Consider the following 177,521-nt stretch of genomic DNA (forward strand, 5'->3'; position numbering starts at 1 on the left):
ACGCCGTCGGTGATGGCCTCGAGCGCCCACTGCAGGCTGAGCCGTGACGCGGCCCTGGCCGGCGTACGCCGTCGCCGTCGGCCGCTGGTCGGGATGCCGTCCGCGGCACGCGCGAGGTCGTACAGGTGGGAGCGTTCGGTCTCGTCGAGCTGCAACGCCGTCGACAGTGCTTCGAGCACGCCCGAGGAGGCGCCGGCGATCTGGCCCCGCTCGAGCCGGGCGTAGTACTCCACGCTCAGGCCGGCCAGTGTCGCGACCTCGCTGCGCCGCAGCCCAGGCACGCGGCGGCTTCCCGTGGTGGCGAGCCCGACCTGCTCCGGAGTGATGCGCGCGCGCCGGGTGGTCAGGAACTCGCGCACTTCTTCTCGGTTGTCCACGACATCGAGACTAGGCCGGTCCGGTGGCTCCCTGCAGCCACGAGGGGTGCCCTGACAGTGCACCCCTCGACAGGGACTCCCACATGCGCTGCGGAGCGGGTTCACTCGTGACGAGGCGACAGGAGCCGCCGACCAGCGACGACGAAGAGGAGCCCAGCGCCATGCGCCAGGTAGTCATGCACGCACCCGGGGACGTCCGGGTCGAGGACCGCGAAGACCCGACGATCATCGAGCCCACCGATGCGATCATCCGGCTCAGCGCGACCTGCATCTGCGGCAGCGACCTGTGGCCCTACCGCGGCGCCGAGCCGGTCGAGCACCAGGTGATGGGCCACGAGTACGTCGGCGTGGTCGAGCAGGTCGGCGACGAGGTCCGCACGATCAAGGTCGGCGACTTCGTCGTCGGGTCCTTCTGGGCCTCGGACAACACGTGCGAGATCTGCAAGGCCGGCTACCAGGCCTACTGCACGCACCGGGTGCTCATGGGAACGCTCGGCACCCAGTCCGAGCTGGCCCGCATCCCGCTCGCCGACGGCACCCTCGTGGCCACACCCGGCATGCCCGAGCCCGACCTCATCCACTCGCTCATGGCGGCTTCCGACGTGCTCGGCACCGGCTGGTTCGCCGCCGTGGCAGCCGAGGCCGGCCCTGGCAAGACCGTCGCGGTCGTGGGCGACGGCGCCGTCGGACTCCTCGGCATCCTCGCCGCCCGGCAGCTGGGCGCCCAGCGCATCATCGCCTTCAGCCGCCACGCGGACCGTCAGGCACTGGCTCGCGAGTTCGGCGCGACCGACATCGTCGAGGAGCGCGGCGAGGACGGTGTCGCGAAGGTGAAGGAGCTCACCGACGGCCTCGGGGCCCACTCGGTCATCGAGGCCGTCGGCACCCAGGAGTCGATGATGCAGGCCATCCACTCCACCCGCCCCGGCGGCCATGTCGGGTTCGTCGGGGTCTCCCACGACGTCTCCATCCCCGGTGACGAGCTCTTCATGGCCGGCGTCCACATCCACGGCGGGCCCGCTCCGGTGCGGCGCTTCCTCCCCGAGCTCGTCCAGCTCATCTGGGACCGCAGGATCGACCCCGGCAAGGTCTTCGACCTCACCCTCCCTCTCGACAGGGCCGCGGAGGGCTACGCCGCGATGGACCAGCGCACCGCCACCAAGGTGCTCCTGCTGCCATGACCGTCGCCACGCTCGTACGCCCCACCGGCGCGTCCATGGCCCTGGCCGCGTCCATGGCCCTGGCCGCGTGCGGGTCGGATCAGCCGGTACCGGGCACCCGGGAGCCGTCGTCCGGGACGACGAGCTCGTCCACCAGCACGCACGACCCCACACCCGGCCGCGGGACCGGAGAGTCCCGGTGCCGGCCCGAACCGAGATGAGGACACGATGCAGATCGGCATCACGATCGGCGACCAGCGCTTCACAGCGACCCTCGACGACAGCGCCGCCGCGCAGGACCTGCTGGCGCAGCTTCCCGTCACCGTCGACATGGTCGACCACGGCGGGGTCGAGAAGACCGGGCCGCTGCCCGAACCCCTGTCCCTCGAGGGCCAGCCCGAGGGAGCGGACCCCGCCGTCGGTGACCTCGGCTACTACGCGCCCGGCAACGACCTCGTCCTCTACTACGGGGACCAGTCCTTCCACTCCGGCATCGTCGTCCTCGGTCGTCTCGACGACGACGCCGCCGAACGCATCGCCGCGCTCGGTGGTCCGGTCACCGCGACCGTCGAGGCGAGGTGACGGGCATGGACCTGCAGGAGTTCCTGGCTCACGTCGACGCAGGCCGCCTGATCGAGGGCGGGTCCGAGCACCACCGGTTCATGCACGACGCCGCGCAGGAGGCGTTCGCGGTCACCGCCGAGCTCAACTCGGCGTACCGGACGCCGCAAGAGATCCGCGACCTCCTGGCCCGGCTGACCGGGCGCCCGGTCGACGACTCGGTCACCCTCTTCCCGCCCTTCCACAGTGAGTTCGGCAAGAACCTGCACCTGGGCAGGGACGTCTTCATCAACCTCGGCTGCCGCTTCCAGGACACCGGTGGCATCACCATCGGGGACGGGACCCTGATCGGCCACGGAACGACGCTCACGACCCTCAACCATGCCGTCGACCCCGACCGCCGCGCCGACATGCAGCCGGGGCCCATCGTCATCGGACGCAAGGTCTGGATCGGCGCCTCCGTCACGGTCGTCCCCGGGGTCTCGATCGGCGACGGCGCCATCGTGGGTGCTGGGTCCGTCGTGACCAAGGGCGTCCCGGCCGACGCGATCGTCGCCGGCGTCCCCGCCCGATCCATACGGCCGACCGGCTTCCGGGCCGAGCCGGAGCAGGGATGAGACCGGACGGTGTCCTTGCCCGCCGACTTCGACGCAGCCCACGATGCCCCCATGAGCGAGCCTTCCACTGCCTTGCCCGGACCTCCGGGTCGCGCCCCTGACGTCGAGGACGCCTTTCGCGACGGCCCCGTCCGGATCTCTGGGTGCCCCACTACCTCCCGCACTGGACGACGCCGGACCGGTCCGCCGCACGGTTCGACATCGCGGGGGACGGGATCCGGTTGCGCATCGATCGTGACCAGCCCGACTGGCGGCCGGAAGACGCGCCGCTCCGGGTCTCCAACCTCCAGACCGGGACGTACTCGGGGGCACTGGGGACCTCCCGCGGCACGCACCGGCACCGAGACGACGGGCTCGTCGTGCGGACCGAGGTGCCGACGCGTCTGCTGTGGGCTCCGTCCGCCGGGCGCGTGGACATCACCGTGAGCGCCAGCCGCGACCTCGACTGCATGCTGGCCGCCTGGCTCGTCGGCACCGAGCACGAGGACGAGTCAGAGGCGGGTGAGGTGTGCATCTTCGAGATCGATGCCGCCGCCATCGGCGAGGAGTCCACTGCACGGTCGGGGGTCAAGGCGCACGGTGGTCCGGGCCTCACCACTGACATGACAGAGGTGCGGATGCCGTTCGACGCCACCCGGCCGCACACCTGGACCGCGATCTGGGGTGAGGGCGAGACCGTCATCGGCTGTGAAGGTGTCGTCGTCAGGCGCGTGCGCCAAGCACCGGACTACCCGCTGGTGCTCCTGGTGGACCTGTTCGAGATCGGCCGCCCGCGGGGGACGTACCCCAAGACCGCGACCATCCACTCCGTGCGTGGCTGGGACGCTCGGTAGCTGCCGCGTCGCACCGCTCAGGGGCTACGGAACTGGCGACGGTACTGCGTCGGCGAGACGCCGACCTGGGCCTGGAAGTGGTGGCGCAGCAGCGCGGCACTGCCGAGGCCGACGCGATGCGCGACCTCCTCGACCGGGAGCGTGCTCTCCTCGAGCAGCTCCTGGGCCAGAGCCACCCGTCTGAGGGTCAACCACGCGATCGGCGTCACCCCGGTCTCGTCGTGGAAACGGCGCAGCAAGGTGCGAGGAGAGACCTGGGCCCGACGCGCGATCGAGGCCACGGTGTGCGGCTCGGCGAGGCGATCGTCCAGCCACTCGAGCAGGTGGGCCAGGCCGGCGCTCGTCGCGGGCAGCAGCGGACGCTCGAGGAACTGGCGCTGCCCGCCCGCGCGATGCGGAGCGATGACCATCCTGCGCGCGATCCGCCCGGCGACGGTGTGCCCGAGCTCCGCACGGACCACGTGCAGGCAGGCATCGATCCCGGCCGCGGTCCCTGCGCTGGTGACGACCTTCCCCGCCTGCTGGTAGAGCGCGTCGGAGTCGACCTCGACGGCGGGGAACCGCGCGCGCAGCGCGTCGGCGTAGCGCCAGTGCGTGGCGCAGGGCCGCCCGTCGACGAGGCCGGCCGCCGCCACGGTGAAGGCCGCGGTGCAGACCGCGATGACGTACGCCCCACGCTCGGCGGCGGCGCGGACCGTCGAGAGCACCGCGGGCGAGGGGGGCGTGTGCATCGGTCCCGAGGGGAGCGCGACCAGGTCCGCGTCAGCGCAGGAGGCGAGGTCGAGACCGGTCGTGACGCTGACGCCACCGCCGACCACGAACGTCTCGCGGGGATCCTCGGTGCACGCCTGGTAGTCGAAGGCCGGCACGCCGTCGTCGGTGCGGTCGACGCCGAAGACCTCGTGGACGACGCCGAGCTCGAACGGCGCGAGCGGCGCCTGGAGGATCACGCGGACACGCTGGAGAGCCACGTGGTCAAGTATGGCGCGATATTTGCGGACATGGTCGCGCGCGCCACTGGTCTCGGTGTTCGTGGGCTCGGACGATGGAGTCATGACAGGCCACACCGCCGCCCTGCCGGCCACCTCCCGGAGGTGGCTGACCGCCGGGGACGGCATCGACCGACTCGAGGTCCGCGACGTCGAGACGCCGTGTGTCGGCCCGGGGCAGGTCCTGCTCCGGGTCGAGGCGGTGTCGCTGAACTATCGCGACCTCCTGGTCGTCAAGGGCGAGGAAGGGTGGCGTCCGCCGGAGCCGGTGACGCCGATCTCGGACGCTGCCGGAACGATCGAGGCGGTCGGCGCGGGGGTCACCCGTTTCGCGGTGGGGGACCGGGTCTCGCCGATGTTCCTTCCCCACTGGCGCTCGGGGGCGTTGAGCGCGGAGACGTATCGCTCGCCCGTCGGTGGCCCCGTCGCGTCGGGTGTGCTCGCCGACTTCCTCGTGCTGGACGAGGACCACGTCGAGGCGGTGCCTGCCAGCCTGGATGCCGCCGAAGCGGCCGCACTGCCGATCGCGGCGTTGACGGCGTGGCACGCCGTCGCGGTCCGCTGCCGGGTGGGCCGGGGCGATCGGGTCCTCGTCCACGGAACGGGTGGCGTGGCGATGTTCGCCCTGCGGTTCGCGACTGCGTTGGGCGCGCGGGTCGCGGTCACGACGAGCAGCTCCACCAAGGCGGTCCGCCTCGCGGATCTCGGTGCCGACCGTGTCATCGACTACCGCAGTGCGGACGTGGCCGACGAGGTCCTGAGGTGGACCGGAGGGCGAGGCGTCGACCACGTGGTCGAGACCGTCGGGGGCGCGAACCTCAACCAGTCACTGCGTGCGGTGCGGATCGGTGGTTCGATCGCGTTCATCGGACTGCTCGCCGGGCTCAGCGCCCCCATCAACACCTACGAGCTCGTCACCAAGAACGTCGAGCTGCACGGCATCGAGACGGGCTCGGCCGAGATGTATCGGGACATGGCTCGTTTCATCGACGCGCACGCGATCAAGCCGGTCATCGACTCGACCGCCCCCCCTCACCGACGTACGCGACGCGCTCCACAGGCTCGAGAAGGGCGATCACTTCGGCAAGATCGTCCTGGTGGCCGGTGGCGCGTAGCCGGCGGTGACCTACCGGAGGTGACGGACGTGCTCCCAGTCCCGCGTCCGCGCGTTCCAGCGCTCCAGCACCCAGGGCCACTGGCTCCGGAGCTCGGGTGGCCGCTGCCGGTTGCGGCTGGCGGCCCACCGGTGTGCCTCTTCCTGGGCCTCGCGGCCGGTCGGGCCGGCGAAGTCCCGCACGATCCGGTCGCGCTCGGGTGGGTCGTCGGGTCCCGGCGCGTAGGCGACGCGGTACACCACCTGCATGGTCCCTCCCGAGCACGGCCGAGGCTCGTGCCGTCGGTTTCTCGTCCACCTGTTCAGGAGGCCGGACGGAGGGATCTGATACGTCGGTGCGCCGAGCCGCGTGGCGTCGTGCGAGGCTTGCCGGCATGGCACGCGGAGCCGGTGACCCCGACGTGCTGCTCGAGACCACCCGCCTGCTGCTCAGGCCGTGGCTGGTGGAGGAAGCCGTCGTCCAGCGCGAGATGTGGCTCGAACGCGACGCGCGGGTGCCGCCGCACCGTCGCATCGACGCGGACGGACACCCCACGCTGGCGGCGTTCGAGACGTCGATCCGAGCGGGCGACCCGTCGTCCGCCGGGCTGCTCGCAGTCGAACGCAAGGCCGACGGGGACGTCATCGGATACTGCGGTCTGGTGGGTGGAACCGGCGTGCACGAGCCGGAGCTGGCGTTCGAGCTCCTGCGTCGGTCCTGGGGCCAGGGCTACGCGACCGAGGCCGGGTGGGCGGTGCTGGACTGGGCGAGGGCGTCCGGTCACGACCGGCTGTGGGCATCGGTCTGGGACTGGAACGTCGCCTCTCGCCGCGTGCTGGCGAAGCTCGGGTTCACCGAGTCCGGCCGCGAGGAGACGCCGTACGGCATCAATCTCATGACGACGAGAGGCCTCTGACCGGGACCTGCATGTCAGCCCAGTGTCGACGTCCGGGCGACCAGCTCGGGCGTGAACTCGACCTGCTGGTGCTCGTGGTCGGGGTTGTTGACCTCGTCGATCAGCAGCTCGGCGGCCGCGCGTCCGAGGGCCTGTCGCGGCTGTCGTACCGACGACAGCGGGACAGCGGCACCCGCGGCGAAGGAGATGTCGTCGTAGCCGACGATGGCGAGGTCCTCCGGCACGCGTTGCCCGCTCGACACCACCTGCTGGAGGAGACCCAGGGCGACCAGGTCGTTGGCGCAGAAGACGGCACTGGGCCGCTTGCGCTTCGGCAGTCCCGCGAGCCGCTCGCCGGCGACGTGACCCTCCTGGACCGACAGCGCCTCGGTCTCGACCCGGATCAGGTCGGTGTCGGGGAGACCTGCCTCGCGCCACGCCTCGCACGCTCCCTCGTAGCGGTCCCGGACCTGTCCGATCGAGTCCGGTCCACCGACGAACGCCACGCGGGTGTGGCCCTGGTCGAGGAGGTGCTCGATGGCGATGCGTCCACCGAGCCGGTCGTCGACGGTCACGGAACAGAACGACCCGCTCGTGGCGGCGCGGTCGACGACCACCAGGGGAGTGCCCTGCTGCACGATGCGGGGAAGCTCGGGAGCGTCCGGGTCGACGGGCGTGATGAGGATGCCGTCCACGCGCTGCTGCTGCAGGTGGGCCAGGTGCGCGCCCTCACGGGTGCTGCGACCGTCGCTGTTGCAGAGGAACAGGGAGAGGTCCGCCTTCTCGGCCGCGAGCTCGATCCCGCGAGCGACATCGGTGAAGAACGGGTTGGTCGCGTCGAGCATGACGTAGGCGAAGGTGTTGCTGCGGCCCATCCTGAGCTGTCGCGCGGACTCGTTGAGCACGAAGCCCAGGTCGGCCATCGCCCGCTCGACCCGGTCCCGCGTGCTGGCGCTCACGCGGTCCGGGCGGTTGAGCACGTTGGAGACGGTGCCCAACGACACCTGCGCCCGCTCTGCGACGTCCTTGACCGACGGGCGTCGACCGGGTCGCGGCGACGCGGCGGTCCTGGACATCTGGCTCCTTGACTGAGGGGGCCCTCGGAGCGTAGTCGACGGATCCTTCTGAGTGAAACGTCACAGAAAATGTCGCTGAGTGCTTGACGCGTGTGATCGTCGCCACTTAGCGTCGTCCCCGTTGTGAAACCTTTCAATCAAGGATGGACCATGGGTACGACTCCAGCTGCCGCACCGGTGCTCGAGCTGCGCGACGTCTCCAAGTCGTTCGGGCCCGTGGTCGCCCTGCGCTCGGGAAGCCTCCGCGTCGAGGCCGGGTCGATCCACGCGCTGATCGGCGAGAACGGCGCCGGCAAGTCGACGCTGGTCAAGGTCGTCGCCGGAGTGCACCGCCGTGACTCGGGCACCTTCGAGCTCGGTGGCGAGCCCGTGGACTTCCCCTCCACCGCCGAGTCGAAGAAGTCGGGCGTCGCGGTCATCTACCAGGAGCCGACGCTCTTCCCCGATCTCTCGGTCACCGAGAACATCTTCATGGGTCGCCAGATCCTCGCCCGCGGGCGGCGCATCGACCGCCACGCGATGTACGCCGAGGCGGAGCGGCTCTTCGACCGGCTCGGCGTGCGGATCGACCCCCGCCGTCCCGCTGAGGGCCTCTCGATCGCCGACCAGCAGATCATCGAGATCGCGAAGGCCATCTCGCTCGACGCCCGGCTGCTCGTCATGGACGAGCCGACGGCCGCGCTCAGCGGCGTCGAGGTCGACCGGCTGTTCGCCGTCGCCCGCAGCCTGCGCGACGAGGGCCGCGCCCTCGTCTTCATCTCCCACCGTTTCGACGAGGTCTTCGACCTCGCCGACACCGTCACCGTCATGCGTGACGGCTCCTACATCGACACCTTGACGATCGCCGACACCACGCCCTCAGAGCTCGTGTCGCTGATGGTCGGCCGCGACGTCGACGACCTGTTCCCCAAGGTGGCCGCCGAGATCGGCGAGCCGGTGCTGCAGGTGCGCGGCCTCAACCGGGCCGGGGTCTTCCACGACATCGACCTCGAGGTCCGCGCCGGTGAGATCGTCGGGCTGGCCGGTCTGGTCGGCGCCGGTCGCAGCGAGGTCGCTCGCGCGGTCTTCGGCGTCGACTCCTACGACTCCGGGTCGGTCACGGTGTCCGGCAAGGCGGTCAAGGGCAACGACCCCCGCTCCGCGATCCGCGCAGGCATGGCGTTCATCCCCGAGGACCGCCGCAAGCAGGGCCTCGTCATCGACTCCTCGGTCACCCGCAACGTCGCCGGCGTCATCCGCCGCAACATCGCGAAGGCCGGGCTCCTGACCTCCTCGATGGAGAACCGGGCCGCCGGCCCCTGGGCCGGACGCCTGGAGGTGAAGACCAGCGCGCTCGACATGAACGCAGCCACGATGAGCGGCGGCAACCAGCAGAAGGTCGTCATCGCCAAGTGGCTGGCCACCGACCCCAAGCTGCTGATCATCGACGAGCCCACCCGCGGCATCGACGTCGGCACCAAGGCCGAGGTGCACCGGCTGCTGTCCGAGCTCGCCGGCCAGGGCCTCGCGATCCTGATGATCTCCTCCGAGCTCCCTGAGGTCCTCGGCATGGCCGACCGCGTCGTCGTCCTGTGCGAGGGCCGCGTGACCGCCGAGCTCGACCGCGCTGACGCCACCCCCGAGGCCGTCATGCACGCCGCCACCCACCACCTGGAGGACGTCCGATGAGCCACACCGACGTCGAGCGCCCGGAGTCCGGTCACGGCTCGGACCACGAGACGTCCGCCGGCGAGGCGCTGCTGGTGGGGCCCAGCCAGCTGTCCCCGACGCGCCGTGCGCTGACGACCGTGCTGCGATCGCGCGAGCTGTCGATCTTCCTCGTGCTGGTGGCCGTCGTCGTGCTCGCGACCACGAAGAACAACGGCTTCCTCTTCAGCGACGACGGCTGGCGCAACTTCCTGCTCAACCCGTCGATCCTGCTGCTCCTCGCCGTCGGCCAGGCCGTCGTCATCATCACCCGCAACGTCGACCTGTCCGTCGGCTCGGTGATGGCGCTCACCGCCTACCTCGCCGGCCGGCTGTTCATCGAGCAGCCCAACATCCCGATCGTCGCGGTGCTGGTGGCCTGCCTGCTCCTCGGCGCGGTCCTCGGCCTCGTGAACGGCGTCCTGGTGGCCTACGGCGGCGTGCCCGCGCTCGTCATCACGCTCGGCACGCTCTACATCTACCGCGGCATCATGCTCACCTGGGCCGGCAGCGACCGGATCAACGCCGGCGACCTGCCCCGCGAGTTCCTCCAGCTCGGCACCCGCTCCGTGCTCGGCGTGCCCCTGCTCACCATCCTGGCGCTGGTCGTCCTGGCGATCGTCGGCTACTACCTCCACACCGCGCGCGGTGGCCGCGAGCTCTACGCGATCGGCTCCGACCCGGACGCCGCGGTCCTCTACGGACTCCCCGTACGCCGCCGCCTGCTCGCCGCGTTCGTCCTGAGCGGCGCGCTGGCCGGGCTGGCCGGCGCCCTCTACACCGCCCGCTACGGCACCGTGAGCTCGAGCGTCGGCCTGGGCATCGAGCTGCAGGCCGTCGCCGCGGCCGTCATCGGTGGCGTCGCGATCTTCGGCGGCAGCGGCACCGTGTGGGGCGCGGCCATCGGCGCCTTCCTGCTCGTCACCATCAACCGGGCCCTGCCCAGCCTCGGCATCGAGGACTTCTGGCAGCGCGCCGTCGTCGGGGCCCTGATCCTCGGCGCGATCGTGCTCGACCGCGTCCTCGCCGTCAGGCAGGCCCGCAAGCTCGCCGAATCGAGGGACCACTCATGAGCCGCACGTACGCCGACTACTCGGCGCCGCTGTGGAAGCGCTGGCTGCTGACGCGGGAGATGGCCGTCATCGCGCTGACCGTCGCGGTCTTCGTCTACGCCACGATCAACGTGGACAACTTCGACGGTCCGCTGACCGTGAAGTTCCTCCTCCAGGACATCGCACCGATCCTGCTGATCGCCCTGCCGATGACGCTCATCATCATCACCGGCGAGATCGACCTGTCGGTCGCCAGCATCATGGGCCTGAGCAGCGTGCTGCTCGGCGTCTTCCACGACAGCGGCATGTCGATCCCGGCCGCCGCGGCCCTCGCCCTGATGGCCGGTCTGGCGTGCGGCGCCCTCAACGGCTTCCTCATCGCCTACGTCGGGCTGCCGTCGCTCGCCGTCACCATCGGCACCCTCGCCCTCTTCCGCGGCATCGCGGTCGGCCTGCTCGGCACGACGGCCATCACCGAGTTCACCGACTCGTGGGCCGACCTCGCCACCGACACCATCGGCGAGACACGGATCCCGCTGGTGATGATCCCGTTCGCGGTGCTGACCGTCGCCTTCGTCGTGCTGCTGCACTTCTCCACCTTCGGGCGCGGCATCTACGAGATCGGTCTCAACGACGAGGCGGCCCACTTCACCGGCGTCAACGTCGCCCGCACCAAGTTCATCCTCTTCGTCCTGTCGGGCGTGGTGTCCGCCTTCGCCGGCATCTACTTCACCCTGCGCTACGGCTCGGCCCGCGGCGACAACGCCACCGGCTATGAGCTGCAGGTCATCGCAGCGGTGCTCCTCGGCGGCGTCTCGATCTTCGGCGGCCGCGGCCGGCTGCACGGCGTGCTCGCCGGCGTCGTGCTGATCGGCGTCATCTCCAGCGCCCTGCGCCTGGAGAGCGTGACGGTCAACGTCACCAACATCATCGTCGGCCTGCTGCTCGTGGCCTCGGTGATCCTCCCCAGCGTCCTTGCGTGGACCTCGTCGAGGTTGCCCCGCAAGGCATCGACTCCTCGGGAGTCGAGCCCCACCCAGAACGCCGCATCCGCCGGCGTCTAGGAACACGAAAGGCAGACCCACATGAAGTTCCACACCCGGCGGCCGATCGCTCTGGCTGCGATCATCCTCACCGCCTCCGCGGCGCTCACCGCGTGCGGCAGCGACGACGACGGTGGCGACAGCGGCTCGAGCGGCGGCGACGGCGGCTCGCTGAGCATGACGATGCTGCCGAAGAACCTGGGCAACCCGTACTTCGACACCAGCACCGCCGGTGCCGAGGCGGCCGCCGAGGAGCTCGGTGCCGAGATCGAGGAGGTCGGTCCCGAGACCGCGAGCCCCGACGCGCAGGTGTCCTACATCAACACCGTCGCCCAGCAGGGCAAGGATGCCCTGATCCTGTCGGCCAACGACCCCGAGGCGCTGTGCGACGCGATCGAGGAGGCCCGCAGCGCCGACGTCAAGGTGATCACCTTCGACGCCGACACCAACCCCGAGTGCCGCGACCTGTTCATCAACCAGGCCACCGCCGAGGGCATCGCCGCCAAGCAGCTCGAGCTGATCTCGGAGCAGATCGGCGGCGAGGGCGAGATCGCGATCCTGTCCGCGGCCGCCAACGCGACGAACCAGAACGCGTGGATCGACATGATGGAGACCGAGCTCGCCGACAACCCCGACTACGCGAACATCGAGCTCGTCGACACGGTCTACGGCGACGACGACGACCAGAAGTCGTTCGACCAGACCGAGGCGCTGCTGCAGAACCACCCCGACCTCAAGGGCATCATCTCGCCCACCACGGTCGGCATCGCCGCCGCGGCGCGCTACCTGTCGGACTCCTCCTCCAAGGGCAAGGTCGCGCTGACCGGCCTCGGCACCCCCAACCAGATGCGTGAGTACGTCGAGAACGGCACCGTCGAGTCGTTCGCGCTGTGGAACCCGGGCGACCTCGGCGCCCTGGCCGCCTACGCCGCCGCCGCACTCGCCAACGGTGACATCTCGGGCGAGGAGGGCGACTCCTTCGAGGCCGGCGACCTCGGCGAGTTCGAGGTCGGCGCCGACGGCGTCGTCCTGCTCGGCGAGCCGTTCACCTTCGACGCCGACAACATCGGCGACTTCGACTTCTGAGTCGACCGCACAGCTCCGCTGGTCGAGGAGGCGCCTCCGGCCCTCCTCGACCAGCGGATCCCACCCACCCGAACAGGAGACCGCGATGCACCGCGTCTGCTTCACCCTGCAGGTCCGTACGGACCGCATGGAGGAGTACGCCGAGCGCCACGCCGCTGTGTGGCCCGAGATGCTCCGCGCCCTCCACGACACCGGCTGGACCAACTACTCCCTCTTCCTCCGCGAGGACGGCCTGCTCGTCGGCTACCTCGAGACGCCCGACCTCGCCGCCGCGCAGGAGGGCATGGCCCGCACCGACGTGAACGCCCGCTGGCAGGCCGAGATGGCCGAGTTCTTCGTCGACCTCGACCTCCCGCCCGACCAGGGCTTCTGGTGGCTGACCGAGGTCTTCCACCTCGAGGACCAGCTCGCCGCGCTCCCCACCAGCACGACCACCGACACGCACACCACGACAGCTCAGGACCAGTGATGACCTCCCCTTCCGGCTTCTCCGCCATCAGCGACCGACTCGGCGAGCTCGCGATCGAGGTCCCGTCCTGGGCCTACGGCAACTCGGGCACCCGCTTCCGGGTCTTCGGCACCCCCGGCACCCCGCGCACCGTCGAGGAGAAGATCGCCGACGCCGCGACCGTGCACCGCTTCACCGGCCTCGCGCCGTCCGTCGCCCTCCACATCCCGTGGGACGAGGTCGACGACTACGCCGCGCTGACGGCGTACGCCAAGGAGCAGGGCGTCGCGCTCGGCACGATCAACTCCAACACCTTCCAGGACGACGACTACAAGCTCGGCGCCCTGACCCACACCGACCCGCGGGTGCGGCAGAAGGCGATCGACCACCACCTCGCCTGCATCGAGGTGATGAACCAGACCGGGTCGCGCGACCTGAAGATCTGGCTCGCCGAGGGCACCAACTACCCCGGCCAGGGCGACATGCGCGCCCGCCAGGACCGCCTCGCCGAGGGCCTGCGCACGATCTACGACCGGCTCTCCGACGACCAGCGGCTCGTGCTCGAGTACAAGTTCTTCGAGCCGGCGTTCTACCACACCGACGTCCCTGACTGGGGCACGTCGTACGTCCACGTGGCCGCTCTCGGCGACCGCGCGAAGGTCTGTCTCGACACCGGCCACCACGCGCCCGGCACCAACATCGAGTTCATCGTGGCGCAGCTGCTGCGCCTCGGGAAGCTCGGCTCGTTCGACTTCAACAGCCGCTTCTACGCCGACGACGACCTCATCGTCGGTGCGGCCGACCCGTTCCAGCTGTTCCGGATCATGGTCGAGGTCATCCGCGGTGGCGGCTTCGGCGCCGAGAGCGACGTCGCGCTGATGCTCGACCAGTGCCACAACATCGAGGACAAGATCCCCGGCCAGATCCGCTCGGTGCTCAACGTGCAGGAGATGACCGCCCGCGCGCTGCTCCTCGACACCGAGGCCCTCGACGAGGCGCGCTCGGCCGGCGACGTGCTGCGCGCCAACGAGATCTTCATGGACGCCTTCTACACCGACGTACGCCGTGACCTGGCGGCGTGGCGCGAGGAGCGCGGCCTGCCCGCCGACCCGATGCGCGCCTACCTCGAGTCGGGCTACCAGCAGCAGATCGAGGCCGACCGCGTCGGCGGCTCGCAAGCCGGCTGGAACTGACCCCCACAACCCGTAAGGAAACCAGCACCGTGAGTGACCTCAACCCCGCCGTCAGCCCCGTCGTGGAGGAGCTGGTCCAGCGCTCGAACCGCCTGGGCCAGGACCCCAAGAACACCAACTACGCCGGCGGCAACACCTCCGCCAAGGGCACCGAGACCGACCCGGTCACCGGGGAGGACGTCGAGCTGCTGTGGGTGAAGGGATCCGGTGGCGACCTCGGCACGCTGACCCCGGGCGGCCTGGCCGTGCTGCGGCTGGACCGGATGCGCGCGCTCGTCGACGTCTACCCCGGAGTGGAGCGCGAGGACGAGATGGTCGCGGCCTTCGACTACTGCCTGCACGGCAAGGGCGGCGCCGCCCCCTCGATCGACACGGCCATGCACGGCCTCGTCGACGCCGCGCACGTCGACCACCTGCACCCCGACTCCGGCATCGCGATCGCGACCTCCGCCGACGGCGAGGAGCTGACCACGACCATCTTCGGCGACCAGGTCGTGTGGGTGCCGTGGCGCCGCCCCGGCTTCCAGCTCGGCCTCGACATCGCCGAGATCAAGGAGAAGAACCCGCAGGCCCGCGGCTGCATCCTGGGTGGTCACGGCATCACCGCGTGGGGTGACACGTCCGAGGAGGCCGAGGCCAACAGCCTCTGGATCATCGACACCGCCTCCGCCTACATCGCCGAGCACTCGAAGGCCGAGTCGTTCGGTCCCGCGCTCGAGGGGTACGCCGCCCTGCCGGAGGCCGAGCGCCGCGCCAAGGCCGCCGCCCTCGCGCCGACGATCCGCGGCATCGCCTCGGCGGACCGCCCGATGGTCGGCCACTTCACCGACGCCGACGTGGTCCTGGAGTTCCTGGCGCACGCCGAGCACCCCCGTCTCGGCGAGCTCGGCACGTCGTGCCCCGACCACTTCCTGCGCACCAAGGTCAAGCCGCTGGTCCTCGACCTGCCCGCCTCCGCCTCGGTCGAGGAGAGCGTCGCCCGCCTCCAGGAGCTCGCTGTCTCCTACCGCGAGGACTACCAGGGCTACTACGACCGCAACGCCACGCCCGACAGCCCCGCGATCCGCGGCAAGGACCCGCTGATCGTGCTGGTGCCCGGTGTCGGCATGTTCAGCTTCGGCAAGGACAAGCAGACCGCCCGCGTCGCCGGCGAGTTCTACGTCAACGCGATCAACGTGATGCGCGGCGCGGAGGGCCTGTCGTCGTACGCCCCCATCGACGAGGCGGAGAAGTTCCGCATCGAGTACTGGGCGCTCGAGGAAGCCAAGCTCCAGCGGATGCCGAAGCCCAAGCCGCTCGCGACCCGCGTCGCGCTCGTCACGGGTGCTGCCTCGGGCATCGGCCTGGCCACTGCGAGGAAGCTCGCCGCCGAGGGTGCGTGCGTCGTCGTCGCCGACCTGTCGCTGGAAAAGGCCCAGGCCGCGGCGGCGGAGATCGGGACGAGCGACGTCGCGGTCGGCGTCCAGGTCGACGTCTCCGACGCCGCCGCCGTGCAGGCTGCGCTCGACGCCACGGTGCTGGCCTTCGGCGGTGTCGACCTCGTCGTCAACAACGCCGGTCTCTCGCTGTCGCGCTCGCTGCTCGAGACGACCGAGCAGGACTGGGACCTCCAGCACGACGTGATGGCCAAGGGCTCGTTCCTCGTCGCGAAGGCCGCGGCCAGGGCGATGATCGAGCAGGGGATGGGCGGCGACATCGTCTACATCTCGTCGAAGAACTCGATCTTCGCCGGCCCCAACAACGTGGCCTACGGTGCCGCCAAGGCCGACCAGGCCCACCAGGTGCGGCTGCTGGCCGCCGAGCTCGGCGAGCACGGCATCAAGGTCAACGGCGTCAACCCCGACGGCGTCGTCCAGGGCTCCGGCATCTTCGCCTCCGGCTGGGGCGCCAACCGTGCCGCGGTCTACGGCGTGGTGGAGCAGGACCTCGGCAAGTTCTACGCTCAGCGCACGATCCTCAAGCGCGAGGTCCTGCCGGACAACATCGCCAACGCGGTCTTCGTCCTGTGCACCGACCAGCTCAGCCACACCACCGGCCTGCACATCCCCGTCGACGCCGGCGTGGCCGCGGCCTTCCTGCGATGACCGACCTCCGCGTCGCCGCCGTCGACCTGGGCGCCACCAGCGGCCGGGTCATGGCGGCGCGCGTGGGGGCCGGGCACCTGTCCCTGAAGGAGGTGCACCGGTTCCCGAACGGTGGTGTCCCGGTCGGCGGCTCGCTCTTCTGGGACGTGCTGGGCATCCACCGTGAGGTGCTGGCCGGCATGGCCGAGGTGGCACGCACCGGCGAGCTGCACGGGATCGGCATCGACTCCTGGGCCGTGGACTACGGCCTGCTCGACCGCGACGGCGAGCTGCTCGGCAACCCCTACAGCCACCGCGACCCCCGCACCCGCGACGTGCCCGAGCTGGTCGCCAAGACGGTCAGCGTCCAGAAGCAGTACGCCGTCAACGGCCTGCAGCAGCTGCCGTTCACCACCGTCTTCCAGCTCGCGGCTGCCCGCGGCACCGCAGCGCTCGAGTCGGCCCACACCCTGCTCCTGCTGCCCGACCTGCTGAGCTACTGGCTGACCGGGGAGGTCGGCGCGGAGCGCACCAACGCCTCCACCACGGGCCTGCTCGACGTCACGACGGGGGAGTGGTCGAGCGAGCTGGCCAGTCGTCTGCAGCTGCCCTGGTCGATCCTGCCGCCGCTGCGCGACGCCGGCTCCGTGGTCGGCCCGCTGCGGGTCGAGGTCGCAGCCGACCTCGGCCTCGCGCCCGACGTCCCGGTGGTGGCGGTGGGATCCCACGACACCGCCTCCGCCGTCGTCGCCGTACCGGCCGACTCGACCACCTCCTTCGGCTACATCTCCTCGGGCACGTGGTCGCTCGTCGGCCTCGAGCTCGACCAGCCGGTCCTCAGCGAGGAGGCCCGCGAGGCGGACTTCACCAACGAGGGCGGCGTCGACGGCACCGTCCGCTTCCTCAAGAACGTGATGGGCCTCTGGGTGCTCTCCGAGTGCCTCCGGGCGTGGAAGGACCGTGGGACCCCTGCGACCGACCTCGCCTCCCTCCTCGCCGGCGCCAGCACGGCGGCGCCCCTGCGCACCGTCGTCGACATCAACCACCCGTCGCTGCTGGGCCCCGGCAGCGCCACCGACCCGATGCCCGAGCGCGTCGTGCGGCTGGCGCGAGACGCCGGCGAGCCGCTCCCGCAGACCCCGGGCGAGATCACCCGCTGCGTCCTCGACAGCCTCGCGCTGGCCTACCGGCGCCATCTCCGCACGGCCGCCCGGCTGGCCGGTCGCGACCTCGAGGTCGTGCACGTCGTCGGCGGCGGCTCCCACAACCACCTGCTCTGCCAGCTGACCGCGGACGCCCTCGGCGTACCCGTGCTGGCCGGCCCGGGCGAGGCGGCCGCGCTCGGCAACGCCCTCGTCCAGGCACGCGCCCTCGGCGCCGACCTGCCCGACCTCGCGGCCATGCGCGCCCTCGTCCGCGAGACCCACGACGTACGACGTCACGACCCCCGCCCCGGCCTCGACTGGGACGCCGCCGACCACCGCGTCGGTCCCCCCACCGCCTGACCCACCACAGGAGACCCCGATGGACCAGCCCGGCCCGACCCACCTCACCCGCCGCACCCTGCTCGGTGCGTCCGCCGCCGCCGCGGGCTTCGTGGCCGCCGCGTCCGCCACGCCCGCCGCCGCCGCGCCGGGCGGTGCCTCCGCCGCCACCCAGTGGCTCCCGAAGGACCTCGTGCGCCGCTTCGCCTCGCCCGGCACCGCGACCGCAGCCGGCTTCCGCTGGTGGTGGCCGCACGGCCTCGTCGACCCCGTCGAGATCGCGCGGGAGGTCGACCAGGTCGCCGACGCCGGCTTCGGCGTCCTCGAGGTCGCCGACGTCACCCACAGCCTCCGCGCCCGCAACATCACCATCGACGTCGAGTCGCACGGCTGGGGCACGGCACCGTGGGTGGCCGGCGTCAAGGCCGCCCTCTCCCGCGCGGCCGAGCGCGACGTGCGCATCGACATCACCGTCGGCCCGTCGTGGCCAGCCGCCGTCTCGACCATCACGCCGGACGATGACGCCGCCTGCACGGAGCTCGCGCACGGACGGGCCGACCTGGCCGCCGGGGCGACGTACGACGGCGTGGTCCCCGAGGCGCTGCTGCACGCCGAGGGCGCCGTCACGAAGCAGACGCTCGTGGCGCTCCAGGCCCACCGCTACACCCCCTCGACCAACACGCGCGTGCTGCCGCAGGTCGACCCCGACTCCTACGTCGACCTGCTCGACCAGGTCGTCGACGGCCGCATCACCTGGACGGCGCCGTCCGCGCCCGCCGGCGGGTCGTGGGTGCTGCTGTCCTTCTGGCAGCGCGGGTCCGGCCAGGAGCCCGAGGCCGCGCCGCACACCTCGCCGCGGTCGTACGTCGTCGACCACTTCAGCGCGCTCGGCTCCCAGGCCGTGGTCGCTCTTTGGGAGGACAAGGTCCTCGACCGCGACCTGCGCGGCCTGCTCGGCCGCGCCGGGGGCTACCTCTTCGAGGACTCCCTCGAGATCGAGACGGAGGCGACCATCTGGACGCCGATGATGTTCGAGGAGTTCGAGAAGCGTGCCGGCTACGACCTGCGGCCGTGGCTGCCGGTCGTGATGGAGCTGAAGGAGAAGTACCTCTACGACCTCGGCACCGGCGTCGACGCGGCGACCACCGACAGCCTGCGCACCAACCAGGTCCGCGACGACTACAACCAGGTGCTCTCCGACCTCTACCGCGACCACCACCTGCTCCCGCTGCAGGCCTTCGCCCGCACGCTCGGCATGGGTCTGCGGGTCCAGCCCTACGGCCTCGAGACCGACACGGTGGAGCACGCGGCGCTGCTCGACATCCCCGAGACCGAGTCGCTCGGCTTCAAGAACCTCGACGACTACCGGGTGATGGCGGGCGGTCGCGACATGGCCGGTCACACGATCCTGTCGTGCGAGGCGATCTGCTACAACGGCGCGGCCTACAACACGATGCTCGGCGGCAACAGCGCCAGCCCCACCCAGCAGAACCAGGCGCTCTTCACCCTCAACAGCATCTTCGCCGCGGGCGTCAACCAGGCGATCATCCACGGCTTCCCCTACGCCGACGCGCCCGGCGTGACGTGGCCCGGCTTCGCTGCCTTCTCGCCCTACTACAACGGCGCGATCGGCTTCGGCGAGGCGTGGGGGCCCCGCACCCCGCAGTGGCAGCACATGCCCGACATCGCGGCGTACCTCTCCCGCACCCAGTTCGTCCTGCAGACCGGCACGCCGAAGTACGACATCGTCTTCCTACGGCAGAAGGGCTGGACCTCGACCGGCATCGGCGCCTTCTGGGCGACGAACGACGGCATCCCGCTCGGGTGGACCCACTCCTTCGCGACCCCGGCGCTGCTCGACCTGCCGCTGGCCACGGTCAGCGGTGGCCGGCTCGCTCCCGAGGGCCCGGCCTACAAGGCGATGATCGTCGGCACCGACCAGTTCCGCGGCCAGGTCGCCACGATGGCGGTCGCGACCGCGCGCAAGGTGCTCGAGCTCGGCCGCGCCGGGCTGCCGATCGTGTTCGTGCGCGACTGGTCGGACCCGCGCCCCGTCGGCCTGCCCGAGGGTGCGCCCGAGACCGCCGAGCTGCGTGACCTCGTCGCGCAGATCAAGGCGCTGCCGACGACGCGCTCGGCGGCGGCCGACGCCGACATCCCCGGTGCGCTCGCCTCGCTCGGCATCACGCCCGACGTCGAGCACGAGCGGTCGACCGTGATGACCCTGCGGCGGGTGGTCGGCGACGTCGACCTCTACTACGTCGCCAACGCGCGGCACGCCGAGAACCGCCGGCTCAACCGCGTCACCCAGGACGTCTGGCTGACCACCACCTCGCCGCGCGCGGTGCCGGTGGTGCTCGATGCCTGGACGGGTGAGACCCGCCCGGTCGGCCTCTGGGAGCGCCAGGCCGACCGGGTGCGGGTCCGCGTCGACCTCGCGCCCGGGCAGTCGACCGTGATCGCCTTCGCGACCCCGCAGTCGGCCGACCCCGCCCAGCTGCACGCGACCGCCACCACCGCCCTCGACGTGCTGCGCGAGCCGGGCAAGCTCGTGGCCCGCGCCGGTACCGCCGGCGACCACACCGTCACCCTCGGCGACGGCCGCACGGTCGCCGCGAAGGTGGACCGGGTCCGCGACCCGGTCGCGCCGTCATCCTGGCGGCTCGAGGTCGAGGACTGGCAGCCCGGCGCGACGGCCACCGAGACGGTCAAGCCGGTGCGGACGGCCGAGCTGACCACGCTGGTGCCGTGGAGCCAGATCCCCGGGCTCGAGGACGTCTCCGGTCTCGGTCGCTACACCGCCCAGGTCGACCTTGGCTCCGACTGGACCGACCGCGACGGTGCCTGGCTCGAGCTCGGCGAGGTCACCGACACCTTCCGGGTCACCGTCAACGGTGTGGCCGTGGGCGGGTGCGACCCGCTCCACCCGCGTGTGGACCTTGCCGGCCTGCTGCGCCGCGGGACCAACGTCATCGAGGTGGAGGTGGCCTCCACCCTCCTCAACCGGCTGAGGACGGTCACGCCGGCTGTCTACGGCGTGGCCCAGCGGCAGGCGTACGGCCTCCTCGGACCCGTTCGTCTGGTGCCCTACGTCGACCAGCCGGTCCGCCGCTGACGATGCACGACCATCCGGTGCCCCTCGGTGACGACGAGCTCGTCGTGCTACGCATGATGGCCGAGGGGCAGACGGTCGAGGCGGTCGCGCGCCGGCTCGATGTCTCCGAGCGGACCGTGCGGCGCAAGGCCCGTGCGGCGTGCGAGAGCGTGGGCGTCGACACCACTGTCGAGGCGATCGTGTGGGCCGTGCGCCGGCGGCTCATCTGAGACCACCACACCTGCATCACCATGAAAGGATCGCCAGCGTGAGGGTCGCCCTCCAGGTCACCTGCGTCAACGACGCCATGTTCCCCGACACGGGGAAGGCCGTCGTGAGGCTGCTGCGCCGTCTCGGCGTCGAGGTCGACTTCCCGCAGGCGCAGACGTGCTGCGGGCAGCCGATGGTCAACACCGGCTACCTCGACGAGGCGGTGCCAGTGGTGCGGACCTTCGTGGACGCGTTCGCGGGGTACGACGCCATCGTCACGCCGTCGGGCTCGTGCGCCGGGTCGGCGCGGCATCAGCACTCGATCGTCGCCGACCGCTCCGGCGACCCCGCCCTCGTGGCGGCCGTCGCGGAGACCGGGCCGCGGACCTACGAGCTGAGCGAGTTCCTCGTCGACGTCCTTGGCGTGACCGACGTCGGTGCCTACTTCCCGCACCGGGTGACCTACCACCCGACCTGCCACAGCCTGAGAATGCTCGGCGTCGGCGACCGGCCCACCCGGCTGCTCGAGGCCGTCCGCGGCATCGAGCTGGTCGACCTCCCCAATGCCACCGAGTGCTGCGGCTTCGGCGGCACCTTCGCCCTCAAGAACGCCGACACGTCGATCGCGATGGGCGCCGACAAGGCCCGCCACGTGCGCGACACCGGCGCCGAGGTGCTGGTCGCCGGTGACAACTCCTGCCTGATGCACGTCGGCGGGCTGCTCTCGCGCCAGCGCGCCGGCGTACGCGTCATGCACCTCGCCGAGGTGCTGGCGTCGACCGAGGAGAACGACGCATGAGTGGCACCTTCGTCGGCATGCCGGCCTTCCCCACCGCCGCCCGCGAGGCGCTGGGCGACACCCAGCTGCGGCGCAACCTCGCCCACGCCACCCACACCATCCGCGACAAGCGCGCCGCGGTCGTCGCCGAGGTCGAGGACTGGGAGGACCTGCGCCTCGCGGGAGCGGCCGTGAAGGAGGCAGCGCTCCGCGACCTCGCCACCCACCTCGAGACCCTGGAGGAGTCGCTGACCCGGGCCGGCGCGACCGTTCACTGGGCCCGCGACGCCGAGGAGGCGTGCGCGATCGTCGCCGAGGTGGCGCGGTCCCACGGCGTCGACGAGGTGGTGAAGGTCAAGTCGATGGCCACCGGGGAGATCGGCCTCAACGAAGCCCTCGAGGCCGAGGGCATCCTGGCCTGGGAGACCGACCTCGCCGAGCTGATCGTCCAGCTCGGCGACGACCTGCCCTCGCACATCCTGGTGCCGGCGATCCACCGCAACCGCGCCGAGGTGCGCGAGATCTTCCGCCGCCGAATGGGCGACGTCGGGCGGCCGGCGCCCGACGACCTGACCGACGAGCCGGCGGTGTTGGCCGGTGCTGCCCGCGAGCACCTGCGCGAGAAGTTCCTGCGCGCCAAGGTCGCCGTCAGCGGCGCCAACTTCGCCGTCGCCGACACGGGCACCCTGGTCGTGGTCGAGTCCGAGGGCAACGGCCGCATGTGCCTGACCCTGCCCGAGGTGCTGGTCAGCGTCGTCGGCATCGAGAAGGTCGTCGCCACCTGGTCCGACCTCGACCCGATGCTGCGGCTCCTGCCGCGCTCGTCGACGGGGGAGCGGATGAACCCCTACACCTCGACCTGGTCCGGCGTGACGCCCGGAGACGGTCCGCAGGAAGTGCACGTCGTCCTGCTCGACAACGGCCGCACCCGCGCCCTGGCCGACGACGTCGGGCGGCAGGCGCTGCGCTGCATCCGCTGCTCGGCCTGCCTCAACGTCTGCCCGGTCTACGAGCGGGTCGGCGGCCACGCGTACGGCTCGGTCTACCCCGGCCCGATCGGCGCGATCCTCAACCCGCTCCTCAACGGCGTCGCCGACGAGCAGACCGCGTCCCTGCCCTACGCCTCGTCGCTGTGCGGCGCCTGCTTCGAGGTCTGCCCGGTCCGCATCGACATCCCGTCCGTGCTGGTCGACCAGCGCGCGGCCGTCGTCGACTCGCACCGCGGCGACCGGGTGCCCAAGGCCGAGGCCGTCGCCATGAAGACCGCCGCCTGGGCGTTCTCCGACTCCCGTCGACTCGCGTGGGCGGAGAAAGCCTCCGGTCTGGCCGGCCGCGTCCTCGGGCGCTTCTCCCGTACGACGTTGCCCGGCGGCCGCACCGCCGCGGGTCGCCTGCCCGGGCCGGCCGCCGGCTGGACGGGCGCACGAGACCTGCCGGCGCCGCCCACCGAGTCCTTCCGCGAGTGGTGGGACCGCACCGACGGGGGCCGCACATGAGCGCGCGCGACGAGATCCTCCGGCGTGTCCGCTCGGCACTGTCCGGCGTGTCGCCGGCCGAGGACCTTCCTCCGGCCCCTCGGGTACCGGACCGCGGCGACCTGGTCGCGCTGTTCGTCGAGCGCGTCGAGGACTACCGGGCGGTGGTCACGCGCTGCGCCGTCGCAGACCGGGAGGCAGCGGTGGCCGAGGCGCTCGCCGGCGCCAGCGTCGTCGTACCTCCCGGGCTCGATCTCGACGTCCCCGGCTCGGTCGTGGACGACAGGCTGACAGCGGACGAGCTCGACCGCATCGACGCCGTCGTCACCCGGGCCCGCGTCGGCATCGCCGAGACCGGCACGATCGTGCTCGACCACCAGCCCGACCAGGGTCGCCGGGCGATCAGCCTCGTGCCCGACCTCCACGTGTGCATCGTCGACGTGAGCCAGGTCGTCCCCGACATCCCGGACGCGATCGCGCTCCTCGACCCAGCGCGTCCCACGACCTGGATCAGCGGGCCGTCGGCCACGAGCGACATCGAGCTCGACCGGGTCGAGGGCGTCCATGGGCCTCGGAAGCTGCACGTCGTCCTCGTGGGGTGACGCCCGGGCTGCTCAGCCCTCGGCCGGGAGCCCCATGCTCACGACGACCTTGCCCGCCGTACCCCGGCGCTGCTGGACGTACGCCATCGCCTCCGGCGTCTCGTCGAAGGGGAAGGTGCGGTCGAGGACCGGGCGCAGGGCGCCGGAGTCGTAGAGCGCGGTGAGCTCGCGCAGCTGGGCGCCGCTGGCCCGCATGAAGAAGAACTCGTAGCGCACGCCGAGTCGCGCGGCCCGGCGGCGCACCCGGTGGCTGAGGAGGTGCATCACCAGGGCGAGCGGTCGGGGTGCGCCGAGCTGGTGGGCGAAGGCGGCGTCCGGTGGGCCGGCGACACCGACAGCGAGGCCGCCCTTGCGCAGCACGGTGAGCGACCTCCGCAGGTTGTCACCTCCCAGGGAGTCGACGACCAGGTCGTAGTCGGAGAGCTCCTCGGTGAAGTCCTGGGTGCGGTGGTCGATGACGATGTCGGCGCCCAGGCCGCGTACGAGGTCGGCCGTGCCCGCGCTGCAGGTCGTGGCGACGGTGGCGCCCAGGTGCTTCGCCAGCTGGACCAGGCTCGATCCGAGCCCGCCGGCCCCCGCATGGACGAGGACCTTCTGGCCGGGTTGCACCCGCGCGCGCTCGACCAGGATCTGCCAGGCCGCCAGGGAGACGAGCGGGACCGCCGCCGCCTCGTCGAAGCCCAGCGACCGTGGCTTGGGGGCCACGTCCTCGTGGTCCACCGCGACGTACTCGGCGAACGTCCCGATGCGCTGGTCCCGCGGACGTGAGTAGACCTCGTCGCCGACGGCGATGTCGTGCACCTGTGCGCCGACCTCGGTGACCACCCCGGCGAGGTCGTGGCCCAGGACGAACGGCGGCCTGCGCTTGATGAGCTGCTTGAACTCGCCCTTCCGCGTCATGGTGTCGAGCGGGTTGATGCTGGCGGCGCGGACCTGGACGAGGACGTCCGCCGGCCCGATGGTCGGATCCGCCACCTCGGCGGGCACGATCGCGTCGGCGCCGTACTTCTCGACGACGAATGCCTTCATGAGTGCTCCATCCTGAGGTTGTCGTGGGGGGTGCGGCCGCCGAGGAGCTGCTCTGCCTGGCGCAGCACGTCGTGCCTGCCCCGGACCAGCAGCTCGTCGGCCAGGTCGTCCGGCAGGGCGCGGGCCAGCTGGAGGATGCCGACCATGGCGGCGAAGAGGCTCATCGCGGCGATGCGACCCCCCTCGGGATCCTCCGGGTCGACGAGGGCCGCCATGGCGTCGACCATCACGACGAGCTCCTCGCCGTAGGCCCGGCGGGTCGCAGCAGAGCCTCGCGACACGTCCAGCAGCAGGGCCGCCGACGGGCACCCGCCGGCGACGCTGTCGCGGTGCTCGCGCGACAGGTAGTCCTCGATGAAGGCGAACAGGCCGTCGGGGGTGCCCAGGTCGACACCGGCCCGTTCGTTCTGGTGGCGCACCTGGTCGGCGACGACGTGCGCGACGAGGTCGTCCTTGGAGTCGAAGTGCGCGTAGAAGGCGCCGTTGGTGAGCCCGGCGTCCGCCATCACCGCGGCGATGCCGGAGCCGTCGACGCCGTCACGCTTGAACCGCTCGCCGGCCGCGTCGAGGATGCGTCGACGTGTCGCGGCCTTGTGGTCCTCGGCGTACCTGGTCATGCGGCCTCCTCCGGGCTGGTCGGATCATGTCGGGCGTGCGTAGTATGACGATCGTAATATTACGATCGGCAGACAAGCGAGTTCCCGATGACCAGCGATGCGTCCGACCCCGTCGTCACGGCCTACCGCGATGCCCCCACGCGTCAGCTCACGGCAGGCGGCGTCACCTTCGCCTATCGCGAGCTCGGGCCGACCGGTGGTGTGCCGGTCGTCTTCTTCGTGCACCTGGCCGCGACGCTGGACAACTGGGACCCGCGGATCGTGGACGCCATCGCCGCCCACCGGCACGTGATCACCTTCGACAACCGCGGCGTCGGGGCCTCGTCCGGCACGGTGCCCCCCACCATCGAGGCGATGGCCGACGACGCCCTCACCTTCATCCGGGCGCTGGGGCACGACACGATCGACGTCTTCTCCTTCTCGATGGGCGGCATGATCGCCCAGGCGCTCATCGTCAAGGACCCCGGCCTCGTGCGCAGGCTAGTCCTGACCGGCACCGGTCCCAAGGGCGGCAAGGACATGGACAAGGTCGCGCGCACGACCTACTACGACATCCTGCGAGCCACCCTGACCCGCTCGGACCCCAAGGAGTTCCTCTTCTTCAACCGCGACCCGGCGGGCAAGGCGGCCGGCAAGGCGTTCGTGGAGCGCCTCCACGAGCGGACCGTCGACCGGGACGCGCCGATGGCGCTCAGGGGGTTCCAGACGCAGCTCTCCGCGATCAAGACGTGGGGGCGCGGTGCACCCGACGACCTCGCGGTCATCACCCAGCCGACCCTGATCGCCAACGGCGACAACGACCGGATGGTCCCCTCGATCCTGTCCCAGGACCTGCACCGCCGGATCACGGGCTCGGAGCTGATCATCTACCCGAACTCCGGGCACGGGGGGATCTTCCAGCACCACGTCGAGTTCGCGCCGATCGCCGCAGCGTTCCTCGCGGCCTAGGCGACCACGGCAGGGACGAGGAGGTCATCATGGGCGCAGAGAGGCACTTCAGCTCCTCCATCCTGCTCTGGGTGCGCGACGACCAGTCCCGCCAGACCGGCATGGACTACTGGAAGGGGCCGCACTCGAGCATCATCGCGGCGACCAAGGGTCTGCTGGAGTACCGACAGATCCACCTGGCCGCGGTGAACCCCGGACGGTGGCCGGCCATCGACGGGGTCGAGACGGAGATCCCGCCCGACCGCAGGATCGACGGGGTCGCCGAGGTGACGTTCCGCTCCGCCGTGTCGCCCGTCCTGGGGCGCACGCAGACCAAGCTGGCCTACCAGGACGAGGTCAACGTCTTCCGGCGCACCCTGCTCTACGCCGGTCCGCCGGGCTCGTCCCGCTGGTACGACGTCGCGCCCGCCGGCGGTGGTGCGAGCGGCGCACGCGCCATGATCTACCTCCGCCGACGCCCCGGCGTCCCGGGACGCGCCTTCCGGCGGTTCTTCAAGCGCGACTTCATCCCGGCCCTGGCCGCCACCGGCCCGCTGACCGAGCTGCGGACGCAGACCTTCCTCCCGTGGAGCAAGAAGCTGTGGGACACACCCGACGTGGCGCACGACAACCCCGCCGGCCAGCACCTGCACGCGTCGGTCAGCCTGGGCTTCCCTGACGAGGCGGCCCGCTCGACCTTCTTCAGCGCACCCGCCGTCGCCGACCTCACGGCCGGCCTGGCGGCACACGTGTCGGCCGTGCACGCCTACGACGTCGATGCCGCGCTCACCTTCGTCCGGGACGGCCGGATCCTTCCCCACTACGAGGCGTAGGGGGCCTGCGTCCCCGAAGGTCCCCGCTCAGCAGGCACAACGGCACTGGTCACCTGTCCCTGCCGGCGGTGTGCTGGGAGATGGAGGAGGTGACGACATGAACGACATGTCGAAGGCGGAGTCGATGCGCGCTGCCCGCGAGGCCAGGGAGACCGCTGGGTCGTCCCGCGGGTCCTCCGCGGCGGCGATCGAGTCTGCGATGCGGCGCTACCTGAGCGCGGAGCAGTACCACCAGCTCGAGGAGGACGCCCCGAAGCAGGACGACGAGCAGGCAAAGGGCGACCGCAAGGACTGACCGGGCGATGAGAGCTCAGCCGGCGACGGCGTCCCGTCGCCGGTAGCCCCAGAGTCCGGCCGCGACGAGTGCGCCCGCGATCAGGACCAGCGTGGCGTAGGGCACGATCTCGAAGTCGTCGACGGGGACTGCGGCCAGGTGCCAGAACGGCGAGATGGCCTGGACGGCGTCGGGGAGCCCGAGGAGCTGGCCGAGCACGACCTGCAGGGCGATGAGCGCGACCGCGGCCCAGGCGATCCCGGTCCCACGGGGCAGCAGGCCGTACAGCGCCGCGGCGAGGGCGCCCACGACGAGCGTGCCGGGGAGGTAGGCCAGCTGGCCCGCGACCTGGGTGAGGACCTGGTCCCACTCGCCGCTGCCGATGCCGTAGCCGACAGCGAGCCCGAGCCCCATGAGCACGGTCAGCGCGACGGCGGCGACGAGCGCGAGGGTGGTGGTCGCGGCCATCCAGGACGTCCTGCTGACCGGTGTCGCGAGGACGACCTCCGCGCGGCCGGCCTCCTCCTCGGCCCGCAGGCGCAGCACCGACGCGACGACGAAGCCGCACGCGATGACGGCCATGAAGAGGTAGATGTAGCCGAGGAAGGCGTCGACGAGCGCGTCCTCGGCGGCCTGGCCCGAGGCGCCGACGACGTCGGCCATCTCGGGGTTGGACTCGATGAGGTCGGGGACGGTGGGGATCACGGCGCCGTAGAGCACGCCCAGCAGGAACAGCCCGACGGCCCACCCGACCAGCAGGCCGCGCTGGAGCCGGGTCGCGAGGCCGAACGGGGTGTCGAGCAGCCGGCCCGCCCGCGCGGGGCCGGGACGGGTCGCGATGAGCCCGCCGCCGAAGTCGCGGTGCGCCATCAGCCGCGCGGCCAGCCACAGCAGGAGCGCGGTGAACACGAGGAGGATCAGAGCGGGCCACCAGCGCTCGTCCCCGAACGCGTTCATGCCCTGCGCCCACCCGAACGGGGACAGCCAGACGAGGGCGTTGTCCTGCATCGCACCGATGCCTCGCACCAGGTAGCCGACGGCGACGGCGGCCCCGGCCAGGCCGAGCGCCCCGCGGGCCGAGGTGGAGATCTGGACCGCGACCAGGGTGATCGCCGTGTACGCCACCCCGAGCAGCGCCAGTCCGACGCCGTACGTGAGGCTGCCGCCCGCAGGCAGGCCCGCTGCCAGCATCGAGATCGACGTGATGGCGCCGAGGAGCAGCGCAGCCGTGACGCCGTACACCAGTCCGGCGAGGGTGGCGGCGTGGCGGCCCAGGACGGTCGAACGGAGCAGCTCGGCCCGCCCGGACTCCTCCTCGGCGCGGGTGTGGCGCACCACGAGGAACACGACCATCAGGCAGACACCGAGCTGGGCGACCTGCGAGATCTCGTTGGCCACGATGCCGCCGAGGGTGTCGAGGCCGACCTGGCGGCCCGACATCAGGTAGCTCACCGGGCTGGCGCCGACGGTCCGGGCGTAGCCCGCGACCTTCTCGGGGGTGTCGTACAGCGGGGGGACGGCGAGTGCGCTCGCGACGATCGACCCGCCGAGCCCGACCAGCCACAGCGGCAGCCGCACCCGGTCGCGGCGCAGGATCAGGCGCAGCAGGTGGCCGACGCCGGTCACCGAGCTGGTGGCTGGGGTGGTCCTCATGCGGTCACCTCGTCGCCGTACTGGCGCAGGAACAGCTCCTCCAGCGTGGGCGGGTGCGCGGCGAGGGAGCGTACGCCGAGGCCGGAGAGCGCGCGGACCGCCTCGTCGAGGTGGTCGGAGTCGACGTCGAAGGTGACCCGGTTGCCGTGCAACTCGGGCTCGTGGACGCCGGGCACGCTCGCCAGCTGCGTGGCGGGTCGGTCGGTCTCGGCGATGACGGTGGTGCGGGTCAGGTGGCGCAGCTCGGCGAGCGTCCCGGACTGCACCACGCGCCCGGCGCGGATGATGCTGATCCGGTCGGAGAGCGCCTCGGCCTCGGCGAGGATGTGGGAGCTGAGCAGGATGGTGGCGCCCTCGTCCTTGAGCTCGAGGACGGCCTCCTGGAACTCGGCCTCCATCAGCGGGTCGAGCCCCGACGTCGGCTCGTCGAGCAGGTAGAGGTCGGCCCGGCTGGCGAGCGCCGCGACCAGCGCCACCTTCTGTCGGTTGCCCTTGGAGTAGGTGCGGGCCTTCTTCGTCGGGTCGAGGTCGAAGCGCTCGAGCATCTGCTGGCGTCGTGCCTCGTCGAGCCCGCCGCGCATCCGGGCCAGTACGTCGATCACCTCGCCGCCGCTCAGGTTGGGCCACAGCGAGACGTCGCCCGGCACGTAGGCGAGCCGCCGGTGCAGGGTGGCGGCGTCGCGCCACGGGTCGCCGCCCAGCATCGAGGCGACACCGGAGTCGGTCCGCAACAGCCCGAGGAGGACGCGGATGGCGGTGGACTTCCCGGCGCCATTGGGTCCGAGGAAGCCGTGCACCTCGCCCTGCTCGACCGTGAGGTCGAGGTGGTCGAGCGCGCGGGTGGCGCCGAAGGTCTTGACGACGTCGTGGAGCTCGATGACAGCCATGGGTCCGAGTATGGTCCCGTCGCGCGGTCCGGTGCCGCTGTCATCCGCCTTGTCGGGCACCTGTAGGACTGACGCCATGGAACACCGCACGCTTGGAAGGACCGGCCGCGAGGTCTCGGTCGTCGGCCTCGGCACCTGGCAGCTCGGCGCTGACTGGGGCGACGTCAGCGAGGCCGACGCGACGGCCGTGCTGGAGGCGTCGGCCGAGTCGGGTGTCACCTTCTTCGACACCGCCGACGTCTACGGCGACGGACGCAGCGAGCAGCTCGTGGGCCGCTTCGTCGCGTCGCACCCGGGCGCCGGGTTCACCGTGGCGACCAAGATGGGCCGGCGGATGGACCAGGTGCCGGCGAACTACGTCGAGCCCCACTTCCGCTCCTGGCTCGACCGGTCGCGGAAGAACCTCGGGGTCGACACGATCGACCTCGTGCAGCTGCACTGCCCGCCGAGCGAGGTCATCGACGACGACGCGACGTACGACGTCCTCGACCGCCTCGTCGAGGAGGGCGTCATCGCGGCGTACGGCGTCAGCGTCGAGACCGCAGCGCAGGCGCTCAGCGCGATCGCCCGGCCGGGCGTCGCCAGCGTGCAGATCATCCTCAACGCCTTCCGGATGAAGCCGCTCGACGAGGTGCTCCCCGCGGCTGAGGCTGCCGGCGTCGGGATCATCGCCCGGGTGCCGCTGGCCTCCGGCCTGCTGTCGGGGAAGTACGACCTCGACACGACGTTCGCCGAGGACGACCACCGCACCTACAACCGCGACGGCAGCGCCTTCGACGTCGGCGAGACCTTCTCCGGCGTCGACTACGCGACCGGCGTCGAGGCGGCGCAGGAGTTCTCCGCGCTCGTCCGGTCCTCCGGGCTCGACGTCACCCCCGCCCAGGCCGCGATCGCGTGGATCTGGCAGCAGTCCGGCGTCTCGACCGTCATCCCGGGTGCGCGCAACGTCGGGCAGGCGCAGGCCAACGCGGCCGCCGGTCTGGTCGGGGAGCTGCCCACCGCGTTCCGGCACGGTGTGGCCGACCTCTACGACCGGCGGATCCGGGAGCAGGTCCACGCGCGCTGGTGAGGTGGCGCGGGACGCCCGGTCGTCCGCGCGCGGGTGAAGAACCGCGGCCGCGCGACGGTGCCACGGCCCGGAATGCGTCGTACGGCCGCAGTTCTCCGTCTGGCGGGCCCTGGTGGGCTCGGGCGCCGCGGTGGGGAACGAACGGCAGGCCCAGTCGTCCCGTGCGCCTGCCGATGGTTCCCCAACCGGCACGATGGAGCCGCGGGTGAAGAACCGCGACCGACGCGAACTTCGGCATGTGTGCAGCATGGCTCGACGACAGCGGCATCGTGGGTCCCGCTCCTGCCTCGCAGACGCTTCGTCGGCAGCCGGAGGCGACTGCGACTGGAGGGCGGGACCTCGTCGTCCTCGACGTCCGCAAGGGAGGCTTCTACCTGTGCGGTTGGTCGAGGACCGCCACCCACAGCTCCTCCGCCGGCCACGCCGTCGCCCACCCCGGGGACACGATCTCGTAGAAGGGATGGTCGAGGCCGTCGGCCGGCGCGTACAGCTCGTGCAGAGCCTCGATCACGAAGCCGGAACGGCGCAGCTGCCTGACCCACTCGCCGTGCGACGGATGGAACTCGAACCCGCCGCCCGGCCACTGAACCCGATGGACCTCGCGCTGGCCGCGCAGCAGCTGGTCCTGGGCCACGCCGCCCTCGGCCGGAACGCACAGCGTCGACAGGTTGCTGTTGGTGAGGAAGGCCAACCGGCCGCCGGGTCGCAGCAGCCGGGCGGCCTCGGGCAACCAGCGCTCCGGATCGCACCAGGCGGCCGCTCCGTGCTCGCTCACGATGAGGTCGAACCGTCCGTCTGCCAGCGGCACCCGCTCCGCGTCCCCCTGGATCAGCGGGAAGTCGGGACCGAGCCGGGCCTGGAGGTTCCGTGCCGTGGCGAGCTGCTCACCGGAGAAGTCCAGCGCGACCGGGCGGGCACCTGCGCGTGCGAGCCAGGCGGAGACGTAACCGGTCCCGCAAGCCAGGTCCAGGACGTCCAGGCCGCGGACGTCGCCAAGGACGCCCAGCTGCGCCTCGGGCACGGCGAACAGGCCCCACATCATCTCCGCCCGCCGCCACATGCTCTCGGCCGCGGCGTCGGTGTAGCGCTCGTTCACGATTGCCCAGAGCCTCCGGTTCGCGGCGATCTCTGTGGCTCTGTCCTCCGACACCGCCACAGTCTCTCAGCGTCCACGGAGCCCGCGGGGGCCTCGCGGGCGTGATGCCGGAGGATGAGCCCGTGACCCACGACGCGACGCGCGAGACCACCTTCGGCCGGATGCCCGACGGACGTGAGGTCCGCCTGCTGACGATCGGCGCCGAGCCGGGCCCCGTCGTGGAGGTGCTCACGCTGGGCGCGACGGTGCACAGCCTGGTCGTCACCTGTGGGGACGGCGAACGGCGCAACGTCGTCCTCGGCCATCCCGACGTGGGGGAGCGGCTGGCGGCCGACACCTACATCGGGGGCACCATCGGGCGCTACGCCAACCGCATCGCCGGGGGCCGGTTCACCTTGGATGGCCGGGACGTCGAGGTGCGCACGCACGACCGGGGCAACAGCCTGCACGGCGGCCCCGACGGGTTCGACGTACGCCTCTGGGACGTCGAGTCGCACGACCCCGACCGGGTCGTGCTGTCGCTGGTGAGTCCTGACGGCGACCAGGGCTTCCCCGGCGAGGTCACCGCCCGCGTCACGTACGACATCGACGGCGACGTCGTGCGGGTCACCATGCAGGCGACGACCGACGCCCCGACGGTGGTCAACCTGACCAACCACGCCTACTTCAACCTCGACGGCGAGGGGTCCGGCACCGTCGACGACCACGAGCTGCTCGTGGAGGCCGAGGAGTTCACGCCGGTCGACGCCACCGGCATCCCGGCCGGCGGCCACGCCCCGGTCGACGGCACGCCCTTCGACTTCCGCACCTCGACCCCCATCGGCCCGGCGATCCGCGCCGAGCACCCGCAGGTCGTCGACGCGCGCGGCATCGACCACAACTACGTCGTACGGGGCGACGGCCTGCGCCGGGCCGCCGCGCTCGCCTCGCCGAGGACGCGCACCGGCGTCGAGCTGTGGAGCGACCAACCCGGCCTGCAGGTCTACACCGGCAACTTCCTCGACGGCACCCGCCGCTCGACCAGCGGCGCCCGCTACCGCCAGGGCGACGGCGTCGCGCTCGAGCCGCAGCTGTTCCCCGACTCGCCCCACCACTCCGAGTGGCCCTCGGCGGTCCTGCGCCCGGGGGAGACGTACGCCGCCGTGCTCGAGTGGCGCTTCGCGACGACCTGAGCGCCGGGGCATAGCCCGCCGCACCCGCGTGTTGGGCCCCACGAAGACGTCCCCGACGAAGGAGAGGCGCGATGCGTGCCGTGGTCTACACCGAGACAGGCGACAGCTCGGTCCTCGAGCTGGTCGAGCGCGAGGCGGCCGACCCGGGGCCGGGCGAGGTCCGGGTGCGGATCGTCCGGGCCGGCGTCAACCCGACCGACTGGAAGTTCCGCGCCGGCGGCATGGGCGAGCTCGCGTTCCCCGAGGTCGTTCCCGGCCAGGACGGCGCCGGCATCGTCGACGCAGTCGGCCCCGACGTCGAGGGCTTCGCCGTGGGCGACCGGGTCTGGACGATGCTGGCGCAGCACCAGCGCCCCGGCGGCACCGCCCAGGAGCTGGTCGTGCTGCCGGTGGCCCGCCTGACCGCGCTGCCCGAGGGGGCGTCGTACGACGTCGGCGCCTCGCTCGGCGTCCCCGCGATCACCGCCCACCGGGCCCTGACCACCTCCGAGGACGGCCCCGACCGGCTCGCCCCGGGCGCGCTGTCCGGTCGGACGGTCCTCGTCGCCGGCGGCGCGGGCGCGGTCGGCAACGCCGCGATCCAGCTCGCGCGGTGGGCGGGCGCGACCGTGATCGCCACGGTGAGCAGCGACGACAAGGCGCGGCTCGCGACCGCCGCCGGCGCCCACCACACCGTGAACTACCGCGACGGTGACACCGCCGACGCCGTCCGCGGCCTGGCGCCCGACGGCGTCGACATCGTCGTCGAGGTGGCGCCCGCGCAGAACCTCCGGCTCGACCTGCGCGTGATCAAGCCGCGCGGCACGATCGCGATCTACGCCAACAACGGTGGCGACGAGGTGACCCTGAGCGTCCGCGAGACGTTCTCGACCAACGCCCGCTTCCAGTGGGTGCTGCTCTACACGGTCGGGGAGGCTGCGCTGCGCGCGGCGGCCGACGACGTCGCGGCCGCGGTCGCCGACGGCGCGTTCGGCGTCGGCGAGGAGCGCGGTCTGCCGGTGCACCACTACCCGCTCGAGCGGACGGCCGAGGCCCACGCGGCCGTCGAGGACGGGGCGGTCGGCAAGGTGCTGATCGACGTCAGCGACGCCTGACCACCACCGCGCCGGCGAGGCAGAGCAGGGCGGCGGTGGCCGCCGCTCCTGCTCCGCCGGCGACGTCGCGCCACGCATCGAAGCCGACCGCGCCGACCGCCTGGCCCACCGCGAGCGCGACGAAGAGCACCGACGTCCCGCGACCGGCCGCCTCGGGCCACACGTCCCTGGCCCACAGGATCAGCACGCCCGACAGGCACATGTAGCCGGCGCCGAAGCACGCCATCGCGACGTACGCCGGCCACGCGAGGCCCAGGTCCACGGCCGCGGCGAGCGCGACGGAGGCGAGGGCGACCGCACCGACGGACCAGCTCCACGCCCCGGCCAGGCCGCGGCCCGCGACCAGCCGTCCGGTCAGCGGGCCCGCGAGCCCGCCGATCCCGAGCACGATCCACAGCAGCCCGACCCTGCTGTCGGCGACCTGCCCCGACCCGGTGGCGATGAGCGGACCGTAGGACCACACGAGCGCCGAGCCCGCGCCGGCGACCACCGCTGCCACGGCCGGCGTCGCCAACGGCCTCCAGTCGTACGACGACCCGCTGGCCGTCGCGGTCGCCGTACCGTCGCGCCCGCTGCGGCCCCCCGCGAGGAGGAGCACGGCAGCGGCGGCAAGGGCGTTGATCGCCGCCATGGTCCACCAGGCGACGGTGGTGGACGGCACCGCCAGTGCGAGCACGCCGGCGACGACGACGCCGACCGCCGTCCCGGTGTTGACCAGGGCCTGGGCGGTCGCGGCCGAGCGGGGCGGGGTGACCGCGTCGACGACGCGTACCAACGCGGGCGAGGCCAGCCCGGCGCCCGCGCCACCCACGAGCACGAGCACGACGAACCAGGTCGGGGACGCGGTCGTGGCGACCCCGAGGCAGCCGAGCGCGGCCGTGGTCCCTGCGGCCAGCACGAGAGCGCGAGGCCGGCGGTCCGAGACCCGCGCCGCGATGGTCGCTGCCACCGCGTACGAGACGAACTGGGCCGCGGCCGCCCACCCGACGACCGGCTCCAGGTCCGGGCGTTCGGCGACCAGACGCGGGGCGAAGAGGCCGACGCCGAAGCGCGCCATGCCGTAGGTCGAGGCGATGAGCAGGGTGCCGGCCAGCGCCACCGCGACGCTCCGGGCGGGCGCGCGGACGTCGGGTGCTGTCGTCGAGACCATAACGATCGTTCTACCATAACGGACGTTATGCTTCCTGCGTGGCCAGGACCGAGACCCGCGAACGCATCCTCGACAGCGCCGAGCGGCTCTTCTTCGGCGACGGCATCGGCGTGACCGGCGTCGACCGGGTCGCCGCCGACGCGGGGGTCGCGATCGCCACGCTCTACCAGCACGTCGGCAGCAAGGACGGGTTGCTCGAAGCGGTCCTCGAGCGCCGGCTCGCGGCGTGGACGGCGCAGTGGGAGGCGGCGATCGAGGCCGCCCCGACGCCGCGGGAACGGGTGCTGGCCCTCTTCGACGCGCTGGTGGAGTTCCGGCGCGTGTCGGGCACGACCCAGTGGTGCTGCTTCCTCGCGACTGCCTCGGAGCGTCCGGGCGGTGCCGGTGCGGACCCCGTCCTCCGGCTGGTCGACGCGGACACCGCCGCCCTGGTGTCGCGGCTGCGCGTGCTCGTCGAGGAGGCGGGCGTGCCCGACCCGGACGTGATGGTCGCCCGGCTCCTCGTGGTCTACAGCGGGGCGCTCGCCAGCCTGCTGCGCGGCGAACCCGCCGACCCGCTGGGGGAGGCGCGCGCGATCGCCGACGTGCTCCTGCCTGCGGTCTGACCGCAGGCATCCCACGACGAGACGGCCCCCACCCGAGGGTGGGGGCCGTCTCCGGGAGCGTGCGTCAGCGGGCGGGAGGCGGCATGTGCTGGGTCGCCTCCGGGTCCACGCTGGTCGGGTAGTTGGAGGGCGTGTCATAGCTGCCGAGCGCGTCGTCGCGACGGCCACCCATCTCGTCGCGGGCCCGGTCGGCACCGACGTGGGCGTCGTGCTTGGCCCGGTCGGCGGCCTGGCCACCCTTGTCCTTCGCCTGACGGAGCAGGTCGGCGGCGAGGTCGCGACCACCCAGGCCGAAGGCCAGGGCGAGACCGAGGGCGAGGGCGAACATGATGGCGGTGAAGGCGATCCGCACGATCTCGGGAGCGATCTGGAGCTGCTCGAGGATCATGAAGAGCGCGATCGTCATGATGATGGCCGGGGCCACCGTGCCGACGACCTTGCCGGTCGGGGTGTCGCCCATGAAGCGCACCACCGCGCCGGCCACGGCGCCGGACAGGAGCGCGGCGACGATGAAGATGAGGATCGCCACGATCACGTTGGGCAGGTAGGCCAGGACCTGGTTCATGAAGTTGGTCGCGGCCGGGATGCCGAGCGCGCCGATCGCCGCGGTGATGAAGAAGATGAAGATCAGCCAGAACACGACCCGGGCGATGCCCGCGGCCGGTGACGCTCCGGGGAGCACCGCGTCGACGTACCGGTTGGCGGAGCTCTCGTGGAGGCGCCGGTCGAGGTGGACCTTGTCGAGGACCTTGCGCACGATGCCGGCGACCACCTTGGAGATGAGGTAGCCGACAAGGAGGATGAGGAGGAAGCCGACGAGGTTCGGCAGGAAGTCGAAGATGCCGTCGGTCGTCCGCTGGAAGCTGTCACCGATGTCCACGGGGGGTGTCCTTTCGTTCGGTGTGAGTCCTCCACGTTGCCGGGCGCCGGACCACCACAAAACACCCTTGGGATCCGAATGATCCGGGGCCGACGGGGTAGGCAGGGGCGGTCCTCCACCCCCGCGGGTGAACGGTCGGCAGGTCGGTCGTGCGCTATCCCGATCGCCGCGGCCGCAGGTCCCTCAGCAGCACCTCGCGACCGAGCCGCCGCTCGAGGTCCGCGACCTGCGCGAGCAGCAGCTCGGCGGCCGCGAGGGCGTCGGTGAGGGCGTGGTGGGCGGCATAGCCGGGCAGGCCGTGGGCGCGGCGAGCCGCGTCGAGGCGCAGCGAGCCGTGGACCTCGCCGTTGACGTCGGCGCGGAGGCGGTGCTCGACGGCCAGGGTGTCGACCACGGTCAGCGGCGGACGGGCGTCGTACGCCGTCGCCGTCGCGGCACCGACGAAGTCCACCTCGAGCGCGGCGTGGTGCGCGAGCAGCACCCGACCCCGCAGGGCGTCCAGCAGCAGCGGGAGCACCTCGGTCAGCGGCGCGGCGTCGGCGAGTGCGTCGTCGGTCAACCGGTGGAGGGTCGCCGATGAACCGACCTCCACGCCCTCGGGCGGGCGGACCCGGTGCTCGTGCGCCTCGGCGAGCAGCACCTGCCCACGCACGACGGGCACCCACCCGAGCGACAGGACGTGGTCGGTGCGCGGGTCGAGGCCGGTCGTCTCGAGGTCGAGCGCGAGGAGCTCGAGCTGCGACACCGGGGTCGTCGGGGGTGGTGGTGGCGCCGCGGCGAGGTCCCGCAGCGGACCCGGCGGGTAGTGGTCGGGACGCCGGGGGCGACGGAGGAGGGAGAGGCGCGCCCTCACTCGAACCCCGGCGGCAGGTGGCTCGACAGGCTCTGCTGCGCGGACCGCACGATCTCGAAGGCGTCGCGCAGGTGGCGCCGCTGCCGCTGGGTGAGGTCGGCAGGCCGGAGGAAGTTGTCGGGCGTGAGGCCCGACCGCGCCTGCGCCGCCTGGTGGTGCAGCCGCAGGTACGACATCAGCTCGAGGGCGTCGGTCAGCTCGGTCGCCGTGTCGCGGTCGATCGTGCCCGCCGTCGCCGCGGCAGCGAGTCGTCGGCGCGTCGACAGCGCCGGTGACCCGGACCTCAGCGCGTGGATGCGCGCGAGCTGGACGACCGCGGAGATCGGGCGCTTGATGTCGAGGGTGTCGCGGTGCTCGCCGTGCCGCTCGAGCACGAAGCCGCGGAAGAAGCCGAGCGGGGGTCGCATCGAGAGGGCCTGGCGCGACAGGTGGCCGAGCAGGCGCGGGGACGCCGTCGAGACGGAGGCCAGGTGCACCTGCTCGGTGAGCTCCCGGTCGCCGGCGAGGTGGCGCATGTCGTGGAAGACCGCCGTGTGCAGGACGGCGTCCGGCCGGGGTTCGCGTGACCAGTCGGCGAGGAGCGCGCGCCACTGCGGGACGGTCAGTCGCCACTGGGGGTTCGTGGCCATCACGTCCCCGGGGCAGCGCGGCCAGCCGCACTGCTCGAGCACGACCGTGACCCGGTCAGCCAGCGCGGCGAACCAGGCGGCGCCGGTTGCGTCGGGCTCCGCGCCCAGCACGATCGCGTGGTCCTGGTCGGCGGTGAACCCCTCCTCGTCCCGCGCTGCCGACCCGAGCACGACCCAGCTGTACGGCACCGGCGCCGGCCCCAGGCCTTCCGCGACCAGCTCCTCCTCGACCAGCGCCACCACGCGCCGTCGTACGGCGTCGCCGAGCGCGGTCGCCACGCGCGAGATGTCGGCGGCGCTGACGTCGCGCTCGACGAGCTGCCCGAGCACGGCGTGGATGCCCGGGGCCTCCGCCACGACGTCGGCCAGCGACGTCTGGCCCCCGATCGCTGCCGCGAGGTAGACGGGGTTGGCGTTCTCCAGGCGCACGAGGTCGGTGGTGGTGACCAGTCCGGCCGGGCGACCGGTGTCGTCGACGACGGGGAGGTGGTGGATGTCGCGGCTCACCATCTCCAGCAGCGCCTCGAAGGCGAGGGCGTCGGCAGAGAGGATCACCGGGTCGGGAGTCATCACCGACCGCACCGGGCGGTCGGGCGGGAGGTCAGCGGCGAGCACGCGGTTGCGCAGGTCGCGGTCGGTCACGATGCCGACGAGGGCGAGGTGCTCGACGACGAGGATGCAGGAGACGCCGGCGTCGGCCATGGCCGCTGCGGCGTCGCGCACCGACGCGGTCGGCGTGGTCGTCACCGGCTCGCGCGTGACGAGGTCACCGACGCGGGTGCCGAGCGCGGTGCTGCCGGACGTCGCGCGCTGCAGGTTGCCGATGGCGCGGGAGAGGCGCGCGTGGTGGGTGGTGGCGTAGAAGGTCGCGACGTCGGGATGGGCGTGCGTCAGCTCCTCGAACGCCGACGGCTCGAGGACCAGCAGCAGGGTGTCCTCGACCGCGGTGCAGCGGTAGCGCGTGGGCCGGTGCTCCAGGAGCGAGCTCATCCCGAAGGCCTCGCCGGTGCCGACCCGGTCCACCAGCTCGCCGGTCTCGTCGCGCACCTCCACGGCGCCCGAGCGGACGAGGTACAGCCCGTCGCCGCGGTCGCCCACCTCGAGCACGACGCTGCCGCGCCTGGCGTAGCGGATCGTGCACCGCCGGGGCAGCGCCGAGAGCTCGGCGGCGGGCAGGAGCTCGAACGGCGCGTGGTCGGCCAGGAAGTCGCGGACCTCGGCGAGCTCGACCTCCATGGCGTCCGAGTGGCTCAGAACAGCTGCGGCACGAAGGTCTGCTCGTGCATCGGCGTGCGGACGTAGGGGATGTCCTTCACCTCCGGGAGCACGACCGGGTCGGGCGCGACGTCCTCGTAGTCGAACTGCGAGAGCAGGTGGCTGATGCAGTTGAGGCGTGCAGCGCGCTTGTCGTCCGACGGGACGACATACCAGGGCGCCTGCTTGATGTCGGTGTACTGGAAGGTGGTGTCCTTCGCCATCGAGTAGCGGATGTAGAGCTCGCGCTCTGCCAGGTCCATGTCCGAGAGCTTCCACCGCTTGAGGGGCTCGGCGTTGCGGGCCTCGAAGCGGCGCTCCTGCTCCTCGGCGCTCACGGAGAACCAGTACTTCAGGACCACGGTCCCCGAGCGGACCAGCATCCGCTCGAACTCCGGGCAGCTGCGCAGGAACTCCTGGTGCTGCTCCTCGGTGCAGAAGCCCATCACCCACTCGACGTTCGAGCGGTTGTACCAGCTGCGGTCGAACAGGACCATCTCGCCGGCGGCGGGCAGGTGCTCGGCGTAGCGCTGGAAGTACCACTGGCTGCGCTCGCGCTCGGTCGGCTTGGGGAGCGCGGCGATCCGCACGGTGCGTGGGCTGGTGCGCTCGGTGATCCGCTTGATCACCCCGCCCTTGCCCGCCGAGCCACGCCCCTCGAAGATCACCAGGACCTTGAGGCCCTGCGACTGGATCCAGTACTGCAGCAGCACCAGCTGCTCCTGCAGCCGCTCCATCTCGACGTCGTAGACCGACCCGCGCAGGCGTCCTGCAGCGTTGTAACGGTCGTCGCGGGGCGGACGGGCACCCGGCTCGCCGTGCGTGCCGTCGCTCTTGGCCATGGGCGCCTCCGCTCGTGTGCGACGAGACTACGCCGCCGCGGGTCAGGCGGGCAGGCGGTTGAGGACAGTCGTCATGTCGTCCTCGGTGTCGCTCCCGATCTTCTCGAAGACGATCTTCATGACCGGGTCGGCGATCTTCGCTGCACCCTTGAGCTCGATGACGGCCTCGTAGGTGATGCGGCTGCCCGGACCGTCGGGGCTCGGCACGACCGTGATGGTGTCGATCGACCGCGCCGTGTCGTTGTGCCCCACCAGCACGATCGTGTCGTCGGTCAGCTGCTGCAGCGTGTAGGTCAGCTCGGTGCTCACGCCGGCGATCTTCGAGACGTTGTGCCACGTCGAGCCCACCTGGACCGGGCCGGAGTCCTGGCGGGTGCACGACTCGGTGCCGGGGTCCCACTCCTCGGCGTGGCCGAAGTCCTTGAGGTAGTCGATGACGACGGAGGGCTGGGGGCGGACGTCGAAGGTGCGGCTGACGGTGGTCATGCCTCGACAGTAGGCAGGCGCTGACACGCGGGAGACCGCCCCAAGGGGTACGGACGGTCCTTGTCGGCCCGTCACCGGATCGACCACATTGGGCCCATGCCACCCGACCAGACCAACCAGCCCCACCTCCCCGGCCTGCCCGACCTCCCCGGCGCGGCCGACCACCTCGACCTGTGCCTGCGCCTGGCCGAGCAGGCGTGGGAGGCGGGCAACTCCGCCTTCGGCTCGGTGCTGGTCGACCCGGGCGGGACCGTCCTGCGGACCGGGCACAACGAGGAGGTGTCGCGCGCCGACCCGACGGCGCACCCCGAGCTCGAGCTGGCGCAGTGGGCAGCTGCCCACGTGGCTCCGGAGGAGCGCGCGGACCACGTCGTCTACACCTCCGGCGAGCACTGCCCGATGTGCGCCGCCGCCCACGCGTGGGTCGGGCTCGGGCCCGTGGTGTACGCCGCCTCGTCCGCGCAGCTCTCGAGGTGGCGCGCAGAGTGGGGGCTGCCCGCCGCGCCCGTCGCCCCGCTCCCGGTCACCGACGTGGCGCCGGGCGTGCGCGTCCACGGACCCGTGCCGCCGTACGACGACCGCATCCGCGCGCTCCACGAGCGCAGCCTCGGTCGATGACCGATCTCGTCCTCACCGGCGCTCGCGTCTTCAACGGCTTCCGCCACCTCGGCGACGTCGGCGACGTGCTGGTGCGCGACGGACGGGTGGCGGCGGTCGGTGGCTCGCTGCGCAGGCCCGGCGCCGAGGTCGTCGACTGCGGCGGGGCCCTGCTCCTGCCCGGCTTCACCGACGCGCACGTCCACCCGGTGCAGGGCGGGCTCGAGCGCCTGACCTGCGACCTCAGCGACCTGCCGGTCGACCGCGCCGCCTACCTCGCGCACGTGGCGTCGTACGCCGCCTCGCGTCCCGACCTCGACTGGGTGCAGGGCGGCGGCTGGGCGATGGCGGCGTTCCCCGGCGGGCTCCCGACCGCGGCTGAGCTCGACACCGTCGTCGCCGACCGTCCGGCGGCGCTGGTGAACCGCGACCACCACGGCATGTGGGTCAACAGCCGTGCCCTGGAGGTCGCCGGCATCACCCGCGACACCCCGGACCCGGCGGACGGCCGCGTCGAGCGTGACGCCTCGGGCGAGCCGACCGGCGTGCTGCACGAGGGGGCGATGGACCGCGCCCTCGCGGTGCTCCCCGCGGCGACGGCCGAGGAGCTCCACGCGGGACTGATGGAGGGGCAGCGCCACCTGCTCTCCTTCGGCATCACCGGCTGGCAGGACGCCATCGTTGGCGCGTACGCCGGCATGCAGGACACCGGACCGACCTACCTGCGCGCGGCCACGTCGGGCGACCTCGTGGCCACCGTGGTCGGGGCGCTGTGGTGGGAGCGCGAGCGCGGCCTGGAGCAGGTGGCCGAGCTGGTTGAGAAGCGGGCGGCGTACTCCCGCGGGCGTTTCGCCGCGACCTCGGTCAAGATCATGCAGGACGGGGTGGCCGAGAACGGGACGGCCGCGCTCGTCGAGCCCTACCTGGACCGGTGCGGCCACGCGACCACCAACGCGGGCCTCTCCTTCGTCGACCCCGCCGCGCTGCGCGGGATCGTCGGCGCCCTCGATGCGGCCGGCTTCCAGGTCCACGTCCACGGGCTCGGCGACCGCGGCGTGCGCGAGGCGCTCGACGCGCTCCAGGGCACCGAACCGCTGCGCCGCCACCAGATCGCACACCTGCAGCTGGTGCACCCGTCGGACGTGCCGCGGTTCGCCGAGCTGCAGGTGGCGGCCAACATCCAGGCGCTGTGGGCCTGCTACGACGACCAGATGGTCGACCTCACCATCCCGTTCCTCGGCGCGGAGCGGGCGGCGCGGCAGTATCCCTTCGGCGACCTGCACCGGGCCGGCGCGCGCCTCGTCGCTGGCAGCGACTGGCCGGTCAGCACCCCCGACCCGCTCGAGGCGATCCACGTCGCCGTCCACCGCATGGCCTACGGGGAGTCCGGGCCTGCTGGGAGCGAGCCGTTCCTCCCCGATCAGGCCCTGTCCCTCGAGGTCGCGCTGGCGGCGTACACCTCCGGGTCGGCGTGGGTCTGCCACCGCGACGACGCCGGGATGGTCAAGCCCGGCGCGGTCGCGGACCTAGTCCTGCTCGACCGCGACCCGTTCGACGCGCCCGACGAGGTGGGCGCTGCCCGGGTCGAGCGGGTGTGGGTCGGGGGAGAGCCGGTCGTCGCGGGCTAACCTCGACGCATGGCTCCGAACATCGCGACGAACACCGAGGTCGGTCTCGACGAGCTGCTGGAGTTCGTACGCCCGCGCCACCGCATGCTGCTGATCACCGAGCGCGCGGACGGCACCCCGCAGGCATCGCCGGTGAGCGGCGGCGTCGACGACAGCGGTCGCATCGTCATCGCGACCTACCCGCAGCGCGCCAAGACGAGCAACGCGCGGAAGCGGCCCGGCGTCTCGGTGGTCGTGCTCTCCGACGAGTGGGACGACGCGTGGGTGCAGGTCGACGGGACGTGCGAGGTGCTCGACGCCAGTGCTGGGGAGGAGGCGCTCGACGCGTTCGTGGAGTACTTCCGCTCCATCGCCGGTGAGCACTCCGACTGGGCGGAGTACCGGCAGGCGATGGTCGACCAGGACAAGTCGCTGCTCCGCATCACGCCCACCCGCTGGGGCACCGTCTCGACCGGCGGCTTCCCGCCCGAGGTCGCTCCACGCTAGATGTCTGAGGACGTCGCGTACGGATCAGCGGCCCGATTCCGTTCACAGCGTCATCAGATATCGGGGTTTCACGCGGGATGTCACGATGAAGGGCATGCAGACCACGGCCCGCGAGCCCGCCTGGAAGGGGGCTGCGCTCATCACCGGCGGGTTCGTCGCGCTGCTGTGGGTGCTCGAGATCTTCGACGCCGCAACGGGCAACCCGCTCGACGCGTACGGCGTCCAGCCCCGCAGCGAGGACGGGCTGGCCGGCGTCGCCTTCGCCCCGACCCTGCACTTCGGCTTCGACCACCTGGTCAGCAACACCGTGCCCGTGCTCGTGCTGGGCTTCCTCACCCTCGCCACCGGCATCGCCCGCGGCCTCGCCGCCACCGCGATCATCTGGGTCGTCGGCGGGCTCGGCGTGTGGCTCTTCGCCCAGCCGGGCAGCACCCACGCGGGCGCGTCCGTGCTGATCTTCGGCTGGATCGTCTACCTGATCGTGCGCGGCTTCCTCAACCGCCGCACCACCGAGATCCTGATCGGGGTCGCGGTCTTCCTGCTCTACAGCGGCGCGCTGCTCGGCGTGCTGCCCGGGCAGCCGGGGGTCTCGTGGCAGGGACACCTCTTCGGCGCCGTCGGCGGCTTCATGGCCGCCCGCCTGCTGACCACCCGGCAGCGCCGGGAGTCGAGCATCGCCTACTGATCGACGCCGGCCGTCAACGCGGGTCCGGGATCGTCTCGGGCAGGTCGCGCACGGGCACCACGACGACGTCATGGACCTTCCAGTCCAGCTCCCGCAGCACGTCGGCCGCCGCCTCGAGCTGCTCGAGGGTCGGGGTCCGGCCGGAGACGGGCCGCACGAACGACTCGACGTGGAAGACGTGGCCCTGGTCGCGCACGCGGCTGCGGCTGTCGTCGACCCAGGAGAGGCGGGACAGCACCTCGTCGACCCGGTCGGTGAGCGGGTGCGGGCGCGCGTCGTCGTACGTCCGCGCGCGCTCGTCCATCAGCGCCGTGGTCGAGTAGTGCAGGTTGGTCCAGCCGTCGCGCACGATCGAGAGCGAGATGAGCAGCGCCGCGCCGGAGTCGGCCCACCACAGCCCGAGGCCGATGCCGAGGACGCCGGCGATGGTGCCGGCTGCGGTCATCCAGTCGGCCTTCTGCATGTCGGCGTCGGCGTAGAGGACCTTGTCGTGGAGCTGCTCGGCGAGCGGCAGCTTCATCCGGCCCAGGATGAACGGGCCGATGCCGGTGTAGACCATCGCCGCCACCATCAGCCAGCCGGCCCAGAAGGTGTGGCCGAGCAGCCGGACGGTGCCGATCGGCGGGTGCTCGGCGCGCAGCAGCCCCATCGCGGACTCCACGGCCAGCAGCAGGCCGACCGTCAGCAGCGCGATGGCCGCGGTGAGGTGTCCGACGCCGGTGGCGCGGTGGAAGCCGTAGGGGTGGTCGGCCGTGGGACGACGTCGACCGAGGCGTACGGCGATTAGGAAGGCCAGCGGTGGCACGAGCGCCAGCGAGTCCTCCACCCAGGCCGTCTTCATCGCCTGCGAGCTGCCGGCCGTCGCGAAGACCACGGCGACGCAGGTGAGCATGTAGAGGAGCGTGACGACCTCGAGGCGCCTGGCCCGGTGCAGTGCCTCGGCCTGCGGCGGTGGCAGCTCGGCGTGCCCGAACCAGTGGCCGGAACCCGCGCGGCTCACGGTCGACCGCCGGCGGTGGGCTGGGTGTCGAGCCAGCGCTCGAGCTCGGACTGCAGGGCGTTCTCGCCCATCGGCACCATCATCACGTGCGCCTCGGTGTAGGGCCGGGTCAGGCCCACCTTGTCGACCCACGCGTTGGTGTCGGTGAAGCCGCCGACCGCCAGGTCGATCTCGCCGGCCTCGAACAGCCGCACCAGCTCCTCCTCGCCGGCGACGGTCCACTCGACCTCGGCGCCGAGGTGGTCGGCGAAGCCGGAGACCAGACGCGGCTCGCGGCCCGTCGGCGGGTCGTCGGCCACGTCGACCCAGCCCGGCCGCGGTGAGGCCCCGGCCCGGAGGACGCCCTCGCTGCGCACCCGGTCGAGGGTGCCGTCGGGGTCGGCCGGGAAGTCGTCGGGGACCACGGCTGCGCATCCCGCCAGGAGCAGGAGGGCGGCTGCGAGCAGCACGCGGCGGACCTGCGGCATCACTCCACCCGGTCCTCGGCTCCTGCAGCGGCGCCCGGGCGCTTCAGCAGCGGCCGGGTCGCCGGCCCCTCGAGGACGGCACCGTCGCGGGAGAAGCGCGACCCGTGCAGGGGGCAGTCCCACGTGTCCTCGGCGTCGTTCCACTTCAGCAGCCCGCCGAGGTGGGTGCAGACACCGACCACGCCGCACGCGCCGGCCTGGGCCGGGCCGGCGGTGCCCGGCAGCCGCTCGCGGGCGGTGCGGACTGCGCCGGTGACGACGGCAGCGCCGACCCCGAGGTTGATCCGGGCGATCTCGGCGGCGTTCGACGGCGACGGGGACCGCCCGCTGAGGGTCTGCGCCCACGACGGCATCTCGCCGAGGATGTCGGAGGAGATGGCGCGGGCGGCCACGACAGCGTTGGTCATGCCCCACTTCTCGTAGCCGGTGGCGACGTGGATGCGGTCGCCGCCCCGCCGGAGCGGCCCGACGTACGGCACCCCGTCGGGGCTGCTGTAGTCCTGGGCCGACCAGTGGTGGGTCTCGGTGGTGGCGGGGTACCACTTCGCCGCCCACGCCCGCAGCGCCTCGAGGTGGGCGAGGTGGGAGTCCGTACGACCGACGACGTGGCCCGCGCCGCCGACGACGAGCGTCCCGCCGGGGGCGTCGCGCACCGACCGGGCGTCGGAGCCGGCGGACAGGTACATGCCCTCCATCGGTCCGGCGCCGTCGAGGGCGAGCACGTAGGAGCGCTGCGGCTCGAGCCGGGCGAAGTGCAGGCCGCGGTCGAGGATCGGGGTGCCGGTGGCGAGCACGAGGTGCTCGGCGGTCAGGGTCTCGCCGCCCTCGAGGCGGACGGTCGGCCGGCCGCCCTTCGAGACCGAGCGCACGCGGTGGCCCTGGTGCAGGGTCCCGCCGTGTGTGCGCAGCTGCTCGGCGAGCGCGCCGAGGACGTCCATGGCGTCGAGCTGGGCCTGGTCGGCGAGCGTCGTCGCCGCCACGTGCGGGAACGGCACGTCGAGGGTGTCGCGCCACGCGACGTCCAGGCCGAGCGCGGCGGCGGCCTGGTGCTCCTGCTCGACCGACGAACGCTCCTGCTCGTCGGCGGCGTACGTCACCGCGGTGCGGCGCTGGACGGGGACGCCGTGGTCGTCGCAGAACCGCAGCAACCACTCCATCCCCTCGCGGTTGGCGTCGACGTAGGCCGCCGCGACGTCCTCGGACTGGTGGCGGCGGATCCGCGAGAGGTGGGTGCCCTGGAGCAGGGAGACCTTGCCGGTGGTCCGGCCCGTGGTGACCGCGCCGACGTGGCGGGCCTCGACGCACGCGACGCGCAGGCCCGCGCGCGCGAGCAGGAGGGCGGTCGTCAGGCCGGTGAGGCCGGCGCCGACGACGAGCGCGTCGAGCGCCTCCCCGGAGCCGGGCAGCGGGTCGTCGGCGACCGGGGCGGCGCGGTCGAGCCAGAGGGAGGTCACGACCCGTCCTCGTCGTCCTCGTCGGGCTCGTCACCTTCGGGCGTCGGCTCGGCGTTGACGGGGTCGGTGTCGAGGTGGGTCTGCGGGTCGGTCCAGGGCTCCTGCGACCGGTCGTCGGACGGGCTCATCTCTCCTCCTGGGGGCGGTGCGGGGGATGTCTGGTGACGCCGTGTCCGTACCCCGTCTCGATCCGATCAATCGGGGGTGTATGGACTCCACCCCTGAGGGGTACATCTCCACACAGGCCGGGAACGTCCCGCACGGTCTCGGCGGCCAGCGCGAGACCCGCCGGTCTTGACCTCCCGTACGCCGTGCGAGGTGACTCCGGCGGGTCTCGTACGTCGCGGGTGTCGCAGGGCGTGTGCTCAGTGCGAGCGCAACGGGCTGTCGTCGAGGCGCTCCAGCAGGTCGCGCGGGCCGTCGTAGACCGCTGACGCACCGGCGGAGGTGAGGCGCTCGGCCGGGACGCCGCCGCTGCGCAGCCCGATGCACGACGCGCCGGCGGCCTCGGCCGACAGGACGTCCCACACGGCGTCGCCCACGACGACGGCCTGACCGCCGCCCGCGCGCTCGACGGCCAGCCGCACCATGTCGGGCGCAGGCTTGGTGGCGGCGTCGTCGGAGCCGGTGACGACCGCCGCGAGGTGACGGCGTACGTCGACGAGCTCGAGCAGGTCGTCGACGAGGTCGCTCTCCGAGGAGCTGGCCAGCACCAGCCGGTGCCCCTGGGTGGCCAGCGCCTCCACCAGCTCGGCGGCGCCGTCGAGGGCGCAGACCGTGCGGAGGTGGGAGCGGAAGTAGTCGTCGTGCAGCTTGCGCACGTCCTCGCCCACGGCCGACTCGGCCGGGTCGCCGGCGACGTGGGCGACCAGCCGGTCGCCGCCCATCCCGATCGCCTCGTGGATGCGTACGGCACTGACGTGCAGGCCGACGTCGTGGAAGGCGGCGTTCCAGGCGCTGACGTGCTGGTAGACCGAGTCGACGAGGGTTCCGTCCAGGTCGAGCACGACGACAGGGGGCTGCGAGGTCTCGGCGTTCACGGCAGCGTCGTACCCAGTCGTCCGGAGCCACATGCGCGCGCAGGTGGCCGCCCGGGCGGGTGTGGTGTGGCACCGGGCGGCGGAGGACCATCGAGGGCTCAGGCAACACCGATGTGTCGAGGGGATCGATATGGAGCTGCTGCCGCAGAGTCGGGAGGCGTTGGACGAGTACGTGACGGCGTCCATCGATGACATGGAGGGCTTGCTGCGGGTGATCGAGGGCTGGGCCGTGCGCTCGGTGCCGGACTGCGTTGCCCTGAGCGTGACCCTCCTCGACGAGGACCTGACCTTCACCCTGGTCGACCGGGCGGCGACGGGGGAGCCCCGGCACGACGAGCCCCGCGACGCCGGGCCCGCGCCGCCACCGGGAGAGGTCCACCCGCTTGACGAGCTGGACTGGGCCGACACGGCCCGCGAGCGCGCGTTCGGTGCGATCGCCAGCACCGTGAGCCTGCCGGTGGTGGAGCACGGTCGCGCGGTGCTCAACATCGACCTCTACGCCTCGACCGCCTACGCCTTCCGCGACCGCATCGACGGCCTGGTCGAGGCCCTCGGCGCCTGGCAGGCCGGCGCCGTCACCAACGCGGACCTCGGCTTCGAGACCCTCCGCCGCGCCCAGCAGGCGCCCGAGCGGCTGCGCGAGCAGCGTCTCGTCGACGTGGCCGTGGGCCTGGTCGCGGCGCGCATGGCGGTGACCACCGACATGGCGGCGCTGATGCTGCGCGAGTCCGCCGAGCGCGCGGGCGTCTCGGAGTCGGAGGCGGCGTGCGTGGCCCGGGTGCTGCTGGCGTAGACGTCCACCGCCATCGGGGCGTATGCGGCCCGCCCATGGGGGTACTGCACGGCCATGCAGCGACCTACAGCCCCCGTCACCCGTCACGTCAAGGTGGCGATCATGGAGGAGAGCGAGCTGGTCGTCCACGGCCTGCGCACCATGCTCGAGCCCCACTCCGCACTCGTCACCGTCGTGGCGCACCGCGCCGACGGCCCGGCCCCCCTCTGTGACCTCACCCTCTACGAACCCCACCGCCGCTCCGCCGGCGTGCGCCCCGCCCCGCAGCGGTTCCCGACCCGGATGGTGGCCTTCGGCTGGGACTGCAGCCCCGAGGCGGTCTCCACCGAGATGTCGCGCGGCGCCGCCGGCTTCGTCAGCAAGTGGCTCCCGGCCCGTCGTCTGGTGTGGAACCTGCTCCAGATCGCCGACGGCCGCGTCGTCGTCGACGCGTGGACCGGCCAGGCCGAGGCGGAGAAGGCAGCAGCCGAGAAGTGGCCGCTGACCCAGCGCGAGACCGAGGTCCTCTCGATGATCGCCTCCGGCAAGGCCAACCGCGACATCGCCGAGGAGACCAACCTCAGCATCAACTCGGTGAAGTCCTACATCCGCGGCGCCTACTCCAAGATCGAGGTGACCTCGCGCTCGCAGGCAGTGCTCTGGGCGATCCAGCACGGTCTGCTCATGGCGCCGGAGAAGCCGGAGAAGCAGGTCGTCCGCCCCCGCGCGGCCGCCCACTCGCTCGCGCGCTGATGACCCGCTTCGGCTACTTCCTGTCCTGCGAGGAGTACGCCCCCGAGGAGCTGCTCGAGCAGGCGCGGCTGGCCGAGCGCGCCGGCTTCGACAGCCTCTGGATCAGCGACCACTTCCACCCGTGGACCAACGCGCAGGGGCAGTCGCCGTTCGTCTGGTCGATGATCGGTGCGGTCGCGCAGGTGTGCGACCTGCCGGTCACCACGGCGGTCACCTGCCCGACCGTGCGCACGCACCCCGCGATCATCGCCCAGGCGGCGGCGACGTCCGCCGTCCTGCTCGGCGAGGGACGCTTCACCCTCGGCGTGGGCACCGGCGAGGCGCTCAACGAGCACGTGCTCGGTGACGTCTGGCCCCACGCCGCGCGTCGGCTGGAGATGCTCGAGGAGGCGGTCGAGGTGATCCGCGAGCTGTGGACGGGCGAGGTGGTCTCCCGTGAGGGCAAGCACTACACCGTCGACACGGCCCGGATCTACACGCTGCCCGACCAGCCGCCGCCGATCTACATGAGCGCCTTCGGGCCGAAGGCGCTCGACGTGGCGTGCCGGATCGCCGACGGCTTCATCACCACCCAGCCCGACGCGGAGTCGGTGCAGACGTTCCGCGCCGCCAAGGGTGCCGACGCGCCCACGCAGGCGGGCTTCAAGGTCGCCTGGGGTCCCACGCGCGACGACGCGATCGATGCGGCGTACGAGCTGTGGCCCAACTCCGGCGTGCCCGGCGAGCTGAGCCAGGTGCTCACCAGCCCGCAGCACTTCGAGCAGGCCAGCGAGCTCGTGACCCGCGACGCGTTCGCCGACAAGGGTGCCTTCGGGCCCGACGTCGCCGAGCACGTCGAGGCCTACGCGCCGTTCGTCGACGCCGGCTTCGACGAGGTGTACGTCGCCAACATGGGCCCGCACTACGCCGACATGATCGCGGCCTACGGGTCCGACGTGCTCCCGCAGCTGCGCTCCTAGCGCTGGTCGGCGGCGCCTCAGGCGTCGTACTCGGGGTGACCCTCGACGTCCGCGGGCCTGGCCTCGTGGCCCTCGCGGCCGCGGGTGCGACGCAGCTCCTTCATCTCCGCCTCGAAGACGTGGCGCTGCCCGTCGACGAGCTCGTCGAGGATGCGCTGGTGCAGCCGCTTGGTGCGGGCGTAGAAGCCGTCGTCGAAGGCCTCGACCATCTGGAACGACCACATGCCCGGGAGCGGGTTCTGCCCGAGCACCTCGCGGTCCAGGGCGTCGGCCAGCTCGCCGTGGCCGGCCTCGCGCACCAGCGCCTCCGCCTCCTCGAAGGTGGACTCGGCGCTGCCCATGAGGCGGTGGAACGCGTAGAGGTGCCCGCGCGCGTCCTCGACGTGGTCGAGCGCGGCCGAGACCTTGCCGACCGCCTCGACGGTCTCGTCGGTGACCCCGTCGGGTCGGCGGTGCTCGGGGGCGGGCTGGTCGTCCATGTTCCGAGGGTCACAGATCCTGCGCGTCAGACGCCACCTGCCAACGGGCGGGTCAGTTCGCGGCGGGGTCGGCCCCGACCGGGAGGTCGCGCGTCTGGACGACCTGGGCTGCGAGGTCGCGGAGCTTGACGTTCTGCTGCGACGACAGCCGACGCAGCACATCGAAGGCGCGGTGGTCGTCGAGGCCGTAGCGTTCCATCAGCATCCCGGTGGCCTGGCCGATCAGGGTGCGGGACTCCAGGGCCTGCGCGAGCTGCTCGTCGTGGATCGACCGCGCCAGCGTGACCGCCGCCAGCGCGGCGATGATGCGGCCCTGCTCCACGTCCTCGTCGGTGAACGCGCCCGGCGTCCTGGAGTAGACGTTGAGGGCGCCCCAGGTGCGGTCGGGCCGGGTGAAGAGACGGAAGCTGGCACTCGACCGGATGCCCAGCTCGGAGACCATCGCCCGCCCCCATGAGGGCCACCGCGGGTCGGTGGCCAGGTCGTCGACCACGACGGTCTCGTGCTCGAGGATCGCCTCGCGGCACGGACCCTCTCCCATCTCGTACTGCGCCTCGTCGAGCTGTCGCAGCCTCTCGTCGGTGGCGATGGGCGTGCCGATCCGGTCACGCTCGACGAGCGAGATGCCGACGTAGTCGCACGCGGTGAAGAACTCCGGGGTGATCTCGGCAACCCGCTGCAGGGTGTGCGGCGGATCGGCCTGGGCGCCGAGCTCGAGGACGGCGTGGGTCAGCTGACGTTCGAAGACGTCGTTGATGGGACACCTACCTGGGGTGGGGCGAGACCTCCACCGTCCCACCGAAGCCAGGCGCCCGCAACCCGCACGGACGCGCATGGAAGGGGCCCAGCGGGGCACTGGCTGAGCACGCAAATCAGCACTCAGCACGACCGACCCGAGGAGGTCACCGGTTTCATGAAGGCAGTCACGTGGCAGGGCAAGCAGGACATGCAGGTCAAGGAGGTCCCGGACGCGGTCATCGAGGAGCGCACGGACGTCGTCATCGAGGTCACCTCGACCGGGCTGTGCGGGTCCGACCTGCACCTCTACGACCCGCTGACGCCCTTCATGGCCGCGGGCGACATCGTCGGCCACGAGCCGATGGGCGTCGTGCGCGAGGTCGGCTCGGCCGTGACCACCCTGGCGCCCGGCGACCGCGTCGTGGTGCCCTTCAACATCAGCTGCGGCACCTGCTGGATGTGCACGCGCGGCCTCCACAGCCAGTGCGAGACCACCCAGAACACCGACACCGGCACGGGCGCCAGCCTCTTCGGCTACAGCAAGCTCTACGGCCAGGTGCCCGGCGGGCAGGCCGAGCTGCTGCGAGTGCCGTTCGGCGACACCCTCCCGATCAAGGTGCCGCACGGTCCGACCGACGACCGCTTCCTGTTCCTCTCCGACGTGCTGCCCACCGCGTGGCAGGCCGTGGAGTACGCCGACGTCGAGGAGGGCGGCACGCTCGCGGTCGTCGGCTCCGGCCCGATCGGCGACATGGCGGCCCGGATCGCGCTCCACCGCGGCCTCCGGGTCATCGTCGTCGACTCCGTGCGCGAGCGGCTCGCCCGCGTCCACGGCCGCGGCGCCGAGACGATCGACTTCACCGAGGTGGACGGCGTCGGCGACGCCGTACGCCAGCTGACCGACGGCCGCGGCGCCGACGCCGTGATCGACGCCGTCGGCATGGAGGCGCACGGCTCGCCCGTCGCGGAGACCGCTCAGAAGGCGCTCGGCCTGCTCCCCAAGAAGGTGCAGGAGAAGGTGATGCTCAACTTCGGCGTCGACCGGCTCGCCGCCCTGATGAGCTGCATCGACAGCGTCCGCCGCGGTGGCACCATCAGCATCTCGGGCGTCTACGGCGCCCCCACCGACCCGCTGCCGATGTTCCAGCTGTTCGACAAGCAGGTGCAGGTGCGGATGGGCCAGGCCAACGTCCGGCGCTGGAGCGACGACATCCTCGCGCTCCTCCAGCAGGAGGAGGACGTGCTGGGCGTCGAGTCGTTCGCCACGCACCACCTGCCCCTCGACGACGCCCCCGAGGCCTACCGCAAGTTCCGCGACAAGGAGGACGGCATGGTCAAGGTGGTGTTCCAGCCGTGAGACTGCCCAAGCCGCGCGGCGGGCTGAGCGAGTGGCTCGTCGCCCGGCTGGGCGAGCCGGGGCTGACCGGCTCGGCGCCCGGCGCGGACTCGTGGGACGACGAGTCGATCTCGCTCTGGACGCTGCACGAGCTGTCGTTCCGCGGCTTCGAGGACGCCGACGACCGCGCCGAGTGGGACCCCGACCTCCTCGGCGTGCGCCGCGACCTCGAGACGGCCCTCGAGGAGCGGCTGCGCGCGCGGTGGTCGGCATCGGACGCCTCGGCCGCGGCCGCACCGTCGCCGGCGGAGGTGCCCTCGGCGCTCGAGGCGATCGTCGCCGCGGACGACGGCCCGTCGCTCGCCGACCGCGTGCGCCGGCATGCCGACCGCGACCAGGTGCTGGAGCTGCTGCGCCAGCGCTCGGTCTACCACCTCAAGGAGTCCGACCCGTCGGCCTTCGTCGTCCCGCGCCTGCCGGTGCGGGCCAAGGCGGCGCTGATGGCGCTGCAGTTCGACGAGTACGGCGACGGCGACCCCAACCGGCTCCACTCCCACCTCTTCGCGCGCGGCCTCGAGGCCGTCGGCCTGCGGGCGGAGTACGGCGCCTACGTCGACGACGCGATCCCCGAGAACCTCGAGATGAACAACGCCGGCTCCCTCCTCGGCCTGCACCGTCGGCTCCGCGGTGCGGCGATGGGGCACCTGGCGGCCTTCGAGATGACCAGCTCGCTGCCCTCGCGCAAGATGGTGCAGGGGCTCGAGCGGCTCGGTCTCGACGGTCCGATGTCGGCCTACTACGACGAGCACGTCGAGGCCGACGCGATCCACGAGCACCTCGCCGCCCGCGACATCTGCGGGACCCTCGCCGAGGACGAGCCCGACCAGGCGGTCGAGATCCTCTTCGGCGCCTGGACCTGCCTCGACGTCGAGGCCCGCTTCGCGACCGCGATGCTCGGGGTGTGGGAGGAGCAGTCGTGAGCGATGATCACCCCGACTTCGACCACCCCGACGTCGTGCTCGTCCCGCACGGCCCGATGCTGCTGCGCGGCGCCGAGTCGGTCCAGGACCTCGAGGGCACGGTCCACGCCGTCGACCGCCCCGTGGTGGCCCTCTGCCGCTGCGAGAAGTCCAGCCGCCTCCCCTGGTGCGACGGGACCCACAAGGTCATCCCGCGCTGAGTCGTCTCCCGCCGCGCGTGTCCCGGCCGTCGGACGCCGACCCGCCCCATCGGCGGTGGGTGAGGCAGGTTTCGCACCTCGAGAACCTGCGTCACGCACCGCTCGCCAACGGACCGCTGGTGCGGCGGTGAGTGAGGCAGGTTCCCCAGCTCCAGAACCTGCGTCACGCACCGCTCGACGGCAGCGTCAGGCGCGGTCGATCCGGGCGAGCACCCCACGCACCTGCTGGCGCACCTCGACCATCGCGAGCCGTCCCTCGGTGAAGCAGGGCTCGCCGCGCAGGGCGTCGGTCTGGGCGCGGGTGCCCACCTGGAGCACGGCCGAGCCGCCGGGGGCGAGGTGCTCGTCGACGACGGCGAGGCAGGCGCGGGCGACGTCGAGGCCGTCGTCGCCGCCGTCGATCGCGGTGAGCGGGTCCTCGGGGAAGCGACCGGTCTCCTCGCGCGGCACCCACGGCGGGTCGGCGATGATCACCGGGAACAGCTCGCCGGGCTCGAGCGCGTCCTGCAGCCGGCCCTCGCGCACCTCGACCCGGTCGGCCATCCCGGCGGCCAGCGCGTTGGCGCGGGCGTAGTCGCAAGCGACGGGGTTGGCGTCGACGCAGAGCAGGTGGCGCTCCGACGACGCGACGGCGAGGAGGCCGATGTGGCCGGCGCCCGCGCAGAGCTCGAGCACCGTGCCGTCCGGCGCGGTGGCGAGCAGGTCGGCCGCCCAGTCGGACTGCGCGGCCGTCCACTCGCGCGGGCGCAGCACGCGGTCGTCGAAGGCGATCGTGAGGGACCCGAAGGTCAGCTGGTCGGTCATCGGCGGATCCTTCGGTTCCAGAGGGCGGCGCGGGCGGCGTTGGCGCCGGCCGCACCGTGGACGCCGCCACCGGGGTGGGCGGAGGCGGAGGCGAGGTAGAGACCGGGAAGCCCGGTCGTGGCCCGGCCGCGCATGGCCGGGACGGGGCGGAAGACCAGCTCCTGGTGCAGCTGGGAGGTGCCGCCGTTGACGGCGCCGCCGACGAGGTTGGCGTTGCGCGCCTCGAGCTCGTGCGGGCCGAGCACCCGGCGCTCGAGGACGAGCTCGCCGAAGCCCGGCGCGCGAGCCTCGATGCGCGCCTGCATCCGGTCGGCGAAGCGTTGCGTGTCGTCGTGGTCCCACGCGCCCGTGACCTCGTCCGCGGCGTCGCGGCGGGTCTTCCCCGGCTGGGGGACGTGCGTGTAGGCCCAGAACGACTCGGTGCCGGCGGGCGACCGGGTCGGGTCGCTGGTCGTCATCTGGCCGGTCAGCAGGAACGGTCGGTCCGGCACGACCCCCGACGAGACCTGGGCCAGCGTCTGGGTCATCTCCTCCACGGAGTCGGCGACGTGGACGGTGCCGGGTGCCTGCTCGGGCCGGTTGGTCCACGGCACGGGCCCGGAGAGCGCCCAGTCGACCTTGACGGTGCCGGGGTCCAGCTCGAAGTCGCGCATGCCGCGCACCAGTCGCGCGGGCAGGTGCTCCTCGGCGACCAGGCGGCCGAAGAGGTGGGTGGCCGACACGTCGGCGAGCACGGCGCGGGTGGCGTACGACTGCCCGTCACGGGTGCGTACGCCGACCACGCGGCCGTCGCGGACGTCGACGGCGGTCACCTCGGCGTCGGTCACCAGCTCGACGCCGAGGCTCGTGGCGCGGGTGACGAGCGCCTGGGTGAGCTGCTGGGCGCCACCGCGGGGGACGGGGAACCCGACGGTCTGGCCGAGCATCGTCATCAGCACGCCGAAGACGCCGGAGCCGGGGGAGGAGAGCGGGAAGTCGGCGTGGCCGGCGTTGCCGCTGAGCAGCAGCTGCGCGGCGGGCCCGGCGAAGAGCTCGCGGCCCAGGGAGGCGACCGGTGTCGCCAGCCGTCGCACGGTGTCGAGGCCGCCGGCGCGGGCCATCGCGGGCACCAGCCGGGCTCCCGCGCGCACGGGCGGGAAGGGCGAGGTGAGCCCGTCGACCAGTGCCGGGCCGATGCGGTCCCAGGCGCCGCACAGCTCCAGCCAGGCGTCCCCGTCGCCGGCCCGGAGCGCGTCGAGGCCGGCCGCGGTGTCGTGGCGGTCGCGGTGCAGGACGGCCCACTGGCCGTCGCCGAAGGGGTGGCCGAGCACCGCCGGTGCGTGCTCCCAGGTCAGTCCGTGGTCCTCCAGCCGGAGGTCGGTCATCGCGCGCGAGGCCACGGCCAGCGGGTAGAACGCGCTGAAGGTGTCGTGCACGAAGTCGGGGCGCACCTCGCGGTCGCTGCGGACCGCGCCGCCCGGCGTGGCCTGTGCCTCGAGCACCAGCACCCGCCAGCCGGCGTCGGCGAGCACGTTGGCGGCGACCAGCCCGTTGGGTCCGGCCCCCACCACGACGGCGTCGTACGCGCCCGTGGACGCGGCGCTCACCGCGTCCGGCCCTCCACCACGAAGGCCAGTCGCTGCAGGGCCTCGACGTTGCGCCAGTGCAGCTGGGCGTCGCGCAGGGGCTTGGGCACCAGCACGCCGGGGCCGGCGGTGGCGTCCTCGACCATGGTGACCAGGGTCGCGTCGCCGTCGGGGCGCAGCGAGATCTCGACGTGCGCCTCTCCGGCCGGCCAGCCGCGGGCCTTGAGCAGCAGCCGCCGTCCCTCGTCGACCTCGAGCACCTCGGTGGTGTCGTCGATCAGCACCGGCCAGCTGCCGACGCTGTGGTGCAGCCTGCTCCCGACGGCGGGCCACGAGTCGTCGACCTCGCGCATCCGCGACGCGCCGACGACGAAGAGGGGGTAGAGCCACCCGTCGGACAGGACCTCCCAGACCTGCTCGGGGGTGGCGGACACGGTGCGGGTCGTCGTGCTCATGGTGTCGTCTCCTTGACGCTGATCGAGGGTGTCTCGCGGATCCAGTGCCCATCCTCTCGCCGCACCAGTCCCCGGCGCTCGAACTCCTCCAGCCACCCGGTCATCGGCCACTCGCCCCAGCGCTCGTGGAAGAGCCGGCCGTTGCGGAGGATGTCGTCGAGGTGCTCGACCGGGGGGCTGCTCACCGGGTGGTGCTGGTGGTAGGCGCGGGCGCCGCCGACCCAGCCGAGGCCGATGCCGCGGGCGATCGCCGTACGACCCAGGTCGGTGTCCTCGCCGCCGTAGCCGACGTAGTCCTCGCAGAAGCCGCCGAGGCGGTCCCACGTGCGCGGGCCCACGGCGAAGGAGAGCGACCAGAAGAGGTCGGGGTTGTCGGACTGCAGCAGCTCGCCGGGCGCCGGGGCCGGTCGTGCGGGGTGCGGGTCGTCCCAGCCGGCGAGGGCGGCGGGGTCGGCGGGGTAGCCGTCGGGCGGGCGGGGCGGGAGGTAGGTCACCGGACCCGACCAGATGCGGTGCGGTCGCGTGGTGACGACATTGGCGTACGACGCCACGAGCCCGGCCCCGGCCAGGCAGTCGACGTCGAGGAGCACGACGACGTCGGCACCCGTGTCGAGCGCCGTCTCGACCCCGAGGTTGCGCGCGGCGGCGAGCGGCAGGCCGCCCCGGGGGCCGCGGCCGACGGCGACGACGTCGCGCGCGAGTCCGTCCACCTCCTCCGCGACGATGTCCGGGTCGTCCATGGCGACCGCGAGGTAGGTGTCGGGGCGCATCGCACCGCGGGCGAGCGAGCGGTGCTGGGCGGCCAGGTGCTCGTGACGGCCGTGCGCGATCGTGACGACGGCGACCCGGGTCACGGCGTGGGCCTCGCGCTCACGCGGTCACGGGTGGCGAGCACGACGTCGGCGAAGCGGTCGGCCGCCCAGCCGTCGCACCACTGGGTCCAGGGGCGTGGGTCGAGGGCAGCGGCCCGGTCGAGCACGTCGCTCCACTCGCCGGCCTCGGGCCAGGCGGTGCGCACCACGGCCGGCCAGCCGTGGGCCAGCACCTCGCCGGTCGCGCGCTGCTCGTCGTGGGGCCTGGCCTGCGGCAGCACGACGGCGGGGCGCCGCGCGGCTGCGGTCTCGGCGAGCGCGTTCTGCCCGGCGTGGGTGACGACGACGTCGGCCCCGGCCAGCACGGCGGACGGGTCGTCGACCCACGTGCCGCGGTCGGCGCCCAGGACGTGCCACCGCCACTCGGGGGTGGCCCCCCGCGCGAGGCGTACGTCGTCTGCGCTGACGTCGTGGCCGCCCGAGCCGAGCATGAGGGCGACGGTGCGCTCGCGACCGTGCGAGCGGGTGCGCAGCGCGGGCCGCACCGGGTGACGCGACAGGGCGCCGACCGGCACCAGCCGGTCACGGAGGTCGTCTGGCAGCCCGGGTGTCATGTCCCCCGCGGTGCGCGGCCAGAACCCGACGAGCGCCTCGGCGACCCCGAACCCGAGGAGGTGGGCGCGGTCGTCGCGGCGCCCGGGGAGGACCACCCCGATCGCGGGCACGCCGTGGAGGCGGGCGAGCAGGAGCACCTCGACCGAGACGTCGACGACGACCAGGTCCGGTCGCGCGGACTCCAGCCAGGCGCTGAGCGCCGCGGCGCGGGACCGGGTGCCGTCGTGGAGCAGGGGGGCCCAGTGGAGGTGTCCGTCGGCGGTGACGTCCCGGGGGTCGCCGTCGTCGTCCGGGGGCAGCCGGACCCAGTCGCCGACCCACCCGTCGGGTCGCGGCAGCGACGACAGGCCGGTGACCGCGATGCCCTCGCGCCGCAGCCGGGCGGCGAGCACCCCGGCGCGGTGGCGGTGACCGCTGCCGACGTGGTGGACGTAGTAGCCGATGGTCGCCGTCTCGTCGCGGGTCACGCCGCGTGGTCCTGGCGGGTCATCTCGGCGTAGAGGTCGAGGTAGCCCTCGACCATCGCGTCCGCGCTGCACGTGGACTCCGCATAGGCACGGACGCCGCGACGGTCGAGCCGGGCCGCGGCCACGACGGCGTCGGCGAGGGCGGCCGCGTCGCCGGGTGCGGCGAGCACGCCGCCCTGCGGCGAGACGACCTGGCTGAGACCACCGCGGGCGAAGGTCGCGACGGGGGTGCCGCTGGCCATCGCCTCGGCGGCGACGAGGCCGTAGGGCTCGTCCCACATGGGCGTCACCACCGCCACCGACGCCTGGCGCAGCAGCTGGGACAGCTCGCGCTGCGCGAGGTGACCGGCGTACATCGCGTCGACGCCGAGCAGCGGGGCGACCGCGCGGTCGAAGTAGGCCTGGTCCTGCACGGGACCGGCCAGCACCAGCGGCACCCCGGCGAGCCGGCAGGCCTCGACGGCGAGGTGGGGTGCCTTCTCCGGCACGATGCGGCCCGACCACACGGCCGGTCCGCCGCCCGGACCGGCGGGCCAGTCGCGCAGGTCGAGCCCGTTGAGCACGACGTCGCTGTCCACCGCGTGGCGCCACGCGGTCGACGTCCACTCGCTCACCGCGACGAAGCGCGGCGGGCGCGAGCACAGCGCCACCGCCGACTCGATCATCGGCAGCGGAGGGGTGTGGAGCGTCGTGAGCATCGGTACGTCGACGGCCGGCGCCATGGCGATGGGCAGGTGGTGGAGGCTGTTGTTGTGCACGACGTCGTACTCCTCGGCGCCGGTACGGGCGAGGGAGAGCATCAGGGAGAGGTAGGCGTGGTGCTCGGCCAGCCAGCCGGGCCCGGGCGCGAACTTGTCGGCCATCGCGGCGGAGCTGACCTCGACGGTCGACAGCGGGAGCAGCCGCACCGGCAGCGAGGTGTCGGACCCCGGTCCGGCGAAGAGCGTGACGTCGTGGCCGCGCTCGGCGAGACCGCGGGCGGTCGTCCAGGTCATCGACTCCAGACCGCCGGCGAAGGGCTCTCGGATCGGGAAGCGGCTCGAGGCGATGAGGCAGATCCTCACCGTCGGACCACCGACTCGTAGACCGCCGCGTGTGCGTCGGCGACCTGCGCGCGCTGGCGGCGCCGGTCGTCCACGCTCGGCGGCGCAGCGACGTGACCGGCGTGCGCCTCGCGCAGTGCGGCCACCAGGCTGTCGGCGTCGAGGTGGTCCTCGTCGTGCTCGTAGGTCAGCACCGGCGCCTGGTCGGCGAAGTAGCCGCACGAGGGCGCGACGACGGCGGTGCCGAGGTCGCGACAGGCCTCCAGCCAGCCACTGTGGGTGCCGAAGCGGTAGGGCAGCACCGACACGTCGAGGGAGGCCAGGTAGGCCCACAGGCCGTCGTCGTCGAGGAAGTCGTGGACGTGCAGGTCGAGCTCGCCCGCGGCGGCGTGCGCCTGCAGGGCCTCGGCGAGCGCGGCGTCGTACCCCGCCCCCTCGGGGAGCAGCACGTCGCGGTGCCCGTTGACCTGCAGCACGGCGCCCGGCAGGTCGCGGACCGCGTCGACGAGCACGGGGATGAGCGCGTGCGGGTTCATGCCGGCACGCAGGCTCTTGACGTGCATGCCGATGCGGAACTCGCGCTCGCGCGGTCCCCGCCTGCGGACGTCGCGCATCGCGGCGACGCGGCGCATCACGTCGAGGGGTACGACGTGGGGGTGCGGCACGACCACGGCATCGCGTCCCCAGCGGGCCCGGATCTCTGCTGCGGCGCCCGGCGTCAGCGTGATGATGGCGTCGGCGGCCGGCACCAGCACGTCGAGGTGCCGGTCGTGGGCCTCGCGGTCGAGGTGGTGCGGGTTGCGCAGGTCGTGGACGGTGAAGACGAGCGGCTTGCCGCGTCGGCGCAGCGCCGCGACGAGCTCCTCGAGGTCGGCGGGGCTGCGGGCGTCGAAGCCGAAGTGCAGGTGGAAGACGTCGAAGTCGTGGGTCTCGACCCAGGTGGCGTCGAGCATGACCGGGGGCCACCACTGCTGCGTCGTCGCCGCACCCGGCGGCGTCGGGTCGGGCAGGCGCACCGGCCCCGAACCGTCCTCGGGCGCGAGGTGGCGGACGTACACGTGGTTGGCGGGAACCGAGGCGATGACGAGGCGCCCGGTCCGGGGGCGCGGCACGGGCAGCGCCGCGGGCGCGTCCGTGGTCATGTCGGAGGTGGTCACGCGCAGAGGTACCCGTGCGACCGGGGGTCATGCACGTGCGAGGCCAGGAGGCGACGAACTACCTCCTATGGGAGGTGTCGCGTTGAGTCACGGCCAGCGGGGACGATAAATTCCGTCCAGGCTCCAGAAGACGGGTCTCAGGCGTACGTCCTTCAAGGATCCTCATTGTCATCCCATGACTCCTTGGCCGTGTTCGCGGCACTCGCAGCGGAGCTGCAGCAGGAGCCTGACGAGGCCGTCACCTCGCGCGCGATCGTCACCCGGATGCGCGACCTGGTCCCCGAGGCCGACCAGGTCAGCCTCACGATCCGCACGTCCCGCGGCCATCGCACGCTGGCCAGCAGCGACCCGCTCGCCCGGGAGGCCGACGCACTGCAGTACGCCCTGGGCGAGGGGCCCTGCCTCGAGATCGCCGACACCGGCGGCTGGCTGCGCAGCGGCGACGTCGGCGCCGACACGCGCTACCCCGCCTGGGGACCGCGCGCCTCCGAGCTGGGCGTGGGGTCGCTCCTCGCCGTCGCGGTGACCGACCGTGACGAGCCCCTCGGGGCCCTCAACCTCTACAGCACCCGCACGGGCGCGTTCGACGACCGCGACGTCGTCGACCTCGCCCTCGTGTACGCCGTCCACGCCACGACGGCGCTGTCGTCGGCCCGCCACGTCAGCACGCTGCAGACCGCGATCAGCTCCCGGCACGTCATCGGCATGGCGCAGGGCATCGCGATGGAGCGCTACGGCATCGACCAGCACCAGAGCTTCGAGCTGCTGCGCCGGCTCTCCTCCACCACCAACGTCAAGCTGCGCGACGTGGCCACGCAGATCGTGGAGACGCGGACCATCCCGCACGAGCGGGTGGACGACTGACGCGGGCGCGTCAGGCCGGCAGGGAGCCGGTGTCGAGGACGTGCTCGGAGATGACCCCGATCTTGGTGCGTCGACTGCGCGCGGCCGTGCGCAGCGCGTTGAAGGCGCCGACGGCGTCCAGCCCGTGCTTGGCCATCAGGAAGCCGACGGCCCGCTCGATGAGCACGCGGTAGTCGAGGGCGTACTGCAGCTGTCGGGCGAGCTCGCCGGCCGTGTGGGCCTGCAAGGCGGCGCCGAGGGTGGTGGAGATGATCTCGGCGTAGCGCCCGATCGCGGCCTGCTCGCTCTCGTCCCAGTCGTGGGGTTCGCTCTTGTAGACGTCGAGGGTGCCGACCGGCACGCCTCCGAGGAGCACCGGCGTGCCCAGCACGGCGCGCACCGGTTGCTCGGCCATCGCCCGGGCCAGGGTCGGCCAGCGGTCGGCCTCGGCGGTCACGTCGCGGCTCGTCACCACGCGCGCCTGGACGAACGCCTCGGTGCACGGGCCCTCGCCGGCCTCCGCCTCGGTCTGCTCGAGCAGCCGGCCCGGGCCGTCGCTGGCGGCGGCGTAGACCAGGATGTCCTGCTCGTCGGCGATCAGCACGCCCGCGCCGTCCACGCCGAACAGGTCGACGCAGGCGGTGACCACGACGTGGAGGGCCGAGGTGATGCTGCCGTCGTCGTCCCGCGGCTGGGACAGCCGGCGCAGGCTCTCGGCGAGGGCGGCGTCATCGATGTTCATGCGCCGGATTATCCCTGAGCCGTCGGTCCTCCCGGCCAGCCGGACGCAGGGAGGTGTCCGACGAACCTCGCCAGCGCCTCGTGGTCGTCCGCGTCCGCAGTGCCGTCGTGGGTCGCCACGAGGACGCGCGCGACGATGCGGACCTTGGTGTTGCTGTCCTGCGAGACGCGCAGCATCGTGCGCCAGGCCTGGTCGGTGCTGCAGTCGAAACGGGCCGACAGCAGACCGATGGCCATGCCGATGTCGCGTTGCGACCGCACGGCCTCGTGCAGCTGGGCGACCTCGTCGCGCAGCGCATCGCCCTGAGGGGCGGGATCGCCCGAGGAAAGGGGTGTGGCAGACATCGTCACCTCTTGCATGACGTAGGTCCGCGGACACAGGGCGGAGTTGAACTGGAAGCAAGTTCCACCCTACAGGCTGGGCCCGTCACCTCCGAACGGGCGGAACGTCCGCATCTGGGTTAGAGTCGATGCGACTCAAGCCGCCGGGTCGTCCGCACGCTCCTCAGGAGGTGCTCAGATGCCCGACCGGGTTTCCCGACGCGAGTCCCCTGACGCCTTCGACTTCGACGGCGACGGCGACGCGGCCCGCGACTGGCTGGAGACGGCGTACGGCACCGCGCTGGGGCTGGACGGTCGGATGGGCGCGGTGCACCACCGGCGGCGCGAGCGCGGGGGCGTGTCGTTCGACCGGCTGCGCATCGACGAGTCCGTCAGCTTCGACGCCGAGCCGATGCCGCTGCTCGTGGTCGTCGACGTGCTGAGCGGCGAGATCGAGTACTCCCGCGGCTCCGTCACCGACCGCGGTCGCGCAGGCGACACGCTCCTCGCGGCCGGGTGGGGGATGGCGTTCTCCGGGGGTGGCAACGGCTACGACGTCCGCAACACCAGCGTCTCGCTCGAGGTGCTGAGCGCCGCGATCGCCGACATCGACCCCGACAAGACGAGCGACGACCTCCGGTTCAGCAGCTTCACGCCCCGTTCGCCGGCCGCGGCCGCGCAGTGGCGCGCGGTGGTCGACCGGCTCGGCGTCTCGCCGGAGGGCAGCGACCGCCCGGTCGGGCAGGGCGACGCGTCCCGCCTCCTGGCGCACAGCCTCCTGCAGACCTTCGCCAACAACGTGGTGGGGGACGACCGCGGGGCCGTCCGCGACGCCCGCGACGCCACCCAGGCCGTCGTACGCCTCGCGCAGCGCATCATCGCCGAGCGGGCCGGTGACGACCTGACGATGTCCGACATCGCCCGGGAGTGCCACGTCACGCCTCGTGCCCTGCAGTACGCCTTCCGGCGCCACCTCGACTGCACCCCGCACGCCTACCTCCGCCAGGTCCGCCTCGACCTCGTGCACCAGGTCCTGCGCGACGGCTCCGTGCCCACCGTGGGCGACGCGGCCGCCCGCTTCGGCTTCTTCAACCCCGGTCGCTTCGCGACCGAGTACCGCCAGGTCTTCGGCGAGAACCCTGGACAGACCTTGTCGCACGGCTCGCCCTGACGGGTGCGTTCGCATTGCGGCTGTCGTACTGGTCCAGACCATGCGACTGTGGTGGTTGATCGTCTTGCTGGAGACCACGGCAGACGCCATCAACACCCAGGAAGCGAGCCGTGGATTCCATGTCGATCGCCCCTGCACTGCCTGCTGGACTCAACCCTGTCCGGCTCCGTCCCGCCCAGCCCCTCGAGGGTCGGGCACGTGCCCGTCGCACCGACGCCATCGTCAGCGACCTCCGCGACGTCCGCCGCCAGGCCGACGCCCACGAGCTGACCCGTCAGCTCATCGAGACCAATGCGGCCGTGGCCCGCAGCATGGCCTCCCGCTACCGCAACCGCGGCATCGACCTCGACGACCTCGAGCAGGTCGCGCTGCTCGGCCTCACCAAGGCCGCACAGCGCTTCGACCCTGCCGCGGGCCACGACTTCCTGTCGTTCGCCGTGCCCACCATCCGCGGTGAGCTGCGCCGGCACTTCCGTGACTCGGGCTGGATGGTCCGCCCGCCTCGTCGGGTGCAGGACCTGCAGACCCGCATCGCCGGCGCGCAGGAGGAGCTCGAGCCGCGGCTCGGCCGCTCACCCCGCCCCAGCGAGCTCGCCGCCCACCTCGGTGAGGACACCTCCGACGTGGTGGAGGCGCTCGCCGCCGACGGGTGCTTCACGCCCACCTCGCTGGACGCACCGGTGGCCGACGGCTCGTCGTCGATCGGCGACCTGCTGGGCGGGGAGGACCGGGCCCTGGCGCAGACCGAGGCCAAGGTCATTCTCGACCCGCTGATGCGCGGCCTCACGGCGCGCGACCGTCGGATCCTGCAGCTGCGCTTCTTCCAGGAGCAGACGCAGCAGGAGATCGCGGAGTCCGTCGGGCTGACGCAGGCCCAGGTGTCGCGGGTCCTGACGCGGATCCTCGCCGACATGCGGGTCGGTCTGGTCGACCGACACGTGGCCGCCTGAGTCCCGAGGGCTCTGGGGGTCGCCGTGCCACCATGGCGCGGTGACCCCCTCTCTCGCCGTCGGTTACAAGGCCTCCGCCGAGCAGTTCGGGCCGCGTGAGCTCGTCGAGCTCGGCGTCCGTGCCGAGGGGGTCGGCCTCGACAGCGTCTGGGTCAGCGACCACCTCCAGCCGTGGCGCCACGAGGGCGGCCACGCGCCGCACGCCCTCACCGCGCTGGCGGCCCTCGGTGAGCGCACCGAGCGCGTCGTGCTCGGCACCAGCGTGCTGACGCCGACGTTCCGCTACAACCCGGCCGTGCTCGCCCAGCAGCTCGCCACGCTCGCCCTGCTCAACCCCGGCCGCCTCGTGCTCGGCGTCGGCACGGGCGAGGCGCTCAACGAGATCTCGGTCGGCCTGCCGGAGTGGCCCGACTTCAAGGAGCGCTGGGCGCGGCTGCGCGAGGCCGTACGCCTGATGCGCGAGCTGTGGGCCGACGAGCGGGTGAGCTTCGAGGGCGACTACTACCGCACCGTCGACGCCACGATCTACGACCGTCCGGACGGTGGTGTCCCGATCTGGGTCGCCGCCGGCGGGCCGCAGATGGCGAAGTACGCCGGTCGCGTGGGCGACGGCTTCATCTGCACCAGCGGCAAGGGCATGGACCTCTACACCGACAAGCTGCTGCCCGCGGTCGAGGAGGGGCGCGCCGCGTCCGACCGGTCGCCGCGCGACTTCTCCCGCATGATCGAGATCAAGCTGTCCTACGCCGCCACCCGCGACGAGGCGCTCGAGAACACCCGCTTCTGGGCGCCGCTGTCGCTCAGCGCGGAGGAGAAGCACCGGCTCCACGACCCCGTCGAGATGGCCGCCGCCGCCGACCGGCTGCCGATCGAGCAGGTCGCCTCGCGCTGGATCGTCGCCACGACGCCGTCCGAGGTCGTGGACGCGGTCCGGCCCTATGTCGACGCGGGCTTCGACCACCTCGTCCTCCACGGCCCCGGGCACGACCAGGAGTCCTTCCTCGCCGCCCTCGGCTCCGACGTCGTACCCGCCCTCCGCGAGCTGGCCCGCTGAGCGCTGGCCCCCTGCTTGCACGACGTACGCCGGCTGGGGAACCGTCGGGCAGTGGATCGGGCCGATCGGGAGCCCGACGGTTCCCCAGGTGAGGCCCGGGCCCGCCGAGCTTAGGAGTCGAAGCCCAGCCCCGCGCGGTCGAGGGCGCGCAGGAACCCGTTGCGCCGGCCCTCGCGGTGGTCGGCGCGGTCGAGCGACCAGCGGGTGAGGTTGATGCCTGCGGAGGCGAGGGGTTCGGGTGGGAAGGGGAGGGGCCGCTCGCGCACCATCCGCAGCTCGGTGCGCTCCGTCGGCTGCCCGGTGAGCAGGTCGAGCAGCACCTCGGCCGCCCAGCGGGTGGCGCCCACCCCGAGACCGGTGAAGCCGGCGGCGTGGGCGACGCGGCCGCCGTGGGTGGTGCCGTAGAACGCCGCGAACCGGGTCGACGTGTCGATGGCGCCGGCCCAGCGGTGGGTGAACCGGACCCCCTCGAGCTGCGGAAAGGTCGCGAGGAAGTGGGACGCGAGCCGAGCGTGGCTCTCCGGGCGGTCCTCGTGGCGCACGTGCAGCCCGCCGCCGGCGGGGTAGACGGCGTCGTACCCGCCCCAGAGCACCCGGTCGTCGGCGGTCAGGCGTGCGTAGTGGAACTGGTTCGCGAGGTCGCCGAGGCCCTGCTGGCCGGCCCAGCCGATCGAGGCGCGCTGCTGCGCGGTGAGCGGCTCGGTGACGAGCACGTAGTCGTAGACGGGCACCGTCATCAACCGGTTGCGGCGCAGCAGGGCCGGGAAGACGCCGGTGGCGAGCACGACGTGGTCCGACGTCACGACCGCCCGGTCCGTGGCGACCTCGACGACGCCGCCCTCGCGCCGCAGGCCGGTCACCGCGGAGTGCTCGTGGACCTCGACGCCGAGGTCGGCCGCCGCCCGGGCCAGGCCGAGCGCCAGCCGCGCCGGGTGGACGAGGGCCGTGGTGTCGGGCTCGAGCGCACCACCGAGAAATAGCGGGCTGTCGATCTCGGACCGTACGCCGGCCGCGTCGAGGACGTGCGGCGAGCCCGCCAGCCACGCGAGCTGGTGGTCCTCGACGGCCACCGACAGCGTGCCCGTGCGCTCCCACTCGCACGCCAGGCCGAGGTCGCGCACGTCGGCCTCGAAGGCGTCGAGGTTGTCGGCACCCAGCCGCTCGAGGACGTCGTACTCCTCGGGCCAGCGCGACCGGCCGTTCTCCTCGCCGTGGGTCAGCGACGCCTCGCAGAAGCCGCCGTTGCGCCCCGACGCCGCCCACCCGACGGTCTGCGCCTCCAGCAGCACCACCCGTCGACCGGGGTCGCGGCGCTTGGCGTGCACGGCCGCCCAGAGCCCGAGGTAGCCGCCTCCGACGACGGTGAGGTCGGCGCGGCTCGCGGCGGTGAGGGGGTCGTACGCCGGCGCCGCACCGACGTCGTCGAGCCAGAAGACCGCCTGCTCGCTGCCGGCCAGCGACTCCGCCACGAGCCGCGGGTCCGGGGCGTGCCGCTCGTACGCCGTGAGGTGGCCGCTCACCCCGCCGCAGCCGTCAGCGCCGCGTCCAGGATCGCCAGGCCCTCGCGTGCCTCGTCGTCGGTGGTGGTCAGCGGCGGGACGACGTGGATGCGGTTGTAGTTGCTGAACGGCAGCATCCCGCGCTCCTGGCAGCCCTTCACGATCGCGCCCATCGCGGGGCTGGAGCCGCCGTAGGGCGCGAGCGGCTCGCGGGTGGACCGGTCGCTGACCAGCTCGACGGCCCAGAACGCGCCGGTGCCGCGCACCTCGCCGATCCACTCGTGCTTGTCCGCGAGTGCCCGCAGGCCGGGCCCGAGCACCTGATCACCGAGTCGCGCGGCGCGTCCGACGACGTCGTCGTCCTCCATGGCGCGGATCGTGGCCACCGCCGCGGCGCACGCGAGCGGGTGGCCGGAGTAGGTGAGCCCGCCGGGGTAGGCGCGGTGGGCGAAGGTCGAGTAGATCTCGTCGCTGATCGCGACGCCGCCGAGGGGCACGTAGCCGGAGTTCACGCCCTTGGCGAAGGTGAGGAGGTCGGGGGTGACGCCGCCGTGCTCGACGGCGAACCAGCGACCGGCGCGGCCGAAGCCCGACATCACCTCGTCGGCGACCAGCACGATGCCGTGGCGGTCGCAGATCTCCCGCACGCCGGTGAGGTAGCCGGGCGGCGGGACCATGATCCCCGCGGTGCCGGGGATCGCCTCGAGCACGATCGCCGCGATCGTCCCGGGTCCCTCCAGCGCGACCACCTGCTCGAGGTGCTCGAGCGCCCGCTGGCACTCCTCCTCCTCGGTCGTCGCGTGGAACGGGCTGCGGTAGAGGAACGGCCCGAAGAAGTGCACGGTGCCGGCCGACCCGTGGTCGCTCGCCCACCGGCGCGGGTCGCCGGTCATGTTGACCGCGAGGTGGGTGCCGCCGTGATAGCTGCGGTAGGTGGTCAGCACCTTGTGCCGGCCGGTGTGCAGCCGCGCGATGCGTACGGCGTGCTCGTTGGCGTCGGCGCCGCCGTTGGTGAAGAAGACGTGGTCGAGGTCGCCGGGGGTGTGGCTCGCGATGAGCCGGGCGGCCTCGGAGCGGGTGCCGTTGGCCATCGCCGGCGCGATCGTGCAGAGGTGCTCGGCCTGCTCCCTGATCGCGGCGACGATGCGCGGGTGCTGGTGGCCGAGGTTGGTGAAGACCAGCTGGGAGGAGAAGTCGAGGTAGCGGTTGCCGTCGCCGTCCCAGACGTGGCTGCCCTCGGCGCGGGTGACGACCATCGGGGAGATCTCGGCCTGGGCCGACCAGGAGTGGAAGACGTGCGCGCGGTCGAGCTCGTAGGCCCGCGCGGCGTCGTACGTCGTGCTCAGGTCGCTGGCGAAGGTGGTCTCAGTCATTGCGCGGGAACCCCAGCTCGAGGCCACCCTCGGGGCGGTTGGCCGGGTCGATCCACCGGGTGGTGACGACCTTGCCGCGGGTGAAGAAGTGGACGCCCTCGGTGCCGTGGGCGTGGGTGTCGCCGAAGAGCGAGCGCTTCCAGCCGCCGAAGGAGTAGTAGGCGACCGGCACCGGGACGGGCACGTTGACGCCGATCATGCCAACCTCGACGTCGGCCTCGAAGCGCCGGGCCGCGCCGCCGTCGTTGGTGAACACCGCGGTGCCGTTGCCGTACTGGTTGGCGTTGACCAGCGCGACCGCCTCGTCGTAGGAACCGACGCGGACCACCGAGAGGACCGGCCCGAAGATCTCCTCGCGGTAGATGTCCATCTCGGGCGTGACGTCGTCGAAGAGCGTCGGGCCGAGCCAGAAGCCCTGCTCGGCGCCGCGGGCCGCCACGTCGCGACCGTCCACGACGACCTTCGCCCCGGCAGCCTCGCCGGAGTCGATGAAGGAGCTGACCCGGTCGCGGTGCGCCCTGGTCACGAGCGGACCCATGTCGGCCTCCTTGCCCTCGCCCGTCGCCGAGCGGCCGCCGTCGCCGATCAGCAGGGTGCGGGTGCGGTCGGCGATCCGGGCGACCAGCTCGTCGCCGATCGGGTCGACCGCGACCAGCACGCTGATCGCCATGCAGCGCTCGCCCGCGCTGCCGTACCCGGCGTTGACCGCCGAGTCGGCGGCCAGGTCGAGGTCGGCGTCGGGGAGGACGACCATGTGGTTCTTCGCGCCGCCGAGCGCCTGGACGCGCTTGCCGTGCCGGCTCGCGGTCTCGTAGACGTACTCGGCGATCGGGGTCGACCCGACGAAGCTGATGGCCTGCACCTCGGGGCTGGTGAGCAGCGCGTCGACGGCCGTCTTGTCGCCGTGCAGCACGTTGAAGACGCCGTCGGGGAGGCCGGCCTCCTGCCAGAGGGCTGCGAGCCAGTTCGCGGCACTCGGGTCCTTCTCGCTCGGCTTGAGCACCACCGCGTTGCCTGCAGCGATGGCGACCGGGAAGAACCACATCGGCACCATCGCCGGGAAGTTGAACGGGCTGATGATGCCCACCACGCCGAGCGGCACGCGCTTGGAGTGCACGTCGACGCCGGTCGAGGCCTCCTCGCTGTGCCCGCCCTTGAGCAGGTGGGAGATCCCGCACGCGAACTCCACGACCTCCAGGCCGCGGGCGATCTCGCCCATCGCGTCCGAGTGCACCTTGCCGTGCTCGGCGGTGATGATCGCGGCGAGCTCCTCCTTGCGCGCGTTGAGCAGCTCGCGGAACGCGAACACGACCTGCGTACGCCGCGCCAGCGAGGTCGTGCCCCACCCCTTGGCGGCGCGCGACGCGGCCCCGATGACGTGGGTGGCGTCGGCCTCGCTCGCCAGCGCGACGCGACCGGTGACCTGCCCGGTGGCGGGGTTGGTGACGTCGGCCCAGCCGGTGGGGGAGCCGGTCAGGGGCGAACCGTCGGCCCAGTGCACGATCTGCTCTGTCATGCCGCCCATCCTGCGCGTCGTACGCCGTCGGGGCGGGTGTCGGATCGTCGGCATCGGTCGCGCTGGCCGGACACATCGTCACCCCGCGCACGCGTAGGCTGCGCCCGTGGACATGACGCCGGGGGTGACGCTCCGCGAGGCGCTGGAGCTGCCCACCTTCCACCGCGCCGCGCCCGAGGTCGTCGCCGGCGGTGCCGGGACCGACCGGGCGATCCGTTGGGTGCACGCCACCGAGCGCCTCGACGTGCGCCAGCTGCTGCGCCCCGGAGACCTGCTGCTCACCATGGGCACCGGCCTGCCGGCCGACGACGACGCGGCCGGACTGACGGCGTTCGTCGACGAGCTCACCGACGTCGGCAGCGCCGGTGTCGTCGTCGAGCTCGGCCGACGGTGGTCGCGCGCGCTCCCGGAGGCCCTGGTCGACGCGTGCGAGCGCCACGGGCTGCCGCTGGTCGTGCTGGGGCGGGAGACCCGCTTCGCGGCGCTGGCCCAGGAGATCGGCGAGCGCGTGGTCGACCAGCAGCTGGCCGAGCTGCGCGAGGCGCAGCGCGTGCACGAGACCTTCACCGAGCTGAGCAACGACCTGGCGAGCCCGGTGGACATCCTGCGGGCCGTGCAGCGCCTGGCCGACGCGCCCGTCGTCGTCGAGAACGCCCAGCACCGCCCGCTCGACTACTTCGCCGGGCCCGACGAGGACGACGGCTTCCTCGACGGCTGGCCCGCGCGGTCGCGGCGGGTGGAGGTGGCCGGTCGCACCGGCTGGGACGCCGCCAACGGCTGGCTCGTCACGCGCCTGGGCACCACCGACCGGGCCTGGGGCCGGCTGGTCATCGGGTCGCCGGAGGCTCCGTCGCAGCGACTGGTCGCCGTGGCCGAGCGGGCCGCGTCGGCGCTCGCGCTGCACCGGCTGCACGATCGCGACCGCGGCACCCTCATGCGCCGTACGCACCTCGAGCTGCTCACGGGCCTGGCCGAGGACCCCGGCTCCGACGACGTGCGGCGTCGCTGCGAGCTGGCCGGATTCCCGGTGCACCGCCGCAGCCTCACCGGTGTCGTCCTGCGCGGGCGGGTCGGCTCCGTGCCGCTCGTGGACCTCGACGAGGTCGCCGCCACGGTGGTGCGCTCCGCGCACGCGCTCCGGGTGCCGGCGCTGGTGTGCGAGGTCGAGCGTGACCTGCGGGTCCTGGTCTCGACCGCGCCCGGGGCGGACGCCGACGACCTGGTCGACCGGCTGGCCGCCCGCGTGCTCGCGCACCACGACGTGGTGGTCGCCGCCGGCCGCACCGTGCCGGACCGCACCGGTGTCGCGCGCACGGTCGCCGAGGCCGGGCAGGTCGCCGACGCCGTTCCGCAGTCCCGGCGCGGGCAGGACCCCGACGTCCACCGGCTCGCCGACCTCCACCTGCGCGGGCTGCTGGCGCTGCTCGGCGAGGACGAGCGGGTGCGGCTCTTCGTCGAGCGTGAGCTCGGGCCGCTGCAGGAGCACGACCGGGCCGACGGCTCGCGGACCGAGCTCGTCGCCGCCCTGCGCGCCCTCGTCCTGCACCCGGCCAGCAAGACCGAGGCCGCAGCGAGCCTCCACCTGTCCCGGGCCGCGTTCTACGACCGGCTCGCCCGGATCGAGGCGATCCTCGACGCCGACCTCGATGACCCCGACGTCCGCGTCTCGCTGCACGTGGCGCTCGTGGCAGACGAACTGTTGGGTGCGCGGGCCAAGTGACGACAGATCGTCGGCCCGACAGTGCCGCGCCGCTGGGGACGATGTCCGACATGACCCGCGTGACCACCCGTGTGCTGGACGTCGCCACCACCGTGCCGACCACCCCGCTCGACCCCGGCACCGTCGTCGACGGCGCCCCGGAGGCCGGGTCGCGCGCGCTGGCCGCGGTCTCGGGCGTCGAGGTCGGCGTCTGGGAGATGACGCCGGGCACCGCGACCGACGTCGAGGTCGACGAGGTGTTCGTCGTGCTGTCGGGATCGGGGACGGTGTCCTTCGACGACGACGGCGAGGAGGTCGCGCTCGGCCCGGGCAGCGTCGTACGCCTGCGGGCCGGGGAGCGCACCACCTGGGTCGTCCACGAGACCATCCGCAAGATCTACGTCGCCTGACCGGGAGCCCTGATGACCGAGACGATCCGCAACTTCATCGACGGCGAGCTCGTGGAGTCGGCGGCCACCGACTTCATCGACCTCGTCGACCCGGTCACCGGTGAGCCCGACGGACGCTCACCGGTCTCGACCCCCGAGGAGGTCGACCGGGCGTACGCCGCCGCGGAGCGCGCGTCGGCGTCGTGGAAGCGGCTCACCCCCGGGGCGCGCCAGGCCCACCTGCTCGACCTCGCCACCGCGATCGCCGAGCGACGCGACGAGATCAGCGAGGTGCAGGCGCGCGACACCGGCCAGCCGGTGCGCTACATCGCCAGCGAGGAGGTTGACCAGGGCGTCGACCAGCTGCGGTTCTTCGCCGGTGCCGCGCGGCTGCTGGAGGGGAAGTCGTCGGGGGAGTACCTCGAGGGCCACACCTCGGCGATCCGACGCGAGCCGATCGGCGTCGTCGGACAGGTGACGCCGTGGAACTACCCCTTCGCGATGGCGATCTGGAAGATCGCGCCCGCGCTGGCCGCGGGCAACACGATCGTGCTGAAGCCCAGCGACACCACGCCCCGCTCGACCGTGCTGCTCGCCGAGATCGCCGGCGCGATCCTGCCGCCGGGGGTGCTCAACGTCGTCAACGGCGACGCGACGACCGGTCGCCACCTCGTCGAGCACCCGACCCCCGGGCTGGTCGCGATCACCGGCTCGGTCCGGGCGGGCACGGAGGTCGCCCTGTCCGCGGCGAGGAACCTCAAGCGGGTCCACCTCGAGCTCGGCGGCAAGGCGCCCGCGGTCGTGATGCCCGACGCCGACCTGCCGCGGGCCGCGGAGATGATCGCCGCGGCGGCCTACTTCAACGCCGGCCAGGACTGCACCGCCGCCACCCGCGTGATCGCCCACAGCAGCGTCCACGACGAGCTCGTCGACCTCCTCGTCAAGGCGGCCGAGGGCACCCGCCCGGGCCCGCCGTCGGACCCCGACGCCGACTACGGCCCGCTCAACAACGCCACCCACCTCGCCAAGGTCGAGGCGTTCCTCGCCGAGCTCCCCGACCACGCCACGGTCCGCACGGGCGGCGCCCGCCACGGCGAGGAGGGCTTCTTCTTCGCCCCGACCGTGGTCACCGGCGTACGCCAGGACGACCGCATCGTGCAGGAGGAGGTCTTCGGCCCGGTGCTGACCGTGCAGTCGTACGACGACGAGGCCGACGCGGTCGCGATGGCAAACGGCGCGCCCTACGGCCTGGCGGCGAGCGTGTGGACGCGCGACGTCGGGGTCGCCGACCGGCTCACCCGGGAGCTCGACTTCGGCTGCGTGTGGGTCAACACCCACATCCCGTTCGTCTCCGAGATGCCGCACGGCGGGTTCGGTGCGTCGGGCTACGGCAAGGACCTGTCGGGCTACGGGTTCGACGACTACACGCGCATCAAGCACGTCATGACCGCCCACTACTGACGGCCCGAGGGGCTACTCCTCCGGCACGCCCACCTCGAAGACGTCGAGCAGCTGGGCGAGCGTGCGGTAGTAGCCGACGAGCACGACCAGCTCGGTCATGGTCGTCGCGCCCAGCGTGGCGGCGTACGAGGCGTAGGTCTCGTCGTCCCACCGGGCCTCCGGTCCGGTGTCGGCCAGGAGGCGACGGCAGAACGCGTGCGCAGCACGCTCGTGGGGGTCCGTCGAGGTGAACGAACCGTCCGCGACCGCGGCGAGCTCGTCCTCGGTGAGGCCGACCGCGCGGCCGACCCGTTCGTGGGCGTAGGACTCGAACGTGCTGCCGGTCGCGGCGGCGACGGCGAGGATCGCGATCTCACGGGTGCGGGCGCTGAGCCGGGTCGCGTAGCGGATCGCGGAGCCGAGCTCCTGCAGCGGCGCGCCCAGCGCCGGCTCGTGGAGCATCACCCCGAACGGGCCGGTCAGCGACCCGTCCTCGTGCACGAGCGGGAAGTGCTGCGGTCCGCTCCCGCGCGGTCCGCCGACGATCCGCTCGCGCAACGCGCGCTGGGCCTCGCTCAGCTCGGTCGGGGTCAGGTCGGGCAGCCGCAACGAGGTTCCTCCAGGTTCAGGTGGGTGGTGGGGATCAGGATGACCGACCGGGGGCCGGGGTCGCCGGCCCCCGGTCGGGGTTCAGGGTGCTGCTCTACTTCTTGAAGGCGTCCTTGACGTTCTCGCCGGCCTGCTTGAGGTCGGCGGCGGACTGGTCCTTCTTGCCCTCGGCCTTGAGCTTGTCGTCGTTCGTGGCCTCGCCGGTGGTCTCCTTGACCTTCCCGGCGATGTCCTGAGCAGCGTTCTTGGCCTTGTCGGCGATACCCATGAGGGCCTCCTTCGATCGGTGGTTTCACTGGTTGGTCGTGCCGAGCTGGCAGATCGTCACGCGGATGTACCGGATTTCTCGCGCCGGGCCTCCAGGCCACGCGGGGTCGATGTCACACGTGGGGAACCAGATGCAGGTCGAATGGCGCGATCGGCCTGCATCTCGTTCCCCAACCGGGCTCACCTGCCTCCAGCTCAGCTCAGCTGGGCGCGGATTCCCCAGCAGGGGCACACTTGACCCATGCGCTTCACCGAGCACGAGCTGACCGTCGCCGTCACCGCCGCCGCCAAGATCGTCGCCGCCGGCAAGGTCGGCCGCCGCGCCAAGGGCGAGGCGGCCTGGGAGTCGATGAGCAAGCTCGACCGCTACCACCTGCTGGACGCGGTCGGCAGCCAGGTGCTGCCCGTGCTCCTCGCCCTCCCCGACGTCGAGGTGCCCGCGGGCACCCGGCCGACCTTCACCGACGCCCAGATATCCGAGGCCGTGGAGCAGACGCTCGGCGACAGCGGCGTGGGCCGGCTGCGGCAGAAGGTCGCGGTCGCGGCCCGCCTCACGCTCGTGCGTACGGCGCTGGCGCAGCTCCCGGTGCGCCAGGACCCGGACGCGCTCGTCGTGCCCGACTCGCTCGAGGACCTGTGACCGGCGCCATGCGCCACCCCACGACCTGAGAACCCTGAGGACCGCGCTCAGGTTGGGTGCGTACCGTTGGCGGGGATGACTTCCACGATGACTTCCCTGCTCCGGTCGCGCACCCGCACCGCCCTCGGCGCCCTCTCGGTCGCCGCGGTCCTGACCCTCTCCGCCTGCGGCGGCTCGGACTCCTCCGACGCCGACGCCGGCAAGGACGCCTCGTCCAGCGCGTCCCCGTCGGCCGATGAGTCGGCCGACGACTCGGCTGACGCGGCCGAGGGCCCGCAGCCGGACCTCGACGCCATCCCCGACGTCGTGGCCGAGGTCAACGGCGAGGAGGTGACCAAGGAGGAGTTCGTCCCGATCTACGAGGCGGCCTTCCAGCAGGCCGCCGCCCAGGCGCAGATGGGTGGCGAGGAGCCCGACGAGGAGGCGCTCCGCAAGGAGACCGCCGACAACCTCGTCGACACCGAGCTGCTGCTCCAGGAGGCCGAGTCGCGCGGCCTCGAGGTCAGCGACGACGCCGTCGAGGCCGAGCTCGCCGACCTCGCCGAGCAGAACGGCATGAAGTCGACCGAGGAGCTGCTGAAGGCCGTCGAGGCCCAGGGCGTCAGCGCCGACCAGGCGCGCGAGCAGGTCGAGACGCAGGCGATGGTCGAGCAGCTCGTCGCCGACGAGAACGGCCCGTTCGAGCCGACCGACAAGGAGCTGCGCGCGATCTACGACCAGGCCAAGAAGCAGCAGGCTGCCTCGGGTGGCGGCGGGCAGGAGTTCCCGCCCTTCGCGCAGGTGCGCGAGCAGCTCGAGGAGCAGGCGATGGACCAGGAGACCGGCAAGGTCGCCACGGCCCTGGTGGACGACCTCCGCAAGGACGCGGACATCACCGTCAACCTCTGACGATCAACCCCTGACGAGGAAGGCCGCCAGCAGCTCCCGGAAGGCCGTCGGCTGCTCCAGCTGCGGCGCGTGACCACAGCGGCCGAGCACGTGGAGGCGTACGTCGCCCAGGTGGTCGAGGAGGGGCAGGACGGCGGTCCGCAGGGGGGTGAGCCGGTCCTGCGCCCCGTGGACCAGCAGCACGGGCGCGCGCACGGTGGCCAGGGTGGCGGCCGACAGCGTCAGGTCGTCGACCCGCGCCCACATCTTCGACGCCGGCACCGGGCTGGCCCTGTCCACCTCGGGGCGGTAACGGCCTGCACCCTGTCAGGGCAGCGCGAGCAGGGTCTCGACGGCGGCCACGAACTCGCGCCGGTTGAACGGCTTGGGCAGGAAGTGCTGGTGCGCGTCGCCCACGTCGAGGTCCCCCGACATGATCAGCACCTTGGTCGTCGGGCTGGAACGGCGCAGCTCGTCGGCCACCGCGAGGCCCGTCATCCGCGGCATGTGGTGGTCGACCACGACCAGGTCGAAGGTCTCCACCGACGTGTGCTCGAGGACCTCGGCGCCGTCCCCGGCGACGGTGACCACGTGACCGGCGCGCTCGAGGACGTGCCCGATGAAGTCACGGATGTCGGGCTCGTCGTCGGCGACGAGGCTGCGCGGGGACATGCGTCCGAGTCTGGCCCCCTTCCCGGGTCGGTGTCGCGCCGTGTCGCGGTTTCTGCGGCAGATGTGAGCAGATCGTGAGGTGTGCGCCCGGCGAACCCCCCACGGGCACCCCGACGCCGGTCGTAGTGTGTCGCCATGACGAGGGCCCTGTCGCCGGCGCGGGCCGTCGCCTTCGCCGCGGCCTACGTCGTGCTCACCCTCGTCGGACGGGCGACCGCGATCGAGGGCCAGGTCGTCAGCCTCGTCTGGCCGGGCTCCGGTGTCGCGTTCCTGTGGCTGCTCGCCGAGTCGCCCCGCCACGTGCTGCGCGTGCTCGCGCCGCTGCTGGTCCTCCACTTCGGCGTCGTCGTCGCGACCGGGGTGTCACCGCTGCTGGGCCTCTTCGGCGCGGTGTCGGTGACGCTGCAGACCGCCGTCGCCGGGCTGCTGCTGCGTCGGTGGTGCCCCACGATGCTCGGCGCCGGCGGCACCCAGAGCATCCGGTCACCCCGCAACCTGGCCGCGACCGCCGGGGCGGCGGCCGTCGGCTGCGCGCTCGGTGCCGTGGTCGGCACGCTCGGCCTCTGGCTCGACGGGGCCACGGTGGAGGCCCTGACCCCGGTGGCGTGGTTCGCGCGGCACGTCGTCGGTGTCCTCACCGTCGGCGCGGTCGGGCACCTCGCGTGGGAGTGGCACACGCAGCCGATCCCGGCCCGCACCCACGGCGGCTCGCGCACCGAGCTGGTGCTGCTGTGGGTGCTGTCGGTCGCCAGCACCGCCCTGCTCTTCGTGCAGCCCTACCCGGTCGTCTTCCTCGTGATCGGCTTCGCCGTGTGGTCGGCCGCCCGCTTCCGCACCTTCCCCGCCGCGCTGCACTGCCTGGTGCTCGGCGGCATCGCCCTGGTGCTCAGCCTCACCGGGCACGGCCCGTTCGCCTCCATCGAGGACCCGGTGGCCGAGGTGCTGGTCTCGCAGCTCTTCATGGTCGCCGTGCTCCTCACCGGCCTGGCCGTGGGCGCCCTGGGCGACCGGGTCGACGAGCTGTACGCCGCCGCGACCGCGGCCCGCGCCGACGCGGCCGAGAAGGCCGAGCTCCTCGGCGAGATGACCGAGAGCATGGACGAGGGGCTCGTCGTGCTCGACCCCGACGGTCGCGTCGAGCGCAGCAACGGCGCCAGCCGCCGGCTGGCCCACCGCGTCAGCACCGCGACCACGGATGCCGACGCGCTGTCCGAGCTGGTCGGGCTGCTGAGCGACCCCGCACCGTCCCGCACCGGCGCCGTACGTGCCGAGCTGGGCGTCGGCGACGTGGTGATCGCGCTGCCCAGCGGCGAGGAGGTCGTCCTCGCGGTGTCGCGGGCCACGCTGTCGCGCAGCAGCGGGAGCCCCGGCGTGCTGCTGGTGATGCGGGAGGTGACCGAGCACCGCTCCGGCCTGCGGCCGCTCGCCGGTTTCGCGTCGACGGCTGCCCACGACCTGCGCGGCCCGCTCTCGGCGATCCGGTCCTGGCTCTCGCTCGCCGTCGACGACCTCGAGCCCGGGTCGGAGGCCGCCGAGCCGCTGCGCCGTGCCGAACGCGCCTCCGAGCAGATGGGGGAGCTCATCGGCGACCTCCTCGAGCACGCGCTGGCCGAGTCGGGCGAGATCGCCGCGCGCGAGGTGTCCATCACCGGCAGTGGTGGCGTGCTGGACCAGGTGTCGGGGCTGCTCGGGCCCGAGGACGTGCTGGAGGCGGACCCCGACCTGCCGTCGGTGCGCGCCGACCCGGTCGCGGTGAGGCAGCTGTTCGGCAACCTCATCGGCAACGCCGTCAAGTACGCCCGGCCCGGCGAGCCCGCGACGATCACCGTGCGCGCCAGGCGCCAGGGATCGCGCGTCGTGGTCGAGGTCGAGGACCACGGGGTCGGCGTCGACGACTCCGAGCGCGCCCTGATCTTCCAGCGCTTCCACCGCAGCGGAGCGGTCCGCGCCCACTTCCGCGGGACCGGGATGGGGCTGTCGATCTGCCAGACCATCGTGCAGCGCCACGGCGGCACCATCGAGTGCCTCGCGACCCCGCCCGGCAGCGGGACGGTCTTCCGGTTCGACCTGCCGGCAGCCGAGCCCGGGCGGGAGGTTTCGACCGGTCTCTCCCGTGGCACCATCCCACCGTGAGGTCTTCGGGGGTCGCCGTCTGCGGCATGCTGCTGCTCGGCGCGCTGGTGACCGGGTGCACCGACGACGCGGACGGCTCCGCCGGGCCCGCGGGCCCGGCGGACGACGGGCGATGGCGCACCAGCACGGCACCGGTCGACGCGTCCGGCCTGTCCTGGGCCGTCGGCTCGACGGTCCACCTCGCGGACGGCACCACCGTGGACACGGGCCGCCCGCCGCGGGCCTACGTCGTCGCGGGCGACGGGGTGTTCTTCGTGCCGGCCGACGACGACGCATCCGCCGGCGACCCGGCGTTCACCGGCGCGGACCTGTGGTTCGTGCGCCCGGGAGCGGAACCCGGGCCGACCGGGCTCGAGGTCGCCGGGACCGGCCTGGCCCGCACGCCCGACGGGTCCCGCCTCGTGGTCCTCGACGCGGACTACGACGAGGGCACCGCGGTGATGCGGTTCCTCGACCTGTCCTCCGGCGAGGAGACCACGTCCGAGGACGGGATGGACACCTCCGGCATCGACGACCCGGTCGACCACCTGCTGGAGGCGGAGGTGGAGATCCTCGCCGTCGACGACGAGCGCGTGCGCGCCCGCGTCATCGAGGGCGAGGAGGTCTACGACCTCAGCACCGGGGAGGGGGCGTCTGCGAGCGACGACGAGCCTCCCGTCGTGCGTGACGCGCTGACCAGCCCCGACGGGACGTGGCGAATCGAGAAGCCCGACTCGGGTCCCGACCGCGTCGTCGACGCCGACGGACGGGCCGTCGACCTCCGGGTCCCGCAGGAGCGGTGGAACCTGTCCTGGTGGGCCGACCAGGAGACAGCGGTCGGCACCGTGATCACCGGCCCGGGCACCGGCAAGCGGACCACCGAGGGCGACACGGTCGCTCTCCTGTCGTGCAGGGTGCCGACCGGTGCCTGCACCGTCCTCGAGGACTCCGCGGGCGAGACGGTGCTGTTCCCGCTCCGCTCGTCGGTGGCCGCGATCATGCTGCAGGACGGGGAGTGACGAGACGGTGACGGACCCGGAGATCGAGTACCGGCGGTTGGTGTCGGGCGACGCTCCCGCCGTGCGCGCCGTGGTCGATGCCCTCGACGGCGTGCTGCACACCCTGGTCGGGGTCCGGGAGGACCTGACCGCCGCCGCAGAGGTCCCGGTCTGGTCGGGGCTGGCCGCGATGGCGTTCGCCGCGCGGGCCTCGGGTCTGCGGCAGGGGCTCGGGGTGACCCGGGCGGTGCTGGTGCGTGCGCGCGGCGCCCTCGAGACGGCTGCCTCGGCCTACGAGTCCGCCGAGGACCAGGCCGAGCACTACATCGCCTTCTGGCGCAACCGGCCCGCGGGCCTTCCGCCGGCGGTCGAGGAGATCTTCGCCCGCGTCGTCAACGCCCGCTTGCTCTCGGTCGGCTCCTCCTACAACCAGCAGCTCGCTGCCGTGGAGGCGGTGCTGCGCGGCGAGGACGTCGACCTCGACGACCTCGACGACGAGACCCGGAAGTGGGTCGAGGAGGGGATGGCGAAGAACGAGGAGTGGCTCGACGGCAACAACAGCGACCTCGGACCGATCATCCCCAACACCGCCGCCACCGGCGACGGCCGGGGCTGGATCCCGCAGGGCCTGGGCTACGACCCGAGGACCGGGACGCTGCTCCAGTCGTACTACACCAAGGACGACGAGGGGCACGGCGACGCGTCCTACCTCGCGCTCATCGACGAGGTGACCGGCGCCGAGGTCGGCGAGGTGACCCTCGGCGACACCCATCTCGATGCGGACGGCAACCCCGTCAGTGGCGGCAAGCCCACGCACGCCGGCGGTGTCAGCGTCCGGGGAGACGACGTCTACGTCGTCGACAACGGCGAGGTCTACACCTACTCCCTGGCAGCTCTGCAGTCTGCACCGCGCGGCGAGACCGTGCCGCAGAAGGCGCCCCCGCAGACCGGCCTCGACGGCGGGTCGTACTCCGCGGTCAAGGACGGGAGGCTCTACCTCGGTGACCACGAGAGGGACGAGCTCTACGTCTACGAGCAGGACTCCTCCGGGCAGTGGGTGAAGGTCGACACCGTCGACACGCCGCCCCACTGCCAGGGAGTCCTGGTCCGCGACGGGGAGTACATCTTCAGTGCCTCCTCGGGCCGCCACGAGGACCACAGCCAGCTCTACGTGCAGGACCTCGACGGCAACCGCAGCGAGCCCTACGACCTGCCGAGCATGTCGCAGGGCGTGGTCGAGGTCGACGGCCAGCTCGTCGTGACCTACGAGTCGGGAGCCGAGGAGTTCGACCACGCGATCACCGGGACCTCTGGCTGGTGGTGGCTGCGCGACGACTACGGCGACCTCTGGGCCAACCCCCACATGACCCGCACCCCACTGTCCGAGCTGGGTCTTTCGGAGGACGTCGACGTGGAGCCCGGCACCCTGCTGGGTGCGGCCGCCGAGCTCTCTGCGCTCGTCGGGCCCGTGAAGGCCGCGGCCGACGAGGTCCGGGGCCTGCGGGTCCCGGCCGGGGCGCTCGGCGAGGTGCCACGCGCCGCCACGCTCGCCGCGACGGTCGAGGGCCTGCTGGGTGCTGCCGCGAGCAGCCTGGGCACGGGCGCCAGCGCGATCTCGGCGGCGGCGGAGCTGCTCACGACGACCTCGCACGACTACGCGCGCACCGACGACCACGTGGCCGGCGGATTCCGGGGCGTCACGCCCGGCTGAGCCCGGTGCCCCGGTGAGGTTTCGAGCCGCCCGTCGCGACCTCGTTCCTCGCTCGCGGGGCTCCCTCAACCTCTTCGCGTTCGCGTCCTCGCTGCGCTCATCCGCGAGGCTCAGACGTTCCTTCGGTACTGGCCCCCGACCTCGAAGAACGCCTCGGTGACCTGCTGGAGCGAGCAGACGCGGGCCGCGTCCATCAGCACGGCGAAGACGTTGTCGCCGGAGATCGCGGCGTCCTTGAGCCGGGCGAGCGCCTCCTGCGCCTCGACACCGTGCGCGGCCTGGAAGGAGCGCACCCGGGCGAGCTGCGACTCCTTCTCGGACTCGGTAGCCCGCGCCAGCTCGACCTCCTTGGGCTGCGCGTCGGCCGCCGACTCCTTGACGAAGGTGTTGACGCCGATGATCGGCAGCGAGCCGTCGTGCTTGCGGTGCTCGTAGAGCATCGACTCGTCCTGGATCCGGCCGCGCTGGTAGCCGGTCTCCATCGCGCCGAGCACGCCGCCGCGCTCGTTGATCGAGTCGAACTCCGCCAGCACCGCTGCCTCGACGAGGTCGGTGAGGTCGTCGATGACGTAGGAGCCCTGGAGCGGGTTCTCGTTCATCGCCAGCCCCCACTCGCGGTTGATGATGAGCTGGATCGCCAGCGCGCGGCGCACGGAGTCCTCGGTCGGGGTCGTCACCGCCTCGTCGTACGCGTTGGTGTGGAGGCTGTTGGCGTTGTCGTAGATCGCGATGAGGGCCTGCAGCGTGGTGCGGATGTCGTTGAAGTCCATCTCCTGCGCGTGCAGCGACCGGCCGCTCGTCTGGACGTGGTACTTCAGCTTCTGCGAGCGCTCCGAGGCGCCGTACTTCTCCTTCATCGTCACCGCCCAGATGCGGCGGGCGACGCGGCCGAGCACGCTGTACTCGGGGTCCATGCCGTTGGAGAAGAAGAACGACAGGTTCGGCGCGAAGTCGTCGATGTCCATGCCGCGCGCGAGGTAGGCCTCGACGTAGGTGAAGCCGTTGGCGAGGGTGAAGGCGAGCTGGCTGATGGGGTTCGCCCCGGCCTCGGCGATGTGGTAGCCGGAGATCGAGACCGAGTAGAAGTTGCGGACCTGCCGCTCGATGAACCACTCCTGGATGTCGGCCATCATCCGCAGGCTGAACTCGGTGGAGAACAGGCAGGTGTTCTGCCCCTGGTCCTCCTTGAGGATGTCGGCCTGCACGGTGCCGCGCACGTTGGCGAGGGCGTACGCCGCCAGCTGGGCGCGCTCCTCCTCGCTCGGCTCGCGGCCCTCCCGCTCGGTGAACGCGTCGACCTGCTGGTCGATCGCGGTGTTGAGGAAGAACGCCAGCACCGTCGGGGCCGGCCCGTTGATCGTCATCGAGACGCTGGTCGTCGGCGAGACGAGGTCGAAGCCGTCGTAGAGGGCCTTCATGTCGTCGAGCGTCGCGACGGAGACGCCCGAGGTGCCGACCTTGCCGTAGACGTCGGGGCGCGGGTCGGGGTCGCGGCCGTAGAGCGTGACCGAGTCGAACGCCGTCGACAGGCGCGTCGCGTCGTTGCCCTCGGACAGGATCTTGAAGCGGCGGTTGGTGCGCGCCGGGTCGCCCTCGCCGGCGAACATGCGGGCGGGGTCCTCGTTGTCGCGCTTGAACGGGAAGACGCCGGCGGTGAAGGGGAAGTAGCCGGGCAGGTTCTCGTTGCGCCAGAACCGCACCAGCTCGCCGTGGTCGGTGAACCGGGGGAGCGAGACGCGCGGGATCTTGTTGCCGCTCAGCGACTCCCTGGTGAGCTTGGTGTGGATCTCACGGTCGCGCACCACGACGACCTGCTCGTCGCCGGAGTAGGACTCGACGATCGCGGGCCAGCGCTCGACCTGGTCGGCCACCTCGTGCGGGACGGCCTTGCGGGCCGACTCGAGGAGCTCGGCGACCCGGCCCAGGTCGCCGTCGGCCAGCTGGTCGGCGACGTGCTGCACGCGCTGCAGGTGGCGCGCCGCCTCAGCGAGCTCGGACGTACGCGCGTGGTAGCCGCGGACCGTCTCGGTGATCTCCGAGAGGTAGCGGACGCGGTCGGAGGGCACGACCTGCCGGATGCCGGAGGAGTGGCGTACGTCGACGTGGGGGAGCGTGCCCTCGCTGACCTCGAGGCCGGCGCCGGCGAGCTCGACGCGCAGGTGCTGGTAGAGCGCGGTGACGCCGTCGTCGTTGAAGGTCGCGGCGCTGGTGCCGAAGACGGGCATGTCGTGCGGCTGCTTGCCGAAGGCCCCGCGGTTGCGGACGAGCTGGCGCCCGACGTCGCGGAGCGCGTCCTTCGCGCCCCGGCGCTCGAACTTGTTGATCGCGACGCTGTCGGCGAAGTCGAGCATGTCGATCTTCTCCAGCTGCGAGGCGGCGCCGAACTCCGGCGTCATCACGTAGAGCGAGTGGTCGACGAGCGGCACGATGCCGGCGTCGCCCTGGCCGATGCCGGGCGTCTCGACGATCACCAGGTCGTGGCCGGCGGCCTTGACCACGTCGATCACGTCGGCGAGGTGCTCGGGCACCTCGTGCGCGCCGCGGGTGGCCAGCGAGCGGAAGAAGACACGGTCGCCGTCGAGCGAGTTGGCCCGGATCCGGTCGCCGAGCAGCGCGCCGCCGCCCTTGCGGCGGGTCGGGTCGACCGCGATGACCGCGATCCGCAGCTTGTCCTGCTGGTCGGTGCGGAAGCGGCGCACGATCTCGTCGGTGAGACTCGACTTGCCCGAGCCGCCGGTGCCGGTGATGCCGAGGACGGGTACGACGCGGCGCGCGGCGGCGCGGCGTACGTCCTCCAGCAGCGACTCGTCGAGGCGTCCGCCCTCCGCGCCGGTGATCGCGCGGGCCACGGCGAACCGGTCACCCGAGAGCACCTGCTCGGCGGTGACCTGCCGGTCGGCCCAGAGGTCGATGTCGCAGTCGGCGACCACGGAGTTGATCATCCCGACGAGGCCCATCTTCTGGCCGTCCTCGGGAGAGAAGATGGTGACGCCCGAGTCGCGGAGCCGCTGGATCTCCTTCGGGACGATGACGCCGCCACCGCCGCCGACCACGCGAACGTGGCCGGCGCCCGCGGCGCGCAACGACTCGACGAGGTACTCGAAGTACTCCACGTGGCCGCCCTGGTAGGACGACACCGCGACGCCCTGCGCGTCCTCCTCGAGCGCCGCGTCGACGACCTCCTGCACGGAGCGGTTGTGCCCGAGGTGGATGACTTCGCAGCCCTGGCTCATGAAGATCCGCCGCATGATGTTGATCGACGCGTCGTGCCCGTCGAACAACGCGGACGCCGTCACGAGGCGGATCGGGTGGGTGGGCGTGTGCAGGTCGGCCATGGACAGATAGTAGGACATCCAACTAACTACTCGCGAGTCACGAGCCGGCCGCCATCGGTATCTAGGGACGAACTGGTAGGTGATGGGCGCCCGAGAGCTACGAAAACGTCCCTAGATAGGCGGCAGGGCGGGACGGTGGCGGGGGTCAGGAGCCGTCGCCGAGCCCGGTGCGCAGCGTCGTCAGTCGCTCGGTCAGCTCGCGCACCTCGCCGCCGGGCAGCCCGGGCGCCTCGAACACCTGGCCGTTGAGGGCGTCCGTCGCCTCCTCGACCGCCTCGCGACCGGCGTCGGTCAGCACGGCGCGTACGACGCGCTTGTCCTCGTCGCTGCGCACGCGCTCCACGTAGCCCTGCGCCACGAGCCGGTCCACGGCGTTGGTGACGCTCGTCGGGTGCACCTGCAGCAGCGACCCGAGCCGCGACATCGGCATCGCGGCGCCGCGGCTGAAGGAGAGCAGCCGCAGCACCTCGTAGCGGGCGAACGTCAGCCCGCGCGGGCGGAGCACCCCGTCGATGCGCTCCATCAGCAGCTGCTGTGCGCGCACGAGCGAGGTCACCATCGCCATCCCGTCGGCGGCGTCGCCCCAGCCGTGGGCCACCCACTGCCGGTGGGCCTCGCTGATCGGGTCGCGGGTCATGGGAGGGGAGGCTACTCAGGCAGGCCGGTCAGCACGGCGTGCGCCTCGACCATCGCAGGCCCGTACCAGGTCAGCAGCCGGCCCGACACCAGTCGCGTCGGCGTGCGCAACGCCTCCGGGCCGTCGTCGGCGGTGAAGACATAGGGCTCGTCCGGGAGCAGTACCACGTCCGCGCCGGCGGCGTCGATGTCGTCGGGGGTCACCGTCGGGTAGCGCCCGTCGTGCCCGGCCGGACCGTGGGCCAGCACGTTGGTGAGCCCGGCCCGGGTGAGGAGGTCGTCGGTGTAGGTCGGCGACCCGACGACCATCCACGGGTCGCGCCAGATCGGGACCGCGACCCTCAGCCGCGACGGCGCAGGCGGGCCTCCCCACAACCCCCATGCGTCGTCGAGCCACTCCGGCAGGGACAGCGCCAGCGCCTCGTCGAGCAGCCGCGTCATCGAGGCGAGCGCCTCCTCGACCGTCTCGATCCGCGTCACCCACACGGCGATGCCGGCGTCGCGCAGGCGGCGTACGTCGAGCTCGCGGTTCTCCTCCTTGTTGGCCACGACCAGGTCGGGGGAGAGGGCGCGGACCGCCGCCAGGTCGGGGTTCTTGGTGCCGCGCACGCGGGTCACGTCGAGGTCGGCGGGGTGGGTGCACCAGTCCGTCGCCCCGACCAGCCGGTCGGGTGCGCTTGCTGCGATCGCCTCGGTGAGCGACGGCACCAGCGAGACGACGCGACGGGCCGGGCCGGGCAGGGGGACGTCGGCCCCGAGGTCGTCGCGCATGGACCCGAGGCTAGCCACTGCCGGGTCCGGGCAGGTCGACGTGGTGAGGTTGTCCCATGAGCAAGCACGCCCGGGCCCGGGGGCTGCCGGTCGACGGCAGGGAGCAGCCCACCGCCGACGGCTGGACGTTCCCGGCCCGCAACCCGGCGACGGCCGAGCCGCTGTGGGACGTCCCGGATGCCGGGGTCGCCGACGCGCGCGACGCGGTCACGGCCGCCCGCCGCGCCTTCGACGCGACGCAGTGGAGCACCGACGCCGACCTGCGCGCCGACGCCGTACGACGCCTCGCCGCCGCCGTTGCCGACCGGGCCGACGAGCTCGTGGCCCTGATGGCGGCCGAGACCGGCGTGCCGGTCGCCCTGCGGTCCACCCACCTCGACGACGCGATCGCCGCGATGACGTGGTCGGTGGCCGAGCAGCGCGAGCCCGCCGGGGTGACCGCCGTGGTCACGCCCGCCACCTCGCCCCTGGCCGTGGCGCTCGCGGAGGTCGGCCGGGTGCTCGGCGCCGGTGGGACGGTCGTGCTGAAGCCCGCTGCCGAGGCCGCGACCGCAGCGATCGAGCTCGGCCGGATCGCCCTCGACGTGCTGCCGCGCGGGGTGCTCAACGTCGTGACCACCCGCGACGTCGACGTCGCCATCGCGCTCACCCTCGACGAGCGCGTCGACGAGGTCTCCCTCACCGGGTCCCCCGTCGTGGCCGAGCGGGTCCGGGTCGCGGGGGAGCGGGCCGGCACGCGCGTACGCCTCGACGTCGGCGGTCCGCGCCCGGTCCGGGTGGGCGACGACGGGGACCTCGGAGCCGTCGTCGCCGCGGCCGCCCGCGCCGTCGCGGCCAACGCCGGTCAGGGCTGCCGCCTGCCGTCGAGCGTCGTCGTACCCGTGCACCGGCACGCCGAGGCACTGCAGGCCGCGGTGACGGCGATGCAGGACGTCGTCGTCGGCGACCCGGCCGACCCCGCCACGCGCTGCGGGCCGCTGCGATCGGCGGTCGCCCGCGACCGGGTGCGTCGCTACGTCGACCTCGGCCGCTCCGAGGGCGGCGACGTCGCCCTCGGCGGCAGCGTCCTCGACCGCGACGGGTGGTGGTTCGCCCCGACCGTGATCGGCGGGCTGTCGCGTCAGTCCCGCCTGGTGCGCGAGGAGGTGCTCGGGCCGGTGCTCGTGGTCGTCTCCGACGGGCGGAACAGCTGAGCAGCCGCGGTGGCGCCGAGCACGCCCCCGCCGAGCACCAGCACCAGGCCGGGGCCGGGGACCCAGCCGCTCATGCCGACCAGCGTGAGCAGGTGCACCACCTGCCAGACGGGGAGGACCACCGCCACGACGGCGAAGATCGTCGCCTGCACCGCCGCCACCCGGCGCAGGGGGATCAACGCCCCCGCGAGCCCGAGCATCGCCGCGTAGAACGTCCACAGTCCGGCGCCGCGAGCGCCTGAGACCGAGCCGACCGCAGTGTCGATCCAGGGGAGGAAGGAGCCGAGGACGACCATCGCGACCGCGCCGGCCAGCCGACGCTTGGCCGGGTCGGGCCCGCGCCGCACCCGGGTCGCGCTCGTCGCCGTTGCACCGCTCATGGGGGGACTGTACGGAACGGCGTGGCCGAGTGGGCGGCGCCGACGGACGATCGGGTGCCGTCACACGCGACGAACGGCGGTCCGTGACGCGACGAACGGCCGGTCCTGCGCGACGAACGGCGCCGAAGCCCCGGCTGGGCTGCGCCAGCCGACCCCGTCGCGCCACCGGTCGACGATTTCCGACCGCTCGCCGAAAACTGTGACCCCCGTCACATGAGTGCCTTGACCCGCGTGTCGAGCCGCTGTTGTGCTGCCGGGCAGCCAACTCCGAGTCGTCAGCCAGTGGAGGACACCGTGGATGAACACCAGCGCCGGGACTACTGGCGCCGAAACCTGAGATTGATGGCCGTGCTGCTCACGATCTGGGCGCTCGTGTCATTCGGTGCGGGTATCTTGTTCGTGGAGCCCCTCAACGAGATCGTGATCGCCGGCTTCCCGCTGGGCTTCTGGTTCGCCCAGCAGGGCTCGATCATCACGTTCGTGATCCTGATCGCGGTCTACGTCACCCGGATGGACAAGCTCGACGCCGAGTTCGGGATCGACGAGTACGAGGAGGAGGTGCACCACTCGTGAGCGACATCCAGACCTGGACCCTCATCTTCGTGGTCCTCACGTTCAGCATCTACATCTTCGTCGCCTACCGGAGCCGGGTCAGCACGACGTCCGGCTTCTACGTCGCCGGAGGCGGCATCCCGGCGCCCGCCAACGGCGCGGCCATCGCGGCTGACTGGATGAGCGCGGCCTCTTTCATCTCCATGGCCGGCATCATCGCCTTCGCCGGCAACGGCTACGGCGGCTCGGTCTACCTCATGGGCTGGACGGGCGGCTACGTGCTCCTCGCGCTGCTGCTGGCCCCGTACCTGCGCAAGTTCGGCAAGTACACGATCCCGGACTTCGTCGGCGACCGCTACAACGAGACCGCACGGATGGTGGCGGTGGTCGCGGCCATCGTCGTCTCCTTCGTCTACGTCGCCGGTCAGATGGCCGGCGTCGGTCTCGTCTTCACCCGCTTCCTCAAGGTGGACACGACCACCGGCGTCGTCATCGGCATGGCCATCGTGTTCTTCTACGCCGTCCTCGGCGGCATGAAGGGCATCACCTGGACCCAGGTGACGCAGTACTCCGTGCTGATCATCGCCTACCTGATCCCCGCCGTCGCCGTCTCGGCCAAGGTGACCGACGTGCCGATCCCGCAGATCGGGTTCGGCACGATCCTCGCGGAGCTCGATGCGCTGCAGACCGACCTCGGCATTTCGGAGTACACGGCCGCGTTCGGCAGCACCAACATGCTCAACATGCTGCTGATCACCGCGGCGCTGATGTTCGGCACCGCGGGCCTGCCCCACGTGATCGTCCGCTTCTACACCGCCAAGAGCGTGCGGGCCGCGAGGTACTCGGCACTGTGGGCGTTGTTCTTCATCGCCCTGCTCTACACGACCGCCCCGTCGGTGGCGGCCTTCAGCAAGCTGCAGATCATCCAGGACATCGAGGGCACCCAGCTCTCGCAGGTCCCCAGCTGGTTCAACACCTGGGCGGACGTCGGCCTGATCACCCAGGCGCCCGAGGCGCCGGGCGCGGTCGGTGCCCCGATCTCGGAGCTGCCCGGTGACACCGTGCTGAGCTACTCCGACGTCTTCGTCAACAACGACATCATCGTGCTCGCCTCGCCCGAGATCGGCGGTCTCCCCGCCCCGATCGTCGGCCTCGTCGCAGCCGGCGCGCTGGCGGCGGCGCTGTCCACGGCGTCTGGCCTCCTGCTGGTCATCTCCAGCTCGGTCGCCAACGACGTCTACTACAAGAAGATCAACCCGCAGGCCACCGAGGCCCGGCAGCTCCTGGTCGGCCGCATCGCCATGGCCGGCGCGATCGTGGTCGCCGGATACCTCGGCATCAACCCGCCCGGATTCGTGGCCCAGGTCGTGGCGCTGGCCTTCGGGCTCGCCGCAGCGAGCTTCTTCCCGATCCTGGTGCTCGGGATCTTCTGGAAGAACTGCACGGCCATGGGAGCGACGGCGGGCATGCTCGCCGGACTCCTCACGACGATGGCCTACATGCTGTGGACGATCGACATCTACGGCAACGGCGAGGGCATCTTCGGGATCCTGGAGACCGGCTTCGGCACGATCGGGATGCTGATCAACTTCGCGGTGACGATCATCGTCTCGCAGTTCACCCCGAAGCCCAGCCCGCTCATGCAGGAGCTGGTCGAGGAGATCCGCTACCCCGGCAAGACCGAGCTCGTCGCGCAGCACGCGCAGGGCGACGTCTGACGGAGCGCGGCAGCAGCGTCGGCGCCGGGGTGGTCACCACCCCGGCACCGACGTCGTCGTTCAGCGGCGTCGGCGCAGCCAGGTCCTGACGCTCAGGGTCAGCGGGCCGGGCGTCATGTCAGCTCGCGGACGGGATAGCGCTGCGCGATGGCACCCTGGGCGGACCGGATCACGCCGAACGCGTCCCTGAGGTGCCGCTGCTCGAAGTGGCTGAGCACCGACGGGTCGACCCAGTTGTCGGCCGGTCTCCCTGCGCGGACCTGCTCGACCTGGTGGCGTAGCCGCAGGTGGGCGAGGAGCTCCCACGCGTCGCGCAGGTCGGCTCCCAGCGTGGGGCTGAGGCGACCGGCGGCCACGGCGTCCTCGAGCCGGGCGAGGGTCGACGTCGCTTCCGACCCGCACGCCAGCCCGTGCAGCCGCGCGATCTCGACGATGGTGTTGATCCCGCTCCGCTTCACGTCGAGCGTGTCGCGGTGCTCGCCGGACCGGTCCACGACCAAGCCGCGGAAGAACCCGAGCGGCGTGTGGTGCGACGCCGCGGCGGCGGCCAGGTGGGCCAGGAAGATCGGCGCGCCCTGTGCTGCCCGGCGCTGGACGGCGACCAGCTCGGCGGTCAGGCTCGGGTCGCCGTACTGGTGCCGCAGGTCGAAGAACACGCTGGCCTCCAGGATCGCCTTCGGGCCCGGCGTGCCGACCCAGCGCGCCACGTGGCCGCGCCAGGAGTCGAGGGGCTGGCGCCACCGGGGATTCGTGGCCATCTTGTCGCCCCGGCACCGCCGGTAGCCGACGGTCTCCAGCCCGCTCGCGACCAGCTCGGCGAGCTCGCGGAACCAGGGCGCGTGCAGGTCGGAGCGGTAGTCGTCGTGCAGCAGCAGCGCATGGTCCTGGTCGGGGGCGAGGGCCTGCTCGAAGCGTGCGCGCGAGCCCAGGGTCAGCCAGGCGTACGGCACCGGTGGCGCGCCGAGCTCGGCCTCGGCGAGGGCGATGAGTCGCTGCTCGATCGCGTCCCCGACGGCGGTGACGACCCGGCCGGCGTCGTGGGCGGACGTGCCCTGTCTGACGAGCCCGACGACGACCCAGGGCAGCCGGTTCGCCAGCTCCGCGACCGCGGCGACGTCCGGCGCCTTGGTGAGGTCGCCGACGAGGAACACGGGGTTGGCCTGCTGGAGCCGGAGCAGGTCGGTGGCCGTGACCATGCCGGCCGGTCGACCGTCCTCGACCACGGGCAGGTGGTGGATGTTGCGGCGCACCATCTCGAGCAGGGCCTCCAGGGCCGGGGCGTCGGGGCGGGTCGTCGCCGGGTACGGCGTCATGACCGCCGACACGGGGCTCGCCGGGTCCACGGCGGCGGCCAGCACCCGGGTGCGCAGGTCGCGGTCCGTCAGGATGCCGACGAGGCCCTGGCCGTCGGTCACCAGCACCGAGGAGATCTGCTCCGCCGACATCAACCGCGCAGCCTCCAGGACGGAGCCGTCGGCGCGGATGCTGACGGGTGCGCGGCCCACGAGGTCGCCCACGGTGCTGGACAGCACCGATCGCTCCGCGCCGGTCACGTCCCGCCGTTGCCGGGCGACGGCCTCGCGCAGCCGTCCGGCGCGATGCTCGAAGAAGGCCGCGAAGTCGGCGTGCCCCGCGCGGAGCTGGTGGAACAGGTCGGCTCGGATGGCCAGGACCAGGGTGTCCTCGATTGCGCGGACGGTGACCGGCTGTGGAGCTCCGGTCGCCAGCGCGGCGCCGCCGATGCAGGTCCCGGCCGCGCCCCGCTCGACCAGCTCGTCGTCGCGGTTGCGGAGCTCGACGGCGCCCGACCTCACCACCAGCAGCTCGACCGGGGTGCTGCCCTCGGCCAGCACCACGGTGCCGCGGCGGTGGTAGCCCACACCCAGTCGGGGCGGGATCGACTCGAGGACGGCAGCAGGGAGGGAGTCGAACGGTGCGTGGGCGGCGAGGAAGTCCCGGATCTCCGCGAGCTCGACGTGGGGCACCTACCCATCATGGCGCGAAGAGGTGCTCGCGCCGGTGCTCATGGTCGTGGCCGACGGCTCAGTCACTCCTCCCCGAGGTGCGGGTCGGCCAGCAGGTACTGCGTGAGCTTCCCCTGGTGGGTGCGGTCGTGGTGGCGCACGGGCTCCGGGACCATGCGCCCCTCCGCGGCATCCCAGAAGCGGTCGACCCGCCGGGCCACGGCACGGGCGAGGTGACCCGCCACTCCCTGGTGCGGGATCCACGGGTGCGGGCGGGTGGGCGAGGCGAGCTCGGCGTGGTGGAGGCGCGCGCCGAGGTCCTCGGTGCCGTCGTCCTCGTCGAGCAGCGCCTCGGCGAGACGGCGTTCGAGGGCGAACACCGCGTCGATCTCGCGGTGCACCTCGGCCCAGATCTCGGGCCAGGGTCGGGTCAGGGCGTAGGTGGAGCCGTAGAGCCTGGCCTTCACCTGGGCGAGGGCCTCCTCGTAGGTGCGGCTGGCGATGAGGTAGTCGTGGGCGAGGTCGTGGCCACCGGGGAGGTCGCGCACGAGCGGCGCGATCGCGTCGACCATCGCCGCGTTGTGGCGGCTGGCCATGGCGAGGAAGGTGTCGATCGCGGTGTAGTGGTCGCGGGGGTGGCGCCGGTCGCCCCGCGCGCTGCTGGCCAGGGCGAGGCGGTGCCGGAGGTCGTGGTGGGTCGTTTCGAGGTCGTGGGCGAGCGTGATCACGGCGATCATCTCCTTGGGCGAGCCGTGTCCTTCCAGTCTCGCTCGCCCGGCAGCGGGCGCAAGGCCTACTGGCCGGTCCTCTCCCGTCGGCTCATCGGCACGTGCATGATCCCGTCCTCGTCGAACTCCGGCCCCGTCACCACGAAGCCGTAGCCCTCGTAGAAGGACGTCAGCCCGGTCTGGGCGTCGAGCCGCACCTCGCGGTCGCCGCACAGGGTCATCGCCTCGTGCATCATCAGGGCGGCCAGGCCACGCCCGCGCACGGTCGGTGCGACCACGACCCGACCGATGCGGGCCCACCCGCCGTCGTCGAGCACGCGCAGGGTGCCGACGACGCGGTCCCGGCCGTCCTCGTCGTCGAGCAGCACGACGTGACGGGTGGACTCCTCGAGGTCGCGGCCGTCGAGGTCGGGGTAGGGGCAGTCCTGCTCCACGACGAACACCTCCTGGCGCAGCCGCCACACGTCGTACGCCGTGCGCACCGGCAGGTCGTCGACGCGGGCCACCAGCACCCTCATCTCAGGAACGCCCGCACCTGGCGGAAGGCGCGAGCGGCCTCGGGCACGAAGGGGAGCAGGCCGTAGACGTGGATCAGGTCGGGCTCCTCGATCGCGGTGAGGTCCCACCCGGCCTCCGCGGCCCGGCGGGCCAGCAGGCGGCAGCCGGGGGCGAGCAGGTCACGGGTGCCGTACAGCATCATCGCCCGCGGCAGCCCGGCGAGGTCGCCGAGCGCCGGCGACACCTCCGGGCGACCGAGCCCGTCGGCCGACCCGGCCCACCACGCGGCGTACGCCTGGGTCTTCCCGATGAACAGCCACGGGTCGATCGCGTCGGCGGCGAAGGTCTCGGGCGTCGAGGTGGTGAGGTCCACCCAGGGAGCGTGCAGCACCAACGACGACGCCTGCGGCAGGCCGCGGTCACGCATCGAGAGCGCCATCGCGAGCGCCAGCCCGCCGCCGGCGGAGTCGCCCGCCAGCACCGCACCGCCGTCGGAGCCCGCCCAGCGCGCGGCGTCCTCGACCAGCGCGTCGTGGGAGTCCTTCCACGTGTGCTCGGGGGCGAGCGGGTAGTCCGGCATCACGACACGCGCGCCGATCGCGTCGGCCAGGCGGGTGGCGTAGCGGACGTGGAAGGGGTCGATCGGCGCCATGTAGCCGCCACCGTGGACGTAGTAGAGCGTCCGGCTCGCCGGACGGCCGCGCGGCGTCAGGACGTGGCAGGGGAAGCCGATGTCGGTGACCGTGGCCTCCCAGTGCTGCGCGAAGCGCGGCACCACGCGGGTCGGCAGGGCCCGGTCGGGTCCCTGGTCGAGAGTGGCGTGCCACGCCTCGACGCGCGCCCGCTCGGTCGGCTCGTCGTCGAGCTCACGGGAGCGGCGCAGGACGGGCACGAGGCGGGCGAGGAGGTCGTGGCGACGGCTCGGCATGGAGGCAGCGTAGGGGGAGGCTAGGGTGGGACCACGAAGACAGGGGAGCACGCGCAGGCGTGCTGAGAGTGCGGACCAGCCGCAGACCCTCCGAACCTGATCCGGTTAGCACCGGCGCAAGGGAGTCAAGATGAAGCACGTACGCGTCCGCGCTGCCCTCACGGCATCGATCCCGGCCCTCGCCTCGGCCCTGCTGCTGAGCAGCTGCAGCCTCGTGGGCAGCGGCGAGGAGCCCCGGGCCACGGAGTCGCCAGCCCCATCGGACGGGACCGGCGAGAGTGCCGAGACCGGGGGACCGGTCGTTCTCGCCACGCACGAGTCGTTCCACCTGCCGAAGAAGCTGGTGCGGGCCTTCGAGGCCGAGACCGGCTACGACCTCGAGGTCCGCGCCGCGGGCGACGCCGGCACCCTGGCCACCAAGCTCAGCCTCACCGCCGACAACCCGATCGCCGACGCGGCGTTCGGCATCGACAACACCTTCGCGTCCCGCCCGCTCGGCGAGGGCGCCTTCGCCGAGGTGACCACGACGGCGACCCCGCCCGAGGAGTACGCCCTGCCCGAGGGCGGCGACCGGCTCGTGCCGATCGACTCGGCCAACGTCTGCGTCAACGTCGACACCACCTGGTTCGAGCAGGAGGGCGTCGAGCCGCCGCGCACCCTCGAGGACCTCGCCGACGAGCAGTACGCCGACCTCCTCGTCACCCCGGGGGCCTCGACCAGCAGCCCCGGCATGGCGTTCTTCCTGGCCACCGTCGCTGCCTTCGGCGACGACTGGCCGGACTACTGGACCGACCTGCTCGACAACGGGGCCAAGGTCGTCGACGGCTGGGAGGACGCCTACTACGGCGACTTCACCGCCGGCTCGGACAACGGCACCCGGCCGATCGTCGTGTCCTACGACTCCTCGCCCGCCTTCACCGTCGACGGCGGCGAGTCCACGACGGCGGCCCTGCTCGACACCTGCTTCCGCCAGGTGGAGTACGCCGGCGTGCTGGCGGGCGCCGACAACCCCGAGGGCGCCGCGGCGCTGGTCGACTGGATGCTCAGCGACGAGGTGCAGAGCGCGCTGCCGGAGTCGATGTACGTCTTCCCGGTCATGCCGGGCGCGACGGTCCCCGAGGACTGGGCCGCCTTCGCCCCGCAGCCCAGCGACCCCTACGAGGTCGACCCCGCCGACGTCGACGCCAACCGCGAGCAGTGGCTGACCGAGTGGACCGACGTCATCTCCCGATGACGTCACCCCAGGCCCGCCGCCTGCTGGCCCTCGTCCTCCTCGCCGCGGGCCCCGTCCTGGTGCTCGGCGCGCTGTTCGTGCTGCCGGTGGCCGGCATGGTCGCCGAGGGCTTCGTGGTCGACGGCCAGTTCGCGCCGGGGGCGGTCCTCGACGTCCTCGCGCGTCCCCGGGTGCACCGGGTCGCCTGGTTCACCGTGTGGACCTCCGGCCTCGCGACGGTGCTGGCGGTCGTCCTCGGCCTGCCGGCGGCGTACGCCCTGCACCGGCTCGCGCTGCCCGGACGCGCGGCGGTGCGCGCAGCACTGCTGGTGCCGTTCGTGCTGCCGACGGTCGTGGTCGGCGTGGCGTTCCGCCAGCTGCTGGGGGAGGGCGGCCCCCTCGGCTTCCTCGGCCTGGACGGCACGCCCGTCGCCATCGTGCTCGGCCTGGTCTTCTTCAACGTCGCCGTCGTGGTGCGCACCGTCGGCGTCGCGTGGGAGTCGCTCGACCCCCGCCCCGGGCAGGCCGCGGCTGCCCTCGGCGCCACGCCGTGGCAGGTGCTGCGCACCGTCACCCTGCCGGCGCTGCGGCCCGCGATCGTCGGCGCCGCGAGCATCGTCTTCCTCTTCTGCGCGACCGCCTTCGGCATCGTGCTCACCCTCGGCGGCGTCCGGCACGCGACCATCGAGACCGAGATCTACCTGCTCACCACCACCGTCTTCGACCTGCAGGCAGCCGCCGCGCTGTCGGTGCTGCAGATCGTGGCCGTCGTGTGCCTGCTCGCCCTCGCCGCCCGGCTGCGCGCGACCCCCGACCCGACGACCCAGCGTGCCGTGGCGCCCGTGCGGGCCGTACGCCGCTCCGACGCGCCGGTCGTCGTCGCGACCGTGCTGGTGCTGGTCGCGATGCTGCTGCCCATCCTCACGCTCGTGCTCGGCTCGCTGAGCGTCGGCGACGGCTGGGGCCTGGACAACTACCGCGCGCTCACCACGACCGGCGAGGACCAGGCGCTGCTCGTGCCGGTCACCACCGCCCTCGCGACCAGCCTGCGCACGGCAGTCGACGCGACGTGGATGGCGCTGCTGGTGGGGGGATCCGTGGCGCTGATCGTCACGCGGCGCTCGCACTTCGTCGCCGAGCGCCGGCTGCGCTCGACCCTCGACGGCCTCTTCATGCTGCCCCTGGGCGTGAGCGCCGTGACCCTCGGCTTCGGCTTCCTCATCACCCTCGACGAGCCGCCGCTCGACCTGCGCGACTCCCCGCTGCTGGTCCCGATGGCGCAGGCGCTCGTCGCCCTGCCGCTCGTCGTGCGGACCCTCACGCCGGTGCTCGGCGGCATCGACGACCAGCAGCGGCAGGCGGCCGCCTCCCTGGGCGCCTCGCCGTGGCGGACCCTGCTCACCGTCGACCTGCCGGTGGCGTGGAAGCCGATGCTGGCCGCCAGCGGGTTCGCGTTCGCCGCGTCGCTGGGGGAGTTCGGGGCGACGTCGTTCCTCGCCCGTGACACCGACCCGACCCTGCCGGTCGTCATCTTCCGGTTGATCGGCCATCCCGGAGCGATGAACTACGGCATGGCGCTCGCCGCCTCGGTCGTCCTCGCCGTCGCGACCGCTGCGGTGATGCTGGCCGTCGAGCGCTTGCGCGTGCCGGGTGTGGGAGCGTTCTAGCGCCATGCTCCAGCTCACCGACGTCACCGTGCGCTACGGCGACACCGCGGCCGTGGACCACGTGTCCCTCGACCTCGCGCCGGGGCAGGTGCTCGCCGTGCTCGGTCCGTCGGGCTGCGGCAAGTCCACGCTGCTGCGCGCCGTCGCCGGTCTCGAGCCGCTCGACGCCGGCTCGATCTCGTGGGACGGCGCCGACCTCGCCGGCGTGCCCACCCACAAGCGCGGCTTCGCGCTGATGTTCCAGGACGGGCAGCTCTTCGCCCACCTCACCGTCGCCCGCAACGTCGCCTACGCCCTGCGCCTGCGTCGTACGCCGTCGGCCCGCCTCGCCGAGCGGGTGCGCGAGCTGCTCGAGCTCGTCGGCCTCGCCGGGTACGACGACCGGCTCCCCGGCACGCTCTCCGGGGGCGAGCGGCAGCGCGTCGCCCTCGCGCGCGCCCTGGCCGTCGAGCCACGGCTGATCCTGCTCGACGAGCCGCTGTCGGCGCTCGACGCGTCCCTGCGCGAGCGACTCGCCGGCGACCTGCGCGAGATCCTCCACGCCGCCGGCACCACGGCCCTGCTGGTCACGCACGACCACGAGGAGGCCTTCGCGCTCGCCGACCGGCTCGCGGTGATGCGGGCGGGCCACGTCGTGCAGCAGGGCGCGATCGATGAGGTGTGGCGCGAGCCGGTCGACGAGGAGACCGCCCTGTTCCTCGGCTACGCCCGCGTGCTGCGCGACCAGGCGGCGCGGCGGGTGCTGGACGCCGCCGGGCTGCCGTCGGCGTACGCCGTCGCGCTCCGCCGCTCGGCCCTCGTCGTCGACGACGACGGCCCTCTGCGCGCTGTCGTCGAGTCCGCCCGGGTGACGCCCGAGCTCGTGCGGCTCGTGGTCGGGGTCGAGGGCGTCGGCACCGTCGACGCCGTCGGACCGCTCGGTGGCCGGATCGCTCCCGGCGACGAGGTGTCGCTGCGCGTCGACGTGACCCGGCTCGCTGTGCCGCCGATCACGGCCCGGTCGTGACCCGTCCCTAGACTGACGTCCGTGTACAGACCGGCCTATGCCCTGCTCGTGGGAGTCGCCGCCACCATGGGTGCGCTGGCGGTCACGGCCGCGCTCGTGCTCGACCGGCGACTGGTGGACCCCGAGGGCTTCCTCGGCCCGGCCTGGCTGCGCCTGCCCCTGCTGATCCTGGGCGCCTTCCTGCTCGACCTGCTGCCGCGGGCGCTGTGGTACTCGCGGATGAAGCCGGCGCTCATGCCCGACATCGTGCGCGAGCGCATCCGCACCCACTGGGACCGCGAACGCATCACCCTCGTGGTGCTCGGGCTCGTGGCCTTCTACATCACCTACGTCTCCTACCGGAACCTCAAGTCGTTCCTCCCCTTCATCATGGGCGAGGACAAGTACGACCGCGAGCTGCACCTGGTCGACCGAGCCCTGATGTTCGGGCACGAGCCGGCGACGATCCTGCACACGATCTTCGGCGCCGGGTTCTCGGCCCACATCCTCTCCACGATCTACCTGTGGTTCCTGCCGCTCGTGCCGCTGGCACTCGCCGCCTGGCTGGTGTGGTCGCGCAACATCACCTTCGGCTACTGGTTCGCCACCTCGCAGTGCCTGGCCTGGTCGCTCGGCACCGCGTCCTACTTCGCGCTGCCGACCCTCGGCCCCGGCTTCCAGTACAGCTACCTCTACGCCGACCTCCCCGACACCGGGTCGAGCGCGTTGATGGAGTCGCTGTTCTACGGACGCAAGGGGGTCATCCGCGACGGCGCGGAGGGAGCCGTGCAGTCCGTGGCCGGCTTCGCCTCGCTCCACGTCGCGATCACCCTGCTCGTCGCGCTGATGGTGCAGTACACGCTGCGCAACCGGATCCTGCACATCGTGTTCTGGGCCAACTTCGCCATCACCGTCGTGGCGACCCTCTACTTCGGCTGGCACTACATCGCCGACGACCTCGCCGGCGTCGTCATCGCCCTCTTCGCCTTCTGGCTCGGCGGGTTGGCCAGCGGGCAGAAGTTCGACAGACGGGGGTTGTCGAGCCACCCCACCTCTACGACCAGCCAGGTCCCCGTCGACGCCGAGTGACCCGCCATCCGCGAACTACATCGATGTAGTTTGCAAGCCGACACGCCGGGCGTCGGTGAAAAAGTTGGGGAAAGTGTTCCCAGTGTGACGAAAGTTCACTAACGTGCCTCGAGTTGCCCGTGCGAAGGGGAAGTCGCGCGGGCCCGAGACCCTCTGGGAGCCCCCGTGCCCGTCGCACCGCCGCACGACCATGAGCCGCAGCGTCGTACGACGTCGCGCTGGGCCAGCGCGGTCGTCCTCGTCGCCGGCCTGGCCGTGGGCGGTGGGCACGCGGCGTACGCCGACGGCGACCCGGTCCCGAGCGAGGCGGACGTCGCTGCCGCCGAGGGCCGTGCCGAGGCGAAGGGGCGCGACGTCGCGGCCGTGCAGGCCGACCTGATCCGCGCGAACCTCTCCCTCGAGTCCGCCGGAGACCGCGCCGCGCAGGCCGCCGAGGCGTGGAACGGTGCGCGCTGGCGCGCCGAGCAGGCCCGCGCCGACGCGGTCGAGGCGGAGGAGGCTGCGGAGGCTGCCCGGCAGGACGTCGCGACGCAGCGCGAGCTCTACGCCGCCACGGTGGTGCAGTCCTTCGAGGACGGCAGCCAGCTGCAGGGGCTCGCGGCGGTCGTCGAGGCCGACGGCGTCGCGTCGCTGATCGACCGCACCGTGACCATGGGCAACACCTCGGACGCCCTGGACCACCAGTACGACGCGTTCCTCGCCTCGTCGGCCGTCGCCGACGTCACCGCGTCGACCGCCACCCAGGCCTCCGAGCGCGCAGCGACCGCCGAGGCCGAGGCGGAGGAGGCCCGCGACGCCGCGGCAGCCGCCGAGGCAGCCGCCGGCGCCGAGGCGCAGTCGGTGTCCGCCACCAAGTCCGACCTCCTCGCCGAGCTCGCCGAGCTCGAGGGGATCAGCGTGCGACTGGCCGAGAAGCGCCAGTCCGCGCTCGAACGGGCAGCCGCCGAGGCTGCCGCTGCCGCGGCGCAGGCGGAGGCGGAAGCCCAGGCCGAGGCTGAGGCGCAGGCCGCAGCGGTGGCTCAGGCCCAGGCTGAGGCGGACGCGCAGGCCCAGCAGGAGCAGCAGCCGACCCCGACGCCAACCCCCACGCCGTCCGCGACCCCTACCCCGAGCCCGACGCCCACTCCGACGCCGACCGAGGCCCCGACGCCCACCGAGGCTCCGACGCCGGCCGAGGCCCCCACCCCGACTGAGGCCCCCACGCCCACCGAGGCCCCGGCCCCGACCGAGGTGCCGACCCCGGCGCCCGCCCCGCCCCCGCCCGTACCTCCCGCGCCGCCGGCGTCGACGGGTGCCGCGGCCGCGATCGCGTTCGCCACGGCGCAGCTCGGCGACCCTTACAGGTGGGGCGCGTCCGGTCCGGACGCCTGGGACTGCTCGGGACTCACGTCGGGCGCCTGGGCCGCGGGCGGGAAGTCGCTGCCCCACTACTCGGTCGCGCAGTACACCCAGTCGACGAAGATCACGGCCGGCCAGCTCGCGCCGGGCGACCTCGTCTTCTGGGGCTCCTCGAGCAGCCCGACCTCGATCTACCACGTCGCCATCTACATCGGCGACGGCCAGGTCATCAACGCCCCCCGCACCGGACGCACGGTCAGCCAGGAGTCGATGTACGCGTGGCGGGCGCCGAACTTCTTCGCCCGTCCCTGACCGCTCAGCGCACCTTCCGCGCGAACCGGGCCGCGAGCTCGCCGGGGTCCAGCCGCCCGTCGAGGACGAGGCGGGTGGGCCAGGCCGAGGTGTCGATGCCGGAGAGCTCCTCGAAGAGCGCGAGGTCCTTGGCGTAGACCTCGGCGACGCGCGCGAGGTCGTCCGCGGTGGGCGCGGTGCCCGGCACCTGCTCGGCACCGGCGTGCCAGTTCTGCAGCGGCGGCACGTGCTCGAAGCGCGGCAGGTCGAGGAAGTCGGTCGTGCGGTCGACGGTCGCGGGGAAGTCCGCCAGCATCGTGCGCAGCTCGAGGAGGAGCCACTGACGCCGGTCGAACAGCTCGAAGCCGCGCTGCAGCTGCTCGCCGTAGAACCCGCGCGCCAGGCCCGTCATGTGCCGCCACCGCATCGTGCGTACGTCGTCGGGCACCTCGTCAGGCAGTGACGTGTGGGGCCACTCGGTCAGGAAGTCCGGCCAGTCGGGCCACGCGAGGTTGCGCGAGCGCAGCATCACCCAGTGGGAGAAGAGCCGCTCCAGCGGGTCGCGGAACACCGCGACGAGCGGCATGTCCGGCTTGTAGGCACGCATCCGCTCCAGGGCGTGCGGCCAGTAGAGGTACGTCGGTGACGCGTCGCCGAGCAGCCGGTGCACGCGGGCACGGCGCGGCGCGGAGTAGTCGCGGTCGTAGTCGGGTGCCGACCAGTCGACGTCCTCGTCGTCGAAGTAGTGGCGCTCCTTGTCGGGCGCCTGGCACACGAGGCGGTGCTGGTTGAGCGTCACCGCGAGCGTCGACGTACCGCCCTTCTGCACGCCCACGACGGCGAAGTTGTAGGCCATCGTCCCCAGCGGCTCGCCCTGGTCGCCCGACGGGGTGGCTTCCGACACGTTCATCGCGGTGAACCTACAGGGATGGCTACCTTTGGCGACATGGCCACCGACCAGGTTCCGCCCATCGCCGACGAGCTGCCGACGCCTCTGCCGGAGACCGCACCGGCGCGCGTCGAGGACGACGCGGTCCACGCCGACGACTCGGGCTACCGGCAGCCCGAGGTCGACGTCGACGCGTTGCGCACCCTGCTCGACGGCCGCTACCGCGAGGTCCGCGACCTCGTCCGCGACAACCTCGCCGAGCACGCGCAGATCCTGCTCGACGAGGAGCAGATGAGCACCGCCGACTTCCGCGAGCGCGTCCGCGACGTCGTGGTGATGATGGCGGAGACCGGCCAGACCGGCATGGGCTTCCCGGAGGAGTACGGCGGTGACGGCGACATCGGCGCCTCGGTCGCGGCCTTCGAGACGCTGGCCTACGGCGATCTGTCGGTGCTGGTGAAGGTGGGCGTGCAGTTCGGGCTCTTCGGCGGCGCGATCCTGCAGCTCGGCACGAAGCACCACCACGACGCCCACCTCGCCGACCTCGTGAGCGGCCGCACGATGGGGTGCTTCGCGATGACCGAGAGCGGGCACGGCTCCAACGTGCAGGCGCTCGGGACCGTGGCGACGTACGACCCCGCGGCGCAGGAGTTCGTGATCACCACGCCCGACGACACGAGCCGCAAGGACTACATCGGCAACGCCGCGGCCCATGCGGAGCTCGCCGTGGTGTTCGCCCAGCTCGAGGTCGACGGGGAGCGGCACGGCGTGCACGCCTTCGTCGTCCCGGTCCGCGAGGGCGGCCGGGTCCTCGACGGCGTCCGCATCGAGGACTGCGGCCCCAAGATGGGCCTCAACGGAGTGGACAACGGTCGCCTCTGGTTCGACGGGGTCCGGGTGCCGCGCACCGCGCTGCTCAACCAGTTCGCCGAGGTGACGCCCGAGGGGCGCTACCTCTCGCCCATCGACAACCCCAACAAGCGGTTCTTCACGATGCTCGGCACCCTCGTCCAGGGTCGCGTCTGCGTCGGTGGCGCCGGCATCAACGCCTCGAAGGTCGCGCTCACCATCGCCACCCGCTACGCCGTGCGCCGCCGCCAGTTCGAGGCGACGTCGCCCGACGAGGAGCAGGTGCTCCTCGACTACGGCATGCACCAGCGCCGCCTGCTGCCGCTGATCGCGCGGACGTACGCCCTCCACTTCGCGCAGGAGGTCGTCGCCGGGCAGCTGCACGACGTCTTCTCCGGCCCCGGGCCGATCGAGGAGGGCAGCGACGAGCACGCCCGGCGGATGCTGGAGTCGCGTGCCGCGGGCACGAAGGCCCTCGGCACCTGGCACGCCACCCGCACCATCCAGGAGTGCCGCGAGGCGTGCGGCGGTGCGGGCTACCTCAGCGAGAACCGGTTCGCCGCGCTCAAGGCCGACACCGACGTCTTCACCACCTTCGAGGGCGACAACCACGTCCTCCTCCAGCTGGTGGCCAAGGGCCTGCTCACCGACTACGCCGGCGAGTTCGAGGACATGGACCAGCTCGGCATGGCCCGCTTCGTCGCCGGCCTCGCGGTCGAGACCGTCGTCGAGCGCACGGCGGTGCACAAGCTCGTGCAGTCGGTGCGCGACCTGCTGCCCGGCGGCGACACCTGGGACCAGGAGGCCGGGCTGCTCGACCCCAACTACCAGCTCGCCATGCTGCGCTTCCGCGAGGAGCACATGATCGGCGGCGTCGCGCGCCGCCTCAAACGCGGCATCGACCAGGGGATGGACCCCGGCGCCGTCTTCTCCCGGGTGCAGGACCACGTCATCGCGGCCGCCCGCGCGCACACCGAGCGGCTCGTGCTGGAGGCGTTCGTGCAGAAGACGGCCGGCCTCCCCGACGGCGACCTCAAGGTCGCGCTCAACCTGCTGTGCGACCTCCACGCCCTGACCACGATCGAGGCCGACCGGGCGTGGTTCATGGAGCACGGGCGCCTCTCCAGTGCCCGGTCCAAGGCCATCAGCCGCGAGATCAACGCGCTGTGCCGCAAGGTCCGACCGATCGCGGTCGACCTCGTCGACGCCTTCGGGGTGCCGGAGGAGATGCTGCGCAGCCCCGAGCTGCTCGGCTGGCCCATCGGCTCGGACGCCTGACGTGCGGCTCCCCGGGCTGGGCGGCTGGCACGAGGACCCGGTGTGGTCCTACGTCTACCCCTGGCTCGTGGAGCACGAACGGATCGGCGGGCCGGCCTGGCGCGCCGGCACCGGCAGCGACCTGGCGCTGATGCGGGAGACGGCCGCCGAGATCGGGACGCTGCCCCGCGGTGCGCGGGTGCTGGACGTGCCGGCCGGGTCGGGGGTCGCCCTGCGCGGCCTGCGGCCGGGGCAGGGGATCGACTACGTCGCCGCCGACATCTCGGCGACGATGCTCGCCCGGACCCGCGCCGCCGCGACCCGGCTCGGGGTCACCGACCAGGTCACCACCGCGCTCGCCGACGTCGGCGCGCTGCCGTTCGCCGACGCGTCGTTCGACCTCGTCGTCTCGCTGACCGGCCTGCACTGCTTTCCCGACCCGCGCCGGGCGATCGGCGAGATGGTGCGGGTGCTCGCCCCCGGCGCCGCGCTCACCGGGAGCTCCCTGTTCACCGACACCGGTCCGCGCTACGAGCCGCTGCGGTGGGTCGGCACCCGGGCCGGGATCCTCGGCCCGATGTGCAGCACGGCCGAGGCGGTCACCTGGCTGCGGGAGTCCGGCTGTCGCGACGTCGACCTCACGCTGCACGGCGGGGTCGGCTACTTCCACGCCACCAAGGCCGCCACCCAGGATGAGTCATGACCTTCGGAGGACTGCCCACCCGCTTCGAGCCGACCGGCACGAGCCGCGGCCTCGCCATCGTCGCCCCCGGCCGCGCCTACTCGCCGGCCGCGCCCCTGCTCGAGCTCGCGAGGCTGGCCCTGCTCCAGCACGACCTCACCGTCCAGCAGCTCTGGTGGGACTCGACCACCCGCGGCGACGAGGACGCGGAGGCATGGGTACGCCGCCACGTGGCCGCGGCGCACGCCCGGGAGGACGCTGACCACGTGCTGGTGGTCGGCAAGTCGCTCGGCACCCGCGCAGCGTCGTACGCCGCCGAGCGCGGGCTCGACGCGATCTGGTTCACCCCGCTCCTCGTCGACCCGGTCGTCGCCGAGGGGATCGCCGCCAACCCCGGCCGGCAGCTCCTCGTCGGCGGCCTCGCCGACGAGCTGTGGGACCCGGCCGTGGCGCGTGAGCTCGCCGACGCCGGCTGCGACGTCCTCGAGGTGCCCGACGCCGACCACTCCATGGGCACCCCCGACGCGGTCCGCACCGCCGAGATCCACCTCGAGGTCGCACGAGCCCTCGAGGAGTGGGTGTCACAGATCTGAGGGGGCCGGTGTCTCCATGTCATCCACCCCGAACGAGGAGATGACATGCCCAGCCAGTTCCCGCCCCAGAAGATGAGACTGCCGAAGGCTCGCATCGATGGTGCCTACGGCGCCGTCATGACCCGCGTCGCGAAGCGCATGTGGGGCCAGGTCCCCGACAACGCCTACGTGCTCTGGCACAACAAGCCGGTCCTCAAGGCGGTCTTCGGCTTCGAGCAGAAGGTCGGCAGGTGGTCCGCGCTCGACCCGCACCTCAAGACGTACGCCGAGATGGCTAGCGCCGGCGTCATCGGTTGCTCGTGGTGCCTGGACTTCGGCTACTTCCTCGCCCACACCAAGGGCCTCGACGAGGCCAAGGTGCGCGAGGTGCCGCGGTGGCGCGAGTCCGACGTCTTCACCGACCTCGAGCGTGACGTGATGGCGTACGCCGAGGCGATGACCGTCACGCCGCCGCAGGTCACCGACGAGATGGTGGCCGACCTGGACCGCCGGCTCGGCCACGCCGCCCTCGTCGAGCTGACCATGATGGTCGCCGTCGAGAACGAGCGCTCGCGCTTCAACTCCGCGATGGGCCTGGCCTCCCAGGGCTTCAGCGACGTCTGCGAGCTGCCGCTGGCGGAGGCTGGGACGATCAGCAGGTGAGCACGACCGATCACTTCACTGCCCACCGCAACCTGCTCTTCACCGTCGCCTACGAGATGCTCGGCTCGGCCGCCGACGCCGAGGACGTGCTGCAGGAGGTCTGGCTGCGGTGGGTCGAGGTCCCGGTCGACGACGTGCGCGACCCGCGGGCCTACCTGGTGCGGATGACCACCCGACTCTCCCTCAACCGGCTGCGCACCCTCGCCCGGCGCCGCGAGGACTACGTCGGCACCTGGCTGCCCGAGCCGCTGCTGACCGCGCCCGACGTCGCGCAGGACGTGGAGCTCGCCGACAGCGTCTCCACCGCGATGCTGCTCGTGCTGGAGACGCTGCCGCCCACCGAGCGGGCGGTCTTCGTGCTGCGCGAGGTCTTCGACGTGCCGTACGCCGAGATCGCCGAGGCGGTCGAGAAGTCCGAGTCGGCGGTGCGGCAGATCGCCAGCCGCGCGCGTGCGCACGTGGCCGAGCGCCGTCCGCGCGCGTCGGTCAGCGCGGCCGAGCGCGACGCGGTGATCGAGCGGTTCCGCGCGGCGACCGAGACGGGTGACCTGCAGTCGTTGATGGACGTGCTGGCCCCCGACGTGGTGCTGATGACCGACGGGGGCGGGAAGGTGCAGGCCGCACTCAACCCGATCTACGGCCGCGACAAGGTCCTCCGCTTCCTCACCGCGGTCACCCCGGAGGCGCTGGAGCTGGAGCCGGTCTGGCTCAACGGGTCACCGGCGATCCAGTTCGTCGTCGCCGGTCACCGCGACGGCGTCGGGACGATGCTCGTCGAGGACGGCGTCGTGACGCGGCTGTTCCTGGTGCGCAACCCGGACAAGCTCGACCGCGTCGTCGCCCCGATCGGCCTGGCCCGCCTGTAACGCCGGGTTAGCGGATGTACCCACCCTGATGCATCTGGGTGGGTACCTGCAGTAACCCGGCGTTGCAGGGCCCGCAGGCGGCGTTCGCGGTGGGCGAAACCCGATCCGGTATGACCACCGCGGTGCCGAAGGTTGGGCCAGTCATGACCCAGAACCAGTTCCTCCCCACCGCGTTGCCGGTGGTGTTCCTCCACGACGTCGTCGTGCTGCCGGGCATGGTCGTCCCGATCGAGCTCGACGACTCCTCGCGTGCGGCCATCGACGCCGCGCGGCTGGCCACAGACTCCAAGCCTGACGCCAGCTCCGACGACCAGCCCGCGCGCGTGCTGGTCGCGCCCCGCCTCGAGGACCGGTACGCCACCCACGGCGTCGTCGCGGTCGTCGACAAGGTCGGCCGGTTCGCCGGCGGCCGGCCCGCCGCGGTCCTGCGCGCCGAGCGCCGCGCTGCCATCGGTGCCGGGGTCACCGGTCCCGGTGCCGCCCTCTGGGTGGAGGCCGAGGACGTCCCCGACGTCGCGCCGACCGAGACCACCCGCGAGCTCGCCGAGGAGTACCGCGCCCTCGTCGTCTCGGTCCTGGAGCGCCGCGAGGCGTGGCAGGTCATCGAGACCGTCCGCACGATCACCGACCCCGGCACCCTCGCCGACATGTCCGGCTACGCGCCCTACCTCGACAACGGGCAGAAGCGCCAGGTGCTCGAGACCGCCGACGTCGACGACCGGCTCCGGCTGCTCGTGGAGTGGACCCGCGCCTACGACGCCGAGGACGAGGTCAACGACAAGATCAGCACCGACGTCCGCGAGAGCCTGGAGAAGAACCAGCGCGAGTTCCTCCTGCGCCAGCAGCTCGCCGCCATCCGCAAGGAGCTCGGCGAGGGCGAGCCCGACGGCTCAGACGACTACCGCGCGCGCGTCGAAGCGGCCGACCTGCCCGACGCTGTCGGCGAGGCAGCGCTGCGCGAGGTCGACAAGCTCGAGCGCTCCAGCGAGCAGGCCCCCGACGCCGGGTACATCCGTACGTGGCTCGACACCGTCCTCGAGCTGCCCTGGAACCACCGCACCGAGGACTCCCACGACGTCGCCGCCGCCCGCGCGGTCCTCGACGCCGACCACCACGGCCTCGACGAGGTCAAGGACCGCATCACCGAGCACCTCGCCGTCCGCGCCCGCCGGGCCGAGCGCGGCCTGGAGGTCATCGGCGGTCGCGGCTCGGGCGCGGTCGTCCTGCTCGCCGGTCCTCCCGGGGTCGGCAAGACGTCGCTCGGCGAGTCCGTCGCCCGGTCCCTGGGCCGCAGCTTCGTGCGCGTCGCCCTCGGCGGCGTGCGCGACGAGGCCGAGATCCGCGGCCACCGGCGGACGTACGTCGGTGCGCTCCCCGGTCGCATCGTGCGGGCGATCAAGGAGGCCGGCTCGATGAACCCGGTCGTCCTGCTCGACGAGGTCGACAAGGTGGGGGCCGACTACCGAGGCGACCCGGCCGCGGCCCTGCTCGAGGTGCTCGACCCGGCGCAGAACCACACGTTCCGCGACCACTACCTCGAGCTCGACCTCGACCTGTCCGACGTCCTCTTCATCGCCACCGCCAACGTGGTCGAGCAGATCCCGTCGGCCCTGCTGGACCGCATGGAGCTGGTCACCATCGACGGCTACACCGAGGACGACAAGGTCGCCATCGCGCGCGACTTCCTCGTCCCCCGCCAGCTGGAGCGGGCCGCGCTGACCCCTGACGAGGTCACCGTCTCCGATGACGCGCTCGGCGAGCTCGCGGCCAACCACACCCGCGAGGCCGGCGTACGCCAGCTCGAGCGGCTGCTGGCCAAGGCGTTCCGCAAGGCGGCCACCCGGCTCGCGACCGGCGAGGTCGACCGCCTCGACATCGACACCGACGTCCTGACCGACCTCGTCGGCCGGCCGCGCTTCACGCCCGACAGCCACGAGCGGACCGACGTACCGGGCGTCGCCACGGGTCTGGCCGTCACGGGGCTCGGCGGGGACGTGCTCTACGTCGAGACGTCCGTGGCCGAGGGCGAGCCCGGCCTCACCGTCACCGGCCAGCTCGGCGACGTCATGAAGGAGTCGGCGTCGATCGCGCTGTCGTGGGTGCGGGCGCACGCCGACGAGCTCGGCATCGACCGGGCCGTGCTCGATCGGTCCATCCACGTGCACTTCCCGGCGGGCGCGATCCCGAAGGACGGCCCGTCGGCAGGCGTGACGATGGTGACCGCGCTGGTCTCGCTGCTCACCGGCCGGCCGGTGCGCTCCGACGTGGGCATGACCGGGGAGGTCACGCTGTCGGGACGCGTCCTGCCGATCGGTGGGGTGAAGCAGAAGCTGCTCGCGGCCCAGCGCGCCGGGTTGGCGACGGTCTACGTCCCGGAGCGCAACCGCGCCGACCTCGACGACGTACCGGCCGAGCTGCTCGCTGAGCTCGACGTGCGGCCGGTCGGGCGGGTGACCGAGATCCTGGCCGAGGCCCTCGAGCCCGCCGGAGCGGTCACCGGGGCGGCCGCTGCCTGACCCCAGCCGTGGCTGGCGGCAGCCTCAGGCGTCCTCGCCGAGGCTGTCGTCGGCGATGTTGTCGAGGTCGTTGCCGTGGCCCTCGGTCTTGAAGCGCTCGAACGACGCCCGGACCTCGGCCTCGGCCTCGGTGCGGCCGACCCAGTCGGCCCCCTCGACGGACTTGCCGGGCTCGAGGTCCTTGTAGACCTCGAAGAAGTGCTGGATCTCGAGGCGGTCGTACTTCGAGACGTGGTTGATGTCGCGCAGGTGCTCCAGGCGCGGGTCGTGCGCAGGGACGCAGAGGACCTTGTCGTCGCCGCCGGCCTCGTCGGTCATCCGGAACATCCCGATGGCGCGGCACTCGATGAGGCAGCCGGGGAAGGTCGGCGACTGCAGGATCACGAGCGCGTCCAGCGGGTCGCCGTCCTGGCCGAGGGTGTCCTCGATGAAGCCGTAGTCGGCCGGGTAGGCCGTCGAGGTGAAGAGCATGCGGTCCAGGCGGATGCGCCCGGTCTCGTGGTCGACCTCGTACTTGTTGCGCTCACCCTTGGGGATCTCCACCAGCACGTCGAACGTCAGCACGTCTTCCTCCACATCTCCGGCACGCCTTCGGGCCGCTCAGCTGCGTCCGGCCGCGAGCCCGACGCGTTGGTCTGGGGGCAGTGTCGCGCACAATGGCCCCGATGCGCGAAGCGAGAGGGTCGAAAAGGGTGGGACGTGACCTACGCCACTCCGCCGGTCACGCCGAGCGGTCGTCACGCCGGTGGGCGGCCCGTCACTGGCTGCCGACGGTCCTGGTCCTCGCGCTCCTCGCGGCAGGCCTGGGTGCCTACCGCTTCGAGTGGGGCCAGCGCTACCTGCCCGGGCTGGCCGCCGACCCGGTGACCGAGCCCGAGCAGGTGCTCGCGCCCGCCGGGCTCGACCTGCCCGACTGGACGCCGCCGGGCGACGACGCCGTCGCCCTCGACGCCGCGTCCGGGCTGGCGACGGAGCGGGTCGCCGCGGCCGTCACCGCCGACCTCGCCGACCCCGACCTCGGCCGCCACGTCGTCGGGGCGGTCGCCGCCCTGGCGCCGGGCTCGCCCGAGTGGACGACGGGGGGCGGGCGCTACCTCCCGGCCTCGACGACCAAGCTGCTCACCCTCGGTGCCGCCCTCGAGGCGCTCGGGCCCGACCACACCTTCACCACGCGGGTGGTGCGCGGCTCTGGCCCGCGCGACGTCGTCCTGGTCGGCGGGGGAGATCCGCTGCTGGCCAGCAGGTCCCTCACGCTCGCCGAGGCCGAGTCGACGTACCCCGCCCGCGCCGACGTGACCACGCTCGCCCTGGAGGTCGCCGAGGCGCTGGGCGGTCAGGGGCGCGTCCGGGTCCGCTTCGACGACAGCCTCTTCACCGGTCCGACCGACAACCCGGCCTGGCGTCGTGACTACGTCCCCGACGACATCGTCAGCCCGATCACCGCGCTGATGGTCGACGGGGGCGACGAGCCGGACAGCGACCTCAAGTCCGACGAGCCGTCGCTGGCGGCCGCCCGGGTCTTCGCCGACGGCCTCCGGGCCGCGGGGCTGCGGGTGACCGGCCAGCCGAAGCGGGTCGTCGTACCCGCCGGCGCCGAGGAGCTCGCCGCCGTCGAGAGCGCACCGCTGTCGCAGGTCGCCGAGCGGATCCTCGACGTCAGCGACAACGAGGGCTCGGAGGTGGTCGCCCACCACGTCGGGCTCGCCACCTCCGGCACCGGGTCGTTCGAGGCGGGTGCGGCCGGGGTGCTCGCCACCCTCGGGGGGCTCGGGATCGACGTCACCGGCGCCGAGGTGTACGACGGCTCCGGGCTGTCGCGCCGCAACCGGGTCTCGACCGCCACGCTCATCGACCTGATCCAGCACGCGGCCGGCCCGGACGGCGAGGCGATGCGCAGCCTGGTCACCGGGATGCCGGTCGCCGGGTTCACCGGGTCGCTCACCTACCGCTTCGCCGAGGGCCCGGCCGTCGCGCGGGGGCTGGTCCGCGCGAAGACCGGCACGCTCACCGGGGTCCACGCCCTCGCCGGCATCGCCGTCGACCGCGACGGACAGCCGCTCGCCTTCGTCTTCGGGGCGGACCGGTCGCCGCCGGAGGAGCGTTACGACGCGCAGGAGGCCCTCGACCGCGCCGCCGCCTCGCTCGCGGCCTGCCGCTGCACCACCCCCGGCTAGGGTCGAGTCATGAATCTCGTCGACTGGGACTTCGCCGTCACCGTGGGATCCCGGATCGCCGGGCCGGGGCCGGACGTGTCGCCCGAGGAGGCCACGGCCGCCGTCGTCGAGCTCCGCGAGGGAGCGGACCGCTCGACCCCGCTGGTCCGCGAGTTCACCGGCCTGCACGCCGCGGACGGCACCGCGCCCGTGCTGGTGGTGGACCGCACGGGGTGGCTGCGCGCCAACGCCGACAGCTTCTCCAAGCTGCTCAGCCCCGTCGTGGACAAGCTCATCGAGAAGAAGGGCCCGCCGTCGGCGTTCGCCGAGGCCGTCGGCACCCGGGTCACCGGCGCCGAGGTCGGGCTGATGCTCGGCTTCCTCAGCAGCAAGGTGCTGGGGCAGTTCGACCCGTTCCACGACCCGCACGGCCGGCTGCTCCTGGTCGCGCCCAACATCGTGCACGTCGAGCGCGAGATCGGCGCCGACCCCACCGACTTCCGGCTGTGGGTGTGTCTGCACGAGGAGACCCACCGGGTGCAGTTCACCGCCAACCCGTGGCTCGGCCAGCACTTGATGACCGAGATGCACGCCGTCGCCGACACCCTCGAGCCGAGCGCGCTGCTCGACGGGCTGCGTCGCGGCGCCGACGCACTCCGCGGCGGCGACGGCAGCATCATCGACCTCGTCTCCTCGCCCGAGCAGAAGGAGATCCTCGACCGTGTCACGGGCGTGATGTCGCTGCTCGAGGGTCACGCCGACGTGGTCATGGACGGCGTCGGCCCCACCGTCATCCCGTCGGTGGCCGAGATCCGCCGCAAGTTCAACCAGCGCCGCAAGGGCTCGGGCTCCCTCGACAAGCTGCTGCGCCGCCTGCTCGGCCTCGACGCCAAGATGGCGCAGTACCGCGACGGGGCGGTGTTCGTGCGCCACGTCGTCGACAAGGTCGGCATGGAGGAGTTCAACACCGTGTGGACCGGCCCCGAGACGCTGCCGTCGAAGGCCGAGATCGCCGACCCCGACGCCTGGGTCGCCCGGGTGCTGTGACGCTCCACCCGTCGGTTGCGGCGGTCCGGTTGCCCGTCCGCAGGACGCTGGTCCGGCCCGAGGCGAGCGGCGGTGACCGGGAGACCGTCGCGGTGGCGTGCAGCGGGGGCGCCGACTCCCTGGCGCTCGCGTCGGCGACCGTGTTCGAGGGGCACAAGCTCGGCCTGCGCGTCGTCGGGGTGACCGTCGACCACGGCCTGCAGCCCGGCTCGGCGGACCAGGCCGACCGCGTCGTCGCGCAGCTCGCGGCGATGGGCGTCGACGAGACGCTCACGGCCCGCGTCGAGGTCGACGCCGCGTCGGGGCTCGGGCCCGAGGCCGCCGCCCGGGAGGCGCGGTACGCCGTCCTCGAGCAGGTCGCCGAGCACCTCGGGGCGCGCCACGTGCTGCTCGGCCACACCCTCGACGACCAGGCCGAGACCGTGCTGCTCGGCCTCACCCGCGGCTCGGGCGGCCGGTCGCTGCAGGGGATGCGCCCGGCCTTCGGGGTGTTCGCGCGCCCGCTGCTCGGCGTACGTCGTGCCGACACCGTCACCGCCTGCCTGGTCGAGGGCCTCGAGGCGTGGGACGACCCGCACAACTCCGACCCGGGCTACACCCGGGTCCGCGTGCGCGAGCGGGTGCTGCCGGTGCTCGAGGACGAGCTCGGTCCCGGCATCGCCGAGGCGCTCGCCCGCACGGCGGACCAGCTGCGCGACGACACGGCCCTGCTCGACGTGCTGACCGACCGGGCGCTCGCCCACGTACGGCGCGACGGTGGCCTCCACCTCGAGACGCTGCGGGACGAGCCGCCGTCGATCCGCCACCGCGTCCTGCGGCGCGCCGCGCTCGACGCCGGGGCGCCGCCGTCGGAGCTGACCCGCGAGCACGTCCTCGCCGTCGACGAGCTGATCGTGGGCTGGCGTGGCCAGAAGTGGATCGACCTGCCCGGGCCGCTCCGCGCCCTCCGGCGCGACGGGGTGCTGGAGATCGTCTGCGTGCCCCTAGGCTGACGCCCATGGACTCGTCCCACGTGGAGCACGACCTGGTCAACATCCTCTTCACCGAGGAGCAGATCCAGCAGCGGCTGGCCGAGATGGCCCTCCAGATCACCGAGGACTACGAGGGACGGGACCTGCTCGTGGTCGGCGTCCTGCGCGGCGCGGTGATGGTGATGGCCGACCTCGCCCGGTCGATGCCGCGACACCTCGAGATGGACTGGATGGCGGTCAGCTCCTACGGGTCGGGCACCAAGTCCAGCGGCGTCGTCCGCATCCTCAAGGACCTCGACACCGACATCAGCGGTCGTGACGTGCTCATCGTCGACGAGATCATCGACACCGGGCTCACCCTCAGCTGGCTGGTCAACAACCTCTCCAGCCGCAGCCCCGCCAGCGTCGAGATCGCCACGCTGCTGCGCAAGCCCGAGGCCCTCTCGATGCCCGTGGAGCCGAAGTACGTCGGCTGGGACATCCCCAACGAGTTCGTCGTCGGCTACGGCCTCGACTACCGCGAGCGCTACCGCAACCTGCGCGACATCGGCACCCTCGCACCACACGTCTACTCCTGATCGAGGTCGCCCCGCTTCACCCCGCCTGAAACAATGTGGGCCCGGGCGGCGTGTAGCGTCGCCTCCTCACCTCCGAACCGCTGAAAGTTGCCTGTGAAGCGCATATTCAAGGGTCCCTGGCTGTGGATCGTCCTGTCCGCCTTCGCGGTGCTGCTGGCGATCCAGTTCCTCGCGCCCAGCGACGGCTACGACGAGGTCAACACCTCGACCCTCGCCTCCTACATCGACGACGGCAAGGTCAAGGAGATCGAGTTCAACGGAGCCGACTTCGAGATCCAGGCGACACTCGACGAGGGCACCCGCGACGACGGTGACAAGGTCGTCGCCCAGTACATCGACGGCCAGCAGGAGGCGCTCCTCGCGGCGGTCCAGGAGCAGCGGGCCGAGGGCACCATCGAGTCCTACAACTCGACGGTCCCGCAGCCCAGCTTCCTCGGCTCGCTGCTGGCGACCCTGCTGCCCTTCGCGCTGATCATCCTGCTGTTCATCTTCCTGATGAACCAGGCCCAGGGCGGTGGCGGCCGCGGCGTCATGCAGTTCGCCAAGTCCAAGGCCAAGCTGATCACCAAGGACATGCCGAAGACGACGTTCAGCGACGTCGCCGGCTGCGAGGAGGCGATCGAGGAGCTCGGCGAGATCAAGGAGTTCCTCACCGACCCGGCCAAGTTCCAGGCGGTCGGCGCCAAGATCCCCAAGGGCGTCCTGCTCTACGGCCCGCCCGGCACCGGCAAGACCCTGCTCGCGCGCGCCGTCGCCGGCGAGGCGGGCACCCCCTTCTACTCCATCTCCGGCTCGGACTTCGTCGAGATGTTCGTCGGTGTCGGCGCCTCGCGTGTGCGTGACCTGTTCGAGCAGGCCAAGGAGAACGCCCCCGCCATCGTCTTCATCGACGAGATCGACGCCGTCGGCCGCCACCGTGGCGCCGGCATGGGCGGTGGCCACGACGAGCGCGAGCAGACGCTCAACCAGCTGCTCGTCGAGATGGACGGCTTCGACGTGCGCGGCGGGGTCATCCTCATCGCAGCCACCAACCGTCCCGACGTGCTCGACCCGGCGCTGCTGCGCCCGGGACGCTTCGACCGCCAGATCCAGGTCGACGCCCCGGACCTCAACGGCCGCCACCAGATCCTCAAGGTCCACTCGCGCGGCAAGCCGATCGCGCAGGACATCGACCTGCTGAGCATCGCCCGCCGCACCCCCGGCTTCACCGGTGCCGACCTGGCCAACGTGCTCAACGAGGCCGCGCTGCTCACCGCGCGCAGCAACGCCAAGCTGATCACCGACGCCTCCCTCGACGAGGCGATCGACCGCGTCATCGCCGGTCCGCAGCGTCGTACGCGCCTGATGAGCGAGCGCGAGAAGCTCATCACCGCCTACCACGAGGGCGGCCACGCCCTGGTCGCAGCGGCCCTGCCCGGCACCGACCCCGTGCACAAGGTGACGATCCTGCCGCGCGGTCGCGCGCTGGGCTACACGATGGTGCTGCCCGACCGCGACAAGTACTCCCAGACGCGCAGCGAGATGCTCGACAACCTCGCCTACATGCTCGGCGGCATGGCCGCCGAGGCGCTGATCTTCCACGACGTGACCTCGGGTGCCGGCAACGACATCGAGAAGGCCACCGGGCTGGCCCGCGCGATGGTGACCCAGTACGGCATGACCGAGCGCCTCGGTGCGGTCAAGCTCGGCGACAGCAACTCCGAGCCGTTCCTGGGCCGCGACATGGGCCACACCCGGAACTACTCCGAGGAGACGGCCGCGGCGGTCGACGAGGAGATCAAGGCGCTGCTCGGCCAGGCGCACCAGGAGGCCTTCGAGATCCTCGAGACCAACCGTGACGTCCTCGACGCGCTCGTGCTGGCGCTCCTCGACAAGGAGACGCTCGACAAGGCGGAGATCGCGTCGATCTTCGAGGCGCTCAGGATGAATCCCGCTCGGCCGGCCTGGACCGGGTCGCCAATGCGGGTGCCGTCGACGATCCCGCCGGTCGACATCCCGCAGGAGATCCGCGACCGGGCGCACGCCAACGGGACCACGCAGGAGCCGGAGGCCGGCGGCGCCATCCTGACGCCGCCCGGTGCCGGCGGCGACGTGCACGGCGGCCCGGACGTCCACCCGGACACCCCGACCCCGCCCCACCCGGACGCGCCGTGACCGACCCCTTCACCGTGCCGCAGGTCGCGCCGGAGGACGTTCCCGCCTTCGACCACGTCCGGGCCGAGGCGGCCGTGCGCGAGCTGCTGTACGCGATCGGGGAGGACCCCGATCGGGAGGGGCTGCTCGAGACACCGGCGCGGGTCGCCCGGGCCTACGCCGAGCTCACCCACGGCCTGCGGCAGAGCGCCGACGACGTCCTCACCACGACCTTCGACCTCGGCCACGAGGAGATGGTGCTGGTGCGTGACATCGAGCTGTGGTCGATGTGCGAGCACCACCTCGTGCCCTTCACCGGCGTGGCGCACGTCGGCTACATCCCGGCCGAGACCGGCAAGATCACCGGCCTCTCCAAGCTCGCCCGCCTCGTCGACGTCTACGCCAAGCGCCCGCAGGTGCAGGAGCGGCTGACCACGCAGGTGGCCGACTCGCTCATGGAGATCCTCGAGGCTCGGGGCGTCATCGTGGTGATCGAGGCCGAGCACCTCTGCATGACGATGCGCGGGGTCAAGAAGGCCGGCGCCCGCACGATCACCTCGGCGGTGCGCGGCGCCTTCCTCACCCACCAGGCCACCCGCGCCGAGGCGATGGCGCTGATCCACTCAGGCACCAGGTGAGCGAGGGCGTGCCCTCCGTCGCCCGGAAAACCCGGGTGATGGGGATCGTCAACGTCACCCCCGACTCCTTCTCCGACGGCGGCCGCTGGGACACCACCGAGGCCGCGGTCGCCCACGGCCGCGAGCTGCTGGCGCAGGGCGCCGACGTGCTCGACATCGGCGGCGAGTCGACGCGGCCGGGAGCCACCCGTCCGGTGGTCGCCGAGGAGCTCGACCGCGTCGTCCCGGTGATCCGCGAGCTCTCCGCGGGCGGGGCCGTGGTGTCGGTCGACACGATGCGCGCCGAGGTCGCCGCGGCAGCCCTCGCGGCGGGGGCGCAGATCGTCAACGACGTCTCGGGTGGCCTCGCCGACCCACAGATCCTCGACGTCGTCGCCGACAGCGACGCGTCCTACGTCGCCATGCACTGGCGCGCCCACGCCGACCGGATGCGCGACTTCACCGACTACTCGCCCGACGGTGTCGTGGCGTCCGTACGCCGCGAGCTGGGCGAGCGGCTCGACGCCGTCCTCGCCGCCGGCGTCCCGCGCGAGCGGGTGGTCCTCGACCCCGGGCTGGGCTTCGCCAAGCAGCCGCGCCACAACTGGGAGCTGCTGACCGCGATCGACGTCCTGCGCGAGCTGGGCTGCCCGCTGCTCGTCGGCGCCAGCCGCAAGTCGTTCCTCGGCTCGCTGCTGGCCGTCGACGGCGCGCCTCGGCCGGTGGACGAGCGCGAGCACGCCCACGTCGCCCTGGTCACGCTGCTGGCCGTCCGCGGGGTCGACCACCTGCGCGTGCACGACGTACGAGCCACCCGCGACGCGCTCGCGGTGGTGGCGGCCATGCAGCACCCGAGCGCAGGAGACCCCGCATGACCGACGAGCTGGCCGTGACGGGCATCGAGTGCTTCGCCCACCACGGCGTCTTCGACTTCGAGCGGCGCGAGGGGCAGGTCTTCGTCGTCGACCTCGTGCTCGGCATCGACACCCGCCCCGCGGCCGCCTCGGACGACCTGACGGACACCGTGAACTACGGCAGTCTGGTGGCGGACGTGAAGGCTGCCGTCGAGCGCGACACCGTCGACCTGATAGAAACCGTCGCTCAACGCATCACGGACGTGTGCCTGTTGGACACTCGTGTTGAATGGGCGCGAGTCACGCTCCACAAACCTGATGCACCCATCGACGCGACGTACTCGGACGTCGCGCTGACGATCACCAGAACGCGAGGCAACGCTCATGACTGAGACCCCCAACCCCCACATCGTGGACGCCGACTCCCTCACCGGCGAGATGCACCCGATCCGTCGGGTGGTGGTCGGCCTGGGCTCCAACCTCGGCGAGCGCCTGGCGTCGCTGCAGGGCGCCGTCAACGCCCTCGCGGACACCCCCGACTTCTTCGTCACCGGTGTCTCGCCCGTCTACGAGACCGAGCCGGTGGACGCGCCCGAGGGCTCGCGCCCCTACCTCAACGCCGTCCTGCTCGCCGACACCACGCTCCCGGCCCACCGGCTGATGGAGCGCGCGCTGGCGATCGAGGACGCCTTCGACCGCGAGCGCAGCGACGTCCGCAACGCGCCGCGCACCCTCGACGTCGACCTCATCGTCGTCGGCGACCGCCGCGCCAACGAGGACTTCCTCCGCCTGCCCCACCCGCGCGCCCACGAGCGCGCCTTCGTCCTGCAGCCCTGGTACGACCTCGAGCCCGACGCGGTGTTCCCCGACCGCGGCCCGATCGCCGAGCTGCTCGACGCCTCCGACTCCTCGGGCGTGAAGAGGCGCGAGGACCTCACCCTCGAGGTCGAATGACCCAGCCCGGGCCCGAGCCCGACACGGACCCCGAGGAGCCACGCGGCACGCTCCGCCCGACGTCCGCACGCGCCCTGACGGCGTGCATCGTCGCCGGCCTGGCCCTCGGGTGGGCGCTCCACCCGGTGATGAGCGCGGTCGCCGGCCGTCCGCCCCTGGTGTCCTGGGCGCAGGCGCTGGTGCTCGTCCTGGTCGCCGCGATCATGGGCTTCCTCGCCTGGCACACGTGGCAGACCGTGCACGTACGGGGCCAGCGGCTCGAGCCGCACCAGGCCGTCAACCGCCTCGTCCTGGCCCGGGCGTGCGCCCTCGCCGGCGCGCTGGTGACGGCCGGCTACGTCGGCTACGCCGTCAGCTGGCTGGGCGACGAGTCGCAGTACGCCGACCGGTGGATCGCCCGCGCGCTCGTCGCGGCGGTCGGGGCAGCCGGGGTGACCCTCGCCTCGCTGGCCCTGGAGCGTGCGTGTCGCGCCGACGGGGGACGACCGCGCCCCTAGTCTGGGCGACATGCCTTCCCAGCAGTCACAGCAGTCACAGGTGTCCCGCACGCCTGCTCGTCGCCGCCAGCGCAGCACGCGTCTGGCCGTGGCCGTCGCACTCCTCGCCCTCGGAGCAGTGCTCGTGATCGGCGCCCTGGCGTCCTCGTCGGCCGGACTGACCGCTGTCGCTGCCGTCGTGGCCGTGCTGGCCGGTGCCGCTGCCACCCGCATCACCCACTCCGAGCTCATGCAGGCCCGCCGCGACGCCGCCCGCGACCGGGCGGTGCAGGCGCAGGAGTACCGCGCGCTCACCGAGCGTCGTACGGCCGAGTCCGCTGCCTTCGCTGCCGACATGCGGCGCAAGATCAACGAGCGCGAGGAGGCGATCGACGTCCTCGAGCGCGCCCTCTCCAACGCCCAGAAGAACGCCGCCGAGCAGACCCTCAAGCGCGGCCAGGAGGCCCGCCGCGCCGACGCCGCCGAGCGTGGCCGCGACGAGGCCGAGCGCGGTCGTGACGACGCCGAGGGCCGGGCCGCCGAGGCGATCGTGATCGTCGCCGAGCTCGAGGCCGAGCTCGACGTGCTCCGCGCCGAGCTCGACTCCCTCCGCGCCGCCGCCGCGCGCCGCAACCACAAGAGCGCCTGAGCCTGCGTCACGCACCGCGCCGGGGGCTCGAGCAGGGCGTACGGAAGAATGACCGCTCGTGATCCCTGAGGACAACAGGTTCGAGAGCGACCCCACCGACGCGCTGCCCGACGACCCCGGACTCCCCGCGGGTTGGGTGGCCGAGAAGCCGGACGGCGACGACGCGGCCACGGTAGAGCGGCTGACCGAGCTGCTGCGCGACCATGAGCGCGCCGGGCGCGGCTGGGCCGGATCGGGCGAGGAGGAGGTGCGTGTCGAGGTCTCCGAGCGCGGCCTGGCCATGCGCGAGAACCTCGTGGTGCGTGACCCCGGCGGCCGGATCCAGGCCTGGGGGAGCGTCCACGACCGCGCCGAGGGCCGGATGCTCTTCGTGCACATCGTCGCCCGCGACGTCGACGAGCGGGCCGCCGACCGCTGCAGCGAGGTGCTCGTCGACTGGGCCGAGGCCCAGGCGCGGGCGGTCGGGGCGGCGCGCGGCCTGACCGAGCAGCAGATCGACACCGGTGCGTTCGCCGACGACGAGCGACAGCACGGCTGGCTGGCGGACGCCGGCTTCGAGCGGGTCCGGACGTGGTGGCAGATGAGCCGCTCGGCGGAGGCCGCCGAGGCCGAGCTGGTCCCCGACCCGGCCCGCTGGGAGCGCAGGGGCGTGGTGTTCCGCCTCGTCCAGCGGCAGGGCGGTCCGGATTCCGGCGGGATGCCCGACGAGGCCGACCTGCGCGCGGTGCACGACGTGCTCGAAGGCGCGTTCACCGACCACTTCAACTCCTCGGAGGAGACCTTCGACGAGTTCATCCACCGGCTCCGCGAGGACCCCGGCCACCGCTGGGACCACTGGTGGCTGGCCGAGATCGTGGACGGCGAGGGGGGCGAGCCGGAGGCTGCGGGCGCCCTGGTCGGCACGGTGAGCGAGTCCGGCACCGGGCCCGACGGGTCGTACGTCTCCTACCTCGGCGTGCTCGAGTCCGCGCGAGGTCGCGGGGTGGCCACCGGCCTGCTCCGCACGATCATCGCCGACGCCGCCGCCCGCGGTCGTGACCGCGTCGGGCTCGAGGTCGACGCCGACTCACCGACCGGGGCGGACGGGCTCTACACCTCGATGGGCTGGGGCACGAAGTACGTCACCGAGTCCTGGCACAAGGACGTGACCGTCCACGCGCAGTAGACCCGGCGTCGCCGCACCGGATGTGACACCGTCCCGCCCGCTTCCCACGAGGGAGCGGTGCCGGTTGCGACACGGTGCGTGCCGCAACGGCCGGCAGGTGCCTGCGGGTTGCGGCACCGTGTGTGTCGGGACAGTCGGCGCGTTGCCGTGGGTCGTGGTGCCCCCCGTGACGGAACGGGGCGCTAGCGCAGCGACTCGCGCAGCGCGCGGTGCACCCCGGCGGGGGTGAGCACCCCGAGGAACGTCGGCCCGCGGCGCACCCCGACCATCGGCTTGTCGTCGCGGAGCATCGCGGCGAGCGCGTCCTCGAGGGAGGAGTCGATGTCGATCGCCGAGCCGAGGTCGCCGGTGGAGACGCCGTCGAGCGGCTCCAGGTGGTCCTCGCGCAGGCGGGTCACCGTGAGCGTGCGGAGCCCGCCCGAACCCACGAAGTCGGCCACCTGCTCGTCCGCGGGGTGGGCGAGCAGCTCGCCGGGGGTGGCGTACTGCGCCAACCGGCCGCCCGCCGCGAAGACGGCCACGCGGTCGCCCATCCGGATGGCCTCGTCGATGTCGTGGGTCACCAGCACCACGGTCTTGCCGAGCTCGTCCTGCAGGCGGCGGAACTCGTCCTGGAGGCGGCCTCGCACGACGGGGTCGACCGCGCCGAAGGGCTCGTCCATCAGCAGCACGGGCGGGTTGGCTGCCAGCGCGCGGGCGACGCCGACGCGCTGCCGCTGGCCGCCGGACAGCTCGTGGGGGTACTTCCGGGCGTACTGCTCCGGCTCGAGGCCCACGGTCTCGAGCAGCTCGTGGGCGCGCTCGCGCGCGGTGGCCTTCGACTCGCCGTAGAGCAGCGGCACCGTCATGACGTTCTGCTCGATGCGCTGGTGGGGGAACAGGCCGATCTGCTGGATGACGTAGCCGATGCCGCGCCGCAGCTCGACCGGGTCGGCGTCGGTGACGTCCTGGCCGTCGAGCCAGATCCGGCCGGTGGTGGGCTCGATGAGCCGGTTGATCATCTTGAGGGTCGTCGACTTGCCGCAGCCCGACGGACCGACGAGGCAGACCATCTCGCCGCGCGCGACGTCGAGGTCGAGCTCGTGGACGGCCACGGTCCCGTCCGGATAGGTCTTGCCCACGCCCTCGAGCCGGATCATCGGCTCGCCGCCCCGTGTAGCGTCCATGCGGTGACCATACTGGGGGCGGCCGACTCCGGGCCGAGCTGCTACAGCCGGTTCGTCAACGAGTGGTTCTGCTGGCAGTACGTCGAGGACCGCCACGAGCAGATCACCGACGCGCTCGTCGAGCACGTGCTCATCACGCTGGCGGCCCTCGTCCTCGGCATCGCCATCGCCCTGCCGCTCGCGCTGCTCGCCCGGCGGTTGCCGCGGCTGGAGTCCGCGGTCCTGGGCTTCAGCACCGGGGTCTACACCGTGCCGTCGCTGGCGCTGCTGCCCCTGCTGGTGCCGTTCACGGGCCTGTCGGCCGCCACGGTCGTGATCGGGCTCGGTCTCTACGCGCTGACCATCCTGGTGCGGGCGCTGCTCGACGGGCTGCGGTCCGTGCCAGACGACGTACGCGAGGCGGCCCGGGGCTTGGGCTACGGGAGCGCGCGCATGCTCACCCGCATCGAGATGCCGCTGGCGCTGCCGGTCGTGATGGCCGGCCTGCGCGTCGCGGCGGTGTCGACCATCGCGCTGACCACGGTCGGCACCCTGGTGGCGTACGGCGGTCTGGGCGACCTCATCGCCCACGGTGTCGCGCGGGACTTCCGCGCCGAGCTGATGACCGCCGCGGTGCTGTGCGTCGTCCTGGCCGTCGTCCTCGACGTGGTGCTGGTGCTGCTGCAGCGGGTGCTGACGCCCTGGACGGCGGGGGCGCGCTGATGGAGCTCTTCGCCGACACCTGGCAGTACCTCATCGACCCCGACAGCTGGACCGGTGCGGGCGGCCTCGTCGCGCGGCTGCTGGAGCAGCTGCTGCTCACCGCCACCGCGCTCGTGGCGGCCATGCTGCTCGGCCTGCCCCTCGCCCTCTGGCTGGGCCACCTCGGCAAGGGCGGCTTCCTCGCCGTCAACATCTCCAACGTCGGCCGCGCCGTGCCCACCTTCGCGCTGCTGGCCCTCCTGGTCGCCGCGGACTGGCCCGGCTCCGAAGACTTCGGCCCCTACGGCCGCGCCGGTCTCGCGACCCTCATCGCGCTCGTGCTCTTCGCCCTCCCGCCGCTGATCACCAACGGCTACGTCGCGATGCGCGAGGTGCCCTCCGACGTGCAGGAGGCCGCCGACGGGATGGGCATGTCACCGATGCAACGCTTCCGGCGCGTCGAGCTGCCGCTGGCACTGCCGGTGATCGCCTCCGGCGTGCGCCTCGCCCTGGTGCAGGTGTGGGCCACGGCCACCATCGCCGCCCTGGTCGCGGGGCCGGGCCTCGGCCGGATCATCACCGAGGGCTTCGCCCGCAACGACTACGCGCAGGGCATGGCGGGGGCCGTGGTCGTCGCCTCCGTGGCCCTGGTCCTCGAGCTCGCCGCGGCCGCGGTGCAGCGCGCCGTCGACCCGATGCCGCGCGCTCCGTCACCGGATCGTGATGAGGACTTGTCGGTGCCCTCGACTACGGTGGCAGAGGCTCCCACCGGGAGCTGAGCGGACCCGCTCGCATCACCGGACACGCGTGGCTCGGCCACGGGACACAGAAGGTTTGACGACATGCACGTACGACGTCCGCTGATGGCGGTCACCGGTCTGGCCCTGACCGCCCTGCTCGCCGGATGCGCCGGCGACGACCTCGCCGAGGAGAACGACGAGCCCACCTCCGGCTCGGGTGGGGGAGGTGGCGAGGGCACGTCCGTCGTCATCGGCAGCCAGAGCTTCGACGAGGCCGCGCTCGTCACCGCGATGTACCAGCAGGTCCTCGAGGCCGAGGGCTACGAGGTCGAGACCCGGCTGGTCGACACCCGCCCGATCTACCTCAACGAGATGCCCGACTCCGTGCAGATCGCCCCGGAGTACGTCGCCGGCATCGTCGACCAGCTCAACACCGACGCCAACGGCCCCGACGCCGAGCCGCTGTCGACCAGCGACGCCCAGGAGACGATCGACGCCGGTGCGTCACTGCTCGAGGAGAAGGGCATCACCCTGCTCGAGCCGTCCGAGGCGTTCTCCGCCAACGGCTACTTCACCAGCCAGGAGTTCTCCGACGCCGAGGGCGTCACCAAGCTCTCCGACCTCGAGGGTCAGCAGGTCACGCTGGCCGCTGCGCCCGACTGCAAGGGCCGCACCGACTGCGAGAAGGGGCTCGTCGACACCTACGGCATCGACATCACCCTCGAGCCGCTGGGCTACGCCTCGACCGAGACGTTCCAGGCGGTGCTCGATGGGGAGGCCCAGCTCGGCCAGACCAGCACGCTCGACGGGACGCTCGAGGACCAGGGCCTGCTCCTGCTCGAGGACGACAAGGGCATCCAGCCCGCGCAGAACCTCGTCCCCGCGGTGTCGAGCGACTTCCTCGCCGACAACCCCGACGTCGAGGGTCCGCTCAACGACCTGATGGCGGCGCTCGACAACGAGACCCTCGGTGAGCTGCTCGTCAGCGTGCAGATCGACCGCGAGCAGCCGGCCGACGTGGCCCAGGAGTTCCTGGAGTCCGAAGGGCTCCTCTGATCAGTCGATGACCTCGTGGTCCCGGAGCGACAGCGCCTCCGGGGCCACGGTGGTCTCGTCGAGCACCGAGGGCGGCACCGACAGCCGCCAGGCGCCGGTGGCGACGTCCTGCACCCGCGGGGCGGGGCCGTCGAGGGTCGCCACCCACTCCATGAGCGAGGTGACGTCGGCGCGGCGGTCCTGCTCGACCAGCCAGCCGGCCAGCCGGTGGACCGGCGGCAGGCCGCTGTGCACCAGCGAGCGCCGGCCCCAGATCTCGAGCACACCCGAGCGCAGCAGCCGCCACCACTCCGGCGTGCACCCCGGCACCAGCAGGAAGTAGCGCCACAGGTCACCGGCCAGCACCCGGTCGACGAAGACCGCCTCGACGTCGGCGGAGCCGTGCTCGCGCACCGAGGCGAGCGACATCCGCTTCGTCTCCCAGCGGTCGGCGAGGTCCTGCAGCGACGAGGCGCGGGTCTGCGTGATCGAGCCCTCCCGGATCCGCCAGCGGTAGACCACCTCGTCGAGCACGTCGAAGCGGCCCTCGAGGAAGGCTCGCGTCGTCGTGGGCTGGTCCTCGTAGCGAACGCCCTCGGGCCACGACAGGTCCCGGGCGTCCCACCACGACCTTCGGAAGACCTTGTTCCACGCGAAGACGTCGCCCAGGATCTCGGGCCGGTCCTCGACGCGGGCCCCCCGCAGCGGCCGGTGGAGACGTCGCATCCACGGCGGCTCGACGAGCCGGTCACCCTCCCAGCGCACGATCGACCCGGTCGCGAAGTCGGAGCCCGATGCGGTGAGCGCGCCCACCAGGTCGGCGTACGCCGTCGGCGGCAGCACGTCGTCGGAGTCGAGGAAGGCGAGGTGGTCGCCCCGCACGTGCTGGACCCCGAGGTTGCGGGCGGCGCCCAGGCCTCCGTTGACGGAGTGGACGACGCGGATGCGCGTGTCCCGGCGGGCCCAGTCGTCGGCGATCTCGCCCGAGCGGTCGGTCGCCCCGTCGTCGACGATCACCGCCTCCCACCGCGTGTGCGTCTGCGCGAGCAGGGAGCGGATGCAGTCGTCGAGGTAGTCCTCCACGCCCCACGCCGGGATCACCACGCCGAGGAGGGGTGCCCGGGAGAAGAGCCGCTTCATGGGCCGCGAGCCTAGTGGGGACCGAGCAGCGCGCCCGCCCGCCGGTAGGCTGCCCGCCGTGACCGAGCAGCCCAGAGCGATCGACGAGATGAACCCCGACGGAGTGCCGCGCAAGGTCCTCTTCGTCGCCGGCGCCGGCCGCAGCGGCACCAGCACCCTGGCCGGCATCGTGTCGCGGCTCGGCATGCACGTGCCGCTGCCCGAGGTGCCGCCCGACGACTCCAACCCGCGTGGCTTCAGCGAGCCGCAGTGGGTCGTCGACGTCCACGACGAGTGGCTCCGCGAGGCGCTGGTCCAGGTCAGTGACAGCCGCCCCGAGGCGTGGTTCGACACCGGCCGCATCTGCAGCCGCGAGCCCGCCAGGATCCGGGTCAGCGAGTGGCTCGAGCCGCACTTCGCCGAGCACCCCGAGCTCGTCGTCAAGGACCCGCGGCTGAGCTGGTTCCTCGGCCTGTGGCGGGTCGCCGCGATCCGCACGGGCGCGACGCCGGTCTTCGCCACCATGCTGCGCCCGCCCGCCGAGGTGGTCGGTTCCAAGCAGAAGTACTACGCCAACAAGCTCGGCTCGGCCCACCTCGCGGCGAGCTGGGTCAACATGCTGCTCCACACCGAGCGGGCCACCCGCAGCGTCGACGCGGTGGAGGGTGACGCGGCACAGGGCCGCGTCTTCGTCCGCTACGAGGACCTGCTGACCGACTGGGTCAGGACGACCACGGCCATGGGGCACGCCCTCGACCTGCAGACGATCATCCACACCCGCAGCGACCAGATCCGCGAGGTGCACCGCTTCATCGACCCCAACCTCCGCCGCGTGAGCGCCACGCTCGACGACCTCGCGCTGCCCAGGCGGCTGCACGACCTCACCGGCCAGACGTGGGAGGAGCTCAACAAGCTCGCCGACGAGGGCGGCGACACGACTGCCGCGCACGAGACCTTCGACCAGCTGCGGGCGGAGTACGTCGACCTCTACGAGGAGGCGGCCGCCATCAGCCGCTCGACCGCCGAGCACGCGCGCCACCAGGCCCGTCGGCGGGCGCTCCACGAGGCCGCGGGCGAGGAAGGCCACCGGTCGTTCGCCGACCGCGTGCCCCACGACGTACGCGCCGCGATCCCGCCGTCGGTGCGCCGCGGGGTCCGCAAGGCCCTCGGGCGGGAGCGGGACGCGCAGCCGTGAGCATCCCGATCGGCTCCGGCCACGGCCTCGCCAACCTCGAGGGCCACACGGACTTCGACATCGTCTGGCCGTGGGCTGATTCGCGTGGGGGGCCCGGCGGGCTGCGGCGCGGAGCCACGGCGGTGCTGCGGGTCAAGAACGAGGCCCCGGGCCTGCGCTTCGTGCTCCCGCCGCTGCTGCGGGCGTGCGACCACGTGCTGCTCGTCGACAACGGGTCCGACGACGGCACCGGTGAGGAGGCCCTGCGGGTCGCGGCCGAGCACGGCCTGTCCGACCGGTTCACCCTGAAGGAGTACCCCTTCCAGGTGGCCCGCGCCGGTGCCGAGCACCTCGCCGTCAACGAGCGCTCGGTGCACTCGCTCGCCTACTTCTACAACTGGTGCTTCTCCCACGTCCGCACCCGCTACTCGTGGAAGTGGGACGGCGACATGGTCCTCACCACCGAGGGCGAGGTGTCGATGGCCGACCTGTCGTGGCAGGTCGGGATGGCCGAGGCCGTCATCCGGTTCCCGCGCCACGGGCTGTACATCGAGTCGGACCGCAAGGCCTACCTCGACCTCGGCCTGCGCAACATCGAGGAGTGGGGCTTCCCGATGAGCCCCGACTACGTCTACACCAAGGCGCCGGAGTGGGAGATCCGCACGACGCCCGAGCACATCGAGATGTTCGCGCTGCCGCAGGGCCTCTGCGTCGAGCTCAAGTGGCTCGACGGCGACGAGTTCGCCCACTGGACCAACCCCGAGTCGTTCGCCACCTCCATCCGCAACCGGCGCAAGCGTCGCGAGTGGCTGGTCTGGAACGCGCTGCACGACGGGCAGGTCCCGGAGGGCGTCGTGGAGATCGAGTCCCCCGAGGGCGTCCACGTGGTCGACCACGTCACGCACACCTGGCTGCCCCGAGCACCGCGCCCCTTCGTCGTCGACGACCCCGACCACGCCAAGCTCCACCTGCGCGCCTGAGCAGCACGACGACCGCCCACGGCGGTGGGTGAGGCGGTTCACACCGCCTCCGGGGCATACCCGTGCGGGGTCCGGAGGTTCCCCCGGCTCAGGACCGTACGTCGAGAGGCTCCGCCATGTCCGAGAACCACCCGCAGATCGCACCCCCCGCCAAGCGACGTACGCCGCTCCTGGCCGGCATCGCCGTCCTGGCGGTGATCGCCGTGGTGGTCGGACTCCTCTGGTCACGGGGCAGCGACGACGCCGGCGCCACCAGCGGCGAGGAGCGCGAGAAGGTCGTCCTCGGCACGGTCGGCGCCAGCGACCCCTACTGGCAGGTGCTGGTCGACGCCGCGGCCGACGAGGGCATCGACCTCGAGATCGAGGACTTCGCCGACTACACCCAGCCCAACCCCGCGCTGAGCGAGGGCGAGCTCGACATCAACCAGTTCCAGCACATCGTCTACCTCGCGGAGTACAACGTCGCGAACGACGACGACATCGTGCCGCTGGGCTCCACCGCGATCTACCCGCTGGGCCTCTACTCGTCCCAGGTCGACTCCGTCGAGGACATCCAGGACGGCGACACCGTGGTCGTCCCCGACGACGACAGCAACCAGGCGCGCGCCCTGCTCATCCTCCAGTCGGCCGGCCTCATCACCCTCGCCGACGGCGGCTCGATCTACTCCACGCTCGCCGACGTCGACGAGTCGGCGTCCCGTGTGCAGGTCAAGGCGATCAAGGCCGACCTCACGCCCACCTCGCTGCCCGACGTGGCGGCCGCGGTCATCAACAACGACTTCGTCGAGAAGGCCGGTCTCTCCTTCGAGGACGCGCTGGCCACCGACGACGTCGACGACCCCAACGCGCTGCCCTACGTCAACGTCTTCGCCGTCCGCGCCGAGGACCGCGACGACCCGACGCTGCGCAAGCTCGTCGAGGTCTACCAGGAGACGCAGGCCGTCCTCGACGGCGTGCAGGACGTCTCCGGCGGCACCGCCGAGCTGGTGAAGGTCCCGCAGGAGGAGCTGCAGGCGTCGCTCGACGACGTCGAGGCCGACACCGCCGCGCAGCGGTAGTCCGCGGCGCAGCAGTGACCCGACGCTGACCAGGGGAGGAGCCCCACGATGCCGCTCGTCGAGCTGACCGACGTGCACAAGACGTTCCCGGCCGCCCGCGGAGGGACGCCCGTCGAGGCGATCCGCGGTGTCGACCTGACGGTCGAGGCCGGTGAGATCGTCGGCATCGTGGGCTACTCCGGGGCCGGGAAGTCGACCCTCGTACGACTGATCAACGCGCTCGAGACCACCACCTCGGGCAGCGTGCGGGTCGGCGGCCGGGAGATCACCGGCCTCAAGGAGCGCGAGCTGCGCGAGGTGCGGCTGGGGATCGGGATGATCTTCCAGCAGTTCAACCTGTTCCGCTCGCGCACCGTGTGGGGCAACATCGCCTACCCGCTGGAGGTGGCCGGCGTCCCCACGCAGGAGCAGAACGCCCGCATCTCCGACCTGCTCCACTTCGTCGGCCTCGCCGACAAGGCGCACAGCCACGTCGACGAGCTCTCCGGTGGCCAGAAGCAGCGCGTCGGCATCGCGCGCGCGCTCGCGACGAGCCCCCAGCTGCTCCTCGCCGACGAGTCGACGAGCGCCCTCGACCCGGAGACGACGCAGGAGGTGCTCGCCCTGCTGCGCCGGGTCAACCGCGAGCTCGGCATCACCATCGTGGTGATCACCCACGAGATGGACGTCGTGCGCAGCCTCGCGCACCGCGTCGTCGTCATGGAGGCCGGTCGCATCGTCGAGGAGGGGCCGGTCGTGCAGGTGCTCTCCGACCCCCAGCAGCCCGTCACCCGCCGGTTCGTCTCGACGATCGTGGACGACGAGCCCGACGCCGAGGCGCTGGCGGCCCTGCACGCCCGGCACGACGGACGGTTCGTCAAGCTCGCCTTCCGCGGCGACGACGTACGCCAGAGCGACGTGTTCGCGGCCCTCCTCGAGCACGGCGTGCGCTTCGAGCTCGTCTTCGGCGGCATCGAGGAGGTCCAGGGCGAGACCTTCGGCAACCTGACCCTCGCCCTCGACGGCGACCCCGCGGCCGTGGACGCGGCCGTCGACGCCGTACGAGCACTCGTCCCCACGAAGGAGCTGGCCCGGTGACCGACACCAACATGAGCCAGCTCTGGCCGCTCTTCTGGGAGGCGGCGTGGGAGACCCTCTACATCGTCGCGATCACGCTCACCCTCGGCGGCCTGCTCGGCCTGCTGCTGGGTCTCGGGCTGTACGTCACCCGCGGCGGCGGCCTCTACGCCAGCCGCCCGGTCAACCTCGTGCTCAACGTGCTGGTGAACTTCTTCCGGCCGATCCCCTTCGTCATCTTCATCGCCGCCGTGCAGCCGTTCGCCCGGGTGGTCGTGGGCACCGGCATCGGCAACCCGGCGATCATCTTCGCCCTCACGCTCGCCGCCGCCTTCGGGATCAGCCGCATCGTCGAGCAGAACCTCGTCACGGTCGATCCCGGCGTGATCGAGGCTGCGCGGTCCGTCGGCGCCGGCCGCGCGCGCATCGTGCGGACCGTCGTGCTGCCCGAGGCGCTCGGGCCGCTGGTGCTGGGCTACACCTTCGCCTTCGTCGCCCTGGTCGACATGACCGCGGTGGCCGGCGTCGTCGGCGGCGGCGGGCTGGGCAACTTCGCCCTGCAGTACGGCTTCCGGCAGTTCGACACCGTCGTCACCTGGACCGCGGTGATCGCGATCGTGGCGCTGGTGCAGGTCGTCCAGCTGGCCGGCAACACCACCGCCCGGCGCATCCTGCGCCGCTGACGCTCCGCGAGGACGGGGGAGTGGCCTTCGTCACGCCGCCCAGGCGTTCCCGCCGTGGAATCCGCAGGCGTACGCTCGATGTTGATCGCAGTAGATCGGTACCCGAGAGGGACTGAAACGAAGAGGTCACCACATGACGCACGACCCTGTCCTCACCCCGACGTCGCACCCGACGTTCGGCGTCGGTGCCATCGGCGCCGGTCGCGTCGGTGCCGTCCTGGCCGCCGCTCTCCGCGCTGCGGGCCACGACGTCGTCGCCGCAGCGGGCGAGTCCGACGCCTCGCGGGGTCGCATCGACCACCTGCTGCCCGGGGTCGCCGTGGCCAAGCCGACCGACGTCGCGCGCGCCAGCGACCTGCTGCTGCTCACCGTGCCCGACGACATGCTGTCCAACGTCGTCACCATGCTCACCGCGAGCGGTGCGATCCACGCCGGCCAGGTCGTGGTCCACACGAGCGGGCGCCACGGTCTCGCCGTGCTCGAGCCGGCCCGTCAGGTCGGCGCCCGGACGATCGCCCTGCACCCGGCGATGACCTTCACCGGCACCGAGGTCGACCTGCCGCGGCTCTCCGGCTGCGTGTTCGGCGTGACCGCCGACGAGGACGACCGGGCGCTCGCGGAGTCCCTCGTCGCCGACCTCGGCGGAACGCCGATGTGGGTGCGTGAGGAGCACCGCACGCTCTACCACGCCGGTCTCGCCCACGGCGCCAACCACCTCGTCACCCTGGTCGCCGAGGCGATGGAGATCCTGTCCGCCGCCGGAGCGGCCGACCCCGCCGCCACCCTGCGCCCGCTGCTGACCGCCGCGCTCGACAACGCGCTCGAGGACGGTGACGCCGCCCTGACCGGGCCGATCGTGCGCGGTGACGTGGAGACGGTCCGCGCGCACGTCACCGACCTGCGGAAGACCGCCCCGCAGACGCTGCCGTCGTACGTCGCCATGGCGCGCGCCACCCTCGACCGGGCCGTCACCGACGGACGCCTGCTGCCGATCCGCGCCGCCGCGATCCTGCGCGTCCTCGACGCCGTCGAGGCCCCGACCCCCCGCGCCCGGCAGCCTCGATGACCGCTACCCCCACCCTCGCGTCGACGCGCGAGGAGCTGGCCGGCCTGCTCGCCGACGCCCGCCGTGCCGGCGACCGGATCGCCTTCGTGCCCACCATGGGCGCCCTGCACGACGGCCACGCCAGCCTCATCCGCACCGCCCGCGGGGCGACCGACGGCCCCGTCGTGGTCAGCATCTTCGTCAACCCGATGCAGTTCGCCCCGACCGAGGACCTCGACCGCTACCCCCGCACCCTCGACGCCGACCTGGCGGTCTGCGCGGCCGAGGGGGTGGACGTCGTCTTCGCGCCGAGCGTCGAGGAGATGTATCCCGGCGGCTTCAGCCACGAGTCCGTCCACGACGGGGTCACGGTCTCGCCCGGCACCCTCGCCACGATCCTCGACGGCGCCTCCCGCCCGGGCCACTTCGACGGCGTGCTGACCGTCGTCGCCAAGCTCTTCGGCCTGGTCCGCCCCGACGTGGCGGTCTTCGGGCAGAAGGACTACCAGCAGCTCACCCTGATCCGTCGCATGGTCAGCGACCTCTGCATGGGCATCGAGGTCGTCGGCGCCGAGACGGTCCGCGAGCCCGACGGCCTCGCGCTCTCCAGCCGCAACCGCTACCTCGACGCCGACGGGCGTCGGGCCGCGGTGGCCCTCAGCCGGGCGTTGCGTGCCGCGCAGGAGCGGGCGGCGTACGGCGTACCTGCCGCGCGCTGGGCCGCGATGTCGGTCCTCAAGGCCGAGGCGGGCCTCGAGCTCGACTACCTCGCGCTCACGTCGGTCGACCTCGGCGAGCCGCCCGAGGTCGGCGAGGGCCGGATCCTCGTGGCGGCGCGGGTGGGGACCACGCGGTTGATCGACAACGCACCGATCGTCTTCGAGCGGTCGGACCAGGCGGGGACCGCGTCCGCGGCCTCGACCACCTCAGGAAGGAACAGCTGATGCTGCGCACGATGATGAAGTCCAAGATCCACCGGGCCACGGTGACCCAGGCCGACCTGCACTACGTCGGGTCGGTCACGGTCGACGAGGACCTGCTCGACGCCGCCGACCTGCTGGCCGGTGAGCTCGTCCACATCGTCGACGTCACCAACGGAGCGCGCCTGGAGACGTACACGATCGCCGGCGAGCGCGGGTCGGGCGTCATCGGCATCAACGGGGCCGCGGCCCGGCTGGTGCACCCCGGCGACACGGTCATCCTCATCGGCTACGGCCAGATGGACACCGCCGAGGCGAAGGAGCTGAAGCCGCACGTGGTCTTCGTCGACGCGGACAACAAGGTCATGGGCACCGGCTTCGACCCTGCCGAGACCTTCGGGGACGAGACGTTGGCCCGCGGCGACGCCGTCGCTCGATAGCCTGCCCGGATGAGCCTCCACCGGCCGGTCCCGGGCCGCCTCCGAGCCCCGGCCCCCGGGTGGACCACCCGCGCCGACGTCGTCGTGGTCGGATCCGGCATCGCCGGCCTCACCGCCGCGCTCCGCATCCACGCCGCGGACCCCGCGCTGCGCCTGCTGGTGGTGACCAAGGACGTCCTCGCGGCCGGGTCGACCCAGTGGGCCCAGGGCGGGATCGCAGCGGCCCTCGGGCCCGGTGACACCCCCGAGCAGCACGAGCGCGACACCCTCGTCGCCGGGGCGGGCGCCTGCGACGTCGAGGCCGTCCGGGTCCTGGTGACCGAGGGCCCCGAGGCGGTGCACGAGCTGATCGCCCTCGGCACCCAGTTCGACCACCACCCCGACGGCGAGCTGTCGCTGACCCGCGAGGGCGGCCACCACCGCGACCGGATCGCCCACGCCGGCGGCGACGCCACGGGCGCGGAGATCCAGCGCGCGCTGACCGCCGCCGTCGAGCGGGCCCCGGAGATCGAGGTCATCCAGCACGCGTTGGCCGTGGACCTGCTCCGCGCCGCCGACGGGGGCGTCGCCGGCCTCACGCTGCACGTGCTCGGCGAGGGCCAGCACGACGGCGTCGGAGCCGTGCACTGCCGGGCGGTCGTCCTCGCCTCGGGCGGCCTCGGCCAGGTCTTCAGCCAGTCCACCAACCCCAGCGTCTCCACCGGTGACGGGATGGCCGTCGCGATGCGCGCCGGCGCCCGGCTCCGCGACCTCGAGTTCGTCCAGTTCCACCCGACCGTCATGTGGCTCGGCCCCGACTCGCAGGGCCAGCAGCCGCTGATCTCCGAGGCGGTGCGCGGCGAGGGCGCCTTCCTCGTGGACTTCGAGGGCAACCGCTTCATGCACGGCGAGCACCCGCTGGGCGACCTCGCCCCGCGCGACGTCGTCGCCAAGGCGATCACCCGACGGATGATGGAGTCCGGCAAGCCCCACATGTGGCTCGACGCGCGCCACCTCGGGGTGCCCGCGAGCGAAGCGAGCCGCCCCGGTGATCGAGGAGATCGCGAAGCGATCGTCACGAGATTCTGGGAGCGCCGGTTCCCCACCATCCTGCGCGTGTGCCGAGAGCACGGCGTCGACCCGGTGACCGAGCTCGTCCCGGTCGCGCCCGCCCAGCACTACGCGTCCGGCGGCGTGGCCACCGACCTGTGGGGGCGTACGACGGTCCCGGGGCTCTACGCCACCGGAGAGGTCGCCTGCTCCGGTGTCCACGGCGCCAACCGGCTGGCGTCCAACTCGCTGCTCGAGGGGCTGGTGTTCTCCCGGCGCATCGCCGACGTGCTGCCCGGCGAGCTGCGCCCCTGGGCCGACCCGGTCCCCGACCGGCGCCCGGAGGGTCTCGTCTCCGGTGACCGCCGTCGGTCGATGCAGGAGACGATGACGACCCGGGTCGGGGTGCTGCGCCACGCGGCGGGCCTCACCGACGCGCTGGCGCTCCTCGGCTCGCTCGACCACGGCGAGGCCGAGGCCGGGACGGCCGCGTGGGAGACCACCAACCTGCTCACCGTCAGCACCGCGCTCGCCGAGGCCGCGGCCCTGCGCACCGAGACCCGCGGCTCCCACTGGCGCGAGGACCACCCCGACCGCGACGAGGCCCGGGCGGGCCACGTCGACTCCTGGCTCGACGCCGACGGACGCGTCGCGGTCGAGTGGGTGCACAGCCCGTCCACCGATCCGACGACCAGTGAGGTCTCCGCATGACGAGCCTGCGTGACGTGCCCGCCGAGGTCCTCGCCGACCTCACCGCCGCGGGCCTCGACCCCGTTCACGTGTGGGACGTGGTGGGCCGGGCGCTGTCCGAGGACCTCCCCGCGGAGCCCCGCGTGGACCCGACGAGCGAGTCCACGATCCCAGCGGGCGCCCGGGCCGAGGCCGTGTTCGGTGCCCGGGAGGACGGGGTGGTCGCGGGGCTCGCGGTCGCGGCCGTCGTCTTCCACGCCGTCGGCGCCGACGCCACCATCACCGACCGCGTCGCGGACGGCACCCGGGTCGCGAGGGGCGACGTCGTGATGCGCGTCGAGGGCCTGACGCAGCGGATGCTCGTCGCCGAGCGCACCGCCCTCAACCTCGCCTGCCACCTCTCGGGCGTCGCGACGGCCACGTCCCGCTGGGTCGAGGCGCTGGAGGGCTCCCCGACGCTGGTGCTCGACACCCGCAAGACGCTTCCCGGGCTGCGGGCGCTGCAGAAGTACGCCGTCCGCTGCGGCGGCGGGGTCAACCACCGCACGAGCCTGCAGGACATGGCGATGGTCAAGGACAACCACGTCATCGCCGCCGGGGGCGTGCTTCCCGCCCTCGACGCCATCCGCGGCCGTCACCCCGGGCTGCCCGTCGAGGTCGAGGTGACGACCCTCGACCAGCTCGACGAGCTGCTCGCCCTGCCCCAGCCGCCGGAGCGGGTCCTGCTCGACAACATGACCGACGAGCTGATGGCCCAGGCCGTACGGCGTACGGCCGGCCGCGTGCCGCTCGAGGCGAGCGGCGGCATCACCCTCGAGCGTGCGGCGCGGATCGGGGCGACCGGTGTCGACTTCGTCTCGGTCGGGGCGCTCACGCACTCGGTGACGGTCTTCGACATCGGCATGGACCTGACCACCCCGGCACCGACGGCGGACTGACATGAGCCTGCTCGCCGCCGACATCGGCAACAGCCACACCTTCCTCGGCCTGCTCGACGGGGAGGAGGTCACCGCCCACTGGCGGGTCAACACCGACGAGCGTCGCACCGCCGACGAGTGGTCGGTCCTGCTCCGCGGGCTGCTCGCCGAGCGGCTCGACGAGGTGGACGGCATCGTGGTGTGTGCGACGGTCCCGGCGGTGCTGCACGAGTGGCGCGAGATGCTCGAGCGTCACTTCGAGGACGTGACCTCCATCGTCGTCGAGCCCGGGGTGCGCACCGGCATTCCCGTCCTGATGGACAACCCCCGCGAGGTCGGCACCGACCGGATCGTGAACTCGCTCGCCGCCGCGACGCTCCACGGCGGTCCGGCCATCGTGGTCGACTTCGGCACCGCCACGACGTTCGACGTGGTCAACGGGAAGGGGCAGTACGTCGGCGGCGCGATCTCGCCGGGGATCGAGATCTCGCTGGAGGCGCTCGGGCGACGCGGCGCGCAGCTGCGCAAGGTCGAGCTCGCGCGCCCGCGTTCGGTGATCGCCAAGAACACCGTGGAGGCGCTGCAGAGCGGCATGGTGTTCGGCGTCGCGGCGCAGGTGGAAGGCCTGGTGGCGCGCATGATCGCCGAGCTCGGAGCTCGCGTCGAGGACGTCACGGTCATTTCGACAGGACATTTGGCGACACTTCTCGTCGACGATTGTTCGTGTTTCACCGTGCATTCCCCGTGGCTGACGCTGCAGGGGCTGCGCCTGGTATTCGAACGCAATTCCTGAATTGTGGATTCGAGGTCAATGTCAGGGAATTCCTGACTTCTTTTGTGTGCCTCGACAATTGCTGCCACACTGCATCCGACGCGTTTGGCCCCGAACGCTCGAAAAGGCAAAGGAATTCACCATGGCACAAAAGGTCAACATCGTCCTGGTCGACGACCTCGACGGCACCGAGGCCACCGAGACCGTCTCCTTCGGCCTCGACGGCACCACCTACGAGATCGACCTCAACGACGCCAACGCCGCCTCCCTCCGCGAGGCGCTGAGCGGCTACGTCGGCCACGCCCGCAAGGTCGCCGGTGGTGGCCGTCGTACGCGCCGCTCGTCCGGCTCCTCCTCGTCGTCCTCGTCCAACACCAAGGACGTGCGCGAGTGGGCCAAGGCGCAGGGCATGGAGGTCTCCGAGCGCGGCCGGATCTCCGCCGACGTGCAGCAGGCCTACGACGCCGCCCACTAGGGGTTGGTTTCGACGCGGGCGTCGCGACCTCGTCCCTCGGTCGCGGCCCTCGCTCAACCTCCCCGGCCCCACGCCAGGCGCTCGTTCCTCGCCCCCGGCTGGCCGGTGACGTTCGCTGTGAGCGGACGGGCTCGTGCGTGGGGTGGGAACACGTAGGCTGATGTCGGGCGTTGAGCCCAGTGTCCGCGCTCCCGCCCCTATGGGAGGCACCGTGGACCACGCAGACGTAGAGGAGCGCACATGTTCGAGCGGTTCACCGACCGAGCCCGGCGAGTTGTCGTGCTGGCCCAGGAAGAGGCCCGCATGCTCTCCCACAACTACATCGGGACCGAGCACATCCTGCTCGGCCTCATCCACGAGGGCGAGGGCGTCGCCGCCAAGGCCCTCGAGTCCCTCGACATCTCCCTGGAGGCCGTGCGCGCCCAGGTCGAGGAGATCATTGGCCAGGGCCAGCAGGCCCCGTCCGGCCACATCCCGTTCACCCCGCGCGCCAAGAAGGTGCTCGAGCTCTCGCTGCGCGAGGCGCTCCAGCTCGGCCACTCCTACATCGGCACCGAGCACATCCTGCTCGGCCTGATCCGGGAGGGCGAGGGTGTCGCGGCCCAGGTCCTGCAGAAGCTCGGCGCCGACCTCAACCGGGTCCGCCAGCAGGTCATCCAGCTGCTCAGCGGGTTCCAGGGCAAGGAGTCGGCCACCGCCGGCGCCCAGGCCTCCGGCTCCGGCGGCGAGGCGCCGTCGAGCTCGCTGGTCCTCGACCAGTTCGGCCAGAACCTCACCCAGGCCGCGCGCGAGGGCAAGCTCGACCCCGTCATCGGGCGCGAGCAGGAGATCGAGCGCGTGATGCAGATCCTCTCGCGCCGCACGAAGAACAACCCCGTCCTCATCGGTGAGCCCGGCGTCGGCAAGACCACGATCGTGGCCGGCCTCGCCCAGGACATCGTCAAGGGCAACGTGCCCGAGACGCTGAAGGACAAGCAGATCTACACGCTCGACCTCGGCGCCCTCGTCGCCGGCTCGCGCTACCGCGGTGACTTCGAGGAGCGCCTCAAGAAGGTGCTCAAGGAGATCCGCACCCGCGGCGACATCGTGCTGTTCATCGACGAGATCCACACCCTCGTCGGCGCCGGCGCCGCCGAGGGCGCGATCGACGCCGCCAGCATCCTCAAGCCGATGCTGGCCCGCGGCGAGCTGCAGACCATCGGCGCCACCACGCTGGACGAGTACCGCAAGTACCTCGAGAAGGACGCCGCGCTCGAGCGCCGCTTCCAGCCGATCCAGGTGCAGGAGCCCTCGATCGCGCACACCATCGAGATGCTCAAGGGCCTGCGCGACCGCTACGAGGCGCACCACCGCGTCACCATCACCGACGAGGCCCTGGTCTCGGCGGCGACGCTGGCCGACCGCTACATCTCCGACCGGTTCCTGCCGGACAAGGCGATCGACCTCATCGACGAGGCGGGTTCGCGACTGCGCATCCGCCGGATGACCGCGCCGCCGGACCTGCGCGAGTACGACGAGAAGATCGGCGACGTGCGCCAGCGCAAGGAGGCCGCGATCGACGGGCAGGACTTCGAGGCCGCGGCCCGTCTGCGCGACGAGGAGAAGCAGCTCTCCGCACGCCGTGCCGAGCGCGAGAAGCAGTGGCGCGCCGGTGACCTCGACGAGATCGCCGAGGTCGACGAGGAGCTGATCGCCGAGGTCCTGGCCGTGGCCACGGGCATCCCGATCGTGAAGCTGTCGGAGGAGGAGTCCACCCGTCTGCTCAAGATGGAGGACGAGCTCCACAAGCGCGTCATCGGGCAGGAGGAGGCCGTCAAGGCACTCTCCCGCGCGATCCGTCGTACGCGTGCCGGCCTCAAGGACCCCAAGCGCCCCGGTGGCTCGTTCATCTTCGCCGGCCCGTCCGGTGTCGGTAAGACCTGGCTGTCCAAGACGCTCGCGGAGTTCCTCTTCGGTGACGAGGACGCGCTCATCCAGCTCGACATGAGCGAGTTCTCCGAGAAGCACACCGTGTCGCGTCTGTTCGGTTCGCCTCCCGGCTACGTCGGTTACGAAGAGGGCGGTCAGCTCACCGAGAAGGTGCGCCGCAAGCCGTTCTCCGTCGTCCTCTTCGACGAGGTCGAGAAGGCCCACCCCGACATCTTCAACAGCCTGTTGCAGATCCTCGAGGAGGGTCGCCTGACGGACTCGCAGGGTCGCGTCGTCGACTTCAAGAACACCGTCATCATCATGACGACCAACCTGGGCTCGCGAGACATCGCCAAGAGCGTCAACCTCGGTTTCGGTGCTGTCGGTGCGGACGCCGCGGGTTCCTACGAGCGGATGAAGAGCAAGGTGTCGGAGGAGCTCAAGCAGCACTTCCGCCCCGAGTTCCTCAACCGTGTCGACGAGATCGTGGTCTTCCCGCCGCTGTCGCAGGAGCAGATCGTCGCGATGGTCGACAACATGATCAACGCGGTCGAGCTCCGGATGAAGGACCGCGACATGTCGCTCGAGCTCACCCAGCCCGCCAAGGCGCTGCTGGCCGAGCGCGGCTTCGACCCGGTCCTCGGTGCCCGTCCGCTGCGTCGCACGGTGCAGCGCGAGATCGAGGACGTGCTCGCCGAGAAGATGCTCTTCGGCGAGGTCGGCCCCGGCCAGATCGTGCTCGTGGACGTCGAGGGCGAGGGCCCGACCGCGAAGTTCACCTTCCGCGGCCAGAAGAACTCCACGGTCCCCGACATGCCGCCGCTCGAGACGGTCGTCGAGGGTCCGATGGGCGACGGGCCCGACGACACCGCCGGCCCGACGGACGTGCCGAAGTCCAACGAAGCCTGATCCCAGGCGTCGGTCAGATCACCCCGGGAGCGCCCAGCGCCCCGGGGTGATCTGCGTCAGGAGCCCGTCGGCCACGAGCCCGGTCAGGCAGCGCTCCCGCTGCTCGGCGCCGGGCCACGCCGCCTCCACCTGCTCGGCCGAGACCGAGTCGGCCTCGCGGGCCAGGGCCAGGATCCGGCCGCGGCACTGGCGGTCGGTGCCGGCCCACGCCTGTCCGCGGCGGGGCGGGCCGTCGTACGCCGGGAAGCCGGCACCGCGCCACGTGCAGTCGCTCGCGAGGGGGCAGGCGTCGCACGACGGCTGGCGTGCGGTGCAGACCAGCGCGCCCAGCTCCATCGTCGCCACGGCCCAGGTCGCCGCTGTCGCCTCGTCGTCGGGGAGCAGCCCGGTCGCGACGTCGCGCTCGGCCCGGGTGACGGCGGGCGCCGGGAACTCCTGCCCGGACACGGCCCGGACCAGCACCCGGCGGACGTTGGTGTCCAGCACCACGTGCCGCTGCCCGAAGGCGAAGCTGGCGATCGCGGAGGCGGTGTAGTCACCCACGCCGGGGAGCGCGAGCAGGTCGTCGTACGACGCCGGAACCTCGCCCTCGTGCCGCTCGACGATGGCCGTCGCCGCGGCGTGGAGACGGAGCGCCCGGCGGGGGTAGCCGAGCCGGCCCCACATCCGCACGGCCTCGCCGGTGGAGTCGCCCGCCAGCGCGGCCGGGGTGGGCCACCGCTCCAGCCAGGTGGCGTGCACGGGCAGGACGCGTGCGACGGGCGTCTGCTGGAGCATGAACTCGCTGACCATCACCGACCACGGCGTGGCCGACAGCCCGCGCCACGGCAGGTCCCGCGCGTGGTCGTCGTACCACTCGAGCACGGCGTCGTGCAGCGCGCTGGGGGAGGCATCCATCGCGGTGATCGTAGGTGAGCCGGTGCGCCTCCGCCGAGACGGGCCGGTGGCTACCTAACCTGAGCCCATGCCGACGACCGTACGACCTCGTGGGCCGCTCCCGGCCCGGGTCTACTGGACCCGACGGATCATCGTGCTCGCCGTCCCGTTGCTGCTCGTCGTCGTGCTCGCCCGTGTGCTCGGTGGCTCGGCCGACGGCAAGGACGAGTCGACGGCGCAGGCGACCCAGGCCGGCGCGTCCACCGCGGAGACCGCGACCGCCCCGACCGCCGGCCCGACCGCCGAGGTCGCACCGGGTGCTGGCAAGAAGGGCAAGAAGGGCAAGAAGGACCGCCCCGAGGAGACCGTCCCCGAGGAGACCGTGCCCCCGGAGCCCGTCCTGGCCGAGCCGACCGGACCGTGCACCGAGTCCGACATCGTCGCCACGCCTGCGTTGACGTCCGCTGCCGGCGGCTCCGACGTCCCCATCACGATCAACCTGCGCACCCTCGTCACCGAGGCCTGCACGTGGCAGGCCTCCGCGGAGACGATGACGGTCACCATCACCTCCGGCAGCGACGACATCTGGAGCAGCCGCGAGTGCCCGGCCTCGATCCCGCCGCAGGACGTGGTGGTCCGCCAGGCCGTCGACGCCCCGGTCGTCGTCACCTGGTCGGCCAAGCGCTCGGACGAGGGCTGCACGAAGTGGACCGAGTGGGCCGGCCTCGGGTGGTACCACGTCCAGGCCGCCGCCCTCGGGGGCGACGCCACCGACGTGCAGTTCGAGCTCGTCGCCCCGCAGCCCGGTGTCGTCACCACGACCGCCGACCCGCAGCCCCAGGGCGGCAAGAAGGACAAGGACGGCGACACCGCCCACACCCCCGGCGAGGACGGCGCGGGCAACTCCGCGGGCTGATCAGGCCCTTCGGCCCTGTGGCCGGCTGCCCGCGCGCGGGACGCTGGAGGTGTCACAGGAGGTAGGTCATGGTGACCCTGCACCAGCATCGCGCGCGGCGCAATGCCCTCCCCGGCGCCGCGGTCGCGGGGCACGTCACCCTCGTGCTCGGCGTCCTGTTCGCGCTGGCGGTCGCCTACGCGTACGCGCTCAGCATCGGCGACGGCATCGACCCGCCCGACTGGGCACGGGTGGCGGGCCTGCTCTGGCTCCCGGTGGGGCTCGTCGGCGTACCGGTCGGCTACTACTGGGCGCGCGGCGGTCCGCGTGAGCCGCGTGCCGAGCTGGGCCTGGTCCTCGCGCTGGCCGCGGCGCTCGCCTTCGTCGTCCTCGTCGTCGTCCTGGGGTGAGTGACATGACCGCCACCGGCGTACGCCCCGCCCCCGACGCCGCCACCAGCCTGCGCCGGGCGTGGTGGTCGCTGCTCGGCTTCGTCGTGACCTTCTTCCTCGCCTTCGCGGTCGGGGAGGGCCTGGCCTCGGCGCTCGGCCACCCGACGGGTAGCGCCGAGACTGCCGAGTGGTGGGTCATGGTGCTCGCCGGGGTGCCGGCACTCGTCGTCTTCGCGCTGCCCGCCGTGCTGGCGGTGCACTACGGGCGCCGGGCGGTGCGGCTCGGCGAGTCCCGCGGTCGCTACCCGATCGTCGTCGCGCTGGTCGTCGCGGGCGGCTTCGTGCTGCTCAACCTCCTCTCGGGCATCCTGGTGCTGCTCGCGGGGTGAGGTCGTCGTACGCCGCACGTGTGGCGGTTGTGGCCCTCAGGACGCTGGTTCGGGGGCCAGACCTGCCGCACGTGCGGCGGTGGTGGAGCGCGGCGCGGCCGGCGTACGACGTCCCGGTCAGCGGTGGCGGACCGACATTCCGCGGCCCGGGAGTGTGGGTGGGCCACCGCTCGAGCAGCAGATCCGGCTCAGGTCGTCTCAGATTTCGACGCGGCCGTCATGACCTCGTGCCTCGGTCGTGGGCCTTGCTCAATCTGGCCGGCCCCACGCCGCGAGCTCCTTCGTCGCTCGCAGCTGGCCGTCTCAGATGTAGCGCTCGGTGATGCTCGACTCGGCGAGGCGGGAGAGGCCCTCGCGGACGCTGCGGGCGCGGAGCTCGCCGACACCCTCGACGGCCTGGAGGTCGTCGATGCCGGCGGAGAGCAGCTGCTGGAGGCCACCGAAGTGGTCGACGAGGCGGTCGACGACGGCGGCGGGGAGGCGGGGCACCTTGGCGAGCAGCCGGTAGCCCCGCGGCGCGACGGCGGCGTCGAGGTGCTCGGCGCCGCCGAGGCCGATGGCGCGGGCCACCGAGGCCGGGTCGACGAGCTCGGTGGGGGAGAGCGCCTCGAGCTCGGCGATGTGGGACGCCGGGCTGGCCTGGCGGCGTCGGCCGCCGGGGAGGTAGTCGCGGACGACGAGGTCGCGCTCGGCATCGACGCCGGTGACGAGCTCCTCGAGCTGGAGGGACAGCAGGCGTCCGTCGGTGCCGAGCTCGAGCACGTAGTCCTCGATCTCGCGCGCGATCCGGATGACCATCTCGAGGCGCTGGGCCACGACCGCGACGTCGCGCACGGTGACGAGGTCCTCGATCTCGAGGGCCGACAGCGTCGCGGACACCTCGTCGAGGCGCAGCTTGTAGCGCTCGAGCGTGGCGAGCGCCTGGTTGGCGCGTGACAGGATCTTGCCGGAGTCCTCGAGGACGTGGCGGATCTCGCCGACGTAGGCCGCGATGATCTGCATCGACTGCGACACCGAGATGACCGGGTGGCCGGTCTGCTTGGCGACGCGCTCGGCGGTGCGGTGCCGGGTGCCGGTCTCCTCGGACGGGATCGTGTGGTCGGGCATCAGGTGGACCGCGGCCCGGTGGACCCGGGTGATGTCCTTGTCGAGGATGATCGCGCCGTCCATCTTGGCCAGCTCGCGCAGGCCGGTCGCGGTGAAGGGAACGTCGAGGGTGAAACCGCCCGTGGCGATGGACTCGACGGTCTTGTCCTGGCCGAGCACGATCAGCGCGCCGGTGCGCCCGCGCAGGATCCGCTCGAGCCCGTCGCGCAGCGGTGTGCCCGGTGCGATCGAGGCCAGGGTCGCGCGCAGCCTCAGCTGCTCGTCGATGCGCTCTGCCACGGGTCCCTCCACGTGCTCTCTCCTCGGGCGCCCCCGTGCGCCATCGGGTGAAGTGTAGGGGTGGGCGGACCCGATCGAGCGATCCTTTCCGTCCGGCGGCGCCGCGGCGCCGCTCGGCCCGTCAGAGGGGCGAGACGAGGTCGAGGGTGAGCAGCGCGCCCACGACGTCGTTGACCTCCACCACCCGGAGGCCGTCGACCACGCGTCGGGAGGGGATCCCGCGCTCGCTCGGGAGGGCCTTTCCGCGGGGCACGACGGCCACCTTGAAGCCCAGGCGGGACGCCTCGGCGATGCGCTGCGGCAGGTCGCGCACCCGGCGCAGCTCGCCGGCCAGGCCGATCTCGCCGATGGCGACGGCGCCCCGCGGCGGCGGCAAGCCGAGGTGGGAGCTGGCCACGGCGACCGCGATGGCCAGGTCGGCGGCCGGGTCGTGGAGCTTGGCCCCGCCGACGGTGGCGACGAAGGTGTCGCTGCCGGCGATGCGCAGGCGGGCGTGGCGCTGCAGCACCGCGAGGACCATGTCGACGCGCGAGGACTCCACGCCCGAGACGGTGCGGCGCGGCCTCTCCAGCGGGGACGGGGTCAGCAGCGCCTGCACCTCCGCCAGCAGCGGGCGGCGACCCTCCATCGTGACCGCGACGCAGGTGCCGGAGACGTCCTGGGTGTGGTGCTCGACGAACAGTCCGGTCGGGTCGGTCACGGCAGCGATGCCCTCCGAGGAGAGGTCGAAGCAGCCCACCTCGTCGACGGGGCCGTAGCGGTTCTTCATCGCCCGGACCATGCGGAAGCGGGAGTTGCGGTCGCCCTCGAAGTGGAGGACCACGTCGACGAGGTGCTCGAGGACCCGCGGCCCGGCGATCGAGCCGTCCTTGGTGACGTGGCCGACGAGCACGGTGGTGATGTTGCGGGTCTTGGCGACCCGGATCAGCGCGGCCGCGACCTCCTTGACCTGGGTCACCCCGCCGGGCACGCCGTCGATGCCCGAGGCGCCGATGGTCTGCACCGAGTCGACGACCAGCAGCGTCGGGCGTACGTCCTCGATGTGGGTGAGCAGCGCCCCCAGGTCGGTCTCGGCGGCGAGGAACAGCTCGTCGTGCACCCCACCGGTGCGGTCGGCGCGCAGCCGCACCTGGGCGGCCGACTCCTCGCCGGTGACGTAGAGGGTGCGCTGCCGGGTGCGCGCGGTCTGCGCCGCCACCTCGAGCAGCAGGGTGCTCTTGCCGACGCCGGGCTCGCCGGCCAGCAGGATCGCGGCCCCGGGCACCAGCCCGCCGCCCAGCACGCGGTCGAGCTCGGGCACGCCGCTGGAGCGTGCGACCGACTCGGTGATGGCGACCTGGCCGATGGGCACCGCCGGCGTCGAGACCGGGCCCGCCGCGGCGCGCAGCGTGGGAGCGCCCGCCTCGGCGACGGACCCCCAGGCCTGGCACTCCCCGCAGCGGCCGACCCACTTGGCCGTCTCCCACCCGCACTCGGAGCAGCGGTAGGAGGAGCGGGTCCGAGCGGTCTTGGTCGACATGGACCCCACGCTAGGTGAGCCCACCGACACCGCGGTGCCCGCCGCGCACGGCGTACTCACCCGTCGGGCGGGCGTGCGCGCGGGCGCCCGGGGCTTATGCTCACCTCGATTGGATCGATCTAGGTCGATCGGGAGGGGGAGCCATGGCGCGCAACGAGCACCGGAGCGGGAGCACGCTGCCCGTGACCCCGCCGACCCTGGCCGACGTCGCCGAACGCGCCGGCGTCTCGCGCCAGACGGTCTCCAACGCGGTCAACAACCCCGACCTGCTGCGCCCCGACACCCTCGAGCGTGTGCGCCAGACGATCGCCGAGCTCGGCTACTCGCCCAACCGCGCCGCCCGCAACCTCCGCACCCGTACGTCGTCGCTGATCGGCCTGCGGTTCGCCCCCGCCCAGGAGGGCACGGCCAACGCGGCGATGGACCGCTTCGTGCACTCCCTCGTCGAGGCCAGCGAGGAGGTGGGCTACCACGTCCTCCTCTTCCCCGGCGACGACGAGGACCCGGTCGGCGGCTACGACAACCTGCTGCGCTCGACCGCGGTGGACGCGTTCGTCGTCACCGACACCTACCTCGGCAACCCGCAGGCCGCATGGCTGACCCAGCAGCGGGCCCCCTTCGTCGCCTTCGGTCGACCGTGGGAGGACGACGTGGCCCGCCACGTGTGGGTGGACGTCGACGGCGCCGCGGGCATCGCGCTCGCCACCCAGCACCTCATCGACCGCGGCCACACCCGCATCGCGTGGATCGGCTGGCGCAAGGACTCCCCGATCGGTGAGGACCGCCGCTCCGGGTGGGTCCGCACCATGCACCAGAACGGCCTGTCCACCACGGGCCTGGCCTCGCGCGTCGAGGACGTCGTGCACAGCGGCGCCGAGGCGGCGGCCGTCCTGCTCGACGAGTCCGCGCCGACGGCGTTCGTCTGCGCCTCCGACACCCTCGCGATGGGGGTGCTCCACACGCTGTGGATCCGCCAGCTCGCGCCCGGTCGCGACATCGCCGTGGTCGGCTTCGACGACTCGCAGGTCGCTCAGGTCTACCCGGTGGGCCTCACGTCCGTACGCCAGCCGCTGGAGGACGTGGCGGTCGAGATCATCCGCACCATCCGGGCGCTGCTGACCCACCAGCCCGTCGAGACGCGCGGCGTCCTCCTCGAGCCGACGCTGGCGATCCGCGAGTCGAGCTGAGCCCGGCTCAGAAGCGCCGCCACCAGAGGTTGACCGCGTAGTCGACCTCGGTGCCGGCGTGGGACGCGAGGGCCTCCTCGGCAGCGGCGGGTGGCAGCTCGATGCGGACGACGGACTCGAGGTCCTCGCGGGAGCCGAACGACCAGCCCATGTCGATCGGCCGGCGCTGCCAGCCGTGCATCGACCAGAACCGCTCGACCGCCTCGGGGTCGACCTCGGGGAAGCCGCGGCGGAACCAGCGGCCGAAGGTCGAGCGGGTGGGGTCGTTGTCGATCACGAACGCCGTGCCCCCGCGACGTACGACCCGGTCGAGCTCGCGCAGGCCCGGCTCCGAGCCGGGACCGAAGAAGTAGGCCCAGCGGGCGTGGACCACGTCGACGGACGCGTCGGGCAGGGGCAGGGCCTGGGCGCCGCCCTCGAGGACGCGGACGTGGGCGAGCGAGCGCGTACGACGGCGGGCGAGGGCGACGAGGGGCGGGTGCGGCTCCACGCCGACCACCTGCGCCGCCGAGCGGGCCCACAGCGGCAGGTGGAAGCCGGTGCCGCAGCCGACGTCGAGGAGCGTGCGCCCGGCCCAGTCGTCGATCTCGCGCATCGCGGTGGCGATGCGGTCGTGGGGGTCGGCGGCGCGGTTCTCGAGCTCGTAGAGCTCGGGGGTGTTCCAGATGTTCGGGGACGGCCGAACACTCGATTTCGACGCGCCCGTCACGACCTCGTGCCTCGGTCGTGGGGCTTGCTCAATCTGGCCGAGCCCACGCGTCGAGCTCGTTCCTCGCTCGCCGCTGCTCGTCTCAGATGCGGACGAGCCCGTTGGGGGTCTGCAGCTGGACGGCGACGATGCCGGGGGTGCCGTTGGGGGCGACCCACTCGACCTTCACGTCCTCCAGCGGCGCCTCGACGGTCTCGCCGAGCCACTCGCTGACCCGCTGCGGGTCACCGGCGATCTCGAGGCAGGCGAGGGAGAAGTCACCGGTCGCGCCGTTGCTGGGGTGCAGGTCGGAGGAGGACTCCCACTGGATGAAGAAGGGCAGCTGCGGGTCGGACAGCAGGCCGTTGACGCCGATCTGCTGCCACAGCAGCTCGGTGCCGTCGGGACGGCGGCGGTTGCCCTTGACCGCCTCGCGACCGAGGCGGGCCTCGATCGGGGCGATGTCGGCGACCGAGACGACCCAGCCCATCCAGCCGCCGCCGAGGGCGGAGCGGGCACGGACGGCCTGGCCGAAGGGGGCCTTGTCGCTGGCGGGGTGGTCGAGGACCTCGACGATCTCCATGTAGATGTCGCCGGCCAGGGGCAGGGTCATGTTGCGGGTGCCGAAACGGGGGTGGATGCCGCCGTCGACGAAGTCCGTACCGAGCAGCCCCCCGATGCGCTGGGCGGTGCTGGCAAGTCCATCAGGTCCGGCGGCGAAGCTGACGTGGTCCAGGCGCATGACCAGATTCTGGTCCGCGAGCATGGGGGCCTTGACACCGGGGTCCGGTTTCTTGACGTCAAGACGTGCTGGCGAGCCTCAGCATCAGGTCGCGCACGTCGGTCGCGGGCACCGACCCGGCGACCGCTCCCGGCGTGCTGCACACGAGCATCGGGCCGAGCGTCGGGTCCTTCGGCAGGCGTCCGTGCGTGCCCCGCACCGGCGACGGGTCGAGAGGCACGACCTTCATCGCGTAGCGCAGGCCGGCCATCTTCTTCGCGAGGGTGAGGCCGGCCTTGAGCTTGACCGCCTTGTCCTCGGGGTCGAAGAACAGCTCGGCCGGGTCGTAGCCGGGCTTGCGGTGGATCTCCACCCCGCGGGCGAAGTCGGGCGCCCGGGCGTCGTCGAGCCAGTAGTAGTAGGTGAACCACGCGGTCTCGTCCGCGACCAGCACCAGGTCGCCGGAGCGCTCGTGGTCGAGGCCGTACGCCGCCTGGGCGCTGCGGTCGAGCACCTGGTCGACGCCCGGCAGGTCGGCGCACAGCCCGCGCACGGTCTCGAGGTCGGCGGGGTCGTCGACGTAGACGTGGGCGACCTGGTGGTCGGCGACCGCGAAGGCCCGCGAGGTCCAGGGGTCGAGGTACTCCATGCCGTCCTGCGTGTAGACCTCGAGCATCCCGCTGCGGCGGAGCATCCGGTTGATGTCCACCGGCTGGTCGGCGTCGGTGATGCCGTACTCCGAGAGCACCAGCACGGTGACGCCGGTGCGCTCGGCGTCGTCGAGGAGCGGCGCCAGCGCGGCGTCGATCTCCTGGGCCGCCCGCACGGCCTCGTCCGAGTCCGGCCCGAAGCGCTGGAGGTCGTAGTCGAGGTGCGGGACGTAGCAGAGCGTGAGGTCGCTGCGCGGCATCAGCCGGCGGGTGGCGGCGATGATCCACTCGCTGGAGGCGATCGCGGCGGTCGGTCCCCAGTAGGTGAACAGCGGGAACTCGCCGAGCGCGCCGACGAGCTCGTCGTGCAGCTCGGGCGGGCGGGTGTAGCAGTCCGGGGCCTTCTTGCCGTCGGCGTAGTAGATCGGCCGCGGCGTGACGGTGTAGTCGGTCGTCATGCCCATGGCGTACCACCAGCAGACGTTGGCGACGGTGTAGTCGGGGCGCTCGCGCTGGATCGTCTCCCACACCTTCTCGCCCTCGACGAGCTTGTTGTGCTGGCGCCAGAGGAACACCTCACCGAGCTCGCGGAAGTACCACCCGTTGCCGACGGCGCCGTGCCCCGACGGCGGCAGGCCGGTGAGGAAGGTCGACTGCACCGAGCACGTCACGGCGGGGAGGATCGGCTCGAGGGTCGCCTGCGAGCCCTGGTCGGCGAGGCGGCGCAGCCGCGGCATGTGCCTGAGCAGGTCGGGGGTGAGGCCGACGAGGTCGACGACGAGCAGCTTGGGGTGGGCCACGGTTGGCGTCCTGTCTGGGAGGTGGGGGGTCTGGTGGTCGGGGCGGTGTCAGTCGAGGGGGGTGAGGCCGAGCCCGACGAGCTCGTCGCGCACCCACGCCAGCTCGGCGGCCAGCCCGGCAGCCAGGGCGTCGTCGTCGGCGGGGGCGCCGTCGGGCAGGACGGACCAGGTGTAGGTCTCGACCTCGAGGTGGTCGGTGCGGGCGGTGTCGCCGCCGAGCAGGGCGGCGAGCGAGGCGCGCAGGTCGTCGCGGCTGTTGCGTAGCGGCGGGGCCGGGTCGGCGTGGACCGGCACGTGGAAGTGCACCCGCCACGGCGACCGGTCGTCGAGCGGACGGCGGCCCTCGAGCGCGTCGGGCAGGTCGTCGCGCGAGGCGAGCCGCTGGCCCACGCGCTGGCGGACCTGGTGCAGGAAGCGGTCCTCGGAGTACGACGTCAGCGCGGCGCGGGCGGCGGGATCGGCGGGGTCGTCGACGACCAGCGCCGCGGCGGGCTGCACCTTGACCACGTCGAGGCCGGCGGCGTCGAGGCGGGTGAGCGCGTCGGTCGCGTCCTCGAAGCCGACGGCGAGGTGGCACAGGTCCAGGCAGACGCCGATGCGCTCACGGTCGGCGGAGTCGAGTCGGTCGACCGCCTCGGCGATCGTCTCCACGACGCAGCCGGGCTCGGGCTCGAAGGCCACCCGGATCGTGCGGCCCGTGTCGGCCTCGACCTCGGCCAGTCCCTCGGCGAGGGCCTTGATCTGCAGCTCGGCCTGCGCCTGGCGGTCGGCCAGCCACGGCGCACGCCAGGCCAGCGGGAGGGTCGAGATGCTGCCGCGCACGGCGTCCTCGGGCAGCAGTGCGGCGAGCACGCGCGCGACGTCGAGGGTGTAGTCGAGCCGGGCGCGCTCGGCCCAGGTCGGGTGGTAGACGCGCTTCTTGACGACCTCGTCCTGGAAGGCGGCGTAGGGGAAGGCGTTGAGGGTGACGATCTCGACGCCGTGCTCGTCGATCGCGTCCCGCAGCCGGGCGACGGCGTCGAGGTCGGAGGCGAGCCGGCGCGCGGCGGCCGCCGGGAGCCACATCCCGAGGCCGACGCGGTCGGTGTCGAGGTGCTGGCGCAACCGGTCGCCGTACGTCCCCACCTGGGCGACGAGCCCGTCGACGTCCTCGGCGGGCAGGACGTTGGTGCCGTAGCCGAGGTGGACGACGGTGCCGTCGGGGTGCTGCAGCCTCATCGTCAGTCCCGCGAGCCGCGCAGGATCGAGTTGCCCTCGAAGGTCGCCGAGGCGTCGGCCCCCGTCGAGGCGTCGTCGGGGAGCTCGGGGTCGACGAGCAGGCGGCCGCTCTGGCCGAAGAACTCGATCGGGTTGCGCCACAGCACGCGGTCGACGTCGTCGGCGGAGAAGCCCGCCTCGAGCATCGCCGCTCCGGTCTTCGCCGTCTTGAGCGGGTCGCTGCGGCCCCAGTCGGCGGCGGAGTTGACCAGCACGCGGTCCAGGCCGCGGCGCTGCAGGATGGCCACCATCCGGTGCTCGTCCATCTTGGTGTCGGGGTAGATCGAGAAGCCCATCCAGCAGCCCGCCTCGTCGACCTGGTCGACGGTGACCTCGTTGAGGTGGTCGACGACGACCATGCCGGGGGCGAGGCCCGACTCGGTGACGAGCTCGAGGGTGCGGCGGGTGCCCTGCTCCTTGTCGCGGTGCGGGGTGTGGACCATCGCCGGCAGCTCGAACTCCACGGCCAGCTCCAGCTGCCGCACGAACGCCTTCTCCTCCTCGACGGTCATCGAGTCGAAGCCGACCTCGCCCACGGCGACCACGCCGTCTTTGGCGAGGTAGCGCGGGAGCACGTCGAGCACCTCGGCGCAGCGCGGGTCGTTGGCCTCCTTCGGGTTGAGCGCGATCGTGCAGTGGTGGGCGATGCCGAACTGCGCGGCGCGGAACCGCTCCCAGCCCACCAGGGCGTCGAAGTAGTCGGTGAACGAGCCGACGCTGGTGCGGGGCTGGCCCAGCCAGAACGCCGGCTCCACCAGCGCGCGGACCCCGGCGGCGTGCATCGCCTCGTAGTCGTCGGTGGTGCGCGACGTCATGTGGATGTGGGGGTCGAAGATGCGCATCAGAGGTCCTTCTGCTCGTGCTGGGGCTGCTCGGGGGAGGTGGCACAGGCGTCGAGGACGACCTGCACGTCGAGGGGTACGTCGCGCCCGGCCGCCTCGCGCTCGCGCTGGTAGCGCTGCACCATCTCGGCGAGCTCGCGGTCGGCCCGGCGGGCGAGGGCGGTGACCGAGGCGACCGGCACACCGGTGAACAGGCACTTGAGGACGCCCTGACGCCAGGAGTCGTCGTCGAGCCGGTCGCTGTGCGGGCCCATCGCGGCGGCGACGAGGCGGGTGTCGTTGGTGCGCAGCGCGTCGAGCAGCAGGTCGCTCCCGTCGACCTCCTCGGGTGCGCCGGACAGGGCGTGGAGCACCGCGCGCTTCTCGTCGCTGTCGCCGTAGCGGTAGACCTCGCGCAGCTCGGCCAGCAGCGCGTCGGGGTCGAGCGAGCTCGCGGCGACCTGCACGAGCCGCACGCGCACCGCGTCCTCGAGCAGTACGCCGTCCACGCCGGGGAGCGGCCCGCGCCCGGTCCTGCGGGCAGCTGCGGGGAAGGCCCGACCCAGCCGTGAGGGATCGTCGGCCACCTCGGCGGTGAGCGCCTCGAGCTGCGCCTGCGCGCTCGCGTCGAGGGCGTGCCGGATGGTGTCGTGGTCGGCCAGCGGCTCGATCTCGGTCACGGCGTGGATCCTTCCCTGTCGGAGGTGGCGAGGCGGGCCAGGGAGGCGCGCAGGGCGACGATCTGGCGCGCGGCGACGGTCGGCGCCGCGTGGGAGTGGCGGGGGAGCTCCACGCTGGCGAGGCCGGTGAAGCCGGTGGCGAGCAGGGCGCGGAGGACGGCGTCGAGGTCGAGGGTGCCGGCGCCGAGCTCGAGGTGCTCGTGCACGTCGCGCACCATGTCGTCGACCTGCACGTTGCCGATGAGCGGGCCGGCGACGGCGACGGACGCCTCCGGGGCGCGGGGCTCGTTGCACACGAGGTGGCCGAGGTCGAGGGTCAGCCGGAGGTGGTCGGGCTCGCCGAGCCGGCGGCGCAGCTCGAGGGCCTCGTCGACGGTGTCGACGTGCATGCCGGGCTCGGGCTCGAAGCAGACGGTGACGCCGAGGTCGTGCGCGAGGTCGAGGACGGGGCCGAGGCCGTCGGTGAGCCGGCGCCAGCCCTCCTCGGCGCTGGCCCCCTCGGGCAGCACGCCCGACCAGCACGACATCGCCTCGGCGCCCAGCTCGGCGGCGATCCGCACGGCACGGGTCAGCAGCTCGATCCGCGGGCCGCGGTCGCCGTCGCTGACCAGGGTGGGCTCGTGCTTGTGCCAGGGGTCGAGGACGTAGCGCGAGCCGGTCTCGATGACGACGGCCAGGCCGTGGTCGGCGAGCGACTTCGCGGCGCGCGCGGTCTGGGCCACGGCGTCGTCGGCGAAGGGGTCGAGGTGGGGCTGGTCGAGGGTGAGGGCGACACCGTCGTAGCCGAGGCCCGCGATCACCGCGCAGGCGTCGGGGAACCGGTGGCCGGAGAAGCCGTTGCTGCCGTAGCCCAGGCGCAGCGAGGGGCGCCCGGCGCTCACGTCGGGCTCCATCGGCTCGAGAGGGCGCGGTAGGCGGGGCCCGCGCCGACGACGGTTGCGGCGGCGGCCAGCCGGCCGCGGCGTGCGAGCCATGCTCCCTGGAGCAGGGAGAACCCGCCGATCCCGGTGCGGGTGGCGCTGCGGGCCGCTTCGGCCGTCGGCTGCTGTGCCGCCCGGGCCTGGGCGCGGCCGACGACGACGGCGTACGCCGCCGACAGGCCGACCCCGGCCGCGCGGGAGAGCCGACCGGCGTGCGGGTCGTGGAAGGCGGCGTGGGCCGTGGCGGCTGCGACCGCGACGGTGCCGGCGGTCACCGCGGCTGCGACCTCCGGGCGGGTGCCGTGCACCTCGCCGCGGCTCAGCCAGGTGAGCCCGGCGGTGTGCGCGGTCATCGCGAGGGCGGGCTGCCAGGCGGTCGCGGGTGAGGCGTGGGCGCCGAGGAGGACGTCGAGCCCACGCGTCGACGCCATCGCGAGGGGGCCGACCGCCGCGTCCTTGGCGACGGCGTCGTAGGCCACCACCATCAACGCGAGCGGGGCGGCGACGGCGACGGCCGAGCGGCCGCCGAGGAGCGCGGCGACGCCGAGCCCCGCGGCGCCGAGACCGGCGGCCACGGCGAGGGCCGCGTCGGGGCTGATCCGGCCCGACGGGATCGGCCGCTCGGGCCGCTCCTCGGCGTCGACGTGGCGGTCGCACCAGTCGTTGAAGGCCATGCCCGACCAGTAGAGGCAGGTGGAGGCGACCGGCATCGCCCAGCCCCGCCCGCCCGCCGCCGCGTGTGCGGCGCCGGACCACGCGTCACCGGGGATGGAGAACGCGGCGGGGGCCCGGGTCAGCTCGACGAGGTCGGCGACCCTCACGTCGTCACCCGGTCGGCGCACGCGGTCGACCAGGCGAGCAGGGCCTCCCACTGCTGCGCCAGTCGGTGCTCCTGCGAGCCGATCGGCTGCTTGAAGAAGAAGCCGAGGGCGGTCAGCGGGCCGGTCTCGCCGACGGCCATCGCACGGGCGGTCAGGCGGGCGAGGTCGAGCACCAGCGGCGCGGCCAGGGCCGAGTCGCAGCCCTCCCAGGTGAACTGCATCGTCATCCGGGTGCCGAGGAAGCCGTCGAAGCGGACGTGGTCCCAGGCGGTCTTCCAGTCGCCGAGGTCCTCGACGTAGTCGATGTGCATCGGGCCGGGCACGGGGTGACCGAGCATCGACTCGAGGCCGGAGCGCTTGGTGCTGGTCTTGCTCTCCCGCGCGGCGGGGTCGGACAACGTCGATCCGTCGCCGCCGCCGAGCAGGTTGATCGACGTCCACGACCGCACCGCGAGCGAGCGGGTGGAGAACATCGGCGCCAGGGCCGACTTCACGAGGGTCTCGCCGGTCTTGCCGTCGCTGCCGGCGTAGGGGAGACCGCGCTCGTCGGCGAGCTCGCGCAGGGCCGGGACGTCGATGCCGGGGCTCGGAGTGAAGGCGACGTAGGCCGCGCCCGCCAGCACCGCGGCGCAGGCGTAGACCGAGCTCGGGGACAGCGGCGCACGGCCGGCCGCCCAGGCGGCCTCGAGGGCGCTCCACGAGTCGGCGTCCGCGCCGGTGTCGTGCGGCGGCTCCGTGCTCGAGACGTCGACGACCACGACCCGGTCGACGTCGGTGGCGAAGTCGCGGATGTCGGCAGCGAGCCGCTCCACGTCGGCGCGCTGGTCGGTGGAGTCGCCGTGGCGGACGCCCGGACGCAGCCGGGCCTCGGTCGCGTGGAGCTCGGCGCCCACCTGGTGCGCGAGGACTCCCGGCACCACGCCTCCGGCCACGAGGCGCTCGGCCTGCTTGACGAGGGGGAGGGTGTCGACGTCGTGTCCGCCCACGACGATGTCGGCGTAGGCCGGCAGGCCGCGCGCGTCGAGGTCGGGGTGCGCGCAGACGCAGCCGGTCTCGTCGGTCAGGTGGGCCGCGAGCGCGCTCAGGCCGATGGTCGCGGTGGTCGCGAGCGACCCGCGTGCGCCGATGAACCAGATGCCGAGACGACCGGCGTGAGGGTGGTCATCGGGCCGGGAGTTGGGGGAGGGTGCCACCTGTCGAAGGTAATGCACGTCACAACCACTTTCAACGCCGCCTCCGCCACTTTTGCGCGACCTCGGTCAAAAGTGCTGCGGTGACGCGGGGTGCAGTGCGAGCGCGGAACGCGAAACCACGTGCGCCTCGCAGTGGCGGACCAGCTCGGCGTACGCCTCGGCACCCATCAGCTCGACCAGCTCGGGCTCGTGGGTGAGGTAGACCGGCTCGGGGGCGACGTGCGCCTCGGTGTTGCCCGAGCAGTACCAGTCGAGGTCGTGGCCACCGGGTCCCCAGCCGCGCCGGTCGTACTCGCCGATCGACACCTCGGTGTAGGCCGTCCCGTCCTGTCGCTCGACCTCGCGGAACTGGCGACGGATGGGCAGCTGCCAGCACACGTCGGGCTTGGTCTCCAGCGGGTTGCGCCCCTGGCGCAGGGCCAGGCCGTGCAGTGCGCACCCGGCGCCGACGTGTCCGGCGTCGGTGCTGAAGTCGGTGCGGTTGTGGAAGACGCACGCCTGCTGCCCGTCCACCTCGACGACGCGGGTCTTGCGCTCGCCGTCGTCGTCGGTCTCGATCCAGTCGGGCTTGCGCACCGGCCGGCCGGGGTGCAGCTGCCAGTCGTCGGGAGTGAGCTCGGCGACGAACGCCGCGACCCGCTTCTCGTCGTCCCGATCGGCGAAGTGGGCGCCGAGCGTGCAGCAGCCGACGTCCGGGGCGTCGGAGTAGATGCCCTGGCACCCCTGGCCGAAGATGCAGGTGTAGGCCGAGGTCAGCCACGTCAGGTCACAGCGGAACACCTGGGACTCGTCGGCGGGGTCGGCGAACTCGACGAACGCGCGGGGGAAGACCAGGTCGACTTCGGGCACGTGGTGAGCCTAGTAGTTTGGGTTTCATGCGCCTGGGCGTCCTCGACATCGGCTCCAACACCGGCCACCTGCTGGTGGTGGACGCGCACGGCGGTGCCGCGCCCCTCCCGGCCTCCTCGCACAAGCAGCCGCTCCGGCTGGCCGAGCACCTCGACGAGGACGGGGCCGTGACCAAGAAGGGCATCAAGGCCCTCACCGACTTCTGCGCCTCGGCGACGCAGATCGCCGAGGACAAGGGCTGCGAGGAGATGCTCGGCTTCGCCACCTCGGCGGTGCGCGACTCGGTCAACTCCTACGAGGTGCTCACCCACGTCGAGGAGCACAGCGGCGTACGCCTCGAGGTGCTGTCGGGCGAGGACGAGGCGCGCCTGACGTTCCTGGCCGTACGCCGGTGGTTCGGCTGGTCGGCCGGGCGGCTCGCGGTCTTCGACATCGGCGGCGGCTCGCTCGAGATCGCCGGCGGCACCGACGAGGCCCCCGACGTCGCCTGGTCCCTCCCGCTCGGCGCCGCCCGGATGGCGAAGGCGTGGTTCGGCGGCGGCCGGCCCTCCGACGACGACGTACGCGAGCTGCGCAAGCAGGTGCGCGCCGAGATCGCCCGCGACGCCGGCCACCTGCTCCGCCCCGGCGTGCCCGACCGGGCGGCGGCGACGTCCAAGACCTTCCGCTCCCTGGCGCGGATCTGCGGCGCCGCACCGAGCGGTGACGGTCCCCTCGTCCCGCGCGCCCTCGAGCTGGAGACGCTCTCGGGCTGGATCCCCAAGCTGATGGACATGGCGCCCGACGAGCTCGCCGAGCTCCCCGGCGTCTCGCCGAGCCGCACCCACCAGATCGTGCCGGGTGCCCTGGTCGCGGAGGCCTGCATGGACATCTTCGACCTGACCGAGCTGGAGATCTGTCCGTGGGCGCTGCGTGAGGGCGTGATCCTCGAGCGCCTGGACCAGATCTCGGTCGTCACGAGGCAGCCCTGACCATGTCCTCCTCGCGGACCACTCCTCTGGTCGGGCTCTCCTCCGCCTCGGTCTACCCCGAGTCCACGGCGCACGCCTTCGGGTGGGCGGCCCAGCTGGGCTACGACGCGGTCGAGGTGATGGTCGGCATCGACTCCCTCAGCCAGCAGGTCGACGCCGTCAAGAAGCTCAGCGACCACCACCAGGTCCCGATCTGCGCCGTGCACGCGCCCTGCCTGCTCTTCACCCAGCGGGTCTGGGGCACCGACCCGTGGGGCAAGCTGGAGAAGTCGGCCGAGATGGCCGAGGCGGTCGGCGCGGACGTCGTCGTCGTCCACCCGCCGTTCCGGTGGCAGAAGGACTACGCCGCGGGCTTCGTCGAGGGCATCGCGTCGCTGGAGGCCCGCACCGGCCTCGCGTTCGCGGTGGAGAACATGTACCCGTGGCGCGCCTCCTCGCGCCGCGGCATGGAGATGTACCTCCCCGGCTGGGACCCGAGTGCCGAGGACTACGCCCACACCACGATCGACCTCTCGCACGCCGCGATCGCCCGCAGCGACGTCATCGAGATGGCCGACCGGATGGGCGCGAGCCTGCGCCACGTGCACCTCACCGACGGCACCGGATCGGCCAAGGACGAGCACCTCGTGCCCGGCCGCGGCGTGATGAAGGCCCGGGAGTTCCTGCGCCACCTCGCCGGCAAGGGCTTCTCCGGCCACGTCGTGCTGGAGATCAACACGCGGCGGTCCGCGAGCCGCGCCGAGCGGGAGGCCGACCTGGCCGAGTCGCTCGAGTTCGCCCGCGCCCACCTCGCCGTCCCCACGCCGTGAGCCCCTGATGACCACCCGCACGTCCCGCGGCCGTCGCCCCGGCGCCCCCGACACCCGGGCCGAGGTCCTCGCCGCCGCGCGGGCGTCGTTCGCCGAGAAGGGCTTCCGCGGTACGACGATCCGCGCCGTCGCCGCCTCGGCGGGCGTCGACCCCGCGCTCGTGCACCACTACTTCGGGAGCAAGGACGACCTCTTCGTCGCCGCGCTCGAGATCCCCGTCGACCCGCGCGAGGTGCTCGCACCGGTGGTGGCGGCCGGGCCGGACGGCGCGGGGGAGCGGCTGCTGAGCGCCTTCCTCGGCGTGTGGGACGACCCGGCGATCCAGCCGGGCCTGCTCGCCATGGTGCGCTCCCTCATCGCCGACGACAGCGGTGGACTGGTGCGCGACGCCTTCATCCCCGTCGTCGTCGGGCCGGTGCTCGCGGGCCTGGTCGCCGACCGGCCCGACGTCCGGATCCCGCTCGTCGCCAGCCAGGTCGTCGGCCTCATCGTCGCCCGCTACCTGCTCGCCCTGCCGCCGATGGCCCAGATGCCCGCCGAGGACGTCGTCGCCCGGATGGGGCCGGTGCTCCAGCACTACCTGACCGGCGACCTGCCCTGACGCCGTACGCCTGTCCGCCGCCGTCCGAGCGGTGGCCGCCCTCCGAGCGGTGCGTGAGACAGCTTTCCGGCACTGAGAACGTGCGTCACGCACCGCAGCCGCCACCGACCTCCCGGAGCGGTGCGCGACGCAGGTTCTGCGCCCGCGGAACATGTCTGGTGCACCGCTCGTCGGGCCTTGACGACGACGAGACACCCGGAGCACAATTCAACACATGGTGAAAAACGTCGTGGAGGTACGCGACCTCGCCGTCGTACGCGGCGAGCGCGAGGTGCTGCCCGGCATCTCGCTGGACGTCGCCGCGGGTGTCACCGGCCTGCTCGGTCCGAGCGGCTGCGGCAAGACCACGCTGATGCGGTGCCTGGTCGGCGCGCAGCAGGTGCGATCGGGGACCGTCGAGGTGCTGGGGGAGCCGGCCGGCAGCCCGCCGCTGCGGACCCGGGTCGGCTACGTCACCCAGGCTGCGAGCGTCTACGACGACCTGACCGTCGCGGAGAACCTCGCGTTCTTCGCCCGCGTGCTCGGCATCGACCGCGCCCAGGTCGACGAGGCCGTCGCCGCGGTGGGCCTCGACGACCACCGCTCCCAGGTCGTGGGCCGTCTCTCGGGCGGCCAGCGCAGTCGGGCCAGCCTGGCCGTCGCCCTCCTCGGTACGCCGGACCTGCTGGTGCTCGACGAGCCGACGGTCGGCCTCGACCCGGTGCTGCGCCGCGACCTGTGGGACCTGTTCCACCGGATCGCCGACCGCGGGGCCGCCGTGCTCGTGTCGAGCCACGTCATGGACGAGGCCGAGCGGTGCCACCGGCTGCTGCTGATGCGCGAGGGCCGGATCATCGCCGACGGCTCCCCCGAGGAGATCCTCCGCGGCACCGGTGCCCCGGACATCGAGCAGGCGTTCCTCCACCTCGTCGAAGGCCAGGGTGAGGTCCTGTGAGCCCGCGCATCACGCTCGCCGTCGCCGGCCGCGTCCTCACCCAGATCCGCCGCGACCACCGCACGCTCGCGATGCTGCTGGTCGTCCCGTGCGTCCTGATCACGCTGCTGTGGTGGATGTTCCTGGACCTGCCGGGTGGCCTCTTCGACCGCTTCGGTCCGGGCCTGCTGGCGATGTTCCCCTTCATCGTGATGTTCCTGGTGACGAGCGTGACGACGCTGCGCGAGCGCTCGTCCGGCACCCTCGAGCGGCTGCTCACGATGCCGATGGGCAAGCTCGACTTCCTGCTCGGCTACGCCCTGGCCTTCGGGCTGCTCGCGGCCGTCCAGTCCGTGCTGGCGGTGGCCGTGAGCGTCGGGCTCCTCGGCCTGGACGTGCAGGGTCCGGTGTGGCTCCTCGGCGTCGTGGCGGTGGCCGACGCCGTCCTCGGCGCGGCGCTCGGCCTGCTGGTGAGCGCCTTCGCGACGACCGAGTTCCAGGCGGTGCAGTTCATGCCGGCGTTCGTGCTGCCCCAGATCCTGCTGTGCGGGCTCTTCGTGCCGCGCGAGGCGATGCCGGCCGTGCTCGAGGCCGTCAGCAACCTCCTGCCGATGTCGTACGCCATCGACGCCATGCAGGAGCTCGTCGGAGCGGCCGACACGGCGGAGGTGTGGCGCAACGTGCTGGTCGTCGCCGGCTTCGCGGTCGGTGCGCTCGCGCTGGGCGCCGCCACCCTCAGGCGCCGGACGCCCTGACCCGGATCCGCCGGTCTCTCACCTGCTGCGCGTCACCATGCGAGCGCGCTGGCTGCGTTGTCGGGCGCTCGACGGGCCTAGCGGCCCGCCTTCGGCCCTCCGCCTTGCCATCACGCCCGCCTGATGTCGCTCGCGACGGCGTCGACCGGCGGCTCCGGGACCCGGCTGAACAGCCACGCCCCCGCCGCGAACAGACCGGCGTACATCACCGACAGCAGGACGACGTCGACCACCGAACCGGTCGTGTCGTCGGCGGCGACCAGGACGACCGCGACCACTCCTGCCAGGAGCGTCGTCAGCGCAGCGGCTCCGAGCGCGAGCACCATGCCGCCCGGCCGGAACCGGGTCGCCGCGGCGACGACCAGCAGGACGGCCGGCGCCGCCAGGTAGAGCCAGTCTCGGTCCCCGTCGCCGACGATGCCGAGGGCACCGATGCCGAGGAGCAGGAACGCGACGGTGCCGGCCGACAGGGCCCCGGCGAGGGCGTACCGGGAGGTGGGGGAGGAGAGGCTCGACGTCATGCCGACGACGCTAGGAGAGCACCGGCCCGGAACGGGTGGAGGAGCCGTGAAGGTTCGGTGCAGGTCCGAGGTGGAGGTCGGCGTAGCCTTGCCGCCATGTCGTTGCTCCGCCAGCCGATCCTGCTCCTCGCTCGCAGCCAGGGGGTGAAGAAGCTCGTCTCGACGATGCCCGTCTCGAGCTCCATCGTCACCGGCTACGTGCCCGGCGAGACCACGGCCGATGCGGTCGCGGCGACGTCGGGCCTCGTCGACGACGGCCTGCGAGCCACGCTCGACTACCTCGGCGAGGACACGACCGACGCGGCCCGGGCCGACGCCACCGTCGCGGCCTACAAGGAGCTGCTCGCCGACCTGGCGACCAAGGGCCTGGCTCCGCAGGCGGAGGTGTCGGTCAAGCTCAGCGCGATCGGCCAGTCGCTGCCCGACAACGGGCACAAGGTCGCGCTGGAGAACGCGCGCGAGATCTGTCGCGCCGCCCGCAACGCCGGCACGACCGTGACCCTCGACATGGAGGACCACACCACCACCGACTCGACGCTGTCGATCCTGCGCGAGCTCCGCAAGGACTTCCCCGAGGCGGGCGCGGTGCTCCAGGCGATGCTGCGCCGCACCGAGGCGGACTGCCGCGCGCTGGCCTACGAGGGCTCGCGCGTGCGGCTGTGCAAGGGCGCCTACATGGAGCCCGAGCAGGTCGCCTTCCAGGACCGCATCGACGTCGACCGGTCCTACGTCCGCTGCCTCAAGGTGCTGCTCGGCGGCCAGGGGTATCCGATGATCGCCACCCACGACCCGCGGATGGTCCAGATCGCCTCGTCGCTGGCGAGCCGGTTCGGCCGGCGCCCGGGGACCTACGAGTTCCAGATGCTCTTCGGCATCCGCCCGGAGGAGCAGAAGCGTCTCGCGGCCGCCGGGGAGACCGTGCGCGTCTACGTCCCCTACGGCACCGAGTGGTACGGCTACCTCATGCGCCGCCTGGCCGAGAAGCCCCAGAACCTGGCGTTCTTCGTCCGCTCGCTCGTCTCCAAGAAGTGAGACCACAGCGTCCGCGACGAAGGAGCGGGCGCGTCGTGGGCCAGATTGAGCAAGCACCGCGGTCGAGGGACGAGACCGCGACGTGCGTGTCGAAATCAGTGGACGCCAGGCCGTAGGTTGATCGCATGAGCACAGCGATCATCGGGGCCGGCGTCATGGGGGAGACCCTGCTGTCCGGGCTCGTACGCGCCGGCCGCCGCGTCGACCAGCTGATGGTCGGCGAGAAGCGCGCCGAGCGAGCCCGCGAGCTCGAGGAGCGCTACGGCGTCGCGGTCGTGTCCAACCGCGAGGCGGCAGCGAAGGCCGACACCGTCGCGCTCGTCGTCAAGCCGCAGGACATGGGCGACGTGCTCCAGGAGATCGCCCCCGACCTCCGCGCGGGCCAGCTGCTGGTGTCGCTGGCCGCAGGCATCACCACCGCGTTCATCGAGTCGCACGTGCCGGACGGCGTCGCGGTCGTCCGCGTGATGCCCAACACCCCGGCGCTCGTCGACGAGGGCATGGCCGCGATCTCGCCCGGCTCCCACTGCGACGAGTCGCACCTGCTCGAGGCCGAGTCGCTGATGGCGTCGACCGGCAAGGTGCTGCGCATCCCCGAGAAGCAGATGGACGCCGTCACGGCCATCTCCGGCTCCGGCCCGGCCTACATCTTCTTCGTCGTCGAGTCGATGATCGAGGCAGGCGTGCACCTGGGTCTGCCGCGGGCCACCTCGACCGAGCTGGTCGTGCAGACGCTCGTCGGCTCCGCGGCGATGCTCCGGGAGACCGGCACCCACCCCGTCGTGCTGCGCGAGCAGGTCACCTCGCCCAGCGGTACGACGGCCTCCGCCCTCCGTGAGCTCGAGATCCACCGGGTCCGCGCCGCCTTCCTCGCCGCCATGGAGGCGGCCCGCAACCGTTCTCGGGAGCTCGCCGAGGGCTCTTGACCACGACCTCCTGGTAAGGCGAAAACCCAGTCCCCATGCGGCTTTCGGCCGCCGAGGGCGGTCTTGGTCTGATTGGTCACAACCGCTAGGTCTCGCGGTAACTCCGAGTGACAATGAAGGTGACCAACCGGTCGAAACACTCCCGCGGATCGAAGTGGGGTGGTGGTCATGTCCGCGGCATCCGAACGAAGCAGACCACTCTCGGGAATGGCCAGGAACGCCCTGGTCCTCGCGCTCGCCGGCATCGTCGCGGTCCTCAGCGGCGGACTGCTGTTCCTGACGGCCGGCAGTGCAACCTCCGTGACCACGACGTCGGACACGCCCTGCGTGCCCGCCGACGCCTGGACCGAGACGACCGACTGGGTCCTCTCCTCCCCGGGCGAGGGTTGGCGACAGGTGGACGAGCGCACGGTGATCGACGAAGAGGCCTACACCGAGGAGGTGTTCGTCGGCTGGCAGCACTACTCGTGGACAGGCGGTCCGCTCGGCGACGGGGTCGTCCCGGCCATCCCGACCGGCCCCGACGACCCGGACTGGCAGGCCAACGCCACGCAGGAGCCGCACGAGAACAATCCCAACGTGACCTGGCTCGACGACACCGGGTGGGGACTCCACTACCTGAGTCACGGCAGCGCAGGACTGGCCGACTGGTTCTACCTGGAGCGTGTGACCGAGACGGTCGAACATGCCGCGGTGACCCACCAGGAGTTCCGTTTCGCGTACGACCACCCGGCCGTGGTCTGCCCGACCGCGCCGCCGACCACGCAGCCGCCGACCACGCAGCCGCCGACGGTGCAGCCGCCGACGGTGCAGCCGCCGACCGCGCAGCCTCCCGAGGTGCTGCCGACCACCGCGACCCCCTCGGCGGAGCCGAGCGGGCCGGCGGGCGACGAGCCGGCCGTGGAGGACACGCAGCAACCGACCACGCAGCAACCGACCACGCAGCCCGACGATGTCGAGGTGCTGGGCGTGCAGGCGTCCGAGCCGCCGGCACCGTCGGCCCAGGTGCCGACCGCCGTCGACGCAGGTCTCCCTGCGGCTCCTGACGCCGGGACCACCGCGGCGCAGCAGTGGGGCGTCGTCCTCACGGCGATGGGACTGGTGCTGCTGGCCTCGGCCGGTGGCGTGCTGGTCAGGGTCCGACAGACCTGACCAGCAGGAGGACGTCACCCGACTCCCTCTCGGGTGACGTCCCCCTTCCAGGAAAGGAGCGTTCCCGTGCGAACTGCCCGTCTCGTGTCGGCCGCCCGCTGGACCACCGTGATCGGCGGCGCGGTGGCCCTCACCATGGTGGCAGCGATGGTGTCCTCGACCCGGTCCGACGACATTCCCGACTCGACGGCCGTCGACACGGCGACGAGCCTGGTCACCGAGCAGGCGGGCGTCGTACCGGTGCCGACTGTGGAGCCGGAGACGCCGGCCCCGCTCCCACCCGGACCGCCGCTGGCGCTGCGGATCCCCGCCCTCGGCCTCTACGCACCCGTGGTGACCGTCGGCCTGGACGCCCGCGGCGCGCTGGTGCCGCCGGCCGACCCGCGCGTGGTCGGGTGGTGGGAGGCAGGAGCGCGACCGGGCAGCGCCCGGGGGACCGCGGTGCTGGCCGGCCACACGGTGCACGACGGTGGCGGCGTCTTCGACGACCTCGCCGGCCTGGAGCCGGGCGACACCGTCGAGGTGGTCACCGACCGTGGTGCGCTGGACTTCACGGTCCGCTCCGTCCGGGGCCTAGGCCGGGCCGAGCTGGCCGCCCGCGCGGGCCGCCTGTTCGCCACCGCAGGTGCCCCGGGGCTGGTCCTGGTCACGTGCACCGACTGGGACGGCGAGCGCTACCGCGGCAACACGGTGGTGGTCGCCCGCATCCGGTGAGGGCAGGGCAACCGCTCCCGCGAGCTCGCCGAGGGCTCCTCAGTCAGCTCGCGCGCAGCTGGCGCACCACGGCCATCGCGTCGTCCACCAGCCCGCGCACCAGGGGCAGCCTGGTCAGCCGCACTGCCCGGTCGACCAGGGGCACGATCCCGGCGACGAGGCCGCGCGTGCGGCGCTGACCGTCGCTGTCGTCGTGAACCCAGAAGAGCACGACGCCCATGTGCAGCAGCCACAGCAGCTCTGGCAGTTCGTCGCGCAGGGCCGGAGCGACCTTGAGGTCTGAGCCCTCGACGACCCGCCGGAACAGCGCGGTGCTGGCCTCGCGTGCCGGCATCGACTGCTCGGAGAAGGGAGAGAGCGGGGAGCGGGGATCGGCTGCGTTGCGGAAGAACTGCCCGCCGAAGTCGTGGAAGGGACCGGCCACGTCGAGGAAGGAGTCCATCGCCCCGCGGAGCCGGTCGGCGAAGACCACGGTGTCGTACGTCGTCTCGGCCGCCACGGCGTGCTCGACCTGGATCTGGTCGTAGAACGCCTGGACCAGCTCCTCCTTGCCGGAGAAGTAGTAGTAGGCGCTGCCCAGCGACACCCCGGCCTCGTCGGCGATGGCGCGCATCGTGGTGGCGTCGTAGCCGCCGGTCCGGAAGAGTGACATCGCGGCGTCGACGATGCCGGACCGGGTCTGCTCGGCCTTGCTCGAGCGTCGGACGGGTCGCTTCGCGGGCACCTCGTCACCCTAGGAGGCGTCGGTGTGGGGCAGGACCCGCGAGGTGGCCCGCGCGGCCAGGGGCCCGCCCAGTACAGCGGCAGCCACGAACCAGGTGAGGCCGAGCCACTCCCCACCCCGCCGCAGGTCGACGTCCGCCAGAACGAACCGCCCGCTCACCAACGAGAAGAGTGCCACCATGGCGACCGGCGGCAGGGCGGCGCCGAGCACGAAGGCGCGACGCCGGGCCACCGGGCGCGGCAGGTGCCGGCCGACGAGGAGCGCGAGGGGGACCGCGGCCAGCAGGCCCACGGCGGCGCCCATGGGACCGCCGAGGACGACCGCCAACACCGCGGTCGGTCCGGTTCCTGCCAGCAACTCGGTCGCGGACGGCGGCGTGCCGTCGAACGCAAAGGCGATGAGCAGGAACACGAACGCCACCAGGCTGCCCGAGCCGGCGCCGAGAAGCGGTCCGAGCAGCAGCCATCGCAGTTGGGGCCGGTAGGCCGTACTCGCGGGAGCCTGCGGTGTGGTCACTCCAGGATCGTGGCAGGATAGTTGAACACGTTCAACTCCGTCCGCCGGTCGGACCTCGCGGCGCGCAGGAGTAACGTCCGCCACATGGAGTGTGCGGGGCCTGCGTCAGTCGTGTTCGACCAGACGCTCACGGAGTACAACTTCGGGCCCACGCACCCGATGTCACCGGTGCGCGTCGACCTGACGATGCGCCTGGCCGACGAGCTCGGCGTCCTGGCGGGCATCAAGCGGGTCGACGCCCCGGTGGCGACGGACGAGCAGATCGCGACGGTCCACGACCAGGGCCTCATCGAGGCCGTCACCCGGGCCGGCGCGACGCCCGGCTTCGAGGACGCCGCCCGCGGCCTCGGCACCGAGGACGACCCGGTCTTCGCCGACATGCACCTCGCCAGCGCCCACGTCGTCGGCGCGACCCTGGAGGCGTTCCGCCAGGTCTGGAGCGGCGAGTCGCTCCACTCGGTGAACATCGCCGGCGGCCTGCACCACGCGATGCCCGACAAGGCGAGCGGCTTCTGCATCTACAACGACGTGGCGGTCGGCATCACGCAGCTGCTCGCTGACGGTGCGGAGCGCGTGGCCTATGTCGACATCGACGTCCACCACGGCGACGGTGTCGAGAAGATCTTCTGGGACGACCCGCGGGTCCTCACCATCTCGCTGCACGAGACCGGGCAGATGCTCTTCCCCGGCACGGGCTTCCCGAGCGACACCGGCGGCCCGGGGGCCGAGGGCACCGCGGTCAACGTCGCCCTGCCGCCCGGCACCGCCGACGCCGGCTGGCTGCGTGCGTTCCACGCCGTCGTACCCCCGATCCTGCGCGAGTTCTCCCCGCAGGTGCTGGTCACCCAGCACGGCTGCGACTCCCACATGAACGACCCGCTCGCCCACATGATGCTCAGCGTCGACGGTCAGCGTGCGGCCTACCTCGCGCTGCACGAGCTCGCCCACGAGGTCGCCGAGGGACGGTGGGTCGTCACCGGCGGAGGTGGCTACTCCGTCGTCGACGTGGTGCCCCGCGCATGGACGCACCTGCTGGCCGTCGTCGCCGGTTCCCCCATCGACCCCGCGCAGCCGACGCCACCGGCGTGGCGGGCGTACGTCGAGGAGGTGCTGGGGGCGACTGCGCCGCACCGGATGACCGACGGCCGCACGCCCGCCTACCGCGACTGGTCCGGGGGCTACGACCCCGAGACGTGGCTGGACCGGGCGATCAACGCCACCCGCACCGAGGTGTTCCCGCTGCACGGCCTCGACCCGCTGCCCTGAGTCATCGGCCCCCGACGCCACGCCGCTTCGTCAAGGAAGCAACCCGACACGCCGCAGTCCCACAAGTTTCTCTGGCGTTCCTCTTCCCCACGCGTCACGCGAGCCCTATTGTCAGCGAGAGCGGCACGCCTGTGACGCCGGTGCGGAAGCCGGCGCCGTTCCGCGCAGAAGGATCGGTGCACACCATGGCTGAGAACACCCCAGGCGACATGTCCGAGGCGCAGTTCCTGACCATCGCCGAGGTCGCGTCCAGGATGCGCGTCTCGAAGATGACGGTCTACCGGCTCGTGCACGGCGGCGACCTGCCCGCCGTCCGCGTCGGTCGCTCCTTCCGGGTCCGGGAGGACGACGTCAACGAGTACCTGCGCAAGAGCTTCTACAACGCCGGCTGACGCACTCCGTTCTCGGTCGGGATCCACGGGTCCGACTCGATTCCGCGCTCTCGCACCCGGCAAGTAGGGTGTGCGGGGTCCGGCCGACGAACGTCGGCCGCAAGGAAAGGTCTGATTCGTGGGTTCTGTCATCAAGAAGCGGCGCAAGCGCATGGCCAAGAAGAAGCACCGCAAGCTGCTCAAGAAGACGCGCGTGCAGCGCCGCAAGCTCGGCAAGTAACACCCCTCGACCATGGGGCGGGTCGTGCTGGTCACCGGGATCTCCCGGGACATCGGACGCCGATTCGCGCGCGCCGCGACCGGCGACCCGTCCATCGATCGAGTCATCGGCGTGGACGTGGTCCCGCCGCGCGGTGACGTCGGCGACGTCTCCTTCGTCCGCGCCGACATCCGCAACCCCGTCATCGCCAAGGTCATCGCCAAGGAGGACGTCGACACCGTCGTCCACATGAGCGTGATCGCGACGCCCGGCTCCGCCGGCGGTCGCGGGACGATGAAGGAGCTCAACGTCATCGGCTCCATGCAGCTGCTCGCTGCGTGCCAGCGGTCGGCGACCGTCGAGCGGCTGGTCGTGAAGTCGACGACGACCGTCTACGGATCGGGTCCGCGCGACCCCGCGATGTTCACCGAGGACATGGGCCCCAAGCGCCTGCCCTCCTCGGGCTACGCCAAGGACGTCTACGAGATCGAGGGCTACGTCCGCGGGTTCGCCCGTCGGCGCCCGGACGTCGACGTCACGATGATCCGGGCGGCCAACGTGGTCGGACCCCACGTCTCGAGCCCCCTGACCAACTACTTCCGGCTCCCCGTCATCCCTCGCGTCCTGGGCTTCGACCCGAGGCTCCAGCTCCTCCACGAGGACGACCTGATGCGCGTGCTGCGCCACGCCGCGACCAACGGCGTGCCCGGCACCTTCAACGTCGCCGGTGACGGGCTGCTGACGCTGAGCCAGGCCGTACGCCGCCTCGGCACCCCGTCGGTCGCGTTGCCGCGCTTCGCCGTCGGGCGGCTCGGCTCGACCATGCGCCAGGCCCGCGTGTCGGACTTCTCGCCCGAGCAGCTGGGCTTCCTGACCTACGGTCGGGGTGTGGACACGACCCGGATGCGCACGATGCTCGGCTTCGAGCCGCAGTTCACCACGGCCGAGGCGTTCGCCGACTTCTGCCGGTCGGTGGCGCCCGCCGCGAAGGAGGGAGTCGGTCGTGCCTGAGAAGGCCCGTCGCCGCGACGGCGAGGACGCCGTCGTCATCCCGATCGGCACCGGCGGCCGTCCCGGCCGCGGCTCCGGCAGCGCCCGGCCGTCGTCGGCCGCGCGCAACCTGGCGCCCTCGTCCCGCAAGGCACCGTCCGCCAAGGCACCGTCCGCCAAGGCACCGTCCGTCAAGGCACCGTCGGCCAAGGCAGCGTCCGGCAAGCCGAGTGCCCCGAGGAAGAAGGCCCGCGCCGACGGTGCTCGGACCACCGCGCCGGCCGACGAGGCGGTCGCGCCGCCACCGGCCGACGACCCCGCTGCGACGGCACCGCCCACCACCGGCATCCCGGTCGGCGAGTGGCTGGCGGCGGCGCAGCAGGCCGCGCAGGAGGTCTTCGGGGCCGACTGGGAGCGCCGTGCGGCCGAGCTGATGGCGTTCGTCCGCCGCCGCCTCGAGGGTGACTACGACGTCGACGACTACGGCTTCGACCGCGAGCTGACCGAGCGGTTCTTCATGGCGGCGCTGCGTCCGATCGCGAAGAAGTGGTTCCGCCTCGAGGTCCGCGGGCTGGAGAACATCCCTGCCGAGGGTGGCGCACTCGTGGTGTCCAACCACTCCGGCACGATCCCGCTCGACGGCCTGATGACCATGCTCACGGTGCACGACCACGCCGGCCGCTTCCTGCGCCCGCTCGGCGCCGACCTCGTCTTCAAGCTGCCGCTGGTCAGCTCCCTGGCCCGCAAGGGCGGGGCCACCCTCGCCTGCACCGAGGACGCCGAACGGATGCTCTCCGACGGCGAGCTGGTCGGCGTCTGGCCGGAGGGGTTCAAGGGGATCGGCAAGCCGTTCAGCGAGCGCTACAAGCTGCAGCGCTTCGGGCGCGGCGGGTTCGTCTCGGCGGCGCTGCGCACCGGCGTACCCATCATCCCGCTGTCCGTGGTGGGGGCCGAGGAGATCTATCCGCTCGTCGGCAACGTCCCGTCGCTCGCACGGCTGCTCGGCGTGCCCTACATCCCGATCACGCCGTTCTTCCCGTGGCTCGGGCCGCTCGGCCTGGTGCCGCTGCCGTCGAAGTGGATCCTCGAGTTCGGCGAGCCGATCCGCACCGACGCCTACGAGCCCGGCGAGGCCGAGGACCCGATGCTCGTCTTCAACGTCACCGACCAGGTGCGCGAGACGATCCAGCACACGCTGTTCGACCTGCTGCGCGATCGCGGCGGCGTCTTCGGCTGAGCAACGCCCCCGCGGCAGCGGCTAGGGCAGGAGGCCACCGGTCGCGTCGTCCAGCGTCCCGCCGGTCGCGCCGTCGACGGTGCCGGTCACCTCGCCGATCAGCCCGCCGGTGGCGTCGTCGGCACCCGAGGTGAGGCCACCGAGCGCGCCTCCGGTCGCGTCGTCGAGCTGGTTGCTGAGGGTGCCGGTCGTGTCCGTCAGGCCGTCGGTGACCTGGTCGGTCGTGTCGGTCACGGTGTCGGTGAGGTTCTTGGTGATGTCCTTGACCGGCCTGGTGGGCTCGGGCTTGGCAGGACCGGTGCTCGTCGGGTCGGGCACGACCGAGGAGGGGCCGGGCCCGAGCGTGGTCGACGGCACCGTCGTCGGCACGACCTGCTGCGGGTCGAGCGCCTCGGGGACCGTGATGCCGGTGAGGTCCTGTCCCGAGACCGGCGCGCCCTCCAGCGTCAGCTGGTCGGTGTCGAGCCCGGCGAGGAGGCCGGCGGACGGGGCGCTGGTCAGCAGGAACTCGGGCGTGGTGGTGATGCCTCCGGTGCAGCCGCGGCAGGCGTTGCTCACCTCGAGGTCGAGGTCGGCGAGCGTCCGGCCGGCGGCCAGCAGCTCGTCGCGGGCGCTCTCGGGCAGCTCGCCCTGGAGCCGCTCGAGTCGGTCCATGCTGGTGGCGGTGAAGTCGCGCGCGTCCTGCGCGTCGCTCTGGCTGCCGGTGGCCTCGTAGGAGACCAGCAGGCTGCGCACGCCGTCGCTCGACTGGCGCGTGAAGGAGTCGAGGGTGTCCGGGACCAGCTGGTCGCGGCCGGCGTCGTCGGCGGCGAGCTCCTCGAGCTCGGTGAGGCGGGTCCCGGCCTGGGCCAGCAGGGTGCGGCCGCGGGCGGCGTCGTCGGTGGCGAGGCGCACCTGCGCGGACTCGATCCCGCGCTTGACGCCGTAGAGCGACTCGCCGGGGAGGGCCGTCTGGGCGGCGACGGCCATGGTGGCCGCGGAACCGACGAGGGCGGCGCCGCCGAGCAGCACACCGATGCGACGCGGCCGGGTGCGCGACGGGGCGGGCATCGCCAGTCGCGACGCAGCCGCGGGCTGGCGGACCAGGGCGGTGTCGGCCTCGGCCATCAGCCGCTCGCGCAATGACGCGACGAACTCGGGCCGCGCGGCCACGGGCGGCACGGCGCGCAGGTCGGCCACGACCTCGAGCAGGTCGGCGTACCGCTCCGCATCGCGTCCGGACGGACCCGAGGGAGCGGTTCCGGGGTCACGGGAGAGCAGTGCCTCGAACTCGTCGGCACGCCGTCGCGCCGAGAAGGGGGCTGTCATCGCGGTCGTCCTGTCTCACTGCTGGCGGGTCCTCCCACTGGGACGAACGAGCCAGACGAGGCAGGGGTTACGGGTTGTGTCACGCGTCTCTCAACCCCTCCGGCAACAGCTTGGCGAGATTGCGTACGCCGCGCAGCTGGAGCTGCTTGACCGCGCCGTCGGAGCGGTCGAGGGCCTGCGCCGTCTCCGCGATCGACAGGCCCTGGAGGAACCGCATGATGAGGCACTCGCGCTGCTCGACCGGCAGCTCGGTGAGCGCCTTGAGGAGCACCTCGTTGGTGAGGCCGGCGATGACCGCGCCCTCGGGTCCCTCGGTCGTGTCGTCGTGCGGCGACATGTCCTCGGTGGTGAGCTCGAGGCGGGTGCGACCGGCCTTGAAGTGGTCCATCGCGAGGTTGCGGGCGATGGTCATCAGCCAGGCGCCGAAGTCCTTGCCCTGCCACCGGAAGCCGTTCATGCTGCGCAGCGCCCGGAAGAACGTCTCCGAGGTGAGGTCCTCGGCGAGGGTCTGGGAGCGGGTGCGGTAGTAGAGGAAGCGGTAGACCGAGGCCTGGTAGTGGTCGTAGAGGAGGCCGAACGCCTCCTTGTCGCCCGTGCGGGCCAGCTCGACGAGCGCGATCAGCCGCTCGCGCTCGGCCTCGTCGACCTCGGACGACGTCGCGCGGTCCTCGTCGCCGACCGGGCCACCGGCACCGGCGGACCCACCTGACCTGGCACCCGGGGCGGCCGTCTCGGCGAGGAGCACGTGACCGGCGAGCTGGGGGACGGGCTGACCCGCGAGGGCAGCGGCGACCGCGCGCCGAAGCGCGTCCATGCCGTGCTCGAAGGCACGATCGAGGTCGTTCGTCGCCCGCATGCGGTGTCCCCTCCCGGTCGGAGCATCGTCCACGATAGGGGGCCGGGTCGGCCTTGTGAACCCGTGAGTAACTTTCAGTTACATCCGTGGCTTGGGGCTCAGGCGGAGCGGTCGCGCCCGCGCAGGCTGACCCCGGCGGCGACGGCCCCCGTCACCGCGCCGGCGACCGCGGCTCCGAGGAAGCCGACCCGGGCCGCCTTGCGGCCGGTGCGGTAGTCGTGGATGCGCCAGCCGTGGGCACGTGCGTGGGCGCGCAGCCGGGCGTCGGGGTTGATCGCGCAGGGGTCGCCGACGAGCGAGAGCATCGGCAGGTCGTTGCTGGAGTCGGAGTAGGCCGAGCAGCGGGCGAGGTCGAGGCCCTCGCGGGCGGCGAGCGCCTTGATCGCCTCCGCCTTGGCCGGGCCGTGCAGCAGGTCGCCGACGAGCTGGCCGGTGTAGACGCCGTCGACGTGCTCGGCGACCGTGCCCATGGCGCCGGTGAGGCCGAGCCGCCGCGCGATGATGGTGGCGATCTCGATCGGCGCCGCCGTCACCAGCCACACCCGCTGGCCCTCGTCGAGGTGGAGCTGCGCCAGGGCGCGGGTGCCGGGCCAGACGCGGTGGGCCATGGCCTCGTCGAAGATCTCCTCGCCGAGCTCCTCGAGCTCGGTGGTGGTGTGCCCGGCGATGAACGACAGCGCGGAGTTGCGGGCGTCGGCCACGTGCTCGGGGTCCTCGACGCCCGCGATCCGGAAGTAGGCCTGCTTCCACGCGGCCGCGGCGATCTCCCGCGTGGTGAAGAACTGACGGCGGTAGAGCCCGCGCGCGAAGTGGAAGATGCTGGCGCCCTGCATGACGGTGTTGTCGACGTCGAAGAAGGCGGCCGCGGTCGGGTCGCTCGGCCAGGCGAGGGCGTTCTCGACCTCCGCGGACGCCGCCGCGGCCTCGCCTGCCAGGGCCGACCGCTGCTGCAGGTTGAGGCGCCGGGGCCGGTCGGACGGGGTCACCCCGCCAGCGTAGCTGTGGAAGGATCGACGCATGCCGCGCAACGACATCTCCGCGTTGGTGGCCGAGGCTGCCGACGACGTCCCCGACCGGCAGGCCCTCGTCGAGAGCGGCGGTCGCTCGCTCACGTGGTCCCGGCTGGAGGACGAGGTGGCTCGCCTCGCGACCGGTCTCGGGACGCACGGCATCCGGGCCGGGCAGCGGGTGATGATCGCCGTCGGCAACCGCATCGAGTTCGTCACGACCTACCTCGGCGTGCTCCGCGCCCAGGTCGTCGCCGTCCCGGTCAACCCGCGCTCCACGGCCGGCGAGCTCGCCCGGATGGTCGCCGACTCGGGCACACAGCTGGTGGTGACCGACGAGACCGCGCTCGACGCCGTACGTGCGGCGCTGGCCGAGCTCGACCCCGACGTCGCCCGGCCGACGGTCGTCGTGACCGGGGCCGCGCCCGGTGAGGGCGAGCTCGCCCTCGACGACCTCCGCGCGGACGTCGTACGCCCTGTGCCGCCGCTGCCCGATCCCGAGAAGCTCGCCGCCCTCCTCTACACGAGCGGCACCTCGGGCCGACCCCGCGCAGCGATGCTCAGCCACCGCGCGCTCCTGGCCAACATCGAGCAGGTGGCGGCCGTCGAGCCGCCGATGATGCACGGCGACGACGTCGTGCTCGGCGTGCTGCCGCTCTTCCACGTCTACGGCCTCAACGCGGTGCTCGGCGGCGTCCTGCGGCACCGGGCGCGGCTGCTGCTGGTCGAGCAGTTCGACCCGCAGGCGGTGCTCGACCTCATCGACGACGAGGCCTGCAGCGTCGTGCCGATCGCCCCGCCCGTCTTCGCTCACTGGCTGCCGGACGAGCACCTGCGCGAGCGGCTCGGGCCGGTCCGGCTCGTGCTGTCGGGATCGGCGCCGCTGGAGCCCGAGGTGATCGAGGAGTTCACCTCCATCACCGGCATCCCCGTCCATCAGGGCTACGGTCTCACCGAGGCGTCGCCGGTCGTCACGAGCACGCTCTGCAGCCGCGAGCCGCGGGCGGGGTCCGTCGGGGCGGCGCTGCCCGGCATCGAGCTGCGGCTCGTCGACGAGACGTGGGGCCAGGTCGAGGGGGAGGACCCCGGCCAGATCCAGGTGCGCGGCGACAACCTCTTCAGCGGCTACTGGCCCGACGGCGCGGACGGCCCCGACGCCGACGGCTGGTACGGCACCGGTGACGTCGGCTTCCTCGACGCGAGCGGGGACCTGTTCCTCGTCGACCGGGTCAAGGAGCTCATCATCGTCAGCGGTTTCAACGTCTACCCCAGCGAGGTGGAGGACGTGCTCCGCGAGGTCGACGGGGTCGACGAGGCGGCGGTCATCGGGGTGCCCGACGAGGCGACCGGCGAGGCGGTCGTGGCGTACGTCGTCCCGGTCGGCGGCGTCGCCCACGCGCGCACCCACCTCGAGGACGCCGTGCGAGCGCACGCCGTCGTCCGGCTGGCCCGCTTCAAGCAGCCGAGCCGCATCGAGGTCGTCGACGAGCTCCCGTTCACCGTGACCGGCAAGGTGCAGAAGGGCCGGCTGCGCGGCCTCGAGCGACGTCGGGTGCAGGGGCTCCTCGGATGAGCGACGCCCGCGTCACGCTCTACACCCGCCCGGGCTGCCACCTCTGCGAGGCGGCCCGCGAGGTCGTCTCGCGCGTGTGCGACGACCTGGGGGAGTCCTTCGACGAGGTCGACATCACCACCGACGACGAGCTCGAGGACCGCTTCGGCGAAGACATCCCGGTGACCTTCGTCGACGGCAGGCAGCACGACTTCTGGCGCGTCGACGAGGCCCGGCTGCGGGCCGCTCTCGGGGTGTGACGGGCACATCGTCCTGGCCGGGATGCCGATGGTGCCGTGACGTGTTGGGCAAGGAGTGAGGCTCTCCCTGCTCGACCGTTCGAGGACGCGCGTCGGTGCGCCCGACGCCGATGCCATCGAGGCGACCGTGGCGAGGGCGGTGCACGCGGAGCAGGTCGGGTACGACCGGTTCTGGGTCGCCGAGCACCATGCCGTCCCCGGGATCGCCTCCGGTGCGCCGGCCGTCCTGCTGGCCGCGATCGGCGCCCGCACCGACCGCATCCGGATCGGGTCGGGCGGGGTGATGTTGCCGCTGCACCAGCCCGTGGTGGTCGCTGAGCAGTTCCTCGTGCTCGAGGCCCTCCACCCCGGCCGGGTCGACCTGGGCCTCGGCCGGTCCCTCGGCTTCACGCCGCCGGTGCGCCGCGCCCTGCGCCGCGACCACGACGACGCTGACACCTTCGAGGACGACCTCGTCGAGCTGCGCGGCTACCTCGAGGGCACCGCCGACGTGACCGCCCGTCCTGCCACCGGTCGCCCGGTGCCGATGCACCTGCTCGCGACCGGGCGCGGGCTGGAGGTCGCGGCACGTCTCGGGCTCCCCGTGGTCGTGGGCGGCCCGATCCTCGACTCCGACGAGCTCCCCGACGTGCTGGCTCGCTACCGTCGGTCCTTCGTCGCGCACGAGGGGAGCGCGCCGCGGGTGACGATCTCCCTCGACGTGGTCCTTGCCGACGACGACGCGACCGCGCGCGAGCTCGCCCTGCCCGAGGCCTGGGCGATGGCGGTGTCCCGCCAGACGGGCGAGTTCCCGCCGCTGGAGTCGGTCGCCGCGATCCGCGCCGCGACGTGGTCGAGCCAGGTACGCCGCCGGGTCGAGTCCTCGCTGGACCGCGCGGTCGCCGGCAGCCCGACGACGGTACGCCGGCGCCTCGAGTCCCTCGCCGAGCGCACCGGGGCCGACGAGCTGCTGGCCAGCACCTCGACCCACGACCGCGACGCCCTGCTCGCCTCGGACCGGATGCTGGGCGAGGTCGTGGGCTGACGTTTAGGTCGACTCGGGCGGGTTCGCTGTCGCAGGCACGTGCTTGGCTGCTCGGATGCTCGGAGTGGTCGTCGGCGCCCTGGTCCGGGAGGACCGCGTCCTCCTCGTGCACCGGAGCCCGAGCAAGCGTGCGCACCCGGGCAGGTGGGACCTGCCGGGTGGGGTCGTCGAGGACGGCGAGTCCGAGATGGGCGCGCTCGCGCGGGAGCTTCGCGAGGAGCTGGGTGTCCAGGTCGCGACGGGCTCGACGTCCCACCTGTGCCGGGTGACCGTCCGACCTGCCGGTGAGCCCGTGCTGCTGAGCGCCTGGCTCGTGCGCGACTGGGCCGGGGTGCCGACCAACGCTGCCCCCGAGGAGCACGACGACATCCGCTGGTTCGGGCTCGCGTCGATGCCGTCCTTGCCGTACGAGGCGGTGCAGGCCGCGCTGGTGAGGGCAGCGGCCCTGATCTCGCGCGTCCCTGTCGGCGACGCCAGCCACCGGATTCGCCGCTGAGCGGTCGGAACACGTTCGGGTAGCGTCGAGGAGGTGGACCGTCCCTCAGAAGACGTCGAGGCATGCCGGGGCGCTCACGCCCGCATGAAGGACCTGGTCGTCGGCCTCGACGACTCGGTGGCGCGTCGCGCATCGCTGCTGCCCGGTTGGACCGTCGGCCACGTCCTCACCCACCTCGCTCGAAATGCAGAGGCGATGTGCAGCCGCATCGAGGGCGTCATGCGCGGGGACGTCGTGGAGCAGTACGCCGGTGGTGCGGCCGGTCGTGCAGCCGCGATCGAAGCGGGGGCGGCGCGTGATGCGCACCAGATCGTCGACGACGCGGTGCGTTGGGCGGCCCGACTGGACCGCTTGTTCGCCGACGTGCCCGACGACTGCTGGGCCCGTCCCGTGAGGACCGTCGACGGAGGAGAACACGCTGCCGCGCTGCTGCCGTACCGGCGGTGGCGCGAGGTCGAGGTGCACCTGGCGGACCTGGATCTGGGGTTCACCAGTCGTGACTGGTCGCCGGAACTGGTCGACCGGATGCTCCCCGATCTCGTCGCGGGGCTTCCCGCCAGGGCGGACCCTCAGGAGCTGGCCGCGTGGCTGCTCGGGCGCGGCTCGCCGCCGCAGCTGCAGCCCTGGGGTTGAGACCAAACGACCGCTCACACCGCGTTCAGGTCGCCCGGATCTGCCTAGGAGACTGCTGAACAAGGCGTCATCTGGGCGAGCGTGGCAGCGTGGGCTGGGGGCGGAATGATGCCAGGGGC

At 72.6% G+C, this 177,521-nt stretch carries 181 protein-coding genes, 1 pseudogene and 1 riboswitch (1 of these 183 only partly in view); of the genes and pseudogenes, 113 read left to right on the top strand and 69 right to left on the bottom strand.

The window, feature by feature from the left end:
* A protein-coding gene (locus tag Q1B24_RS12820) for a helix-turn-helix transcriptional regulator (RefSeq protein WP_299929009.1) crosses the window boundary here: on the bottom strand, positions 1–377 show its 5' end (the start). Its footprint begins 523 nt before the window's first position; the window shows 377 of its 900 coding nt (coding positions 1–377); it begins with the start codon at positions 375–377; the stop codon falls past the left edge of the window.
* 161 nt (positions 378–538) lie between these two features.
* Between Q1B24_RS12820 and Q1B24_RS12825 the strand changes: the two genes are divergently transcribed.
* From Q1B24_RS12825 to Q1B24_RS12840, 4 genes are all read left to right on the top strand, one after another.
* Positions 539–1,558 (top strand): zinc-dependent alcohol dehydrogenase family protein, encoded by a 1,020-nt coding sequence (locus Q1B24_RS12825; protein ID WP_299929527.1) that lies wholly within the window; start codon positions 539–541, stop codon positions 1,556–1,558.
* Positions 1,559–1,765: 207 nt separating this feature from the next.
* Entirely contained in the window at positions 1,766–2,119 is a 354-nt protein-coding gene (locus Q1B24_RS12830; RefSeq protein WP_299929012.1) for a cyclophilin-like fold protein, read from the top strand.
* A 5-nt stretch (positions 2,120–2,124) separates the two neighbouring features.
* A complete protein-coding gene (locus Q1B24_RS12835) occupies positions 2,125–2,715 on the top strand; it encodes a DapH/DapD/GlmU-related protein (RefSeq protein WP_299929015.1) in 591 nt (196 codons plus the stop codon).
* Between the two features lie 143 nt (positions 2,716–2,858).
* The gene (locus Q1B24_RS12840; RefSeq protein WP_299929018.1) at positions 2,859–3,548 is read left to right on the top strand and encodes a hypothetical protein; all 690 of its coding nucleotides are present in this window, start codon (positions 2,859–2,861) and stop codon (positions 3,546–3,548) included.
* Between the two features lie 17 nt (positions 3,549–3,565).
* On the opposite strand, the gene Q1B24_RS12845 is transcribed toward Q1B24_RS12840, so the two are convergent.
* Positions 3,566–4,519 (bottom strand): helix-turn-helix domain-containing protein, encoded by a 954-nt coding sequence (locus Q1B24_RS12845; protein ID WP_299929021.1) that lies wholly within the window; start codon positions 4,517–4,519, stop codon positions 3,566–3,568.
* An 82-nt stretch (positions 4,520–4,601) separates the two neighbouring features.
* On the opposite strand from Q1B24_RS12845, the pseudogene Q1B24_RS21870 reads away from it, so the two are divergent.
* Positions 4,602–5,555: pseudogene (locus Q1B24_RS21870) on the top strand (NAD(P)-dependent alcohol dehydrogenase); the annotation flags it as partial.
* A 108-nt stretch (positions 5,556–5,663) separates the two neighbouring features.
* On the opposite strand, the gene Q1B24_RS12850 reads toward Q1B24_RS21870, so the two are convergent.
* The gene (locus Q1B24_RS12850) at positions 5,664–5,891 is read right to left on the bottom strand and encodes a hypothetical protein (RefSeq protein WP_299929023.1); all 228 of its coding nucleotides are present in this window, start codon (positions 5,889–5,891) and stop codon (positions 5,664–5,666) included.
* A gap of 134 nt (positions 5,892–6,025) precedes the next feature.
* Between Q1B24_RS12850 and Q1B24_RS12855 the strand changes: the two genes are divergently transcribed.
* On the top strand, positions 6,026–6,547 hold the full coding sequence (locus Q1B24_RS12855; protein WP_299929026.1) for a GNAT family N-acetyltransferase: 522 nt from the start codon (positions 6,026–6,028) through the stop codon (positions 6,545–6,547).
* A gap of 14 nt (positions 6,548–6,561) precedes the next feature.
* Here Q1B24_RS12855 and Q1B24_RS12860 read toward each other — a convergent pair whose 3' ends face one another.
* Entirely contained in the window at positions 6,562–7,602 is a 1,041-nt protein-coding gene (locus Q1B24_RS12860; protein WP_299929029.1) for a LacI family DNA-binding transcriptional regulator, read from the bottom strand.
* A gap of 150 nt (positions 7,603–7,752) precedes the next feature.
* Here Q1B24_RS12860 and Q1B24_RS12865 point away from each other — a divergent pair, with 150 nt between their 5' ends.
* The 13 genes from Q1B24_RS12865 to Q1B24_RS12925 all read left to right on the top strand — a co-directional run bounded on the left by Q1B24_RS12865 (position 7,753) and on the right by Q1B24_RS12925 (position 23,816).
* The gene (locus tag Q1B24_RS12865; protein ID WP_299929032.1) at positions 7,753–9,270 is read left to right on the top strand and encodes a sugar ABC transporter ATP-binding protein; all 1,518 of its coding nucleotides are present in this window, start codon (positions 7,753–7,755) and stop codon (positions 9,268–9,270) included.
* Positions 9,267–10,361: an ABC transporter permease gene (locus Q1B24_RS12870; RefSeq protein WP_299929034.1), complete on the top strand. Its 1,095-nt coding sequence runs from the start codon at positions 9,267–9,269 to the stop codon at positions 10,359–10,361. The genes Q1B24_RS12865 and Q1B24_RS12870 overlap by 4 nt, the downstream gene beginning before the upstream one ends.
* Positions 10,358–11,404, top strand: coding sequence for an ABC transporter permease (locus Q1B24_RS12875; RefSeq protein WP_299929037.1), 1,047 nt, complete (start codon positions 10,358–10,360; stop codon positions 11,402–11,404). Before Q1B24_RS12870 ends, Q1B24_RS12875 begins: the two co-directional genes overlap by 4 nt.
* 21 nt (positions 11,405–11,425) lie before the next feature.
* Positions 11,426–12,469, top strand: a complete 1,044-nt coding sequence (gene rhaS / locus Q1B24_RS12880; protein WP_299929040.1) for a rhamnose ABC transporter substrate-binding protein — start codon at positions 11,426–11,428, stop codon at positions 12,467–12,469.
* A gap of 85 nt (positions 12,470–12,554) precedes the next feature.
* Positions 12,555–12,938 (top strand): L-rhamnose mutarotase, encoded by a 384-nt coding sequence (locus Q1B24_RS12885; RefSeq protein WP_299929042.1) that lies wholly within the window; start codon positions 12,555–12,557, stop codon positions 12,936–12,938.
* A complete protein-coding gene (rhaI, locus tag Q1B24_RS12890) occupies positions 12,938–14,110 on the top strand; it encodes an L-rhamnose isomerase (protein ID WP_299929045.1) in 1,173 nt (390 codons plus the stop codon). The genes Q1B24_RS12885 and rhaI overlap by 1 nt, the downstream gene beginning before the upstream one ends.
* Positions 14,111–14,139: 29 nt before the next feature.
* Positions 14,140–16,194 carry a bifunctional aldolase/short-chain dehydrogenase gene (locus tag Q1B24_RS12895; RefSeq protein WP_299929048.1) on the top strand — a complete coding sequence of 685 codons (2,055 nt, stop codon included), beginning with the start codon at positions 14,140–14,142 and terminating at the stop codon, positions 16,192–16,194.
* A complete protein-coding gene (locus tag Q1B24_RS12900; RefSeq protein WP_299929051.1) occupies positions 16,191–17,678 on the top strand; it encodes a rhamnulokinase family protein in 1,488 nt (495 codons plus the stop codon). Before Q1B24_RS12895 ends, Q1B24_RS12900 begins: the two co-directional genes overlap by 4 nt.
* A gap of 19 nt (positions 17,679–17,697) precedes the next feature.
* Positions 17,698–20,772, top strand: coding sequence for a glycosyl hydrolase (locus Q1B24_RS12905; protein ID WP_299929054.1), 3,075 nt, complete (start codon positions 17,698–17,700; stop codon positions 20,770–20,772).
* Between the two features lie 2 nt (positions 20,773–20,774).
* Entirely contained in the window at positions 20,775–20,981 is a 207-nt protein-coding gene (locus tag Q1B24_RS12910; RefSeq protein ID WP_299929057.1) for a helix-turn-helix transcriptional regulator, read from the top strand.
* Positions 20,954–21,760, top strand: a complete 807-nt coding sequence (locus Q1B24_RS12915) for a (Fe-S)-binding protein (protein ID WP_366916491.1) — start codon at positions 20,954–20,956, stop codon at positions 21,758–21,760. The genes Q1B24_RS12910 and Q1B24_RS12915 overlap by 28 nt, the downstream gene beginning before the upstream one ends.
* A gap of 17 nt (positions 21,761–21,777) precedes the next feature.
* Positions 21,778–23,235 carry a lactate utilization protein B gene (locus Q1B24_RS12920; protein ID WP_299929530.1) on the top strand — a complete coding sequence of 486 codons (1,458 nt, stop codon included), beginning with the start codon at positions 21,778–21,780 and terminating at the stop codon, positions 23,233–23,235.
* Positions 23,232–23,816 carry an LUD domain-containing protein gene (locus tag Q1B24_RS12925; RefSeq protein WP_299929063.1) on the top strand — a complete coding sequence of 195 codons (585 nt, stop codon included), beginning with the start codon at positions 23,232–23,234 and terminating at the stop codon, positions 23,814–23,816. Before Q1B24_RS12920 ends, Q1B24_RS12925 begins: the two co-directional genes overlap by 4 nt.
* Positions 23,817–23,828: 12 nt before the next feature.
* On the opposite strand, the gene Q1B24_RS12930 is transcribed toward Q1B24_RS12925, so the two are convergent.
* Entirely contained in the window at positions 23,829–24,845 is a 1,017-nt protein-coding gene (locus tag Q1B24_RS12930) for an NADP-dependent oxidoreductase (protein ID WP_299929066.1), read from the bottom strand.
* Positions 24,842–25,462: a TetR/AcrR family transcriptional regulator gene (locus tag Q1B24_RS12935; protein WP_299929069.1), complete on the bottom strand. Its 621-nt coding sequence runs from the start codon at positions 25,460–25,462 to the stop codon at positions 24,842–24,844. Before Q1B24_RS12935 ends, Q1B24_RS12930 begins: the two co-directional genes overlap by 4 nt.
* An 87-nt stretch (positions 25,463–25,549) precedes the next feature.
* Here Q1B24_RS12935 and Q1B24_RS12940 point away from each other — a divergent pair, with 87 nt between their 5' ends.
* The 3 genes from Q1B24_RS12940 to Q1B24_RS12950 all read left to right on the top strand — a co-directional run bounded on the left by Q1B24_RS12940 (position 25,550) and on the right by Q1B24_RS12950 (position 27,517).
* Positions 25,550–26,410 (top strand): alpha/beta hydrolase, encoded by an 861-nt coding sequence (locus Q1B24_RS12940; protein ID WP_299929072.1) that lies wholly within the window; start codon positions 25,550–25,552, stop codon positions 26,408–26,410.
* Between the two features lie 29 nt (positions 26,411–26,439).
* Positions 26,440–27,222: a hypothetical protein gene (locus Q1B24_RS12945; RefSeq protein ID WP_299929075.1), complete on the top strand. Its 783-nt coding sequence runs from the start codon at positions 26,440–26,442 to the stop codon at positions 27,220–27,222.
* A gap of 97 nt (positions 27,223–27,319) precedes the next feature.
* Positions 27,320–27,517 (top strand): hypothetical protein, encoded by a 198-nt coding sequence (locus tag Q1B24_RS12950; RefSeq protein ID WP_299929078.1) that lies wholly within the window; start codon positions 27,320–27,322, stop codon positions 27,515–27,517.
* A 15-nt stretch (positions 27,518–27,532) separates the two neighbouring features.
* Here Q1B24_RS12950 and Q1B24_RS12955 read toward each other — a convergent pair whose 3' ends face one another.
* Positions 27,533–29,149, bottom strand: a complete 1,617-nt coding sequence (locus Q1B24_RS12955) for a polyketide antibiotic transporter (RefSeq protein WP_299929083.1) — start codon at positions 29,147–29,149, stop codon at positions 27,533–27,535.
* On the bottom strand, positions 29,146–30,036 hold the full coding sequence (locus tag Q1B24_RS12960) for an ABC transporter ATP-binding protein (RefSeq protein WP_299929087.1): 891 nt from the start codon (positions 30,034–30,036) through the stop codon (positions 29,146–29,148). The genes Q1B24_RS12955 and Q1B24_RS12960 overlap by 4 nt, the downstream gene beginning before the upstream one ends.
* Before the next feature lie 76 nt (positions 30,037–30,112).
* On the opposite strand from Q1B24_RS12960, the gene Q1B24_RS12965 reads away from it, so the two are divergent.
* On the top strand, positions 30,113–31,105 hold the full coding sequence (locus Q1B24_RS12965) for an aldo/keto reductase (protein WP_299929090.1): 993 nt from the start codon (positions 30,113–30,115) through the stop codon (positions 31,103–31,105).
* Positions 31,106–31,475: 370 nt separating this feature from the next.
* Here the strand turns inward: Q1B24_RS12965 and Q1B24_RS12970 are convergent, their stop codons facing one another.
* Positions 31,476–32,201 (bottom strand): class I SAM-dependent methyltransferase, encoded by a 726-nt coding sequence (locus tag Q1B24_RS12970; RefSeq protein ID WP_299929093.1) that lies wholly within the window; start codon positions 32,199–32,201, stop codon positions 31,476–31,478.
* Between the two features lie 122 nt (positions 32,202–32,323).
* Here Q1B24_RS12970 and Q1B24_RS12975 point away from each other — a divergent pair, with 122 nt between their 5' ends.
* Together Q1B24_RS12975 and Q1B24_RS12980 are read left to right on the top strand one after the other, a co-directional pair.
* Positions 32,324–33,373: an aldose epimerase family protein gene (locus Q1B24_RS12975; RefSeq protein WP_299929096.1), complete on the top strand. Its 1,050-nt coding sequence runs from the start codon at positions 32,324–32,326 to the stop codon at positions 33,371–33,373.
* Positions 33,374–33,444: 71 nt separating this feature from the next.
* Entirely contained in the window at positions 33,445–34,467 is a 1,023-nt protein-coding gene (locus Q1B24_RS12980; protein WP_299929099.1) for an NADPH:quinone reductase, read from the top strand.
* Here the strand turns inward: Q1B24_RS12980 and Q1B24_RS12985 are convergent.
* Entirely contained in the window at positions 34,454–35,617 is a 1,164-nt protein-coding gene (locus Q1B24_RS12985; protein ID WP_299929102.1) for an MFS transporter, read from the bottom strand. The genes Q1B24_RS12980 and Q1B24_RS12985 overlap by 14 nt on opposite strands.
* A 38-nt stretch (positions 35,618–35,655) precedes the next feature.
* Between Q1B24_RS12985 and Q1B24_RS12990 the strand changes: the two genes are divergently transcribed.
* Positions 35,656–36,222 carry a TetR/AcrR family transcriptional regulator gene (locus Q1B24_RS12990; RefSeq protein ID WP_299929105.1) on the top strand — a complete coding sequence of 189 codons (567 nt, stop codon included), beginning with the start codon at positions 35,656–35,658 and terminating at the stop codon, positions 36,220–36,222.
* A 64-nt stretch (positions 36,223–36,286) separates the two neighbouring features.
* On the opposite strand, the gene Q1B24_RS12995 is transcribed toward Q1B24_RS12990, so the two are convergent.
* The 5 genes from Q1B24_RS12995 to Q1B24_RS13015 all read right to left on the bottom strand — a co-directional run bounded on the left by Q1B24_RS12995 (position 36,287) and on the right by Q1B24_RS13015 (position 41,166).
* Positions 36,287–37,102 (bottom strand): hypothetical protein, encoded by an 816-nt coding sequence (locus tag Q1B24_RS12995; protein WP_299929108.1) that lies wholly within the window; start codon positions 37,100–37,102, stop codon positions 36,287–36,289.
* A gap of 154 nt (positions 37,103–37,256) precedes the next feature.
* The gene (locus Q1B24_RS13000; protein ID WP_299929111.1) at positions 37,257–37,847 is read right to left on the bottom strand and encodes a 3'-5' exonuclease; all 591 of its coding nucleotides are present in this window, start codon (positions 37,845–37,847) and stop codon (positions 37,257–37,259) included.
* 104 nt (positions 37,848–37,951) lie between these two features.
* Entirely contained in the window at positions 37,952–39,820 is a 1,869-nt protein-coding gene (locus tag Q1B24_RS13005; protein WP_299929114.1) for a putative nucleotidyltransferase substrate binding domain-containing protein, read from the bottom strand.
* Positions 39,821–39,834: 14 nt separating this feature from the next.
* The gene (gene ppk2 / locus Q1B24_RS13010) at positions 39,835–40,680 is read right to left on the bottom strand and encodes a polyphosphate kinase 2 (protein ID WP_299929117.1); all 846 of its coding nucleotides are present in this window, start codon (positions 40,678–40,680) and stop codon (positions 39,835–39,837) included.
* Between the two features lie 42 nt (positions 40,681–40,722).
* Positions 40,723–41,166 (bottom strand): SRPBCC family protein, encoded by a 444-nt coding sequence (locus tag Q1B24_RS13015; protein WP_299929119.1) that lies wholly within the window; start codon positions 41,164–41,166, stop codon positions 40,723–40,725.
* Between the two features lie 96 nt (positions 41,167–41,262).
* Between Q1B24_RS13015 and Q1B24_RS13020 the strand changes: the two genes are divergently transcribed.
* The 4 genes from Q1B24_RS13020 (at position 41,263) to Q1B24_RS13035 (ending at position 44,562) form a co-directional block, all read left to right on the top strand.
* Positions 41,263–41,784 carry a nucleoside deaminase gene (locus Q1B24_RS13020; RefSeq protein WP_299929122.1) on the top strand — a complete coding sequence of 174 codons (522 nt, stop codon included), beginning with the start codon at positions 41,263–41,265 and terminating at the stop codon, positions 41,782–41,784.
* Positions 41,781–43,391, top strand: coding sequence for an amidohydrolase (locus Q1B24_RS13025; RefSeq protein ID WP_299929125.1), 1,611 nt, complete (start codon positions 41,781–41,783; stop codon positions 43,389–43,391). The genes Q1B24_RS13020 and Q1B24_RS13025 overlap by 4 nt, the downstream gene beginning before the upstream one ends.
* A 9-nt stretch (positions 43,392–43,400) precedes the next feature.
* On the top strand, positions 43,401–43,877 hold the full coding sequence (locus Q1B24_RS13030; protein WP_299929128.1) for a PPOX class F420-dependent oxidoreductase: 477 nt from the start codon (positions 43,401–43,403) through the stop codon (positions 43,875–43,877).
* 94 nt (positions 43,878–43,971) lie between these two features.
* Positions 43,972–44,562: a rhomboid family intramembrane serine protease gene (locus Q1B24_RS13035; RefSeq protein WP_299929131.1), complete on the top strand. Its 591-nt coding sequence runs from the start codon at positions 43,972–43,974 to the stop codon at positions 44,560–44,562.
* A 13-nt stretch (positions 44,563–44,575) separates the two neighbouring features.
* Here the strand turns inward: Q1B24_RS13035 and Q1B24_RS13040 are convergent, their stop codons facing one another.
* From Q1B24_RS13040 to Q1B24_RS13060, 5 genes are all read right to left on the bottom strand, one after another.
* On the bottom strand, positions 44,576–45,562 hold the full coding sequence (locus Q1B24_RS13040) for a cation transporter (RefSeq protein WP_299929135.1): 987 nt from the start codon (positions 45,560–45,562) through the stop codon (positions 44,576–44,578).
* Entirely contained in the window at positions 45,559–46,029 is a 471-nt protein-coding gene (locus Q1B24_RS13045) for a transporter substrate-binding domain-containing protein (protein WP_299929138.1), read from the bottom strand. Before Q1B24_RS13045 ends, Q1B24_RS13040 begins: the two co-directional genes overlap by 4 nt.
* Complete coding sequence (locus Q1B24_RS13050) at positions 46,029–47,483, bottom strand: FAD-dependent oxidoreductase (protein ID WP_299929141.1); 1,455 nt, start codon at positions 47,481–47,483, stop codon at positions 46,029–46,031. The genes Q1B24_RS13045 and Q1B24_RS13050 overlap by 1 nt, the downstream gene beginning before the upstream one ends.
* Positions 47,480–47,611 (bottom strand): hypothetical protein, encoded by a 132-nt coding sequence (locus tag Q1B24_RS13055; protein ID WP_299929143.1) that lies wholly within the window; start codon positions 47,609–47,611, stop codon positions 47,480–47,482. The genes Q1B24_RS13050 and Q1B24_RS13055 overlap by 4 nt, the downstream gene beginning before the upstream one ends.
* 237 nt (positions 47,612–47,848) lie before the next feature.
* The gene (locus Q1B24_RS13060) at positions 47,849–48,523 is read right to left on the bottom strand and encodes an HAD family hydrolase (protein ID WP_299929146.1); all 675 of its coding nucleotides are present in this window, start codon (positions 48,521–48,523) and stop codon (positions 47,849–47,851) included.
* A gap of 130 nt (positions 48,524–48,653) precedes the next feature.
* On the opposite strand from Q1B24_RS13060, the gene Q1B24_RS13065 reads away from it, so the two are divergent.
* From Q1B24_RS13065 to Q1B24_RS13075, 3 genes are read left to right on the top strand one after another with little or no spacing between them, the layout of a single operon-like run.
* Positions 48,654–49,316, top strand: a complete 663-nt coding sequence (locus tag Q1B24_RS13065) for a hypothetical protein (protein ID WP_299929149.1) — start codon at positions 48,654–48,656, stop codon at positions 49,314–49,316.
* A 54-nt stretch (positions 49,317–49,370) separates the two neighbouring features.
* The gene (locus Q1B24_RS13070) at positions 49,371–50,048 is read left to right on the top strand and encodes a response regulator transcription factor (RefSeq protein WP_299929152.1); all 678 of its coding nucleotides are present in this window, start codon (positions 49,371–49,373) and stop codon (positions 50,046–50,048) included.
* Positions 50,048–51,007 (top strand): TIGR03557 family F420-dependent LLM class oxidoreductase, encoded by a 960-nt coding sequence (locus tag Q1B24_RS13075; RefSeq protein ID WP_299929155.1) that lies wholly within the window; start codon positions 50,048–50,050, stop codon positions 51,005–51,007. The genes Q1B24_RS13070 and Q1B24_RS13075 overlap by 1 nt, the downstream gene beginning before the upstream one ends.
* Before the next feature lie 17 nt (positions 51,008–51,024).
* On the opposite strand, the gene Q1B24_RS13080 is transcribed toward Q1B24_RS13075, so the two are convergent.
* The gene (locus Q1B24_RS13080; protein ID WP_299929158.1) at positions 51,025–51,486 is read right to left on the bottom strand and encodes a hypothetical protein; all 462 of its coding nucleotides are present in this window, start codon (positions 51,484–51,486) and stop codon (positions 51,025–51,027) included.
* Between the two features lie 52 nt (positions 51,487–51,538).
* Positions 51,539–52,321, bottom strand: a complete 783-nt coding sequence (locus Q1B24_RS13085) for a GAF and ANTAR domain-containing protein (protein WP_299929161.1) — start codon at positions 52,319–52,321, stop codon at positions 51,539–51,541.
* A gap of 78 nt (positions 52,322–52,399) precedes the next feature.
* On the opposite strand from Q1B24_RS13085, the gene Q1B24_RS13090 reads away from it, so the two are divergent.
* The 3 genes from Q1B24_RS13090 to Q1B24_RS13100 are packed head-to-tail and all read left to right on the top strand — an operon-like array spanning position 52,400 to position 54,740.
* Complete coding sequence (locus Q1B24_RS13090; RefSeq protein ID WP_299929164.1) at positions 52,400–53,581, top strand: zinc-dependent alcohol dehydrogenase; 1,182 nt, start codon at positions 52,400–52,402, stop codon at positions 53,579–53,581.
* Positions 53,578–54,540: an iron-containing redox enzyme family protein gene (locus tag Q1B24_RS13095; RefSeq protein ID WP_299929167.1), complete on the top strand. Its 963-nt coding sequence runs from the start codon at positions 53,578–53,580 to the stop codon at positions 54,538–54,540. Before Q1B24_RS13090 ends, Q1B24_RS13095 begins: the two co-directional genes overlap by 4 nt.
* Positions 54,537–54,740 carry a CDGSH iron-sulfur domain-containing protein gene (locus tag Q1B24_RS13100; RefSeq protein ID WP_299929170.1) on the top strand — a complete coding sequence of 68 codons (204 nt, stop codon included), beginning with the start codon at positions 54,537–54,539 and terminating at the stop codon, positions 54,738–54,740. The genes Q1B24_RS13095 and Q1B24_RS13100 overlap by 4 nt, the downstream gene beginning before the upstream one ends.
* 186 nt (positions 54,741–54,926) lie before the next feature.
* On the opposite strand, the gene Q1B24_RS13105 is transcribed toward Q1B24_RS13100, so the two are convergent.
* The 7 genes from Q1B24_RS13105 to Q1B24_RS13135 are packed head-to-tail and all read right to left on the bottom strand — an operon-like array spanning position 54,927 to position 61,658.
* Positions 54,927–55,544, bottom strand: a complete 618-nt coding sequence (locus tag Q1B24_RS13105) for a methyltransferase (RefSeq protein WP_299929173.1) — start codon at positions 55,542–55,544, stop codon at positions 54,927–54,929.
* On the bottom strand, positions 55,541–57,130 hold the full coding sequence (locus Q1B24_RS13110; RefSeq protein WP_299929176.1) for an NAD(P)/FAD-dependent oxidoreductase: 1,590 nt from the start codon (positions 57,128–57,130) through the stop codon (positions 55,541–55,543). The genes Q1B24_RS13105 and Q1B24_RS13110 overlap by 4 nt, the downstream gene beginning before the upstream one ends.
* On the bottom strand, positions 57,127–57,564 hold the full coding sequence (locus Q1B24_RS13115) for an SRPBCC family protein (RefSeq protein WP_299929179.1): 438 nt from the start codon (positions 57,562–57,564) through the stop codon (positions 57,127–57,129). The genes Q1B24_RS13110 and Q1B24_RS13115 overlap by 4 nt, the downstream gene beginning before the upstream one ends.
* The gene (locus tag Q1B24_RS13120) at positions 57,561–58,418 is read right to left on the bottom strand and encodes a galactosyltransferase-related protein (RefSeq protein ID WP_299929182.1); all 858 of its coding nucleotides are present in this window, start codon (positions 58,416–58,418) and stop codon (positions 57,561–57,563) included. The genes Q1B24_RS13115 and Q1B24_RS13120 overlap by 4 nt, the downstream gene beginning before the upstream one ends.
* Positions 58,415–59,458 carry a glycosyltransferase gene (locus tag Q1B24_RS13125; RefSeq protein WP_299929185.1) on the bottom strand — a complete coding sequence of 348 codons (1,044 nt, stop codon included), beginning with the start codon at positions 59,456–59,458 and terminating at the stop codon, positions 58,415–58,417. The genes Q1B24_RS13120 and Q1B24_RS13125 overlap by 4 nt, the downstream gene beginning before the upstream one ends.
* Positions 59,455–60,522: a glycosyltransferase gene (locus Q1B24_RS13130; RefSeq protein ID WP_299929188.1), complete on the bottom strand. Its 1,068-nt coding sequence runs from the start codon at positions 60,520–60,522 to the stop codon at positions 59,455–59,457. Before Q1B24_RS13130 ends, Q1B24_RS13125 begins: the two co-directional genes overlap by 4 nt.
* Positions 60,519–61,658 carry a glycosyltransferase gene (locus tag Q1B24_RS13135; protein WP_299929191.1) on the bottom strand — a complete coding sequence of 380 codons (1,140 nt, stop codon included), beginning with the start codon at positions 61,656–61,658 and terminating at the stop codon, positions 60,519–60,521. The genes Q1B24_RS13130 and Q1B24_RS13135 overlap by 4 nt, the downstream gene beginning before the upstream one ends.
* Before the next feature lie 189 nt (positions 61,659–61,847).
* On the opposite strand from Q1B24_RS13135, the gene Q1B24_RS13140 reads away from it, so the two are divergent.
* Positions 61,848–62,522, top strand: coding sequence for a GAF and ANTAR domain-containing protein (locus tag Q1B24_RS13140; RefSeq protein WP_299929533.1), 675 nt, complete (start codon positions 61,848–61,850; stop codon positions 62,520–62,522).
* 10 nt (positions 62,523–62,532) lie between these two features.
* On the opposite strand, the gene Q1B24_RS13145 is transcribed toward Q1B24_RS13140, so the two are convergent.
* Together Q1B24_RS13145 and Q1B24_RS13150 are read right to left on the bottom strand one after the other, a co-directional pair.
* Positions 62,533–63,243 (bottom strand): GAF and ANTAR domain-containing protein, encoded by a 711-nt coding sequence (locus Q1B24_RS13145; RefSeq protein ID WP_299929194.1) that lies wholly within the window; start codon positions 63,241–63,243, stop codon positions 62,533–62,535.
* A gap of 8 nt (positions 63,244–63,251) precedes the next feature.
* Complete coding sequence (locus Q1B24_RS13150; RefSeq protein ID WP_299929196.1) at positions 63,252–63,587, bottom strand: ANTAR domain-containing protein; 336 nt, start codon at positions 63,585–63,587, stop codon at positions 63,252–63,254.
* Between the two features lie 175 nt (positions 63,588–63,762).
* Between Q1B24_RS13150 and Q1B24_RS13155 the strand changes: the two genes are divergently transcribed.
* The 3 genes from Q1B24_RS13155 (at position 63,763) to fgd (ending at position 66,738) form a co-directional block, all read left to right on the top strand.
* Positions 63,763–64,734, top strand: coding sequence for a helix-turn-helix transcriptional regulator (locus tag Q1B24_RS13155; RefSeq protein ID WP_299929199.1), 972 nt, complete (start codon positions 63,763–63,765; stop codon positions 64,732–64,734).
* Between the two features lie 119 nt (positions 64,735–64,853).
* On the top strand, positions 64,854–65,684 hold the full coding sequence (locus Q1B24_RS13160; RefSeq protein ID WP_299929536.1) for a sigma-70 family RNA polymerase sigma factor: 831 nt from the start codon (positions 64,854–64,856) through the stop codon (positions 65,682–65,684).
* Positions 65,685–65,724: 40 nt separating this feature from the next.
* The gene (gene fgd / locus Q1B24_RS13165; protein WP_299929202.1) at positions 65,725–66,738 is read left to right on the top strand and encodes a glucose-6-phosphate dehydrogenase (coenzyme-F420); all 1,014 of its coding nucleotides are present in this window, start codon (positions 65,725–65,727) and stop codon (positions 66,736–66,738) included.
* A 110-nt stretch (positions 66,739–66,848) separates the two neighbouring features.
* On the opposite strand, the gene Q1B24_RS13170 is transcribed toward fgd, so the two are convergent.
* The 3 genes from Q1B24_RS13170 to Q1B24_RS13180 are packed head-to-tail and all read right to left on the bottom strand — an operon-like array spanning position 66,849 to position 71,126.
* Positions 66,849–68,258, bottom strand: a complete 1,410-nt coding sequence (locus Q1B24_RS13170; protein WP_299929205.1) for an FAD-dependent oxidoreductase — start codon at positions 68,256–68,258, stop codon at positions 66,849–66,851.
* On the bottom strand, positions 68,255–69,610 hold the full coding sequence (locus tag Q1B24_RS13175) for an aspartate aminotransferase family protein (RefSeq protein ID WP_299929208.1): 1,356 nt from the start codon (positions 69,608–69,610) through the stop codon (positions 68,255–68,257). Before Q1B24_RS13175 ends, Q1B24_RS13170 begins: the two co-directional genes overlap by 4 nt.
* Positions 69,603–71,126, bottom strand: a complete 1,524-nt coding sequence (locus Q1B24_RS13180) for a CoA-acylating methylmalonate-semialdehyde dehydrogenase (RefSeq protein ID WP_299929211.1) — start codon at positions 71,124–71,126, stop codon at positions 69,603–69,605. The genes Q1B24_RS13175 and Q1B24_RS13180 overlap by 8 nt, the downstream gene beginning before the upstream one ends.
* A 112-nt stretch (positions 71,127–71,238) precedes the next feature.
* Here Q1B24_RS13180 and Q1B24_RS13185 point away from each other — a divergent pair, with 112 nt between their 5' ends.
* From Q1B24_RS13185 to Q1B24_RS13195, 3 genes are read left to right on the top strand one after another with little or no spacing between them, the layout of a single operon-like run.
* Positions 71,239–72,846, top strand: coding sequence for a PucR family transcriptional regulator ligand-binding domain-containing protein (locus tag Q1B24_RS13185; protein ID WP_299929539.1), 1,608 nt, complete (start codon positions 71,239–71,241; stop codon positions 72,844–72,846).
* A gap of 50 nt (positions 72,847–72,896) precedes the next feature.
* On the top strand, positions 72,897–73,235 hold the full coding sequence (locus Q1B24_RS13190; RefSeq protein ID WP_299929215.1) for a cupin domain-containing protein: 339 nt from the start codon (positions 72,897–72,899) through the stop codon (positions 73,233–73,235).
* Between the two features lie 12 nt (positions 73,236–73,247).
* Positions 73,248–74,675: an aminobutyraldehyde dehydrogenase gene (locus Q1B24_RS13195; protein ID WP_299929218.1), complete on the top strand. Its 1,428-nt coding sequence runs from the start codon at positions 73,248–73,250 to the stop codon at positions 74,673–74,675.
* Positions 74,676–74,687: 12 nt separating this feature from the next.
* Here the strand turns inward: Q1B24_RS13195 and Q1B24_RS13200 are convergent, their stop codons facing one another.
* Together Q1B24_RS13200 and Q1B24_RS13205 are read right to left on the bottom strand one after the other, a co-directional pair.
* The gene (locus Q1B24_RS13200) at positions 74,688–75,263 is read right to left on the bottom strand and encodes a carboxymuconolactone decarboxylase family protein (RefSeq protein WP_299929221.1); all 576 of its coding nucleotides are present in this window, start codon (positions 75,261–75,263) and stop codon (positions 74,688–74,690) included.
* 94 nt (positions 75,264–75,357) lie between these two features.
* Positions 75,358–75,531, bottom strand: coding sequence for a CsbD family protein (locus tag Q1B24_RS13205; protein ID WP_299929224.1), 174 nt, complete (start codon positions 75,529–75,531; stop codon positions 75,358–75,360).
* 240 nt (positions 75,532–75,771) lie between these two features.
* On the opposite strand from Q1B24_RS13205, the gene Q1B24_RS13210 reads away from it, so the two are divergent.
* Positions 75,772–76,170 carry a hypothetical protein gene (locus tag Q1B24_RS13210; RefSeq protein WP_299929227.1) on the top strand — a complete coding sequence of 133 codons (399 nt, stop codon included), beginning with the start codon at positions 75,772–75,774 and terminating at the stop codon, positions 76,168–76,170.
* Positions 76,171–76,257: 87 nt separating this feature from the next.
* Positions 76,258–77,058, top strand: a complete 801-nt coding sequence (locus tag Q1B24_RS13215; protein ID WP_299929230.1) for a SurA N-terminal domain-containing protein — start codon at positions 76,258–76,260, stop codon at positions 77,056–77,058.
* Positions 77,059–77,061: 3 nt separating this feature from the next.
* Here the strand turns inward: Q1B24_RS13215 and Q1B24_RS13220 are convergent, their stop codons facing one another.
* Both Q1B24_RS13220 and Q1B24_RS13225 read right to left on the bottom strand, forming a co-directional pair.
* Positions 77,062–77,337 carry a hypothetical protein gene (locus Q1B24_RS13220; RefSeq protein WP_299929233.1) on the bottom strand — a complete coding sequence of 92 codons (276 nt, stop codon included), beginning with the start codon at positions 77,335–77,337 and terminating at the stop codon, positions 77,062–77,064.
* A 27-nt stretch (positions 77,338–77,364) separates the two neighbouring features.
* Positions 77,365–77,709 (bottom strand): response regulator, encoded by a 345-nt coding sequence (locus Q1B24_RS13225; RefSeq protein WP_299929236.1) that lies wholly within the window; start codon positions 77,707–77,709, stop codon positions 77,365–77,367.
* A 135-nt stretch (positions 77,710–77,844) separates the two neighbouring features.
* Here Q1B24_RS13225 and Q1B24_RS13230 point away from each other — a divergent pair, with 135 nt between their 5' ends.
* From Q1B24_RS13230 to Q1B24_RS13240, 3 genes are read left to right on the top strand one after another with little or no spacing between them, the layout of a single operon-like run.
* Positions 77,845–79,842, top strand: a complete 1,998-nt coding sequence (locus tag Q1B24_RS13230; RefSeq protein ID WP_299929239.1) for an ATP-binding protein — start codon at positions 77,845–77,847, stop codon at positions 79,840–79,842.
* The gene (locus Q1B24_RS13235) at positions 79,839–80,840 is read left to right on the top strand and encodes a hypothetical protein (RefSeq protein ID WP_299929241.1); all 1,002 of its coding nucleotides are present in this window, start codon (positions 79,839–79,841) and stop codon (positions 80,838–80,840) included. The genes Q1B24_RS13230 and Q1B24_RS13235 overlap by 4 nt, the downstream gene beginning before the upstream one ends.
* 7 nt (positions 80,841–80,847) lie before the next feature.
* Positions 80,848–82,530: a hypothetical protein gene (locus Q1B24_RS13240; protein ID WP_299929244.1), complete on the top strand. Its 1,683-nt coding sequence runs from the start codon at positions 80,848–80,850 to the stop codon at positions 82,528–82,530.
* A gap of 110 nt (positions 82,531–82,640) precedes the next feature.
* On the opposite strand, the gene icmF is transcribed toward Q1B24_RS13240, so the two are convergent.
* The 3 genes from icmF to Q1B24_RS13255 form a co-directional block, all read right to left on the bottom strand.
* The gene (gene icmF, locus Q1B24_RS13245) at positions 82,641–85,865 is read right to left on the bottom strand and encodes a fused isobutyryl-CoA mutase/GTPase IcmF (RefSeq protein ID WP_299929247.1); all 3,225 of its coding nucleotides are present in this window, start codon (positions 85,863–85,865) and stop codon (positions 82,641–82,643) included.
* Between the two features lie 145 nt (positions 85,866–86,010).
* Positions 86,011–86,502, bottom strand: coding sequence for a MarR family transcriptional regulator (locus tag Q1B24_RS13250; RefSeq protein WP_299929251.1), 492 nt, complete (start codon positions 86,500–86,502; stop codon positions 86,011–86,013).
* Between the two features lie 11 nt (positions 86,503–86,513).
* Positions 86,514–87,272 carry a helical backbone metal receptor gene (locus Q1B24_RS13255; RefSeq protein WP_299929255.1) on the bottom strand — a complete coding sequence of 253 codons (759 nt, stop codon included), beginning with the start codon at positions 87,270–87,272 and terminating at the stop codon, positions 86,514–86,516.
* A gap of 56 nt (positions 87,273–87,328) precedes the next feature.
* Here Q1B24_RS13255 and Q1B24_RS13260 point away from each other — a divergent pair, with 56 nt between their 5' ends.
* Positions 87,329–88,465: an aldehyde dehydrogenase family protein gene (locus Q1B24_RS13260; RefSeq protein WP_299929257.1), complete on the top strand. Its 1,137-nt coding sequence runs from the start codon at positions 87,329–87,331 to the stop codon at positions 88,463–88,465.
* Here the strand turns inward: Q1B24_RS13260 and Q1B24_RS13265 are convergent.
* On the bottom strand, positions 88,393–88,845 hold the full coding sequence (locus Q1B24_RS13265; protein ID WP_299929260.1) for a hypothetical protein: 453 nt from the start codon (positions 88,843–88,845) through the stop codon (positions 88,393–88,395). The genes Q1B24_RS13260 and Q1B24_RS13265 overlap by 73 nt on opposite strands.
* Positions 88,846–89,139: 294 nt before the next feature.
* On the opposite strand from Q1B24_RS13265, the gene Q1B24_RS13270 reads away from it, so the two are divergent.
* Together Q1B24_RS13270 and Q1B24_RS13275 are read left to right on the top strand one after the other, a co-directional pair.
* The gene (locus tag Q1B24_RS13270) at positions 89,140–89,418 is read left to right on the top strand and encodes a DUF4212 domain-containing protein (RefSeq protein ID WP_299929263.1); all 279 of its coding nucleotides are present in this window, start codon (positions 89,140–89,142) and stop codon (positions 89,416–89,418) included.
* The gene (locus tag Q1B24_RS13275; protein WP_299929266.1) at positions 89,415–91,115 is read left to right on the top strand and encodes a sodium:solute symporter family protein; all 1,701 of its coding nucleotides are present in this window, start codon (positions 89,415–89,417) and stop codon (positions 91,113–91,115) included. Before Q1B24_RS13270 ends, Q1B24_RS13275 begins: the two co-directional genes overlap by 4 nt.
* Before the next feature lie 113 nt (positions 91,116–91,228).
* On the opposite strand, the gene Q1B24_RS13280 is transcribed toward Q1B24_RS13275, so the two are convergent.
* The 4 genes from Q1B24_RS13280 to Q1B24_RS13295 form a co-directional block, all read right to left on the bottom strand.
* A complete protein-coding gene (locus tag Q1B24_RS13280) occupies positions 91,229–93,100 on the bottom strand; it encodes a putative nucleotidyltransferase substrate binding domain-containing protein (protein ID WP_299929269.1) in 1,872 nt (623 codons plus the stop codon).
* 62 nt (positions 93,101–93,162) lie between these two features.
* Complete coding sequence (locus tag Q1B24_RS13285; protein ID WP_299929272.1) at positions 93,163–93,816, bottom strand: hypothetical protein; 654 nt, start codon at positions 93,814–93,816, stop codon at positions 93,163–93,165.
* A gap of 56 nt (positions 93,817–93,872) precedes the next feature.
* Positions 93,873–94,313: a GNAT family N-acetyltransferase gene (locus tag Q1B24_RS13290; protein ID WP_299929275.1), complete on the bottom strand. Its 441-nt coding sequence runs from the start codon at positions 94,311–94,313 to the stop codon at positions 93,873–93,875.
* A gap of 8 nt (positions 94,314–94,321) precedes the next feature.
* A complete protein-coding gene (locus Q1B24_RS13295; protein WP_299929278.1) occupies positions 94,322–95,233 on the bottom strand; it encodes an alpha/beta hydrolase in 912 nt (303 codons plus the stop codon).
* Positions 95,234–95,264: 31 nt separating this feature from the next.
* Positions 95,265–95,374, top strand: a riboswitch (TPP riboswitch).
* On the opposite strand from Q1B24_RS13295, the gene Q1B24_RS13300 reads away from it, so the two are divergent.
* The 5 genes from Q1B24_RS13300 (at position 95,364) to Q1B24_RS13320 (ending at position 101,837) form a co-directional block, all read left to right on the top strand.
* A complete protein-coding gene (locus tag Q1B24_RS13300) occupies positions 95,364–96,467 on the top strand; it encodes a thiamine ABC transporter substrate-binding protein (protein WP_299929281.1) in 1,104 nt (367 codons plus the stop codon). Its footprint overlaps the riboswitch before it by 11 nt.
* Positions 96,464–98,113 (top strand): iron ABC transporter permease, encoded by a 1,650-nt coding sequence (locus tag Q1B24_RS13305; protein ID WP_299929284.1) that lies wholly within the window; start codon positions 96,464–96,466, stop codon positions 98,111–98,113. Before Q1B24_RS13300 ends, Q1B24_RS13305 begins: the two co-directional genes overlap by 4 nt.
* Positions 98,114–98,117: 4 nt before the next feature.
* Positions 98,118–99,119, top strand: a complete 1,002-nt coding sequence (locus tag Q1B24_RS13310; protein WP_299929287.1) for an ABC transporter ATP-binding protein — start codon at positions 98,118–98,120, stop codon at positions 99,117–99,119.
* 21 nt (positions 99,120–99,140) lie between these two features.
* Positions 99,141–100,187, top strand: coding sequence for a phosphatase PAP2 family protein (locus Q1B24_RS13315; protein WP_299929290.1), 1,047 nt, complete (start codon positions 99,141–99,143; stop codon positions 100,185–100,187).
* Positions 100,188–100,352: 165 nt separating this feature from the next.
* Positions 100,353–101,837 carry a C40 family peptidase gene (locus tag Q1B24_RS13320; protein ID WP_299929293.1) on the top strand — a complete coding sequence of 495 codons (1,485 nt, stop codon included), beginning with the start codon at positions 100,353–100,355 and terminating at the stop codon, positions 101,835–101,837.
* Between the two features lie 4 nt (positions 101,838–101,841).
* Here the strand turns inward: Q1B24_RS13320 and Q1B24_RS13325 are convergent, their stop codons facing one another.
* The gene (locus tag Q1B24_RS13325) at positions 101,842–102,726 is read right to left on the bottom strand and encodes a sulfotransferase domain-containing protein (protein ID WP_299929296.1); all 885 of its coding nucleotides are present in this window, start codon (positions 102,724–102,726) and stop codon (positions 101,842–101,844) included.
* A 36-nt stretch (positions 102,727–102,762) separates the two neighbouring features.
* On the opposite strand from Q1B24_RS13325, the gene Q1B24_RS13330 reads away from it, so the two are divergent.
* The 6 genes from Q1B24_RS13330 (at position 102,763) to lon (ending at position 110,110) form a co-directional block, all read left to right on the top strand.
* On the top strand, positions 102,763–104,832 hold the full coding sequence (locus Q1B24_RS13330; RefSeq protein WP_299929299.1) for an acyl-CoA dehydrogenase: 2,070 nt from the start codon (positions 102,763–102,765) through the stop codon (positions 104,830–104,832).
* Position 104,833: 1 nt separating this feature from the next.
* Positions 104,834–105,514, top strand: a complete 681-nt coding sequence (locus Q1B24_RS13335; RefSeq protein WP_299929302.1) for a class I SAM-dependent methyltransferase — start codon at positions 104,834–104,836, stop codon at positions 105,512–105,514.
* Positions 105,511–106,086, top strand: coding sequence for a hypothetical protein (locus tag Q1B24_RS13340; RefSeq protein ID WP_299929305.1), 576 nt, complete (start codon positions 105,511–105,513; stop codon positions 106,084–106,086). Before Q1B24_RS13335 ends, Q1B24_RS13340 begins: the two co-directional genes overlap by 4 nt.
* 45 nt (positions 106,087–106,131) lie before the next feature.
* On the top strand, positions 106,132–106,728 hold the full coding sequence (locus Q1B24_RS13345; protein WP_299929308.1) for a carboxymuconolactone decarboxylase family protein: 597 nt from the start codon (positions 106,132–106,134) through the stop codon (positions 106,726–106,728).
* A complete protein-coding gene (locus Q1B24_RS13350; protein WP_299929310.1) occupies positions 106,725–107,594 on the top strand; it encodes an RNA polymerase sigma-70 factor in 870 nt (289 codons plus the stop codon). The genes Q1B24_RS13345 and Q1B24_RS13350 overlap by 4 nt, the downstream gene beginning before the upstream one ends.
* 143 nt (positions 107,595–107,737) lie before the next feature.
* Entirely contained in the window at positions 107,738–110,110 is a 2,373-nt protein-coding gene (lon, locus tag Q1B24_RS13355; protein WP_299929313.1) for an endopeptidase La, read from the top strand.
* A 24-nt stretch (positions 110,111–110,134) separates the two neighbouring features.
* On the opposite strand, the gene Q1B24_RS13360 is transcribed toward lon, so the two are convergent.
* Complete coding sequence (locus tag Q1B24_RS13360; protein WP_299929542.1) at positions 110,135–110,671, bottom strand: inorganic diphosphatase; 537 nt, start codon at positions 110,669–110,671, stop codon at positions 110,135–110,137.
* Positions 110,672–110,802: 131 nt separating this feature from the next.
* On the opposite strand from Q1B24_RS13360, the gene dacB reads away from it, so the two are divergent.
* The 12 genes from dacB (at position 110,803) to Q1B24_RS13420 (ending at position 121,707) form a co-directional block, all read left to right on the top strand.
* Positions 110,803–112,284 (top strand): D-alanyl-D-alanine carboxypeptidase/D-alanyl-D-alanine-endopeptidase, encoded by a 1,482-nt coding sequence (gene dacB / locus Q1B24_RS13365; RefSeq protein WP_299929316.1) that lies wholly within the window; start codon positions 110,803–110,805, stop codon positions 112,282–112,284.
* A gap of 9 nt (positions 112,285–112,293) precedes the next feature.
* Positions 112,294–113,310, top strand: coding sequence for a zinc-dependent metalloprotease (locus Q1B24_RS13370; protein WP_299929319.1), 1,017 nt, complete (start codon positions 112,294–112,296; stop codon positions 113,308–113,310).
* Between the two features lie 29 nt (positions 113,311–113,339).
* Entirely contained in the window at positions 113,340–114,302 is a 963-nt protein-coding gene (gene tilS / locus Q1B24_RS13375) for a tRNA lysidine(34) synthetase TilS (RefSeq protein WP_299929331.1), read from the top strand.
* A gap of 5 nt (positions 114,303–114,307) precedes the next feature.
* Complete coding sequence (gene hpt, locus Q1B24_RS13380; protein ID WP_299929333.1) at positions 114,308–114,859, top strand: hypoxanthine phosphoribosyltransferase; 552 nt, start codon at positions 114,308–114,310, stop codon at positions 114,857–114,859.
* 87 nt (positions 114,860–114,946) lie between these two features.
* Positions 114,947–117,013, top strand: a complete 2,067-nt coding sequence (gene ftsH, locus Q1B24_RS13385) for an ATP-dependent zinc metalloprotease FtsH (RefSeq protein ID WP_299929337.1) — start codon at positions 114,947–114,949, stop codon at positions 117,011–117,013.
* A 14-nt stretch (positions 117,014–117,027) separates the two neighbouring features.
* A complete protein-coding gene (folE, locus tag Q1B24_RS13390; protein ID WP_299929544.1) occupies positions 117,028–117,630 on the top strand; it encodes a GTP cyclohydrolase I FolE in 603 nt (200 codons plus the stop codon).
* A gap of 38 nt (positions 117,631–117,668) precedes the next feature.
* Positions 117,669–118,484, top strand: coding sequence for a dihydropteroate synthase (gene folP / locus Q1B24_RS13395; protein WP_299929340.1), 816 nt, complete (start codon positions 117,669–117,671; stop codon positions 118,482–118,484).
* Positions 118,481–118,855: a dihydroneopterin aldolase gene (folB, locus tag Q1B24_RS13400; RefSeq protein ID WP_299929342.1), complete on the top strand. Its 375-nt coding sequence runs from the start codon at positions 118,481–118,483 to the stop codon at positions 118,853–118,855. The genes folP and folB overlap by 4 nt, the downstream gene beginning before the upstream one ends.
* Complete coding sequence (folK, locus tag Q1B24_RS13405; protein ID WP_299929345.1) at positions 118,848–119,417, top strand: 2-amino-4-hydroxy-6-hydroxymethyldihydropteridine diphosphokinase; 570 nt, start codon at positions 118,848–118,850, stop codon at positions 119,415–119,417. The genes folB and folK overlap by 8 nt, the downstream gene beginning before the upstream one ends.
* Entirely contained in the window at positions 119,414–119,914 is a 501-nt protein-coding gene (locus Q1B24_RS13410) for a DUF3180 domain-containing protein (RefSeq protein WP_299929348.1), read from the top strand. The genes folK and Q1B24_RS13410 overlap by 4 nt, the downstream gene beginning before the upstream one ends.
* 10 nt (positions 119,915–119,924) lie before the next feature.
* Positions 119,925–120,542: a hypothetical protein gene (locus Q1B24_RS13415; protein ID WP_299929351.1), complete on the top strand. Its 618-nt coding sequence runs from the start codon at positions 119,925–119,927 to the stop codon at positions 120,540–120,542.
* 58 nt (positions 120,543–120,600) lie between these two features.
* On the top strand, positions 120,601–121,707 hold the full coding sequence (locus tag Q1B24_RS13420; protein ID WP_299929353.1) for a GNAT family N-acetyltransferase: 1,107 nt from the start codon (positions 120,601–120,603) through the stop codon (positions 121,705–121,707).
* A 182-nt stretch (positions 121,708–121,889) separates the two neighbouring features.
* Here Q1B24_RS13420 and Q1B24_RS13425 read toward each other — a convergent pair whose 3' ends face one another.
* Entirely contained in the window at positions 121,890–122,873 is a 984-nt protein-coding gene (locus Q1B24_RS13425; protein WP_299929356.1) for an ATP-binding cassette domain-containing protein, read from the bottom strand.
* Positions 122,874–122,876: 3 nt separating this feature from the next.
* On the opposite strand from Q1B24_RS13425, the gene Q1B24_RS13430 reads away from it, so the two are divergent.
* From Q1B24_RS13430 to Q1B24_RS13440, 3 genes are all read left to right on the top strand, one after another.
* Entirely contained in the window at positions 122,877–123,575 is a 699-nt protein-coding gene (locus Q1B24_RS13430) for an ABC transporter permease (RefSeq protein ID WP_299929359.1), read from the top strand.
* Positions 123,575–124,333 carry an ABC transporter permease subunit gene (locus Q1B24_RS13435; protein ID WP_299929362.1) on the top strand — a complete coding sequence of 253 codons (759 nt, stop codon included), beginning with the start codon at positions 123,575–123,577 and terminating at the stop codon, positions 124,331–124,333. The genes Q1B24_RS13430 and Q1B24_RS13435 overlap by 1 nt, the downstream gene beginning before the upstream one ends.
* Before the next feature lie 63 nt (positions 124,334–124,396).
* Positions 124,397–125,350, top strand: a complete 954-nt coding sequence (locus tag Q1B24_RS13440) for a glycine betaine ABC transporter substrate-binding protein (protein WP_299929365.1) — start codon at positions 124,397–124,399, stop codon at positions 125,348–125,350.
* On the opposite strand, the gene Q1B24_RS13445 is transcribed toward Q1B24_RS13440, so the two are convergent.
* Complete coding sequence (locus Q1B24_RS13445; RefSeq protein WP_299929368.1) at positions 125,351–126,469, bottom strand: glycosyltransferase family 2 protein; 1,119 nt, start codon at positions 126,467–126,469, stop codon at positions 125,351–125,353.
* 58 nt (positions 126,470–126,527) lie between these two features.
* Here Q1B24_RS13445 and Q1B24_RS13450 point away from each other — a divergent pair, with 58 nt between their 5' ends.
* The 13 genes from Q1B24_RS13450 to Q1B24_RS13510 all read left to right on the top strand — a co-directional run bounded on the left by Q1B24_RS13450 (position 126,528) and on the right by Q1B24_RS13510 (position 140,504).
* Positions 126,528–127,643: a sulfotransferase family protein gene (locus Q1B24_RS13450; protein ID WP_299929371.1), complete on the top strand. Its 1,116-nt coding sequence runs from the start codon at positions 126,528–126,530 to the stop codon at positions 127,641–127,643.
* Positions 127,640–128,602, top strand: a complete 963-nt coding sequence (locus tag Q1B24_RS13455; RefSeq protein WP_299929374.1) for a glycosyltransferase — start codon at positions 127,640–127,642, stop codon at positions 128,600–128,602. Before Q1B24_RS13450 ends, Q1B24_RS13455 begins: the two co-directional genes overlap by 4 nt.
* 116 nt (positions 128,603–128,718) lie before the next feature.
* A complete protein-coding gene (locus Q1B24_RS13460) occupies positions 128,719–129,660 on the top strand; it encodes a MetQ/NlpA family ABC transporter substrate-binding protein (RefSeq protein WP_299929378.1) in 942 nt (313 codons plus the stop codon).
* Between the two features lie 48 nt (positions 129,661–129,708).
* Positions 129,709–130,737 (top strand): methionine ABC transporter ATP-binding protein, encoded by a 1,029-nt coding sequence (locus tag Q1B24_RS13465; RefSeq protein WP_299929381.1) that lies wholly within the window; start codon positions 129,709–129,711, stop codon positions 130,735–130,737.
* Between the two features lie 11 nt (positions 130,738–130,748).
* A complete protein-coding gene (locus tag Q1B24_RS13470; RefSeq protein WP_299929547.1) occupies positions 130,749–131,399 on the top strand; it encodes an ABC transporter permease subunit in 651 nt (216 codons plus the stop codon).
* Between the two features lie 133 nt (positions 131,400–131,532).
* Positions 131,533–132,465, top strand: a complete 933-nt coding sequence (locus Q1B24_RS13475) for a DUF2520 domain-containing protein (RefSeq protein ID WP_299929384.1) — start codon at positions 131,533–131,535, stop codon at positions 132,463–132,465.
* Complete coding sequence (panC, locus tag Q1B24_RS13480; protein ID WP_299929387.1) at positions 132,462–133,388, top strand: pantoate--beta-alanine ligase; 927 nt, start codon at positions 132,462–132,464, stop codon at positions 133,386–133,388. Before Q1B24_RS13475 ends, panC begins: the two co-directional genes overlap by 4 nt.
* Positions 133,388–133,804, top strand: a complete 417-nt coding sequence (panD, locus tag Q1B24_RS13485; protein ID WP_299929390.1) for an aspartate 1-decarboxylase — start codon at positions 133,388–133,390, stop codon at positions 133,802–133,804. Before panC ends, panD begins: the two co-directional genes overlap by 1 nt.
* A gap of 9 nt (positions 133,805–133,813) precedes the next feature.
* A complete protein-coding gene (nadB, locus tag Q1B24_RS13490; RefSeq protein WP_299929392.1) occupies positions 133,814–135,544 on the top strand; it encodes an L-aspartate oxidase in 1,731 nt (576 codons plus the stop codon).
* A complete protein-coding gene (gene nadC / locus Q1B24_RS13495; RefSeq protein WP_299929395.1) occupies positions 135,541–136,461 on the top strand; it encodes a carboxylating nicotinate-nucleotide diphosphorylase in 921 nt (306 codons plus the stop codon). The genes nadB and nadC overlap by 4 nt, the downstream gene beginning before the upstream one ends.
* A gap of 1 nt (position 136,462) precedes the next feature.
* Positions 136,463–137,233, top strand: coding sequence for a type III pantothenate kinase (locus Q1B24_RS13500; protein WP_299929398.1), 771 nt, complete (start codon positions 136,463–136,465; stop codon positions 137,231–137,233).
* A gap of 121 nt (positions 137,234–137,354) precedes the next feature.
* Entirely contained in the window at positions 137,355–137,687 is a 333-nt protein-coding gene (locus Q1B24_RS13505; protein ID WP_299929401.1) for an Lsr2 family protein, read from the top strand.
* 240 nt (positions 137,688–137,927) lie between these two features.
* Positions 137,928–140,504: an ATP-dependent Clp protease ATP-binding subunit gene (locus tag Q1B24_RS13510; protein WP_299929404.1), complete on the top strand. Its 2,577-nt coding sequence runs from the start codon at positions 137,928–137,930 to the stop codon at positions 140,502–140,504.
* 18 nt (positions 140,505–140,522) lie between these two features.
* Here Q1B24_RS13510 and Q1B24_RS13515 read toward each other — a convergent pair whose 3' ends face one another.
* The gene (locus Q1B24_RS13515) at positions 140,523–141,401 is read right to left on the bottom strand and encodes an A/G-specific adenine glycosylase (RefSeq protein ID WP_299929407.1); all 879 of its coding nucleotides are present in this window, start codon (positions 141,399–141,401) and stop codon (positions 140,523–140,525) included.
* 67 nt (positions 141,402–141,468) lie between these two features.
* On the opposite strand from Q1B24_RS13515, the gene Q1B24_RS13520 reads away from it, so the two are divergent.
* The 3 genes from Q1B24_RS13520 (at position 141,469) to Q1B24_RS13530 (ending at position 143,056) form a co-directional block, all read left to right on the top strand.
* A complete protein-coding gene (locus tag Q1B24_RS13520) occupies positions 141,469–142,296 on the top strand; it encodes a hypothetical protein (RefSeq protein WP_299929410.1) in 828 nt (275 codons plus the stop codon).
* Positions 142,297–142,364: 68 nt separating this feature from the next.
* Complete coding sequence (locus Q1B24_RS13525) at positions 142,365–142,685, top strand: hypothetical protein (protein WP_299929413.1); 321 nt, start codon at positions 142,365–142,367, stop codon at positions 142,683–142,685.
* Positions 142,686–142,690: 5 nt separating this feature from the next.
* Entirely contained in the window at positions 142,691–143,056 is a 366-nt protein-coding gene (locus Q1B24_RS13530; protein WP_299929416.1) for a hypothetical protein, read from the top strand.
* Between the two features lie 303 nt (positions 143,057–143,359).
* On the opposite strand, the gene disA is transcribed toward Q1B24_RS13530, so the two are convergent.
* The gene (disA, locus tag Q1B24_RS13535) at positions 143,360–144,454 is read right to left on the bottom strand and encodes a DNA integrity scanning diadenylate cyclase DisA (protein ID WP_299929419.1); all 1,095 of its coding nucleotides are present in this window, start codon (positions 144,452–144,454) and stop codon (positions 143,360–143,362) included.
* Positions 144,455–144,563: 109 nt separating this feature from the next.
* Positions 144,564–145,961: a DNA repair protein RadA gene (gene radA / locus Q1B24_RS13540; protein WP_299929422.1), complete on the bottom strand. Its 1,398-nt coding sequence runs from the start codon at positions 145,959–145,961 to the stop codon at positions 144,564–144,566.
* Between the two features lie 143 nt (positions 145,962–146,104).
* Here radA and Q1B24_RS13545 point away from each other — a divergent pair, with 143 nt between their 5' ends.
* Positions 146,105–147,148: a LacI family DNA-binding transcriptional regulator gene (locus Q1B24_RS13545; protein WP_299929425.1), complete on the top strand. Its 1,044-nt coding sequence runs from the start codon at positions 146,105–146,107 to the stop codon at positions 147,146–147,148.
* Positions 147,149–147,155: 7 nt separating this feature from the next.
* Here the strand turns inward: Q1B24_RS13545 and Q1B24_RS13550 are convergent, their stop codons facing one another.
* The 10 genes from Q1B24_RS13550 to Q1B24_RS13595 all read right to left on the bottom strand — a co-directional run bounded on the left by Q1B24_RS13550 (position 147,156) and on the right by Q1B24_RS13595 (position 156,548).
* Entirely contained in the window at positions 147,156–147,857 is a 702-nt protein-coding gene (locus Q1B24_RS13550; protein WP_299929428.1) for a class I SAM-dependent methyltransferase, read from the bottom strand.
* Positions 147,858–147,939: 82 nt separating this feature from the next.
* The gene (locus Q1B24_RS13555; RefSeq protein ID WP_299929431.1) at positions 147,940–148,578 is read right to left on the bottom strand and encodes a VOC family protein; all 639 of its coding nucleotides are present in this window, start codon (positions 148,576–148,578) and stop codon (positions 147,940–147,942) included.
* Between the two features lie 58 nt (positions 148,579–148,636).
* On the bottom strand, positions 148,637–150,007 hold the full coding sequence (locus Q1B24_RS13560; protein ID WP_299929434.1) for a nucleotide pyrophosphatase/phosphodiesterase family protein: 1,371 nt from the start codon (positions 150,005–150,007) through the stop codon (positions 148,637–148,639).
* A gap of 48 nt (positions 150,008–150,055) precedes the next feature.
* Positions 150,056–151,225: a metabolite traffic protein EboE gene (gene eboE / locus Q1B24_RS13565; protein ID WP_299929437.1), complete on the bottom strand. Its 1,170-nt coding sequence runs from the start codon at positions 151,223–151,225 to the stop codon at positions 150,056–150,058.
* Between the two features lie 2 nt (positions 151,226–151,227).
* Positions 151,228–152,106, bottom strand: coding sequence for a TatD family hydrolase (locus Q1B24_RS13570; RefSeq protein WP_299929440.1), 879 nt, complete (start codon positions 152,104–152,106; stop codon positions 151,228–151,230).
* Positions 152,106–152,765, bottom strand: a complete 660-nt coding sequence (locus Q1B24_RS13575; protein ID WP_299929443.1) for an EboA domain-containing protein — start codon at positions 152,763–152,765, stop codon at positions 152,106–152,108. The genes Q1B24_RS13570 and Q1B24_RS13575 overlap by 1 nt, the downstream gene beginning before the upstream one ends.
* A complete protein-coding gene (locus Q1B24_RS13580) occupies positions 152,762–153,646 on the bottom strand; it encodes a sugar phosphate isomerase/epimerase family protein (RefSeq protein WP_299929446.1) in 885 nt (294 codons plus the stop codon). Before Q1B24_RS13580 ends, Q1B24_RS13575 begins: the two co-directional genes overlap by 4 nt.
* Positions 153,643–154,506: an SCO3242 family prenyltransferase gene (locus tag Q1B24_RS13585; RefSeq protein ID WP_299929448.1), complete on the bottom strand. Its 864-nt coding sequence runs from the start codon at positions 154,504–154,506 to the stop codon at positions 153,643–153,645. The genes Q1B24_RS13580 and Q1B24_RS13585 overlap by 4 nt, the downstream gene beginning before the upstream one ends.
* On the bottom strand, positions 154,503–155,699 hold the full coding sequence (locus Q1B24_RS13590) for an inositol-3-phosphate synthase (protein WP_299929452.1): 1,197 nt from the start codon (positions 155,697–155,699) through the stop codon (positions 154,503–154,505). Before Q1B24_RS13590 ends, Q1B24_RS13585 begins: the two co-directional genes overlap by 4 nt.
* 66 nt (positions 155,700–155,765) lie before the next feature.
* The gene (locus Q1B24_RS13595) at positions 155,766–156,548 is read right to left on the bottom strand and encodes a hypothetical protein (RefSeq protein WP_299929455.1); all 783 of its coding nucleotides are present in this window, start codon (positions 156,546–156,548) and stop codon (positions 155,766–155,768) included.
* A gap of 26 nt (positions 156,549–156,574) precedes the next feature.
* On the opposite strand from Q1B24_RS13595, the gene Q1B24_RS13600 reads away from it, so the two are divergent.
* From Q1B24_RS13600 to Q1B24_RS13620, 5 genes are all read left to right on the top strand, one after another.
* Positions 156,575–157,519 (top strand): Ppx/GppA phosphatase family protein, encoded by a 945-nt coding sequence (locus Q1B24_RS13600; RefSeq protein WP_299929458.1) that lies wholly within the window; start codon positions 156,575–156,577, stop codon positions 157,517–157,519.
* 2 nt (positions 157,520–157,521) lie between these two features.
* The gene (locus Q1B24_RS13605) at positions 157,522–158,328 is read left to right on the top strand and encodes a sugar phosphate isomerase/epimerase (RefSeq protein ID WP_299929461.1); all 807 of its coding nucleotides are present in this window, start codon (positions 157,522–157,524) and stop codon (positions 158,326–158,328) included.
* A 7-nt stretch (positions 158,329–158,335) separates the two neighbouring features.
* Positions 158,336–158,929, top strand: a complete 594-nt coding sequence (locus tag Q1B24_RS13610) for a TetR family transcriptional regulator (protein WP_299929464.1) — start codon at positions 158,336–158,338, stop codon at positions 158,927–158,929.
* A gap of 214 nt (positions 158,930–159,143) precedes the next feature.
* Entirely contained in the window at positions 159,144–159,863 is a 720-nt protein-coding gene (locus tag Q1B24_RS13615) for an ABC transporter ATP-binding protein (protein WP_299929467.1), read from the top strand.
* The gene (locus Q1B24_RS13620) at positions 159,860–160,597 is read left to right on the top strand and encodes an ABC transporter permease (RefSeq protein ID WP_299929470.1); all 738 of its coding nucleotides are present in this window, start codon (positions 159,860–159,862) and stop codon (positions 160,595–160,597) included. The genes Q1B24_RS13615 and Q1B24_RS13620 overlap by 4 nt, the downstream gene beginning before the upstream one ends.
* Positions 160,598–160,707: 110 nt before the next feature.
* On the opposite strand, the gene Q1B24_RS13625 is transcribed toward Q1B24_RS13620, so the two are convergent.
* The gene (locus Q1B24_RS13625; RefSeq protein WP_299929473.1) at positions 160,708–161,118 is read right to left on the bottom strand and encodes a hypothetical protein; all 411 of its coding nucleotides are present in this window, start codon (positions 161,116–161,118) and stop codon (positions 160,708–160,710) included.
* Between the two features lie 102 nt (positions 161,119–161,220).
* On the opposite strand from Q1B24_RS13625, the gene Q1B24_RS13630 reads away from it, so the two are divergent.
* From Q1B24_RS13630 to Q1B24_RS13645, 4 genes are all read left to right on the top strand, one after another.
* Complete coding sequence (locus Q1B24_RS13630; RefSeq protein WP_299929550.1) at positions 161,221–162,150, top strand: proline dehydrogenase family protein; 930 nt, start codon at positions 161,221–161,223, stop codon at positions 162,148–162,150.
* Positions 162,151–162,275: 125 nt separating this feature from the next.
* Positions 162,276–163,076: a pyrroline-5-carboxylate reductase gene (gene proC, locus Q1B24_RS13635; protein WP_299929476.1), complete on the top strand. Its 801-nt coding sequence runs from the start codon at positions 162,276–162,278 to the stop codon at positions 163,074–163,076.
* A 207-nt stretch (positions 163,077–163,283) separates the two neighbouring features.
* The gene (locus Q1B24_RS13640; protein ID WP_299929479.1) at positions 163,284–164,228 is read left to right on the top strand and encodes a hypothetical protein; all 945 of its coding nucleotides are present in this window, start codon (positions 163,284–163,286) and stop codon (positions 164,226–164,228) included.
* A 66-nt stretch (positions 164,229–164,294) separates the two neighbouring features.
* Positions 164,295–164,942 (top strand): class F sortase, encoded by a 648-nt coding sequence (locus Q1B24_RS13645; protein ID WP_299929482.1) that lies wholly within the window; start codon positions 164,295–164,297, stop codon positions 164,940–164,942.
* 43 nt (positions 164,943–164,985) lie between these two features.
* On the opposite strand, the gene Q1B24_RS13650 is transcribed toward Q1B24_RS13645, so the two are convergent.
* Positions 164,986–165,666, bottom strand: coding sequence for a TetR family transcriptional regulator (locus Q1B24_RS13650; RefSeq protein ID WP_299929485.1), 681 nt, complete (start codon positions 165,664–165,666; stop codon positions 164,986–164,988).
* A 9-nt stretch (positions 165,667–165,675) separates the two neighbouring features.
* Complete coding sequence (locus Q1B24_RS13655) at positions 165,676–166,182, bottom strand: hypothetical protein (protein ID WP_299929488.1); 507 nt, start codon at positions 166,180–166,182, stop codon at positions 165,676–165,678.
* A gap of 84 nt (positions 166,183–166,266) precedes the next feature.
* Between Q1B24_RS13655 and Q1B24_RS13660 the strand changes: the two genes are divergently transcribed.
* From Q1B24_RS13660 to Q1B24_RS13680, 5 genes are all read left to right on the top strand, one after another.
* Positions 166,267–167,448: an acetoin utilization protein AcuC gene (locus Q1B24_RS13660; RefSeq protein WP_299929491.1), complete on the top strand. Its 1,182-nt coding sequence runs from the start codon at positions 166,267–166,269 to the stop codon at positions 167,446–167,448.
* 185 nt (positions 167,449–167,633) lie between these two features.
* Positions 167,634–167,840, top strand: a complete 207-nt coding sequence (locus Q1B24_RS13665) for a helix-turn-helix domain-containing protein (RefSeq protein WP_299929494.1) — start codon at positions 167,634–167,636, stop codon at positions 167,838–167,840.
* A 118-nt stretch (positions 167,841–167,958) separates the two neighbouring features.
* Entirely contained in the window at positions 167,959–168,060 is a 102-nt protein-coding gene (locus Q1B24_RS13670; protein WP_008356322.1) for an AURKAIP1/COX24 domain-containing protein, read from the top strand.
* Between the two features lie 12 nt (positions 168,061–168,072).
* Positions 168,073–169,050, top strand: a complete 978-nt coding sequence (locus Q1B24_RS13675; RefSeq protein WP_299929497.1) for an NAD-dependent epimerase/dehydratase family protein — start codon at positions 168,073–168,075, stop codon at positions 169,048–169,050.
* Positions 169,043–170,266, top strand: coding sequence for a 1-acyl-sn-glycerol-3-phosphate acyltransferase (locus Q1B24_RS13680; protein ID WP_299929500.1), 1,224 nt, complete (start codon positions 169,043–169,045; stop codon positions 170,264–170,266). The genes Q1B24_RS13675 and Q1B24_RS13680 overlap by 8 nt, the downstream gene beginning before the upstream one ends.
* A gap of 21 nt (positions 170,267–170,287) precedes the next feature.
* Here the strand turns inward: Q1B24_RS13680 and Q1B24_RS13685 are convergent, their stop codons facing one another.
* From Q1B24_RS13685 to Q1B24_RS13695, 3 genes are all read right to left on the bottom strand, one after another.
* Positions 170,288–171,574 carry a DUF5667 domain-containing protein gene (locus Q1B24_RS13685; protein ID WP_299929503.1) on the bottom strand — a complete coding sequence of 429 codons (1,287 nt, stop codon included), beginning with the start codon at positions 171,572–171,574 and terminating at the stop codon, positions 170,288–170,290.
* 79 nt (positions 171,575–171,653) lie between these two features.
* Positions 171,654–172,430, bottom strand: coding sequence for a sigma-70 family RNA polymerase sigma factor (locus Q1B24_RS13690; RefSeq protein WP_299929506.1), 777 nt, complete (start codon positions 172,428–172,430; stop codon positions 171,654–171,656).
* A gap of 98 nt (positions 172,431–172,528) precedes the next feature.
* The gene (locus Q1B24_RS13695) at positions 172,529–173,416 is read right to left on the bottom strand and encodes an HAD-IB family hydrolase (RefSeq protein WP_299929509.1); all 888 of its coding nucleotides are present in this window, start codon (positions 173,414–173,416) and stop codon (positions 172,529–172,531) included.
* 31 nt (positions 173,417–173,447) lie between these two features.
* Here Q1B24_RS13695 and Q1B24_RS13700 point away from each other — a divergent pair, with 31 nt between their 5' ends.
* From Q1B24_RS13700 to Q1B24_RS13720, 5 genes are read left to right on the top strand one after another with little or no spacing between them, the layout of a single operon-like run.
* On the top strand, positions 173,448–175,010 hold the full coding sequence (locus Q1B24_RS13700) for a class I adenylate-forming enzyme family protein (protein WP_299929512.1): 1,563 nt from the start codon (positions 173,448–173,450) through the stop codon (positions 175,008–175,010).
* Positions 175,007–175,249, top strand: a complete 243-nt coding sequence (locus Q1B24_RS13705) for a glutaredoxin family protein (RefSeq protein ID WP_299929515.1) — start codon at positions 175,007–175,009, stop codon at positions 175,247–175,249. The genes Q1B24_RS13700 and Q1B24_RS13705 overlap by 4 nt, the downstream gene beginning before the upstream one ends.
* A 55-nt stretch (positions 175,250–175,304) precedes the next feature.
* Positions 175,305–176,273, top strand: a complete 969-nt coding sequence (locus tag Q1B24_RS13710) for an LLM class flavin-dependent oxidoreductase (RefSeq protein WP_299929518.1) — start codon at positions 175,305–175,307, stop codon at positions 176,271–176,273.
* Positions 176,274–176,328: 55 nt separating this feature from the next.
* Positions 176,329–176,769 (top strand): NUDIX domain-containing protein, encoded by a 441-nt coding sequence (locus Q1B24_RS13715; RefSeq protein WP_299929521.1) that lies wholly within the window; start codon positions 176,329–176,331, stop codon positions 176,767–176,769.
* A gap of 33 nt (positions 176,770–176,802) precedes the next feature.
* Entirely contained in the window at positions 176,803–177,402 is a 600-nt protein-coding gene (locus tag Q1B24_RS13720; RefSeq protein WP_299929524.1) for a maleylpyruvate isomerase N-terminal domain-containing protein, read from the top strand.
* Positions 177,403–177,521 lie beyond the last annotated feature (119 nt).

Source organism: uncultured Nocardioides sp. (assembly GCF_947488025.1).
Taxonomy (GTDB): domain Bacteria; phylum Actinomycetota; class Actinomycetes; order Propionibacteriales; family Nocardioidaceae; genus Nocardioides.

Excerpts from the sequence above, each read along its gene's own strand:
- Q1B24_RS13685 (WP_299929503.1), bottom strand. The coding sequence starts at position 171,574 with ATGACAGCCCCCTTCTCGGCGCGACGGCGTGCCGACGAGTTCGAGGCA.
- Q1B24_RS13085 (WP_299929161.1), bottom strand. The coding sequence starts at position 52,321 with ATGCGCGTCCGTGCGGGTTGCGGGCGCCTGGCTTCGGTGGGACGGTGG.
- panD (WP_299929390.1), top strand. The coding sequence starts at position 133,388 with ATGCTGCGCACGATGATGAAGTCCAAGATCCACCGGGCCACGGTGACC.
- Q1B24_RS13160 (WP_299929536.1), top strand. The coding sequence starts at position 64,854 with ATGTCGATCGCCCCTGCACTGCCTGCTGGACTCAACCCTGTCCGGCTC.
- Q1B24_RS13115 (WP_299929179.1), bottom strand. The coding sequence starts at position 57,564 with ATGAGCACGACGACCCGCACCGTGTCCGCCACCCCCGAGCAGGTCTGG.
- Q1B24_RS13225 (WP_299929236.1), bottom strand. The coding sequence starts at position 77,709 with ATGTCCCCGCGCAGCCTCGTCGCCGACGACGAGCCCGACATCCGTGAC.
- radA (WP_299929422.1), bottom strand. The coding sequence starts at position 145,961 with ATGTCGACCAAGACCGCTCGGACCCGCTCCTCCTACCGCTGCTCCGAG.
- rhaS (WP_299929040.1), top strand. The coding sequence starts at position 11,426 with ATGAAGTTCCACACCCGGCGGCCGATCGCTCTGGCTGCGATCATCCTC.
- Q1B24_RS13230 (WP_299929239.1), top strand. The coding sequence starts at position 77,845 with ATGACGAGGGCCCTGTCGCCGGCGCGGGCCGTCGCCTTCGCCGCGGCC.
- Q1B24_RS13625 (WP_299929473.1), bottom strand. The coding sequence starts at position 161,118 with ATGACGTCGAGCCTCTCCTCCCCCACCTCCCGGTACGCCCTCGCCGGG.
- Q1B24_RS13310 (WP_299929287.1), top strand. The coding sequence starts at position 98,118 with ATGCTCCAGCTCACCGACGTCACCGTGCGCTACGGCGACACCGCGGCC.
- folB (WP_299929342.1), top strand. The coding sequence starts at position 118,481 with ATGACCGACGAGCTGGCCGTGACGGGCATCGAGTGCTTCGCCCACCAC.
- Q1B24_RS13150 (WP_299929196.1), bottom strand. The coding sequence starts at position 63,587 with ATGTCTGCCACACCCCTTTCCTCGGGCGATCCCGCCCCTCAGGGCGAT.
- Q1B24_RS13030 (WP_299929128.1), top strand. The coding sequence starts at position 43,401 with ATGGCTCCGAACATCGCGACGAACACCGAGGTCGGTCTCGACGAGCTG.
- Q1B24_RS13460 (WP_299929378.1), top strand. The coding sequence starts at position 128,719 with ATGTCCGAGAACCACCCGCAGATCGCACCCCCCGCCAAGCGACGTACG.
- Q1B24_RS12910 (WP_299929057.1), top strand. The coding sequence starts at position 20,775 with ATGCACGACCATCCGGTGCCCCTCGGTGACGACGAGCTCGTCGTGCTA.
- folK (WP_299929345.1), top strand. The coding sequence starts at position 118,848 with ATGACTGAGACCCCCAACCCCCACATCGTGGACGCCGACTCCCTCACC.
- Q1B24_RS12900 (WP_299929051.1), top strand. The coding sequence starts at position 16,191 with ATGACCGACCTCCGCGTCGCCGCCGTCGACCTGGGCGCCACCAGCGGC.
- Q1B24_RS12925 (WP_299929063.1), top strand. The coding sequence starts at position 23,232 with ATGAGCGCGCGCGACGAGATCCTCCGGCGTGTCCGCTCGGCACTGTCC.
- Q1B24_RS13090 (WP_299929164.1), top strand. The coding sequence starts at position 52,400 with ATGAAGGCAGTCACGTGGCAGGGCAAGCAGGACATGCAGGTCAAGGAG.
- Q1B24_RS13005 (WP_299929114.1), bottom strand. The coding sequence starts at position 39,820 with ATGGAGGTCGAGCTCGCCGAGGTCCGCGACTTCCTGGCCGACCACGCG.
- Q1B24_RS12945 (WP_299929075.1), top strand. The coding sequence starts at position 26,440 with ATGGGCGCAGAGAGGCACTTCAGCTCCTCCATCCTGCTCTGGGTGCGC.
- Q1B24_RS13370 (WP_299929319.1), top strand. The coding sequence starts at position 112,294 with ATGAATCTCGTCGACTGGGACTTCGCCGTCACCGTGGGATCCCGGATC.
- Q1B24_RS13615 (WP_299929467.1), top strand. The coding sequence starts at position 159,144 with ATGGTGAAAAACGTCGTGGAGGTACGCGACCTCGCCGTCGTACGCGGC.
- Q1B24_RS12860 (WP_299929029.1), bottom strand. The coding sequence starts at position 7,602 with ATGTCCAGGACCGCCGCGTCGCCGCGACCCGGTCGACGCCCGTCGGTC.
- rhaI (WP_299929045.1), top strand. The coding sequence starts at position 12,938 with ATGACCTCCCCTTCCGGCTTCTCCGCCATCAGCGACCGACTCGGCGAG.
- Q1B24_RS13260 (WP_299929257.1), top strand. The coding sequence starts at position 87,329 with ATGAGCAAGCACGCCCGGGCCCGGGGGCTGCCGGTCGACGGCAGGGAG.
- Q1B24_RS13285 (WP_299929272.1), bottom strand. The coding sequence starts at position 93,816 with ATGATCGCCGTGATCACGCTCGCCCACGACCTCGAAACGACCCACCAC.
- panC (WP_299929387.1), top strand. The coding sequence starts at position 132,462 with ATGACCGCTACCCCCACCCTCGCGTCGACGCGCGAGGAGCTGGCCGGC.
- Q1B24_RS13300 (WP_299929281.1), top strand. The coding sequence starts at position 95,364 with ATGAAGCACGTACGCGTCCGCGCTGCCCTCACGGCATCGATCCCGGCC.
- nadB (WP_299929392.1), top strand. The coding sequence starts at position 133,814 with ATGAGCCTCCACCGGCCGGTCCCGGGCCGCCTCCGAGCCCCGGCCCCC.
- Q1B24_RS13345 (WP_299929308.1), top strand. The coding sequence starts at position 106,132 with ATGCCCAGCCAGTTCCCGCCCCAGAAGATGAGACTGCCGAAGGCTCGC.
- Q1B24_RS13435 (WP_299929362.1), top strand. The coding sequence starts at position 123,575 with ATGGAGCTCTTCGCCGACACCTGGCAGTACCTCATCGACCCCGACAGC.
- Q1B24_RS13330 (WP_299929299.1), top strand. The coding sequence starts at position 102,763 with ATGGCCACCGACCAGGTTCCGCCCATCGCCGACGAGCTGCCGACGCCT.
- Q1B24_RS13475 (WP_299929384.1), top strand. The coding sequence starts at position 131,533 with ATGACGCACGACCCTGTCCTCACCCCGACGTCGCACCCGACGTTCGGC.
- Q1B24_RS12985 (WP_299929102.1), bottom strand. The coding sequence starts at position 35,617 with ATGGTCTCGACGACAGCACCCGACGTCCGCGCGCCCGCCCGGAGCGTC.
- Q1B24_RS13470 (WP_299929547.1), top strand. The coding sequence starts at position 130,749 with ATGAGCCAGCTCTGGCCGCTCTTCTGGGAGGCGGCGTGGGAGACCCTC.
- Q1B24_RS13180 (WP_299929211.1), bottom strand. The coding sequence starts at position 71,126 with ATGACAGAGCAGATCGTGCACTGGGCCGACGGTTCGCCCCTGACCGGC.
- Q1B24_RS12825 (WP_299929527.1), top strand. The coding sequence starts at position 539 with ATGCGCCAGGTAGTCATGCACGCACCCGGGGACGTCCGGGTCGAGGAC.
- Q1B24_RS12950 (WP_299929078.1), top strand. The coding sequence starts at position 27,320 with ATGAACGACATGTCGAAGGCGGAGTCGATGCGCGCTGCCCGCGAGGCC.
- hpt (WP_299929333.1), top strand. The coding sequence starts at position 114,308 with ATGGACTCGTCCCACGTGGAGCACGACCTGGTCAACATCCTCTTCACC.
- Q1B24_RS12960 (WP_299929087.1), bottom strand. The coding sequence starts at position 30,036 with ATGGCTGTCATCGAGCTCCACGACGTCGTCAAGACCTTCGGCGCCACC.
- Q1B24_RS13675 (WP_299929497.1), top strand. The coding sequence starts at position 168,073 with ATGGGGCGGGTCGTGCTGGTCACCGGGATCTCCCGGGACATCGGACGC.
- Q1B24_RS13440 (WP_299929365.1), top strand. The coding sequence starts at position 124,397 with ATGCACGTACGACGTCCGCTGATGGCGGTCACCGGTCTGGCCCTGACC.
- Q1B24_RS13705 (WP_299929515.1), top strand. The coding sequence starts at position 175,007 with ATGAGCGACGCCCGCGTCACGCTCTACACCCGCCCGGGCTGCCACCTC.
- Q1B24_RS12905 (WP_299929054.1), top strand. The coding sequence starts at position 17,698 with ATGGACCAGCCCGGCCCGACCCACCTCACCCGCCGCACCCTGCTCGGT.
- Q1B24_RS13305 (WP_299929284.1), top strand. The coding sequence starts at position 96,464 with ATGACGTCACCCCAGGCCCGCCGCCTGCTGGCCCTCGTCCTCCTCGCC.
- Q1B24_RS13525 (WP_299929413.1), top strand. The coding sequence starts at position 142,365 with ATGGTGACCCTGCACCAGCATCGCGCGCGGCGCAATGCCCTCCCCGGC.
- Q1B24_RS13065 (WP_299929149.1), top strand. The coding sequence starts at position 48,654 with ATGGAGCTGCTGCCGCAGAGTCGGGAGGCGTTGGACGAGTACGTGACG.
- Q1B24_RS12965 (WP_299929090.1), top strand. The coding sequence starts at position 30,113 with ATGGAACACCGCACGCTTGGAAGGACCGGCCGCGAGGTCTCGGTCGTC.
- Q1B24_RS13660 (WP_299929491.1), top strand. The coding sequence starts at position 166,267 with ATGGAGTGTGCGGGGCCTGCGTCAGTCGTGTTCGACCAGACGCTCACG.
- Q1B24_RS12920 (WP_299929530.1), top strand. The coding sequence starts at position 21,778 with ATGCCGGCCTTCCCCACCGCCGCCCGCGAGGCGCTGGGCGACACCCAG.
- Q1B24_RS13080 (WP_299929158.1), bottom strand. The coding sequence starts at position 51,486 with ATGGACGACCAGCCCGCCCCCGAGCACCGCCGACCCGACGGGGTCACC.
- Q1B24_RS12930 (WP_299929066.1), bottom strand. The coding sequence starts at position 24,845 with ATGAAGGCATTCGTCGTCGAGAAGTACGGCGCCGACGCGATCGTGCCC.
- Q1B24_RS13265 (WP_299929260.1), bottom strand. The coding sequence starts at position 88,845 with ATGAGCGGTGCAACGGCGACGAGCGCGACCCGGGTGCGGCGCGGGCCC.
- folP (WP_299929340.1), top strand. The coding sequence starts at position 117,669 with ATGGGGATCGTCAACGTCACCCCCGACTCCTTCTCCGACGGCGGCCGC.
- Q1B24_RS13195 (WP_299929218.1), top strand. The coding sequence starts at position 73,248 with ATGACCGAGACGATCCGCAACTTCATCGACGGCGAGCTCGTGGAGTCG.
- Q1B24_RS13445 (WP_299929368.1), bottom strand. The coding sequence starts at position 126,469 with ATGAAGCGGCTCTTCTCCCGGGCACCCCTCCTCGGCGTGGTGATCCCG.
- Q1B24_RS13105 (WP_299929173.1), bottom strand. The coding sequence starts at position 55,544 with ATGACCGACCAGCTGACCTTCGGGTCCCTCACGATCGCCTTCGACGAC.
- Q1B24_RS13545 (WP_299929425.1), top strand. The coding sequence starts at position 146,105 with ATGGCGCGCAACGAGCACCGGAGCGGGAGCACGCTGCCCGTGACCCCG.
- Q1B24_RS13640 (WP_299929479.1), top strand. The coding sequence starts at position 163,284 with ATGGCCAGGAACGCCCTGGTCCTCGCGCTCGCCGGCATCGTCGCGGTC.
- Q1B24_RS13505 (WP_299929401.1), top strand. The coding sequence starts at position 137,355 with ATGGCACAAAAGGTCAACATCGTCCTGGTCGACGACCTCGACGGCACC.
- Q1B24_RS13610 (WP_299929464.1), top strand. The coding sequence starts at position 158,336 with ATGACCACCCGCACGTCCCGCGGCCGTCGCCCCGGCGCCCCCGACACC.
- Q1B24_RS13145 (WP_299929194.1), bottom strand. The coding sequence starts at position 63,243 with ATGAACATCGATGACGCCGCCCTCGCCGAGAGCCTGCGCCGGCTGTCC.
- Q1B24_RS13600 (WP_299929458.1), top strand. The coding sequence starts at position 156,575 with ATGCGCCTGGGCGTCCTCGACATCGGCTCCAACACCGGCCACCTGCTG.
- Q1B24_RS12935 (WP_299929069.1), bottom strand. The coding sequence starts at position 25,462 with ATGACCAGGTACGCCGAGGACCACAAGGCCGCGACACGTCGACGCATC.
- Q1B24_RS13155 (WP_299929199.1), top strand. The coding sequence starts at position 63,763 with ATGCCCGACCGGGTTTCCCGACGCGAGTCCCCTGACGCCTTCGACTTC.
- Q1B24_RS13415 (WP_299929351.1), top strand. The coding sequence starts at position 119,925 with ATGCCTTCCCAGCAGTCACAGCAGTCACAGGTGTCCCGCACGCCTGCT.
- Q1B24_RS13020 (WP_299929122.1), top strand. The coding sequence starts at position 41,263 with ATGCCACCCGACCAGACCAACCAGCCCCACCTCCCCGGCCTGCCCGAC.
- Q1B24_RS12835 (WP_299929015.1), top strand. The coding sequence starts at position 2,125 with ATGGACCTGCAGGAGTTCCTGGCTCACGTCGACGCAGGCCGCCTGATC.
- Q1B24_RS13465 (WP_299929381.1), top strand. The coding sequence starts at position 129,709 with ATGCCGCTCGTCGAGCTGACCGACGTGCACAAGACGTTCCCGGCCGCC.
- eboE (WP_299929437.1), bottom strand. The coding sequence starts at position 151,225 with ATGAGGCTGCAGCACCCCGACGGCACCGTCGTCCACCTCGGCTACGGC.
- Q1B24_RS13215 (WP_299929230.1), top strand. The coding sequence starts at position 76,258 with ATGACTTCCCTGCTCCGGTCGCGCACCCGCACCGCCCTCGGCGCCCTC.
- nadC (WP_299929395.1), top strand. The coding sequence starts at position 135,541 with ATGACGAGCCTGCGTGACGTGCCCGCCGAGGTCCTCGCCGACCTCACC.
- Q1B24_RS13530 (WP_299929416.1), top strand. The coding sequence starts at position 142,691 with ATGACCGCCACCGGCGTACGCCCCGCCCCCGACGCCGCCACCAGCCTG.
- Q1B24_RS12885 (WP_299929042.1), top strand. The coding sequence starts at position 12,555 with ATGCACCGCGTCTGCTTCACCCTGCAGGTCCGTACGGACCGCATGGAG.
- Q1B24_RS12875 (WP_299929037.1), top strand. The coding sequence starts at position 10,358 with ATGAGCCGCACGTACGCCGACTACTCGGCGCCGCTGTGGAAGCGCTGG.
- Q1B24_RS13570 (WP_299929440.1), bottom strand. The coding sequence starts at position 152,106 with ATGCGCATCTTCGACCCCCACATCCACATGACGTCGCGCACCACCGAC.
- Q1B24_RS13515 (WP_299929407.1), bottom strand. The coding sequence starts at position 141,401 with ATGGATGCCTCCCCCAGCGCGCTGCACGACGCCGTGCTCGAGTGGTAC.
- Q1B24_RS13520 (WP_299929410.1), top strand. The coding sequence starts at position 141,469 with ATGCCGACGACCGTACGACCTCGTGGGCCGCTCCCGGCCCGGGTCTAC.
- ppk2 (WP_299929117.1), bottom strand. The coding sequence starts at position 40,680 with ATGGCCAAGAGCGACGGCACGCACGGCGAGCCGGGTGCCCGTCCGCCC.
- Q1B24_RS13185 (WP_299929539.1), top strand. The coding sequence starts at position 71,239 with ATGACGCCGGGGGTGACGCTCCGCGAGGCGCTGGAGCTGCCCACCTTC.
- Q1B24_RS13025 (WP_299929125.1), top strand. The coding sequence starts at position 41,781 with ATGACCGATCTCGTCCTCACCGGCGCTCGCGTCTTCAACGGCTTCCGC.
- Q1B24_RS13205 (WP_299929224.1), bottom strand. The coding sequence starts at position 75,531 with ATGGGTATCGCCGACAAGGCCAAGAACGCTGCTCAGGACATCGCCGGG.
- Q1B24_RS12855 (WP_299929026.1), top strand. The coding sequence starts at position 6,026 with ATGGCACGCGGAGCCGGTGACCCCGACGTGCTGCTCGAGACCACCCGC.
- Q1B24_RS13500 (WP_299929398.1), top strand. The coding sequence starts at position 136,463 with ATGAGCCTGCTCGCCGCCGACATCGGCAACAGCCACACCTTCCTCGGC.
- proC (WP_299929476.1), top strand. The coding sequence starts at position 162,276 with ATGAGCACAGCGATCATCGGGGCCGGCGTCATGGGGGAGACCCTGCTG.
- lon (WP_299929313.1), top strand. The coding sequence starts at position 107,738 with ATGACCCAGAACCAGTTCCTCCCCACCGCGTTGCCGGTGGTGTTCCTC.
- Q1B24_RS13715 (WP_299929521.1), top strand. The coding sequence starts at position 176,329 with ATGCTCGGAGTGGTCGTCGGCGCCCTGGTCCGGGAGGACCGCGTCCTC.
- Q1B24_RS12940 (WP_299929072.1), top strand. The coding sequence starts at position 25,550 with ATGACCAGCGATGCGTCCGACCCCGTCGTCACGGCCTACCGCGATGCC.
- Q1B24_RS12955 (WP_299929083.1), bottom strand. The coding sequence starts at position 29,149 with ATGAGGACCACCCCAGCCACCAGCTCGGTGACCGGCGTCGGCCACCTG.
- Q1B24_RS13175 (WP_299929208.1), bottom strand. The coding sequence starts at position 69,610 with ATGACTGAGACCACCTTCGCCAGCGACCTGAGCACGACGTACGACGCC.
- Q1B24_RS12830 (WP_299929012.1), top strand. The coding sequence starts at position 1,766 with ATGCAGATCGGCATCACGATCGGCGACCAGCGCTTCACAGCGACCCTC.
- Q1B24_RS13075 (WP_299929155.1), top strand. The coding sequence starts at position 50,048 with ATGACCCGCTTCGGCTACTTCCTGTCCTGCGAGGAGTACGCCCCCGAG.
- Q1B24_RS13340 (WP_299929305.1), top strand. The coding sequence starts at position 105,511 with ATGACCTTCGGAGGACTGCCCACCCGCTTCGAGCCGACCGGCACGAGC.
- Q1B24_RS13425 (WP_299929356.1), bottom strand. The coding sequence starts at position 122,873 with ATGGACGCTACACGGGGCGGCGAGCCGATGATCCGGCTCGAGGGCGTG.
- Q1B24_RS13070 (WP_299929152.1), top strand. The coding sequence starts at position 49,371 with ATGCAGCGACCTACAGCCCCCGTCACCCGTCACGTCAAGGTGGCGATC.
- Q1B24_RS12980 (WP_299929099.1), top strand. The coding sequence starts at position 33,445 with ATGCGTGCCGTGGTCTACACCGAGACAGGCGACAGCTCGGTCCTCGAG.
- Q1B24_RS13035 (WP_299929131.1), top strand. The coding sequence starts at position 43,972 with ATGCAGACCACGGCCCGCGAGCCCGCCTGGAAGGGGGCTGCGCTCATC.
- Q1B24_RS13690 (WP_299929506.1), bottom strand. The coding sequence starts at position 172,430 with ATGCGGGCGACGAACGACCTCGATCGTGCCTTCGAGCACGGCATGGAC.
- Q1B24_RS13605 (WP_299929461.1), top strand. The coding sequence starts at position 157,522 with ATGTCCTCCTCGCGGACCACTCCTCTGGTCGGGCTCTCCTCCGCCTCG.
- Q1B24_RS13295 (WP_299929278.1), bottom strand. The coding sequence starts at position 95,233 with ATGCCGAGCCGTCGCCACGACCTCCTCGCCCGCCTCGTGCCCGTCCTG.
- Q1B24_RS13555 (WP_299929431.1), bottom strand. The coding sequence starts at position 148,578 with ATGCGCCTGGACCACGTCAGCTTCGCCGCCGGACCTGATGGACTTGCC.
- Q1B24_RS13250 (WP_299929251.1), bottom strand. The coding sequence starts at position 86,502 with ATGACCCGCGACCCGATCAGCGAGGCCCACCGGCAGTGGGTGGCCCAC.
- icmF (WP_299929247.1), bottom strand. The coding sequence starts at position 85,865 with ATGGCCGACCTGCACACGCCCACCCACCCGATCCGCCTCGTGACGGCG.
- Q1B24_RS12870 (WP_299929034.1), top strand. The coding sequence starts at position 9,267 with ATGAGCCACACCGACGTCGAGCGCCCGGAGTCCGGTCACGGCTCGGAC.
- Q1B24_RS13665 (WP_299929494.1), top strand. The coding sequence starts at position 167,634 with ATGGCTGAGAACACCCCAGGCGACATGTCCGAGGCGCAGTTCCTGACC.
- Q1B24_RS13510 (WP_299929404.1), top strand. The coding sequence starts at position 137,928 with ATGTTCGAGCGGTTCACCGACCGAGCCCGGCGAGTTGTCGTGCTGGCC.
- Q1B24_RS13255 (WP_299929255.1), bottom strand. The coding sequence starts at position 87,272 with ATGCGCGACGACCTCGGGGCCGACGTCCCCCTGCCCGGCCCGGCCCGT.
- Q1B24_RS13190 (WP_299929215.1), top strand. The coding sequence starts at position 72,897 with ATGACCCGCGTGACCACCCGTGTGCTGGACGTCGCCACCACCGTGCCG.
- Q1B24_RS13410 (WP_299929348.1), top strand. The coding sequence starts at position 119,414 with ATGACCCAGCCCGGGCCCGAGCCCGACACGGACCCCGAGGAGCCACGC.
- Q1B24_RS13015 (WP_299929119.1), bottom strand. The coding sequence starts at position 41,166 with ATGACCACCGTCAGCCGCACCTTCGACGTCCGCCCCCAGCCCTCCGTC.
- Q1B24_RS13055 (WP_299929143.1), bottom strand. The coding sequence starts at position 47,611 with ATGAGCCCGTCCGACGACCGGTCGCAGGAGCCCTGGACCGACCCGCAG.
- Q1B24_RS13210 (WP_299929227.1), top strand. The coding sequence starts at position 75,772 with ATGCGCTTCACCGAGCACGAGCTGACCGTCGCCGTCACCGCCGCCGCC.
- Q1B24_RS13325 (WP_299929296.1), bottom strand. The coding sequence starts at position 102,726 with ATGAACGTGTCGGAAGCCACCCCGTCGGGCGACCAGGGCGAGCCGCTG.
- Q1B24_RS13700 (WP_299929512.1), top strand. The coding sequence starts at position 173,448 with ATGCCGCGCAACGACATCTCCGCGTTGGTGGCCGAGGCTGCCGACGAC.
- Q1B24_RS13045 (WP_299929138.1), bottom strand. The coding sequence starts at position 46,029 with ATGCCGCAGGTCCGCCGCGTGCTGCTCGCAGCCGCCCTCCTGCTCCTG.
- Q1B24_RS12865 (WP_299929032.1), top strand. The coding sequence starts at position 7,753 with ATGGGTACGACTCCAGCTGCCGCACCGGTGCTCGAGCTGCGCGACGTC.